We start from the raw sequence: 203,204 nt of genomic DNA, 5'->3' as shown, positions 1-203,204 counted from the left end.
AACCCGCGACCCTCACCTTGGCAAGGTGATGCTCTACCACTGAGCTACATCCGCGAAGCCGGGCATCCTGGGGTTTCCCCCGGTGTTCCGGCGTTCTGAACATTAATCGAACGGAGGGCGAACCGTCCAATCGCACGCGCCGCCCGTACGGTTGTCCCGTGTCACCCCGCCCGGCCCATCCGCCCGCAAACCGCACGATCCCACCGGTTCCGTCCCGCCCCGGCGCCCCAGCGGCCCCCGACGACGTGACGGGCACCACCGGCTGGGCGAGCTTCGCCGGACGCGTCGCCACCGACGCCGTCGAGTGCGTGGACGTGCTCGAACACCCGGAACGGCTCGAGACCGGCACCTGGTTCGTCGTCGCCGACTTCGAGGGCCGGGCGCGCGCATGGCGCTTCGCCCAGGTGCACGACGCCGGGACCGCACCCCGGGGTGCGGCGACCGCGGCCTGGCACGGACCGGCGTCCGACACGTGGACCACCTCGATGGACCAGGCCGCCTACGAGGCCGCCGTCGCCCGGGTGCGCGAGTACGTGCGCGAGGGCGAGGTGTACCAGGCCAACATCTGCCGGGTGCTGTCCGCTCCCCTGCCCGGCGGCGTCGGCGGGAGCACCGCGAGCGCCGAGCCCGACGCGCGGGCGCTCGCCGCCCGCCTCGCCGCGGGCAACCCGGCCCCGCACGCGGCCGCCGTGCACGTGCCCGCCGCGAGCGGGCTGGACCCGGTGTGGGTGGTGAGCGCGTCGCCCGAGCTGTACCTGTCGCTGGCCGACGGGCCGGACGGGCCCGTCGTGGAGTCCGGCCCGATCAAGGGCACTGCCCGCACACCTGACGGCCTGACGGACAAGGACCGCGCCGAGAACGTGATGATCACCGACCTGGTGCGCAACGACCTGCAGACCGTCTGCCGCCCGGGCACGGTCGAGGTCACGTCGCTCCTCGCCGTGGAGGCGCACCCCGGCCTCGTGCACCTGGTCTCGCGGGTGCGCGGCGTCCTGGCCGACGACGTCGTCCGCCCCGGCGAGCTGTGGCGCAGGCTGTTGGCCGGCACCTTCCCGCCCGGCTCGGTGTCGGGCGCCCCGAAGTCCAGCGCGCTGCGGATCATCCGTGAGCTGGAGCCCGCCCCGCGCGGCCCGTACTGCGGGGCCGTGGGCTGGGTCGACGGCGGCCGGGCCTCGCTCGCCGTCGGGATCCGGACCTTCTGGTGGGCCGACGGCGTGCTCCGGTTCGGCACGGGCGCCGGGATCACGTGGGGCTCCGACCCGACGGCGGAGTGGCACGAGACAGAGCTCAAGGCGGAGCGGCTGGTCGCGCTGGCGTCGTCCTGACGGCGCTGTGCCGACCGCGCGGCGGCCCGGCGCCGGCGCCGTCGACCGGCCGGGTGTCGGAGGCCCGGACTACCGTGGAGGCGTGGCGCACGTCCCGGGCTCCGGGGTTCCGGAGGTCCTCGCTCCCTACGTCTCCGCCGTCGTCCCGTACGACCTCGACCTGGGAGCCCCCGGCGTGCACCGGGGCATGCCCGGCACCGGGGTGACGTTCGAGCTGCCGCTCGGCGATCCGCTCGACGTCTCGTGGGCCGGGTCGGACGGCACCCGGCGGCAGGCCTGGTCGTGCGTGTCCGGGCTGCACACCCGGCCCGCCGCCATCCACCACGGCGGCCGGCAGCGCGGTCTCAGCGTGTCCCTCACGCTGCGCGGCGCCCGGGTGCTGCTCGGCGTGCCCCCGGGTGAGCTCGCGGGCGAGCTGACGAGCCTGCCCGAGGTCGCGCCCCACCTCGCGCACCTGCCGGAGCTGCTCGCCGCGGCCTCCGACGGCGGATCCCCGGACGGCGCGACGGTCGTGCGCGCCCTGGTCGAGCACCTCGCGCGGGCCGGCGAGCCGCGTCCGCGGGCCGACGTCGGGCGGGCGCTGGCCGGCATCGCGCGCGGCGGCCAGGTGCGCGAGGTCGCGGCCGAGCAGGGCTGGAGCCGTCGTCGCCTGCAGGACCTCGTCCGCGCCGAGTGCGGGCTCACGCCGCGCGACCTGCGGCGCGTGGCCCGCCTCGCCCGGTCGCGCCGCGCGCTCGTCGTGGCCGCCCGGTCGGGACGTGCGGGCCTGGCCGACGTCGCCGCATGGGCCGGGTACGCCGACCACGCCCACATGACCCGGGAGTGGGTGGCGCTCGGCGGATGCACACCGAGCACCTGGCTGCGCGAGGAGTTCCCGTTCGTTCAAGACGTCGCCGATCCGCCCCGGGCATCGTGGGAGACACCCGAACAAGGAGGATCACGATGAGCACCGGACTGTGGGTGACCCTGTCCTACCGCGACGCCGACGCGGGCCTGGCCTGGCTGAAGGCCGTCGGCTTCACGGAGCGCGCCGTCTATCGCGACGATGCCGACCCCGCCGTCGTCCAGCACGCCGAGCTCGCCTGGCCGGAGGGCGGCGGCGTCATGCTCGGCACGCACCAGCCACGACCGCAGTGGCCCGACCAGGCCGGGACCGGCTCGGCCTACGCGGTGACCGACGACGTCGACGGCACCTACACGGCCGCCCTCGCGGCCGGGGGTTCCAGCCTCCGCGAGCCTGCCGACCAGGACTACGGCGGCCGGTCCTGCGTGGTGCGCGACCCGGAGGGCAACCTGTGGAGCTTCGGGAGCTACCGGGGCGAGGGCTGAGTCCCCTTCCGACGGCGAGGGCCACCGATGAGTTCCGGCGGCCGCCGTCGTCTCACGGGCATGGGAATCGTGAAAGCAGACCTGGCAGTCTCGCTCGACGGCTACTCCGCGGGCCACGACCAGAGCCTGGAGCACCCGTTCGGCCCGCTGGCGGGCGAACGCCTGCACACCTGGATGTTCGAGTACGGCGACGCGCACAAGGCCGAGGTGGACGCCATCGTCGGCGCGGGCGCGTACATCATGGGGCGCAACATGTTCTCGCCCGGCCGCGGCGCGTGGGACCTGGACTGGAAGGGCTGGTGGGGCGACAACCCGCCGTACCACGGGCCCGTCTACGTGCTCACCCACCACCCGCGCGAGTCGGTGGAGATGGAGGGCGGCACCACGTTCCACTTCGTCACCGACGGCCCGGAGAGCGCGCTCGCCCAGGCCCGGGAGGCGGCCGGCGACGGCGACATCTCCATCACCGGCGGGGCCACCACGCTCAACGAGTACCTCGCCGCCGGGCACGTCGACGAGCTGCGCCTGCACGTGGTCCCGTTCACGCTGGGCTCGGGCACGCGCGTGTTCGACGGCGTGCCGCCCATCGAGTTCTCGTCCACGAGCGTGCGGCACACACCGGAGGTGACCCACGTGACCCTGCGCCGGTGACACACTGGGCGGCATGACGGTCATCTGGACACAGGGGCGCATGGTCGCGCCCGGCGAGGCCGCGCTCAGCGCGGTGGACCACGGCATCACGGTCGGCGACGGCGTCTTCGAGACCTGCGCCGTCCTGAACGGGCAGGCGTTCGCGCTGACGCGCCACCTGGCGCGCCTGGAGCGGTCGGCGTCCGGCATGGGCATGGCGCCCCTGGACCTGCGCACGGTGCGCGACGGCGTGGACGCGGTCCTCGCCGCCTCGCCGGACGCCGGCCGACTGCGCATCACGGTGACCGACGGCATCGGGCCGCTCGGCTCCGGCCGCACGGACGGGCCGCAGACGGTGGTCGTGGCGGCGACAGAGGCCGTCGTCGTGCCCACCGGACGGGCCGCCCGCTCCCCCTGGACCCGCAACGAGAACAGCGCCGTCGCGGGTCTGAAGACGACGTCGTACGCCGAGAACGTCGTGGCCCTGGCCGACGCGATCGGCAAGGGCGCCGACGAGTCGGTCTTCGCGAACACCGCAGGCGACCTGTGCGAGGGCACGGGCTCGAACGTGTTCCTGGAGATCGACGGCGAGCTCGTCACTCCCCCGCTCAGCGTGGGCTGCCTGGCCGGCATCACGCGCGAGCTGCTGCTCGAGTGGGGCGCCGAGGCCGGGCTGCCCGTGCGCGAGGCCAAGGAGGGCGAGCTGCCGTTCTCGGTGCTCGACCGCGTGTCCGCCGGCGAGGCCCGGATGCTGCTCACGGGGTCCGTGCGCAACGTCCAGCCGACGGTCTGGCTCGACGGCGTGGACCTGCAGATCGGCGAGCTCTCGGCGGCCGCACGCGACCTGTTCGAGCGGAACATGCGCGAGCGAACCGACCCCTGACCCGGTTCTCGCTCCGCCCGGCGATTCGGATTTCGCATCCGCGCTCGAACCAGGCTAATATCGTCCACGCACGCCCCAACGGGCAGGCAGCACGGGCGATTGGCGCAGGGGTAGCGCGCTTCGTTCACACCGAAGAGGTCACTGGTTCGATCCCAGTATCGCCCACCGTGAGAAAGTCCCCTGACCAGCAGAAACGCTGGTCAGGGGACTTTCGGTTTACCTAGATGTGTCGCCAGGGTCGCCCCCGGGGGACCAACTGAGGGACTAAGCGGTTCCGCGACCTTCCGCCGTGGCGACATCGAACAGCGGAGCCATGTGCCAGTCAGGCCCCACGTCGGCCACGGCGAACACCTGATCCATGACCGTTGCACCGGTCTCGATCACGGGACGCAGCTCGTGGCGGTACACCCTCTCCGTGACGGCGGTTCCCGAGTGCCCGAGCAGCCGAGCAATCTCTTCCACGGGAACTCGCTCCTGCGACATGATCGACGTGAACGAGTGCCGGAGTTCGCGGGGCGCCCACTCCTCCGGGTCGATGCCCGGGACCAGTCGGAGCGCGGGGCGGACAGACCTCCTCACGTTCGCGGCGTCGAGCCCCCAGCCATGCTGACGACGCTATTGGCGTAGCGATCCCGCGCCATCGGCAGGCTCCGGGTCGACTGCAGCGGGAAAGTTGAGAGCGTCAAGAAGCTGGACGAACAGATCCTCCGCGAACGTCTCTTCCGAACGCATGAGCTGCTCGATCTGGTCTTGTGCATCGCATCCGAAGCCTGCTGAACGAGCCCAGGCGATAGCTGCCTCGGCCCTGCTGGGAATGGTCGCCTGGTAGTCGGCGAGCCATCGCTGTGGGTCCACCTCGTCATACTCAGCGGCAATCTCCGCGTTGAGATGGGCCTCCCACCGCCTGCCATCCTGATCAAGCCCGTCCACCATGGCGACGTCACTGTCGTAGATGTAGGCAACGCACGCCGACGCGCCGGACCATTCGACGAGCCGGTCCAAGTGGCGCCACTGCCACAGGCCGTTCGTCAGCTGCAATGTCTGCCAACCTCCGGCGCGTGGCCAGCACTCGTGGATGTCATCGGGCGAGGCCGGCGACCCCCGGTCGAAGACGGGAGCTTCGCGCAGGGGGCGGTCGCTGCGACCGAAGACATAGTGCCCGGTGAAGCCCATGGTTTCTCCCTCGTGAACTTGTCCCGCGCACCCTACCCACCGGCTGGTAAAGCATGGAATCGGCCAGCCCAAGCCATCTTGCTCACCCGGGTTGCTCGCTGGCTTTCGCTGCCCACCCGCCCGGGGGACCAACTGGGGGACTACGGGGTGGGCCTCGGCCGGACTCCGCTGGACTAGCTGGGACGGTTTCTCAACGCTTGACGACCCGCCGTGGCAGCCCAGGATTCCTTCACACCGAAGAGCCACTGGTTCGATCCCAGTATCGCCCACCGTGCAGAAAGGCCATCCGGCCAGCGGAAACGCTGAGCAGGAGGGCTTTTCGCGTTGCCCGCACCCGGCAGTGACGCGCGGCTGCGTGACGGCGTGGGCAGCCGCCGGGATGAGCGCCGTGCTGGCGCTGTCGAAACCTCTGCATCTTTCGTTGAGGACGGGCCCTGACGCCGTTACGTTCGGGTGCACGGAGCACTTCCCCTCCAAGCAAGGGATGACATAGATGCAGATCTCGACCCCAAGTCGGCTCGCTCGAAGAATGACGGCTCTCGCCATGGCGGCGACCCTGACCGCCTCGCTGGGAATCGCCGCAGTGACGACCACGCAACCCGCCAGCGCGGCAGAAAGCGCGGTAGACGAGGTCCCCAGCTACGCGATGGGTATCGTGGGCAGGCCCTGGACGATCCAGAACCCCACTCTGTGCGGTCCGACGATCGGCGACGGCGGCAACCTCGTGGAGAACGGACGCACGTACGAGGGCAGGTGTCAGGGAGCGGGCCAGGAACCCACCATCACGGGAACCGCGGAAGCACCGGCGCTGACGTTCCGCACGGAGCATGACTTCAGGTATCCGGGCGCCATCCTCGACGACCCCGAGGCGAACACCTGGGTGGACGCCAACGGCAACAGGCTCCGGGACCGCACGGAGCTGGCGACGCCGGGGAGAACTCTGCCGTTCCACACCAACGTGTGGGTCGGGTTCGACATCCGCATCCCCGCGGGCGTCGACAGCGTGACCGGCAGCGGGGCGTACGTGATGCAGCTCTGGCAGTGCGCCGCGAACCCGATTGGCGGCATACGCATCCAGTCCGGCGCCGGCAACGGGCACAACCTCCAGTTCACGCGCCGGGGCGACGAGCCCGGCGTGGACTACAACACGGCAATGGCGACCAAGAGCATCGGCACCGACGAGTGGCACTCCTTCGTGATCAAGTACCACGTCGAGCCCTACACCGCCGGCGGCCCCAAGGGGCTGATCGAGGTCTGGCACAGGAAGGTCGGAGCGACCACCGTCGAGACGAAGATCCTCGAGCAGGAGGACTACTTCGGCTACGGCCCGAATTCCGCGTGCGAGAACGACACCTACGACGACATGTTCCGGATCAAGTACGGCATGTACAAGGACTACCAGCCGGGCGCGACGTTCCGGGCCGACTACCGGAACGTGAGGATCGGCGCCAGCAAGGCGGAGGTGCAGCCGTACTACCGCGACTGATCCCCTGATCCGTCTGCGATGACAACGGGGGCCCTCCGGCCGGCGGAAACGCTGAGCCGGGGGGCCTTTCGCGTTGCCTCGTCCACTGCTGACTCACGTTCACCAGGCCAGGAACGACCGTCCCGCACCGGCTTGCGGCCCTCAACGGCCTGCTGAACGTCCATCAGCGAGGGACTTTCACCCCCGGGTTTCCTGGTCACGGTTTCCGTCGGGCCAGGACCATGTGCGGCATGACTGATGCAACCGAGAACGTGCGGAACTCCCCCACCGCGGCCAACAGGTCCGCCGGCCCGATCACCCTGGGGCTGGCCGGGCTGATCATCGGGACGATCCTCCTCACCGTCGGCGTCGGCGCCGTGGGAACCGTGGCCGTGATCATCGGCGTCGCGGCCCTCCTGATCGGCCTCGCCGCACTGCTGGACGGGGTGCACAAGCTCGTCGAGAACCTCGACAACGCCACCCAGGCGATCCTGGACCGGCGCCCGTGACCGCCTCCCGCGGGAGAAAGTTCTGCCCGACTCGTGACATTGGCAGGGTTCCTCACTAATATCCGATTCCCTGACAGTCCAGCAGGTACAACGGCGTGCTACCCGGATACACGAGGAGATCTCCCCATGTCACGAACCCCGTCACGTGCACGAAGGCTCAGACTCCACCCGCTCCGCAGTGTGCTCGCCGCGTTCGGCGCGCTCGCGGTCACGGCGGCCACGCTCGTCGTCGCGCAGCCCACCCCGGCGGCGGCCGTCCCTGCCACCATCCCCCTGACCATCACCAACGACTCCGGACGCGGTGACCAGGTGTTCGTCTACGTCCTGGGCGACCCGGGCACCGGGCGGCTCGGCTGGGCCGACGCCGCGGGCGCGTTCCACGCCTGGCCCACGGTGGGCGGCACCCCCGTGGACGCACCCGACGCCTCGATCGCCGGGCCGGCCGACGGGCAGTCGAAGACCATCCAGCTGCCCAAGATGTCGGGCCGGGTCTACTTCTCGTACGGGAGCAAGCTCAGCTTCAAGGTCGTCAACGACGGGCGCCTCGTCCAGCCCGCGGTGCAGAACCCGAGCGACCCGAACCGCAACAAGCTGTTCAGCTGGACGGAGTTCACGCTCAACGACTCGGGCCTGTGGATCAACAGCACCCAGGTCGACTTCCTCTCCGCCCCGTACCAGACCGGCCTGCGCAAGGCGGACGGCAGCGTGATCAGCACGGGCATGCTCAAGCCCGACGGCTACCAGAACGTCGTCAACGCTCTCGCCGCCACCCCCGGCTGGTCCAACCTGGCCCAGCGCGCCCCGGACGGGTCGCTGCTGCGCATCCTCGCGCCCGGGCACGCGATCGGGACCGGGCAGATCGACGCGAACATCCTGTCGTCCTACGTGGACCAGGTGTGGGCCAAGTACACGAACGAGAACCTCACCGTCGCGCCCTACTCCTACGACCCCGCCGCGGTGTTCACCGGCCGGGTGCAGAACGGCGTCATGCGCTTCACCAACGCCTCGGGCGCGTACGTGACCGAGTTCCGCAAGCCGTCGAGCGACTCGGTGTTCGGCTGCTACAACGACCTGGCCGCGCCCAACAACGACATCGGCGCCATCGCGCGCACCCTGTGCGCGGGCTTCCACCGCTCCACCCTGCTGACCCGCACCACCCAGCCGGGCACCAGCACGTCGGGGTTCTACGAGGCCTCCGTGACCGACTACTACTCCAAGTTCATCCACCAGCAGATGGCCAACGGCAAGGCGTACGGCTTCGCGTTCGACGACGTCCTGGCGCAGGAGTCCCTGGTGCACGACGGCAACCCGTCGGCCGCCTACATCCAGCTCGACCCGTTCCAGGGCGCCGCGACGCCGATCGCCGGGTCGGACGGCGGCGGGGGCGACGGCGGCAGCGGGCCGCTCCCGTCCGGCACGGGCGCGGTGCACGCGTCCAACGGCATGTGCGTGGACGTCCCGTGGGCCGACTCGTTCAACGGCAACCCGCTGCAGATCGTCAACTGCACCGGCAACACCGCCCAGACCTGGACCCGGTCCGGCTCGACCATCGGCGCGCTGGGCCGGTGCATGGACGTGGCGTCCGGGAGCTCGGCGGACGGCGCCGTCGTGCAGCTCTGGGAGTGCAACGGCACCGGCGCGCAGAGCTGGTCCTACCGGTCCGGCGACCAGGCCCTGGTCAACCCGCAGTCGGGCAAGTGCCTGACGGCGGTCGGGGGCACGCCCCTGCACGACGGCCAGCGCCTGGAGATCCGCACCTGCTCCGGCACGGCCGCGCAGCGCTGGACCTTCTGAGCCCGCGCCGTCGGGCACCGCGGTGAACGGCCCCCGGCCGGCGTCATGCCGGCCGGGGGCCGTCCTGTCAGCGGAGGAGGCCGGGGCTCAGAGCCCGTCCGCGAAGTCGGCGACGATCGCCCGCCAGCGGTCCCTGACCTCGTCGTTGCGCTCCGGGGTGGGCGAGCCCAGGTGCTGCACCACCAGGGATGCGGAGCCGTTCTTCTTGGGCTCGCTGATGACCACCACGGACTCGCCGTCGTTCCCCGTGGCCCGCCAGGTGATGCGGTTCTGGGTGCCGCTGACCCGCGGGTCGGCGGCGACGAGAGCCCGCACGGCCTCGTTCGCCGCGGCGTAGCCGGTCCAGGCGCTCATGAGGGGCTCCATGCCGAGCGTCGTCGACCGGCTGACGCTCGTCTGGAAGGTGCCGTCCGGCCGCTGGCCGGGGATGCGCCGTCCGATGTGCTGCTCGTAGGCGACGGTGACCGACTGCGCCCACCAGGCGGGGTTCTCGATCGTGCCGTCCAGATCCAGGAGCACCGCCGTGGCGATCTCGTGATGGGTCAGGTCCGGCGCGCCGACGCGCGTCAGGAGGTCGAGCCAGTCGGCCCAGCTTCTGCCGGTCGCGCGCTCGACGGCCTGGATGCGGGAGCTCGTCGCCACGCCACCCATCCTGGCACGACGCCGCTCAGCGGCGCACCGCGTACCGCAGGTGCAGGGCGCGCTGGCCCTGGACCACCTCCGGGTCCTCCAGAAGCAGGTGCCGGCCCAGGTCGGCGAAGTACGGGATGCCCGCGCCGAGCAGCACCGGCGCGAGGCTGACGCACACGTCGTCCACGAGGCCGAGCGCGAGCGCCTGCTGGGCCACGTTCGCGCTCGCGATCGTGACGTCCTGGTCGCCGGCGATCTCGCGGGCGCGCGCGACGGCCTCGGCGACGTCGCCGACGAACGTGGTCCGTGGCCACCGGTGCGCGTCCTCGGGGACGTGGTGCGTGACCACGACGACGGGGGCGCCCACGGGGTGGTTGTCGCCCCAGCCGTCGGTGATGTCGAACAGGCGCCGGCCGGCCACGAGGGCGCCCGTGCCCTCGAACAGGTCGCGCAGCATCACGGCGCTGGCCTCGTCGACCCGGAGCGAGACGCCCTCGTTGGCGCTCGGCACCTCGACCGGGCCGACGGCGTACCAGTCGAAGATGTCGTCGATGCGGTCGTCCGGGTCGGCGATGAAGCCGTCCAGGGACATCGTCATGTGCGTGATCACCTTGCTCATCGCGAGCTCCTTCCGGTTCCCATCACCGTCCGACTGCGGAAAGCCCCATTACTCATCGGCGGCCGGCTCCCTAGGCTGGAGCGATGGATCACTGGGACATGGCCGACGGCGTCGTGGAGCTGCCCGACAGGCGGCGGGTGCGGGGCACGGGGCTGCGCCGCCCGCGCGGCGAGGTTCCCGTCCCGGACTTCGCGGTCTACCTGCGGGGCCGGGACCCGCAGGTGCCGGACCGGGAGTACCGCTGGGTGCGCTGGCGTGACTTCCGCCTGCCCGACTCGACCGAGGAGGCGCTGGCCGCGCTGCGGGAGGCTCATGCGCGGGCGGAGGCCGAGCGGGTCGAGATCGCCTGCGGCGGCGGGATCGGCAGGACCGGCACGGCCATGGCGGTCCTGGCGATCATGAGCGGTGTGGCCCCCGACGAGGCCGTGGCGTGGGTGCGCGAGCACTACCACCCGCGCGCGGTCGAGACCCGGCGGCAGCGGCGCTGGATCGCGGAGGTCGCCGCGGACGCCCGGGCATGAACGGCCCGCGAAAGCACTGCCGGGCACGACAAAGGCGGCCCCTGCCCGGCGTCTCCGCCGGCCAGGACCGCCTCGGGGTCACCCGGTCGCTGTCGCACGACCGGGGCTGCTCAACCGCTCAGTCGCGTGCGAGCAGCTCCAGCGTGTCGATCACGCGGTTGGAGAAGCCCCACTCGTTGTCGTACCAGGCCACGACCTTGACGTGTTTGCCGTCCACCCGGACCAGCGCGGCGTCGAAGATCGCCGAGGCCGCCTCGCCGGTGATGTCGCTGGAGACCAGCGGCTCGTCGGAGTAGTCGAGGATGCCGTTGAGGGCGCCGTCCGCCGCGGTGCGGTACGCCGCCAGCACCTCCTCGCGGGTGACCTCGCGCGCCACCGTGGTGTTCAGCTCCACGATGGAGCCGACCGGCACCGGCACGCGGATCGAGTCGCCCGACAGCTTGCCGTTCAGGTTGGGCAGCACCAGGCCGATCGCCTTGGCGGCGCCCGTCGTGGTCGGCACGATGTTGACGCCGGCGGCGCGGGCCCGGCGCGGATCGCGGTGCGGCCCGTCCTGCAGGTTCTGTTCCTGGGTGTAGGCATGCACGGTGGTCATGAACCCGTGCTCGATGCCGGCCAGGTCGTCCAGCACGGAGGCCAGCGGGGCCAGCGCGTTCGTGGTGCACGACGCGTTCGAGACGATCACGTGCTCTGCGGGGTCGTACGCGTCGGTGTTCACGCCGTAGGCGAGCGTCACGTCCGCGCCGGCCGAGGGGGCACTGACCAGCACCTTCCGGGCACCGGCATCGAGGTGCGCGCGGGCTGCGTCGGCGGAGGTGAAACGGCCGGTGGACTCCAGCACGAGGTCCACGGCGAGCTCCGCCCACGGCAGCTTGCCGGGCTCGCGCTCGGCGAGCACCTTGATGCGGTGGCCGTCGACGACGAGCTCGTCGCCGTCGACCTCGACCGGACGGCCCAGTCGGCCGAGCGCGCTGTCGAACTTGAGCAGCTGGGCGAGGGCGTCCGGGGCCGTGAGGTCGTTGATCGCGACCACCTCGAGTGTGCTGTCGCGCTCGAGCAGCGCGCGCAGGGTGTTGCGTCCGATCCGGCCGAAGCCGTTGATGGCGATGCGGGTCATCGGTTTCCTTTCGTCAGCGACCATGCTGCGCTCGCGCGGCGCCGGCCGAAAGAGGCTGGAAGGCCACTGCACGCAAGAATCCCGCCAGACACTTCGCCAGCGATCGCAAGGAACTCGCCAGCCCCCTGCGCGGACGCCGGAACGGCCCGGGCTACTCCCCGAGGGCGCCGTCGAAGCCGGGCTCGAGGCCGCTCTCGGCCCCCGCCGAGAACGTGCTGCGGTACTCCGTCGGCGACGTGCCCAGGATGCGGTGGAAGTGCAGGCGCAGGTTCGCCGCGGTGCCGAGCCCGACCCGGTGCGCGACCTGCTCGACGCTCAGGTCGCTGCGTTCCAGCAGCTCGCGCGCCAGGTCCACCCGCGCCCGCAGCACCCACTGCATCGGCGTGTACCCGGTGTCCTGCACGAACCGCCGCGAGAAAGTCCGCGCCGAGACCCGCGCGTTGCGGGCCAGCGCCTCCAGGGTGAGCTGCTCGGCGAGGTGCTCCAGGGCCCACTCGCGCGTGTCGGCGAACAGGTCGCCGAGCGGCTCGGGCACGCTGCGGGGCACGTACTGCGCCTGTCCCCCGCTGCGGTACGGCGCGGCGACCAGGCGCCGGGCCACGTGGTTGGACAGGCCGACGCCATGGTCGCGCCGCACCAGGTGCAGGCACAGGTCGATGCCGGACGCCGCGCCCGCCGAGGTGAGCACGCCGCCCTCGTCCACGAACAGCACGTTCTCGTCCACCCGCACGAGCGGGTACCGCTCGCGCAGCGCCCTCGTGTAGTGCCAGTGCGTCGTGGCGCGCTTGCCGTCGAGCAGTCCGGTCGCCGCCAGGGCGAACGCCCCGGTCGAGATGGCCGCGAGCCGCGTCCCGCGCGCGTGGGCGGCCTTCAGCGCGTCGACGACGACGGCCGGCGGGTCGGCGGCGGCCGGCGTCCGGTACCCGGGGACGAAGACCGTGTCGGCGCGCTCCAGCGCGTCCAGCCCCTCAGCCACGTGGTACGAGAGGCCGTCGCCGCCGGTCACCAGGCCGGGCGCGGCGCCGCACACCCGCACCTCGTACGGCATGCTCGGCCGGTTGGAGAACACCTGCGCCGGGATGCCGACGTCGAGCGGCTTGGCACCCTCCAGCACGAGGACGGCGATCTGGTGGTTCCTGCGGCGCGCGGCACTCACCCCACGGATCCTAGGCGGCGCCCGCACGGAAGTCCCCGTGCCAGCATGGGGCGGTGCCGTCACACCTCGTGATCAGAACCGCGACCCTCGCCGACGCCCCTGCCCTGTCCGCGCTGCGCTGGCGCTGGGCCCAGCCGGGCCGCACGCCGGGCGAGGGCGAGGCCCAGGAGTTCGCTGCCGCGCTGGAGGGGTGGATGCGGGCGCAGGGCGATCGGTCGGTGTGCCAGGTCGCGGACCTGGACGGCGACCTGGTCGGCATGGCGTGGCTGGCGGTGTTCGAGCGCGTGCCCAACCCGGGCGACACCGTCCGCAGGAACGGGGACGTGCAGAGCGTCTTCGTGGTCCCCGAGCACCAGGGGCGCGGCATCGGCCGGCGGCTGGTCGAGTCCCTCTGCGCCGCCGCCGACGACCTGGGCGTCCGCAAGCTCACGCTGGACTCGCGCGAGGCCGTGATGCCCTTCTACGAGCGGCTGGGGTTCTCGACGCGGACCACGCTGATGCAACGTTGACTCACGAGCGATCGGTCACTACGGTGACGGCGGTCGGCGGTCGACGCCGGTCACCCGCTGTCCGAGATCAGAGTCGATCGAAGAGGAGCCCACCATGGTCCTGCGACGTTCGTTCACGGTGCTCGCGCTCGCCGCGCTCACGCTGACCACCGCCGTCGCCCCGGCGACAGCGGTCGGCGCGGGCGGGGCGGAGCCGCCACCGGGCGGGGCGGTGAACGGGACCCGGCTGATGGAGGGCACCTCCCTCTACCCGCGCGCCATCCGGCTGGAGCACTCGGGCCGGGCGAACGGCACGATCGTGGTCAGCACGGTCACGTTCGACGGCGACACGGGTCACGGCGCGATCTTCACCAACACGGACGACGGCCGCAGCTTCGAGCGCGTCGGCACGGTGTCCGACCCGGGAGCGGCGCAGGGGCTGTGCTGCTCCACGCTGTTCGAGCTGCCGCGCAAGGTCGGCGACCTGCCGAAGGGCACCCTGCTGTGGTCGGCATCGGTGGGCCAGCAGCAGGACGAGGCCACGCGCCGGATGACGCTGCCGGTGTGGGCCAGCCGGGACCAGGGCCGCACGTGGGAGCACGTGTCCACGGCGGCCACGGCGTCGGGCGTCAAGGGGCTGTGGGAGCCGGAGTTCGCCGTCTCCCCCGACGGCGAGCTGGTGCTGTACGTCTCCGACGAGAACCAGCAGCCCACGCACAGCCAGACGATCGTGCAGGCCACGTCGCCCGACGGCGTGACGTGGTCGCCCCTGGAGAACGTCATCGCGCTGGCCGACCCCGGCCTGCGCCCGGGGATGCCGGTGGTGCGCCGGCTGCCGGACGGCGCCTACCTCATGAGCTACGAGGTCTGCGGCCCGGTGCAGGACTGCCGCCACTACACCCGCCGCTCGGCCGACGGGATCGCCTGGCAGCCCGTCACCGAGATCGGCAGCCCCGTCGCGACGGCGGACGGCACCCACTTCCGGCACACCCCGAACATCAGCTGGTACGACGACGGCACGCGCGACGGGCGGCTCCTCGGCGTCGGGCAGATGCTCTACGGGGCCGACGGCGGCGTGCTGCCCGGCAGCGGGTCCACGATCATGACCAACGAGGGCGTGCCGGAGGACCCCTGGACCACGGCCGGGGCGCCCGTGAGCATCCTCGACCCGTGGAACAACTACTGCCCCAACTACAGCCCCACGCTGCTGGCCCTGCCGGAGCGGGGCGAACTGCTGGAGCTGTCCACGGGCTACGAGTCGGAGGGCGGGAGCTGCACCACGTACTTCGCGGTCGCCGCCCTGCCGGACTGAGCCTGCCGGACCGATCCGGCCGGACCGATCCGGCGGGACCGGCCGAGGTAGATGCAGGACGATGCCGGCGGGCAGCGGCAGGATCGCGTTCATCACCGCACATCATCACCGCGGCCCCGCCGTCGCACCCGGTGGCGGGGCGACGGCGGGGCCGCGACGGGGCGGGTGTGCGTCAGCGCACCGGCGCCCCCGGGCCGAGCGGGATGCCCAGCGCCCACCAGGCGAAGAACAGCGCGGTCCAGGCGAGCGTCATGCAGACCGCGAGCGGCAGCGTGTACGAGGCCAGCGTGCCGATGCCGGCGTCCTTGCGGTACCGCTGCAGGAACCCGAGCGCCATGATGAAGTACGGGCTCATCGGCGTGATCGCCGTGGACCCCGAGTCGGCGATGCGGAACAGCGCCTGCGTGGTCTCGGCGGGCACGTCCAGCAGCATCAGCATGGGCACGACGACGGGCGCCGCGATGGCCCACATCGCCGAGCCGCTGGTCACCAGCACGTTCACCACGGACAGCAGCGCGAGGATCGCCAGGAACACCACCCAGATCGGCACACCGCTGGTCTCCAGCGCCTCGGCCGAGTTCACCGCGATGACGTCGCCGATGTGCGTCCAGTCGAAGTAGGCCAGGAACTGGGCGATCGCGAAGAACAGCACCAGGACCGGCGCCATCTGGCGCACGCCCTCGGCCATCAGCCGCGGCACGTCCCCCGCCTTCGTGATCGCCCCGGACCGCCACCCGTACACGACGCCGACGAGCGCGAACAGCACCGCGACGATCGCCGCGATCCCGTCCAGGAACGGCGACTCCGTCAGGCTCCCGTCCTCCCCGCGCAACGGGGACGACGACGGCAGCACCACCGCGACGATGACCAGGATCGCGCCCAGGCCCGACAGCAGCGCGGCACGCAGCGCGGACCGGTCCCGCGGCGAGAGCTCCAGGCCCTCGACGTCGTCGATCTCCGCGTCCGGGTCGGCGCCGAGATCCGGCCGCTTGGCCAGGACCAGGTTCGTGACCAGGGTGATCACGATCGCCAGCAGCAGCGACGAGGCGATGTTGAAGAACCAGTTGCTCACCGGCGACACGTACGCGTTCGGGTCGATGATCCGCGCCGCCTCCGTGGTGATGCCGGCGAAGATCGCGTCGTTCGGCGTCGGTACCGGGCTCGCGTCGTACCCCGAGGCGATGGAGGTGTAGGCCACGACGACACCGAGGATCGGCGACTTGCCCACCGCCCGGAACGCGAGCCCGCCCAGCGGCACCAGGATGATGTACGCGGCGGCGCTCGCGACGTGCGAGACGGTGCCCGCGAAGGCCACCGCGAACACGACCCAGGAGACGGGCACCCGCGAGACGGAGACCTTCATCGCCGCCGACAGGAAGCCGGTCCGCTCCGCGATCGCGACGCCCATGATGACCGCCACGATCGTGCCCATCGGGCCGAACGTCGCGAAGTTGTCGACGGCCGTGGAGACGGCCATGGCCAGACCGGCGCCGCTGAGCAGGTTCTGCACCACCACGGTCTCGCCGTCGGCGGGCGACACCACGGACACGCCCGCCGCGGCCAGCCCGGCGCTCGTCACGCCCAGGATCGCCGCGAGGATCCAGAACAGCCAGAACGGGTGCGGCAGGGCGTTGCCCAGGCGCTCGACGACGGCGAGCGCCCGCAGCACGCGGGGCAGGCGGTCCGGCTCGGTCCCGGGAGCGGCCTGCTTCGAGGTCGCGGTCATGACGCCGCTCCCTGCTCCGCGTGGGTGCCGTGCCCCGTGAGGAACCGCACCGGCAGCCGCTCGTCGCGCAGGAACTCCCACATGACCTCGTGGGCCTCGATGCTGTGCGTCGCGTAGCCGCCGCCGGAGTAGCTGTCCTCCCCCGGCCAGGTGTGGCCGCCGCCGAGCACCGCCACGTGCGTCACCTCGGCGCCCCGGTCACAGCCCGTCCACCGGGTGGTGGTCACGTCGAACGCCGTCTGCTCGACGTCCGGCCCCGTGTCGCAGCCGTTGCGCTCCACCCAGCCGCCCACCCAGTCCTGGATCGCGGGGAGGCCGCGGTCGGCGTCGCCCGCGTACGGGATGGTCACGTCGTCCGTGCCGTGGAAGTCGATCACCGGCACCGGCCGCACCGGGTCGCAGTCCGGGTGGCCCGTGCCGTAGAAGGCCGCGGCCACCGGCGCGACCGCCGCGATCCGGTCCGACAGCTCGCACGCGAGGATGCCCGTGAAGCCCGCCCCGTTGGACTTGCCGGTCGCGTACACGCGCCGCGGGTCCACGCACAGGTCCCGCTCCAGGGTGTCCAGCAGGTCGTTCGTGTAGGCCACGTCGTCGACGCCGGGGGCCGCGTAGGGCGCGCCCTCCCAGGCCTGCCGGTCGCCGTCGCCCGTACCGACCACGCCGTTGCCGTACGCGACGATCGCGGGCAGCGCGTCCAGCCCGGAGAACGCCTCCGTGCCCGCCCCCGTGTTGCCGCGGCCGTGGAACACCAGCACCACGGGCCACGCCCGGTCGCTGCGGTAGCCGTCCGGCAGGTGGAGCTGCACGGTGCGCTCGCGGCCGTCGCTGGTCAGGGTGCGCGGCACGCTCGTGCCCGGCGTCTGGCCGGGATCGGTGCCGCAGCCGGCGGACCGGAGCGCGGGCGTGGCGGACGCCGTCGTGGCGCCGACCGGCCCGGCCAGGCCGGCCACAGCGAGCGCCAGGGCGGTCAGGAGCGCCGCGCGCCGGCCGGGCCGCCGTCGGCCCTGCGGTGCGGGGCGGGGTGATGCTGTCGTCGTTGACATGCGAGTCCTTTCTGGGCGCCGGCCCGTGTGCGGGCACGGCGGAGCGGACACCTGGCGGTCCAGGTGCGTACCGAGGGGGTGCTGGGGAGGCGGGCCGGCGCTACGCGGGCGGCCACTCCTCCACGAAGGTCGTGATGCGGGCGACGATCGCCTTGACGATCGCGGCGCCGTCCTCGGCGGTGGCCCGGCGCGGGTCGCCGAGCACGCCGTTGGGACTGAGCCGGTCGTACGGCAGGGTCAGGGCGGGCTGCGCATGGCGGCGCGCCGTGCGGGAGACGTCGTCGAGCTGGTCCGGGGTGGTGGTGCCCGGCTCGAGCCGGTCGGTGTGCACCAGGTGCGGTGCGAGGTGCAGCATCTGCGCGGTCTCGGCCTCGCCGGAGTGGCCGTGCACGGCGCTCGGCTCCATCGCGGCCACCGCGTCGCCCGCGAGCGACGTCAGGGGCGACCAGGCGAGCTGGACCCCCGGGTGGGAGACGAGGAGGTCCTGCGCCACCGTCGTCAGCGTCGCGTTGTTGCCGCCGTGCCCGGTGACCACCAGGAACCGCGTCCAGCCGTGCCGGTGCAGGCTGCCGACGTACTCCCGCACCACGGCGGCGAACGTCGTGGTGGTCAGCGTCACCGTGCCCGCGAACGCCATGTGGTGCGGCGAGACCCCCACCGGGATCGACGGCCCCACCACCACGCGGCCGGCCAGGTTCGCGGCGACCTGCGCCACCACGGCCTCGGCGCGCACCAGGTCGGTCCCGAGCGCCATGCCCGGACCGTGCTGCTCCAGCGCCCCGGCCGGGATCAGCACCACGGTGCCGCGCGCGACGGCGTCCGCCGCCTCCGCCGTCGTCATCTCCGCGAGGCGGAACGGGGCGCTCACGGTGCCGCCTCCCCGAAGTCCGCCGCCTCCAGCGACTCCCGGATCGTGGTCAGGTGCGCCCGGGTCAGCCGCTCGGCGGCCGCCCCGTCACCGTCGCGGACCGCGGCCAGGATCTCCAGGTGCTCCGCGTGGTCCCGCTGCCGGTCGTCGTACCGGAACCGGATCTCCGTCTGCTCCGAGGCCCGCACGTGCAGCAGCGCCTCCACCGTCTCGCGCAGCAGCCCGTTGCCCGACGCCGCCGCCAGCTCCACGTGGAAGTTCAGGGCCGGCCGGAACCCGTGCACCGGCGGCTGCAGCGCCGTCGCCGTCGCGGCCTCCAGCCGCTGCAGGCCGGCGGCGTCCCGGGCGCTCGCGGCGAGCGCCGCGATCCCGGGCTCGATGACGAGGCGGGCCTGGACCAGCTCGATCACCGAGGAGCGCGTGATGTGCGGCCGGTGCGGGTTGGCCAGCACCGACCGCTCGATGCCCGGGCCGATGTACGTGCCGGAGCCGTGCCGCAGCTCGACCACGCCGGTGGCCTCCAGCCGCCGCAGGGCCTCCCGGACGGTCGGGGTGGTGACGGCGAACCGCTTGGCCAGGTCGCGGGAGGACTCCAGCACGTCGCCGGGTCCGAGGCTCTCGGAGCGGATCAGCTCGACGATGTCGTCCGCCAGCTGCTCCGAGAACGAGGCTCTACCTTGAGTCATAAAGTGACTAAATCACTTGACCACCCGTGGGGTCAAGCCCCGTTCCGTGCTGACCGGGGTTCAGCAGGCCATCGGCGACCGCCACGGGCGTGGACGCGGTCGCGGACAGCCTGCTGAACCCTGGTCAGCGACCGACCGTCAGGGCCGCGTAGTCCGGCAGGTCGATCTGGTCGACCGCCTTGTCGATGCCGCCCATCATCATTCCCGCGAGGGGGGTCTTCAGCAGGGCGCCCATCACCGCGGTGCGGGCGCGGATCTCGAACCGTGAGGGCGGCAGGAAGCCGCGTGCGCCGCCCGGGAGCTGCTTCATGTTGACGGCGGCGTAGGGCCGCACCGTCGTCTCGTAGGCGGCGAAGGCCGTCGCGGGGTCGCCTCCGGCCCGCGCGAGCTCGCCCGCCAGCACGTACGCGCCCACGAGCGCCAGCGAGGTGCCCATCCCGACGGACCCGGCGGTGCAGGCGTCGCCCAGGAGGGCGACCCGGCCCCGGTGCCACGTCGGCATCTCGATCCTCACGTGCCGGTCGAAGTAGAAGTCGTCGGCGCGCTCCATCGCCTCCAGGAGGCGCGGCACCTCCCAGCCCTCGCCGGCCAGCACCCCGGCGACCAGCCGCTTCTGCCCGGCGATGTCGCGCCGGTCGTACTCCACGGGGTCCCCGGCGAAGTGGACCATGCCGCGCGCGCCGCCGTGTGCCGGGTACAGCAGCACGTTGCGCCCGCCCACGCCGTTGCCGGCCGGCATCGAGTACAGCAGCTCCCAGCCGTCGAGGCCCCAGGTGTCGGCGCTGCCCGCCGGCTCGGCCGTGAAGACGGCGCGGTGGTAGCCGGAGTCGACGGCGCGCCAGGCGCCGTCGAAGGCCAGGCGCCGCGTGGTGGAGAAGACGCCGTCCGCGCCCACCACGAGGTCGAACCGGCGCGGGGCGGAGCGCTCGAAGGCGACGTCGACGCCGTCGGTGCGCTGGTCGAGCGCCGTGATGCTGTCGTCGAACAGGTACTCGACACCGTCCGCGGCGTCCATGATGATCCGCATGAGGTCGCCGCGCAGGATCTCGATGTCGGCGATGACGCCGCCCGAGTGGCCGAACATCTCGGCCGGCAGCTCCATGGTGCGCCGCCCCGCGGCGTCGAGGTAGGCGATCCCGCGCACGCCCGTGTGGACGGCCCGGACCTGCTCGGTGAGGCCCATCCGGTCCAGCACCGTCCGCGCGGCGCCGCGCACGTCGATGCCCTGACCGCCCGGCCGGGGCCCGGCCGACCGCTCGACCACCGTGACGTCGAAGCCGTACCGGCGGAGCCAGAACGCGAGGGCCGGGCCGGCGACGCTGGCACCGGAGATGAGTACGTGGGTCATGGCTGCTCCCTGGTTCGAAGGTTCCTCGCCGAGGCATCTCGGTGAGGCGCTTCGTACACCGTACGAACCGCCCTATGCTGGGTAAAGGGCGCGGTGGTACACCAGGTAGTGCACCCCACGAACGCCCAGGCCACGGCGCCGCAGCACGGCAGTACGACCCGCGACCGCACTAGTACAGGGAGCCGAGGATGACCACACCCTCCGAGCGCATCGCCGAGGAGATCCGGGCCCGCATCCGGTCGGGCGAGCTCGCCCCCGGCGCGGCGGTCCCGTCCACCCGCCGCATCGTCGCCGAGCACGGCGTGGCCATGGCCACCGCGAGCCGGGTGCTCGACACCCTGCGGCGCGACGGGCTCGTCGAGGTGCGGCGCGGCGTGGGCACGGTGGTGGCGGCCGGCGCCGGCTCGGCCCGCCCCGGTGCGGCGGCGCGAGCCGCGAGCGCCCCCACGGTGGACGACGTCGTGCGCCTCGCCATGGCGACGGCCGACGCCGAGGGGCTGGGCGCGCTGTCCATGCGGCGGATCGCGACCGACCTGGGCATCCCCACGATGTCGCTCTACCGCTACGTCCGGGGCCGCGAGGAGCTGCTGGCCCGGATGCTCGACACCGTGTACGCCACGTCGCCGCTCCCGGACCCGCTGCCGAAGGGCTGGCGGGCCCGCGCCGAGGTGTGCGCCCGCACCATGTGGGCAGCGTTCCAGCGGCACCCGTGGGCCGCGCACGTCATGTCGATGACGCGGCCGCAGGTGCTGCCGCACGGCATCGCCCACACCGAGGCGCTGCTCGGCGCGTTCAGCGAGCTGCCCGGCCGTCGACTCGACCTCGACACGCGGATGCACCTGACGGTGTCGGTCTTCCAGCTCGTGCGCGGGCTGGGGGTGGGCATCGAGCCGGCGGCACAGGCCCGCAAGGACGACGGGCTGACCGACGAGGAGTGGATGGACCGGACCCTGCCCGACCTCCAGGCCGCCGTCGACCCACGCCGCCACCCGCACCTGGTGGAGGCGACGTCGAACGACGTGGACCTCACCCTCGACACCCTCTTCGAGTTCGGCCTGGCCCGCCTCCTGGACGGGTACGCGGCGTTCCTCGGGAACCCGGCCCGGTCGTAGGGTGGGCGCGTGACCCCCGGCCCGGTGGACCTCCAGACGGCGCGGCGCACGATGTCGCCGCGCGAGCAGGACAACCGCCGGCTGCTGCGCGCCCGGGACGCCATCGACCGCGACTACGCCCAGCCGCTCGACGTGCCGACGCTCGCGCGCATCGCGCACGTCTCGCCGTCCCACTTCAGCCGCACGTTCCGGGCCACGTTCGGGGAGACGCCGCACCGGTACCTGCAGCGGCGCCGGATCGAGCGCGCGATGGCGCTGCTGAGCGACACGGCGACGCCGGTGACGGACGTGGCGCTGCTCGTGGGGTTCGCAAGCCTCGGGACGTTCAGCCGCACCTTCCGGGACGTGGTGGGCGACTCCCCGACCGGGTACCGGGCCCGGACCCGGCCGGTCACCGCACCGGTCTGCTTCGTGAAGAGCTGGATGCGGCCGGCGGGCTGAGCAGCCTCTTTGGACGGCCTGCTCGGCCGAGCAGTTTCGGAGAAGCGCGGCGCACCGGTCCGGTCGTAGCGTGACCGGCATGTTCAAGAACATCTCCATCACCGCCGTGACCGTGCTCGACCAGGACGAGGCCCTCGACTTCTACGTCGGCAAGCTCGGGTTCGAGGTCAGCAACGACGTCGACATGGGCTTCATGCGCTGGCTGACCATCTCCCTGCCGGCCGACCCGGACCGCCACCTGCTGCTGGAGGTGCCGGGCCCGCCGTCCCTCAGCGAGGAGGTCGCGGCCCAGGTCCGGGACCTGCTGACCAAGGGTGCGCTCGGGGTCGCGTGCATCCTGACCACCGACGACTGCCGCCGTACCTATGCCGAGCTGAGCGCGAAGGGCGTCGAGTTCACCGAGGAGCCGGTCGAGCAGCCCTACGGGATCGACTGCGCCCTGCGCGACCCGTTCGGCAACCACATCCGCGTCACGCAGCCGGCCACCGGGCCGGTCGAGGTGACCGACGAGGACATCGCGCGCTGGAGCGCGGGCCAGGCGGGCTGAGCGTCCTCAGAGCTGGGGCGGCCCCGCCTCGACCCGGCGCAGCACGGCCGGCAGGGAGTACAGGTCGGGCGACTCGTACAGCCCGCGCTCGTCCCACCACGTCGCCCCGGCGGCGGCCAGCGGGCCCACGACGTCGGCCGCCGCCTCCGGCGTCGTCAGCCCGCCCACGACGACGTCGAACGGACGGGCGACGTCGGCCGGGCCCTCCGCCGTCCGGTGCTCCGCGACGTACGCCGTCACGTCCCGGACCTCGTCGGGCGTGGGCGGCCGGCCGTGCCCGGACGCGAACAGGGGCACGACGCCGTCCCACCGCGCGGCGCGCCGGAACGGTCGGCGCGCGGGCCAGAAGCCGCCGACCCAGATCGGCGGGCGGGGCTGCTGCACCGTGGCCGGGAGGATCTCGACGTCGCGCACCCGGTAGTGCGGCCCGTCGTGGTCGACGCGCTCCCCCGCCCAGTAGCGGGCGAGCAGACCGAGCCCCTCGTCGAGCTTCTGGGCGAGCACCACGGGGTCGGTCTCGTCGCCGAAGCTGCCGAACTCGTCCTCGACGGGCCCGCCCAGGCCGGCGCCGAAGACGACGCGGCCGCCGCTGACGGCGTCCAGCGTCGCGACCTGCCGCGCGAGCTGCTCGGGCCGGCGCCGCGCCACGGGCGTGACGAGGGTGCCGAGCCGGATCGTCGAGGTCGCGAGCGCCGCGGCGGTGAGCAGCATCCACGGGTCGCCGAACGGCTGGCCGCGGCGCATCTCCTTGCGGTGCACCACGTGGTCCCAGACGAACAGGCCGTCCCAGCCGGCCTCCTCCGCGGCGCGGGCCACGGTCGCGACGGCGCGGGCGTCGGCGAAGTCGCCGAAGTTGGGGACGTTCACGGAGCAGCGCATCTCAGGCCTCGTCCTCGGGACCGGTCCCCGCGGCGGGCACGTCGCTCAGGTCGCGCCACATGATCCGCAGGCCCACGTCGCCCCGCTCGGGGTGCCGGAACGCACCGGGCGCGATGCCGAGGGTGACGAAGCCGAGGCTCTCGTACAGGTGGACGGCGGCGGTGTTCGTGTCGACCACCGCGTTGAACTGGATCGCGGCGAACCCCTCGCGGGCCGCCCAGGCGATCATGTCCTCGACGAGGGCCCGGCCCGCGCCGGTGCCGCGCACCGCGCGGTCGACCATGATGCTGCCCGACGCGACGTGGCTGCCCGGCCCCGGCCGGTTGGGGTACATGTTCGCGGTGCCGACCACGACGCCGTCGCGCACGGCGACGACGACGCGCCGCGGGGCCTCCAGCCATCCGGCGCGCGCGTCGGCCTCGCCCATCGTGGGCTCGTAGGCGAACGTGTCGGCCGCGCGGACGACCTCGCGCACGATCGGCCAGATGGCGGGCCAGTCGTCGGCGCCCGCCTCGCGCACGGTGGTCGGGGGCCGGGTGCCGGCGTCGGGCGGCGTCTCGACAGAAAGCTGCATGTGCTCACCCTGCCCCACGACCGACCCGTCCCGCCACGACGATTCTCGTGGTCGAGCACAGCGGGTGCTGCCAGCAAGCCGGGTCCGGTGGCTGCAACTGCTGTGGTCGACGCCGGGCCGTCGTGGCAGGGGGCCGGGCCGTCGTCACGGGCGCGGCCAGTGGCGGCCCGAGCGGTCCTCGATGACGCGGTTGTAGCGGCCCAGCAGCTCGCCGAACCGGGCCCGGTCCTGCTCGGACCAGTCGTGCAGCAGGTCGGCGAGGAGCGCCCTGCTGGCGGTGCGCTCCTCGCCCAGGAGCCGGCTGCCCTCGGCGGAGAGGCGGAGCTTGCGCGCCTGCCCGCCGTCGGGGTCCTCGAAGCGCTCGGCGAGGCCGGAGCGCCGCAGGGCGGCCGTCTGCCGGTTCAGCGTCGAGACGTCCAGGCCGGTGGCTTCCGCGAGCTCGGCGAGGCTGGCGGGGCCGCCGGCGTCGAGCAGGCTGAGCAGGGTGTACGCGCTCTGGTCGAGCTGCCCGCCCTTGCGCCGCGTGCGCCCCGCGGGGAGCGCGGCCAGGTGCCGCCCGAACAGCATGCCCTCGTACTCGATCTCGTCGATCGGGGACGTCATCGTCGTCATACCTCCGGTCTCGCACAGACGGTCGCACAGACGGTCCCGTACGGACGGTCGCGCACGCGGTCTCGCGCACCGGCTCGCGTCTATGCATCATGCACAAGATATGGCATTCTGAGACCGAACCCCAATGTGCATGATGCACAGCAATCTTTCGAGGAGACTCGTGACGACCACCGCGTCCCGCCCCGCGCCGCCGGCTGACGGATCGGCCACCGCACCCGTAGTCCACCCCAACCGCATCGTCGCCATCCTCGCGATCGGCGGCATCGTGGTCGCGATGACCCAGACCCTCGTGGTCCCGATCGTCGCGTCGCTGCCGACCATCTTCGACGCCCCGGCGTCGGACACGTCCTGGATCATCACGGTCACGCTGCTGGTCGGCGCCATCTGCACCCCGGTCTCGGGGCGGCTGGGCGACCTGTACGGCAAGAAGAAGATGATCCTGATCTCGCTGGTGCCGCTGGCCCTCGGGTCCGCGGTCTGCGCCGTGGCCACGACCGTCCCCGTCATGGTCACCGGCCGCGGCCTGCAGGGCCTGGCCACCGGGTTCATCCCGCTCGGCATCAGCATGCTGCACGACCTGCTGCCCAAGGAGCGCACCGCCGGCGCCATCTCCCTGATGAGCTCGTCGCTCGGCATCGGCGGCGCCCTCGGCCTGCCGTTCGCCGCCGCCGTCGCCGAGTTCGCGAGCTGGCGCATCCTGTTCTGGCTCATCGCGGTCTGCGCCGTCGTGGTCGGCGTCGTCGTCTGGCGGGCGATCCCCGCCCCGGCCGCGCCCGCCCGGGTGCGCACGCCGTTCGACTACGTGGGCGTGCTCGGCCTGGCCGCGGGTCTCGTGGCCCTGCTGCTGGCGGTCTCCAAGGGCGCCGAGTGGGGCTGGGCGAGCCCGCTCGTGCTCGGCCTGTTCGGCGGCTCCGTCGTCGTGCTCCTGGCCTGGGGCTGGTGGGAGCTGCGCACGCCCGCCGCGCTGGTCGACCTGCGCACCACCGCGCGCCCCGCCGTGCTGCTCACCAACCTGGCCTCGATCATGATCGGGTTCGCCATGTACGCCCAGTCCCTGATCCTGCCCCAGCTCATGCAGGCGCCGGCCGCGACCGGGTTCGGGCTCGGCCAGTCCATGCTGCAGATGGGCCTGTGGATGGCGCCGTCGGGCATCGCGATGACCCTCATGTCGCCCGTGGGCGCGCAGATCACCCGCGCCCGCGGGCCCAAGACGACGCTCGTCCTGGGCGCCCTGGTCATGGCGCTCGGCTACGGCCTGTCCACGCTGTTCATGGACACGCTCGTGGGCCTGTCGCTCACGGCGTTCGTCGCGGCGGCCGGCGTCGGCTTCGCCTACGGCGCGCTGCCCGCGATCATCCTGGGCTCCGTGCCGGCCTCCGAGAAGGCCGCCGCGAACGGGTTCAACGCGCTCATGCGCTCCATCGGCACCTCGGTGTCGGCCGCCGTCATCGGCGTGGTGCTGGCCCGGATGAGCACCACGTTCGGCGAGCACACCCTGCCCACCGAGGGCGGCTTCCGGGTCGCCCTGCTGCTCGGCTGCGGCATGGCCGTGGTGGCCGCGGCCATCGCGGCGACCGTCCCCGTCAAGGGGCTGCGCGAGGTGGCCGGCGGGCACTGGCCCGCCGGTCAGGCCCCAGCCGTACGCCGGACGGCGCCCTCCCCCGCGGGCGCCGCCCGGCGTACCGTCGGAGCATGTGCCGAAACATCACCACGCTGCGCGGCCTCGAACCGGCCGCGACCGACGAGGAGATCACCGCCGCCGCGCTGCAGTTCGTGCGCAAGGTCACGGGCGTGACGAAGGTGAGCGACGCCACCCGGGACCCGGTGGAGCGGGCCACGGCAGAGATCGCGGACATCGTGACGCGTCTGCTCGACGAGCTGCCCGAACGCCGTCAGCCGCCCAAGACCGTGCCGCCGCTGCGCCGGGCGGAGGTCCAGGCGCGCATCGCGCAGCGCATCAAGGAACGTGAGGAGCATGAGCGGATGCACGAGCTGGGCATCGCGCACTCGCACTGAGCGGCTCGCACCGCTACAGTTGCGGCGTGCTCGCACACCTCTCCTGTTGCTGTCACTGACCACCCACCCCGGTCCGTCAGTCCCCCGCGCGCGCCGTCGCACGCGCAGAACAGGAAGAGAAACAGGTGCAGTACGTCAATTCTGTCGTTGACCTCGTCGGCAACACCCCCCTGGTCCGGCTCAGCCACGTGACCGAGGGCGTCACCAGCGCGACCGTGCTCGTCAAGCTCGAGTACCTCAACCCCGGCGGTTCCTCCAAGGACCGCATCGCGGGCCGGATCATCGACGCTGCCGAGCGCGAGGGCAAGCTGCTGCCGGGCGGCACCATCGTGGAGCCCACGTCGGGCAACACCGGCGTCGGCCTCGCCCTGGTGGCGCAGCAGCGTGGTTACCGCTGCGTCTTCGTGCTGCCCGACAAGGTGGGCGAGGACAAGCGCAACGTCCTGACCGCCTACGGCGCCGAGGTCGTCGTCACGCCGACGGCGGTGGCGCCCGACAGCCCCGAGTCGTACTACTCGGTGAGCGACCGGCTGGTGCGCGAGATCCCGGGTGCCTTCAAGCCCGACCAGTACTCCAACCCGAACGGCCCGCGCTCGCACTACGAGACCACGGGTCCGGAGATCTGGCGGGACACCGACGGCCGCGTGACGCACTTCGTCGCCGGCGTCGGCACGGGCGGCACCATCACCGGGACCGGCCGCTACCTGCGGGAGGTCTCGGGCGACACGGTACGCATCGTCGGCGCCGACCCCGAGGGCTCGGTCTACTCGGGCGGCACCGGCCGCCCCTACCTGGTCGAGGGCGTGGGCGAGGACTTCTGGCCGTCCGCGTACGACCCGAGCGTGCCGCACGAGATCATCGCGGTCAGCGACGCCGAGTCGTTCGCGATGACGCGGAGGCTGGCGCGCGAGGAGGGCATCCTCGTGGGCGGCTCCAGCGGCATGGCCGTGGTCGCGGCCCTGCGGGCCGCCCGCGACCTGAGCGCCGACGACGTCGTGGTGGTCCTGCTGCCCGACGGCGGCCGCGGCTACCTCGGCAAGATCTTCAACGACACCTGGATGCGGTCCTACGGCTTCGCGCCCGCCATCGAGGACCACACCGTCGCGGACGTGCTCGCCGCCAAGGCCGACCGCACCCCGCCCCTGCTCTACGTGCACCAGACCGACACGGTGCGGGAGGCGATCGACCGGATGACCCGGTCCGGCGTCTCCCAGCTGCTCGTGCTCACCGCGGAACCGCCGGTGGTGCTCGGCGAGATCGCCGGCGCCGTGCACGAGGACGAGCTGCTCGACGGGGTGTTCGCCGGCAAGGCGAACCTGTCGGACGAGGTGGGCGGCCTGATCGGCCGGCCCCTGCAGCTCATCGGCGTCAACGAGCCGGTCGGGACGCTGCGCGCGGCCCTGGCCGACGAGACCGCACTGCTCGTGACCGACGGCGGCAAGGCCCTCGGCGTGGTCTCCCGCTCCGACCTGCTCGACTACCTCGCGGTCTGACCCCGCACGCAACCTTCGAAGAGAGACAGCCATGACCGACGCCCGACCGAGCCGTTTCGACACGCTCGCCATCCACGCGGGGCAGCACCCCGACCCGACCACCGGCGACGCGATCCCCGCGATCCACGTCACCTCCACCTACGCCCAGGACGGCATCGGGGGGCTGCGCGGCGGGTACGAGTACTCGCGCGGCGGCAACCCCACCCGCACGGCCCTGGAGGAGCAGCTCGCGGCGATCGAGGGCGGCGCGCACGGCATCTCGTTCGCCTCCGGCCTGGCCGCCGAGGACGCGCTCCTGCGCGCCGTGGTCGCCCCCGGGGACCACGTGCTCGTGCCGAACGACGTCTACGGCGGCACGCACCGCCTGATCCGCACCGTCCACGGCCGCGCCGGCGTGGCGCACACGACCGTGGACACGGCCGACCTCGACGCCGTGCGCGCCGCGATCCGGCCGGAGTCCAAGGTGCTGTGGGTCGAGACGCCGTCGAACCCGCTGATGAAGATCAGCGACATCCCCGCGCTGGCCGAGCTCGCGCACGAGAACGGCCTGCTCCTGGTGGTCGACAACACGTTCGCCTCCCCCGCCCTGCAGCGCCCCCTCGACCTCGGCGCCGACGTCGTGGTGCACTCCACGACCAAGTACCTCGGCGGGCACTCGGACGTCGTCGGCGGCGCCGTCGTCGTGAAGGACGGGGCCGACGAGCTCGCCGAGCAGGTGCACTACGTGCAGTTCGCCGCGGGCGCGGTCTCCAGCCCGTTCGACGCGTTCCTCACCACGCGCGGCATCAAGACGCTGTCGGTGCGCATGCAGCGGCACTCCGAGACGGCCCAGACCCTCGCCGAGCGCCTGGTGCACCACCCCGCCGTCGCGCGCGTGCTGTACCCGGGCCTGCCCGACCACCCCGGCCACAAGATCGCCGCCCACCAGATGACGCGGTTCGGCGGCATGATCTCGCTGGACCTCGCCGGCGGCGAGGCGGCGGCGCGCACGTTCGCCGAGTCGACCAGGGTGTTCCTCCTGGCCGAGTCGCTCGGCGGCGTGGAGTCGCTGGTCAACTACCCGAGCGAGATGACCCACGCGTCGGTGCGGGGCACGGAGGCCGAGGTGCCGCCGTCGATCGTCCGCCTGTCGGTGGGCCTGGAGGACGTGACGGACCTCCTCGACGACGTCCTGCAGGCCCTGGACCGCATCTGACCCCTTCGTCGAGTGCCGGGTATGTGCGGCCCCAAGGCCTTCCGGACCGCACACACCCGGCACTCGACAACGCTCGGGACGGGGGCGCTTAGGGTGGGGGCGTGACCGAACATGCTCCCGTGAGCGCCGTGATGCACCGCGCCAAGGCGGACGCCCGCGCCTCCCACACCACCGTGGGGCAGGTGCGGCACCTGCCGGGCGACCGGGAGGAGATCGACTGCGCCTGCGGCATGACGCTGACCAACGGGCCGCAGTGGTCGCTCGACGAGCACATCCGGCTGCACCGCGCGGAGGCTCGCTACCTGGCGCTGAGCGAGGTGGCGCCCGCGGGGATGCCGCGCCTCATCCCGGTGGACCCGGCGCGGCTGCCCCGCTGACGCGGCACCCCTCAGGGGCGGTCAGAGCTCGTCGGGGTCGTCCCAGGACACGCCGCTCGAGGCGCCCGAGATCGGGTCGAGCTCGCAGCCGGCGAGATTGCGCGGGGCCTTGGAGACGTCACCGCCGCCGAGCAGGCCGCGGCGGGTGGCGACGCGCCGGGCGACCGGCGGCGCGATGTGGGCGTAGGAGGCGTTCGACTCGTCGATGAGATCGGTCGGGACCGAATCGGTCGAGTCACTGGTGGACTGGGGTTCCCCCGTGATCATGGTCCCATTCTCGCAGGAACCAGGGGTTCGGCGCATCCGCTTGGCACAGTATTTCGAATCCCCGCCAAGCCTCCACGACCACGGCACGCCCACCACGAGATCTCCCCCCACGTACCCCTGCGGGGTGTGATGATCGTCCGATGCAGACGTGGCCGGGCCGCCCCTACCCCCTCGGGGCGACGTTCGACGGTACGGGGACGAACTTTGCGCTCTACTCCTCCGTGGCGCGACGGGTGGAGCTGTGCCTGCTGGCCGACGACGACACCGAGACCCGCGTCGAGGTCACCGAGACGGACGCGCACGTGTGGCACGTGTACCTGCCCGGCGTCGGCCCCGGGACGCGGTACGGGTACCGGGTGCACGGACCGTACGACCCGGCGTCGGGCCATCGCTGCAACCCGGCCAAGCTCCTGCTGGACCCGTACGCGAAGGCCGTGGACGGCGACCTCGACGGCGACCCGTCCCTGTTCTCGTACGCGTTCACCGACGTGGAGCAGGCCACCACGGGCACCACGCCGGACGACGCCGACTCCCTGGGCCACACGATGGTCTCCGTGGTGGTCAACCCGTTCTTCGACTGGGGGCACGACCGTCCGCCGGCCACCCCGTACCACGAGACGGTGATCTACGAGGCGCACGTCAAGGGTCTGACGATGCGCCACCCCGACGTCCCCGACGAGCTGCGCGGCACCTACGCCGGGCTGGCCCACCCCGCGGTGATCGAGCACCTGCGCGACCTGGGCGTCACGGCCATCGAGCTCATGCCCGTGCACCAGTTCGTCACCGACCCGTCGCTGGCGGCCAAGGGGCTGACGAACTACTGGGGCTACAACACGATCGGGTTCTTCGCCCCGCACAACGGGTACGCCGGCTACGGCAGCCGCGGCCAGCAGGTCATGGAGTTCAAGGCCATGGTCAAGGCGATGCACGAGGCGGGCATCGAGGTGCTGCTCGACGTCGTCTACAACCACACCGCCGAGGGCAACCACCTGGGCCCCACCCTGGGCTTCCGCGGCATCGACAACGCCGCCTACTACCGCCTGGTCGACGGCGACGACGCGCACTACTTCGACACCACCGGCACCGGCAACTCGCTGCTCATGCGCTCCCCCGCCGTGCTGCAGCTCATCATGGACTCGCTGCGGTACTGGGTGGAGGAGATGCACGTCGACGGGTTCCGCTTCGACCTGGCCGCCACGCTCGCCCGCCAGTTCCACGAGGTCGACCGGCTCAGCGCCTTCTTCGACATCGTGCACCAGGACCCCGTGATCTCCCAGGTCAAGCTGATCGCCGAGCCGTGGGACCTGGGCGACGGCGGCTACCAGGTGGGCGGGTTCCCGCCGCTGTGGACCGAGTGGAACGGTCGCTACCGCGACACGGTGCGCGACTTCTGGCGCGGCGAGCCGGCCACACTGCCGGAGTTCGCCTCCCGGCTGACCGGGTCCAGCGACCTGTACGAGCACAGCGGCCGGCTACCGAGCGCGTCCATCAACTTCGTCACCGCGCACGACGGCTTCACGCTCGCCGACCTGACGGCGTACAACGAGAAGCACAACGAGGCGAACGGCGAGGACAACCAGGACGGCGAGAACCACAACCGGTCCTGGAACTGCGGCGTCGAGGGGCCGACGGACGACCCGGAGATCAAGGAGCTCCGCGCCCGGCAGCGTCGCAACCTGCTCGTGACGCTCATGCTGAGCCAGGGCGTGCCGATGATCGCCCACGGCGACGAGCTGGGCCGCACCCAGCAGGGCAACAACAACGCCTACTGCCAGGACAACGAGCTCACCTGGGTGGACTGGGGCGGCCCCGACGGGCTCGACGCCGAGCACGCCGCGCTCCTCGACTTCGCCCGGCAGGCCGTCCGGCTGCGCCGCGACCACCCGATCCTGCACCGCCGCCGGTTCTTCGACGGGAAGGTGTCGCCGAACGCCGCGGGCGGGCCCGCGGACGTCGAGTGGCTCGACCTGACGGGCGCGCGGATGGACGACACCGACTGGCAGCAGGCCTACGCCCGGACCGTGGCAGTCTTCCTCAACGGCGACGCGATCACGGAGACCGGGCGCCGGGGGGAGGCGGTGGTCGACGACTCCTTCCTGCTGCTGCTCAACGCCCATTTCGAGGCGCTGGACTTCACGCTGCCGCCCGCCGCGTACGGGGAGTCCTGGACCGTGGTCCTGGACACCGACGGCAGCGCCGAGCCCGGGACGGTGCTCGGAGCGGGGACCGGCCTGTCCGTGACGGGTCGAAGCGTGGTCGTACTGACTCGCCCATCCGGAACACCGGGCTAGGCTGTCGGCCGTGACCGGACCGAGGAGTGGAACCGGAGGCAGCACACCACCGCCCCGCCCGGGCCCTGACATGCCCGTTCCCGGGCCCAGACCGGTGGTGTGGGCCCCGCGCGCCCGGATCATCGAGGTGCTCGTGCCGTACGACCCGTACGAGGAGCCGGAGCACATGCCGCTGCGCCTCGTGGGCGCCGGCGAGCCCGGGTACTGGGGCGCCGACAGCGTGCTCGGGCACGGCACCGACTACGGCTACTCCGTGGACGGCGGCCCCCTGCTGCCCGACCCGCGCAGCGTGTGGCTGCCGCAGGGCATCCACGGGCCGACCCGCGTCTTCGACCCGGCCTTCGAGTGGACCGACGGCACGTGGTCCCCGCCGGACCTGTCCACGAGCGTGCTCATGCACGTGGACATCGAGACCTTCACCCCCGCGGGCACCCTGGACGCCGCCGCGGAGCTGCTGCCCACGATCGCCGGCCTCGGGGTCCACGGCGTCGAGCTCGCGCCGGTCGCGGCGTTCGACCCCGCGCTCGGCCCCGCCCGCGGCGTGCGCCTGTACTCCGTGCACGAGCCGTACGGCGGCCCGCGGGCACTCCAGCGCTTCGTCGACGCCGCGCACGCCGCGGGGCTCGCCGTCGTGCTGGACATCCCCTACCGCTGGGCCGTGGCCGACGAGCTCGGCCTGGAGGCCTACGGCCCCTACCTGACGGGCGGCGGCGGCCGCCCGCGCGTGGCGCGGACCGAGGTCGGCGACGCGGGCGAGTACGCGCTGCAGGCCATGCGCCCCCGGACCGGCCAGGTGCCCCTGGACCGGCCGCGGACCGGCCCCATCCAGCTCCGCACCGGCCAGGTCCCCACGATCGGCACGCGCGCCGGCAAGGTGCCGTCCTCGCCGACCGTGCGGACCGACTACGTGGGCGACCGCATCAACCTCGACGGCAGCGGCAGCCGCGGCCCCCGGGACTTCCTCGTGGACGACGCGCGGCACTGGCTGCGCGAGTACCACGTGGACGGCCTGGTGCTCGACGTCGACGCGCTCGTGGACCGCTCCCCCACACCGTTCCTCGGCGAGCTGGCCGACTACGTCGTCGGCCTGGGCGAACAGCTCGAACGCCGGTTCAGCCTGCTGGTGGACGGGCCGGGCCGGAGCGACCGGCTCACCACGATCCTGCTGCGCATCCTGTCCGGGCCGGGCAAGACCGAGGACATCCAGGCGCTGCAGATGCTCGCCGACCTGGTGCACCCGTCGGTGCGCCGCGCCACGCGGCAGAACGGCGGACGGCGCAGCCGGGTCCGGTCCGGCGCCAGCGTGGTGGAGGACATCACCCGGCTGCCCGCCGCGCAGCTCACGGTGCCGTGGGCGGGCGAGGAGAGCCCCGCCACGGCGCTGCTGGGCGTGGACGACGTCGACATCCGGGCCAGCGTGCTCGCCACCGTCATCCTCGCGGGCAACCCGCTGGTGCTCGACACGGTGCACGTGCCCGTGGTGCCGCGCAACGCCAACGAGCAGCGGCTCGCGAGCTGGGCGCACGACCTGATCGCGATCCGCCTCGCCATCACCGACGAGCTGGACCTCCCCCTGGAGATCCGGTCCACCGCCGACCGCTCGGTCATCGCGGTGCTGCGGGGCAGCCTGGCGTTCGTGCTCAACACGGGGCACGGCCTGGCCGCGCTGCGGCTCGGGAGCCTGCTGCGGCCCGCCGAGGGCGCCAGCCGCGCCCCGCTGCCGGGGGCGTTCCGGCTGGCCGCCGCGTGGGAGCCGGGCGCGACCCGGCTGGTGGGCGACACGCTGACGGTGCCGCCCCGGATGACGGCCGTGCTGCGCGCGGAGACCTGACCTGCGAACCTGGGTTCGGGGACCGGCGACGACCGGTCGCGCGAAGGAGGCGTCCGATGGCGAAGAAGCCAGGCAGGTCGACCGGGAAGTCCACGGGAAAGAGCGCGGGGAAGCGCGCCGGCAAGGGCGGCACCGGGAGCGGCGCGAAGAGCGTCGACAAGGGTGGCGCGGGCAAGGCTGACACGGGCAAGGCCGCCGCGGGCAAGGCAGCCGTGCCGAAGGACTCCGGGAAGTCCGCATCTCCGCGGGAGCCGGGTGACCGGTGGGAGACCCCGGCGTCCGACGTGCTGCGGTGGGTGCGCGGCACCGACCTGAGCACCCTGGACCAGGCCGCCACCCCCGGCTGGGCCGGGAGCCGCGCCGACGGCGAGCGGCTCATGGCCGCACGCGGCGAGGAGCTCGCCGACCTGCAGGAGCGCCTCTTCGCGCACGGCCGCACCGGCGGTGACCGGTCCGTGCTGCTCGTGCTGCAGGGCCTGGACACCTCGGGCAAGGGCGGCATCGTGCGGCACGTGGTGGGCATGGTGGACCCGCAGGGCGTGATGCACCGCGGGTTCGGCGTGCCGACCGAGGAGGAGCGCCAGCACGACTACCTGTGGCGCATCCGCAACGCCCTGCCCCGCCCCGGCCACCTCGGGGTGTTCGACCGGTCGCACCACGAGCAGGTCCTGGTGGTCCGGGTGGACCGGCTGGAGCCGGTCCGGGTCTGGCGCAAGCACTTCGCCGAGCTGAACGCGTTCGAGACCGAGGTGGCGGCGTCGGGCACCGCGATCGTGAAGGTGACGCTCGTCGTGTCGCCCGACGAGCAGAAGAAGCGCCTGGCCAAGCGGCTGGACCGGCCCGACAAGCACTGGAAGTACAACCCGAGCGACATCGACGTGCGGCTCAAGCTGCCGCAGTACCTGGCGGCCTACCAGGAGATGCTGGACCGCACCTCCACGCAGGACGCGCCCTGGCACGTGGTGCCGGCGGACCGGAAGTGGTACGCCCGCCTGGCCGTCACCGAGCTGCTGACCGACGCCCTGCGGTCGCTGGACCTGGGCTGGCCGCCCGCCGACTTCGACGTGGCGGCGGAGAAGGCGCGGCTCGCGGAGACGTGAGCCGCACGCGGCTCAGTTCCGGCTCGCCTCGTCCTGTGTGACGAGTCGACGCCCTTCCTCGGCCAGCGCGCCCAGCCGGGACAGCGCCCGGTAGTACTTCTTGCGGTACCCGCCGGCGAGCATCTCGTCGGTGAACAGGCCGCGGGTGTCCCCCGCGCCAGCCAGCAGCACGGGCACGTCGCGGTCGTAGAGCCGGTCCACGAGCACCACGAGGCGCAGCGCGACGGCCTGCGCCGTCACCGGGTGCACGCCGGTCAGGGCGACCACGGAGACGCCGTCGAGCAGCGCGCCGTAGCGGCTGGGGTGCACGGTGGCGAGGTGCTCCAGCAGGTCGTCGAACGCGTCGAGCGTGGCGCCCGGACGGGCGGCGGCCGCCGTGACCTCGTCGACGGTCAGCGGCTCGGGGTCGGTGACGACGTCCCGGTGGCGGTAGTCCTCGCCGTCGACCCGCAGGGTCTCGAAGCGGTCGGACAGGGCCTTGATCTCCCGCTGGAAGTCCTGGGCGGCGAACCGGCCCTCGCCGAGCGCGCCGGGCAGCGTGTTCGACGTCGCGGCGAGCGCGACGCCGCGGTCGGCCAGCTCCCGCATGAGGCGCGACATGAGGGTCGTGTCGCCGGCGTCGTCGAGCTCGAACTCGTCGATGCAGACCAGCTTCTTGGTGGCCAGCGCCTCGACGGTCGGGAGGAACCCGAGGGCCCCGACGAGGTTGGTGTACTCGACGAACGTGCCGTACGCGGCCTTGTCCGGGCCGAGGGCCTCACCGACGGCGTGGGCGAGCGAGGTGAGCAGGTGCGTCTTGCCGACGCCGAAGCCGCCGTCGAGGTACACGGCGGGAGCCGGGCGGCGGCGGGCGAACAGGCCGCGCCGCGGAGCCGTGATCTCCTGCGCGATCTCCGTCAGGCGGGCCAGGGCGCGACCCTGGCTGGGGTGCGCCGGGTTGGCGCGGTAGGTCGCGAACCGCGCGGCGGCGAAGTGCCGGGGCGGTACGAGGTCGGTGACGAGCCGGTCGACGGGGACCTGCGGCCGGACGGCGCTCAGCGCCCGCGTGGTCCGGGCGGTCTGGGTGTCGGTGGTGGCGGGGGCTGTCACGAGGTAGAAGATTACCGGCGGCTCAGGTCACCGGGCGTGCCAGGAGAGCAACGTCACACGTGCACGACGGCGGGTGCGCCGGGCTGGTCGAGGATCTCGCCGAGGGCGTGGACCACCTGGGCCGGGGTTCTCGTCTCGGCCGGGTCCTCGTTGCGGTCGTCGCCCGCGACGGCATGGTCGATGACGAGCTCATGAAAACGGATGGCGCCCGAGCCGGCGTGCGGGGCCTCCAGGCGCAGCACCTGGACCAGCATCGCGAGCCCGGCCCCGGTCACGCTGATCACGCCGGACCCGGCCATGGCCTCGCGGGAGGCGGACCCGTTGAGCACGACGTACGGGTCGCCGGGTCGCAGCAGCGGGACGAGCGCGCGGGCGGCGTCGAGGTGGGCGGTGAGGTGGGAGGCGAGGGTCGCGGCCCACCGGTCCGGGTCGTCGTCCAGCAGGGCGGCGCCCTTGTGCCAGCCGCCGATGGACGCCACGACGGCGCCGGGCAGCGGGGTGCCGGCCAGGTCGCAGGCGGCGCGGACGGCGCCGGGCAGGTCGGCGACGGTGTCGTAGCGGACGGGGAGCACGCCGTCGGCGTCGGGCAGCGGACGGCGGGTCGCGGCGAGCACCGCGCGCCCGTCGGCAGCCAGGCCGCGTGCGACCCGGCTGCCGACGTATCCGCCGGCCCCGACCACGAGGACGGGGCGGGAGCTGGTCATGCGGCCCAGACTAGGTCAGGCCGCGGCCGGCTGCGGCACGCCTCTCGGGTCCGGCCCGAACCGGTTGGACCCGGGCTCGCCCGGCAGGGCGAGCAGCACGACGATGATGATGCCGCCGACGAACGGGACGAGGCACAGCAGGTAGAACCAGCCGGACTTCCCGGTGTCGTGCAGACGGCGGACACCCGCCGCGAGGAGCGGCACGAAGGCCGCGAGCGCGACGATCCCCAGGAGGGCCGAGCCGATCGACCCGAGCACCCCCGGCTCCTGCGTGACCGGGTCCATCGTGACCAGGGCCGGGATGAGAAGCACCGCGAAGATCACGGCGTTCACGATCACGAGCGCGAGGTAGAAGAACCAGTACTCGGAGGCCCGGGCACGGCCGGTGAAGTCGCCGTACCTGCGCAGGCAGGTCTGGACGGCGTCGAGGATCGACACGTGGGTCAGACCGCGGCGGCCTGGTCGACGGCCTTGGGGTCGGGGCCGAACTGGTTCGGGCCCGGGGTGCCGGCGGACGCGCCCCACACGATGATCAGGATGACGTTGACGACCGGGATCAGCAGCAGGAACGCCAGGGCGCCCGACTTGCCGGTGTCGTGCAGGCGGCGGACGATCACCGCGAGCGTCGGCAGGAGCAGCGCGAGCGCGACGAGCGAGACGACGAGGTAGCCGGTCGCCAGGGAGCCGGGCATGGTGGGCACGGCGGCGGACGGGTCGCCGGCCATGGCGTACTCCATGGTGGCCGTCGTGTAGGCCGTGAGGCCCGGCACGATGAGCGCGAAGTAGAGCACGCTCTCGACGATGACCAGGGCCAGGTAGTACCACCAGAACTCGGAGCGCCGGGCACGGCCGCTGAACGTGGCGTACTTCGACAGCACGGTCCGGATGGACTCGATGAACGACATCAGGAAGAAGCCTCTCTCACGATTTATGCCGGAAATCTCCAGCAAGTGCGCACATAGTGTCCCGATCAGTCAATAAGTGCGCAAGGCTTAAATCTGGGCAGAACTACCCATGGGTGAGAAAAGGCCCCCTAACGTGTCAGACGCTCAGGTCACCGGAGTGATCTGAGCGTCTGACACGTCGGGAGGGAGCGCCGGGGTCAGTACCCCGTGGCGGTCGGCTCCGGGTAGTACTGGGCGTACTTGCGCCGGTAGTTCTGCGTGATCGCCTCGACGATGAGCCGGCGCTTGAGGCCGGAGTCGCCGTCGTACTTCAGCGGGTTGACCACGTCGCCGCTCGCCCGCAGGGCCTTGAGCCGGTTCTTCAGCTCCGGGTCCAGCACGTACTTGGACAGCAGGCCGAAGGGCACCACCGTGTACAGCACCTCGCGGACCGCCCGCACGGGGCGGATCGGGCGGTGCAGCACCCAGTCCTCGACCAGCACGCGGGCCACGTTGGCCCCGCCCGCCGTCACGTAGTAGTTGTTCCGACCGATGCGGGGGTTCACCTCGAAGTACACGTGCTTGCCCGTGCGCGGGTCCAGCTTGTAGTCGAAGTTGGCGAAGCCCACGTATCCGGTCAGGTCGAGGAACCTCGTGGCCGCGTCCATGGCGTCGTCGTACGCCTCCACCAGGATCGCGGCCGGGATGCCGAGCGTGCCCGGCGTGTGCTCCTCCAGCAGCACCCGGCCCGTGGCCAGGAGCGTCACCTCGCCGGACGTGTCGCGGTACGCGGTCAGGGACCGCATCTGCGTCTCGTCGCCCGGGATGAACTCCTGCACCAGGAACGTGCCCGGGTAGTTCGCGTCGGCGAGGTGGCCCAGGATCACGTCGAGCTCCTCGCGGGAGTCGATGTGGTGGATCTTCGCCTTGCCGGGGAAGTCCACGTAGTACCACTCGGCGCTGTTGGACGGCTTGCCGACCACGGGGTACTGCAGGTCCACCGCGAGCCCCGGCAGCGCGGCCCGGCCGCCCTCGGCGACCAGCTTGGCCACGTCGACCGGCACCGTGCGCGGCGTCGGGATGCCGAGCTGGTCGCAGACCTGCGCGAAGCCCTCCTTGCTGCTGACCTGCTCCAGGACCGGCAGCGACGGGTACGGCAGCACGTAGCCCGCCGCCTGGAGCCGCTCCCGGTTCAGGATGACGGTACGCACGTGCCAGTCGGCGTTCGTCAGCAGCACGAGCGTCTTGTCGCGGTGCTGCTGGGCGATGCCCTCCAGGGTGGAGAGGAACACGTCGACGTCGTCCAGGCCGGGCACCACCACGTTCTCGGCGATCGCCGAGTCCTGCATCGCGCGCGTGGCCACCTTGGACAGCACGACGGCGTGCGTGCGGTACTGCTCGTGGAACGCGCGCACCAGGGCGTACATCCCGACGTCGCCGCCGATCCCCACCACCAGCATCTCGGGAGCCGTCTGCTCCCCGCCGCCTACCGGTCCCTGCTCAGCGGGGAAACCCCTCACGCCTCGGCCTCCGTGCGGTCGCCGGACCACTCCGTGTGGAAGGTGCCCTCGCGGTCGACCCGCTTGTAGGTGTGGGCGCCGAAGAAGTCGCGCTGCGCCTGCACCAGGGCGGCCGGGAGCCGCTCGGCGCGGACGCCGTCGTAGTACGCGAGCGAGGAGGAGAACGCCGGCGTGGGCACGCCGTTGCTGGCAGCACCGGCCACCACGCGCCGCCAGGCGGGCAGGCCGCTCGCGACGGCGTCGGTGAAGTACGGGTCGGCGAGCAGCAGCGGCAGGTCCGCGTCGCGCTCGTAGGCCTCGGTGATCCGGTTGAGGAACCGGGCGCGGATGATGCAGCCGCCGCGCCAGATCCGGGCCATCGCGCCCCGGTCGATGTCCCAGCCGAACTCGGCCGCGGCGGCGGCGATCTGGTCGAAGCCCTGCGAGTAGGCGACGACCTTCGAGGCGTACAGGGCCTGGCGGACGTCCTCGATGAACGCCTCGCGGTCCTTGACCTCCCACTCCTGCGCGTGCGCCGGCAGGGCCGCGCGGCCCGCCGCGCGCTGCGGCACGGAGCCGGACAGGGCGCGGGCGAACGTGGCCTCGGCGATGCCGGTGATCGGCACGCCCAGGTCCAGGCCGTTCTGCACCGTCCAGCGGCCGGTGCCCTTCTGCTCGGCCTGGTCCAGCACGATGTCGACGAACGCCTTGCCCGTGTCCGCGTCCACGTGCTGCAGCACGTCGGCCGTGATCTCGATGAGGAACGACTCCAGGTCGCCCGTGTTCCACTGCGCGAAGATCTCGCCGATCTCCGCGGCCGAGGCACCCAGCCCCTGGCGCAGCAGGTCGTACGCCTCCGCGATGAGCTGCATGTCGGCGTACTCGATGCCGTTGTGCACCATCTTGACGAAGTGGCCGGCGCCGTCGGAGCCCACGTAGGTGCAGCACGGGGTGCCGTCCACCTTCGCGGAGATGTCCTCCAGGATGGGCCCGAGCGACGCGTACGACTCGGGCGTGCCGCCCGGCATGATGGACGGGCCGTTCAGCGCGCCCTCCTCGCCGCCGGACACGCCGGTGCCGACGAAGTGCAGGCCGTGCTCCTTGAGGGCGGCCTCGCGCCGGATCGTGTCCGGGAAGTGGGCGTTGCCGGCGTCGACCACGATGTCGCCCTCCTCCAGGAGGGGCACCAGCTCGTCGATGACGGCGTCCGTGGGACCGCCGGCCTTGACCATGATGACCACCTTGCGCGGCCGCTCGAGCGACGCGACGAAGTCCGCCATCGACTCGCTGGGGACGAAGTCGCCGTCGTCACCGTGCTCCGCGACCAGCGACTCGGTCTTCGCGTACGAACGGTTGTGGATCGCCACCGTGTACCCGTGACGTGCGAAGTTCCGCGCGAGGTTGCGACCCATCACCGCCAGCCCGGTGACGCCGATCTGTGCTGTGCCTGACACGTTCTTGCTCCTTCTGCAGTGGAAACGGGCCGGCGCCCGCGTACGTGCGCCGCGACCCGTTGCCAGCCTAGTGCCCTGGCTCACTTCGCCACCCGCGCAGGTCACGATCCGGCGTCAGCCGCGCGCCTCCCCGTGGCTGCGCCGCCCCGGACGTACGGTGAAGTGGTGACCAGCGGCCCGCCCACCGGTGTTCCCGTCGACTTCGCAGCAGCCCTCGCTGACCTGCGCGGGGCGGCCCTGCGCGCCGAGGTACGCCTCACCGAGATCCCCGCCCCGCGCCGGGTGGCGCCGTTCAGCGTGGCGCTCTCCGGCGACGTCCTGCCCGGCGCGCCGCCTGCCCGGCGCGAGCCGGACCGGCCCGACGAGCACGACCACGACACCGACCCGCTCGCCACCGGCCGCTTCGTCGTGCTGCACGACCCGGCGGGCCAGGAGGCCTGGCACGGCACGTTCCGCGTGGTGACCCTGGTGCGGGCCACGCTGGAGCCCGAGATGGCCGCCGACCCGATGCTGGCCGACGTCGCCTGGTCCTGGGTGGGCGAGTGCCTCGAGTCCGCGGGCCTGGTGCCCGGCACCGACACGCTGGCCGACGGCGGCACGGTCACCCGGGTGCTGTCACAGAGCTACGGCGCCCTGGACGGCACGCCCGACGCGGTGGACCTGGAGATCCGCGCGTCGTGGACGCCCGTCGACACGCGGCTCGGGACGCACCTGCGCGCCTGGGCGGCCCTGCTCACGACGGCCGCGGGAGTGCCGCCGCTGCCCGAAGGCGTCGCGGCTCTCACCAGGCGTTTTACCGACCGATCCAGGCAACGCCATACGGTAGGCCCATGACCACCACGGAGCGAGGAGTCCCTGCGGAGACATCGACGCCCGTGCAGCCACCCGTCACACCACTGACCGAGCCCGCCGACGGGCTGCCCGATGTCGTGGCGACGCCCGGTGCGTTCGCACGTGTCGTCGAGGCGTTCGCCGCCGGCTCGGGCCCCGTGGCGGCCGACGCCGAGCGCGCCTCCGGGTACCGCTACGGGCAGGCGACCTACCTGGTCCAGGTACGACGCGCCGGGGCGGGCACGGCACTGATCGATCCCGTCGGCGTGCCCGACCTGGGCGCGCTGGGCGAGGCCGTGGGCGATGCCGAGTTCGTGCTGCACGCCGCCTCCCAGGACCTGCCGGGACTCGCCGCGCACGGCCTGCACCCGGCCCGCGTCTTCGACACCGAGCTCGCGGCGCGGCTGCTCGGCATGGAGCGCGTGGGCCTGGCCGCGGTCGTGGCCGAGGTGCTGGGGCTCGGGCTGGCCAAGGAGCACTCCGCCGTCGACTGGTCCACCCGCCCGCTGCCGGAGGACTGGCTGCGGTACGCCGCCCTCGACGTCGAGGTGCTGGTCGAGCTGCGCGACCGGCTCGCCGAGCGCCTGGAGGCGGCCGGCAAGACGCAGTGGGCCGCGCAGGAGTTCGAGGCGGTGCGCACTGCCGCGCCGCCCGCGCCGCGCGTCGACCCGTGGCGCCGCACGTCCGGCATGCACGTGCTGCGCAACCCGCGCCAGGTCGCGGCCGTGCGGGCGATGTGGGTCGCGCGGGACGCCAGCGCCCAGGCGCGCGACATCTCGCCGGGCCGGGTGCTGCCCGACCGCGCGATCGTCGCGGCGGCCAAGGCCATGCCCAGGACCGCCGGCCAGCTCGTGATGCTGCCCGAGTTCGCGGGGAAGGGCACCAAGCGCCGGGCCGCCTACTGGCAGAAGGCGATCGACGACGCGCGCGCCCTGCCCGACGCCGAGCTGCCGACCGTGCGCGGACCGCGCTCCGACGGTCCGCCGCCGCCGCGCACCTGGGGCGACCGTGACGCCGTCGCGGCGCGCCGCCTGACCGCCGCCCGCGAGCTCGTGACCGCGCTGTCCGAGGAGCTGAGCATCCCGGTGGAGAACCTGCTCCAGCCCGACGCGCTGCGCCGGCTGTGCTGGACACCGCCGTCGCCCGCGGACGCCGCCGGGATCGCCGACTTCCTGCGCGGTCGCGGCGCCCGCGAGTGGCAGGTCGGGCTCCTGGCCGAGGGCCTGGAGCGGGCGTTCGCGCAGGCCGCGCAGGACCCGGTGTGAAAGCCCCGCGCCGACCCCAGTAGAGTCGTCCCCATGCCAGCCCTGTCGGAGCCCATCACGCTCGCCGTCGACGTCGTCACCGATCCTTCGACATGGGACCGCGAGGTGCTCGCCCTGGGCGGGCACCCGCTCCAGCTGTGGGGCTGGGGCGAGGTCAAGGCGGCCGGAAGCTGGCGCGCGCACCGGCTGCGGGTCACCGAGGACGGCTCGACCGTCGGCCTCGCGCAGCTCCTCGTGCGGCCGCTGCCGGCCCAGTTCCGGGCGCTGTCCTACGTGCCGCGCGGCCCCGTCGTCGCGCACCACGACGGCGAGACCGCCCAGGCGGTCTTCGGCGTGGGCGACACCGCGACGCGCAACGCCGTGACCAACACGGTGGTGGAGTGGGCGCGCGAGAACGTGGGCGGCGTCGGCATCACCATCGAGCCCGACTGGCCCGCGGGCACCCAGCTCGACCTGGCCGGACGGCGGTACGCGCCGAACCAGATCCTCATCCCGAGCACGCTGATCCTGGACCTGACGCGCCCCGCCGACGAGCTGCTGGCCGACATGCGCAAGTCCACGCGGTACGAGATCCGCAAGGGCTCGCGGGCCGGCCTGGACATCCGCCGGGTCACCGAGGACGCCGAGGTGCTGCGGGTGCTCGACGTCTACAAGGAGACCGCGCAGCGCGCCGGGTTCGCCATCCACGCCGACGAGTACTACCTGGACATCAACCGGCAGCTCGGCGACAAGTCGGTGCTGGTGGCCACCTACATCGACGACGTGCCGGTGTGCTTCGCGTGGTGCGTCAACTCGGCCAGCACCTCGTTCCTGCTGTACGGCGGCGGCAACGACGCCGGCCGCAAGGCCACGGCCACCGCGCCCACCTACTGGCGCACCATCGAGATCGCCCGCGAGCAGGGCCTCGTGCGGTACGACATGAACGGCCTGCTCAACGACGGCATCAGCGACTTCAAGAAGAGCTTCGCGAAGCACACGGACGAGCTCGTGGGCTCGATCGACGTGTCGTTCTCGCGCTGGTACACGACCTGGAACAGCGCGCTGCCGACCGCCAAGAAGGTGGTCCGCAAGCTCCGCGGCAACTGACCCGCACCCACCCGCCGGGGCGCAGGAGCGCACACGGCTCGCCGAGCGACACGAAAGTGCGCTTCTACCCAGTCGTCGGGCCCGGAATCACGCTGATTTCGGGCCCGACGACTGGGTGGAAGCGCACTTCTTGCGTTTCGAGACTGCGTTTCAGGACCGCGCGGGACCCGGTCTCAGATCGTGCGTGCTTTTTACCGGTACTCGCGGTAGCGTGTATCTCGATCCAGCGGCGTCGCTCATGGACGCCGCCGTCCCGAAAACCCCAGGAGTTCTGCTGATGACCGCAGCCCCGGAAACACCGCGTGCCCGCCGTGCCGTACGCGACGTCGTCTTCGTCGACGGCGCCCGGACGCCGTTCGGCAAGGCCAAGCCCGACGGCATGTACGCGCAGACGCGTGCCGACGACCTGATCGTCAAGGTGGTGCGCGAGCTGCTGCGGCGGCACCCCGAGCTCCCCCCGGAGCGCATCGACGAGGTGGCGATCGCCGCCACCACGCAGCAGGGCGACCAGGGGCTCACCCTCGGCCGCACCGTGGGCATGCTGGCCGGTCTCCCCCAGTCCGTGCCGGGCTACGCCATCGACCGCATGTGCGCCGGCGCCATGACGGCCGCCACCACCACGGCCGCGGGCATCGCCATGGGCGCCGCCGACGTCGTGATCGCGGGCGGCGTGGAGCACATGGGCCGCCACCCGATGGGCTTCGACGCCGACGTCAACCCCCGGTTCGTGGCCGAGAAGCTCGTGGACCCGCAGGCCCTGAACATGGGCGTCACCGCGGAGAACCTGCACGACAAGTTCCCGCAGCTCACCAAGGAGCGCGCCGACCGGTTCGCCGTCGAGTCACAGGCCAAGTACGCCAAGGCGCTGGCCAACGGGAACATCGACCCGGACCTGGTCCCCGTCGCCGTCCGCTCCGCGGAGCTGGGCTGGGGCCTGGCCACCGCCGACGAGCTGCCCCGCCCGGAGACCTCCTTCGAGTCCATCCAGGGCCTCAAGACGCCGTTCCGCGCGGGCGGCCGCGTCACCCCCGCGACGTCGTCCCCGCTGACCGACGGCGCCACGGGCGCCATCCTGGCCGCCGGCGACGTCGCCGCCGAGCTGGGCCTGCCCGCGAAGATGCGCCTGGTGTCCTACGGGTACGCCGGCGTGCCGCCGGAGATCATGGGCTACGGCCCGGTGCCCTCCACCGAGAAGGCGCTGAAGGCCGCGGGCCTGACCATCGACGACATCGGCCTGTTCGAGCTGAACGAGGCGTTCGCCGTGCAGGTGCTGTCCTTCCTGGACCACTACGGCATCGCCGACGACGACCCGCGCGTCAACCCCTACGGTGGCGCGATCGCCATGGGCCACCCCCTGGCCAGCTCCGGCGTACGCCTCATGACGCAGCTCGCCCGCCAGTTCGAGCAGCACCCCGAGGTCCGCTACGGGCTGACCGCCATGTGCGTGGGCCTGGGCCAGGGCGGCAGCGCCATCTGGGAGAACCCGCACCACGCCGACTACTCCGGCCACACGGACGAGGAGAACTGACCCGTGCCTGAGACCACCACCCCCAGCGCTCCGGCGGAGCGCGTCACCCACTCGCTCGTCCGCGACGTCACCCTGCCGGGCGGCGCCGGCGTCCTCGCGCTGGTCACGCTCGACAACGGCCTGGACCACACCAAGCCGAACACGCTCGGGCCGGCCGGCATGGCCGAGCTCAAGGCGGCCCTGGAGATCGTCCGCACCCGCGCCGAGGCCGGCGAGCTCGCCGCCGTCGGCGTGACGGGCAAGCCGTACTTCCTCGCCGCCGGCGCCGACCTCAAGGGCGTCACCACCCTGAACGGCCACGACGAGGCCGTCGAGCTGGGCCGCATGGGCCACGCCGCGTACACGATCCTGGGCGACCTGCGCGCTGCCACGGGCGTGCCGACGTTCGCGTTCGTCAACGGCCTCGCGCTCGGCGGCGGCCTCGAGGTCGCCCTGAACTGCGACTACCGCACCGTGGCGTCCGACGCCGCCGCGCTCGGCCTGCCCGAGACCGGCATCGGCCTGGTGCCCGGCTGGGGCGGCGCCTACCTGGTGCCGCGCCTGGTCGGCGTGGAGAAGGCCGTCGAGGTCATCCTCACCCGCCCGGCCGCGAACAAGCCCTTCAAGCCCGCCGAGGCGCTGAAGATCGGCCTGGTGGACGCGCAGTTCGACGCCGCCGACTTCCTGGAGCAGTCCATCATCTGGGCCGCCAAGGTGGTCACCGGCGCGATCGAGGTGCCGCGCCGCGAGCTCGACCCGCAGCCCGTGTGGGACGCCGTCGTCGGCGCCGCGAAGGCGCAGCTCGACGCCGTGGTCGGCACCTCGCGCCCGGCCCCGGGCCGCGCCCTGGAGCTGATCGCCGCCGCCCGCAACGCCACGAAGGCGGACGCGTTCGCCGCCGAGGACCAGGCCCTCGCGGACCTGATCATGTCGGACGAGATGCGCGCCAGCATCTACGCGTTCAACCTGGTGGGCGCCGGCAAGAAGCCCGTGGGCGCGCCGGACCCGCAGCTCGCCCGGCCGATCACCCGGGTCGGCGTCGTGGGCGCGGGCCTGATGGCCGCCCAGATGGCGTTCCTCTTCGCGCAGCGCCTCGGCGTGCCCGTCGTCATGCGCGACCTCGACCAGGAGCGCGTGGACAAGGGTCTGGCCTTCGTGCGCGAGACGGCCGAGAAGCTGGCCGGCCGCGGGCGCCTGACGCCGGAGGCCGCGACCCGCATCGTCTCCTCGGTGTCCGGCACCACGGACATCGGCGAGTTCGCCTCGTGCGACTTCGTCATCGAGGCCGTCACAGAGGTGATGGGACTCAAGAAGAAGGTGTTCGCCGAGCTGGAGGGCGTGATCGCCCCCGAGACCATCCTGGCGACCAACACCTCGGCGCTGTCCGTCACCGAGATGGCGGCCGACCTGGCCCACCCGGAGCGCGTGGTCGGCATCCACTTCTTCAACCCGGTGGCCCAGATGCCGCTGGTCGAGGTGATCAACGCCGACAAGACGTCGCAGGAGGCCCTGGCCACGGCGTTCGCGGTCACCAAGAAGCTCCGCAAGACCGCGGTCCTGGCGGGCGACCGCCCGGGCTTCGTGGTCAACCGGCTGCTGCTGCTCGTCATGGGCAAGGTCATGGACGCCATCGAGAACGGCACGCCGGTCGACGTGGCCGACCGCGCGCTGGCGCCGCTCGGCTTCCCGATGCCGACGTTCGAGCTGCTGGACCTGGTCGGCCCCGCCGTCGGCCTGCACGTGCTCACCTCGCTGCGCGAGGACCTGGGCGACCGGATCCCGGCCTCCCCCGGGCTGCAGAAGCTGGTGGCCGACGGCACCCGCGTGGTGCTCGACGCGCCGGCCAAGGGCCTGCCCAAGCCCGTCGACCCGGCCATCCAGGCCGTGTTCGGCGACGCGCTCACGCCGGGCGAGACCGGCCGCCACGGCGAGGTCGTGCTCGACGGCGACGGCGTGCTCGACGCGGTGCTCACCACCCTGACCACCGAGATCGGCCTCATGCTGGAGGAGGGCGTGGTGCCCGGGCCGCAGCAGATCGACCTGGCCATGATCCTCGGCGCCGGCTGGGGCTTCCACACGGGCGGCATCACGCCGTACCTGGACCGCACGGGCTACAGCGAGAAGGTCCTGGGCAGCCGGTTCCTGCCGGACGGCGTGGCGAACGTCCCCGTCGGCTGAGCCGGAGCCGGCTAGCACCACCCGCGGGACCCTCCGACGCCCGGCGCACACGACGTGCCCCGGTGTCGGAGGGTCCCGCTACGCTCTGCGAACATGACAGCCGCCGGACCGGTCACGCGCGCGCACTACGTCGTCGTCGGCGACGGTCCCCTCGCCTTCCGCCTCACCCGGGCCCTCAGCACCCGCTTCCGGGGCACTGTCGCGGTGCTGGTGCCCGACCGCACGTCGCGGTACGCCCAGGAGATGGCCGTGCTGGACGGCGTGGACGTCCTGGGGGCCGAGCGCGTCGACGAGAGGGCCCTCCTGGCGGCGGGCACGGACCGGGCCGCCGCGGCCGCCCTCGTGGACCAGGACGACGGCGGCAACGTGGCCCTCGCGCTCCTGCTGCGCGAGACCTGGCCCGCGCTGCACGTCGTGGTCCGCATCTTCGACGAGTCGCTGGGCCGGCACCTGGAGCACGACCGCTGCACGGTCCTGTCGTCGTCCGCGTTCGCCGCACCCGAGATCGTCGGCGCGGCGCTGCGGCGCCAGGTGCGGCTGCCGGTGCGGCACCGTCGCCTCGTCACCGTCTCGGACGAGGAGCCGTCGCTACCGACCCGCATGGTCCTGTTCGCGACCGACGGGGCCGACACGGTGGTGGCCCTGCCGAGCGAGCGCGAGCTGGCGGCGCTGACCCCCAAGGTCCTCCTGGCGGACGCCGGCGAGGACGACGTGCTGCCGGAGGTGCGGGCGGAGCTGGAGCCCGACGAGGACGAGGTGGACCCGCACCGGCCCCGCCGGTTCGGCGAGTACCTGCGGACCCTGGCGCTCACGTCCGGGTGGAACCTCCTGCTCGCCGCCGGGGTGCTCCTGGTGGTGGTGCTCGTCGGCGCCGTGACCATCAAGCTGGCCACCGGCGCGTCGTTCCTCGGCGCGCTGTACGAGGCCGTGCTGCCCTCCCTGGCGGGCAGCGATCCCGACCACGACGCGCACCCGGTCGTGAAGGTCACGCAGGTGGCGCTGACGGTCGTCAGCGTCGCCGTCATCCCCTGGGTCACGGGTGTGGTGGTCGACGGCGTGGTGCGCACCCAGCGGCTGCTCGACACCGGCTCCCCGCTGCACGCGATGTCCGACCACGTGGTCGTCGTCGGCATGGGGGACCTCGGCACGCGCATCGTGCGCTCCCTGGACCGCCGCGGCGTGCCGGTGATCGCCGTCGACGTCGACGAGTCCGCCCGCGGCATCGCGGTGGCGCGCGCCCGGGACGTGCCGGTGGTGATCGGCGACGCCCGGCGGGCCACGACCCTGCGCGGCGCGTACGTCGGGGCCGCCCAGGCGATCGTCGTGGTCACGAGCGGCGGCGCCACGACCATCGGGATCAGCTTCGCGGCCCGCTCGATCCCGCGGGCCAAGGACGCCCCGGCGAGCCTGCGCACGGTCCTGCGGGTGTTCGACCGGGACCTGGCCCGCCGCATCCGGCGCGAGATCCCGGACTCCGTGGGGCTCAGCTCGTCGTTCCTGGCCGCGCCGTCCTTCGCGGCGGCGATGATCGGCCAGGAGGTCAAGGCCACCGTCCCCTACCGGGACCGGGTGCTGGTGCTCGCCGAGATCCTGGTCGAGCGCGGCAGCGCGCTCGACGGCGCGCACAGCAGCGACGTCGGCCTCGACGAGGGCGGGGCCGTGGCCCGGGAGCCCGACGGCGACGGGCCGCCCGTGCGCAGCCGCCTGCTGGCGATCGACTCGGTGACCCACTCGAGCGGCGGGGGCGGGCGCATGTTCGAGCCCTCGCAGGGCCGCACGCTGAACCCGGGCGACCGGGTGTTCGTCATCGCGACCACCGCGGGCCTGCTCCACCTGCGCGACCTGGCGAGCGCCCCGGCGGGCCTGACCCGGGCGGCGAGCGGCCTGAACGACTGACCCGGGATCGGACCGTTCGCCGGTCCACCGCACGCCTAGGGTCGGGACCATGAAGAACGGTCTCAGCGTCCCCCAGGGCGCGGCGCTCACCCTCGGCGCCATGCTCGGCACCGGCGTCATCTCGCTCCCGGCCCTCGCCGCCGGCGTGGCCGGTCCGGCTTCGCTCGTGGCGTGGGCGGGTCTCGTGCTCCTGTCGATCCCGCTCGCCACGACGTTCGCCGCGCTCGGCGCCAGGCACCCCGACGGCGGCGGCGTGGCCACCTACGCCCGGCTCGCGTTCGGCGAGCGGGCGTCCACCATGGTCGGCTGGGCGTTCTACGCGACCATCCCGGTGGGCGCACCCGCCGCGGCGGGCTTCGCGGGCGCCTACGTCGCGGACGCGACCGGCGGCGGGGCCGGCACCGCCCTGGCCACGACGGTCGCCATCATCGCGGTCTGCGCCGTCATGAACTGGTTCGACCTGCGCGTCTCCGGCACCGCGCAGCTCGTCATCGCGGGCTCGGTGGCGCTGCTGCTGGCCGTGGCCGTGGTGGTGGCGCTGCCGCACGCACAGCCGGGCAACCTCACGCCGTTCGCCCCGCACGGCTGGGGCGCGGTCGGCTCGGCGGCGGCGCTGCTGGTCTGGGCCTTCGCCGGCTGGGAGATCCTGGGCTCGCTGTCCGCCGAGTACCGCCATCCCTCCCGGGACATCCCGCGGGCCACGGCGATCGCCGTGGCGGCGGTCGGCGTGCTGTACCTCGGCGTCGCGTTCGCCACGGTCGCGGTGCTCGGGCCCACCCCGGGCCCGGCGCCGCTGTCCGACCTGCTGGTGCTCGGGTTCGGCGAGCACGCCCGGCCGGTCACCACGGTGGTGGCCGTGCTGCTGACCGTCGGCGCCATCAACGTCTACTTCGCGGGCGGCAGCCGGATGGGCGCGGCCCTCGCACGGGACGGCGCCCTGCCGGGCTGGCTCGCCGCCGAACCGGGCCGCACGCCGCGCCGCTCCCTGGCCCTCATCACGGTGGTCGCGCTCGGTACGACGGCGGTGCTCGCCGCGACGCACCAGTCCACGGACGCGATCCTGCTCATGGCGACCGCGACGTTCTCCCTGCTCTACGTGGTGGGGACCGCGGCGGCGCTGCGGCTGCTGCCCCGCTGGGGCGCGGCCTGGTGGTGCGCGGCCGTGTCCCTGGTGGCCGCGCTCGGCCTGCTCGTGATGACCGGGGCACATATGACCGGGCCCGTGGTCGCCGCCCTCGGCGGGCTCGCCTGGACGGTCTGGCGCCGTCGCCGGGCGCGGGCCACGGCGGCCGTCGCGGCACCCGTCACGGCTCCAGCAGGCGACCCAGAGCCTGGATGCCTGGCCGGATCGAGCTCGTGACCGCGGCGCCGATGCCGAGCACGAGGCCGTCCCGGTGGGGTCCGGTCGCGAAGGAGGCCAGCGAGTCCAGGCCGATGGACCGCCGTCGGGCACGGGAGACCAGGGCGGTCGAGGTCAGCGGGGCGGCGTCGGAGAGGTAGGCCGCCACGTGCAGGCCCGCCGCCGCCGGGACGGGCTCGACCGGCAGCCCGGCCAGCGCGTCCAGCAGGATCTCGGTCCGCTCGGCGTAGACCGCGGACGCCTTGCGGACGTGCCGGGCGAGCAGGCCGTCGTCGATGAGGCGCGCGAGCGCACCCTGCACGTGCACGGCCCCGTGCCCGTCGGTGAGCTGGCGCGCGGCGAGCAGCGCCTCGCGCAGCGACGGCGGCGCCACCAGGTACCCCACGCGCAGACCCGGCAGCAGCGACTTCGAGAAGGTGCCCACGTAGACCACGCGGCCGTCCCGGTCCAGGGCCTGCAGGGACTCGAGCGGACGGCGCGCGCGGCGGAACTCGCTGTCGTAGTCGTCCTCGATCACCGCCGCGTCGTGCCGCGCCGCGTGCGCCAGGAGGGCGCGCCGTCGCGCGAGCGACAGCGGCATGCCGAGCGGGAACTGGTGCGACGGCGTGGTGTAGACCAGGCGGGCGCGCGCCGGGATCTCGTCCACGACCAGGCCCTCGGCGTCGACCGGCACGGGCACCACCCGCGCCCCGTGGAGCGCGAACAGCTCCCGGGCCTCGGGATACCCCGGGTCCTCGACGGCGACGACGTCCCCCGGTTCGAGCAGCACGCGCGCCACCAGGTCGAGGGCCTGCTGGGCGCCCGTCGTCGCGATGACGTCGTCGGGCCCGGAGCTGACCCCGCGAGCCCCCGACACGTAGCGGGCCACGGCGGCGCGGAACCGGGGCAGGCCCGCCGGGCCGCCGTAGGAGCCCGCCGCGACCCCGCCCGCGCGCGACTCGGCCGCCAGCAGCCGCCGCCAGGTGTCGAACGGGAAGAGGCCCGCGTCCGGGATGCCCACGCGGAAGTCGTGGGCCGGTGGCGGCGCGTCGCCGCTGGCGGGCTGCACCGCCCACCGCCATCCCGCACGCGGCCGCAGCACGCCGGGGCTGCGCCGCCGGGCGGGCACCGCGTCGCGTGCGGCCGCCGTCGCGAACGTCCCGGCGCCGGTCCGCGTCTCCAGGAAGCCCTCCGCGATGAGCCGTTCGTACGCCGTGGCGACGCTGGCGCGCGAGACGCCGAGGTCCCGCGCGAGGTCGCGCGTCGAGGGCAGCCGCTCCCCCGCCGGCACGCGGCCCGTGGTGAGCGCGGCGTGCAGGGCGCGGTAGATCGCGTCGGTACGCCCGGTGCGGTTGCTGAGATCGACGGCGAGGTCCACCTGCCGATCATGGCGCATCGGGCGGGCCGGCTCGTCACAGTTCGGACTCAGCGAACAAATCACCCGGCCAACCAGGCGTTTTCGGGCTTTTCGCCCGGCCGTCGGACCTAGCATCCGGGCGTATGAGCACCGATAGCGCACCGGCGAAGGCCTCGGCCGAGGAACCGTCCGGCGCGACGTCCGAACAGCCCGACACGACCGACGAGACCGTCTCCGAGCTGCTGTCCGAGGCAGCGGCCCGGGCTGCCGTCCCGGGGGCGGCGCCTGCACCTGCCTCGTCCGGCGCAGCGCCCGAGACGTCATCCGCCGCGACGCCTGAAGGGACGCCCGGGGCGGACGAGCCGGGCGGCCCGACCGGAGCGCCCGACGAGCCCGCGCACGCGGGCGACCTGCCGCCGTCGGCCCGCCCGCTGACGGCCGCGCTGCTCAACCTGAGCGGCCTCGGGCTGGGCTACCTGCACCTGCGGGCGTGGATCCGCCTGGCCGTCGCCCTGGCGGCGACCGCGGGCCTCGCCTGGGTCGCGCTGCCGATCGGGCGCGAGCCGATCGCCGCCTGGTGGGCGGTGGGTTACGTGGGCGCGCTCGCGCTGTTCGCCCTGGACGCCGCGCTCCTCGCCCGACGGCGGGCTCGGCGCGCGACCCGGAAGCGGACGGTCTGGACGCCGAGGGCCGCCGGCCGGGTCGCGTGGGCGACGCTCGCCGTCGTGCCGCTGCTGAGCGCCGGGTACGTGGTGACCCAGCACGAGGTGCTGGAGGAGTACCTCGCCTACGACCTCGACCAGGCGGCGCAGAGCCTGGAGTCCGCGGGCCCGGTGTTCGGGCCGTTCCGGGACGAGTACGACGCCGCGTACGCGATGTACGTGCGGACGGCGGACGAGCACCCCGGCACCCGCGCCGCCGACCGGGTCCCCGGGCTCGTCGACGACTTGTACACGCAGGCCAAGGGCAAGGACGCGTGCAACGCGCTGACCGTGGTGCGGCACTTCGCCGAGCCGGGCACCCCCGGGCCGCTGCAAGGTGTCGCCGAGGCCGAGGTGCCCGACGCCCTGCACGACTGCGGGATCCGCTCCGCCGACCTCGGCCAGTTCCCCACCGCGAAGAAGTACCTCACCGAGCTCCTGGTCGACCACCCGGTCAGCGACCCGGCCGCCGCCCTGCCCGGCGACCTCGAGAAGTGGCGGGACGAGCTGCTCAAGGACCTGGCCGGCAAGGACGGCTGCGACGACACGGAGCACGTGACGGGGTCGACGGGTTTTCTCGCGGGGTTCGACTCGGGCAAGGTCAGCGCCCTGGCGGACGAGGCACGCACGAAGGTGCCGGCCGGGCTGCTGAAGTGCGGCGTGCAGCAGCTCGAACGGCGGCAGTACGCGGCGTCGGCCCAGAACATGGCCGGCCTGCTCGAGTCGTACCCGAGGGCCAAGGAGGCCGAGTACGCCGAGCGGGTCCAGATCGCCGCGGGCATCGCCCTGGTGGACCCCAAGGCGGGAGTCAAGGTGCCGGCCCGTGACGAGCCCGAGGGCACGATCACGCTGACCGTCTACAACTACAGCCCCGACGAGTTCGAGATGGTCTACACCGGGCCCGCGACCGGCGTCGTCAAGATCGAGGCGTGCGACGACTGCGAGTACATCGCGGAGGGCGACGACCCCGAGTGCAGCGTCTACTCGCTGACGCACCCGAGCAAGACCGTCACCATCCCGAAGGGCGACTACATCACGGCCACCCGCTACGACGGCATCGTGCAGGGCTGGCTCGGCAACGAGGTCGACAAGGTGAGCTACACCGCCAGCGGCGGGCTCTGCACCTGGACCTACGAACACTGACCACCGACGACCGGGCCAACCGGTCCCGTGCCGCCGAATTGAGTTCCCCCGGCGGCACGGGACCGGTTGAATACGTTCCGACATGACTACGTACTACACGTCCGACCTGCACTTCGGACACCTGAACATCATCCGGTTCTGCGACCGCCCGTTCCCCGGCGTGGGAGCCATGGACGCCCGGCTCGTGCAGCTCTGGAACGAGACCGTCACCGACGACGACACCGTGTGGGTGCTGGGCGACGTCGCCCTCGGCGCCCTCGACGAGTCCCTCACCAACATCGGCAGGCTCGCGGGGCGCAAGATCCTCGTGCCCGGCAACCACGACCGCTGCTGGGAGGGCGACCGCTCCCTGCGCAAGGGCGAGCCCGAGGCCCGCGAGAGGCGTCGGGCGAAGGAACGAGAGCGCTACCTTGCCGCGGGCTTCGCAGAGATCCACGACCGGCCCGAGCCGGTCACGGCCGACGGCCATACCTTCGAGCTGTCCCACTTCCCCTTCGAGGGCGACTCGCACGGCGCGGACCGGTACGTCGAGTACCGGCTCGCGGACCGGGGCGGCTGGGTCGTGCACGGCCACGTGCACGACACCTGGCGGCAGCGCGGGCGGCAGATCAACGTCGGCGTCGACGCGTGGGGCGGGCGACCGGTCGCGGCCGGGACGATCGCGGGCCTGATCGCGGACGGGCCGCGCGACCTGGAGCCACTGGCCTGGGCGTGACGGCCGGCCCGGGGCACGGCCGGTCCGGACATGACAAGAGCGCACGTTCGCAGGTGATGAACGTGCGCTCAGGCGTCAGGTGCGTGGCGTCGCAAGTTCGCGGCACACGCACTGCGTCAGCGGATACGCCAGGGCGTCGTCCGCGACGCGGGGGTCATGCGGATACGAGGGACTCCGCGTCGCGGTGTTCCCGGTCGAACTTGTACGACTCGATCTCCGCGGCGCTGAACATCAGGTCTGCACCGACCATGTGGTAGTCGATCTCACCGGCCTCGAGAAGGTCGATGACGTGCAGCTTCGAGACTCCCAGCAACCGCGCGGCTTCGAGCGTGGTGAGGTCCTCGTGCGGACGGTCGGCTTCGGCTTCCATTGTGATCTCGTTCACACCTCAAGTCTTGCGCGTTCCGGTGCCCCGAGTCCAGTCGAATCGGTGCGAGTTTCGATATTGGACGGTGATTCTTTTCTCCGGCCGAGACAGGGTCCCGATAATTCCTCACGCACGGCGGGAGGAACATGTGAAAGCAAGCGCTCGGAAGTTGTGACACGATAAGCGCCATTCGGCCGGTCCCGACGTGGCACTCGGCGTGTTTCCTGTCAAATGGCGGATCGAAACGATCCATCGCGCGCGAGGGGGATGGATGGCCGCGCCGTCCGCAGTGTCCGCACTGATTCCAGCAGTCAGTAGCAGGCCGCCGGATCTCGAGGCAATTCTTGATATCAACCGCGCCGCATACGATCTGCTCGCCGGAACATACAAGGGCACAACCGACATCCGCCAAGAGAACGCCAAGAAGTGGCTCTCCAAACGAGTACCGGAGATCACCGGACCGGAGCAGCCGACGGCTCTCGACGTGGGCTGTGCGGACGGCACCCACTCCCGGGTCCTGTCCATGCTCGGGTACAGCGTGACGGGGGTGGACTTCTCCGCTCCGATGATCTCCGCCGCGCGTGAGCTCATGTCCGACCCCACCCTGCCGAACAAGCCCTCGCTCCTGCACGGCGAGTTCCTGGCCGGTCGCTACACCGACGAGGGCGGCGCGGCCGCCTCGCTCGAAGGCAGACGCTTCCACCTCGTGCTCGCCACGGCCTTCGTCCACCTCTTCCCACCCGAGGCCGACGACGACGCCGTGCGCAAGGTGCTCGGCCACGTCGCCCCTGGCGGCACCGCCCTGATCTCGACGACGGCCGCCACAGCCAACCGGCAGGGCCTCGAGCTCAAGACCGGGGCGAACGGACAGGTCGCCCCACGCTGGCGGAACCACTACACCCTCGAGCACTTCGTCTGGCTCGTGCGCGAGGCCGCCCGCGACGTGTACGGCGCGAGGGTTCCGGTCCAGCCCTGGGTCGTCGTCGACCCGGACGTCGAAGGCAAGCTCTGGGTCGACGTCGTCGTGAACCGGCCGGCCTGATCGCGCCCCTTCTCAGCCTGTCGGGCCACGCAGCCCGCGATACACAGCCGTCCGCAGCTCGATCGCGTAGGGCCCCAGCTCCGGCATGCCCAGCTTTGCGGCCGCATCGATCTCCGCCTCGATGTCGTAGGGCACGCGAACGAACTGCAGCCCGAAAGCTGCCGGCTCCGGCTCGCCGACCAGCCCCTCGAGAATCGCGTAGCTGGGGATCGGCTCGTCCAGAGGGTTGCCGACGCTCCCGACGTTGAAGAGCGTCCGGCCACGCTCCACCTCGACGAAAGCGTCGTGGATGTCGCCGTAGCCCACCATCGACGGCCGCACCCCGCCGCCCGTCATCGGCGTGTTGACGAACATCCCCTCGAACTCTTCGGTCGTGTGGTGGGCGTGCACGCGTACGTGCGGGCTCGTCGCGGACGCGTGAAACAGCCTGATGTGCCGTCCACTGATCAGCAGATCGTGGCTCAGCGGCAGTGCCCGGAGCCAGTCGCGCTGGTCCTCGCGCAGCTCGTCGCGCCACCAGATCATCTCGGGGGACGACTCGTCGCTCCACACCGGTAGGTGGTCGTCCCAGTTGCCCCGGATGTTGATGTCACACGCCTTGTCGCAGCGGTCGACCACCTCGCTTCCCCGTGGCCCCTTTCCGACGAGGTCGCCAAGGTTGATGATCCGGTCGATCCCACGTGACTCGATGTCGTCGAGCACGGCATCGAGTGCGGTGAGGTTGCCATGGACATCACTGATCAGGGCAATCCGCTCTAAAGGCACGCCCTGGATAGTGCCACATCCCGATCCCCGCGCGCCGACATCACCTCGGCCAACCGTTCACTCCACCGAGCGGGAATGTGCATCTTCACAGAAGATCTGCCAAGATCCGTGTGGCCACATCTGGCCACATTCCCAGTGCCCGCACCATTCCGGCGGACACGCCCCGTTCATGCATCCCCGTGCCCTAGGAGCCGCATGTCGGCCGTGACAACGAGCGCATTCGTCGCGCTCCGGCCAGACCTCGCCTCCGTGCTCGATGCAAACCTCAACGCGTACCAGGCACTTGCCGACCATTACCAGGAGACGTCGGCCCAACGTCTGCGGCACGCAGCGCAATGGTTGCGGGACCCCTGGCGAGGTACGCCCCTGAGACCCGCCGCGGCGGGACATGCCCTCGACATCGGCTGCGCCGACGGCGCCCACGCGTTCTTGCTGGCGAGGCGTGGGTACACCGTGACCGCCGTCGATTTCTCCTCCCGCATGATCGATCTCGCACGCGCAAGGAGCACACCGCGCCCGCGCGGCCCCCGGCCGAGGTTCGTGGAAGGCGAGTTCCTCGGCGGCGAGTTCTTCGATGCCGCCGGTGAAGCAGCGTCACTCGACCGGAAGTTCGAGCTGGTCGTGGCCAATGCCTTCGTCCATCTCTTTCCGAAGCCCGCGGACGAAGACGTCGTGCGTCGAGCACTGGGCCTTGTTGCCACGGGAGGCATGGCCCTCTTCTCGACCACGATCGAGGACATCCGCGATGAGAACTTCTTTGCCAAGACCCGGATGAACGGGACCGCCGTGGAACGATGGCGCGGCCACTATCCGAAGGACGACTTTCTCAGTCTCGTTCGGGATACCGCAGGAGACGCATTCGTGATCACCGACCTGCTCACCGCAGACATGCGGGGCAAGCCCTGGCTCACGGTGTTTGCTCGGCGCCGCCACGTGAACGAACCGGACCGGCCGCGGTGAAGTCGTAGCCGCTCAGATCGGAGATCGAGTCGATGATCTGCGACACGACCGACCGGTCTCGCGCATCATCCTGGTAGTACGCGACGCCGAACCGGATACGCCGTGGCAAGCGGCCGGTGACGTGGAACTCGATCAGACCGTTCACCTCCGGCGTCCCCGGCTCGGCGATCGTCGCGCCGAACGGAGAGATCGCACGATACGTGTGCACCCGCACACGCTCGTCGTCGCACTCGGCATTGACCTCCCGCGCCATGGCGCCGATGTCCCGGTGCGACTTCTCGGCCTGCGCCACTATGTGCGGGTTGTCGTAGTAGCGCTCCAGGACACCTGCCATGCCCCAGCTCCTCCGCAACCACCGCGGGTCGACCATCACGATGTGAATCTCGAGCCCGCCCAGAGCCGCCGTCCGGATCAGGTCCACCTCGCGCGAGACCTGCGTCATCCCCACGCCGTGAATGATCAGCCTCTCGCGAGCTCCGAGCAGGGTTTCCGAGAACTCGGCCCCTCGGACGCGCTCCTTTCCCGCGGACACGACACCGCGCAGCTCTCGCCGCCTGGCTTCCGCCTCCCTCACGGCGCGGGCGGCCGCCGCCTCGGCGTCCGAAGCCTGTCGGAGCCGTTGGACGAGCACGGCAACGGCCACCAGGACAAGAGTCGCCGACGTGCACACGACCACCGCGCTCGCGACCCACGCCGGGACGACGTCAGGCGCAAAGGTCAGCAGCAGATTGGCGGATACGCCGAGGACGACAACCAGCAGCCCGCCACCCGTCCATGTCCGGCCCGTCTCACGCGTCCGCCGGCCGGTGACCGGCCAACGCTCGCTTCCCGCCCTCATCCCCCCGCCTCAACCAGCCGGTATCCGAGCAGGCGATCCGCCTCTCGCAGGATGTGCGACATGTACGGCTGGTCTCCGCCGGCCCCTTCGAACCCCGAGGCGACCAGCCTGAACCAGCTCCGGCGCCGCCGGAACACGTGGAACTCGATGTATCCCTTCGGCTCTTCGGACCAAGGATCCGCGATCGTCGCGCTGTGCTGCACCCACGACCGGTACGTATGCACCCGCACCATCCCCTCGCCGGCGCTGCCGTCGTGATGTTCTGCGAGCCTCACGAGCGATGAGTGCGCCCTCTCGGCGCGAGCGACAAATTCCTCCTCGTCGTAGAAGACATCCATCAGATCCCGAAGCTGGGCTCGTTCACGCAGCCACGCCGGATCGACCATGACGAAGTCGATCTGCACGCCCCTCTCCAACGCAGCCTCGACGCGGTCCCGGTCCGTGGAGATCTCCGTCAGCCCGAACCCGAAGCAGAGCACTCGCTCCTGCGCGGACCCCCACACCTGCCGGGTGTCGACCTCCCGGCTCCGATCGCCACCCACCGCCTCGATGCCCCGCATCCGGCGCCGTTCCTCCTCCAGGCGGCGCGACGACTCGACGACCTCGCGGTACACCCACAGGGGCGCCACGACGACCACCACCGCCGTCATGCAGTAGACGACGACCTGAGCCGCCTGGTCGGGCACGACGTCCGGCACGAACGCCAGGGCCAGGTTCGAGGCCAGCCCGAGCGCGACGACGACCAGGCCGCCCCAGGACCACCCGGCATGCCGCCTCACGACGCGGCCCCGGGCGACACGTCGTCGTCACCGAGGACCAGGTGTTCACCGCCGCGTCCCAGCGCCGGCGGTCTGCGTTCGGCCGGCACCGGATGTCCCACGGCGAGCTCGAGCGAGTGCAGCACGTGCTGCAGGATCGGCGGGTTCAGGTCGTCCTCGCCGTCGTACTGCTTCAGCCCGATGCCGAGGCGTTCGATGGACTTGCGGTACAGGTGGAACTCCACGTAGCCGGACGCCTCGGCCGTGCCGGGGTCCCGGATCGAGCCGCTGTACTGGACGGTGGTCCGGTAGGTGTGAATGTTCAGCTGACCCTGGCCCGCCTCGTTGATCTGCCGGGCGAGCCCCTCCAGCCGGTCGTGCGCCTGGAGCACCTGGCCGATGAACGCCTCGTCCCGGTCGTAGTAGCCGTCGATGGTCGCGGCGATGGCCGGGTGGCCTACGAGCCACTCCGGGTCCACCTTGATGACGTCGACGTCCACGCCACGGTTGACCATCGCCCAGATCAGGTTGGGGTCGCGCGCGACGCTCGTCATGCCGAAGCCGAACACGACGACCTGGCGGCGTGCCGCCCGCCAGATGTCGAGCGACGCGTTCCGGTGCTCGCGGTCCGCGCTGACCCACTCGATGCCGCGGTACTGGCGCAGCTCGGCGACCAGCCTGGCCCGCTCCAGCTCGGCCTCCCGCTGCACGCGCTGGCGTGCGGCGAAGGTCTGCTCGAACAGGTAGACGACCGCGATCACCCCCGTCGCCACGGCCGTGGACCAGACGATCGCGACCGTCACGCGGTGCGGCATCACGTCGGGAATGAACGTGAGAGCGAGGTTCGACATCGCGCCGAGCGCGACGACCAGCAGACTTCCCCGTGCCCAGTTCTGCATGTGGACCACCCCCAGGACTCGCACACAAACGACCTGGTCCCCTTGACACAAGGCTAAAGCCACAGATTGGTCAAGTCTATATATTTACGAAACATCAGTTTCGTATGGTGCAGCCCCGGTACAGCCTTGCCACATCCCTACGCCGCGACCAGCCCCCCGAGCTCCAGCGCCTCCGCCCGCACCCGCCGCGCCTCGTCGAACCGCTGCTGGTCGTGCAGCGCAAGCGCCAGCGTCCGCAGCGCCTCGGCGAGGCGCGGGCGGTACTTCGCGGCGTTCTCTGCCAGGAGCTCACGCAGCAGGGCGACGGCCTCGCGCACGAGCTCGACCGCCTCGTCGCCGAGGCGGAGGACGGCGAGGAGCGCGCCCAGGTTGCTCAGCGACTGGGCCAGCCGGGCGCGGTAGCGGTGTGGGTCGGCGTCGGCCAGGCCGCGCCACGTCCTGGTCGCCTCGTGCTCCGCGTCGAGCGCATCCTGCGACCGGTGCAGCCGGGAGTGGGTGACGCCCAGGGCGGACAGCGCCTCGGCCAGCTCGGGGACGTACCGCCGCGGGTCCTCGGCCGCGAGGCGCCGCAGCACCTCGACGGCCTCCTGCTGGAGCTCGCGCCCCTCCTCCCACCTGCCCGCGTCGGACAGCCGGGTGCCCAGCGCCTGGAGGGAGCGCACGAGGTCCGCCAGGTAGCACCCCGGGTTCTCCTGGGCGGTCCGCCGCCGGATCGCGACGGCGTCCACGAGGTGCTCCAGCACCTCCTCGGTCCGCCCCTGCGCCGTCAGCACGTTCCCCAGCACCTCCAGCGCGTCGCCGAGGCCGGGCAGGTGCTCGTCCGGGTCGGCCGCGGCCAGGCGGCGCCGGAGCCCCAGCGCCTCCTCGGCGGGGGCCAGCGCCTCCGCACCCCGGCCCAGCTCCAGCAGCCGGCGCGCCACGTCCGAGAGGGAGCTGGCCAGGGGCGCGGCGCACCGCTCAGGGCTCCGGCGGGCGACGGCACGCCACAGCGCGACCGCCTCGCGGCTCGGCCCGAGCGCGACCAGCGGCTGCCCCAGCTCGGCGCGGGTCGCCGCCGCGGCCGTCTCCGCCGCGGCCAGGTCGAACGCGACGGCGTCCGGGTGGTCCGCGGCGACCAGGCGGAGCAGGCACCCGGCCTCCTCCAGGCAGGGCAGCGCGTCGGCCGGGCGGCCCTGGGCCGCGCAGGTGGCGCCCAGGTGCGCGAGCACGGCCGCCAGCCGAGGACGGAACCGGTGCGGGTCGGCCTCCGCCGGCCCGCGGAGCAGGCCCACCGCCTCCCGCTCGAAGGGTTCGGCGTCGGCGGCCCGGCCCACGTCGCCGAGCGCGACTCCGGCGTCGGCCAGGGCCTCGGCGCGGCGGGCGACGTCGTCGCGACCGGTGGCGGCGAGCGTGCGCAGCGTGATCTCGGCGCGCAGCTCGCCGAGCGTGAGCGACGGGCGCGGGAGCAGGCCCGTGACGGTGCGGAGCGTGTCGGCGTCCTCGGGGAGCGCCGCGACGGCCGCGCCGAGCAGGTCGAGGGCGGCGTCCAGGTCCCCGGAGCGCCCGTCGAGGCGGTCCACGACCATCGCGGCCGTGCGCAGCGCCGCCCGGCGCACCACGGGGGTGCCGGCTCCGGCCAGGCCCGCACCGAGCAGCGCGGGCACGTCCGTGAGCTCCGCCAGCAGGTGGGGGTCCACCAGGCGGGGCGGCAGCGCCCGGTGCGGGTCCAGGTCGAGCAGCCACCGGCCGACGTCGTGCTCCGCGCCGGGCCGCACGCCCGGCAGGACGGCGGCGACACGACCCACGAGGCGTCCCGCGGCGTCCGCCGTCCGCACGCCGGTGAGGGTGGCCGCGGCGACGAGGCCGTCCACGGCCTCGGGCAGCACGCCCGCCTCGCCCAGCAGCCCGGCCTCCTCGGCGGAGCGGTACCAGGTCCAGCGCTCGTGCTCCAACAGCTCGTCGAGAGCGTCCGAGACGTCCACGGGCAGCGTGTCCCGCGGCCCCCGCGCCTGCGCGCGCAGGACGGCGCACAGCGCGGCCGCCTGCAGGTCGAGCATCCGGGCGCCGCCCGGGACCGAGGCCACCGAGACCTGCGGGGCGGGCAGCCCGAGGGCGTCCGCGTACGGCTCGACGAAGGCCGCCACGACCCGCGCGTCCACCTGCCCGGGCAGCACCGCGGCCGGGAGGTCCTCCCGCGCCCGGCCGGCCTCCAGCAGCTCCCGGACCGCCAGGTCGGTCGCCGCGAGCCGGTCGAACCACGGGCCCGCGTCCCGTGCGACCAGCACGATGCGCAGGGCGCCGTTGCGGCCCCGGGCGGCGTGGGCCAGGAGGGCGGCCAGCGCCGGCCCGCGGGCGTCGGCGTCGTCGACCAGCAGCAGGGCCGGGGCGCCGTCGGGGACGGCGGCCAGGGCGCGTGGCTCGGCGCCGTCGGGCACGTTCAGGCAGGTCCAGCCGGCGCGGGCCATGTGCTGGGCGAGCTCGCGGGCGAGGCGGGTCTTGCCCACGCCACCCGGGCCGGTGACCAGCCGGACCCCCACGGGTTCGGGGCTGGTGCACCACACGACGAGCGAGGCGTGCTCGGCCCGCCGGCCGACGAACGGCACGACGTGTCGTTCCGGCGCGAGCAGCCGTCCGGGCGACATCGTGTGCGCGAGCGCCGTACGGCGACGTGACGACAACGTGGACACAGCGTCAGTGAACCCCAATCCCACCCGAAGCGGTTATCACACCGAAATGGGCGGGCACGGGGCGTCTCATGGTGTGCGGCGCAGCCGCTCCTGCTCCTCGGCGAGGATGGTGCGCGACAGCGTGGCCTCGGACGACGCGGCGTCCGCCGGTGCGGCCACGTCGACGGCGGACGGGGCGGCGTCGGTGATCTCGGACTGCCGGGCGAACTCCTCGAACAGCGCCGACTTGGACCCGAGGATCTCCATCATCCGCTGGTCCACGGACTGCTCGACCAGGAGCCGGTGCACCTGGACGGTGCGGGTCTGGCCCATGCGGTGGGCGCGCGCCACGGCCTGCGCCTCGATGGTGGGCTTGACCTGCGGCTCGCAGAAGATGACGACGCTCGCGGCCTGCACGTTGAGCCCCACTCCCCCGGCGGTGATCTGGCTGACCAGCACCGACGGCCCGCCGGGCTTGGACAGCGCGTCCACCATGGTCTGCCGCTCGGGCACGGGCACCGACCCGGTCAGCGGCCCGACGGCGAGGTCGCCGAGCAGGTCCATGACCTGTTCCAGGACCGACAGGAAGTAGGAGAAGACGATGACGCGGCGGCCGGCCTCGACCGCCTCGGTGACGAGCTCGCGCAGGCGGACCAGCTTGGCCGAGTCGTCGGCCGCGGAGACGGCGAACGCGGCGCGGCGCATCTTCATGAAGTTCCCGGCGAGCACGGCGTCGCGGTAGGCGGCGCCGTCGACCGGACCGAACTGCTCCCACTCCTCGACCTGCACCATCTCGGGCAGCTCGGTGAGCACGTCCTCCTGGTTGCGGCGCAGGTAGGCGGGCGCGACGATCCGGCGGAACGCCTTCGCCCCGGACAGGCCGGCGTTGGGGTCGAGCTGGGCCGCCACCTCCGGCTGCAGGTAGCCCACCATGTTCTTGAACTCGGCGACCTTGTTCTCCATCGGGGTGCCGGACAGGAACAGGACGCGGTCGGAGCGGTCGGCCCACCGGCGCACCTCGCGGCCGCGCAGCGTCTCGGGGTTCTTCACGTAGTGCGCCTCGTCCACGACCATGAGCGCGGGCCGCAGGTCGTAGGGCAGGTCGAGGCGGCCGAGCACCTCGAAGGTCGTGACGCCGACGCCGCCGTCCGTGAGCCAGCCCTCTGCCGCCCGCTCCCGGTCGGAGCCGTGCAGCACCACGGCCCGCAGGTCGGAGTGCTGCTCCACCTCGCGCTTCCAGTTGGTCACCACGCTCGCCGGGCAGACCACCAGCACGTGCGTACCGCCGGTGGCCATCAGGTGCGCGGCCACCGCGATCGACTGCATGGTCTTGCCCAGCCCCATCTCGTCGCCGAGGATCGTGCGCCGCTGCACCAGCGCGTACCTCGCGCCGAACTGCTGGTAGCCGCGCAGGTTGGCCCGCAGCAGGGTCCGGTCCAGGGGCTGCGCCTCGACGCGCCGCACGACGTCGGCGGGCAGGCCGCCCTCCGCGGCCTCGTGGTCGTCGCCCAGGTCCACGACCTGGGACAACAGCCCGTAGTACTCGGCGGACCGCGCCTCGAAGTCGGCCCACACCTCGCCGCCCTCCGGCGGCTGCCCGACGGCGGCGCGCACCGCTCGTGCGTCGTCGGTCAGCCGCGCGGCGTCGACCTGCACCGCGAGCGCCGAGACCGCCGCGAGGGCGGCGGCCTTCCGGTCTGCGGGCGCGACGAGCCGGCGCCAGACGCTGGTGGCGAGCCGCGCGGGTTCCAGGTGCGCGGGCACGACGTCGGCGACACGGCGCGCCTCGTCGAGGTGCCGGTGCCTCGCATCGGTGGCCAGGCCGAACGCGAACAGGGACTGGACGAGCACGGTGGCGTACGGGTCGTCGGGGTCGACGTCGATGCGGAAGCGCAGGTCGGCGTCGACCTCGTCGGCGAGCTCGCGGGCGGCGGACGTGGCGAGCTTCGCGGTGCCGGCGCCGATACCGGCCTCGACGAGCCGGTCGGTCCCCGCGACGAGCACCTGGGTGACGTGCTTGAAGCCGGCCTTCTCCAGGACGGCGACGCGCAGCTTCTTGCGCCGCTCCTCCAGCGCCGTGACGGGCACGGTGCGCAGGTCTGCGTGGACGCGCACCTCACGGGTCGCCGTGTACGCGTCGCGCACCCGCTCGCGCAGGCCGAGATCGGCGGTGGTGAGCAGCCGGGCGTCGTCGAGCAGGGACCCGGCCTGCTCCAGGACGCGGCGGGCGGCGCGCGCCTTCCACGGCCGCGGCGGGCCGGCGGCGAGGGCTGGTGCTGGGCTGGGGAGGGTCGTCTGCTCGGTCATGGCGCTGCGAGCGTACCCGGATGGTCTGACATGCCCCATTTACGACGAGGGCTATGTTGGGGGCATGACCCACGAGCAGAGCAAGTTCGGCGGGACGCCCGTCACGACGGTCGAGGAGCTCCGCGAGATCATCCCGCCGCCGCTGGGCGCCGCGGCGGGCAAGGTCCGCCCGGCCCTGCACGAGCTCGACCGGCAGTGGCTCCAGGCCGCGCCGCTGTGCCTGGTCGCGACGTCGGACGCCGCGGGCAACCTCGACGTCTCCCCCAAGGGCGACCCGGCCGGGTCGCTGGTGCAGGTCCTGGACGACCACACGATCGCGATCCCCGAGCGCCCCGGCAACCGGCGCACCGACGGCTTCCTGAACGTGCTGGCCAACCCGCACGTGGGCCTGATCTTCGTGATCCCCGGCCGCGGGGACACGCTGCGCGTGAACGGCCGGGCCCGCCTCGTGCGCGACGCGCCCTACCTCGCCGGGCTCCAGGTGCGCCGCAACGTGCCGGTGCTCGCGCTGGAGGTGGACATCGACGAGGTGTTCCACCACTGCTCCAAGGCGTTCCTGCGCTCGAGGACCTGGGACCCCGAGACGTGGGGGCAGGAGTCCGTGCCGCGGCGCGCGGTCATCTCGCGGACCCTGGAGCGCAAGGACGCCAGCATCGAGGAGCTCGACGCGTACTACGGCCCGAGCTACGCCGAGACCATCTACGGCTGAGTGCCCGGGCCGGGGTGAACTTCGCGGCTCTGGTTGGCAGCCCCGGGGCACGGAGAGACGATGCGAACATGTCCGCACCTCCTCCGGAACAGCCCGCTCCCGGCCCCACCCCGCAGCAGCACGCGCCAGGCGGGGGCCAGCCGTACCCCCCGCCACGACCGCGGAGGACCGGCCCCAAGGTGCTCACGTTCAGTGCGATCGCCGTCCTGCTGGTGGGCATGATCGTGGCCGTCGTGGGGTTCGCGGGGGCGGCCCGGGGCATCGTCGAGCTGGTGCCCACGGACCTGGTCACCAGCGAGGGTACGGCCGGCAGCGACGCGCTCGCCCTGGGGCCGTCCACCACGCCCCTGCCCTTCGACGTCCAGGAGCGGGGCGCCTACCTGGTCCTCGAGGTCTCACGGGACTCGTCGGCCAGTCTGCCCACCTCGTCGGTGGGCGCCGAGGGACCGAGCGGCCCGGTGCGCATCAGCCGGCCGGACCAGTCCGGCTCCCTGGAGGTCAACGGCTGGACGGTGCACCCCGTCGGGGTGCTGGTCCCCGACGAGGAGGGCACGCACGCCATCGTCGTCGACCCGCAGGTGGCGACCGACGACGTGAGCATCGCCGTGAGCGGCCCGTTCAACGCGGACAGCGTCGCCGGGATCGGTGGCGGCGGACTCGTCCTCCTGATCGGCCTCCTGATCGGCGGGCTGGGCTTCCTGCTGCTGATCGGCGGCATCATCTGGTGGGCGCTCGCCAAGAAGTAGGTCAGCGCCGGCTCGTCCTACCCCTGCTCGTCGATCCCGAGCATCGCGCGGACGGCGGCCACACCCGCGAGCGTGACGTCGGGCCGGTGCAGGTCCGGTCGGGCCGCCCACATCTCGCGGGTCATCCGGTAGCGGTTCTCCGTGGCCGGCGAGCCCTGCCGGTCCACCAGCGCGACGCCGTTCGGCGCGTAGCCGAGCGACCGGGTCACGCCGTTGGACTCCGGGTTGTCGTCGAACGCCTCGGTCGTGGCGACGGCGGCGCCGAACCCCTCGAAGAGCAGATGCAGAGCCATCAGCCGCATGCGCTTGCCGATGCCCTGGCCGTGGTGGGCCAGGCCGAGCCACGAGCCGGTACCGGCGGAGCGGGTCGCGGCGAACGCCCTGGCGCCCACGCCCTGCACGCCGACGGGCTCGCCGTCGCGGAACACCCCGAGCTCGAACCCCCAGGCCTCGGAGGACACCTTGCCGCGCGACGCCCAGTGGAACTGCAGGAAGCCGCGGCGCACCTCGTCCGGCTCGCCGAGGTTCCACGGGACGAGGAACGGGCTCCGCTCCGGCGGATGGACACCCGCCACGGCGACGTCGGCCAGGCGGACGAGCTCGGCGTCGTCGGGCAGGCGCAGCTCGAGGTCGCCGCTGGTGACCCGGAGCCCGAACGGCGGGAAGGCGGTGGCGAGATCCATCGCCCGACCGTTCCAGGTCCCGCCGGGCGCGGGCAACCTGAAATCGGGACACGATCCCGGCCGCGAGGGCACCGACCGCGTACCACTGGGGCCGACGGGGCATCGCGCCCCTCGGCGTGTCGGGGTGAGCAGCGACGACTTGCCGGGCGTCGACGGCGTGTCGTGGGGGCAAGCCGCACCCGGACGAGGGGTGTCGGCTGGGATGAACTTCGGCCGCCGGAGCCCCGAGGAATCCACCTCAGCCGAACTATCCACCTGGGCCGGAATCCTCGGTGCCGAGACGAACGTAGTTCAGCCGGCCCGACACCCCTCACGCGGGTGTGCGTTACCCCTGAGCGCTCTCGCGCGGCCTCCGATTCGGGAGCCCCTGTGGACACGCTCCGGGAGCGACCGCAGCGAGGCAGGCTGGTCGCATGGCACGCACCAACTACGACCCGCTCGACCGCGACCCGCTCTTCGACGGCACCCTCGATCCCGACCTCGACGACGACGTCGACGCCCCCGTCGTCGTCCCGCGACCCGCTCCGACCCTGTACCTCGACGGCCTGGCGCTGGTGTGCGCGGCGGCCGTCCGGTTCGAGGCCGCACGGCGGGGCCTCAGCCAGCGGCAGATCGCCGCCGAGGTCGGGCTGTCGCGAGCCGCCGTCTCCGAGCGGTTCCGGGGCCGGACCGCCTGGACGCTCGACCAGGTCGGCGTGCTGGCACAGCTCTTCGGCTGCGACGTCGCCGTGCTGGTCACCGAGCCGCGCAAGCCGGTGCGGGAGCTGGCCGGGAACTACCGCTGAGCCCCGCTCACCGCAGCGTGGCGTCCGCCGCGTGCAGCGCCACCGCGCCCAGGTCGCCGTCGGCCTGGGCCGCCCAGGCGTGCTGGCGGGACGCGCCGTTGCCCCCGGCCCAGAGCCCGCCGAGCAGCTCGGTCACGGTGTCGAGGTCCCCGAGGTCCGTCAGGGCGTCGCGGACGTGGTCCACGAGCGCGCCCACGACGTCGTGCGCCGGGGCCGGCCGCCAGGTCCGCGGGTCCACGAGGTCGCCGGACAGCCCGGAGCGGCCCGCCCGCCACAGCGCGGTGCGCAGCACCTCGACGGGAGCCTCGGGCGGCGGCGCGTCCGCCGCCCGCGCCGCCGTCTCCACGAGGCCCCGGGCCAGGGCGGCCAGCAGCGTCGCCGTGTCGGCGGAGAGGCACACGTCGGCGACCCGGATCTCGACGGTCGGGTACCGCGCCGACAGGCGGGCGTCGAAGTAGACCATCCCCTCGTCGAGGATCGTGCCCGTCGCGACGAGGCCTGCGACGGCGGCGTGGTACGCCTCCGGCGACCCGAAGATCCGGGTCGGGCCCGCCGTGGGCCAGCGCGACCAGACCTGCGAGCGGAAGCTCGCGTACCCGGAGTCGTCGCCCATCCAGAACGGCGAGTTCGCCGACAGCGCCAGCAGCGGCGCGAGCCACGGGCCGATGCGGTCGAGCACGGCGACGCCCTCGGCGTCGTCGGCCACGGAGACGTGCACGTGACAGCCGCTGGTGAGCTGCTCGCGGGCGGTCAGGCCGAACTCGGCGCGCGCCTGGAGGTAGCGGAGCTTGCCGACCGTGGTCCCGGCGAAGGCCAAGGGCGACGTGCCGAGGGCCGCGATGCGCGCGTCGTGCCGCTCGGCGGCCGCCTGGGCACCGGCACGGCCCTCGCGGATCGCCACGGCGACGTCCTCCAGCGTCGAGCGCGGCGGCGTGGCCGTCTCGATCTGCTCCTCCATGAACTCGTGCTCCAGCGGGCCGTCGTCCGGCTCCGCCGACCCGAGCACGTCCTGGGCGCGCGCGATCGGCGCCCCGTCGTGCCCGACGAGCATGAGCTCTTCCTCGACCCCGACGGTCCGCCTGGTGACCGTCACAGCAGCGCGAGCGCCGCGAGGGCGTCCCGCGTGGCGTCGGCCGCCGTCATGCGCTGCGCCCGGACGATGTGGTCGCGGCTCGCGTGGTCGAGGAACTGGACCGGGAGGCCCATGTGCACCTGCGGTGTGCCGATGCCCTGCTCCCCCGCGCGCTGCGCCAGCATGTCGCCCACGCCGCCGTCGACCACGCCGTCCTCGACCGTGACCACGAGGTCGTGCTCGCCGCAGAGCTTGACCAGGTTCTCCGGGACCGGCAGCACCCACGTCGGGGAGGCCACCGTGGCCTCGACGCCGTGCGCCGCGAGCGCCGCGCCGGTCTCCATGGCGCAGGCCGCCATGGAGCCCACGCCGACCACGAGCACCTTGCGGGTCACCGGGGCCTGCGTGCGGTTCGCGTCCGGGGAGAACCGGCCCACGACGTCCACGCCGTCGAGCTCCTCGACCGCGGGGATGTCCTCGCCGACCGCGCCCTTCGGGTAGCGGACCACGGTGGGCGCGTCGTCGACGTCGACGGCGGCGCGGAGGGCGGCGCGCAGCGTCGTCTCGTCGCGCGGGGCGGCCAGGCGCAGGCCGGGCACGATGCGCAGCATGGCCATGTCCCACATGCCGTTGTGGCTGGCGCCGTCGTCGCCGGTGATGCCGGCGCGGTCCAGGACGAAGGTGACGCCCGCCTTGTGCAGGGCGACGTCCATCAGGACCTGGTCGAACGCGCGGTTCAGGAACGTGGCGTAGACGGCGACGACGGGGTGCAGGCCGGCGAAGGCCATGCCCGCGGCCGACGTCGCGGCGTGCTGCTCGGCGATGCCGACGTCGAAGGTGCGCTCCGGGAACTGCTCCTGGAACGGGGCGAGCCCCACGGGGTGCAGCATGGCGGCGGTGATCGCGACGACGTCGGACCGGCGGCGGCCGATCTTGACGATCTCGTCGGCGAAGACCTTGGTCCAGCCGAACCGGCTGGCGGCGACGGGCAGCCCGGTCTCGGGGTGGATGACGCCGACGGCGTGGAACCGGTCGGCGATGTCGTCCTCGGCGGGCTTGTAGCCGCGGCCCTTCTCGGTGATCGCGTGCACGATCACGGGGCGGCCGTACGCCTTGGCGCGGCCCAGCGCGCGCTCGAGCGCCTCGGTGTCGTGGCCGTCGACGGGCCCGATGTACTTGATGCCCAGGTCCTCGAACAGGCCCTGCGGCGCGACGACGTCCTTGAGGCCCTTCTTCAGGCCGTGCAGCCAGCGCCACGCGAAGCGTCCGGGCGGGCCGGAACGGTGCAGGGCGCGGGTGCCCCAGCTGAGGAAGGCCTCGTACCCGCGCGTGGTGCGCAGCGTGTCGAGGTGGTTGGCGAGCCCGCCGATGGTCGGCGAGTAGGACCGGCCGTTGTCGTTGACGACGACGACGAGCTTGCGGTCCCGGCTCTCGGCGATGTTGTTCAGCGCCTCCCAGGCCATGCCGCCCGTGAGGGCGCCGTCGCCGATGACGGCCACGACGTGGTCGTCCTTGCCGCGCACCTGGTTGGCCTTGGCGATGCCGTCGGCCCAGGACAGGGCGGTGGAGGCGTGGGAGTTCTCCACGACGTCGTGCTCGGACTCCGCGCGGCTCGGGTAGCCGGACATGCCGCCGCGCTTGCGCAGGTCGGAGAAGTCGTGGCGGCCCGTCAGGAGCTTGTGCACGTAGGACTGGTGGCCCGTGTCGAACACGAGGGTGTCGCGCGGCGAGTCGAAGACCCGGTGCAGGGCGATGGTCAGCTCGACGACACCGAGGTTGGGGCCGAGGTGCCCGCCAGTGCGCGAGACGCTGTCCACCAGGAACCGGCGGATCTCCTCGGCCAGCTCCGGCATCTGCCCGGGCGTCATCGCCCGGACGTCCTCAGGCGAACGGATGTCGCTCAGCAAGCCCATGCGCGTCCTTTCGTCGTGCCCGGTGAGGGGCGAATCGGGGCCCTACTCTAAGGGGCGCCGACCACTCCACTGTGCCACGCCGGGGCCGCCTGCCACGCCTGTCTCCGATACCTCCACAACGATGTGTCCCGACTCATAGGCACAGGCAGGCAAACTCTTTACTCTTGGTGAACGTGCGATTCCTCGACGGGCAGACCCCGGCCACCGACCTCACCTATGGCGACGTGTTCCTCGTGCCGTCGCGCTCGGACGTCACGTCGCGGTTCGACGTCGACCTCTCGTCCGACGACGGCACCGGGACCACGATCCCCGTCGTCGTCGCGAACATGACCGCGGTGGCCGGCCGGCGTATGGCCGAGACGGTCGCGCGGCGCGGCGGCATCGCGATCATCCCGCAGGACGTCCCGGCCGACGTCGTGGCCGGTGTGGTCGCGGACGTCAAGGCCAAGGACCCCGTCATCGAGACGCCGGTGGTCGTCGCCCCGCAGGACACCGTGCACAGCGTGCTGACCCTGCTGGGCAAGCGCGCGCACGGCGCCGCCGTCGTGGTGCAGGACGACCGGCCCGTGGGGGTCGTGACGGAGTCGGACTGCGCCGACGTCGACCGGTTCACCCGGGTGTCCGAGGTGATGTCCGCCGAGCCCCTGCTCCTGGAGGCCGCCCTGCTGGACGGCCCGGGCGGGCTGGAGGCCGCGTTCGACGTGCTGCACTCCGCCCGGCTCGACCTCGCCCCCGTGGTCCGCGACGGCCTGCTGGCCGGGGTACTGACCCGCAAGGGCGCGCTGCGCTCCTCGATCTACTCCCCCGCGCTCGACGCGGCCGGCAGCCTGCGGATCGGCGCCGCCGTGGGCATCAACGGCGACGTCGCCGCCAAGGCCAAGGACCTGCTGGCCGCGGGCGTCGACGTGCTCGTGGTCGACACCGCCCACGGCCACCAGACCAAGATGCTCGCCGCGCTGGACGCGGTGCGGTCCGTGGACCCCACGGTGCCCGTCGTGGCCGGCAACGTGGTCACGGCCGACGGCGTGCGCGACCTCGTCGCCGCCGGCGCCGACATCCTCAAGGTCGGCGTGGGCCCCGGCGCCATGTGCACCACCCGCATGCAGACCGGCGTGGGGCGGCCGCAGTTCTCCGCCGTCCTGGAGTGCGCGGCCGCCGCGCGCGAGCTCGGCAAGCACGTCTGGGCCGACGGCGGCGTGCGCCACCCCCGCGACGTCGCCCTCGCGCTGGCCGCCGGCGCGTCGCAGGTCATGGTCGGCTCCTGGTTCGCCGGCACGTACGAGTCGCCGGGCGACCTGAAGGACGACGGCACGGGCCGGCTCTACAAGGACTCGTTCGGCATGGCCTCGGCCCGGGCCGTCGCGGCGCGCACCGCCGGCAACGGCTCGGCCTTCGCCCGGGCCCGCAAGGCGCTGTACGAGGAAGGCATCTCCACCGGCAAGATGTACCTCGACCCGGCCCGCCCCGGCGTCGAGGACCTGCTGGACGAGATCACCTCCGGCCTGCGGTCCTCGTGCACCTACGCCGGGGCCCGGTCGCTCGCCGAGTTCTCCGAGCGCGCCGTGGTCGGCATCCAGTCGGCCGCCGGCTACCAGGAGGGCATGCCGGTCGCGACGAGCTGGTGAGCCGGCCCGTCCGACGCCCTGCCCGACGAGCTAACCGACGACCACGAGCCGCCTCGTCGGGCGCGTCACCGCCACGTAGAGGTCGCGCTCCCCGCCCGGCCGGGCGGCCGTGATCCCGTCCGGGTCGGCGACCACGACGGCGTCGAACTCCAGGCCGCGCACCTGGGAGACGGGCACCACCCGGACCCGCGTGCCGTCCAGCGCCGCGGCGACCTCCGGCGCCCGTGCGTCCGCGGCGACGACGGCCACCAGGTCGTCGGGCGCCGCGGACGCCAGCGCGCCCGCCTCCCGCACGACGGCGGCGACCAGCTCGCCGGGCACCGCTGCGACGCGCCGGGGCACGTCCCCGTGCCGCACCGCGCGGGTGGGCGCCTGGTCCGGCGCGATCCGGGCGAGCAGCGGCGCCGCCACCTCCAGCACCTCGGCGGTGGTGCGGTAGCAGACGGTCAGGGTGCGCACGTCGGCGCGGCGGGCCAGGTCGGCGCCCAGGGCGTCGGCCCACGAGGCCGCCCCGGTCGCCGGCCCGGCCTGCGCCAGGTCGCCGACCACCGTCATCGAGCGGCCCGGGCACCGGCGCAGCACCGAGCGCCACTGCATCGCCGTCAGCTCCTGCGCCTCGTCCACCACCACGTGCCCGTAGATCCGGGCGGGCGGACCGTTGAGCAGGTGCTCGGCCTCGTCCAGCAGGGGCAGGTGGGCCGACGTCCAGGCGGCGGTGTCGCCGTCCGCCGCCGCGTCGTCGAGCGCGAGCCCGGCGTGCGTGAGCTCCGGGTGCGCGTCCAGCAGGTCCAGCACCACGTCCTGGGCCACCAGGTGCGGCCAGGCGGCCTCGACGGCCCGCTCCAGGGCGACGTCGTCGGCGAGCTCCGCCTGCAGCGCGCCCGGGTCCAGCTCGGCCACGGCGGCGGCGTGCCCGAACGCGCCGCCCTCGTCGGGGGCGAAGCCCAGCCGCGCCAGGTCCCCGGCCGCCGCCTTGTCGACGTTCACGCCGCCGGTGAGCACCTCGATGTCCTCGTCCAGCTTGGCGAGGAACACGCGGGCCCGCGCCTGGACCTCGTCGGCCACGAACTCCACGACGAGGTCCTTGAACAGCGCCCGGGCCTGGTTGTGCGGCAGGCCGGTGCCCCCGGCCGTCTCGCGCGCCTCGGCGAGCGCGTGCTCGTCCAGCGTGACCGGGTCGCCGTCGACCAGCACCGTCAGGGTGCCGGACGGCGCCTGGTAGTCCCGCACGATCTCGGCCAGCTCGTCGGCCCGCCGGACGTCGCCGGCGGCCCGGCGCAGCTCGTGGCCCGCGGCCGGGACACCGGTCAGGCCGAGCGCCTCGGCGACCAGGCGGTCGGCGGTGCTCATCGCCACGTCGTTCTCGCCGAGCGACGGCAGCACCTCCGCGATGTAGTCGAGGAACCGCGTGCCCGGGCCGAGCACGAGGACGCCGTCGGTCCGTGCCTCGTCGAAGCCCGCCAGGACGTACGCGGCGCGGTGCAGCGCGACCACGGTCTTGCCCGTGCCGGGGCCGCCCTCCACGACGGTCACGCCGCGGTGCGCGGAGCGGATGATCGCGTCCTGCTCGGCCTGGAGGGTGGCCACGACGTCGCGCATGCGGCCGGTGCGCCGGGCGCTGATGGCCTCCAGGAGCGGCCCGTCCCCGACGACGTCGTGCGGCCCCGGCTGAGTGCCGTCCAGGATCTCGTCGCTCACGCGGGCGACCTTGCGCCCGTCCAGGCCCAGGTGCCGGCGGCGGCGCAGACCCATCGGGTGGGCCGCCGTGGCGGCGTAGAACGGGCGCGCGGCCTCGGCCCGCCAGTCGACGAGGAGCTGGTCGTCGCCGTCGCTCAGCCCGGTGCGTCCGATGTGCAGCGTCCGGCCGTCGGCGCCGTCGATCCGGCCGAAGCAGAGGTGGTGCTCGGCGGCGCCCAGGGTGCGCGCACGCCGGCCCAGCATCGCCACGCGCACCTCGCGCGTGTAGGCCTCGGCCGGGTCGGTCGACGAGGCGCGCACGGCGTCGTCGAGGTCCGCGCGCACACGCTCGGTCTCGCGGTCGAGCCGGGCGTACAGGGCGTCGACGTACTGCTGCTCGGCGGACTGCTCGGTCTGGCGTGGCTGCACCGGGTCTCCTCGTTGTCGGAACCTGGTGTCAACGCGATCGTGCCGCAGAACGTTCCCGGGTCCGCACCGCGTCCGGGCGCGTCGCCGCCCAGGACTCCCGGTTCAGGACTCCCGTTCAGGACTCCCGGGCCCGCTGCCCGAACGTCCCCGAGGTGACCGTCGCCCACGACCTGCGCAGGATGTCCTCCAGCACAGCGAGGTCGACCTGCTCCAGGTCCCTCAGGTACAGGCAGCCGACGCCGGTGGTGTGCGGGCCGAGCCGGGCCAGCCGCGTGACGCGCTCCATGAGGTCGCGCAGCGTGCGCGCGTCGCGGCGGCGGACGGCAGGCGCCACGGCGTCGAGATAGGCGGTGGGGTCGCCGTCGGTCCAGGTGGTCGCCGTCCCGCCGGTATCGCGCTCCGTCCGGCTCGGCGTGCGGTCGGCGGCCGGCACCGCCGGTAGGGTGAACGACCCCGCGCCCTCACGGGCGAACCCGCACCAGCGAAGGAGTCCCCTGTGGTCGCCGCCGACCTCGACGTCACCGTCGGCCTCGCCAGGTCCCTCCTGCGGGAGCAGCATCCCGACCTCGCCGACCGGCCCCTGGACCTGGTCGCGAACGGCTGGGACAACGTGATGCTCCGGCTGGGCGAGGACCTCGCCCTGCGCCTGCCCCGGCGCGAGCTCGGGTCGCAGCTCATGCGCAACGAGCACCGGGTGCTGCCCCTGCTCGCGCCCCGGCTGCCCGTCGCCGTCCCGGACCCGGTCCGCGTCGGCGCGCCCAGCGCGGCGCTCGGCTACCCGTGGCCGTGGGCCGTGGTGCGGTGGGCCGACGGCGTCGCGGCCGCGACCGTCCCCGCGGCGCGGCGCACGCCCTGGGCCGAGCACCTGGCCCGCGTGTTCGTGGCGCTGCACCAGCCGGCGCCGGACGACGCCCCCGACAACCCCTTCCGCGGGGTCCCGGTCGCGACGCGGGACGCGGGCTTCCAGGAGCGCGTCGCGCTCCTGCCGGAGCGGGTCCGGCCCCGGGCGCGCGAGGTGTGGGCCGAGGCCCTGGCGGCGCCCGTGTTCGACGGCGCCCCCGTCTGGCTGCACGGCGACCCGCACCCGGCCAACCTCGTGGCCGACGGCGACCGTCTCTCGGCCGTCATCGACTTCGGGGACGTGACCAGCGGTGACCCGGCCTCGGACCTCGGCACCGTGTGGCTCACCTTCGACGCGGAGGGCCGCGAGCGCTTCCGGGCCGTGGTGGACGCCGAGGCGCGCGGCGGCCACGGCTGGGACGCCGGGACGTGGCGCCGGGCGAAGGGCTGGGCCGCGCTCTACACCGCGATCTGCTTCGCCTACCCCGACACCCACCCGGCCATGGTGGGCGTCGGGGAGCACGCGGTGGAGCAGCTCTTCGGCTGAGTGCTGGGGCTCCTCCCGGGTGTCAGTGGCTGCCGCTAGGTTCCTCGCATGACCTACGACCTCCCCTTCTTCGCCCTGCTCGACGGGACGCCCGAGGGCACCCCGTACCCCCAGCAGGTGCACGACCTCGGCCTGCTCCACGTCCCCTCGGGGCGCATCGAGGCGTCGGACCCGTACGTCACGCTCGGTGAAGGGCTGGTCGTCCGGGTCGAGCCGGGCTCCTACCCCGCGTTCGTGACCGTCGCCGACGTGTCCGAGGAGCGCGACGGCAGCCACCTGCGGGAGGCGTACCTGTCGCTCGTGCTGTCCGACGGCGGACCGGTCGCCGAGGTGCGGGGCGTCACACCGGAGGGCGCCGAGCCCGCGGACGACGGCGAGCACTACGGGGTGGGCGTGGACGCCGGCACGGTCGGGTTCGCGGACGCCGAGGCGATCGTCCGCTGCATGCCGCGGGAGGACGACTCGACCGACTGGTACGACCTGCTGTTCGACTCGGGCGAGCCCACGTCGTGGTTCGAGCTCATGGACAGCCCCGGCCACTACCGGGAGGGCAGCGCGAACATCACGATGCCGCTGGCCACCGCCGGCGAGAACGTGGTGCTCAGCCACTCCGGCTGGGGCGACGGCTTCTACCCCGTGGTCACCACGCACGCGGCCGACGGCACACTGCTCGGCGTGCACATCGACCTGCTGGTCGCCGGCCCCGACGACGAGGAGGCCGACGCCGAGGAGGCCGCCACGGAGCGGGCCACGGCCTGACGGGCGCCGCTCAGAACCGCACGGCCGTGGTGTTCGCCCCGCAGACCAGCACAGCGACCCGCTCGCCCGGCTCGGGCACGTAGACCCCGGACAGCAACGCGGCGAGCGCCGTCGCGCCGCCCGGCTCGGCCACGACGCGGGCCGCCTCCCAGAGGGAGAGCTGGGCCGAGGCGATCGCCTCGTCCGTGACCAGCACGGACTGCGCCACGAACTGCTGGGCCAACGGGAACATGAGCCCGCCCACCTGCTTCGGCGCGAGCGAGTCGGCGGCGATCCCCTCGGTGGGCGCGTCGACCGGCTCGCCCGCCGCGAGCGCCCGGTGCAGGGTGGGCGACCCCTCGGGCTCCACGGCCACGACCTTGACGTCGCCGCGGAACCAGGCGGCGATGCCGCCGATCAGCCCGCCGCCGCCCACGGCGACGAGCAGGGTGTCGAGGTCGGGGAGGTCCTGGGCGATCTCCAGGCCGAGGGTGCCCTGCCCGGTCAGCGTGGCCGGCTGGTCGTAGGCGTGCACGGTCATGGCCCCGGTGCCGGCGACGAACTCCTCGCTCGCGGCCAGCGCGTCGGCGTACCGGTCGCCGCCCACGACGAGCTTGGCGCCGTAGCCGCGGATGCGCTCGGCCTTGGCCGGGGAGGTCACGCTCGGCACGAAGATCGTCGCGGGGATCCCGAGCCGGGCCGCGGCGTAGGCGACGGCGGCGCCGTGGTTGCCGCCCGAGGCGGCGACCACGCCGGCGTCGGGCACGTCCCGGGTGAGCAGGCTGGTGAACGCGCCGCGCGCCTTGAACGAGCCGGAGTGCTGGAGGCACTCGAGCTTGAGCGCCACGGGCTGTGCGGGGCGGCCGAAGTCGGCGAGGTCGACCTCCAGCACGGGCGTGTGCCGCACGTGCGGGCGGATCAGCGTCTCTGCGGCGCGGATGGCGTCGCGGGTCACCTCGGTCATCGGGTCCTCCTCAGGTCTTCGAACACTCCTGCCAGCCGGCCGGCCAGTACGGGGTCGTGCCGTGCGGTCTCGTCACCGAGCGCCCGGACGGCCGCGTCGTGGGCTCTGCGCAGCTCGTCCGGCCGGGCGGCAGCCGCGCGCACCTGGGCGAGCGTCTCCAGCTCCGCGGCGGGCAGGTCGTCGACGCCGCGGCCCTGGTGGGGACTGAGCCCGTGCCGCAGGCAGGCGAGCGAGACGAGCTGTTCGCGCACGCCGTCGAGCATGGACACCGCCTGCCAGTGGCGTCCTCGGGCGATGGCGGACCGGGCGTGCAGCGCGTGCAGCCAGGCCATGCCGATCAGACGCCCGGGAACGGGCGGCGGCAGGTGCGCGGGCGGGTTGGTCTCGCCGAACAGGAGCCGGAATCCCGGTACGGTCTCGCGGAACCGCTCGTACGGCCAGAACGACACGTCCACCTGCAGCGAGCCCCTCAGCAGGAACACGCGGTAGAGCACGCCGTCGGCCACGACGTCGAGGTGGTGCACGGCCCCGTGGGTCGCGTACATCGTCTCGGTCCATCGCGCGGCGACGTCGGCCGGGTCGCCGTCGGCGGCGACGCGCAGCACCAGGTCGATGTCCGACCACTCGTCCTCGCGCCCGGTCGCGCCGCTGCCGACGAGTGCGGCGGCCGCGACGGCGGCGTCGGCTCGTGCGGCGGCCGCCAGCGTCCCGCGCAGGGCCTCGCGGATGTCGGTCGTGAACATCACGAGATGCCCAGCTCTCGGCCTCGGTCCCAGCCCTCGGTCCAGCCGAGCTGGTCGAACATCGCGTCCAGGATCCCTGCGGTGAAGCCCCACACGAGGTGCGTCAGGTCGCCGTCGTGCACGTGGAAGCCGGGGCCGCGCCAGGTCTGGTTGCCGCGGCGCAGCACGGTGGTGAACCGGTTGGCGGGGTCGAGCAGGTCGGCGACGGGGGCGCGGAAGACGTGCGCGGACTCGGCGACGTCGACCACGCGCACGGGCGTGGGGCGCGCCCACCAGCCGAGCACGGGCGTGACCACGTGGTTGCTGACGGGCATGGGCAGCTCGCCGAACGCGCCGAGCACCTCGACGCCGGACGCGTCCAGGCCGGTCTCCTCGACGGCCTCGCGCAGGGCCGCCGCGACGGCGTCCTCGCCGTCGTCGGCGCGGCCGCCCGGGAAGGCGACCTGCCCGGCGTGGCTGCGCAGCGTCGCGGCGCGGGCCAGCAGCAGGACGTCGAGGTCGGCGGGCACCGCCAGGTCGTGGTCGTCGCGGTCGGTGGCGAGGTCGTCGAGCACACCGAACAGCACGAGGACGGACGCCGGGCGCGCGCCACCGGTGAAGTCGCCGCGCGCGTACCGCCACGGACCCTCGAAGCCCTGCTCGGCGAGGGCGACCAGCTGCTTGCGCGCGGATGCGGAGGAGCTCACCGACCGACCTTAACCCCGGCCGCGCACCCTCCCGGACGAGCGGCGGAGGTACGGGTCACCAGAGGAAGGACCGGACCGCCGTCGCCACGGCCGACGGCCGCTCGCGGTGCACCGCGTGCCCGGCGCCGACCACGACGCGCGCCCGCACGCTCGGGTTGCGGATCATCAGCTCGACTCCGGTCCGGGGCTGGAACAGCGCGCCGCGGGCCGGGTCGGCGCCCAGCACGAGCGTCGGGACGGTCAGGCGGGTGACGACGGCGGTGTGCCGCCAGGGCGCGTTGTCGCGCAGGGTGTGCGCCACGGCCGCGGCGTCGGCGGCCTTCGCGGCGGCGGCGACGGCCGCCGCGTCCCGCCGGTCCCAGGCGGCGTGCGCGCCCTGGACCGACCGGGCCGACGGCGGGTTCGTCGCGTCCCGGATCTCCGCCTCGGCGACGGCCTCGAACCGGTCCTCCTCGACGTCGAGCGCGGGGTCGAGCAGCACGAGCCGGCGGGTGAACCGCCGGTCGGCGTCGGCGGCCAGCGCGCCGAGCAGGCCGCCGAGGCTGTGCCCCACCACGAGGTCCCAGCCCGAGCCCAGCGCTCGCACGTCGGCGACGTGGTCGGCGAGCAGGTAGGAGTCGGCGCGCGGGCTGCTCCCGTGCCCGCGCAGGTCCGGGGCCACCACCTCGTAGCCGTCGTCGGCGAGGGTCTCGGCGAGCCGCCACCAGGTGGCCCCGGCGGACACGATGCCGTGCAGGAGCAGCGCCCGCCCCGGGCCGGTGCCCCATCTCGTCGTGACGAGCTCGACGGCCGCGGGTGGTTGGGAGGTGCCGCCGGGAACTTCCTGCCACATCGCCATGAACAGAGGGTAACGACGGTATGTATACGGGTTTGAAACAATTGAACGTTTCTACCGCAATGTGGCGAGATCAGCGCCGCGCGCCACCAGCAGGGCCCGCGCGGCCGCCAGCGCCCGCTCGTAGACGGCGTCGTCGCGGAGCAGCAGGGACCGGTCGTTCGCCGCGTTCAGCAGGGCGTTGATCTCGAAGGCGACCTGGTCGGGGTCGGTGCCCGGGGCGAGCTCGCCCGCGTCGAGCGCCACCTGCGCCTGGTGCACCAGGTACGACTCCCAGGACCGCTGCGCCGCCACGACCGCGTCGTGTACGGCGCCGTCGCGCATGTCGAACTCGATCTCGACGGTGCGGAAGAAGCACCCACCCTGGAACACCCTCGCCCGCGAGTACTCGGTCCACGCCAGCACCAGCGCCCACAGGCGCGCGAGACCACGATCGGCCGTCCGCGCGCGGACGATGACGTGCTCGGTGTAGATCTCGGTCGCCCGCTCCACGGCGGCGAGCTGGAGCCTCTCCTTCGAGCCGAACAGGCCGGCGATCCCGCTCTTGTTCACCGGGACGGCCTCCGCCAGCGCGCCGAAGGACAGCGCGTCCAGCCCGCGGACGGACGCCTCCTGCACCGCGTGGTCCAGCACGGCGCGGCGCGTGCGGTCACCACGAAGGCGGCGCAGATCGGTCGGCTCGTTCACACAAGAGAGTGTACGACCGTTCGCTCATTCGATAGTGTGCGAACGTTCGTACAGATTATTCGCCGCCTCCCGGAGGTCCCCGTGCCCCAGACCCAGCGCGCAGCCCGCGCGATGTTCCGCACCCTCGCCCGCGTCGCGCCGCCGGCGGCCCTGGCGCTCGGTGCGGCCACCTACTGGCGGGTCGGGGCGCCGGCACCGGTCCGGCCCGCCGACCAGGCCGTCCACGACGCGGCACGGCGCACACCGCTCGAGCACCGCCCCACGTTCCGCCGCGGCCGGGACGGCCGTCTCGGCGTCGGCGGAACCATCACGGTGGCCACCTACGCCTGGGGCGACCCCGGTGCACCCGCGGTCCTGCTGGTCCACGGCTGGCGGTCCCGCGCGTCGGCGTTCGGGCGGATCATCGAGGACCTCACCGGAGCCGGGCTCCGGGTCGTCGCCTACGACGCGCCCGGCCACGGCGCCTCCGGCGGGCAGCGACGCACGGGGCTCGACGACCTGACCGTCATCCGCCGGCTGTCCGACGCCGAGAACGCACCGTGGGCCGACGTCGTCGGGCACTCGCTCGGGGTGCTCGCGGCGGGGATCGCGCTGCACGAGGGCGTGGAGACCGAGCGGTTCACGGCCGTCGCCGGCCTCACGTCGTTCCGCGTCGCGACCGACGGCTTCGTCCGCGGGTCCGGGATCCCCTGGGCGCTCCGCGACGGCTTCGCGACGACCGTCCAGCGGTACGGCCTGCCCGACCACCCGGACGTCTACGAGCGCTTCGACCTGCTGGCACATCCCGTCCCGGCCTCCGTACCCACCCTCTGGCTGCACGACGACGGGGACCGCGTGAACCCGCACCACCTGTCGGTCCAGCTCCACGAGGCGCATGCGGACTCGAGCGAGCTGTTCACCACCACCGGGCTGGGCCACAACAAGATCCTCGGCGACCGGGCGGTGAGATCGAGGATCCTCGACCATCTCGCGGCACCGGCGCGGACCGGCAGCGGGACCCACCGGCCACCGGCGCGGTGAACTCCGCGTGAACTCCTGCCGACATCACCAGTCGGATACCGGAAACCTTCCCTGACCTGCGACGACGTCGTACCCTGCTGTCCGGTTTATACCCATTTCAACCGGAGGTAGGACGACGATGGAGCACACGAGCGACGGCGCCCTCGCAGCGACGGTGGTCAGCGTCCTGGCGGCCCTCTGGTTCGCCTGGACCGTCCGGCACTCCGGGCCGTGGTCCCGGCTCATCCCCGTGGTGGGCGTCGTGCTCGCCGTCGCGGTCGCGGCGCTCGGTGTCCTGGCCGCGGTCCGCGCCTGGCCCGACGGCAGCGTGGTGACCGGCCGGGTCGTGAGCATCTACGTGGCGGCGCTCCTCGTGCACGGCGGCCTGACCCGGCTGTGCACCGGCATGATCGCGAGCAGGTACCGCAGGGCGCGGGCCGCCGCGAAGGACGCCGACAAGGCCGGAGTGACGACCGGGAAGTCCCGGCTGCACCTGATCCCGACGGTCGTGGCGGTGTCCACGGCGATCCAGGTGGGGGTCGTCGCGAACACCCTCGCCGTGCCGAACCTGTACCTCGGCGCCGCGGCCGGGCTCGCGGCCGCGGTCCTCGCCTGGCCGCTCGGCTGGATCCTGCGCGCGGTCACCCGGCCGCGCGGCCACCGTCCGACGGCGGCGCTCGCCCACCCGCTGACCGGCCTGCTGACCGGGGCCACCCTGGTCACGACGGCGGCCTGGCTGCTGCTCGCGCTCGACTGACCCCGCCCACCCCCGCCTGACCTCGCGCGACCCACCGGGATCTTTGCTTGGTCGCATAGACGAATCCTGTCACTGTTTGTCCATCTTTTGCTTGACAGTCGGCATAAGTCCTCCTATGTTCGAAAAGTCACCCGGTGGAGTACGTCCTGCCACGGGGGCGTGGCCGTCGTCGCCGACGACCACGTGACGCACCCCTGGAGGGAACGACGATGAGGTCCACCTTCGTGACAACGCTGTCACTCACCGCGTCGACGCGACGAGCTTCGCGCGCCTGAGCCAGTCCCCTCCCGCACTTCTGTCTCGCCGGGACGGCACTCCCGCCTGCCCGACGGTGTCGAACGGAGACCCATGCCCGAGAACAGCCCCGAGAACAGCACTGACGCCCCAACCCAGTCCGGCGGCGTGTCCCGTCGCTCGATCCTGACCGGTACCCTCGCCGGGCTCATGGCGCCGACGGCGGCGCTGGCGCTCGGCTCCGACTCGGCCGCCGCCGTGTCGTCGGCGGTCCTGGGCACGACCCGGCACATCACCGTGTACGCCGAGGCACTACCCGGGGGCCAGTACGGCTACGGGCTGACGCCCGGAAAGGCCACCATCCCCGGCCCCGTGCTGGAGATGTGGGAGGGCGACACCCTCCAGGTCGAGCTCGTGAACAACACCGACAAGCGCCTGTCGATCCACCCGCACGGCGTGGACTACGCGACCGACTCGGACGGCAGCCCCTTCAACGACTCGTTCAACGAGCCCGGCGAGACCCGCACCTACGTCTGGAAGAGCCACAAGCCGAAGCAGCGCGCCGACGGCACCTGGATGGCGGGCTCCGCGGGCTACTGGCACTACCACGACCACGCGATGGGCGGGGAGCACGGCACCCCCGGGCTGCGCGCGGGCCTGTACGGCGCCCTCGTGGTGCGGCGCCAGGGCGACACGTTGCCCGACCGTCAGCACACCGTCGTGTTCAACGACATGACGATCAACAACAAGGTCGCGCCCGACACCCCGATGCTCGAGGCGAACAAGGGCGAGAAGGTCGAGTTCATCGCGATCGGCCACGGGGACCAGCTCCACACGTTCCACGTGCACGCCCACCGCTGGGCGGACAACCGCACCGGCTACCTGACCGGCCCGGACGACCCCACCCGGGTGATCGACACCCGCGACCTCAACCCCGGCTCCTCGTTCGGGTTCCAGGTCGTGGCGGGCGAGGGCGTGGGCGCGGGCGCGTGGATGTACCACTGCCACGTCCAGTTCCACTCGGACGGCGGCATGGCCGGGATCTTCCTGGTGCGCAACGCCGACGGCAGCATGCCCGCCGGTGCCCAGGCGGCGATCGACCGGTTCCACGAGCACGGCGGCCACACGATGAGCGGCACGGCCACCACCGAGACCGACGGCGCGGCGGCCCATGCCGGCCACTGACCGCCCCGACTCCCCGTTCACGCGCAAAGGAGCAGTGATGGAACGAACCCGAAGAGGCATCATCGCCGCGGTGGCCGGCGCCGCCCTCGTCGCCACGATGACGACGACGCCGGCCGCGGCCCAGCGGAGCGCCGCGACCGTCGACACGGCCCCCGTGGCCGCGGCCGTCAAGGACGCGGCGGTGACGGACACGGCGTCCGTCGTGCCCGCCGCCACGGCCGCCGCGGCCGAGCCCACCGTGCTCGTGTTCCACGGCGCGGCGGCCGACCAGGCCGACCCGGTCGCCGTCGCGACCCGGACCATCCGGGAGCTCGGCGCCGAGAACGGCTTCACGGTGCACACGGCCAGCGACCCGAAGGTGTTCACGGCCAAGAACCTCGCGGAGTACCGCGGGGTCGTGTTCCTGTCCGCCGAGGGCGTCGAGCTCAGCACGGCGCAGGAGGACGCGCTCAAGGCCTACGTACAGGGCGGCGGCGGGTTCCTCGGCGTCCGTGACGCGGCGCGGGCCCAGGCCCGCTCGCAGTGGTTCACGGGCCTGATCGGCACGCGGCCCGCCGGCAACCTGCCGGACCCGCTGCCGGTGGCGAGCGCCACCGCGAGCGCCGAGAACCCGCCGAACGAGGTGGCCGCGAACCTGATCGACGGCGACTCCCGGACCAAGTGGCTGGCGTTCGAGCCGACGGCGTGGATCGAGCTCGAGCTGGAGGAGCCGCTCGCGGCCGCCCGGTACGCGCTCACCTCGGCCAACGACTCCGAGGGCCGCGACCCGCAGGACTGGACGCTGCAGGGCTCCACCGACGGTGAGACCTGGACCGACCTGGACACGCGGGAGGGCGAGGACTTCCCGGACCGGTTCGTCACGAACGACTACGACCTCGACAACGACGTGGCCTACCAGCACTACCGGCTGGACATCACGGCGAACGCCGGCGACGACCTCACCCAGCTCGCCGAGATCCAGCTCTTCGACACCTCGGGCGAGGAGGAGCCGGACCCCGAGGTGCCGGTGCAGGAGGCGACGGTGAACGTCGTCGACCGCGCGCACCCCGCCAACGACGGGCTGCCCCTGAACTGGACCCGTGAGGACCGGTGGCTGAACTGGTCGCCGAACCCGATCGGCGAGGTGCACACGGTGGCGCAGGTGCAGGAGTGGGACTACGACCCGGGCGAGGCCGCGAACGGCGCCTTCCACCCGATCTCGTGGTGCCGCGACTACGACGGCGGCCGCTCGTTCTACACCGGCATGGGCGGCACCGCGGAGAGCTACGCGGAGGAGGGCTTCCGTGACCACCTGCTCGGCGGCCTGCTCTGGGCGGCGGGCATGGTGCGCGGCGACTGCCAGGCGACCATCGCGGCGAACTACGAGGCCGAGCGCCTGACCGCGCAGAACACCGCGGGCACGCTCGACCAGATCGGCGAGCCGCACGGGCTCACGGTCGCACCCGACGGCGGCGTCTTCTACGTCGGCAAGGGCGCGTGCCCGTCCGGCCCGATCGTCTCGTGGGACGACCCGAACGTGGGGCTGGGCTGCGGCACGATCCACCGCTGGGACCCCGAGGCGGGCGAGACCAAGCTGCTGACCACCCTCGACGTGATGGGCAACCGCGGCAGCGGCAGCGAGCTGGTCAAGAACGAGGAGGGTCTGCTCGGCATCACGCTGGACCCCGACTTCGAGGACAACCACTGGATCTACGCCTACTGGATGCCGCACGAGTCGATCGACGTCGAGCGGCGCGTGGGCCAGCGCACGGTCTCGCGCTTCACCTATGACGCCGCGGCCGACACGATCGACCAGTCCACCCGCAAGGACCTGCTGCACTGGGAGACGCAGATCCACAGCTGCTGCCACGCGGGCGGCGGCATGGACTTCGACAACGACGGCAACCTGTACATCGGGTCCGGCGACAGCAACTCCTCGGGCGGGTCGAACGGCTACTCCGGCAACAACTGGACGCAGGAGTTCGCGGGCCTCTCGTTCCAGGACGCCCGCCGCACGGCCGGCAACACGAACGACCTGAACGGCAAGATCCTGCGGATCCACCCCGAGGACGACGGCACGTTCACGATCCCCGAGGGCAACCTGTTCCCCGAGGCGGACGACCCGGGTGACAAGACGCGCCCGGAGATCTACGTGATGGGCGTGCGGAACATCTCGCGCCTGGCCTACGACAAGAAGAACGACTGGCTGACGGCGGCGTGGGTGGGACCGGACGCGGGCGCACCGGACCCGGAGCTCGGGCCGGCCAAGTACGAGACCGCGACCATCATCACCTCGGCGGGCAACCAGGGCTGGCCGTACTGCATGGGCAACCGGCAGCCCTACCGCGACCGCAGCAACGAGGACGCGACGGTGCTGGCCGGCTGGTACGACTGCGACAACCCGAAGAACACCTCGCCGCGCAACACCGGCCTGGTGGACCTGCCGCCGGTGCGCGACAACATGATCTGGTACTCGCCGAGCGGCGGCGGCCCGGTCTTCCCGGAGGGTGAGAACGGCATCCCGTCGTACGTCGACGAGGAGGCCACCTACACCCTGCCGTACCTGCGCGGTGGCGGTCAGGCCGTGATGGACGGTCCCACGTACCACCGGTCCGAGGTGGACACCGGCAGCGGCGTCGCCTGGCCCGCGTACTGGGACAACAAGTGGTTCATCGGCGACCAGTCGAACGCGAGCAACCGGATCGCCGTCACGGTGAACCCGGACACGGTGGAGGAGGCCGGTCCCCCGGTCTTCGCCGAGGACCTGCGCAAGATCATCCAGGGCGGCGCGGGCAACGAGCAGGTGCAGAGCTGGATGGACGCCAAGTTCGGTCCGGACGGCGCCCTGTACCTGCTGGACTACGCGGGCGGCTTCTTCTCGCTGCACCCGAACCAGAAGCTCGTCCGGATCAGCTACAAGGGTGGCCCGGCGACGCCGGTGCCGGCCGCGTCCGGCGCGAGCGTGCAGAGCTCCCCGCTGACCGTCGCCTTCACCGGTGACCGCTCGGGCGGCGTCTCGTACGCCTGGAACTTCGGGGACGGGAGCACCTCGACCGAGGCCAACCCGCGGCACACCTACGCCCGCGTGGGCAGCTACGACGCCACGCTGACGGTGACCTACGCCGACGGCGAGACGTCCACGGTCGAGGTCGCGGCCGAGACCACCTGCACCATCCCGGACGACCGGGGCACCGTGTGGTTCGGCGACGACAACACGGGTGTCACCAACGACGACCTGGGCGGCTGCACGATCAACGACATCGTCGAGGACGAGCGGGAGTGGGACACGAACGGCCGGTTCGTCAACCACGTCACGGCCGTGGCGGACCAGCTCCGGGCCGACAAGGTGATCACCGTCACCGAGCGCAAGAAGCTGATCAAGGTGGCGCAGTCGTCCGACATCGGCACCGAGGGCAGCACCGGGTACCGGTGGTGGTTCGACGGCACGGCCCAGACGCTGGCCGACTGGCGGCAGGCACCGGGCGGCGCCTTCGACCTGAAGGAGGACGGGTCCATCCTGGCCACCGGCGGGCTCGGCATGCTCTGGTACCCGAAGGAGGAGCTGGGCGACTTCTCGCTGAAGCTGGAGTTCAAGGACTCCGCCCCGGAGGGACGGTTCGCCAACAGCGGCGTCTTCACGCGGTTCCCCGACCCGCGGGTGGCGCGCGACGACCGGCCCGAGTGCGGGCAGGGCACCGACGCCGAGGCCTGGGTGGCGATCTACTGCGGCCACGAGATCCAGCTCTACGACGGGCCCACGGGCGAGGTCCAGAAGACGGGTTCGGTGTACAACTTCGACCCCAACACCCTGGAGCAGGCCCGGCCCACCCCGAAGGGCGAGTGGAACACCTACGAGATCCAGGTGGTCGGCCAGCAGTACACGATCATCCGCAACGGCGAGGTGATCAACGAGTTCGAGAACTCGCCCGGCAAGGAGTCCTCGCGCGCCGGTGACCCGCCGACCGACCTGCGGCAGTTCCTGAGCGGCTTCATCGGTCTGCAGAACCACAGCGACGCGGACGCCATGGAGTTCCGCAACATCCGGGTGCGTGACCTGTGACCGGGCCCGCGGAGACGAGAGGTACACCCATGCGACACAGACTGTCCCGCCTGCTGGCGGTGGCGGCGGTCGGCGCCCTCGTGGCGCTGCCGCTGGCACCCGCCACCGCCGTCGAGACCACCACCATCAAGCCCGTCGCCGACGTCACGCCCGACCGGGCCGCCACCCAGGCGGCCCAGTCCGACCAGGCAGCCCAGGCCGGCGAGGCCGAGGCCCAGGCCGACCAGGTGCTGACCTTCACCGCGAGCGCGAGCGTCTCGGCGTACGCGTCCGCACCCACGACGGCGGCGGCCGGGCCGACCACCATCGTGTTCGAGAACAGCACGGCGACCGGTAACAACATCGGGATGTCCCACACCCTGACGTTCGACACCGGCACCCCGGGCTACAACCAGGACGTCACCCTGGACATCCTGGCCAACCCCCTGGACGCCAACGGCGGCCGCTACGAGGCCGAGGTCAACCTGACCCCGGGCACGTACCGGTACTTCTGCGCCATCCCGGGGCACGGCACCATGGTGGGCGAGCTCGTGGTCACCGAGGGCGGCGGTGGTGACGACACCACCGCCCCCACGGTGACGGCGGACGTCGCCGGGGACCAGAACGACGAGGGCGCCTACATCGGCTCGGCGAGCGTGAGCCTCGCGGCCGACGACGGCGACGGCTCGGGCGTCGAGTCCGTCGAGTACGACCTGGACGGGGCCGGGTACACCCCGTACACCGCGCCCGTCGTCCTCGACGAGCCCGGCACGTACATGCTGGAGTACCGGGCCACCGACGTGGCGGGCAACGTCTCCGAGCCGGAGATGCTGCACGTCACGGTCGTCGCCCCGGACGGCGAGGACGCGACGCCGCCGGTGGTCACCGCCGAGGTGACCGGCGACCTCGACGCCGACGGCGCCTACGTCGGGTCCGGGACCCTGAACCTCACGGCCAGGGACCCCGGTTCGGGTGTGGCGGGCATCGAGTACGACCTCGACGGCGCCGGCTGGGCGGCGTACACCACGCCCGTCGTCGTCGACACCCCGGGCAAGCACACCGTGGCCTACCGGGCCACGGACCGGGCCGGCAACGTCTCGGAGCCGGGTTCGGCCACGTTCACCGTGGTCGAGGCACCCCCGGTGGACGAGACCGCGCCGACCGTCACGGCCCAGGTCACCGGCGAGCAGGACGAGGACGGCGCCTACGTCGCCTCGGCGACCGTGCAGATCCTGGCCGAGGACGCCGGGTCGGGCGTCGAGACCGTCGAGTACAACCTGGACGGCGACGGCTGGACGGCCTACACGGACCCCGTGATCGTGGACGTCACCGGCGCCCACGAGGTGTCCTACCGGGCCACCGACGCGGCGGGCAACACGTCCGGGCCCGGGAGCGTGGAGCTGGTCGTGGTGGACGGGCAGGACCCGCCGGACACCACGCAGCCGATCGCCTCGGCCCAGGTGGACGGCGACCAGGACGACGAGGGTGCCTACCTCGGGTCCGCCACGGTCACCATCACCGCCCGGGACGACGAGTCGGGGGTGGCGTTCATCGAGTACGCGCTCGACGACACCGCGTTCCGGGAGTACACCGGCGCCGTGGAGGTCACGGAGCCCGGGTCGCACGCGTTCGCGTACCGGGCCACCGACAACGCGGGCAACGTGACCCGGACCGGCACCCTGCGGTTCGACGTCGCCCGCGGTGCGATCGACGCCTGCCCCGTCTCCGACGAACGCCCCACGGTGATCCTCGGGAACAAGGACAGCAAGGTGACCAACTACGACACCGGCAACGGGTGCACGGTCGCCGACCTGCTCGACGCGGACGGCGGGTGGGTCAGCCACAGCGCGTTCGTGAGCCACGTGCAGCAGGTCGCCGACCAGCTCGACGACGCCGACGTGCTCACGGCGCAGGAGGTCACGAAGCTGGTCCGGGCCGCCCGCCAGTCCGACGTCGGGCGGTAGGCACCGGCACGGCCGCACACGCACCACCATGAGACGGAGCGGACCGTCTGCCCCCTGGGCAGGCGGTCCGCTCCGTCGTCGGGGCACACTGGCCGGATGGCGTCCACGGCCGGTTGGGCAGTTGTCGGTGTGCCGTCCAGCGCCGCGGCGCACTCCCGCGGGCTGGAGAAGGCACCGGCAGCCCTGCGCATGGCCGGGCTGCTCGACGCACTACGAGCGGCCGGCGTCGACGTCCGGGACGACGGCGACCTGCCGACCGCGACCTGGCGCGCACACCGCAGTCCGGGCGAGCCCAACGACGTCGGCCGCGTGATCGACGGCCTGCGCGGCGTGCGGCGGAGCGTCGACGCGGTCCTGGCCCGGGGCGAGCGGGCCCTGGTGCTCGGCGGGGAGTGCACGGTCGCCCTCGGGGTGGTCGACGCCGTCGCCGAGCGGCACCCGGACGTGGCCCTCGTGTACGTCGACGGCGGCCAGGACCTCCAGCTCCCGCCGGACCACCCCGACGAGCCGATCCTCGACTCGATGGGCGTCGCCCACCTCCTCGACCTGCCCGGCACCTGGGGGCCGCTCGCCGCGGTCGGCCACCGGCGCCCCCTGCTGACGGCCGACCGGCTCGTCTACCTCGGGTACAGCGACGACGAGGAGGACGTCCACGGGCTCGTCCCCGCGGTGCGGATCCCCGCCGCGCAGGTGCTCGCCGACCCGGAGGACGCCGCACGGCGCGCCCTGGCCGCCGTGGGCGGCACCCCGTTCGTGCTGCACCTCGACGTCGACGTGCTGGACTTCCTGACCCTCCCGGTGGCCGACGTCCCGACGTACGGCCGCGGCCTGGTCCCCGCGACGCTGGACCGCGTGCTGCGCGCGCTCGCCGCCGACCCCGGCCTGCGGGCCATGACCTGCGTGGAGGTCAACCCCGACCACGCGGACGAGGCGGGCCTGCGCGGCGTCGTCCGGCTGCTGGCGGGAGCGCTCGCCGCGGGGTAGACGACGGCGCCCCGCCCCTCCGCGAGGAGGGACGGGGCGCCGTGGTTCGGCTCAGGAGGCTCTGCCTTCTGTCGCCTGAGCCTGCGGTTCCGCTCCGGGCGGGTGCCTCGTTCCTCGGCCCCACCCTGCGCTGCACCTCCGGCTCAGGCTCCGTTCGTCTACCGCCTGAGCCTGCGGTTCCGCTCCGGGCGGGTGCCTCGTTCCTCGGCCCCCACCCTGCGCTGCACCTCCGGCTCAGGCGACGAGCGAGCGGAGCACGTACTGCAGGATGCCGCCGTTGCGGTAGTAGTCCGCCTCACCCGGGGTGTCGATGCGGACCACGGCGTCGAACTCGACCCGCGAGCCGTCGCCCTTGGTCGCGGTGACCTTGACCGTCTCGGGCGTGACGCCCTCGTTCAGCACGGTCACGCCGGTGACGTCGAAGGTCTCCGTGCCGTCCAGGCCCAGCGAGTCGGCGTTCTGGCCGGCCGGGAACTGCAGCGGCAGCACGCCCATGCCGATGAGGTTGGAGCGGTGGATCCGCTCGAAGCTCTCGGTGATGACGGCCTTGACGCCCAGCAGCGCGGTGCCCTTGGCGGCCCAGTCGCGCGACGAGCCGGAGCCGTACTCCTTGCCGCCGAGCACCACGAGCGGGGTGCCGGCCGCGGCGTAGTCCTGCGCGGCGTCGTAGATCGTGTCCTGGGCGTTCTTCACGAAGTTGAAGGTGAAGCCACCCTCGACGTCGTTCAGGAGCTGGTTGCGCAGGCGGATGTTCGCGAACGTGCCGCGGATCATGACCTCGTGGTTACCGCGGCGCGACCCGTAGGAGTTGAAGTCGCGACGGCCCACGCCGTGCTCGGCGAGGTACGTGCCCGCCGGGCTGTCCGGCTTGATCGAGCCGGCCGGGCTGATGTGGTCGGTCGTGACCGAGTCGCCGAGCTTGGCCAGCACGCGGGCGCCGGCGAAGTCGGTGACGGGCTCCGGCGTCATGCCCATGCCCTCGAAGTACGGGGGCTTGCGCACGTAGGTGGACTCGCTGTCCCAGGCGAACGTGTCGCCCTCGGGCGTCTCCAGCGCGGCCCAGCGCTCGTCGCCCTTGAAGACGTCGGCGTAGTCCGACTCGAACATCTTGCGGTCGATCGAGGACGCGATCGTCTTCTCGACCTCGTCCGGCGAGGGCCAGATGTCGCGGAGGAACACGGGGTTGCCGGCCTCGTCGCGGCCCAGCGGGTCGTGCTCGAAGTCGAACTCCATGGTGCCGGCCAGGGCGTACGCGATGACCAGCGGCGGGGACGCCAGGTAGTTCATCTTGACGTCCGGGTTGATGCGGCCCTCGAAGTTACGGTTGCCCGACAGCACCGAGACGACCGACAGGTCGTGCTCGTTGACGGCCTCCGAGACCTTCTCGTCCAGCGGCCCGGAGTTGCCGATGCAGGTGGCGCAGCCGTAGCCGACCAGGTGGAAGCCCAGCTTCTCGAGGTACGGCCAGAGGCCGGCCTTCTCGTAGTAGTTGGTCACGACCTGCGAGCCCGGCGCCATGGAGGTCTTGACCCACGGCTTGGAGACGAGGCCCTTCTCGACGGCGTTCTTGGCGAGCAGGGCCGCCGCGATCATGACCGACGGGTTCGACGTGTTGGTGCACGACGTGATCGAGGCGATCGCGACCGCGCCGTGGAACAGCTCGAACTCCTTGCCGTCGCTGTTCGTGACGTGCACGTGCTTGCGGCCGTTCGCGGCCGGCGCCGGGGAGTCCGACGCGGGGAACGACTCGCGGCCGACCTCGTCGGCGCCCGCACCCACCTCGGGCGCGTAGTTGGGCAGGTCGTGCAGGAACGCCGACTTCGCGTTCGTCAGCTCGATGCGGTCCTGGGGGCGCTTCGGCCCGGCGATCGAGGGCACGACCGTCGACAGGTCGAGCTCCAGGTACTCGGAGAAGACCGGCTCGACCGAGTCGGCGTCGAGCCACAGGCCCTGCTCCTTGGCGTACGCCTCGACCAGGGCGAGCTGCTCCTCGGAGCGGCCCGTCAGGCGCAGGTAGTCGACCGTGACCGAGTCGATCGGGAAGATCGCGGCCGTCGAGCCGAACTCCGGCGACATGTTGCCGATGGTGGCGCGGTTCGCGAGCGGCACCTGGGCCACGCCCTCGCCGTAGAACTCGACGAACTTGCCGACCACACCGTGCTGGCGCAGCATCTGCGTGATCGTGAGCACCACGTCGGTGGCCGTCACGGCCGCCGGGATCGAGCCGCTCAGCTTGAAGCCGACCACGCGCGGGATGAGCATCGAGACGGGCTGGCCGAGCATCGCGGCCTCGGCCTCGATGCCGCCGACGCCCCAGCCCAGCACGCCCAGGCCGTTGACCATGGTGGTGTGCGAGTCGGTGCCGACGCAGGTGTCGGGGTAGGCGCGCAGCGCGCCGCCCACCTCACGCGTCATGACCGTGCGGGCCAGGTACTCGATGTTGACCTGGTGCACGATGCCGGTGCCCGGCGGGACGACCTTGAAGTCGTCGAACGCCGTCTGGCCCCAGCGCAGGAACTGGTAGCGCTCGTGGTTGCGCTGGTACTCGAACTCGACGTTGCGCTGGAACGCGTCGGCGCGGCCGGCGACGTCGATCTGCACCGAGTGGTCGATGACCATCTCGGCGGGGGCCAGCGGGTTGACCTTCGTGGCGTCGCCGCCGAGCGCGGCGACGGCCTCACGCATCGTGGCGAGGTCCACGACGCAGGGCACGCCGGTGAAGTCCTGCATGATCACGCGCGCCGGCGTGAACTGGATCTCGGTGTCGGGCTGCGCGTCCGGGTCCCAGGACGCGAGGGCACGCACGTGGTCGGCGGTGATGTTCGCGCCGTCCTCGGTGCGCAGGAGGTTCTCGGCGAGGATCTTCAGCGAGTACGGGAGGCGCTCCACGCCCTCGACCGCGCTGAGCCGGAAGATCTCGTAGGACTTGCCGGAGACCTCCAGCGTTCCCTTTGATCCGAACGTGTCCACGGTGCTCACTCGGGCTCCTTCTGCGGGGCTGACGGTGCGTCGGCTCTCACAGGCGCGGTCATCGCGCGAAGGAGCCGCCGCATGGGTTCCAGGGGGCTTCACCCAGCCTAGGCCGGGCTGCTGGAGCCAGCATATCGCATTTATCTTGACGTCAAGATATCTGCCGGCCGGGCGCCCGTCTCCTCCTGCTCGGCCGCCGGCGCCTGGAGCGTCCGCACCACCCGACGGGCGATCGCGGCGTTGCCCGCGTCGGTCGTGTGGATCCCGTCCTCGTGCACCAGGCGGCCCTGGACGATGTTGGGGTCCAGCAGCGACACGTACGTGGCCTCCGCGTCGGCCGCCGCGGCCCGCACGGCGCTGTCCAGGGCGCGCGCCTCCAGGCCGACCGCCCACGGGGTGGAGGGCCCGACCGACACCATCTCGGCGTCGGGGAACCGCTGCACGGCCAGGGCGTACGTGTCCGCCACCGCCTCGAAGACCGGCCCGGGCTCGGCCCGCAGGTCCTTGAAGTCGTTCTGCCCGCCGGCGATCACCACGATGTCCACGCTGCCCGGGGGCACCGACCGGAGCTGGGCGGGATAGTTGAGCTTGTTCAGCTCCGCGTTCCCCTTGACGAACCCGGTGCCGCCGTCGGCCACGTTGAGCTCACGCCAGCCCATCTGCTCGGACACGAGCGTGCTCCACCGCAGCTCGGGCGACGTCGCGCCCTGTCCCACCGTGTAGGAGTCGCCGACGAAGAGGGCCACCGGCTCCTTCTCGGCCACCGGGGACGGCGAGGGCGACGGCGACGGGGACTCCGCCCAGACCGACGGCGCACCCCGCGGCGCGGGCACCGAGGCCCCGCCCGTACCGCCGACGGCGATGCCGCCGGCCCCCAGGACCATGCCCACCAGGACGGCGACAGCAAAGGCCGCCACCACCGACACCGCGATCCCGCCGCTCACCAGCCACCGCTTCACGGTGCGCATCCTATGCGCACTGACCTGGGGCTTCGTCCATCGTCCGGTCAGCCCTGCCGGTCCAGCACCGCCACGGCCTCGACATGGTGCGTGTGCGGGAACAGGTCGAACGCGCGCACGCCCGTCAGCGCGTACCCGTGCGCCGCGAGGTAGCCGACGTCGCGCGCGAGCGCCGCCGGGTCGCACGCCACGTAGACGACGCGGCGCGGCTCGCGGGCCGCGATCGCGTCCACCACGGCGCGCCCGGCACCCGAGCGGGGCGGGTCCAGCACCACGACGTCCGCGGCGGGCACGTCGGCCTCGCCCGGCCCGCCCGCGAGCACCCGGTCCACGGAGCCCACGCGCAGGTCCACCTGCTCGTGGGCGTGCGCGTTGCGGCGGGCGTCCTTCACGGCGCGCGCGTCGCCCTCGACGGCGACCACGCGCCCGTCGGGCCCGACGGCGTCCGCCAGCGGCAGCGTGAACAGGCCGGCGCCGGAGTACAGGTCCAGCACGGTCGCCCCGGCCAGCTCCCCCGTGCTCGCGCCGGCGGCGTCCAGCACGGCGCCCGTGAGCACGGCCGGCGCCTCGCGGTGCACCTGCCAGAACCCGTCGGCGGCCACGCGGTAGCGGTGCGTGCCCCACGGGCCGGTCACGACCTCGCTCACGGCGCGACGGGCGTTGGGCCGGGAGTCCGGCCGGCCGCGGCGCCACGGCTCGCCGTCGACCAGGAGTGCCGGGTCGCCCTCGGACGGCGCGACGAGCTCCAGCCGCGCGCCCGGCGTCCAGGCGCGGGTGAACACGTCCTCGGCGACGGCGAACGCCGCCAGCTCGGCGGAGGCCAGCGGCATCTTCTTCAGCGCCACCACGTCGTGCGAGCGGTGCTTGCGCATGCCGGCGTGGCCGTCGGCGTCGGCCACCAGGTCGATCCGGGTGCGGTAGTGCAGGCCGCGGCGCTCGTCGTCGCCGGGCACCGCCTCGACGGTGACGTGCTCGGCGAGCCAGTCGGCGTCGATGCGCGCCAGGCGCTGCAGCTGCTCGGTGAGCACGGCGGTCTTCCAGCGTCGCTGCGCGGGCAGGGCGACGTGCGACAGCTCGCCGCCGCCCACGCCGTCGGCCCCGGCCGCGGGCCACAGGGGCTCGACGCGGTCGGGGGACGCCTCGAGCACCTCGACGGCGTCGGCGCGCCAGAAGCTCGGGCCGCCCTCGGTGACGCGGGCGCGGACCCGCTCCCCCGGCAGGGTGTGGCGCACGAACACGACGCGGCCGTCCAGGCGGGCCACGCAGTGGCCGCCGTGCGCGACCGGGCCGACCTCCAGCTCGAACTCCTGGCCCACCTCCGGCCCCGGGGCGGCGTCGCTCACGCGCCGCGCGCGGCCCGGCCGCGGGGAACGCTGGGGGCGACGGCGCGGGCGGCCGCCCTGCTCGGGGTCTGCGGGCGCGGTGCGACGGTCGGGGTTGCGGGGCATGTGCTCAAGTATCGCCCACGGCCCGCCCGGACCCGGCCCGTCACCGGCCCGGCTGCGTCACATCCTGCGGCCGCGCAGGAAGGTGTCGCCCTCCAGGCCGGTCTGCCCGTGCGTCGAGGCGAGCTGCCACGGCACCGACGCCACGACGACGCCGGGGGTGAACAGCAGGCTGCCCTTGAGCCGCAGCGCCGACTGGTTGTGCAGGAGCTGCTCCCACCAGTGCCCGACCACGTACTCCGGGATGTAGACGATCACCAGGTCGCGCGGCGACTCGCGGTGCACGGACCGCACGTACTTGACCACCGGACGGGTGATCTCGCGGAACGGCGAGTCCAGGATGCGCAGCGGCACGGGCAGGTCGAGGGCCTCCCACTCGGCGGTGAGCCGTTCCACGTCCTCGCGGTCCACGCCCACGCTGACCGCCTCCAGCACGTTGGGGCGCGCGGCCCGCGCGTAGGCCAGGGCCCGCATGGTCGGCTTGTGCACCTTGGAGACCAGCACGACGGCGTGCACGCGGCTCGGCAGCGCCCGCGCGGCGGAGACGTCGTCCAGCGCCAGCTCGTCGCGCACGCGGTCGTAGTGCTTGCGGATGGCCCGCATGAGCACGAACAGCACGCCCATCGCCAGCAGGGTGATCCAGGCGCCGTGCGTGAACTTGGTGAGCAGCACGATGATCAGCACGATGCCGGTCAGCCCGAACCCGACGCCGTTGACCAGGCGCGAGCGCTTCATCCGGCTGCGCGCCGCGGGGTCGGGCTCGGTGCGCAGCCCGCGCGTCCAGTGCCGCAGCATGCCGAGCTGGGACAGCGTGAAGGAGACGAACACGCCCACGATGTAGAGCTGGATCAGGCGGGTGACCTCGGCGTCGAACACGACGATGAGCACGATCGCCGCGACGGCGAGGGTGACGATGCCGTTGGAGAACGCGAGCCGGTCGCCGCGGGTGTGGAGCTGGCGCGGCAGGTAGCCGTCGCGGCCCAGGATCGAGCCGAGCACGGGGAACCCGTTGAACGCCGTGTTCGCGGCGAGCACCAGGATGAGGCCCGTGACGGCGGAGACCGCGTAGAAGGCCGGCGGGAAGCCCGAGAAGACGGCCTCGGCGAGCTGGCCGATGACCGGGATCTGCACGTAGTGGTCGGAGACCGGCTCGCCGTTCAGCGTGAGCTGGCTGTGCGGGTCCTCCGCGAACTGGACGCCGGTGGCCTGGGCCAGCAGGAGGATCGACATGATCATCGTCGCCGAGATCGTGCCGAGCAGCAGCAGCGTGGTCGCGGCGTTGCGCGACTTGGGCTTGCGGAACGCCGGCACGCCGTTGCTGATGGCCTCGACGCCGGTCAGGGCGGCACAGCCGGACGCGAACGCCCGGGCCAGCAGGAACGCGCCCGCGATGCCCACCAGGCCCTGGTCGAACGCGGCCTCGGCGGACAGCTCGAACTCCGCGCTCTGGGCCTTGGGCAGCGTGCCCGAGAAGAACCGGAACGCGCCCGTGACGATGAGGGCCCCGATGATCGCCATGTAGCAGTAGGTCGGGATGGCGAACGCCGTGCCCGACTCCTTGACCCCGCGCAGGTTGACCAGGGTGAGCAGCGCCACCGCGATGACGGCGGCGAGCGCCTCGTGGCCGCGCAGCCCGGGGATGGCCGCGGAGGCGTACTGGGCCGCCGACGAGATCGACACGGCCACGGTGAGCACGTAGTCGACGAGCAGCGCGGAGGCGACGCCGATGCCCGCCGAGGGGCCGAGGTTGGTCGTGGCGACCTCGTAGTCGCCGCCGCCCGACGGGTAGGCGTGCACGTTCTGGCGGTAGGACGCCACCACGATGAGCAGCACCACGACCACCACGAGACCGACCCATGGCGAGAACGCCAGGGCCGCGATGCCCGCCAGTGACAGGGTCAGCAGGATCTCGTCCGGGGCGTACGCCACCGAGGAGAGGGCGTCCGAGGCGAACACCGGCAGTGCGATGCGTTTGGGCAGCAGCGTGTGCCCCAGGCTCTCGCTGCGCATGGGGCGGCCGACCAGGAGTCGCTTGGCCGCATCGACGATGTCCGACACGTTGGAAGACTCTATGCCCGTCGATGGCCTCCAGCGCACCCGGGGCACTCGCGGCGCGGTAGCGTTCCGTCCGTGCACTTCGTCATCATGGGCTGCGGCCGCGTCGGCTCCAGCCTCGCCCAGGAGATCGAGGGCCGCGGACACTCCGTGGCCGTCATCGACCAGAACCCGGACGCGTTCCGGCGTCTGCCTGCGGACTTCTCCGGCAAGAAGGTGACCGGGGTGGGCTTCGACCGCGACACCCTCGTGCAGGCGGGGATCGAGGACACGTACGCGTTCGCCGCGGTGTCCGACGGCGACAACTCCAACATCCTGTCCGCGCGCGTGGTCCGGGAGACGTACGGGGTCGACAACGTCGTGGCCCGGATCTACGACCCGCACCGCGCCGAGATCTACCAGCGGCTCGGCATCCCGACCGTCGCCACCGTGCGCTGGACGGCGGACCAGGTGCTGCGCCGGATGCTGCCGCTCGGCTTCACCGACGAGTACCGCGACCCGTCCGGCACGGTGCGGCTCGCGCAGATCGACTACCACCGGCGGTGGGTCGGCCGGCCCGTGCTCAACGTCGAGGCCGCCACGGGGGCGCGGGTCGCCTTCGTGACCCGCTACTCGTCGGCCATCCTGCCCACCCCCGACATCGTGCTCCAGGAGAACGACGTGCTCCACCTCCTCATGGCGGCCGACCGGTCCGCCGAGATCGAGCGGATCCTCACCGCCGCGCCGACCGCCGAGGAGGACTGATGCGCGTCGTCATCGCCGGGGCCGGCTCCGTGGGCCGCTCGATCGCCCGGGAGCTGCTGAGCCACGAGCACGAGGTCACCCTCATCGACAAGAACCCGGCGGCCATGCGGGTCTCGCAGGTCCCCGAGGCGGAGTGGGTGCTCGCGGACGCGTGCGAGCTGCCCGCGCTGGAGGCGTCCGAACTGGAGCAGGCCGACGTCGTCGTGGGCGCCACCGGCGACGACAAGGTGAACCTGGTCTTCTCCCTGCTGGGCAAGACGGAGTTCGGGGTGCCGCGCACGGTCGCGCGCGTGAACAACCCGAAGAACGAGTGGATGTTCGACCAGTCCTGGGGCGTCGACGTGGCGGTCTCGACGCCGCGCATCATGACGGCGATGGTCGAGGAGGCCGTGGCCGTCGGTGACCTGGTGAAGATCTTCAGCTTCAGCCACTCGCGCGCCGACATCCTGGAGCTGACGCTGCCCGCCGACTCCCGGGTCGCCGGGACGCGCGTGGGCCAGGTGGTGTGGCCGGCGGACGTCACGCTCTCGACGATCGTGCGCGACGGCCGCCCGCTGGTGCCGAGCCCCGACGACACCCTGGAGGCCGGTGACGAGCTGCTGCTGGTCGCCGGCTCGGACGCCGACACGGACGCGCTGCAGAAGCTGCTGGTCCCGAAGGGGTGACCGGGCGGGGCCCGGCCGGCGGCGTCAGGCAGGGCTGACGTCAGGCAGCGGGCCGCGGCTGGGGACGGCGCACGACGTACCAGGTCAGGTACAGCACCAGTGCCCAGAGCGGCACGCCGAGCAGCAGGTGGAACGTGCCCAGCCAGGCGACGTCGCCCGCGAAGTAGAGCGGCGTCTTGACCGCGAGGCGCAGCGCGAACAGCCCCACCCAGAGCCAGGTGGCGATCGCGTACATGCGCATCTTCGCCGGGTCGTCCCGCCACGCGGTCAGCGCGGCGAACGCCGAGGGCTGGTCGTCGGCGCGGTTGGCCTCGGCCTTCACGGCCTCCGGCGTCAGGCCGGCGCGCAGCGCCTCCACCACGTAGCCGACGGCGGGGCGGCGCGCGAGGATCGTGCCGAGCAGCACCACGAGGTAGCCGGCGTTCAGCAGCAGGCCGCCCGCGTAGTAGTCCTCCGCGTCGCCGGACGTCCAGGCCCAGACCACGCCGACGGCGATGCCGAGCAGGCCGCCCAGCGCCTGGGTGACCGGCGTGCGCTGCACGAGGCGCGCCACGACGAGCACCAGGGCGGCCACCACGGACGCGACCAGCGGGACGGTCAGGTCGTTGGTGATCACGAACGCGACCACGAACACCAGGCCGGGCAGCACCGCCTCGACCAGGCCGCGCACCCCGCCCACGGCCTGCGCGGCCGAGAACTCGTCGCCGGTGAGGGCACGCATGCCGCGCGCGGGGGTCTCTGCGGGCTGTGCCGCGGACTGCGCCACGGGCTGCTCCGGGGGCACGTCAGGACGTGCGGGATCGCTCATGGGGGCTATTGTGCCTCGCCCGGCCGGGGCCTCAGCTCGTACCGCGGGTTGAACATGGTGCGCCGCCCGTCGACGTCGCAGACCATGCCCTCGACCCGGATCCGGCGGCCCGGCTCGATGCCCTCGATCGTGCGGCGGCCGAGCCACACGAGGTCGAGGGCGCCGGAGCCGTCGAACAGCTCCGCCTCCAGGGTCGGCACGCCCTCGCGCGGGCGCAGCACGACCGAGCGGAGTACGCCCGCGACCTTGCCGCGGGAGCGGGTGGGCACGGACGTGACCGCCGCACAACCGATGTTCTTGGACGCGTCGGCGCGCTCCGCGGTGTCGCTGACCTCCTCGTTCGAGGCCAGCGTCGCCGCGATGCGCGAGGCGAGTGCCGAACGGAGACTCATCAGTGGTTCACCTCGTCAGCCGATCTGGGTGATCTCAGGGCCGCGGCGCAACGGGTTGAAGTCCGACATCTGCGGTGCGGCGCCCTGCGGACCGGCCGGCTCCTGCGCCGGCTGTGCACCATCCTTGCGCGCCGACTTCGGCAGCGCCAGGGGCAGCAGGTCGCGCGGTGGGCGCGGGCTCTGGTCCCGCACCACGACGATGTTCGCGAACACGGACTCCAGCGGCTTGGCCGCCTCGGCGTCCAGCGCCGCCCGGCCCGCGAGCACGCCGCGGATGAACCAGCGGGGCCCGTCCACGCCCACGAACCGCGCCGGCCGCTGGCCGGACTGCCCGTCGGGGCCCGTCACGGGCATGCGGACCAGCAGCTCGCGGCCGAACACGCCGGGCACGTCGTCCACGATGCCGCCCTGCCCGCTCACGGACTGCGCGATCTCGTGCCGGATCTCGTCCCAGATGCCCTCGGTGCGCGGCGCGGCGAACGCCTGGATCTGGAGGTTGGACCCCTCCAGCGCGGCCGTCACCCCTGTGACCTTCTGCGTCTTCTTGTCGATCTCCATGCGGAGCTCGAGCCCGGGCATCACGGGCAGCCAGATGGCGCCGAGGTCGACCCGCGGGCCCATCTCGTCCACCTGGGACCGGTCGAAGGGTCCGTGGGGCCGCTTCTGCTGCTCGGCCTCCACCGACGCCCACTCGACCGAGGCGGCCTCATTCGCCGTGCCTCGTCGGCTGAACAGACCCACAGCCACACTCCTTCGTCGTTCGTCCGTTGCTCGCCTCACCCGGGCGCGCGCTTTGCTCCGCCGGGCGGCGTTATCCGCTCGTTACTTACAGCCTAGACCTGTCCGGCGCCCGGCTGGACACGCGTTCAGCGCCCGGCGAAACCGCCGCTGGAGCCGAAGCCGCCGTCACCCCGGTGCGAGCCGGGCAGGGTCTGCGCGGGCAGGAACCGCGCGCGCTCGACCTTCTGGATCACGAGCTGCGCCACACGGTCGCCCCGGACCAGCTTCACGGGCTCGGTCGTGTCGGTGTTGAGCAGCGTGACCTTGATCTCGCCGCGGTAGCCCGCGTCCACGGTGCCCGGCGCGTTCACGATGGTCACGCCGTGCTTCGTCGCGAGGCCCGACCGCGGGTGCACGAACGCCGCGTAGCCGTCCGGCAGCGCGATCGAGATGCCGGTGGGCACCAGCACCCGCCCCTGCGGCGGGATCTCGACGTCGACCGTGGTCACCAGGTCGGCGCCGGCGTCGCCAGGATGCGCGTACGAGGGGACGGGAACGTCGTCCAGGAGGCGGATGAGCACGTCGACCGTGCTGCCGTCGTGAGCTGGCTCAGGGGTGGGCACGCCGGAAGAGTACGCCACCTCGGCCCGCGTCGCCGCAAGAGTGCCGAGGCAGTGTCCAGGACTGGGATGATGTGTCCATGACGGCGACCACCCTCACCTTCCACGAGCGTCTCCTGCCCGGGCCCGGTGGCTGGCTCGGCACGGTCGGTCTGGGCGCCATCGCGGCGATCGCGCTGTGGCCCGTGCACGCGGCCACGGCGGTCGCCGTCGGGCTGCTGGTGTGCGTGGGGTCGGCGGTCGCCCTGGCGGTGACGTCGCCCGTCGTCGAGGTGTCCGACGGCGTCCTGCGCGCCGGGAGCGCCCGGATCCCGGTCGCGCTGCTCGGCACGGCGCAGGCCCTGGACGTGGCCGCCATGCGGCACGAGCTGGGCCCCGGCCTCGACGCGCGCGCCTACGTCTGCCTGCGCGCGTGGGCGCGGACCGGGGTGCGGGTCGCGCTCGACGACCCGGCCGACCCCACCCCCTACTGGCTGGTCTCCACGCGCCGCCCGGAGCTGCTGGTGCAGGCCCTGGCTGACTGAGCCCTCCCAGGCCTCTCCCGGGCCCGGACACGACGAAGGCTGCCATGCTCCGCATGACAGCCCGGTCGTGTCGTCAGTGCCGAAGGCCTGGTGGATCAGGCGGCGCACTCCGTGCAGATCATCTGGCCGGCCTTCTCGTAGGCCAGCTGGCTGCGGTGGTGCACCAGGAAGCAGCTCGAACACGTGAACTCGTCCGCCTGACGCGGCAGCACCCGTACGGCGAGCTCCTCGCCCGACAGGTCGGCGCCCGGGAGCTCGAAGCCCTCGGCCGCTTCTGTCTCGTCCTCGTCCACAACGCCCGAGGACTTGTCGGAACGACGTGCCTGCAGCTCCTGGATCGAGTCCTGCTCGACATCCTCGTCGTTCTTACGCGGGGCGTCGTAGTCAGTTGCCATGTGGTGTTCTCCGTCGGTAGGTGGTCGCGCCGGAAGGGTTCGGGACATCCGGGGTTCGACGCCGCCCCGGCCGGGACACCGCAAGCACCGTCGAACAGCGACCGCAAGCGGGTGTACGCGCAGATAATGCACACGGCCCCGGTTTTGTTCCCGAGTCGGCCCACGGATTGTGCACCATTTCTGTCAGGCGCGCTACATCTACCGGTGTAACCCCCGTCACGTACGCTCTGACCTGCAACAACGGCCCGTTTTCGGCCTTTTGGACCTGGTCAGCAGTGACCAGCCTTGCGGGGGTGTGTCATAAAAAAGATCACCCGAGATCTACGCCGCCGGCCCCGTCCGCGTCGGCCTCCTCCAGGATCCCGGCGAGCTGCGCGACGAGCTCCGCCGGCCCCGCGACCGTCATCGCGTTCCCGGCGGGCCGGCCCCGCAGACCGGTCACCACGGCGCCCGCCTCGGTGGCCACGATCACGCCCGCCGCCATGTCCCACGGGTTCAGGCCGCGCTCGTAGTACAGGTCGAGCGAGCCGTCCGCGAGCAGGCACAGGTCGATCGCGGCGGAGCCGAGCCGGCGGATGTCCCGGATCCGCGGCAGCACCTGCGCCAGCACCTGGGCCTGCTCGGCACGGCGCGCGGCGTCGTACCCGAAGCCCGTGCCCACCAGGGACGTGCTCAGGGACGCCGGCGCGCCCGCGTGGACGGGCACGCCGTCGCGCGTGGCGCCCTCGCCCAGCCCGGCCGACCAGGTCCGCCCGTCGGCGATGCTGTGCACGCACCCGGCCAGCACGGTCCACGACGCCGGCTCGGGCGGCCCCGCCACCACCGCCACCGACACGGCCCAGGACGCCACCCCGTACAGGTAGTTCACCGTGCCGTCGATCGGGTCGAGCACCCAGGTCAGCCCGCTGGTGCCGGGCACGTCGTCGCCCTCCTCGCCCAGGATCGCGTCGTCCGGGCGCTCCGCGGCGATCATCTCGCGCAGCAGCTCCTCCGAGGCGCGGTCCATGACCGTGACCGGGTCCACGTCGCTCGACTTGGTCGCGGCCACCTCGACCCGCTCCGGTCTGCCCTCGCGCACGAGGGTCCCGGCCGCCGTCGCGAGGCGGACGGCGAGGTCGCGGAGGGTGGTGACGGTGACGCCGTCGGGCAGCTCGTGCGGTGCGGGTGAGATCACGCGCCCATCCTGCCCCACCCGCCGGCGGGCTACGATCCGGCGGCACACCGACGCGCCTGCGCCGCGCCGCCCCCGCTCGGTGGCAGGCTCGGCACACAGGACTACCCCGGGAGGACTGGCATGGACGAGCTGGAGCTGGTGAGGCTGCACGAGGACGGTGAACGCCTCGTCCTCGCCGCACGCGACGGCACCCAGAGCACCCTGCCGATCACCGACGCCCTGCGCGCCGCCCTCCGGGGTGACCGGCCGCGCCTGGAGTCGATCCGCGCCCAGGAGGAGTCCACCCTGCGTCCGCGCGAGATCCAGGCGCGCCTGCGCGCGGGCGAGACGTGCGAGGACCTCGCCGAGGCCTCGGGCCTGCCCGTGGAGCACGTGCGGCGCTTCGAGTACCCCGTCATCTCCGAGCGCGAGCACGCGATCTCCCGGGTGCGCGCCAAGGCCGTGCTGAACGACGACGACACCACCACCACGCTCGGCGAGGTCGCCGACGAGCGGCTGCGCTCGCGCGGCGTGCGGCCCGACGACGCGCGGTGGACCGCCACCCGGGAGGGCACCCACCCCTGGATCGTCCAGGTCGAGTTCACCGCGGGCGAGCGGGCGCGGGAGGCCCGCTGGTCCCTCGAGCCGCGCGGCGGCTTCGTCACGGCGCTCGACGACGAGGCCCGCTGGCTCGGCCTCCCGGAGGACGACGGTGGCCCGGCGCTCGCCGGCGTCGCCACGCTGCCGCCGCAGCGGCTCGGCCAGCGCGGCTCCCGGCCGGCACCGCCCGAGCCGGACGACACGGACCTGCTCCTGGACAACCTCTCCGAGAGGCGCGGCCAGCGGCCCTCGCGGCGCTCCGCGCCCGACGTCGGGCCGCCCGACCTGCTGGAGCTCGACCACCTGGACGGGGGACCGGCAGGCCCGGGCCCCGGGTCGGCGGCGAGCCCGGACGAGCCCGACGAGTCCACGCCGGAGCCGGCCGCGGCCGTCGTCGACATCGGCGCGCGGCGGGGCGGGTCGCGGCCGAGGATGCCGTCCGTCAAGGTGCCGGACTCCCCCGCCGACCTGGAGTGGGAGGGGCCGAGCCAGTGGGAGATCCCGGGGCCCGTACCGGCCACGCCCCCGCCGTCGGACCAGGAGGCGAAGCCCGAGGCGGAGCCTGCGCCCGCCCCGGTCCCGGAGCCGGCGAACGTGCCGGACAAGGAGCCGGCGGCCGCCAAGCGGCCCGCGCCCAAGCGCGGCCGCAAGTCGCGCGCGCAGGTGCCGAGCTGGGACGAGATCGTGTTCGGCTCGCGCCCGGAGGTCTAGCCCCAGGGTCTCGCTAGCCCCAGAGGGACTCGTCCGCCGACCGGCGGCGCGCGGTGAGCGCGGTCATGCGGCGCATGTGGTGGCGGCGGCACAGCACCTCGTACGCGACCTCGGCGAGGCCGACGTCGCCGATCACCACCTGCTCACCCTCGGTGACCATGATCCCGTCCACGGTGCGCGCGTTGTGCGTGGCGCGCGCACCGCACCAGCACAGCGACTGCACCTGGAGCAGCTCGACACGGTCGGCGAGCTCGATGAGGCGGGCGGAGCCGGGGAAGAGCCGGGTGCGGAAGTCGGTGGTGATGCCGAAGGCGAAGATGTCGATCTCCGTCTCGTCGACCAGCCGGGCGAGCTGCTCCACCTGCGCGGGCGAGTAGAACTGCGCCTCGTCGCACACGAGGTAGTCGACGGCCTCGCCGCCGGCGCGCCGGCCGCTGATCTCGACCCAGAAGTCGGTGTCGTCGGTCACCTCGACGGCCGCGACCTCCAGGCCCAGCCGGCTGGAGACCCGGTCCGCGCCCGCCCGGTCGCCCCGGCTGAAGATGAGCCCCTCGCGCCCGCGGGCGCGGAAGTTGTGGTCGGTCTGCAGGGCGAGCGTGGACTTGCCGGAGTCCATGGTCCCGGAGAAGAAGACGAGCTGGGCCACGAGAGCTTCCTAGGAGAGGGCGGTCAGGAACGGCACGAGCATCTCGTGCGGCGTGAGCGAGCCGTGCACGCCGGGCAGCGCCCGCGCGTTCGCGGAGTGCACCCGGGAGTCGACGACGGTGGCGGCGCCGGTCATCGCCACGACCACGTCCCCGATCGCGGGCAGCACGTGCTCGGCGACCGGCCCGAACCAGCCGTCGGCCACGGCCCGCTCCCGCAGCACGACCAGGGCGTGGTCGCCCAGCCGCTCGGTCCACCGGGCCGCGACGTCGGCCGGGTCGGTGCCCGGCTCGGTGTAGACGTGCAGGGCGCGCGGCTCACCGCCCACCATCGCCACGCCGGGGTGCAGCGCCGGGTCGGTCGCGACGTCCCACTGGGTGGTCAGGTCGGCCGTGATCTGGCCGTGGTCGGCCGTGACCAGCACCAGGGTGCCGCGCGGCACGCTGCGCAGCAGGCGGCGCAGCTCCCGGTCGGTGGCCTCCAGCGCGTCGCCCCACTGCCAGGAGTCCCAGCCGAAGCCGTGGCCGGTCTTGTCGACGTCGCCCTGGTACAGGTACACCAGGCTCTGCCCGGTGCCGGCCGGGCCGGCCGGCCGGCGCAGCGCCGCGACGGTGGCGTCCACGCGCTGCTCGAACGTCTCGGCGGCCACGTGGGCGGGGCCGCGCAGCGCGGCCTGGCTCATGCCGGAACCCGCGAACTTCCGCGGGCCGGGGGCCACCACCCGCGTGCCGGCGGCGGCGAGCGTCTCCAGGACGGTGGGCTCGCGCTGCACGTCGGCGGGGTCGCCGAGGTCGCGCCACTGCACCACCGCGGCCAGCTTCCCGGTCTCCGGGTTGCGCTGCGTGTAGCCGAGCATGCCCGTGAGCCCCGGCGCGGTGCCGGTCCCGAGGATGCTCAGGCCCGCGGCCGTCGTGGACGGGAAGCTGGAGGTGAGCGTGGCGGCGTCCTCGCCCCGCTCGCGCAGGAGGCCGCGCAGGAACGGCGCGTGGCCCCCGCGCTCGGCGAGGTTGCGGATGCCGAGCCCGTCCACCAGCACGACGACCACGCGGTCGGCGTCGGGCAGGCCGAGGGCCGCACGGCAGCCGGCCGCGGTCAGGCCCGTGGCCGTGGTGAGGTCGTGGCCCAGCGCGCCCGCCGCGGCGGGCAGCACCGCGGCGAGGCTCGCGGTGTCGTAGGACGGCGCGACGAACCCCTCGGGGAGGTGCGGAGCGCTCACGCAGACGTGGCCCGGGACAGTGCCCGGGCGAAGTCGACGGCCGCCCGGACGGCGGCGTCGCCCTCGGCCTCGCCGGAGACGCGGACCACCACGTCGTCGGGCGTCACCTGGCCGGTCAGGCCGTGGTCGGCCGTGCAGTTCGGGTCCACGCAGGAGGCCGGCTCCAGGTCGACGCGCGAGACCGCGCCCCAGCCCACGGCGAGCGTGACCTCGCGCGTGGCCCCGCGCTGCGGGTACTGCGCCGGGTCCGCGATCACGTGGGTGAGCGCCACGGAGCGGATCTCGCGCACCGGCACCACCTCGGTGGTGGCGGACGCCGAGCCGGACCGGGCCGGGTCCTCCCCCGAGTGGTCGTCGACGTGCGCGGTGACCAGGCGGGTCGGGGTCAGCACCAGGACCGTGAGGTGGCGGCGCACCTCCGAGTCGAAGGTGGTCTCGGCCTGCACGAGGTGGGCCACCACCTCCTCGCCGGCCAGGGCCACGTCGAGCACGTCCGCGACGAGCTCCGGGTAGTAGCCGGCCCGGTGCAGGTGGGCGGTCAGGTCGTCACGGGCATCGGTAGGGGCATGGGGCACGAGGGGAATCATCCCATGAGAGGGGCTCTCGCCGTTAGCCCGGCAGCGCCCTGCGCAGGGCGTCCGTGCGGCGTTCGGCGGGGCGCAGCCGGATCGTGGCGTGCAGCACGGAGGCGCCCCGCTCCGCGACGGCCACGGGGTACAGCTCCACGGACGCGAGCTCGGGCAGGTCGTCGGCCATGACCGAGACGCGGGCCAGCACGTCCTCCAGCGCCGCGACGTCGGCGGCGGGCGCGCCCTGGTACCCGAACAGGCGGGGCGCGGCGCGCACGCCGCGCACCATCCGGGCCACGTCCACGTCGGTCAGCGGCGGCACGCCGTGGGTCACGTCGTCGAGCAGGTCGACGGCGTCGCCCGCCACGCCGAACGAGACCACGGGCCCGAACAGCTCGTCCTCCACCGACCGCACCACGCACGCCACGCCCGTGGGGGCCATGGCCTGCACCTCCAGCACCGGGTCGGGTGCAGGCAGCAGGGCCGACGCCGCGGCGAGCATGCGCTCGGCGTCCTCGGTCAGGTCCTCGGCGTCGGCGATGTCGAGCCGCACGCCGCCCAGGTCGGCGCGGTGCCGCAGCGCGGGCGAGGCGATCTTGAGCGCCACCGGCCAGCCCAGCTCCTGCGCGGCGGCCACCGCCTCCTGCGGCGTGCGCACGCTCCGGGAGCCCCACAGGGACAGGCCGTAGCAGGCCAGCAGCTCGGTCGCCTCCTCCTGGTCCAGGACCGTCCCGTCGGGGTGCCGGCCGAGCAGCGACTCGACGAGGGTGCGCGCCTGGGTGCGGGCCACGCCGTCGGACACGCCCTCCCGCAGGGCCGGGCGGACCGGGCTGCCGTGGTCCTGGGTGCGCCACCGCGCGTAGCGCACCACCTCCCCGAGGGCCCAGACGGCGTCCTCGGGCGTGGAGAAGGCGGGCAGGCGGACCTCGCGCCCGTCGTGGCTCGCCGCGAGCTCGTCGGGCATGCCGTGCAGGCCCAGCGCGCTGACCACGGTGGTGCGGCCCGTGCGGGCCGCGGCCGCGGCCACGGCGCGGGCCATCGCCTCGGTGCGCGGCAGCACCACGGGCACGGAGACCATGACGACGGCGTCGCACGCGTCCGGCGCGTAGAGGGCGTCGACGGCGGCGGCGATCTCGTCGTCGGGCGCCCCGGCCGACAGCGACTCCGGCGGCCCGACGACGGTCAGGCCCGCCGCCGCGACGGCGTCGGCCACGAGCGCGGCGAGCGACGGCGAGCTGGCAAGGATGCCCACCCGGCCGCCCGCCGGCAGCGGCTGGTGCGCCAGCACCTGTGCGACGTCCATGAGCTGGTGCGTGTTCTCCGCGCGGATCACGCCGGACTGCCGCAGCACCTCGTCGAGCATCCGGCGCGGGGCGCGCGTGGCGCGCACGGTGTGCCCGGGCGGCACCACGCTGCCGTGGCGCCCCGCCACGACCACGACCACGGGCTTGACGAGCGCGAGGCGGCGGGCGATGCGCGAGAACTTGCGCGGGTTGCCGAGCGTCTCCAGGTACAGGCACACGACGTCGGTGTGGGGGTCGTCCTGCCAGTACTGCATGACGTCGTTGCCGGACACGTCCGCCCGGTGCCCCGCCGACACCAGCGTGGACAGGCCCAGGCCGCGCCGTTTGACGGTCTCGGCCGCCGTCACGGCGGTCGGCGCGCTCTGGCTGAACAGGCCCACCCGCCCGGCGCGCGGGGCGGTCAGGGCGAGGCTGGCGCGCAGACGCGCGCCCGGCACGTTGGTGAGCAGGCCGTAGCTCGCCGGGCCCACCACGCGCATCCCCTCGCCGTGCGCGGTGCGCAGCAGCTCCCGGCGGCGGGCCACACCGGCGGGCCCGGCCTCGGCCCAGCCCGCCGACAGCACGACCACGCCGTGCGCGCCCGTGCCGCGCAGGCGGCGGACGGCGTCGATCACCTCGTCGGGCGGGGCGGCGACGACGGCGAGGTCGATGCCGTGGGGGGTGCCGGCGCCGTTGCTGCCGCCGCTGGTGCCGCCGTTGCTGCTCTCCGGGGCGAGGTCCGCCCAGGTCACGTCGTCGCCGAGCACGAGGAGCTCGGTGTCGCCGGGGTCGGCGGCGTGGGCCTCGCGGACGCGGGCGACGAGCAGGTGGTCGATGTCCGGGGCGTCGGCGGTGCCGGCGTCGGCAGGGCCGACCAGGAGCACCCGCCGCGCCGAGAGCAGGCCCTGCATGGAGCGGGCCTCGGTACGGTGCTCGCGGTCGGCCATCACCTCCCGGGACCGGTCGGTCGGGTCGAGGTCGACCGAGACGCTCACCACGCCGTCGTCCAGGTGCTGCTCGACGTCGTAGCCCGCCTCGCGGAACACGCCCAGCATCGCGCGGTTCTGGGGCAGCACCTCGGCGATGAACCGGTGCACGCCCCGCTCGCGCGCCGCCGCGGCGATGTGCTCCAGGAGGACCGAGCCGAGGCCCTGGCCCTGGAGCGCGTCCGCGATGTTGAACGCGACCTCGGCGGTGCGCCGCCCCGGCTGGTCGTCGGTCACGTCGTAGCGCGTGACGCCGACGATGTCCTCGCGGCCGGCGCCGTCGTCGTCCGTACCCGGCCGGACCGCGACGAGCGCCGCGCGGCGTACGTGGTCCACCGTGACGAGCTGGGTGAGCAGCCGCTCCGGGATGCGCTGCAGCGCGGCGAAGAACCTCAGGTAGGTGGAGCGCTCGGACTGGGCCATCTGGAAGCGCTGGAGCGCGTCGGCGTCCTCGGGGCGGATGGGGCGCACGTGCGCGGTCGAGCCGTCGCGCAGCACCACGTCGGCCTCCCACTCGACGGGGTAGCCGGTCGCGTAGGGCGAGCGCACCGTGCCCACCTTCCGGTCGGCCCGTTCTGGCTGGTCCACGGGACAAGGCTAACGACCCCGCGGGAGGTGCCGCCGTACCGGGGCGGCAGCCCGCTGGTCAGCCCTCTGGTCTGCCCTCTGGTCTGCCCGTCGGTCAGCCCACCAGGACCATGCCCACGAGCAGCATCACGGCGAAGCCCACGAGCACGAGGCGCTGGCGCCGGTTGGGGCCCGACGCCGTCAGGATCGCCGCGACGGCGGGACCCGCCCCGAGCAGGAGCCATGCGCCGACGGCCGGCGCCACGTTCACGGCGACGGCGCCGACGGCGACGACCACCAGGCCGTGCACCACGCCGAGCCCGACCCGCATCGCGACCACGATGTGCAGCACCGCGGCGAGGATCGCCAGGCCGGCCCACATGGTGATGCCCTGCTCCAGGCAGCCCCACTCCTGCTCGGCGCACCGCCAGGACTGCATCCACCACGTGACCAGGGCGCCGAGCACCAGGACGGGCACCACGCTGAGCCCGACCACACCGTAGGCGAGGCCGATCCGGGCCAGCCAGCCCGGGACGGTCGTCGACCTGCTGACCAGCGGCAATTCGGGCATACCTGAATACTGCCAGGTGGGACGAGGTCTGTGCACACGGCTCGGCGATGACCTGGTGAGACGTCCGTGAAGAGCCTCCTGTGCGGAGGGCGTGTGCGCGACCTGGAGTGTGGGTGGCGCGAGGTACGGTTTGCCTGTCCCCGTCCAGCCCCAGAGCCCAGGAGCCCCACGAACCATGGCGCGCAAGCCGTCGCAGCCGCTCGACGAGAGCGAGATCCACGAGAAGGTCGTGGACATCGACGTCGCCTCGGAGATGGAGGCCTCGTTCCTCGAGTACGCCTACTCCGTCATCTACTCGCGGGCGCTCCCCGATGCGCGCGACGGCCTCAAGCCGGTGCAGCGACGCATCCTCTACATGATGTCGGACATGGGGCTGCGGCCCGACCGCGCGCACGTGAAGTCGTCGCGCGTGGTGGGCGAGGTCATGGGAAAGCTGCACCCGCACGGTGACGCCCCGATCTACGACGCGCTCGTGCGCCTGGCGCAGGACTTCTCGCTGCGGCTGCCGCTCGTGGACGGGCACGGCAACTTCGGCTCGCTCGACGACGGCCCCGCCGCCCCCCGGTACACCGAGGCGCGGCTCGCGGCGCCGTCGATGGCGATGACCACCGGGCTCGACGAGAACGTCGTGGACTTCGTGCCGAACTACGACAACAAGCTCACCCAGCCCGAGGTGCTGCCCGCCGCGATCCCGAACCTGCTGGTCAACGGCGCGTCCGGCATCGCGGTCGGCATGGCCACGAACATGGCGCCGCACAACCTCGTCGAGGTCGTCTCGGCGGCACAGCACCTGATCAAGAACCCCGAGGCCACGCTGGAGGACCTGCAGCGGTTCGTGCCCGGGCCGGACCTGCCCACGGGCGGCAAGATCGTCGGGCTGGAGGGCGTGCGCGACGGCTACCGCACCGGCCGCGGCAGCTTCCGCACCCGCGCCACCGCACGGATCGAGAACGTGACCCCGCGCCGCAAGGGCATCGTCGTCACCGAGCTGCCGTACCTGGTGGGGCCGGAGAAGGTGATCGAGAAGATCGCCGACGGCGTCAAGGCCAAGCGCATCCAGGGCGTGGCCAACGTCCAGGACCTCACCGACCGCACGCACGGCCTGCGCCTCGTGATCGAGGTCAAGACCGGCTTCGACCCCGACGCCGTGCTGGAGCAGCTCTACCGCGTCACGCCGCTCGAGGACTCGTTCGGCATCAACAACGTGGCCCTTGTCGACGGCCAGCCGCGCACGCTCGGCCTGCTCGAGATGCTGCGGGTCTGGGTGGACCACCGCATCCTGGTGGTCCGCCGCCGCTCGCAGTACCGCCTGGACAAGCGCCTGGAGCGGCTGCACCTGGTGGACGGCCTGCTCATCGCGATCGTCGACATCGACGAGGTCATCCAGGTGATCCGCTCGTCCGACGACGCCGCCATCGCCCGCGACCGGCTGCGCGAGATCTTCGACCTGTCCGAGCCGCAGGCCTCCTACATCCTCGACCTGCAGCTGCGCCGGCTGACCAAGTTCTCCCGCATCGAGCTGGAGAAGGAGGCCGAGGAGCTGCGCCGCGAGATCGCGGAGCTGGAGCAGATCCTCGGCGACGAGAAGCTGCTGCGCCGCCTCGTGAGCACCGAGATGGGCGAGGTGGCCAAGACCTACGGCACGCCGCGCCGCACCGTGCTGCTCGACGCCGCGGGCGGGTCCGTCGGCTCGGTGGCCGTCGCCCCCGCGAACGGGCGCAAGAAGAACGTGGAGCCGATCGACCTGCAGATCAAGGACCAGCCCACCCGCGTGGTGCTGTCCGCCACCGGCCTGCTGGCCCGGCTCCCCGACGACGTCCCGGTGCCGCGCGAGGGCAACCGCGCCGCGCACGACGCCCTGCGGGGCGACGCCGCGGCGTCCACCCGCGGCCACGTGGGCCTCGTGACGTCCGCCGGCCGGATGCTGCGCATCTCCGTGCTCGACCTGCCCTCGCTCCCGCCGACGGACGGCGCGCCCTCGCTGTCCGGCGGCATCCCGGTCAGCGAGCTCGTGGAGCTGGAGCGCGGCGAGAGCGTGCTCGCGGTGACGGGGCTCGGCGCCGACGCGCCGACCGTCGCCGTCGGGACGGCGCAGGGCGTCGTCAAGCGCGTCGCGCCGTCCGACGCCCCGGCCAAGGGCGACGAGTGGCCCGTCATCGCGCTCAAGGACGGCGACACCGTGGTCGGTGCCGCCGTCGTGGCCGACGACGACGAGCTGGTCTTCGTGGCCGACGACACCTCGCTGCTGCACTTCCCGGCGTCGTCCGTGCGCCCGCAGGGCCGCGCGGCCGGCGGCATGGCGGGCATCAAGCTCGCCGAGGGCGGGCGGGCCGTGTTCTTCGGCGCGGTCCCGGCCGGGGTCGACGCGACCGTCGTGACGATCGCCGGCGCCGGTGACGCGCTGCCCGGGATCGAGCCGGGCGCGGGCAAGGTGACGCCGTTCGCGCTGTACCCGGGCAAGGGCCGGGCGACCGGCGGCGTCCGGTCGCAGCGGCTCCTGAAGGGCGAGGACGGCCTGATCCTGGCCTGGGTCGGCGCCACTCCCCCGCGTGCGCTCGGCGCCGGCGGCCAGCCGGTCGACCTGCCCGAGGTGGACCAGCGCCGGGACGGCTCCGGGACGCCGATCGCGGTGCCGGTCGCGGTCATCGGGTGATCTCGGGAGAGTAGTTCTGTGGGAGGTGTCGATTCCGGCGCGGCTCGCCCGTCCAAGGCGTGTCAACATCCCACGAACGAGGAGCTTGTCATGACCGACACCTGGGTCTTCCTGATCCGCGAGAACGACTGGGACTCGGACGCGTACCTCCCCGAGAACATGGGGGGCCGCGACCTGTCCGAGGACGAGGACATGGCCGCGCACCAGCGCTTCGGCGACGCTGTGGCCGCGCTCGGGGCGAAGATCACCGGCAGCAACGCCCTGCAGAACGCCAAGTACGGCGGATGGGTCGCCGCCGGCGCGGGCGGCGGCGAGCCGGTGTACACCGATGCCCCGTTCACGGACACAAACGAGGTGATCACCGGTTACTACGAGATCGAGTGCGACGAGGCCACCGCCCGCAAGATCGCCGGGCTCGTGCCGAGCTCGAACACGGTCGAGTGGCGCAAGGTCGTGCAGTTCGGCTCCTGAGTGCCGATCGATCCCGCGGCGTTCCGCACCGCCTGGCCCCAGGTGGTGCGGTCGCTCGCGGTGACCACCCGCAGCCTGGACCACGGTGAGGAGTACGCCGCCGAGGCCTTCGCGCGCGCCGCCGCCCAGCCTGACGGCACCATCGACGACCTCGTGGGCTGGTGCGTGCAGGTCGGCCGCCGCACCTGGCTCGACGCGCTGCGCCACCAGGGGGTGTTCGACCGGATCCAGCCCCAGCTCGCTCGCCCGGAGGTGGCCGACGTGGACGCGCCGCACGCCCCGGGCGACGAGCTGGACGACCGCCTCGCGCTGCTCTTCGTCGCCTGCGACGACGCCCTCGCGCCCGGCGCACAGCTGGTGCTGGCGATGCGTGTGGTCTGCGGGCTCACGATCCGGCAGATCGCGGAACACCTCGGCATCGCCGAGGCGACCGCAGCCGCCCGGCTCACCCGCGCCAAGTCCGCGCTGGCCCGGGCGCGGGACGAGTTCGCCGTGCCCGACGGGGCCGCGCGGGCAGTGCGGCTGCCCGTGGTGCTCGGGTGTGTGGCCGGACTGTTCACCGTGGGTCAGCGGGAAGAGCTGCAGCCCGAGGACGCGACGCGGGATCCGGCCCGTGACGCGCTGACGCTCGCCGAGGCACTGGTCGCGGAGTACCCGGACGACCCCGAGGTGCTCGGCCTGCGCGCGGTCTGCCGGCTCGGCCTGGCCCGGCGGCCCGGCCGGGTGCGCGACGGCGTGGCGCTCCCCCTCGACGAGGTGGACCGGTCGGCGTGGGACCGGCGGCTGCTGCGCGCCGGGCTCGGCGACGCCACGACCGCGCTCACGTGGTCGACGTCCCCCGGGGCACCCGAGTCGCCCGGCCGCTTCGTGCTGGAAGCCGCGATCTCCGGCGTGCACGCCACGGCACCGGACGCCGCCGGCACGGACTGGCCGCGGCTGGCCCAGCTCTACGACGCGCTGGCGGGCACCTGGCCGTCCCCGGCGACGCGCGTCGCCCGGCTGGTGGTACTCGGCCGGCTGGCGCTGCGCGACGGCGGCGATCTCGTCCCGGTCGAGCGCGAGCTCGAGGCGCTGGTCGCGGACGGCCCGCCGTACGCCGCCCGCGACGCGAGCCTCACGCTCGCCGACCTGGCCCGCCGGACCGGCCGCACCGACGAGGCCGCCGGCCGGTACCGCGAGCTGCTCGACGTGGTGCCCGAGGGCCCGTTGCGCGAGTTCTGTCGCCGGTACGCGGGGTGACGGGGCGGCGACGGGCAGCGTCCGGAACCCGAAATCCCCTCAGCCGATGTCGGTGTCCGGTGGTTGACTCCAGCGCATGACCGACGACCTGACCTACGAGTTCTCCGCCGACCCCGCCCGCATCGACGCCACGCGCGTGCACGAGCTCGTCTCCCTGCACACCTACTGGGCGAAGGACCGCCCGCGCGAGGTGATGGACGCCGCCATCGCGGGCTCCCGGCCCTACGGCGTCTACCGGCGGGACACGGGCGAGCAGGTCGGGTTCGCCCGCGTGGTGACCGACCGCGCGACGTTCGCGTGGCTCGCCGACGTCATCGTCGACCCGGACCTGCGCGGGCAGGGCATCGGAAAGCTGCTGGTCGCAGGCGTCGTCGCCGAGCTCGACCAGCTCAGCGGCCTGCGCCGGACGATCCTCGCGACGGCCGACGCCCACGGGCTGTACGAGCAGTTCGGCTGGACGCCGGTCACCGAGGAGTACACATGGATGGAACGCCCCGGCAGCGCCGCCGGCGCGCCGGCACCTCAACCAGGAGCAGCCACATGAGCCTGTCCGTCGAGATCGGTGACCTCACGCGCGTCGAGGCCGACGCCGTCGTCAACGCCGCCAACGCCCTGCTCCTGGGCGGCGGCGGGGTCGACGGCGCGATCCACGCAGCCGCCGGACCCCGCCTCCTGGAGGCCTGCCGACGGCTCAGGAACACGACGCACCGCGACGGCCTGGCCGTGGGCGACGCCGTCGCCACCCCCGCGTTCGACCTGCCCGCGTCCTGGGTGATCCACACGGTCGGGCCGAACCTCCATCGCGGCCAGGACGACCCGGCCCTGCTCGCGTCGTGCTTCGCGCGGTCGCTCGACGTCGCCGCCGAGCTCGACCTGCGCTCGGTCGCGTTCCCGGCGGTGAGCGCGGGCGCCTACGGCTGGCCGGTGTCCGACGTCGCGCGCATCGCCGTGGTGACCGCCCGGAACTGGCTCGCCGAGCACTCCGAGGCGGACCTGCAGGACGTGCGGTTCGTCGTGATCGACGAGCGCGTCCGGCGGGCGTTCGACGACGTGCTCAGCTCGTGAGCAGCTTGCGCAGCTCCTCCGGCGTCGTCGCGACCGCCGCCGCGCCCGCCGCCTCCAGCTCCCCGGGCGCGGCGTAGCCCCAGGTCACGCCCACGGTCGCGACGCCGTGGTGGGCGGCCGCGTGCACGTCGTGCTCGCGGTCGCCCACCATGACGACCTGCGCGACGTCGGCCCCGAGGGCCACCACGTGCTCCACCGCCCGCTCCACCACGACCTCCTTGCCCTGCACCAGGCCGGCCGCCTCCGCGACGGCGCCGTGCACGCCGTCGAGCCCGCCCTCGAGGTAGCCGTCCAGCCCGAAGTGCTCCACGATCTGCCGCGCGTAGTGCTCGGGCTTGGCCGTCGCGACCAGGAGCGTCAGCCCGGCCTCCCGGAGCCCCGCGAGCGCCTCCGGGATGCCGGGGATCACCGAGTTGTCGAACATGCCGTGCACCTCGAAGTCGCTTCGGTAGGCGGCGATCACGGCGGTGGCGTCGGCGTCGGACAGGCCGATCCGGGTCATGCTCGCCCCCAGGGGCGGGCCCACGAAGGTGCGCAGGACCTCGTCGGAGGGGATGTCGAAGCCGGCGTTCGTGAAGCCGGTGCGCAGCGACGCGATGATGCCGGGCGCCGAGTCGGTGAGGGTGCCGTCGAGGTCGAGCAGGACGTGCGTGGTACGGGCTGGGAGCGAGAGAGTCACCCGGCGAGCGTGCCACAGGTTCAGTGGTGCCCGTGGTGCGCGTCCGCGCCGGGAGGCAGGTCCGGCCCGGTGCCCCCGACGTCGGGCTCCCCGCCGCCCTCGCCGGACCCGTGAGCGCCGTGCCCCGCGTCGCCGTCGTGCTCGGGCACCGTTCCCGGCTCCTGCCCCGGCTCGACGACGACGAACTGCCCCATCATCCCCTCGTCCTCGTGCAGCAGCATGTGGCAGTGGAACATGTAGGGCACGTCCGGGTCGGTGTAGTCCTCGAACCGCATGAGCAGCCGGTAGGTGCGGTTCGGTTCCAGGTAGACGGTGTCCTTGGGCCCGGCGAGCTCGGGGGGCGGCGGGTCGCCGTCGACGGACAGGACGCGGAACTGGACGTCGTGCACGTGGAAGCTGTGCGGCATCGGCACGATGCTGCGCACCTCCCACACCTCGGTGTCGCCGACGGTGACGGCCTCGTCGATCCGTCCCATGTCCATGGTCTGCCCGTTGATGCGCCGGTCGTCGAGCTCGAAGGTGCGCGTCACGGCCACGTCCTCCTCGTGCAGCGCGTCCTGCGCGGCGTGGGCGGACGGCGTCCAGGCGGGCTCGGGCGACGGCGCGAGCCGGTCGGCGGCCCGCAGCTCCAGCACGTCGAACGCGTCGTTGCCGCCCATCGCGAACGGGACGACGACGCCGCCCAGGTCGGCCTCGAACGAGTGCAGGCGCGTGGACTCCCCCGGCGCCATGCGCACGACGACCTCGGCGCGCTCGCCGGGCGCGAGCCGCACCTGCTCCAGCCGGACCGGGGCGTCGAGCAGCCCGCCGTCGGTCGCGACCAGGTCCATCTCCCGGTCCGGGAAGCCGAGCTGGTAGGTGCGCGCCGTCGACCCGTTGAGCAGGCGCAGGCGCACCCGCTCCGTGGTCACCTCGTGGTACGCGCCCACGGTGCCGTTGGCCAGCACGATCCCGCCGAGCGTGCCGGGCTCGCTGCCGCTGTCGTCGAGCTCGAGCTGGCCGTCGTCGTCGAGGGTCTTGTCCTGCACGATGACGGGCACGTCGTCGACGCCGTACTCCTGGGGCAGGTCGGCGCCGCGGGACGCGTCGTCGTCCAGGAGGAACAGGCCTGCCAGGCCGCGGTAGACGTGCTTCTCCGTGGCGCCGTGCGGGTGCGGGTGGTACCAGAGCGTGGCGGCGGGCTGGTCGATCCGCCAGGTCGGGCGCCAGGTGGCGCCCGGCTCGACCTCCTGGTGCGGCCCGCCGTCCATGGCGGCGGGCAGGTGCATGCCGTGCCAGTGCACGCTGGTCGGCTCGGCCAGGTCGTTGGTGACCTCGACGGCGACGCGTTCGCCGCGCTCGGCCCGCAGGGTCGGCCCCAGGTAGGAGCCGTCGAAACCCCAGGTGCGCGTCTCGACGCCGGGCAGGAGCTCGCTGGTGCCCTCCTGTGCCGTCAGGGAGAAGACACGCGTGCCGTCCACGACCCGCGACGGCGCCAGGGGCGGGATCGCGAGCTCGTTCGTGAACTCCACCTCGTCCACCGGGGTGACCGAGCCGGGAACCAGGGCGCAGCCCGCGAGCGCGAGCAGCGGTGCGGCGAGGGCTGCGAGCCCGGCGACGCCGCGCCTCATCGGACACCCCCGCGCAGCCGCTGCACGCCCGCGGCGGCGATGCCCGCGAGCGCGCCCCACATCGTGTCGAAGGCCAGGGCCGGGACGAGGGTCCACGCCGGGCCGCCGCCCGGGCCGCCGAACCCCGAGAGCACCGGGACCAGCGTGCCGATCGCCGTGGCGACCAGCCCGTAGGCCAGACCGGTCAGGGTCAGGGTGAGCACGGGGCGGGGCACGCGGCCCAGCCCGACGACGCCGATCCAGACGGCGGCGGTGATGCCGATGATCGCGAGCGCCCGGGGTCCGCCGCTGCCGAGCGCACCGGTCAGGCCGGTGAGGGGCCAGAGCAGGGCCAGCGCGGACAGGCCGGCGACAAGGGTCCACGAGACGGCGGCGGGTTCGGCGGGTACGGGCCGGCCGGGAAGGTGTGGTGAGGTCATGCCCCGACGGTGCCCGCCGGGCCCACCTCGCCACATCGGCCCGGGATCGTCTCCTGGTGTCGCCCGGAGGCGACACGACCCTGAGACCGTGGTCTGATGCCTCAGGGGCGGGCCGTCCGTAGGGTGTCGGTGTGCCCGAGCAGAGCGAGGTCCCGCGGACCGTCGACCCACGCGTGACCGTCGACCCGCGCGTCACCGACGTCGCCCTGGCGATCGCCATGGCGCTGGTGGTCGCCGTCGTCATCGCCGCGGACCCCGACGCCCCGGCGCACGCCGGGCCGGGGGCGTACCTGTTCGCGGTGGGTTTCGGGGCGCTGGTCCTGCTGCGGCGCCGGATACCGCGCACGATGGTCGTGCTCACGGTGCTGGGCGTCTTCGCCTACTACACGTTCCAGTTCGCGCCCATCGGCATGGCGCTGCCGGCGGTCGCGGCGCTGTACTCGGCCGCGGAGATGCGCCGTACCGGCTGGGCGATCGGCGGGGGCGCCGTGCTGGTCGCCGTCGCGACGTACTACCGGGTGACGGGCACCGCGGAGGAGTACCTGGCGCCGTACGACCTGGTCACGAACCTCGCGCTGGTCGCGGCGGCGATCGCGCTGGGCGTCGCGGTGCGCCTCTCGCGGGAGGCGCGCGTGCACGAGGCGCACGAGGCCGAGCAGCGGCTGCAGGCGGAGCGGCTGCGCATCGCGCGGGACCTGCACGACGTGGTGGGGCACAACCTGTCGGTGATCGCGCTGCACTCGGGTGTCGCCGCGGAGGCGGTGGGGCGGGACGACGACGCGGCCCGGGGCGCGCTCCACCACGTGCGGGAGGCGACGTCGGGCACGCTGCGCGAGCTGCGCTCGACGGTGCGGGTGCTGCGCGCGCCGCTGGACGCCACCGCAGGTCCGGCAGGCCGAGGCCCGGGCGCGCCCGACGCCGGGTCACCCGAGGTGACGCCGACCGGCCTGGCGGGAGTGGAGGCCCTGGCGAGGTCGGCACGGGCCACCGGCCTGTCGGTCGAGGTGACGCTCGACGTGCCGCCCGGCTCCCTCGACGGCTCGATCGACGCCGCCGCCTACCGGATCGTGCAGGAGTCCCTCACCAACGTGCTGCGGCACGCCGACGCCTCACGCGTGACCGTGTCCGCGCGGGTCACCGGCGCGCGCCTCGCGCTGCGCGTGTCCGACGACGGCCGGGGTGCCGGCCCGGACCTCGTCGCCGGCTCCGGGCTCTCCGGGATGCGCGAACGCGTCGCGCTGCTCGGTGGCACCCTGAGCGTGGGCGACGACCCGGACGGCGGGTTCCTCGTCGACGCCGACCTGCCCCTGCGACTGGAAGGTTGAGGCCGGCCCATGATCCGGATCGTGCTGGTGGACGACCAGGAGCTCGTGCGCGCGGGCCTGCGGGCCCTCGCGGAGAGCGACGGCGACATCACGGTGGTCGGCGAGGCCGCCGACGGGCTCGCGGGGGTCTCACGGGTGCGGGAGCTGCGCCCCGACGTCGTGCTGATGGACATCCGGATGCCCCGGCTGGACGGCCTGGCCGCGACCCGTGAGATCGTCGCGGACCCCGCGCTGGCGGGCACCCGCGTGCTGGTCCTGACCACGTTCGACGAGGACGAGCACGTCTTCGAGGCGGTCCGGTCGGGCGCGGCCGGCTACCTGCTCAAGGACGTGGCCCCGGCCGAGCTGCGCCGCGCCGTCCGCGTGGTCGCGGCGGGCGACGCACTGCTCGACCCGGCCGTGACCGCCACGGTGCTGCGGGCCGTCGCCGCCGGCCCGGCGCCCCGCACCGGGGACGACGATCGCCTGGCCGCGCTCACGGAGCGCGAGCGCGAGGTGCTGCAGCAGCTCGGCCGCGGCCTGACGAACGACGAGATCGCCGCCGAGCTCTACCTCAGCCCGGCTACCGCGCGCACGTACGTGAGCCGGCTGCTCGCCAAGCTCGGCGCGCGGGACCGGGCCGCCCTGGTGATCCTCGCCTACGAGACGGGCCTGGTCAGGGCACCCTGACCAGGCCCGTCCGGGCCGACCGGGACCTCAGGGCGCCCGGGCCTCAGAGCGCCCGGAGCCGCGGCAGCACGTCCTCGCCGAACTGCGTGAGGAAGCGCTCCTGGTCGTGGCCGGGGCCGTGCACCACGAGGTGGTTGAGCCCGGCGTCGACGTAGGGCTTGATCATCGCGACGGCCTCGTCGGGGTCGGACGCGACGATCCAGCGCTTGGCGACCTGCTCGATCGGCAGCTCGTCCGCGAGCTGCTCCATCTCGGTGGCCGACGTGACGCTGTGCTTCTGCTCCGGCGTGAGCGACAGCGGCGCCCAGAACCGGGTGTTCTCCAGCGCGGCGGCGGGGTCGCGGTCGTAGGAGATCTTGATCTCGATCATCTTGTCGACCTGCGCGGCGTCGCGCTCCGCCTTGGCCGCGCCCTCGGCGACCGCGGGCAGCAGCTTCTCCGTGTACAGGTCCATGCCCTTGCCGGAGGTGCAGATGAAGCCGTCGCCCGCGCGGCCCGCGTACTTCGCCACGAGCGGCCCGCCGGCCGCGATGTACACGGGCACGGGGTTCTCGGGACGGTCGTAGATGTTGGCGCCGACCAGCTCGTAGTAGTCGCCCTTGAAGTCCACGGACTCCTCGGTCCACAGGGCCCGCATGAGCTGCACGGCCTCGCGCAGGCGCGCGAACCGCTCCTTGAACTCGGGCCACTCCATCCCGGAGACGGCCGTCTCGTTGAGGGCCTCGCCCGTGCCGACGCCGAGGATGACCCGGTTCTCGGTGAGCAGGGCCAGCGTGGCGAACTGCTGCGCGATCACCGCGGGGTTGTACCGGAACGTGGGGGTCAGCACGCTCGTGCCCAGCTGGATGCGGGAGGTGCGCTCCCCCGCGGCGGCGAGCCAGGCGAGGGCTGACGGCGCGTGTCCCCCCTCGTGCCGCCACGGCAGGAAGTGGTCGGAGACCATCGCGCTGTCCAGTCCCACCTCCTCGGCGCGTACTGCGAGCTCAACCAGCTCGCGCGGCCCGAACTGCTCGGCGGACGCCTTGTACCCGATCTTCAGAGTCACGGTTGCGACCCTACGCCGCATCGCCCGCGTGCGAGCCCGGTCGTCGCGCACATCACATCCGTGCTGCTCAGGGCAGAAGAACCCGACGGACCCGACGGCACGGTCACCGCAACGCCCGGTACGTCCGGCTCGTCAGCTCGTGGTCCAGGTGCGGCTCCAGCCACCCGCTGGTCTCCACCACCCGCGGCAGGGACACCCCCGTGGTGATCCCCAGCCCGTCCAGCATCCACAGCAGGTCCTCCGTGGCGAGGTTGCCCGTGGCCGACTCCGCGTACGGGCACCCGCCCAGGCCCCCTGCCGACGTGTCGAACGTCGTCACCCCGTGCCGCAGCGCGGCCGCGACATTGCCCAGCGCCTGCCCGTAGGTGTCGTGGGCGTGCAGGGCCAGCACGTCGTCGGGCAGTCCGGCGGCGTTCAGCGCGTCCAGCAGCGCGACGACGTGCCCCGGCGTCCCGACGCCGATCGTGTCGCCCAGGGAGAGCTGCTCCGCGCCCAGGTCCATCAGGCGCCGGGCCGCGGTGACCACCTGCTCCAGCGGCACGTCGCCCTCCCACGGGTCGCCGAAGCACATCGAGACGTACGCCCGCACCCGCATCCCCGCGGCGCGCGCCCGCGTCATGACCGGCTCGAACATCGCGTACTGCTCGTCCAGGGACCGGTTCAGGTTCCGGCGCGCGAACGAGTCGGTGGCGCTGGCGAAGACCGCGATGTGCCGCAGCCCCAGGTCGTAGGCGCGCTCCAGGCCGCGCTCGTTCGGCACGAGCACCGGCAGGTCGCGGGCGCGGTCGCCGAGCCGGTCCACCAGCGCGCCCAGCACCTCGGCGGCGTCGGCGAGCTGCGGCACCCAGCGCGGGTGCACCAGGCTCGTGGCCTCCACGTACGGCAGGCCGGCGTCGAGCAGCCGCTCGACCAGGTCGATCTTCACCGCGGTGGGGACCACCGCCTTCTCGTTCTGCAGCCCGTCGCGCGGGCCCACCTCGTAGACGGTCACGCGGTCCGGCAGGGCCGGGTCGCGCACCACCTGCGGACGGCGGTACTCCCGGTGCGCCTGGTCAGGCATCGGCCACCTCCATGACGAACAGCACCTGCCGCGCCGCGACCTGCTCCCCGGCAGCGGCGCGGACCCGCACCACACCGTCGGACGGCGCCACGAGCGCCACCTCCATCTTCATCGCCTCCAGCACGCCGAGCGCCTGCCCGGCGGTCACCACCTCGCCGTCGCGCACCTCGACCCGGGCCAGGGCGCCGGGCATCGCGGCCACCACGACGCCGTCGGACAGGTCGGCCTCTGCCGCCCGGGAGCCGCCCGGCCGGGCGAACCGGAAGGTGTGCCCCCGCGTGCTCACCTCCACGGACCGCGGCCGCACGTCCACCACGAACCGGGCGGTCACGCCGTCCAGCTCCAGCAGCGTCGCGCCGTCCCCGGCACCCTCCACGGCACCACCCACGGCCCGGCACGACGTCGGCGGCTCGCCGTCGCGCCGCACCTCGCCCCGGGCGACGCTCACGCGCAGCACCGCGTCGTCGAGCTCGACCCACGTGTCCGCGGGCGGGCCGCCGAGCCGCCAGCCGTCGCCGCCGCCCTGCGCCGCGGCGGAGGCCACCGCCCAGGCGGCCGCCACGAGCGCGGGTCCCGGGTCCGGCGCGGGCAGCGGGTGGGTGTCCAGCCAGGCGGTGTGCACCTCGCCGTCGCGGAACGCGCCGGAGTCCGCGAGCGCCCGCACGAACCCGGTGTTGGTGACCAGGCCGCCGATCGCCGTGTCGTCGAGGGCGTCGACGAGGGCGTGCCGGGCGGCCTCGCGGTCGGGGCCGCGCGCGATGATCTTGCCGACCATGGGGTCGTAGGCGGCGGGGACGACGGTGCCGTCCTCCAGCCCGGCCTCGACGCGTACGGTGGTCGGGCCGGTCGAGACGGGCCAGCGCACGCGGGTGGCGGTGCCGGCCTGCGGCAGGAACCCGCCGAACGCGTCCTCGGCGTAGATCCGGGCCTCGATGGCGTGCCCGGTGACGGTGACGTCGTCCTGCGTGAAGCCGAGCGGTTCGCCGGCGGCGACGCGGAGCTGCTGCTCGACGAGGTCGATCCGTTCGCCGCGGACGCGCACGACCTCCTCGGTGACGGGGTGCTCGACCTGGAGCCGGGTGTTCATCTCGAGGAACCAGGCGCCTTCGATGCCCTGGCGGGTGTCGACCAGGAACTCGGCGGTGCCGGCGCCGGTGTAGCCGACCTCGCGGGCCAGGTTCACGGCCCACAGGTGCAGCGCGTCGCGCACGGCCGGGTCGAGGTCGGGTGCGGGGGCTTCTTCCAGCACCTTCTGGTGGCGGCGCTGGGCGGAGCAGTCGCGTTCGTGCAGGTGGAGCACGTTCCCGTGCTCGTCGGCGAGGATCTGCACCTCGACGTGCCGGCCGTGCTCGACGTACCGCTCCAGCAGCAGCGTGTCGTCGCCGAACGCCGCGGCGGCCTCGCGGCCGGCGGCTGCGATGGCGGCGGCGAGCTCGTCCTCGCCGCGCACGACGCGCATGCCCTTGCCCCCGCCGCCGGCGGCGGCCTTGACCAGGAGCGGGTAGGTGCGGCTCCCCTGCATGGCGAACCATCCGCCGCCGCTGACGTTCCCGAGCGACCCCAGGACCGGCACGCCCGCCTTCCGGGCGATCTCGCGCGCGGTGTCCTTGCGGGCCATGGCGTCCATCGCAGCCGGCGGCGGTCCCACCCAGGTGAGCCCGGCGCCGAGGACGGCGCGGGCGAACTCGGCCTGCTCGGACAGGAACCCGTAGCCGGGGTGGACGGCGTCGGCGCCGGTCTCCTTCGCGGCGGCGAGCAGCGCGGGGATCGACAGGTAGGACTCGGCGGCCGGGGTGGGGCCGATGCGGACGGCGACGTCGGCGGCGCGGGTGTGCGGGGCGCCGGTGTCGGCGTCGGAGTGGACGGCGACGGTGCGCAGCCCGAGCCGGCGGGCGGTGCGGATGATCCGCAGGGCGATCTCGCCGCGGTTGGCGATGAGCAGCGTGTGCATCGTCATCACATCCGGAAGATGCCGTAGGAGGGTTCGGGGATCGGGGCGCCGGCCGTGGCGGCCAGGCCGAGGGCCAGGACGCGGCGGGTGTCGGCGGGGTCGATCACGCCGTCGTCCCACAGGCGCGCCGTGGCGTAGTAGGGGTTGCCCTGGGTCTCGTACTGGGCGCGGATCGGGGCCTTGAACCCCTCGACGTCTTCCGTGGGGGCGTCGGCGAGGTCCTTGCGGACGGTGGCCAGGACGGAGGCCGCCTGCTCGCCGCCCATCACGGAGATGCGGGCGCCGGGCCACATCCACAGGAACCGGGGGTCGTAGGCGCGGCCGCTCATGCCGTAGTTGCCGGCGCCGAACGAGCCGCCGAGCACGACGGTGAACCGGGGCACGGAGGTGCAGGCCACGGCCGTGACGAGCTTGGCGCCGTCCTTGGCGATGCCCCGGTGCTCGTACTCCTTGCCGACCATGAACCCGGCGATGTTCTGCAGGAACACCAGCGGGATGCGCCGCTGGTCGCAGAGCTGCACGAAGTGCGCGCCCTTCAGGGCGGACTCCGAGAACAGGATGCCGTTGTTGGCCACGATCCCGACCTGGTAGCCGTCGATCCGCGCGAACCCGCACACGAGCGTCTCGCCGTAGCGGGCCTTGAACTCGGCGAGCTGGGAGCCGTCGACGATCCGCCGGATCACGTCGCGCACGTCGTACGGGGTGCGCGGGTCGGCGGGCACGTCGTAGAGCCCGTCGGGGTCCAGCTCGGGCTCCTCGGGCGGCACGCGGTCCAGCACCGGGGCGGCGGCCGGGGTGGTGGCGATGATCTCGCGCACGATGCGCAGGGCGTGGGCGTCGTCGTCGGCCAGGTGGTCCGCGACGCCGGAGGTGGTGGTGTGCACCACGCCGCCGCCCAGCTCCTCGGCCGTCACCACCTCGCCCGTGGCGGCCTGCACCAGGGGCGGGCCGCCGAGGAAGATCGTGCCCTGGTCCCGCACGATGACGGCCTCGTCGCTCATCGCGGGCACGTACGCGCCGCCCGCGGTGCAGGACCCCATGACGGCGGCGACCTGCGGGATGCCCCGGGCGGACAGGTTGGCCTGGTTGTAGAAGATGCGCCCGAAGTGCTCCCGGTCGGGGAACACCTCGTCCTGCATGGGCAGGTAGGCGCCGCCGGAGTCCACGAGGTAGACGCACGGCAGGTGGTTCTCGGCCGCGACCTGCTGCGCGCGCAGGTGCTTCTTGACCGTGACCGGGTAGTACGTGCCGCCCTTGACGGTCGCGTCGTTGGCGACGACGACGCACTGCCGCCCCGCGATGCGCCCGATCCCGGTGACGATGCCCGCGCTGGGCACCGCCCACTCGCCCCCGTACATGTCGTAGGCCGCCAGGGCCCCGATCTCCAGGAACGCCGCTCCCGGGTCGAGCAGCCGGTCCACCCGGTCGCGGGCGAGCAGCTTGCCGCGCCCGGTGTGGCGGGCGCGCGCCTCGGGCGAGCCGCCCTGGCGCACGCGCGCCAGCCGCTCGCGCAGCTGCGCGGTCAGGGTGCGCAGATCCGGTCCAACGCCGACGTCGGTGGTCATGTGCCGCAGCATAGCCCGCTGGTTAATGATCGTTAACCCCTCGTTCCGGCAGGTCGCTCCTAGACTGCTCCGGTGACCCCGCGCAGGCAGCAGATCCTGAGCACGGCGGCCGACCTGTTCGCCGCCCGTGGCTTCCACGGCGTCTCCATGGGAGACATCGGCGCGGCCGTCGGTGTGTCCGGCCCCGCCCTCTACAAGCACTTCGCGGGCAAGGAGGACATCCTCGGCCAGTGCCTCCTGCACGCCTCCGACCAGCTCCTGGCAGGGGCGCGGGAGCTGCTGTCCGACGACGGCGTGCCCGCCGCCGGACCGCACGAACCGAGCGAACCCGACGGCGCCCTCGCCGCCCTGATCGCCCGGCACGCCGACTTCGCGCTCGACAACCCCGCCCTCATCGTGATCCAGGAACGGGAGTGGGGCGCGCTGGGCGCCGACGCCCGCGCGCAGGTGCGGGAGCACCAGCTCGCGTACATCGACGTCTGGACCGACGCGCTGCGCCCCCTGCGCCCCGACCTCGGCGGCACCGAGGCCCGGGCCGCCGTGCAGGCCGCCTTCGGCCTGCTCAACTCGACGCCGCACAGCGCGCGCATCGGACGCGCGGCCATGCGGGCCCTCCTGACCCGCATGGCACGCGCCGCCCTGCTCACTCCACCGGCAGGCCCAGCCCTCGCGCGATGAGCATGCGCTGCAGCTCGGACGTCCCCTCGCCGATCTCCAGCACCTTCGCGTCCCGGTAGAAGCGGGCGATCGGCCCGTCCTCCATGACGCCGTAGCCGCCGAAGACCTGCGCCGCGATGCGCGTGGCCGTCACGGCGGACTCCGTGGCGTAGAGCTTGGCGACCGAGGAGGCCCGCCGGAACTCGTCGAGCGGCGCCCCCGAGTCCTTCAGCGCGGCGGCCCGGTAGGTGAGCGCACGGCTCGCCTGGAGCATGACCTCGACGTCGGCGATCTGGAACGCGACGCCCTGCTTGCGGCCGATCGGCCCGCCGAACGTGGGGCGCACGCCGGCGTGCTCGACCGCGAGCTCCAGCATGGCCTGGATGCAGCCGGTCGCGAGCGCCGCGACGGCCACCCGCCCCGTGTTCAGGCAGATCATGAGCTGCTTGAACCCGTTGCCGCGCTCCCCCAGGAGGTTGGCCTCGGGCACGCGCACGTCCTCGAACCGCAGCGCGTGGGTGTCGCAGGAGCGCCAGCTCATCTTGTCGTGCAGGGGTTCGACGACGTACCCCGGGGTGTCGGTGGGAACGATGATGGCGCTGAGCTCCGGGCTGCCGTCCGGCCGGGTGCCGGTGCGCGCCGCGACGGTGCAGACGCTGGTGATGGGCGTGCCGGAGTTGGTGATGAACTGCTTGGCGCCGTTGACGACCCACTGGCCGTCGCGCAGCTCGGCGGTGGTGGTCATGGCGTTGGCGTCGCTGCCCGCGCCGGGTTCGGTCAGGCCGAACGCGCCCAGCCGCCGTCCGGCGACCAGGTCGGGCAGCCAGGTCTTCTTCTGCTCCTCGGTGCCGTAGCCCAGCAGCGTGCCGACGCCGAGGCCGACGCCGGCCCCGAGCGTGATACCGACGGACTGGTCCACGCGGCCGATCTCCTCGACGGCGATGCAGAGCCCGGTGAGCCCGAGCCCGGACCCTCCGTACTCCTCCGGGGCGGTCAGGCCGAACAGGCCCAGCTCTCCCATCTGGTGCACCACCTCGACGGGCAGGCGACTCTCCCTGTCCCATCGGGCGATGTGGGGCGCGATCTCGCGGTCGGCGTAGTCACGTACCGCGTCCCGGAGCTTGGTGAGCTCCGGGTTCTCTGGTGGGGTATGCATGTTGCGCATGTCACAGAGGTTAACCACCATTAACCTCACAGCGCCAGGCCCCACCCGGAGGACTTCTCGATGACCACCCCCAGTCAGGTCGCCTACGACGTCGTAGCGCTCGACCGACCCGACGCGCCGCCCGTCCCGTACGCCCGGATCACGCTCGACGCGCCCCGGCGGCGCAACGCCCTGTCCCTCGCCCTGCTGGACGAGCTGCGGGCCGCCCTGGACCGCGCCGCGCACGACGACGTGCGCGCCGTCGTGCTGGCGGCCAGCGGCAGCGCGTTCTGCTCGGGGGCCGACCTCACCGAGGCCCTGGCCCAGGGCATGACCGTCTCCGCGCGCCGGCTCGCCGACGTGCTGCGCGACCTGCTGGCCCTGCCCAAGCCCGTCGTGGCGCGCGTGCACGGGCCGGTGCGGGCCGGCGGGATCGGGCTGGTCGCCGCGTGCGACGTCGCCGTCAGCGCCGACCAGATCACCTACGCCTTCACCGAGGCCCGCCTCGCGCTCGCGCCCGCCGTCATCTCGCTCGCGGTGCTGCCGCGGATGACGCCGCGCGCGGCGTCGCACGCGTTCCTCACCGGGGCGCCGTTCACCGCGGCCGAGGCCGCGGCCTGGGGCCTGGTGACCAGCACGGTCCCGCTCGCCGACCTCGACACGGAGGTCGACGCCGTGCTGGCCGGCCTCGCGGCGGGCGACCCGCAGGGGCTGGCCGCCACCAAGGAGCTGCTCAACGCGGACACCCTGGCCCGCTTCGACACGCACGTGGACCACGCCGTGGCGCTCTCGGCGGAGCTGTTCGGCTCCGAGCGCGCCCGGGCGGCGATGGAGCGGCTGCTGGCCCGCTGACCGGATGAGGCCTGAGGGGGCGAGGGCTGATTGGATGGGGGCGTGGCCACCCGGATCTCCCAGCGCAACGCACGCTTCCAGCAGCTCCAGACTCTCGTGACGAACCGCAACAAGCGGCACCGCGCCGGCGAGTTCCTGGTGCAGGGCGTGCGGCCCGTCAGCATGGCCGTCGAGCACGGCTGGGAGGTGCGCGCCCTGCTGTACGACGCCGAGCGCCGGCTCTCGCAGTGGGCCCGGGACCTGCTCGCGGCCCACCCGCACACCGAGCACGTCAAGATGGCGCCCGACCTGCTGGCGGAGCTCGCGGAGAAGGAGGACCCCGAGCTGCTCGCCGTGCTGGCGATGCGGCCCGACGACCTCGATCGCATCGAGGCCGGCCCGGACTTCCTCGGGGTCGTGTTCGACCGGCCCACCCAGCCGGGCAACATCGGCGCGATCGTGCGGTCGGCCGACGCGTTCGGCGCTCACGGCGTGATCACCACGGGACACGCCGCCGACGCCTACGACCCCAAGTCCGTGCGGGCGAGCACGGGGTCCTTCTTCGCGACACCGGTCGTGCGGGCCCCCTCCACGGCGGAGGTCATGGACTGGGTCCAGCAGCGCCGCGCGGCCGGCCTGCCCGTGGTCGTGGTGGCCACGGACGAGCACGGCGACGCCGACGTCTCCGCCTACGACCTCACCCAGCCGGTGCTGCTGCTGGTCGGCAACGAGACCACGGGCCTGACCCAGGCGTGGCGCGACGCCGCCGACGTGACGCTGGGCATCCCGATGACGGGCTCGGCGAGCTCGCTCAACGCCGCGAACGCGGCCACGGTCGTGCTGTACGAGGCCCGGCGCCAGCGGCTCGCCGCCCGCTGACGCCGGACCGCGACGCCGTTCGTCAGAGCTCGATCGAGAGCATCCGCGAGCCCGTCGTGCGCACGTAGCCCAGGCTCGCGTACAGGCCGTGGGCCCCGCTCGGGTTGGCCGTGTCGACGTCGAGCACCGCGTACTGCATGCCCTCGGCCGCGAAGGCCCGCATCCCGGCCGCCAGCGCCGCGAGCGCCGCCTTGCGGCCGCGGTAGGCGCGGCGCGCGCCGAGGATGTCGGTGTAGCCGAACGTGTAGCCGCGCACCTCGAAGTCCTCGGTGTACCGGCCCGCGAGCTCGTAGCCCACCACGAGCGGCTCGCCGGCCCGCAGCGCGGCGGCGGTGTCGGGGTCGGTGTCGGGCGAGGCGAGCAGGGCGTCGACGTCGGGGGCGTCGTCGAGCACGAGGAACGACCACTCCGGGGCGAAGCCGGCCCGCTGGGCCCACTGCTCGCGGGTCTGCGGCTGGCTGCCCCAGTGGTCGCGGAACGCGTCGTTGTGCGCCAGGCGGGCGGCCTCGGCCAGGTCCTCGGACCACGGCACCAGGCGCAGCGAGCCGGTCAGCTCGACGTCGGGCACCGGCGGCACGTCGGGGCCGGTCAGGGGCCGCGCCAGGTCGGAGTAGTACCGGCGCGTCTCGAGGCCGGCCCGCTCGTAGAGGCGCACCTTGGTGGCGGGCGAGTTGTCCTCGGCGAACACGGCGACGCGGGCGGGCACGTCCTTGCCCGACGCCGCGAGCTTCTGCCGGGCGCGCCCGGTCTCCCAGGCGAAGAGCTGCCGGCCGATGCCCTCGCCGCGCCGGTCGGGGTGCACGCCGCCCCAGCAGAAGGTGCGCACCTCGGTCACGTCACCGGGCGGGCTGTCCACCAGCGCCCAGGCCACGAGCGCCCCGTCTCCGTCGAACCCGAGCAGGGAGTCGGCGGCCATGTCGCGCCAGGCGCCGTCGAACAGCTCGTCGATCTCCTCGGCGGTCTCGACGTACGGCTCGGCGTCGGCGCGGGCGATGTGGTTGCGCAGGGCGAGCCACACGGGCACGTCATCGCGGGTGGCGGGGCGCCAGGTCAGGCCGCCCGCCGTGGGCAGGGTCAGGGTCGCCGGGGCGGCGGCCCGCTCCGCGATCGGGGCGAGGGCGGCCGGCGCGGGGCCTTCGGTCTCGGTGGTCATGGTGCGTCCTTCAGGTTCGGTGTGGTTCAGAGCTCGATGGCGTACAGGGTCGAGCCGTCGCTCTTGGCGTAGCCCAGCCGGGCGTACAGGGCGGGCGCGCCCGTGGGGTTGTCGGTGTCGACGTCGAGCTCGGCGTGCTGCATGCCGTCGCCCGCGTAGACGCGCATGGCGTGCGTGAGCAGGGCGACGCCGATGCGGCGGCCGCGGTAGGCGCGGCGCACGCCCAGCAGGTCGGTGTAGCCGGCGGTGTAGCCCTGCGTCGCCCAGTCGTGCTCGTGCCGCCCGGCGCGGTGCAGCCCCACGACGTACGGGGTTCCGGGCGCGACCGTCGTGTCCCCCGGCTGCTCGTGCTCGGAGCCCGGGTAGCGCACGGACTCGTCGACCACGAGGAACGACCAGTGCGGCGCGAACGAGCTGCGGTGCGCCCGCCAGGACTCGGGTGTGCGCGGCTGGCTGCCCCAGTGGTCCCGGAACGCGTCGTTGCGGGCCAGCCGGGCGGCGTCCTCCAGGGCGTCGGTCCACGGCACCAGGCGCAGCGGGGGTTCGAGGCCGACGGCCGGCACGGGCGCGCTCAGGTCGCGCAGCAGGTTGGCGTAGTAGCGCACGGGCTCGAATCCGCCCGCGCGCAGCAGGTCGCGCCGCCCGGCCGGGTCGGTGTCCACGAGGTCCACGGCGATCCGCGCGGGCAGCCCGGCCAGCCGCGGGTCGCCGTCGTGGGCCGCGAGCGCCTGCCGCGCGCGGCCCACGGCCCAGGCGAACAGCTCGGTGCCGATGCCCTCGCCGCGGCGGCTCGGGTGCACGCCACCGAGGAGCCAGGCCCGCAGGACGGTGGCGCCCTCGGTGGGGAACTGCTCGGCGTAGGCGTACGCGAGCGGCGTGCCGTCGGCGTCGAGGCCGAGGAGCGTGTCCGCCGGGTCGTACGCGGGGGCGTCGAGGCTCTCGGCGACCTCGTCGGCCGGCGTGAACCAGTCGCGGCCGTCGGCCTCCTGGACGGCGCGCACGAGCTCTGCCAGCGCGGGCACGTCCGCCCGCGTCCAGGGACGCCAGGTGAGGCCGCCCGCGGTCGGGTGCGTCAGGACGGCCGGCGCGGCGGCGCGGTCGGCGATGGTGGCGCGCACGGGTGACATGCCGCCACGCTAGGCGACCCGGGCGCCGTCTTCCACGGGATTTGCGGTCGCCGACGCGGGATGCGCGCTCGCGGACGCGAGGAGGGCCAGCTTGCCGGCGTCGTCGGACCCGCTGTCGGGGTGGTAGACGACGAGCATCAGGTGCTCGGCGCCGCCGATACCGAGCCGTTCCCGGTTCACGGTCAGCTCCCCGACCTGCGGGTGGTCGATCCGCAGCGGGGTGCCGCGCTGCCCGCGCACCTCGTGGCGCGCCCAGAGGTCGCGGAACCTCGCGCTGGCGGAGAGCTGCCCGACGAGCTCGACGAACCGCGGGTCGTCCAAGTCGGTGCCCGCCGACTGCCGCAGGCTGGCCACGAAGCACTCGGTGACGTTCTCCCACTCCGGGTAGAGCGCCTGGGCGGACGGGTCGAGGAACAGGTCGCGGAGCTGGTTGCCGCCCACGTCCAGGCGCGGGTCGACCGCGCGGGCCAGGGCGTTCGAGGCCACGACGTCGAAGTACCGGCCCTCGACGAACGCCGGCTGCACCAGGGAGTCCAGGAGCTTGCGCGCGCCGTCGGGCAGGGTCTCCTCGCCACGCCCGCGCTGCCGGGCACGCTGCCCGGGGGCGTCGGCGACGAGCGTCAGCAGGTGGGCGAAGTGGTCGTCGTCGAGGTGGAGCACGCGGGCGAGGGACTCCAGCACCTGCACCGACGGGTTGCGGTCGCGCCCACGCTCCAGGCGCAGGTAGTAGTCGGCGCTGATGCCCGCGAGCATCGCGACCTCCTCGCGGCGCAGCCCTGGCACGCGCCGGGTGCCCGCCTCCGGGAGGCCCGCCTGCCGGGGCGTGACCAGCTCGCGCCGGGCACGCAGGTACGCGCCCAGCGGGTTGGTCTGCTCGCGGAGAGGGGGTCCTGCCGCACCCCTGTCCCAGGAGGGCTCTGGTTCGCCGGTGTGACCGCTCATAGCGTTCCCAACGGCCCGGTCGGGCCGCATATTTCGGAAGGAACACGGATGACCGTCACGCTGATCACCGGTGCCAACAAGGGCATCGGCTACGAGACCGCCCGGCAGCTCCTGGAGCGGGGCCACGACGTCTGGCTCGGCGCCCGCGACGCCGAGCGGGGTGCGCGGGCCGCCGCGACGCTGGGTGCCAGGTTCGTCCAGCTCGACGTGACCGACGACGCGTCGGTCGCCGCCGCGCTGGCGACGATCGACGCGGCCGAGGGCCGGCTCGACGTCCTGGTGCACAACGCGGGCGTCCTGGACACCACGCTGGACGGCCCCACCGCGCTGCGGTCCTTCGACACCAACGCGGTGGGGATCGTGCGCGTCACCGAGGCGGCGCTCCCCCTGCTGCGCCGGTCCGCGAGCCCGAACGTGGTGACCGTCTCCAGCAGCGCCGGCTCGTTCTGGGCCGTGACCCACCCCGAGCGGCCGGAGCACGGCCTGCCGATCGCCCTGTACGCGGCGTCCAAGGCGGCGGCCACCATGCTGACCGTCCAGTACGCCAAGGCGCATCCCGGCATCCGGTTCAACGCCCTGGAGCCCGGCACCACCGCCACCGACATGACCGCGTCGTTCGGCATCGGCCGGTCGCCCGCCGAGTCCGCCGCCGTCGTCGTGCGACTGGCGACCCTCGGCGCGGACGGGCCGACCGGGACCCTCCAGGACGAGAACGGGCCGCTGCCGTTCTAGACACCCCGGGCGCTCAGGCCAGGTCCGCGAGCTCCTTCTCGAACCGGGTGCGCAGCGCCGCCTTCTCGGCGGGCGGCAGCCACGCGGCCTCGACGCCGGCCAGCGCCATGGTGCGCAGCCGGTCGTCGGGCACCGCGAGGTCGTCGGCCAGGATGCGGTACTCGCCGGCCAGGGTCGTGGGGAACATGCCCGGGTCGTCGGACGCCGGGATCACGTTGAGCCCCGCGTCCAGCATCGCGGCGATGGAGGCCCGCCGCCACGGCCGCCACGAGCGGCGCGACGTCGTGGAGATCACCGTGAACGGCACCTGCTCGTCGCGCACGCGCGCCACGACGTCGTCGTCCTGCAGGACGAAGTAGCCGTGGTCGATGCGGTCGCAGCCGAGCACGTCCAGGCAGGTGATGGTGTTGACCGCGACCGGGGCGTGCTCGGAGGAGTGCGCCGTGCGGCCGAGACCCGCCTCGCCGGCGAGCCGGTAGGCCGCCGCGAACCGCTCCGGCGGGCCCGCCGTCTCCAGGTTGTCCAGGCCGATCCCCGCGACGTACTCGTGCGGGTGGTCGACGACGGTGCGCACGCGCTCCAGCGCGTCCTCGCCGGAGCCGGACCGGTCGATCGCGGCGATCAGCCGGCCCGACATGCCGAAGTCGCGCTCGGCCATCCGGATGCCCTCGGCGTACGCCTCGACCGACCCGAGGTAGCCGAGGGCGGCCAGGTGCTCGGGCACGGCGTCGAACGACACCTCGAGGTGGCGCGTCGCGCTCGTGCGGTGCGCCGCCTCGAAGGCCTCGTAGGTGATCCGGGTCAGGTCGTCGGCGTCGCGCAGCACCTGCGTGACCCAGCGGGAGGCCTGGAACAGCGAGTACGAGACCTCCGGCTCGTCGGCGCCACGGCCCTGCGGCACCGGGATGCGGGTGTCGCGGTACAGGTCGGGGTCCGGCGGCAGGGAGTTGATGTCCGCGTAGACGCGCTCGGGCTCGGCGGGCAGGTCGAGGCCCTCCCGCCGGGCCAGCTCGGCGAACGTGCTGGCCCGGACGGTGCCGATGAGGTGGCAGTGCAGGTCGACCTTGGGCATGCGGTCCAGGGTCGTGTGGTTCGTGTGCGTCATGGTGTCGGGCCCGGTCAGCCGGCCGTCACCTCACGGGCGAACCGGTCCACCCACTCGCCGCGCGTGGGCACGAGCTCCGCCGGGTCGAGCGTCGAGTAGCCGGCCGCGACCGGGTCGGCCGCGATGTCGCCCACGACGGCCGCGATGGAGTCCGGCACGGTCGCGGAGGGGTTGACCGGCAGGTCGCCCACGAGCTCGGCGGACTTCGTCTGCGCCTCGGCCGAGAGCAGGTAGTCGATGAACTGGTGCGCGCCGTCCACGTTCGGGGCGCCGGCCGGGATCATGGCGCGGTTGGTGGCCATGTACCGTCCGGTGGCGGGCGGCGTCCACGCGTAGGGCTCACCCGAGGCGACCAGGTCGGTCGCGAAGCCGCTCAGGGAGTCGGCGGCGACGATCTCGCCCTGTGTCAGCAGGTTCGTCACCTCGGTGGACGACGAGTAGAACTGCAGGATCCCGGGGGCCCAGCCGCCGAGGGTGTCCAGCGCGGTGTCGATGTCGTACGGCCCGTCACCGTAGGTCTCCCCCACGCCCGAGACCATGAGCTGCCCGGCCGTGACCGAGATGTCCGGCAGCGCGAGGCGGCCCGCGAGCTGGTCGTCCCCGTACAGGTCCCACTGCGCGGCCTCCTGCGCCGACAGCGCCTCGGTCGAGTAGATGGTCCCGTTGAGCTGGTAGCTGTAGGCGGGACCGGCATAGCCGTCCTCGAGCGCGAAGTCGGCCACCTCGTCCAGGGACGGCACCTTCGCGGCGTCGACCTCCTGGAACAGGTCGCTCTCCTGGCCGAGCGCGGCGTAGTAGTCCGAGATCAGCATGACGTCGATGCCGGAGTCGTCGCCCGCCACCTGGAGCTGCGAGAGCCGGTCGGCGTTCGAGCCGGTCTCCACCTCGACCTTGATCCCGGTCTCGGCGGTGAACGGGTCGATGACCGCCTCCTGGAACTCCTCCACGCCGAACGGGAACGTGGAGACGACGATCGTGTCCTCGGCCGCGGCGTCGTCCCCGGCGGAGCAGCCGGAGACCAGCAGGGCGGTGGCCGCGAGGCCGGAGGCGAGGGCCGCGGCGCGGCGGGCAGGCACAGCGTGGGTCATGACAGTCCTTCGGTTGCGGGTTCGGCGGTCAGGAGGGCCAGGCGCGCCCGGGGCGCGAGCAGGCGGACGCGGTCGCCGGCCGACGGCGCCGGCCCGGTCGCGGCGTCGGAGTGGTCGGACCGGTGGTCGGCCCTGTGGTCGGCGACGAGGCGCACGGGCGCGCCGGCCGGGTCGGTGGCGTCGAGGGTCACGAGCAGGTCGACGCCGCGATAGGCGACGTCGACCACGACGGCGTCGAGTACGACGCCGCCGTCCGCCGCCCCGTCCAGGGGCGCGTCCGCGGGGACGATCCGCAGGTGCTCGGGGCGGACGGCGGCCTCGCGGCCGTCGGCCAGCGTCAGGAAGTTCTCGTAGCCGAGGAACTCGGCGACGAACCGGTCGGCCGGCGCGGGAAAGACGTCGCGGGGCGCGCCGGTCTGCACGACCTTGCCGGCGCGCATGAGCACCATCTCGTCGGACATCTCCAGGGCCTCGTCCTGGTCGTGCGTCACGAGCACGACGGTCAGCCCGGTCTCCGACTGGATGCGGCGGATCTCGGCGCGCATCTGCACGCGCAGCCGCGCGTCCAGGTTGGACAGCGGCTCGTCGAGCAGCAGCAGGCGCGGGCGGATGGCGATGGCGCGGGCGAGCGCGACACGCTGCTGCTGGCCGCCGGAGAGCTGCTTGGGCCTGCGGTCGCCCAGGTGCCCCAGGCCCACGAGCTCCAGGGCCTCCCCGGCCCGGCGCCGCCGCTCGGGCGCGGGCACCTTGCGCATCGTCAGGCCGTAGGCCACGTTGTCGGCGACCGTCAGGTGCGGGAACAGCGCGTAGGACTGGAAGACCATGCCCAGGTCGCGCTTCTCCGGCGGGGTGCGGGTCGCGTCCTGGCCGTCGATCAGGATGCGGCCCGACGTCGGCGAGGCGTACCCGGCGAGCATGCGCAGCGTCGTCGTCTTGCCGCAGCCGCTGGGGCCCAGCAGCGTGGTCAGGCGGCCGCGCGGGATCCGCAGGTCGATCGAGTCGACGGCGGTGAAGCTGCCGAACCGCTGGGAGACGCCGACGAGCTCGGCGGCGGGGGTGGTCATCGGTTGATTCCTCCGAAGATCTTGGCGAAGCCGACCGTGCGCTCGGCGACGACGGCCACCACGACGGTCGCGGCCAGCACGAGGGTGGACGCGGCGGCGACCATCGGGTCGTAGCTCTGCTGGACGTAGTCGAGCATCGTGACGGGCAGCGTCCGGAAGTCGCGGGTCTGCAGCAGCAGCGACAGCGGCACGTTGTTGAACGAGGTGACGAAGCCGAGCAGGCCCGCCGAGATGAGGCCCGGGCGCAGCATCGGGAGCGTCACGGTGACGAACGCGCGCAACGGCGAGGCGCCCAGGCCGCGCGCCGCCTCCTCCAGGGCCGGATCGGCCAGCGCCAGGGACGCCCCGGTGACGCGCACGGCGTAGGGCAGCAGCAGCGCCGTGTGGCCCAGCAGCAGGGTGGTGAAGTTGTCCAGGTGCAGGCCGATCATGAGCTGCTGGTACAGCGCGAGGCCCACCACCAGCTCCGGCACCACGAGCGGCGACAGGAACAGGCCCTCCAGCAGTCCCTTGCCCGGGATCCGGCCGCGGTGGATCGCGAGCGTGACCGGCACGCCCAGCACCAGGGCCAGCGCGGTGGCGAGCACCGCGAGCTCCAGGCTGGAGACCACGGCCTCCGTGAACGGCGAGTACGCCACCGCCTCGCCGAACCACTTCAGCGAGAGTCCCTCGGGCGGGAAGCGCAGCGTGCTGCCGGCGGTGAACGCCGTGGCCACGACGAACAGGATGGGCACGATCATGATCACGTAGCCCGCCACGGCGAGCGTGCCGGCCACGGGGTGGCGCAGCCGCAGGGAGCGGCCCGCTCCCTGGTTCAGGGTCTGGCCGGTCATGAGGTGGCTCCCTTCCGGCCCACCAGGGCCGAGATCCCGGAGACCAGGAAGACCAGCACCGTCATCACGATCGCCGTGGCCGACGCCGCCGCCCAGTCGACCGTGACGCTCGCGTAGGAGAAGAGCTGGGTCGAGAGCATGCGCTGGCTGGACCCGCCGAGCAGGTACGGCGTGGTGTACGCGGTCACGGAGCCGGCGAACACGAGCGTGGCCGCGACCACGATGCCGGGCAGCGAGAGCGGCACCAGGATGGTCCAGAAGGACCGGGTGCGGCTGGCGCCCAGGCCCCGGGCCGCCTCGTCGAGGCCGGGATCGACCTGCGCGACGGCGGAGTAGCAGGTGATGACGGCCAGCGGCAGGAAGAGCTGGACCAGGCCCAGCACGATCGCCAGCTCGGTGTACAGGAGCTGGGGCGCCTTCTCCACGATGCCCAGGCCCGTCAGGAGCTGGCCGATGACGCCGTTCGAGCCGAGCACCACGAGCCAGCCGAAGGTGCGCACCACGTTGCTCAGCAGCAGCGGGAAGATCGCCAGCGCGAGCAGCACGCCCGCCCACCGGGACTGCGACCGGGCCAGCAGCGAGGCGATCGGGAACCCGAGCACCACGCACAGGGCGGTGACGATCAGGCCGATGCGCACGGTGCGCCAGATGATCCCGAGGTCGTAGGGGTCGGTGAGCATCGCGCCCATGCGCTCGATCACCTGGGCGAACGTCACGCCGGGCGGGGCGAAGAGCATCGCGACCGCCGGCAGCAGGAAGCCGACGAGCAGGAACGCCAGCCCCGGCAGGAGCAGCAGAAGTGTGGAACGTGCTCGCACGAGCCGTCTTTCGTTGATGGAACCGGTTCCATCGGACCCTAAGGCATGTGTGGCCGTGCTCCTGTAATCCCGCGTTAACTTCCTGTTACGCGCACGGGCAGAGTGGGCGGAAACGGTTGCATCGGCCGTCTAGAGTGTGCGCAACGACCAAGGAGGTACGGTGCCTGATCTGTCCGACGTCGCCGCGGTGGCCGGCGTCTCCAAGGCGACCGCGTCGCGCGCGCTGAACGGAAGCGGCCTGGTGGCCCCCGAGACCGCGGTGCGCGTGGTGGCCGCGGCCGCCCGGCTCGGCTACGTGCCCAACCGCGCGGCCCGCGAGCTCGCCCGTGGGCGTACCGGCATCATCGCCATCGTCGTCCCCACCCTGGACAACACCTTCTTCACCCCGATCATCGCCGGCGCCCAGGCGCGCGCCGAGGAGGCGGGCCTCCAGCTCACGGTGGCGGTGCACGCCCTGGACTCCGCGGACGCCGTCGAGCGGCTGTCCCGGCAGGTCGACGGGTTCCTCGTCGTCGCGCCGCGCGGCACCGACACGCTCGTGGCCGGGGTCGGCGCGACCAAGCCCGCCGTCCTGGTGGACCGCGAGATCGACGGGATGACGTCGGTCGTGGCCGACACCGCCACGGCCTTCGGCGCCCTGACCACCCGGCTGGCCGCCGAGGGACATCCGCGCATCGTCTACGTGGGCGGCCCCGAGGGGTCCTGGCAGGACCGGCAGCGCACCGCCGCCGTGCGGGACGCCGCGCAGCGGGCCGGCGCCGAGCTCACCGTGCTCGGCCCGCGCCCGGCCACGTTCGTCGCGGGCGTCGAGGTGACGCCGTCGGTGCTGGAGACCGGCGCCACCGCCGTCGTGCCGTACGCGACGTCCATCGGGCTGGGGCTGCTGCTGGCGCTGGGCACGCGCGGCGTCGAGGTGCCGCGCGACCTGGTGGTGAGCACGGAGCCCACGGTCATCGAGGCGCTCGGCCTGGAGCACACGCCCGCCATCGACGTGGACGGCGAGGAGCTGGGCCGCACCGCGATGGACCTGCTGGCGCGGCAGCTCGACGGACAGGACGAGCCGGGACGGCAGGTGCGGCTCCCGGTGCCCGTGCGGGGCTGACGCCGGGTGCCCGGCGCCCGGTACCCGGGCCCGGGCGCGCGCTCAGCGCAGCACGATCACGAGCTGGGTGAGCAGCGGCGCCACCACGAGGGCCGGCAGCAGGTCGCCGACCGGGATCTGCTTGAGGTGCAGCAGCCGCAGCCCGATACCCACCAGCATGAGACCGCCCGTGGCCGTGAGCGCGGCGATGTGCGCGTCGGGCAGCACGGACCCGAGCAGCACCCCGGCCAGCGTGACGAGACCCTGGACCACACCGACCGACACCGCGGAGAGCAGCACCCCGACGCCGAACGACGACGCGAACGCCAGCGCCGCGAAACCGTCGAGCACCGACTTGAGCAGGAGCTGGTCGATGCCGCGGCCCAGCCCGTCGGACAGCGACCCCAGGATCGCGAGCGGCCCGACGCAGAACAGCAGCGACGCGGTGAGCCAGCCCTCGATGAAGCGCTCGCGCGCCGCGTGGTCCTGGCCGGTCTCGGTCGCGTCGATCAGCACGGGACGGTGCGAGGCGCGCCGGCCGCTCGAGCGCCGGGCGTCGGTGCGCCGGGCCAGCCAGCCCTGGATGGTGCCGGCCAGTCCCTCCAGGCGGTCCTCGATCCGCAGCAGCGAGCCGGCGATGCCGCCGATCAGCAGGGAGCCGAGCACGATCAGCACGGGCGCGCCCGAGCCCGTGGCGGCGACGAACGCGGCGTCGGTGACCGCGACCGCCGACAGCGCGGCGACCAGCAGGGTCACGAGGCCGAGGATGTCGGTCACCACCGCGTGGGTGCGCTGGGGAAGCCGGTGCCCCACCGCCATGCCGAGCAGCGACCCGACGACGATCGTCCCGACGTTGACGAGAGTGCCCAGGCCCGGGAAGTCGACGTTCACCGAGCGAGCCTACTGCGGCGCGCGGCGTCGACGGTCGCCGCGGCAGGCACACCGCCCGGGGAGAGTGCCTTCACGGCGGGGAAGGTAACGAGCACGTAGCAGTGCTACCTCTCCGTTACCCCTCCGACCGAGTAGGCCTTGCCCCCCACCCGCCGCGACGGCACGACCGCGACGCGCGCTCAGTGCACCGAGAAGCCGCCGTCCACGAACAGCGAGTGGCCCGTGACATAGCCCGAGGCCGCGCTGGCGAGGAAGACGGCGGCGCCCGCGAAGTCCTCGGGCACGCCGTTGCGGCCGACGGTGGTGCGGGCGGCGAGGGCCGTGACCTTCTCGGCGTCGTCCTGCAGGTGCTGGTTCAGGGGCGTGAGGACGAACCCGGGCACGAGGGTGTTGGCGGTGACGCCGCGCGCGGACCAGGCCTCGGACTGGGAGCGGGCGAGCGACTCGAGGGCGCCCTTGGAGACGCCGTAGACACCGCTGTCGACGAACGACCGGTGGGCCTGCTGCGAGGAGATGTGGATGAGGCGGCCGAAGCCGCGGGCTGCCATGCCGGGCGCGAACCGCTGCCCGAGCATGAACGGCGCCTCCAGGTTGACCGTCATGGTGACCTCCCAGGTCTCCTGGTCGACCTGGCCGAGGTGGGGGCGCAGGTTGATGCCCGCGCTGTTGACGAGGATGTCGGGCTCCCCGGTGGCCGCGACGATCCCGTCGGCGGCGGCGCGGATGCCGTCGCGGCTGGAGAGGTCGGCGACGACGGTCTCCACGGCGCAGCCCCGTTCGCGCAGGCTGGCGGCGACCTCGTCGAGCCGGTCGGCGCCGCGCGCCAGGAGCACGGTGCGCGCCCCGGCCTGCGCGAGCGCCTCGGCGATGGCCCTTCCGATGCCGGAGCTGCCGCCGGTCACCACGGCGGTGCGGCCCTCCAGGGAGAACAAGGAGTCCAGGTAGTCGTGCGTCGTCATGGCGGGGACGATACTCGCGGCGAGACCGCCTGCCGGGCACGCACGGCGTCGTCGTCCGGCCAAGGCTTACGCTGCCCGGGTGACCGCGCTGCCCGCCGCCCTGCCCACGCTCGCCGAGCGTTCCGCCGCCCTGCTGGAGGCGATGCGCACGCGCGTGGTCGTGGCCGACGGCGCGATGGGCACGATGATCCAGGAGGCGAACCCGACCCTGGACGACTACCAGGGCCTGGAGGGCTGCAACGAGATCCTGACGGTCTCGCGGCCCGACCTCATCGCCGGGGTGCACGACGCGTTCCTCGAGGTGGGCGTCGACGCGATCGAGTCGAACACGTTCGGGGCCAACTGGTCGAACCTGTCGGACTACGGCATCGACGACCGCATCCGCGAGCTGGCCCGCGAGGGCGCCCGGATCGCGCGCGAGCGCGCCGACGCCCACGCGACGCCGGACCGGCCGCGCTGGGTGCTGGGCTCGATGGGCCCCGGCACCAAGCTGCCGTCGCTGGGACACACCACGTACGAGCACCTGCGCGACACCTTCGCGGAGCAGGCGGCGGGCCTGATCGAGGGCGGCGCCGACGCGCTGCTGATCGAGACCAGCCAGGACCTGCTGCAGGCCAAGGCCGCGGTGACGGGCTGCCGGCAGGCGATGGCGGAGACCGGCCGACGGGTGGCGGTCATCGTGTCGGTGACGGTGGAGACCACCGGGACCATGCTGATGGGCTCCGAGATCGGCGCGGCGCTGGTGGCGCTGCAGGCGCTGGACATCGACGCGATCGGCATGAACTGCGCCACGGGCCCGGAGCAGATGAGCGAGCACCTGCGGCACCTGTCGCAGCACGCCCAGATGCCGGTGGCGTGCATGCCGAACGCGGGCCTGCCGGTGCTCGGGCCGCACGGCGCCTCCTACCCGCTGACGCCGCAGGAGCTGGCCGCCGCGCACACGCAGTTCGCGCGCGAGTTCGGCCTGGGCCTGGTGGGCGGCTGCTGCGGCACCACGCCGGAGCACATGCGCCTGGTGGTCGAGGCCGTCGGCGGGCAGCCCGTGGCCGCGCGCGAGCCGGTGCGGGAGAACGCCGTCGCCTCGCTGTACTCGGCCACGGACCTGCGGCAGGAGACGAGCTTCCTGGCGATCGGCGAGCGCACCAACGCCAACGGCTCCAAGGCGTTCCGCGAGGCGATGCTGGAGGCCCGCTGGGACGACGTCGTGGACATCGCCCGCGCCCAGACCCGCGACGGCGCGCACCTGCTGGACGTGTGCGTGGACTACGTGGGGCGCGACGGCATCGCGGACGTGCGGGACGTCGTCTCCCGCCTCGCGTCGGCGAGCACGCTGCCGCTGGTGATCGACTCCACGGAGCCCGCCGTGATCCGCGCGGGCCTGGAGCTGCTGGGCGGCCGCGGCGTGGTCAACTCGGTGAACTTCGAGGACGGCGACGGGCCGACGTCGCGGTTCGGGCGGATCATGCCGGCCGTCGTGGAGCACGGAGCCGCCGTCGTCGCCCTGACGATTGACGAGGAGGGGCAGGCCCGGACCGCCGACGGCAAGGTGGCCATCGCGTCGCGGCTGATCGACACCCTGGTGGGCGACTGGGGCATGCGGGTGGACGACATCATCGTCGACGCCCTGACCTTCCCGATCGCCACGGGCCAGGAGGAGACGCGGCGCGACGCGATCGAGACCATCGAGGCGATCCGGCGCATCACGCGCAAGTACCCCGGCGTGCACACCACGCTCGGCGTCTCGAACGTGTCGTTCGGCCTGAACCCGGCGGCGCGCGCGGTGCTGAACTCGGTGTTCCTGCACGAGGCGACCGAGGCGGGGCTGGACTCGGCGATCGTGCACGCGGCGAAGATCCTGCCGCTGTCCTCCATCCCCGACGAGCAGCGCCGGACGGCGCTCGACCTGGTGTGGGACCGTCGCGAGTGGGACGCCGACGGGAACCTGACCTACGACCCGCTGTCCAAGCTGCTGGACCTGTTCGAGGGCGTGGACGCCGCGGCGATCCGCGACCAGCGCGCCGCGGAGCTGGCGGCGCTGCCGACCGGCGAGCGGCTGGCGCGGCGCATCGTGGACGGCGCCCGCAAGGGCCTGGAGGCGGACCTCGACCTGGCGCTGGGCGAGGGCATGAAGGCCCTGGACATCGTCAACGACCACCTGCTGGAGGGCATGAAGGTGGTCGGCGACCTGTTCGGGCGGGGCGAGATGCAGCTCCCGTTCGTGCTCCAGTCGGCCGAGGTGATGAAGGCCGCCGTCGCACTGCTGGAGCCGCACATGGAGCGCCTGGAGGGCGACTCCGGGTCCAAGGGGACCATCGTGCTGGCCACGGTGCGCGGCGACGTGCACGACATCGGCAAGAACCTCGTGGACATCATCCTGACGAACAACGGCTACACGGTGGTGAACATCGGCATCAAGCAGCCGGTGAGCGCGATGATCGACGCCGCGATCGAGCACGACGCCGACGTGATCGGCATGTCGGGGCTGCTCGTGAAGTCGACGGTGGTGATGAAGGAGAACCTGGAGGAGCTGGCCTCCCGCGGGTTCGAGAAGCGCTGGCCGGTGCTGCTCGGCGGGGCCGCCCTGACCCGCACGTACGTCGAGGACGACCTCGCCGGCGCCTTCCCCGGCACCGTCCGGTACGCGAAGGACGCGTTCGAGGGCCTGCGGCTCATGGAGCCCCTGGTGCGGGTCGCGCGCGGCGCCTCGCCGGACGACGTCGGCCTGCCGGCGCTGCGCAAGCGCCGCCACAACGTGGTGACGGTGACGCAGACGGCGCCCGAGGACCTGCCCGCCCGCTCGGACGTGGCCACCGACAACCCCGTGCCGGAGCCGCCGTTCTGGGGCACGCGGATCGTCAAGGGCGTGCAGCTCTCGGAGTACGCGGCGTTCCTGGACGAGCGCGCGACGTTCATGGGCCAGTGGGGTCTCAAGCCCGGCCGCGCCTCTGCTTCCGGTCCGGCCGGTGCTTCTTACGAGGAGCTGGTCGAGACCGAGGGCCGCCCGCGGCTCGCGGAGTGGATGGATCGCATCCGCACCGACCAGATCATGGACCCGACCGTGGTGTACGGGTACTTCCCGGTGTGGTCCGAGGGGGACGACGTCGTCGTCGCGCACCACGGGGACCTCAACGGGACCGGAGCGCCCGACGGCGGCTCCGGGGGCGAGGTCGGGACCGAGCGGCTGCGGTTCCACTTCCCGCGGCAGCGGCGCGACCGGCACCTGTGCCTGGCGGACTTCGTCCGGCCGCGGTCCTTCGTCGAGGAGACCGGGCGGTTCGACGTGCTGCCGGTGCAGCTCGTGACCGTGGGCGACACGGTGTCCGCGCACACCGCCAAGCTGTTCGAGGCGAACAAGTACCGCGAGTACATGGAGCTCCACGGGCTGTCGGTGCAGCTCACGGAGGCGCTGGCGGAGTTCTGGCACTCCCGGGTGCGCTCGGAGCTGGGCTTCGGGGACGAGGACCCGAAGAGCGTGGAGGGCATGTTCAAGCTGGAGTACCGCGGGGCGCGGATGTCGCTCGGCTATCCGGCGTGCCCCGACATGGAGGACCGGCACAAGGTGGTGGAGCTGCTGCGGCCGGAGCGGGTCGGCGTGACGCTGTCGGACGAGCTGCAGCTGCACCCGGAGCAGTCCACCGATGCCTTCGTGTTCCACCACCCGGAGGCGAAGTACTTCTCCGTGTGACTTCTGGGGTATGGCCGTCCGACCAGGTCAAGCCTGTTCTGGCTGGTCAGAGCCCCGGATGTCACGTTCGGCCGGCAGACCCGGTCAGTCAGGGCGACGGCATCTGTCGTCCCGCGCGGGTGGGAACTCGGCGGTCCAGCGAAGCAGGAGACCAACCATGAACGTGAACAAGCGCGCCCACCGGCGCCGAGCAGGACGCCGCGCCGGCTCAGCCCTGCTACTGGGCCTGATCGTCCTCGCTTCCGCCGTCTCCGCCCCGGCAGCGACGGGTGCCCCGGCCACCCGCCCCGGGCCGCAGCCCACGATCGTGCTGGTGCACGGCGCCTGGGCCGACGCCTCGAGCTGGTCCGGTGTGGTCCGCCAGCTCCAGGCCGATGGTCAGCACGTCATCGCCACCGCCAACCCGCTGCGCTCGCTCGCGGGTGATACCGACTATCTCAAGACGCTGCTCGGCACCATCGACGGCCCCGTGGTTCTCGTCGGCCACTCCTACGGAGCCGCCGTGATCACCAACGCGGCCACCGGCGACCCCGACGTCAAGGCGCTGGTCTTCGTGAACGGCTCGGTTCCCGCGGAAGGGGAGACCGTCGCGGAGCTCGCGGGCCCCGACTCGGCACTCGCGGCCGACCCGACCACGATCTTCGACTTCGCGCCCGCGACGCTGCCGCCCACGCCCGAGACCGACGTCTACCTGAAGTCCTCGACGTTCCTGGAGTCGTTCGCCACGGGACTCAGCCGGGACCGTGCGCTCACCCTGTGGGCGACGCAACGTCCGATCACCTTCGGAGCTCTGAACGAGCCGTCGGGCGAGCCCGCCTGGAAGTCCATCCCGAGCTGGTACCTCATCGGCACCAGGGACCTGGTCATTCCGGCCAGCGCCCAGCAGGGAATGGCTGAGAAGGCCGGTTCGACCGTCATCCGGTTCCGCGCCGGCCACCTCGGCCTTCTGACCGATCCGACGACGGTCGCGCGGACCATCACCACCGCTGTCCGCGCGACGCGCTGACCTGCGGTCCGGCGGGTGAGGACTCACCTGCCGGACCGCAGCGCGGCACCCAGCTGCCTTCTTGAGGAGACACCGGTCTTCGTGAAGACCTTCCTGAGATGCCATTCGACGGTGTGCGGGCTGAGGAACAGCTGCGCGCCGATCTCACGGTTGGTGAGACCGTCGCCGGCGAGGTGAGCGATCCTGCTCTCCTGGGCCGTGAGCCCGCTGTCTGCCGGCGCGGGTCTCCTCGGTGCCTTCTCGCCGGTCGCCTGGAGCTCCCGCCGGGCCCGGTCGGCGAAGGCCTGGGCCCCCCATCCGGGTGAATCTGTCGTATGCGCCCCTGAGCTGGTCCCGGGCCTGGGTGCGGCGGTTCTCGCGGCGCAACCACTCCCCGTAGGTCAGGTGTGCCCGTGCGAGCTGGACGGCCGCCCTGCTCCGGCTCAGGTGCTCGATCGACTTCCGGTAGAGACGATCGGCCTCCCGTCCCTCGCTGAGCAGCGCCTGTGAGCGGGCCAGGACCCCTTGAGCCCAGCCGGTGTCGGACGACCGAGTCCGCTCGTCCAGCTGGCGGAGCGCTGTCTCGGCGTCGCTCCGGGCACCGCACCGGACGGCGGACTCGACGAGCTCGGCCAGCGAGGAGCCGTAGAACCCGAGGTCCTCGTACTCGCACGCCGACCGTGCGGACTCGAGGGCGGCGTCGTAATGGCCGAGACCGTTGTGCAGGACGGCTGCCGCGTATTCCGCAAGTCCCAGTGCACGGCCCTCTCCGCGGGTGGTCGCTTGGTGGACGGCGGAGCTGATCGCCCGTCGAGCGGTCAGCTCGTCGCCCTGATGGGCGAGGAGCAGCAGGGAGGTGTAGAGCGGCGGCGCGGCGGCGGTCGCCGCCGCGATCGATGCCGCTTCGTCGAGAAGTGCCGCCGCGGCAGCGAGCTCGCCGGTGTGCACGCTCACGCCCGCCTGGTATCCCATGGCGAACGGCAGGATCGACAGGGCACCTGCGGTGCGAGCGAGCCGCACGGCGCGGGTCGCGAGGAGGTACCACGCCTCGTCGTCCCACAGATCGGGGGCGATCGGCTCCGGCGCCACGGGACAGGCGAGCCACATCCAGCTCATCTCGGACTCGCCGGCGGCGCCCGACTCGACTCGGAAGGATTCCAGGGCCTCGACGAGCGGCAGCTGGCCGGCCGCGTGGCCCGCTGTGATCCGCGTGGCGACCCCGGTCAGGAGGAGGTCGGTAGGCCGGTGCGGGAGCGGTCCGGGTGGTGCCGCCCGAGCGGCGGCGGCGGCAGCCTGGAGATCGTTCGGGTCGCCGAGCCGGCCGGTGAACATGGCGGCAGCCACTGCTTCGAGATAGGCCTCCCTCGCCGCTGGAGGATCGAGACGCTCCAGCTTCCGCCCGGCGTCCAGGAGGAGCGGCAGCGAAGCGCCGGCACCCTGGCTGACGAACGCGAGGTGCGCGCGCATGCGTGCGATCTGGGCGCGTTGGAGGTCGTCGGGATGTCCCGCCGCCGCCGTCTCGAGGAGCGACCTGGCAGCGTCCGGAGCGCCGGCACGGAGCTTCTCCTGGGCAGCGGCGAGCGCGCGTCGGACACCGCCTCCACCGGGACGTGTCAGCTCGGTCGCCCGTTCGAGGAACGCGGCCGCCGCCGTCACCCCGCCGCGCCCGCGCGCTCTGTGAGCAGCCCGCTCGAGCTCGTCCGCGACGGCGTCGTCGAACCCGTCCGCGGCTTGCGCGAGATGCCATGCCCGGCGGTCGGGATCCGTGTCCTGCGCGGTCGCCGCGCCCAGGGCCTGATGGGTCTCGCGGCGGGCTCGGGCGTCCGCGGCGCGGTAGACGGCGGAGCGCACGAGCGGGTGGCGGAAGCGGACGCTCGCGCCGATCTCGATGAGGCCCGCTGCCTCGGCGGGCGCCGCCGCGTCGAGGCTGACCCCTAGCAGGTCCGCCGCTCGGCCGAGCACCGACGGGTCCCCGACGGGCTCGGCCGCCGCGAGGACCAGGAGTTGCCGGGTCGTGGCGGGCAGCGACCGGATGATCCGCAAGAACCCGTTCTCCAGCTGTCCTGCGAGGGGGCGGGTGTCCGGCCGTTCGAAGCCTCCCGCCAGCTCCGCCGTGGTCAGAGCGCGGGGCAGCTCCAGGAGGGCGAGCGGATTGCCTCCCGTCTCGGCGACGATCCGATCGCGTACCTGGGTGTCGAGCCGGCTGGGGAATGCCGAGTCAAGCAGGGCGCGGGCGTCGGCCTCCGCCAGCCCGTCGACCGTGATCTCCGGGAGGCCGCGCAGTTCGTGCGGGAGATCCGGCTCGCGTACCGCGAAGACCATGGCGACGGGATCGGCACCGAGGCGCCGTGCGACGAACGCGAGCGTCTGCAAGGAGACCTCGTCGAGCCACGGCGCGTCGTCGACGACGCACACCAGCGGCAGGTCCGCGCCGACGTCGGCGAGAAGGCTGAGCGCGGCGAGCGCGACGAGGAACCGATCGGGAGGCGGGCCCGCACTGAGGCCGAACGCCGTGGTCAGCGCGTCGCGCTGCGGGACGGGGAGGTGATCGAGGCGATCCAGGAACGGCAGGCAGAGGTGGTGCAGGCCGGCGAAGGCGAGCTCCATCTCGGACTCCATGCCGGCGACGTCGGTGACTCGGCACCGCGCAGCCCGCCCCACCAGGTGGTCGAGGAGCGCGGTCTTCCCGACGCCCGCCTCGCCTCGCAGCACCAGCACCGCGCCCAGGCCACCCTGGACGGTCGTCAGGACCTCGTCGAGCGCCTCGCAGTGGCGGGTCCGGCCCCGCAGGGCCTCCCTGGCTCCCCTCGCGGACAGTCTCGCCACATCGTGGAGCCTACCCCGTGCGTCACATCTGCCTGGAGTGCCCGGTCGAAGATGCGTCAGAGGTGGTCGAGTCGCAGGTAAGGACGAGTCTCACCGGGTTTCACCGGGGCGGCGTGGGCCGCTATGCCGGAAGCAGAGAGCGACTGGACCCGCTCGTCACCGACCCTCTGACCGCACTGGCCTCTTCCCCCGGCCAGTCGGCGAGGTTCCGGCACGTGCGCAACGCCGTGCCGGAACCTCGCCGGTCCGGAGCCCCGCTGTGTCCTCGGCTGTGTCGTCGGCTGTGTCCGTGGTCCGGTGGCTGGCTACCCCCACGGACACGGCCACGCACCGGACCACGGACTTGCGCGGCGCGACGGGACGTAGCGCGGACGAAAGGTGGATACGCCCGCATGAAGGGCGGCACTCACCAGAGGAGTCCGAGATGTATGCGAAGGATCCAGACCACGCGAGAACGACGGGTAACGCCTATGGGGAAGCAGACCCGGTCGTCGCCAGGGAGCTGCACCGGACGGTCGCCTTCTTCGTCACGCAGCGCCCCGTCCTGTTCCGCATCGCACTTCGCGTCACGGGCGGTGACACCTCGAGCGCCGAGGACGTCGTCCAGGAGGCCTGGATCAGATGGCAGCGCACGAACCGGGGGCAGGTCAGGAACCCCGAGGCGTTCCTGACCACCACGACGACCCGCTTGGCGATCAACGTCGTCCAGTCCGCGTCTCATCGCCATGAGCGACCGAGCGTGTCCCTCGCGCACGGTGTCCACGACGGCCGGCACGACCCCGCCGCCCTGACGGACCGGACAGCAGAGGTCGCCGAGGCGATCGGTCTCCTCCTGGCCAGGCTGAGCGGCAATGAGCGTGCGGCCTACCTGCTGAGGAAGATCTTCGACTACCCGTATGCCGAGATCGCCCGGCTGCTGCGCACGAGCCCCGTCAACACGCGACAGCTGGTCCGCAGGGCGCGTGCCCGTGTCGCGGACGGTGTTGCGCGGTCCGTCGTCGGACCCGAGGTGCACCAGCAGTTCGTATCGGCCTTCTTGGCCGCGGCCCGCGGTGGGGAGCTTCATGCGCTCGAGAGTCTGCTGACGCGGCACGTCCGAACGGCCGGGGCCGAGCCGTCGATCGAGTGTCACCGGTAATCGCTCACCTGACGAGCGATCTGCAGCAATGTTCGCTGGTCGCTCCCTGTGCCGCGATGCGGACCGGCGGACGCACTGGTGCAGGTCAGGGCTGTGGCGGTCGACGGCAGTGAACTGAGGTAGGTCATCAGGTGAGGTGCAGGCCGCCATCGACCGCGAGGACCTGGCCGGTGAGCCAGGTGGTGGCCGGGTCGGCGAGCCGTACTAGTGGGGCCGGGCGCCACCGCGTTGACGCGGACGCCGGCGGAGGCGAGCTCCAGCGCCCAGCTCCGCGTGAGCTGCTCGATGGCGCCCTTGGCAGGTCAGAAGCTGTTTACCCAGAAGCGAAGTACTTCTCCATGTGACTTCTGGGGTAGTGGCCGTCCGACCAGGTGACGAGACGCGCCTGCTCCGTCGCGGCCAGGCCCCGGGGAGCAGGTCACCCGAATCATGTGACTCGACGAGGCGCACCCCGGCCTAGCGTCGCGGACGAACCATCGAACGAGTGCCCGCGGACGGCGGGCCACGCTATCGAGGAGAGACGACATGGCGCTCGACACCCTGGTGGCCTTCGCGGCCAGCTACGGCAGCGAGGACGACGCGGTGACCGACTACGAGGCCGTGAAGGAGTTCTACCAGGCCAGCGGTCTCATCGACACCTACGACGCGGCGGTGGTCTCGCGGCACGCCGACGGCAAGGTCAAGATCGTCAAGAAGCACGAGCAGCCGACCCGGCAGGGCGCCTGGGGCGGCCTGGGCCTCGGCCTGGCCGGGGGCGCGCTGGTGGCCCTCTTCCCGGCGATCGGTCTGGGTGGCGCCCTGCTCGCGGGCGGCGCCGGGGGCAGCGCCATCGGCGCGATCGCCGGGCACGTCGCCGGCGGGATGAGCCGCGGCGACCTGAAGGACCTGGGCGAGCTGCTCGACGAGGGCCAGAGCGGCCTGGTCGTCATCGCCGCGTCGGACGTGGCAGCACACGTGGAGAGCGCGATCGCCCGCGCGGCCAGGCTGGAGAAGAAGGAGCTGAAGGCCGACGAGAAGGCGCTGGAGGCGGCGATCGACGAGGCCACCGCCGGGTGAGTCCGTCGATCACCCCCGCGCCCGGAGGATGAAACCAGGAGGATCTTCGCGGCGCGGAAGGTACGATGCGGACGTTGCGCTCGACTCGGACCAGACGACGTCCCAGCGAGAGGAGGCGGTTGACGTGGCCGCCGTTCATCGCGACTGGGCGTGGGACCGTCCGGGTGACGTCCGTGCACTTCCGGCCGACGTCGACGTCGAGCGCCGCGGAGCCCTCGTCGTGCTGCGCGCAGCCATGCGCGACCTCGCGGACGCCGACCGCACGATCCTGGTCGGCCGCCACGTCCACGGCAGAACCACGACGAGCATCGCCGAGCAGCTCGGCCTCCACCCGCACGCCGTGCCCGGCCGGCTCCGCCGTGCCGAGGAGAACCTTGCCGCCGCGCTGGCCGCCGCGCACGCCCGGCACGTGGCCGAACCCGAGTGCCGCGCCGGCCGCGCGGTCATGCACGACTACCTCGCCGGACACCTCCTGCCCCACAGCCAGCGGCGGCTGGAGGTCCACATGAACGACTGTGCCCGATGCACCCGCGCGTTCGTCGACGTGTGTGACGTCTCCTGGGCGCTCCGCGAAGCCGGGAGCGACGCCGTCGTCGAGGGTGCGCCGGCCGACGTCACCGCCCGCCCTGCGCACATCGGCACCCGGGTGAACCGGAGAGAGACCGCCGTGGCCGCTGCCGCCCTCGTCGCGGTCACCGTCATCGGTGCGTCGACGTATGTCGCTGATCAGACCGGTGAACCCGCGGGCCAGGTGCTGGAGAGCGCCGGCGTCGACGAGGGCGTCCTGGGAGTCGGCGACCCGGGGAACCGGGAAGCCCCGCCGCCGCCTTCGATCCGTCCCGCGAACCGACACCCCCGCCCGTCGACCATGGCGAAGTACGACGCCGCCGCAACCGTGCAGACCGTCGCGGCCGCCCGGACGACCCAGGCGGCCGCGACGGAGGCCGACACCGGGCTCACCGCCGCCGACCAGGGGGCCGACGCATCCTCCCGCTCGGAGTCCGCGGCCGGCACCAGCTCGGGCGCATCCGCGCTGGACCAGGGTGTCGAACATGCCAACGCGGCCGCGACGCAAGGGCTGACCGTCGCGGTTGCGGCGGCAGCCGCTGTGTCGGGCGCCTCCGCCGGCTCCAGCAACGGCGAGAGCCGGCGGGCCACCGCGACCACCGGCACTCCGGCCTCGGCCGACAGCTGACCCGATCTGGGGTCACGTCGTCCCACATCCGACCCGCACCTCCCATACGGTCGGGTCTGCCAGGTCCACGCGAACGGTCGCCTCAGCCGGGCCTCCCACACGGAGGCGATCTGAACGCCGCGCCGCGAGTCGCCGCAGTTCCCGCCCCGTCAGCCCTGCGGCGCGTCCCCGAAGTCGCGGATGTCCAGGCGGACGCCGCCCTTGAGCGCCGACTCGTGCGCGACGATGCCGGGCATCGTGTACCGCGCGGCGACCCAGGCGTTGACCGGCGGGAGGGCGCCGGTCGTGACGGCCGTGACGAAGTCGTCGGCCAGGAAGTGGTGGCTGCCCTCGTGGCCGTTGGACACGTTCGCGAACTCCTTCGGCAGCCGCGAGCGGTCGTGCACCGGCGCGGAGCCCGAGGTGAAGGCGTCCCGCAGCGCGGGCGAGACGTGCTCCAGCGACGGGTCGTCGGGTGACAGCGTCGGCTTGGGAGCCAGGTGCTCCGTGATGTCCACGACCTCCTGCTTGTCCTGCCAGAGGCTGACGTTGACGAGCTGCTCCATGCTGGCCTCGGTGCCGAAGAACCGGAACCGCGACTCGCGGACGTGCGAGGGGAACCCGACCCGGCGGAACTCGTTGATGCGGAACGCGCCGCCCCCGGCGGCCTCGAACAGCGCCGTGGCGTTGGAGAAGTCGTTGGCGAACTGGCTCACGTCCTTGTCGAACACCCCGTCCCCGCGGTCGTCGAGCACGCCGATCGCCGAGACGCTGGTCGCGTACGTCTGCCAGGCGCCGAGAATCCCGCCCAGGGAGTGCGTGGGGTACATCAGGGGCGGGTAGCTCGCGGTGGACTTCCAGTTCTCACCGCCGCTGTACTTGTACGCGTCGTAGAAGCCGAGGTCCATGTCGTGCAGGTAGTCGCCCTCGGCGTAGAACAGCCGGCCGAAGGCGCCCTTCGCGGCCTGGTCACGGGCGTGGACGGTCGCCGGGTTGTAGTAGCTCGTCTCGCCCATCATGTAGGTCAGCCCGGTCTCCCGGACCGCCTCGACGATCGCCTCGATCTCCGGCTCGGAGATCGCCATCGGCACCGAGGAGTAGACGTGCTTGCCGGCGCGAAGCGCCTGGACCACCAGGGGTCCGTGCGTCCAGCGCTGGGTGAAGACGGCGATCGCGTCGACGTCGGAGGCCAGCAGGTCCTCGAAGGACGGGACGGTCCCGGCGAGGTCGTACTCGTCGACGAGCCGCTCGGCGCGCTCGGGCAGCAGGTCGGTGACGTAGATGTCCCCGACGCCGGGGTGCAGGTTCCAGAGCTTGACGAACTGCCCGGCGAACTGCCCGGCTCCGACGATGCCAAGTGTGAACACGGAATCTCCTTGTCTTGGGCCGCGGCGATGCGGCCGGGGGCGACGACGGCCGGCGGCCGCGTTGACGGCCTCGACCCTATGTACCTACGATCAGCGAACTCTTCACGGATCCAAGCCGGTTCTTCCCGGATCATCAGATGCCGGGGGTCCCGAATGACGTCGCAGATCGAGATCGAGCCGCCCGCGCTCGTGAGCTGGTCCGGCCGCCCCACCCTGATGGGCACCGCCCACCAGCACGACGACCTGGAGATCAACCTCGTCACCGAGGGCGGCACGATGCTGTACCTGTTCGGTGGCGCGCCGGTCGAGATCGGCCCCGGGTCGGTGGCCGCGTTCTGGGCGGCGGTGCCCCACCAGCTCATCGCCAGCACGGCGACCCGGGCGCACTGGGTGCACGTGCCGTTCTCGACCTTCCTCGGCTGGGGACTGCCCACCGCCCTGGTCGGCCGCCTGCTGTCCGGCATGCCGCTGGTCTCACCGCCGGAGGTGGCGCTGACGACCGACCCGGCGAACTTCACGCAGTGGGCCGCCGACCTGTCGGGTGACCAGCCCGAGCTGCGTCGCATCGCGATGCTGGAGATCGAGGCCCGGGTGCGCCGGCTCGGGCTGGCCACACCGGGGCAGCCGGTGCGGCAGTTCGCGGCCGGCGACCCGGCGCTGCGCCAGGTGCTGGCGATGGTGCGGCACATCGCCGAGCACTTCCGCGAACCGCTCACCGTCGCCGACGTCGCGCGGACCGTGCGGCTGCACCCCAACTACGCCATGGCCCAGTTCCGCAAGGTCGTGCGCACCACCATGGTCGACTACCTGACCCGGTGCCGGCTGGCCGAGGCGCGGCGGCTGCTGGTGACCACCGACCTGCCGGTCGCCGACGTCGCGGCAGAGTCCGGCTTCAGCTCCGTGAGCCGGTTCTACACCGCGTTCGGCGACGTCTGCGGCATGCCCCCGGCGGCGTACCGGCGCGAGAACCAGCACGACCAGCCGCGCCTCCCGGTCAGTCGAACAGGGCGTTGACCTGCTCGTTGGCCTCGGTCAGCGAGCTGACGTCGGACTTGCCGCCCAGCACCTCGTCCATCGCAGGGGTCATGATCGCGTGCACGTCCGAGGCGTGGTCGGTCACCGGGAACAGGAACGTGGTGCCGTCCTCGACATGGGTGGTGAACGGCGAGACGTCGATGCCCTTCTCGGCGAACGCCTCCGTGGCGATCTCGGCCGAGCTGGTGATCGCCGGGAACACGACGCCGGCGGCGCCCACGAGGTCCTGGCAGTCGGTCGAGCCCAGGAACGCGACCCACTTGGCGGCCCCCTCCGGGTTGTCCGTGCCCGCCCAGACGGAGTCGGCCAGGCCGTTGAACATGCTCGCGCGCTTCCCGTTCGGACCGGTGGGCGTGGGCGCCAGGCCGACGTCGACGCCGTCGTAGCCGAAGTAGGTCGAGAGCATCCAGTCGCCACTGATGTTGATGGCGGACTTGCCCGCGCCGAAGTTGTCGTTCACCGACGCGCCGATCGTGGTCTCCAGCGGCGGGGCGTAGCCCTTCTCGATCAGGGAGTACCACCAGGCGATGGTCTCCTGGAAGCGCGGGTCGTCGTAGTTGTAGTGCGTGCCCCAGGGGTTCTCGTCCGTGTGGGTCCAGCCCGTGGTGGCGGTGTACATGCTCCACTCGGTCTGGCCGTTCTCGTACCCGGCGCCGGGGATGCCCAGGCCGTAGACCGCGACGTTCTCCTTGTCGAAGCCCGGCTCGTCGCCGCGCACGCCGTTCGCGTCGACGGTCAGGCGCGCGATGGCCTCCTCGTAGCTGCCGCCGTCGTCCGGGTTCCAGTCGAGGTCCTGCATGTCCTTCTCGGTCAGCCCGGCGTCGGCAACCATCTGCTGGTTGTAGAAGATCGCGACCGTGTCCCAGTCCTTGGGCAGGCCGTACCGCTTGCCGTCCTGCGCGACCCACAGGTCCGCGAGCCCGGCCGAGTACTGGTCGAGGTCGACGTCGGCGATGTGGTCGTCCAGCGCCAGGAGCTGCCCGTTCGCCACGAACTCGGGGTACTTGGACACGTGGTCGGTGAACACGTCCGGGCCGGTGCCCGACGAGAACGCGGTGGTCAGCGCCGACCAGTAGTCGTCCCACCCGCGCTGCGTGATCTTGACCGTCAGGTCGGGGTTGGCCTCGTGGAAGGCGTCGGCGCACTGCTGGTAGGCGGGCTGCTGGTTCGAGTCCCAGAGCCAGTAGTCGATCTGGCCCTCCGCCTCGGCGCCGGACGACCCGCCCGCGCAGGCGGTCAGGGACAGGGACGCGAGGGCGACGGCGCCCGCGAGCATCTTTCGCTTCATGGTGTTCCTTTCTGGCCCGGCTACTTGATGCCGGAGAAACCGATGGAGTTGATGACCCGGCGGCCGAAGACGGCGTAGAGGATCACGATGGGCAGGGCCGCGACGAGGGACGCGGCCATGAGCCCGGCCCAGTCCGGCGCGCCCTGCGGCGTCTGCGAGCGGAAGACCCCCAGGGCCACGGTGAGCACCTTGGACTCCTCCGTCTGGCCCACCAGGAGCGGCCAGAAGTATTCGTTCCAGGTGTTGATGAACGTGAGGATGCCGAGCGTGGTGACCGGCGCCGCCGAGATCGGCAGGATGATCCGGAAGAAGATGCGCCAGGGCTTGGCGCCGTCGATCATCGCCGCCTCGTCGATCTCCTTCGGGATGCCGAGGAAGAACTGCCGCATGAAGAAGATCGCGAACGGCGTCATGAACAGGCTCGGCAGCATGATCCCGGGCAGCGTGTTGAGCAGGCCGAGCGACTTGATCGTCAGGAAGTTCGGCAGCGAGGTGAAGATCGGCGGCACCAGGAGCGCCCCGAGGAAGACGGCGAACCAGGCGTCCCGCCCCGGCCAGCTGAGCCGGGCGAAGGCGTAGGCCGCCATCGAGGAGAACAGCACCTGGCCCACCGTCACGGCCGTGGCGACCACGAGCGAGTTGCGCAGGTAGAGCCAGAAGCTCAGCGACGCGCCGGAACCGCCCTCCGCGAGCGCCTCCTCGGGAGTGGCCAGGCCGAACACCCGCTTGAACGGGCCGAGCGTGAAGTCGGCGGGCAGCAGCGAGAAGGACTGGGCGGCGAGCGCCTGGTTGTCCGAGAACGCGGTGCGCAGCATCCAGTAGAACGGCAGCACGGTGGCCAGCACGAAGAGCCACAGCACGATCCAGGCGAGCGCCCGGCCCCAGGTGATCCGTGTACGCATGTGCGCTCCCATCAGGAGAGGTCGGACTCGCCGGCGCGCAGCAGTCGCATCTGCGCGAAGGCCGCCCCGGCGAGGATGAGGAACAGGACCACGGACATCGCCGACGCGTAGCCGAAGTGCCCGCGGGCGAACGCCTGCTCGTAGATGTAGAGCTGGAGCACGCGGGAGGCGTTGCCTGGCCCGCCGGCGGTGGTCACGGCCACCGTGTCGAAGACCTGGAAGGCCCCGGTGACGGTGATGACCAGCACGAGCACGAGCACCGGGCGCAACAGCGGCAGGGTGATGCGCCAGAAGGTGCGCCACTCCCCCGCGCCGTCGACGGCGGCGGCCTCGTAGACGCTCGCCGGGATCATCTGCAGGCCTGCGAACACCAGGAGGGCTGTGTAGCCCAGGTGCCGCCAGGTGTTGACGCCCGCGATGGTCGCGACGGTCCATGCCTCGTCGCCGAAGAAGGCGACCTTGGGCAGCCCGACGGCGTCGATCACGGCGTTGACGATGCCGATGTTGTAGTCGAGCATCCAGAACCACAGCAGGGCCACGACGACGTTGGCGATGAGGTAGGGCAGCAGGAGGCTGCCGCGGATCAGCACCGACCTGGTGAGGCGGTGCATGAGCACCGCCAGCCCGACGGCGAGGACGGTCTGGAACCCGATGTTCAGCACCACGTACAGGAACGTCACGCGGACGGCGTTCCAGAAGACGTCGTCCTGGGCCATGTCGACGTAGTTCTGCAGGCCCACGAAGACGGGGCTGCCCAGCACGTTGTACTCGGTGAACGACAGGTAGGCGCCGCGCAGCGTCGGGTAGAGGTAGAAGACCAGGAACCCGAGGGCCGCGGGGGCGATCATGCCGAGGGCGGGCCAGAGCTGGTTGCGGGGGCGCCGGCGGGCCGGACCGGCCGGCACTCCCCCGCCGCCGGTCCGGCCGGCGGGGCGGTCGAGGGCGGTCGTGGTCATGAGCGCCGTCCCTTCGTGATGGCCCAGACCCGCACGTCCTCGCCCGGCACGACGGCGCGCAGCCGGCCCGCGGCGTGGCTCTCCTGGCCGGTCCACAGCTCGGTGACGTCGTACCGGCCGCCGCCCAGTCCCAGGTCGCGCAGCGGCAGGTCGGCGGTGCGCGGCGTCGCGCCGTAGTTGAACGCGGCGACGTAGGTGGTCCCGCCGTCGTGCAGCACGAACGTGTCGGCGGCGGTGAAGGCGTCGGCTCCGGCCCGCACGGGGGCGAAGGACCGGCCGAGCTCGGCGAGGTGGTTGATGCCGGGGTTCTGCAGCAGGTCGCGGGCCCGCTGCTTGATGACCGGGTGGCCGGTGGCGGTGAGGTCCTCGCTGACCTGGTAGATCCCCGTGATGGCGGCGGAGGTGACGCGTGCCCGGTTCTGCCCCTCGGGCCAGATGCTCGGGTAGGGGTCGTCCAGCAGGTAGGCGTTCGCGTTGCCGTCGTACTCGTAGTTGCCGAACTGGACGTGGTCGCCGTCGTTGAAGGCGTAGACCTCGTCGAGCCACCAGCCGTACGTCAGGGAGTTGAGCAGGTACTCGGTGCTCTTCTGGTAGCGGTCGGGCTGCGTGGGGTGCCAGTTGTTCAGGGCGCCGTGCACGTCGCACGAGATGCGCCGGGCGTGGGCGAACTCGGAGGCGAACAGGGGCGAGATGGCGAGGTCGACGAACATGTCGTCGCCGACGACGTCGACCACCTGCGCCATGCCCTGGCGGAACGCCTGCTGGCCGGTGTGCACGTCGGCGTCGTACCAGTCGTCGGCCTCGACGTAGCCGTGGGTCAGGAAGTCGAGCTTGACGTAGCGCACGCCGAGCTCGCGGAACTTGCCCAGGGCGATCCGGGCGCGGTTCTGCACGCCGGGGTTGGTCGGGTCGAGCGCCCAGGCTCCGTCGATGTTCACGGGGATGCCGTTCACCTTGAGCGCCATCTGGCGGTAGGTCTGGTTCTCGCAGGTGTCGCACAGCGCGGTCCCGCCGATGGGCTCGTCCAGGCCCTCGCGCCAGAAGTTGGCGAACGGCTGGAAGTACAGGGCCGGCTCCTGGCCGCGCGCCTTGACGTCGGCGACGTACTGTTCGAGCTCAACCCAGGAGGTGTTCGGGTCCTCGAACGCGTACTCGGGGGCGAGCATCTTGTCCCAGTAGGAGTCGACGCCCACGTAGAGGCCCTTGGCCGAGTCGGCGTTCCGGAACCCGGGGGTCTCCTCGGCCAGGAACTCCGAGACCTCGTCCATGACGGCGGCGTCGCCACCGCGGGCGCCGAGGCCGCCCCAGCTGTTGAACCCGAAGGGCGTGCCCTCGTCCCAGGTGCGGGAGCGCGCGGCCTGCGCGGCCGCGCGGCCGAAGGTCTCCATGCCCTCGCGCCAGTCCGGGAAGAGGCCCACGAACATGCGCGGGGAGCGCACCGTGGCGCCGCTGACCTCGGCGTGCGGCTTGAGCTCGCGGTTGAACTGGTACTTGTTCATGCCGTCGCCGTAGTCGTAGCTCCAGTCCGTCAGGCCGGCCGCGGCCTGCAGCCGGTCCAGGCCGCCGCGCGCGTTGCCGTCGGCCACCACGCCGGACTTCCACGTGTCGCGGTCCAGGGAGCCGACGACGAGGCCGCGGCGCGAGGTGTCGTCGATGAACGCGGTGACCTCGAAGCTGCGCCGGGCCGGCGTCACGTCCTTGATCGCCGGGGTCTCGTAGCGGACCCAGTGGTCGTTGTCGAAGGGCACGAGCACCATGCGGTTGTCGCCGGTGCGCCCGAGGTCGACCGAGCCGCGCCGGTCGGTCATGACCGTCACCATCATCGAGGTGGTGACCGGGCCGTCGGTGCCCGTCACGTCGAGCCGCACCGAGAACGAGTGGTCGCCGTCGAACGCGAAGACCTGCCGGAGCGTGGGCAGCCCGGGCTTGGCGCAGGTGACCGTGGTGCGGGCGGTGAGCCGGCAGCCGCCGTCGTACTGCTTGGTGGTGACGAACTCGTCGCCCAGGCGCACGCCGCTGTAGAAGCCGGTCACGGCCTCGCGGCCGCCCCAGCGGGCGTCTGCGGTGCCGCTGCGGAGCGAGTAGTCGATGACGACGTCACCGCCGCGGAGCACCGTCCGCTTGCCGCCCGGTGTGGCGCGGGTGGGGTCGACGGGCACCGGATCGGCCGCGTCGGGGTCGGTGAGCGTGTAGTCCTTCGCGGTCGCGCCGGCGACGTCGACCCGGTCGAGGTCGGGGCCGAGCGCGCCGGCCGGGGCGCTGAACGTCAGGCTGTTCTCGCCCGCGTGCAGGGGCAGGTCCACCGTGACGGTGCCGACGCGGTCCCAGCCGCCGGTCGAGGCGACCGGCACGGTGGCCATCGAACCGCCGTCGGGCGTGATCGTGAGCGCACGCGAGTCGTCGCCGCTCAGGTAGTGCAGCGTCACCTCGTAGGTGCCGTCCTCGGGCGCGATGACGCCGGGGACCTTCGCCGTGGCGGACGGGTCGATGCTGCCGACCTTGCTCCCGCCCGAGCAGGTGGAACAGCCGCTGCGGCTCGCGCCGTCGAGGACCACCTGGGTGGCCTCGGCCTCGATGGTGGCCCCGCTCGGATCGGCCGCGGTGGCCGCGGGAGCGGGCGCCGCCCCGATGGTGACCACGACGCCGAGCGCCAGGCCGGCGGCGAGCCAGGCACGGTCGGCTCGCCGGACCTGGTCGGATGCGGATGTGACTGACATGAGTGCCCCTCCGGCGTCGTTGCTGGTGCGGACACTCAACCGTCTTTTTTTGTCACTGTCAATTAACTGTTGGTGATCACCGCCCCGTCAGGACGAACTTCGTGATCGCCAGGGATTCCCTGACGTAGTCGACGGGGATCTCGTACCACGGCGTGTCCGCGTGCACGTGAGTGCTGCCGATGCCCGCTTCCTCGGCGATCTCGCCGGCCCGGAACACGTGGTAGTCACTCGTGATGAAGGCCGTGGTGTAGTCCGCATCGAAGTGCGCGTCCAGGAGCCCCTTCGTGAGGACGAAGTTCTCGTAGGTGCTGGTCGACCGGCTCTCCCGGATGATCCGGTCCTCCGAGACCCCGTGCGAGATCAGGTACCGCTCCATCGCGAGCGCCTCGGTGACGGACTCCCCAGGCCCTTGACCTCCGGCGACGACGATGACGGCGTCCGGGTTCGCGACGGAGTACCCGACGGCCGCGTCCAGCCGGGAGCGGAGCGACGGCGTCACCTCCTCGCCCTTCAGCGCGGCCCCGAGGACGATGACGGCGTCCTCCTGGTGCGAGACGGTGTCCGTCCTGCCGAGAGACGCGATGGATGCGAAGAGGACGAGCACCAGGGCAGTGGCGACCGGGACGAAGACCTTGACCCACCGGAACAGGCTTCTCCGTGTTCCCGCCCGGGTCCGGTCCCGGTGGAGACCGTGGAGCAGGTAGAGGACACCGAGCACGAACGTCGCGACGACGCCGGAGCTGAGGCTGCTCGTGAACGACACGATCACGGCATCGAGGATCAGGGCCGCTCCGACGACGATCCAGAGCAGGCTCACGGCGGAACGATAGCGGCGAACCAGCCCGAACGTACGGGCGGGGTACGGAAAGCCGGTTGTCGAGTCGGGTTCCTACCTTCATCGGTGTCAGAGGAACCGCGAGGAACCCACTCGAGAACCGGGACGGAAGAGCCATGCGCAGACTGGTGAGCGGAATCGTGGCCTTCGTGACCGCCTTCTGGTGCCTTGCTGCCGTCGCGCCGGCAGCGCAGGCGGCCGAGGCGGCGCCCTTCTCGGCCCCCGGTCAGGAGATCGTGGTCGGCTGCGGGAACGCCGAGGCGGCGATCCAGGTCACCTGGGGCGCGGACGGCGTGTCGCTCCGGTACCGGTTGCGCGACACCGCCGCCGACGGCCGGAGCCCGGTCCTGAAGATCTCCGCGGTGACCGGGAACGGCGTGACCGCCGACTACGTCTTCGACGACGGCACGGTCACCCACGCCCGCACGGCCGGCGAGGGCTTCAGCTCCTGGTACGGCGAGAACGACTGGAACCCGGGGACCATCGGTACGATCAACCACCTGAACATCGAGGTCTCCAACGGCACGACGGCCGAGGGCACCCTGTGCACGCGGTACGCGAACCTGTACAACTGGTCCGGCCTCGGGCTCCGGAACGCGTTCGAGAAGGAAGGCGCACCGTTCTCCGGGACCGGCGGGGACGGCCCGGCCTACGACTGCTCGGGGCTCGTGTACGCGTCCTACGACGAGGTGGCCGACTTCCCCGGGTGGCCGGTGCGCTCGTCGCAGGCGATGTACGACTGGGCCCGGACGCACACCGGCCAGGACAGGATCTACGCCCAGCAGGTGCCCTACTCCGAGCTCAAGGAGGGTGACCTGATCTTCTACGACGCCGACGGCGAGTACACCGGCAACATCACGCACGTCGCGTTCTACGCCGGCGACGGGACCGTCTTCGACGCCCACCGGACGGGCACTCCGGTCGGCTTCCACGCCGACTGGGTGAACTCTCGCGTGGGCGCGTACCGCATCCTCGGTGCCGTGGGGTGGGCCGCCTGAGCCGTCGCCTATGATCACGGCGTGCCGTCGTCCGATGTCGAGAGGGTCCGGGACTCAGCAGGCGATCTGCTCCGCCGGCATCGAGAGGCCGGCGGGCTGACCCAGCGCGAGCTCGCCGGGGCTTCCGGGGTGAGTCTCGCCTCGGTCCGGGACATCGAGCAGGGGCGCAGCCGCCGTCCCCGACGGGAGTCCGTCGCCGCCCTGATCGCGGCCCTCGGGCTCGCCGGCCCGGAGGCAGACCGGCTGCGCGAGCGGTTCGACGAGGCGCTCGTACGGTCCCGGTCCGGTGGCACGACGGCGGGTCCCGGAACCGTGCACATCGGTGTTCTCGGGCCGTTGCTGCTGCATCGGGGTGAGGCACGGATCCCCCTGCGGTCCCGGATGCAGCAGGTGCTGCTCGCCGAGCTGGCGGTCGCCGCGGGGTCGCCCGTACCCCGCGAGGTGCTCGTGGCAGCACTCTGGCCGGGCGAGACCTCGACCACGACAGCGGCCCTGAACATCCACCTCACCCGCCTGCGTCGCCTGCTGGAGGACTCCGACGACCGGCAGCCCGTCGTGGAGCAGGACCGCGCCGGTATCCGGCTCCTCGTCCCGGCCGACCAGCTCGACCTGCTCACGTTCCGCGAGCTCGCCGGGCATGCGCAACGCTCAGGGGCGACGAGCGGCGCGAAGGAGGCCCTCGCTGCCGCCGTCTCGCTGTGGCGCGGTGGTCCGGACCCGGACCTCGTGACGTCACCGGACCGGATCGCGGCGATCGAGGAGGAGTACGTCGCGGCGCTGCTGTCGTACGCGAGGATCACCCGTGAGCTCGGCGTGCCCGAGGACGCCGTCGTGCCGCTCACGACCATGGCGGACCGCCGCCCGCTCGACGAGGTGGTCCAGTCGTCGCTGATCCAGACGCTCGCCGCGGCGGGACGCCAGGCGGAGGCGTTCGGCCGGTACGAGTCCACGCGGCGCGCACTCTCCACCGAGCTCGGCGTGGACCCCGGGGAGCGGCTGCGCACCGCGCACCTGGACGCGCTGCGGCAGCGCTGGACGGACGAGTCCGCCGCCGCGGCCTCGGTCCCCTGGCAGGTTCCCGCGGCTCCGCCGCGCCTGGTGGGACGCACGGACGAGCGTTCCGGCATCACGGCGGCGCTCGACCGCGGCCCTGAGGGCGGCAACGTGCCCGTCGTGGTCAGCGGCGCCGCAGGCGTCGGGAAGACCGCCCTGTGCCTGTCCGTGGCGCACGAGACGCACGACCGGTATCCCGACGGTCAGCTGTTCGCCGACCTGCAGGACGCCGCGGGTGTTCCCGTCCCGCCCCTGGAGATCCTGCAGCGCTTCCTGCGTGCCACGGGCCCCGGGACGCCGCCCGCGGACCTGCCCGAGGCGGCGTCACTGTTCCGCAGCCGGCTCGCGGACCGGAAGATGCTGATCGTGCTCGACAACGCCCGGGACGCGGCCCAGGTACGCCCGCTCATCCCGGGCCTCGGCGACAGCGACGTGCTCGTGACCAGCAGAAGTCTGCTGCCCGAGCTCGACAGCGCCGTCCTGGTCCGCCTGGACGTGCTCGACCGCACCGACTCGGTCCGTCTGCTGGCGGCCGCGACGACGACGTCGGACGGGGGCGACGCGGCGGTTCTCGACGAGCTGGCGCGCCTGTGCAGCGACCTCCCGCTCGCCCTGCAGATCACGGCCGCGCAGCTGCGGAGCCGGCGGCAGCTCGTGCCGGCGGACCTGGTGCACCGGCTCCAGGACGGGCAGGACCGTCTGGACCACCTCGCCGTGGGGACGTCGAGCCTCTGGAACAGCTTCGAGCTCAGCTACACGGAGCTCTCCCGCACGGCGCAACGCGTGTTCCGGATGTCGTCGCTCCACCCCGGCATCGACTTCGGCACGGAGGCGACGGAGGTGCTGGTGGGCGACGGGACGGCTGCCCGTGCGCTGGACGAGCTGCTCGACGCGAACATGCTGACCGAGCACGCCGCCGACCGGTTCCGCAGCCACGACCTGCTGCGGCTGTTCGCCCGGCGCAAGCTCACCACGGCCGACCGCGTCCCCGACGCCGAGAGCCGCCTCCGGCGCTGGTACCTCGACCGGGCCACCGCGGCCGTCGACTGGATCCACCCGCACCTGCTCCGGCTGACCGGCCACCCGGACCGCACCGCGGTGTTCGGCGACGAGGACGCCGCCATGAGATGGATGGACCTGGAGTACCCGTCGATGCTGGCCCTGGCGACCTCGTCGGCCGACGACCCCGATCGTGGTCCCGACGTCTGGCGGCTCGTCGACCAGCTCCGCGGATACCTCCTGCTCCGCCGGTTCGACAGCTGGGAGCACCTGGCCGAAGCCGGCCTCGGGGCGGCCGTCCGGACCGGCGACGACCAGGCACGTGCGGCGATGTACATCTCCCGCAGCTACGCCCACTGGGCGCACGGACGCATCGACGACTCGCACGCGGACACCGTCCGCGCGACCCGCCTCGCCGAGCTCTGCGGCTGGACCGACGCCGTCGCCTACCTGGCGCACAACGTGGGCTGGGAGCACTACGAGGCCGGCCGGCTCGTCGAGGCCACGGCCTGTTTCGAGCAGACGCTGTCCCAGACCGAGCCCGAGAGCCAGACCCGCGCCCTCGCCCTGAACGGGCTCGGCATGACCTACCTGGAACAGGGCGAGCTCGTCCGTTCCGCCGACTCGTTCCGCGCCGCGCTGCGCATCAGCGAGGGCAACAAGCGCGAGGTGGCCGACCTGACGATCCGCGGCAACCTCGCCAGCGCCCTGCGGCTCCTCGGCGACACCGGGACCGCGGAGGCCCAGCTCAACGACGTCCTCCGCGGATTCCGCCGACGCGGCCACACCCGCGGGGAGCTCTCCACGCTGGACGAGCTCGGCAGGCTCCTCGCCCAGACCGGCCGGCCCACCGAAGCGGTCGAGACCGCCCGCGAGGCACACGCCGCCGCATCCCGGCTGAACGACCCCAGGGCACAGGTCATCACCGGTGACGGCCTGGGCATGAGCCTCCTGGCCAGCGGGCACACCGCCGAGGCAGCAGCCATCCTGACCGACGCCGCAGCGCTGGCGACCGCACACGGCTACCGGTCGTGGGAGGCCCGGGCACGTGCCCACCTGGCGAGCGCGCACCTCCGGCTGGGCAAGACCCAGGAGGCGACGGACGAGGCCGCGCGCGCCGCCGTCCTCGCGGAGGCGTGCGACGCGACGTCCGTCGTCGTCGAGGCACGGCGGGTGCACGTGCTGGCCGTCCGGAAGCACGCCTGATCCTGCGCGGGGCCCTCCCCCGCGTGCCTACGCCGTCGGCGGGTCGCCCCGCAGCCGCACGGCCAGCCCGCTCGCCCGCCGTGCCCGCCGCGTCACCGCCGCCCGCACCGCCTCCGGCGTGCCGACCACCCGAACCCGACGGCGCGCCCGGGTCACCGCGGTGTAGAACAGCTCGCGCGTGAGCAGCGGCGACGTCTCGTCCGGCAGCAGCACCGTCACGGTCTCGGCCTGGCTGCCCTGACTCTTGTGCACCGTCATGGCGTGCAGCGTCTCGACGTCCCCGAGCCGGGAGACGGCGAACGACGCGCCGCCGGCGAGGTGGGCGCGCAGGTTCTCGCCGTCGGCGACCACCACCCCGGTGTCGCCGTTGAACAGGCCCAGGCCGTAGTCGTTCGCGGTGATCAGCACCGGCCGGCCCGCGTACCACTCGGCGCCCACCGCGGCGCCGAGGTAGGCGCCGGAGGCCTCGCCGAGCCGGCGCTCGACCAGCCGGTTCCAGTGCGCCGCGCCCCACGGGCCCTCCCGGTGGGCGCACAGCAGCCGGTGCCGCTCGGCCAGCTCGACCGCCCCGGCGGCGTCCCCGGCCAGCGCCAGGCCCCGCACGTCGAGCGCGTGCCGGGTCAGCTCGTCCTGGACGCCGGCCAGCGCCACCGTGTCGTCGGGGTGCACGAGCTCCACGACGCCGTCGCCCGCCGTCAGCGCCGCGAGCACCGCCTCCGGGTCACCGTCCTGGATCGCGGCGGCCAGTCGCGTGATCGCCGAGCTCTCCGACCGGTGGTCGGTGAGCAGGGCCGTCACGACGCCGTCGTCGTGCTCCCCGAGCCCGGCCACCAGGTCGGCGAGCACGGCACCGGCCTCGACGGACGCGAGCTGGTCGGGGTCGCCCACGAGCACGAGCCGCGCGTCGGGGCGCACGGCCTCCAGCAGCCGAGCCATGAGCGTGAGCGAGACCATGGACGTCTCGTCGACCACCACGACGTCGTGCGGCAGGCGGTTGGCGCGGTCGTGCCGGAACCGGGTGGTCGAGCCGGGCCGCCACCCCAGCAGCCGGTGCAGGGTGCCCGCCTGGAGGCCGTCGAGCCGGCGCCGGTCGCCGGCGGTGAACCCGGGCCGCCCGGCCCCCGCACGCGCACCGGCCTTCGGCGGGGCGCCGAGCGCCTCGGCCACCGCCTCCTGCATCCGTGCGGCCGCCTTGCCGGTCGGGGCGGCGAGCGCGATGCGCGGGCGACGTCCGCCGGCGTGCTCGGCCTGCTCCGCCAGCAGGGCGAGCAGGCCGGCGACCGTCGTCGTCTTGCCGCGGCCCGGGCCGCCGGTGAGCACGGTGGTCAGGCGACGCGCGGTGGACAGCGCCGCGGCGCGCTGCTCGGCGTACGCGTCGCCGGGGAACAGCCGCGCCGCGCTGTCCTCCAGGAGGGCGTCGTCGACGGCGGGCGCGGGCGCCACCAGCCGGGCGGCGAGGTCGTCGCGCACCTGCCGCTCCTCGCGCCAGTAGCGGTCGAGGTAGAGCAGGCCGAGGTCGGCCCGGACCACCGAACGCTCGGCCAGCGGGCTCGCGGCCACCCGGTCGAGCCAGCCGTCGGCCGCGGGCCAGGGCAGCGTCACCTCGTCGGGACCGTCGCCGAACCCGCCCAGGTCCACGCACACCGAGCCCTGCCGTACCGCGCGCACCGCGAGCGCGACGGCGAGCCGCACGGCCTCGTCGTCCTCGCCGACGACGTCGGCCGTGCGGCGCGCGACGTGCACGTCGGCGGCGGTGAGCACACCGGCGTCGTTGAAGGTGCGCAGCAGCCCGGTCGCGCCGAGCGCCCGGCGGGCGTCGTGGGGGTCGTCGCTGGTCCAGCGCTCGATCGCGGGCGTCATGCGGCCTCCGGGCCCGCGACGCCGGCGAGCAGGTCCGACAGCCCGACCAGCAGCGCCGGCGGCGGCTGCCACGAGAACACGCCCGCGGGGCTGCCGACCGCGCCAGGAGCGCCGCCCGCGTCCGGGGTGTCCGGCCCGGCCATGCCGCGCACGAAGAGGTAGAGCACCCCGCCCAGGTGGGTGCCGGGGTCGTAGCCGGGCAGCCGCCAGCGCAGGTAGCGGTGCAGCACCGCGCCGTACAGCAGGGCCTGCAGCGGGTAGTGCGAGTGCAGCATGGCCTCGGCCATGCGGTCCCGCGAGTAGTCGGCGACGGCGGGGCCGAGAAAGTTCGTCTTGTAGTCGACGACGACGAACCGGCCGGTCGGCAGCCGCAGGACGACGTCGATCGAGCCGGTGAGGTAGCCGCGCAGCGTCTGGTCCCCCAGGGCGGGCTGGTCGAGCCGGTCGGCGTAGGCGGCGAGCGGGTCGTGGGCGGGCAGGAGTGCGCGCAGCAGCGGCGCGAGGTCGCCCAGCCTCGGCTCGGCAGGGCCGCCGAGCCCACCACCGACGAGGTCACCCCCGTTCAGCGGCAGCTCGAACGTCAGCTCGCGGAGCCGGTCCGCCCGGCCGATCTCGCCCAGCGTCAGGCCACCGGCCAGCGGGCCGAGCGGCGTGCGGTGCAGCGGCAGGAGCCCGTCGGCGAGCGCCACCGGGTCGGCCTGCACGGGCCACCAGCGCAGCTGTTCGGTGACGTGTTCCAGCAGCTCGGCGCGCAGGTCGGCCGCGAACGGGTCGATGTGCTCCAGCACTGCGTGCACCAGGGACCCGAAGGCGGCGCCCGTGGGCAGGTCGGCCATGGGCGACGCCGCAGCGCCGTCGGGCGCGGCCGGCTCGTCGGCGTCGGTCTCGGGAGCGTCCGGCTCGTCGTCCGTGCCGGCGGCCTCGGGTTCGCTGCCCACCCCCGCGCCGGCACCCGCACCCGCACCCGCACCCGCGACGGCCTCGCCGGCCGCGACGAGCCCGCTGTAGGAGGTGCGCCGCCATCCGGTGTCGACGGTGCGGTCGAAGGCCCGCGCCTCGTAGGGCGCGTGCCGGTCCGCGGGGACGGGGGCGGACGCCGCGGCGGGCACGGCGAGCTCGGCGGCGGGTCCGCCCAGCTCCTGGAGCAGCCCCAGCACCCGCGTGGCGTAGGTGTCGTCCTTGACCGGCTGCGTGGCCGGCACCTGCCGGGTGCCGGGGGTGCGGCCGAACAGGAGGCGGTGCAGCCCGCTGGTCGGGGTGCTCGACGTCGGCGCCCACCACGCCACGACCTGCGACTGCGCGCGGGTCAGGGCCACGTAGAGCTTGCGGAGCTCCTCGCCGTCCTCCTCGGCGCGGTGCGCGGCGCAGTGGGCGTCCCACGGCGCGCCGGAGCCGGAGACGTCGATCGTGCGCGCGCCGCGCTCGTCGTGGTAGAGCGCGATCTCGACCGGGCGCGCGTAGTTGTCGTAGCCGAACGGCAGGTAGACCACCGGGTACTGCAGGCCCTTGCTGCCGTGCACGGTGACGATCTGCACGGCCGCGGCGTCCGAGTCCAGGCGGCGGGGCCGCTCGGCCGTGCCCGTGCGGCGCCGCTCGCCGCGGAACCAGGCCAGCAGGGCGGTCAGGCCGAGCGACTCGGCGGCGCTCACCTCGTGCAGGAGCTGCCCCAGGTGGCGGACGTCGGTCAGCAGCCGTTCGCCCTCGGCCCGGGCCAGCACCCGGCTGCTCAGCCCGCGCTCCTCGGCGGCCTCCAGCAGGGCGGCCACGCCCCGGTGGCGGAGCAGGAGCGCCCAGCCGCGCAGGGTGTCGGCGTCTCGGGCGGTCAGGGCCTCACCACCCGCGTCACCGCCCGCGTCACCGCCCGCGACGAGGTCGGCAGCCGTGCGGCCGAGGAACGGTGTGAGGGCGGCGGCCCGCACCAGGCCCGAGCGGTGCGGGGACTCCAGCGCCTCCAGCAGCGTCAGCCACTCGTCGGCGGCCGGTGTCTCGAACACGTCGCCGCCGGGCATGACCGCCGCCACACCACGCGCGGCGAGCGCGTCCTGCACGAGCCGGCCGTGCGTCCGCGCCGAGACCAGGACGGCGACGTCGCCGGGCACCAGGGGGCGCCCGTCCCATGTCGCGCCCGAGGCGAGCAGGCCGGCGACGTCCGCGGCAAGGTCCGTCGCGACGTGCTCGCGTGCCGGGGCGGCCTTGACGAGCCCCTTGTACTGGGGCAGCCCGTCGCGCAGCACCTGCCGCAGCCGGAACGGCGCCGGGTGCGGCGCACCGGCCAGACGGCTGCCCCCGCCCTCCGCCGTGACCGGGTGCACCACGATCTCGTCGTGGCCGAGCGCCGCGTTGCCCAGCAGCACCCCCAGGGTGTCGACCAGCGGCGCGTCCGAGCGCCAGTTGCTGCCCAGCGTCGCGCGCGTGGTCGCGCCCCGGGCGGCATCGAGGTAGGCGACGACGTCGCCGCCGCGGAAGGCGTAGATGGCCTGCTTGGGATCGCCGACCAGCACCATGGCCTGCGTCCGCGCCGCAGGTGCCGCCGGCTGCGCCCCCGGCTGCCCGGTACCGAACGCCCGCTCCAGCACCTGCCACTGCACGGGGTCGGTGTCCTGGAACTCGTCGACCAGCACCACCTTCCAGCGTTCGCGCATGCGTGCGCCGACGGCGGCGCCGCCGTCGGCCGCTGCCGGGTCCAGGGCGTCCGCGAGCCGGCCGAGCAGGTCGTCGTAGGACAGGATGCCGAGCCGCCGCTTGCGCCGCTCCATCTCCGCGCGCACCGCGCGGGCGAAGGAGACGCGCGCCGAGCCGACGGCGTCGTCGGGGTCCGCGTCGGCGAGCGCGGCGCGCGGGTCCTCGACGGCTGCCGTGGCGACCTTGAGGGCGCAGGCCCGGTCGAACGGTGGTGGCTCGGGGTCGCTGCCGTACCGGCGCAGGTAGAGGTCGTCGACCACCTCGACGGTGAGCTCGGTCAGGGACTCGACCAGCTCGGCGCCGGGCTCGGTGTCCCCGGCGACGCCGAGCGAGCGCAGCACAAGCTGGCAGAACTGGTGGATCGTGGCGATGGTGGCGTGGTCGAACGCGGCCAGGGCGTCGGCCAGCCGCCGGTGCCGGAGGGCCCGCTCGGCGCCGTCGACGTCGAGCAGCGCCGTGAGGACGGCGTCCACCGGGCCGGTGTCGCGGCCCGCCAGGGCGGCGGCGAAGGTGCGCTCGGCGCGCAGCAGGGCGCCGCGCACGCGGTCGCGCAGCTCCTGGGTCGCGGCGCGGCCGAAGGTCACCACGAGCATCTGGTCGAGCGGCACGACGCCCTCGGCGACGTAGCGGGTCACGAGCGCGCCGATCGCGAAGGTCTTGCCGGTGCCCGCGCTGGCCTCCAGCAGCGCCGTGTCCCGCGGCAGCGGCCCGGCCAGGTCGAAGACGCCGTCGAAGCCGTCCATCACTCGCTGAACCTCTCGCTCTCCAGCAGCGGGCTCCAGACGCGCATCGCCAGCGCGCCGAAGCGGGTGGTCTCCCCCGGCTGCTCCTCGCCGGAGCGCGGTTCCTCGTCGGTCCCGGGCAGCGGGGCACCGAGGCCATGGACGCGGACGTGCTCGGGTTCGGCGCCCTCGCCGTCGAGGCGCCCGCCCGGCCCTCGCTGCCCGGTCCAGGTCTGCCCGGCCCGGAACCACGCCTCGGCGGGGTCGGCGCGGCTGCGGCGTGCCTCGGCGTAGAGCGCCGACGCCTTGACCGGCAGGGGCAGCGGCTCGGTGAGCCCGCGGTCGCGCAGCGCGACGAGGTCACGCAGCAGGTCCACGGCCGTATGGTCCAGCGGCCCCAGCCGGGATCCCTGCCACGTCTGGCGCGAGCGCGGGTTGGTCGGCCGGCCGAGCGTGTAGCCGACCCAGGGCCGGTCGTCGTCGGACGCCGCGAGCGCCAGCAGCCGGATCCAGGTCTGCAGGCGCTGCCTACCGCCGAGCCGGGCGTACGACACCGCGACCAGGCGGTCGCCGTGCACACCGGGCACGGAGCCGCGCAGGCTGCGCCCGTCGCGCAGGTCGACGTCGACGTCCACGACGCGTGCGGGGCTCGCCCGCAGCCCCGAGGCGGCGTCGGCGAGCGGGCCCACCTCCTCGGCGACGCGGACCAGGGGGCGCCAACCGAGGCGGCCGGGCGGGAGCTGGCCGCGGCGCCACTCCTTCTGGACGGCGTCCTCCGGCGTCGTGCCGTGCAGCACGTCGCGCAGCACCCGCTCCCCCACGGCCCAGCGGCCCAGGCCGTCGAGCTCGACGGGCAGGCCGTCGTCGAGCGGTTCCTCGTCCCAGGAGCGGCCGACGTCGAGGCGCTGGACGAGGAACCCGCCCGCGGGCGAGCGGTAGTACGCGAGCAGGTCGTCGAGGGCGACGACGCCGTCGCCCGACCCGGTGAGCGCCGCCGGTGCGAGCGGCGCGGCGAGGAACGGCCCGGCCGGGGTGCGCGGACCGGCCGCGGCCCGGGCCCCCGCCAGGGCCGCGCGGTCGAAGGTGAAGGCGGTGCCGGGCACGAGGGCGCCGGGTTCGACGGTGCGCCGGTCGAACGGCTGCAGCGGGTGGCGCACGGTCACGGCTCGGGACACCGGGCGCCCGTCGGGCGTCCGGGCCGTCTCGTCGAGGGCGTCGAGCAGCTCGCCCAGCGGCACCGCGGGCGGCCGTTCCTGCCCCGAGTACTCGTCGGCGCCGCTGTAGGTCACCACGAGGGTCCCGGTCGCGGCGAGGATCGCGTCGAGGAACAGCTGCCGGTCCTCGCTGCGCGGGTCGCGCTCGCCCGTCCTCGGCTCGCGGGCCAGCACGTCGTCGCCGTCGGTGATGCCGACGCGCGGGAACACCCCGTCGTCGAGACCCAGCAGGGCGATGACGCGGTGCGGCACCGACCGCATCGGGACGAGCGTGGCCACGGTGAGCGTGCCGGTGCGGAAGTTGGAGCGGGTCGGGCGGCCGGCCACGCGGTCGGCGAGCAGCGCGCGCACGTCCGGCAGCCGCAGGGGCACCGCCGGGTCGGGTGCGTCGGCGCGCACGCGGGCCAGCTCGCGCCGCACCTGGGCGAGCTGCCACGCGTCGGCGGCCGGCACGGTGGTGAGCGCCGCGACGCCGTCCTCGAGCGTGGTCAGCCAGTGCTCCAGCGGATGCCCGCCCACGAGCGCGTCGGTGACGTCCCGGAGCCGCTCCACGAGCTCGGTCAGGCGGCCGACGAGCTCGACCTGCCCGCTGCCGACGTCGTCCAGCGGCAGGACGCGCTCGAGCCAGGTGCCCGTGTCGTCCGACATCGCTACCCCGGTCAGCAGCCGGTCCAGGCCCTCCTGCCAGGTGCCGGACCCGTAGTCGGCCAGGCCGAGGTCGGCGCGGTGCGCGGCGTCGAACCCCCACCGCACACCGGTCTCGCGCGCCCAGCGGGCGAGCTGTTCCAGGTCGTCGTCGCGGAACCCGAAGCGGCGGCGCACGGGATCGGCGTGGGCCAGGTCCACGACGTCGCCGACGCCCGCCCGGCCGCCGGCGAGGTCCAGGAGACGGACCCCGATCGCGAGCAGCGGGTTGGTCCGGTCCAGCGCCCGGTCGGCGAGCCGTACCCGCAGGCCGTGCGCGGGGTGGCCGTGCGGCCCGACGACGTCGGCCAGGCCGAAGGCGGCGGTGACCAGGGGCGCGTAGGTCTCGATGTCGGGGCACATGACGAGCACGTCGCGCGGCTCGAGCGCCGGGTCGTCGGCCAGCAGGCCGAGCAGCACGTCGCGCAGCACCTCGACCTGCCGGGCCGGGCCGTGGCAGGCGTGCACCTGGACCGACCGGTCGGCGGGGTCCAGGAGCCGTGCGCCGGCGTCGCCCACGGCGTCGGCGCGCAGGTCGTGCTGCAGCATCCGCAGCAGGGTCGACGGCGGTTCCTCGTCGCCGGCGGTGCCGCCGTCGTCGTCCGCCGCGGCGACGGGTTCGTCGCGCAGCTCGATCGCGGACAGCGTGCGCTGCAGCTCGCGCGTGTCGCGGCCGAGCGTGGCCAGGAGCCGATGTCCGGCGCGCTCGTGGGAACGGTCCCGCGCCCGGTCGACGGGGCCGCCGAGGTCCTCGAGCACCGACCAGAGGGGCGCGGAGGGGTGCGGCAGCCACAGGTGCACGTCGCGGTGGGCGCCGAGCGCGCCGACCAGGTCCACCTCGCTCGCGGCCAGGCGGGTGTGGCCGAACAGGGACAGGCGCGGGGGCAGGTCGAAGGCCCCGGGTGCGGCGCGCAGCCGTTCGACGACGGCGGCGTGCCGCGCGTGCGGCGGTTCGGCGTCGACCCGCTCGGCCAGGGCGCGCCACAGCGGCGGCTGCCACGCGAGGTCGGCCGGGACCGCGCGCCCGCACCCGTCGGTGTCGCGGCCCGCGGCCCAGTCCGCGACCAGCGCCGGGCGCTGGGCGGCGTAACCCGCGAGGAGCCGCGCGAGCCGGCGGGCGACGGACAGCCGGCGGCCGCGCCGCAGGTCACCCTCCTCGCCCGGTATCCCGTGCCCGAGGTGCTGGGCGAGCAGCGCGGCCCACGGCTCGTCGAGGCTCGCGTCGATCGCCGCCAGCAGCGGCCAGGTCAGCGCGTCCGGCGCCCACGGGTCGTCGTCGCGCGTGCCCGTGACCTCGGCGAACAGCGAGCCCGGCGACCGCAGGTCCACGCCCGCGCACACACCGTCGTCCTGCCCGCGGGCGGCGCCGAGCCGGTGGCTGAGGCGCTGCGCGAGCCATCGCTCGACGCCGCGGGCGGGCACCACGACGACCTCGGTCGCGAACGGGTCCTCCAGGGGCGTGGCCAGCAGGTCCCCCAGTGCCTCCGCGAGCAGGTCGGTGCGCGGAGCACGATGAAGGACGACCGCCATCACGCCAACGTATCTCTCCCGGTCGGCTTTGGGGCGCATCGAGCGTTGCGGCGGGTCCGCCGGCCCCGCCTGGCGCTAGCGAAGCCCGATGATCCGTTCGACGCGGTCGAAGTTGGCGGTCGACCGGGGGTCGCCGACGTCGCCCGCGGGATTGGTGTCCAGCGGAACGACCTGCCCGTCGCGCCGCAACCCCCAGGCCACCAACGGCGCGCGCATCTCGGTCTTTCCGTCCTTGTACACGGCCACCCATCCGTCGGCGGGGATGAGCTGCACGATCTGCTGGTCAAAGGTGTTCTCGCCCGGCGTCTCCGTCATGGTGGGCACGCTATCGGACCGGCCGGCCGACCCGGCGCCCGGCACGTGGCACGTGGCCTGCGGGCTACCGGCCGTCCAGGCGCTCGACCACCGTGTCGAGGGTCGGCCAGGGAGCACCCTCGCGCAGCACGCGCAGCAGCTCCTCCCCGAACAGCCTCCCCCGCGGGAACTGGTCGTCGACGTCCCACCGCCAGGCGGCGACCATCGCGAGGAGGAGCTGCCGGCACTCGTCCAGCAGCTCCCGGTCGACGCCCGGGTAGTGCTCGCAGACCGCCTCGGGAACGTGGGCGAGGTCGAACTCGACGGGTCCGCGGCAGCACGTCTCGAGATCGACGAACAACGCGCCGCTCGTCGTGCTGAGCACGTTGCCCGGGTGCGGCTCGCCGTGGAGCAGCTGCTCCACGGCGCCGCGCTCCTCGATCGCCCGCCGCAGGTCCGCGAGCCTGCCGCCGAGGAACACGCGGTCCGCGTCGGCGAGCTCCGGCGAGCGGTCCGGGTCGGCGACGATCACCTCCGCCTCCGTGACCCGGTCCGTGAACCGCGGGCTCGGCACGTCGACCGCACGCATGCCGGCATGCAGCTCCTCCAGCGCTTTGGCGACATCGGCCGGTGATGCGCCGGGTGTCACGGGCTCGTAGTAGGTCCACAACGTCACGGCGAAGCCGTCGCGTACGTGCACCCGCGGGTCCACCCGGGGCTCCAACCGGCCCACCGGTGATCCGACCTCGGCGAGCCGCTGAGCGAGGTCGACCTCGAACTGCGCGACCTCCTGCCCCACCGGGGCGACCCGGGCGAACACGTCGCACGGCGTCAGCCGCAGCGCGAGCTTGTTCGAGTCGTGCAGCACGACGGCGTCGTCGGCCGGGAGGTCGAGCGATGCGGCGAGGGAGGTCGCAGCCGCGATCGCACGCGTGACGTCGGTGATCTCCACCGTCGCATCCTGGCACGGGCGGGCAAGGGCAATTCAGACCGCTGGCGGATCACGTCGTACGGGACCGCGCCGAGCCGGCGACGTCGGGCGGCTACCGCTTCTCGTCGTCGCCGGCCGTCTCGTCCTCGGACGCCGTGGTGCCCCGCATCATCGCGAACACCGGGAAGAACGCCACGCCGAGCGCGATGCCGATCGCGAGGTTGTCCAGCGCGATACCGAGCGTCAGCCCGATGCACAGGCCGACGGCGACGCCGGCGCCCCAGTTCCAGCCGGCGGTCGAGGTCGAGCCCGTGTCGTCCCCACCCTGGTCGTCCGGTCCGGTGTGTGCCATGCCCCCAACGTAAGCAGGTACCGGCACGCGAGTCCTCCCCCCGGAGGCTGATCTTGCGCCGGACCAGGGGTGGACGCGGACGGGCGCTCCCCGCCGCTGAGGCATGCTGTACCCATGCCGAAGACCCTGCCCACCGGACCCACCGTGATCACCGACGACAGCGAGGTGCGCTTCGTCGCCGGGGCCGACCAGTTCGCACTCAAGCTCAAGGACGGGCACCTGCACGTGCGCGCGATCGACACCGACGGCGGCGAGGCGCAGGTCGTCGTCATCCCGACGTCGCGCAACACGCTCAACCTGGAGATCAAGCGCTCGGGCGCCCACGGGCCGGTGCCCGTGGAGGGGCCGACGCTGCGCTGAGCGTCCCCACCCGGGCGTCCCCACCCGGCGGGACGAACCGGTCGATGACCGGAACATCCGGCTACATCGAAATCGTTACGACACACGCACGTCACACCAACGGCTCCCAGGCCTGTCAGCGTCTGCAGCGACTGTTCCACCCCTCCGTACCGCTGCGGAACCACTGGGAGATCGTTGTGAGAGCAAGAAGACTGGTCGTCGCGGCCACCGCCGCCGCACTCGTCGTGGGCGCCCTGCCCACGGCGGCAGCCGAAGGCTCCGCGCCGCCGGCCGCGGCCGCCACGCCGGAGGCCCCGCCCTCGGTCCCGGACACCGACGTCGTCCTCGTCACCGGTGACCGGGTCACCACCAGCACCGCCGGTGACGGGACACCGACCGTCGGGTTCGAGGCCGCGCCCCGGCCCGACGGGCGCCCGGTCAGCTACGCCGCCTTCGGCGACGCGGCGGGTCACTACTTCGTCGTCCCGTCGGACGTCGCCGACCTGGTGCCGGCGAGGCTGGACCTCCGACTCTTCGACGTCACCGCCCTCGAGGCGGCGCAGGACGCGGACGCGGGCGAGGACACCGGCCTGCCGGTGATCGTGCAGACCACCACCGCCCGCGCGGCCCGGTCGGCGGAGCCGACCTGGCGGACGCTCGACCTCGACGTCGACCGGACCCTGGAGTCGATCGACGCGGTCGCGGGCGACGTCCCGGCGGACGGCGCCCGCGGGCTCGTGGACGCCGTCGAGGACGGCGGAACCGTGAGCAAGGTGTGGCTGGACGCCCCGCTCGAGGTGTCCGACGCCGACTCCACGCCCCAGATCGGTGCGACCGACACCTGGGACCTCGGCATCGACGGCACCGGCGTGACGGTCGCGGTCCTCGATTCCGGGATCGACACCACCCACCCCGACCTGGACCAGGGCATCGTGGCCCTCGAACGGGACTTCACCGGCTCGGGCAGCACGCACGACGCCCTCGGCCACGGCACGCACGTCGCCTCGATCATCGCGGGCAGCGGCGAGGCGTCCGACGGCGAGAACCGCGGCGTCGCGCCCGGCGCCCGGCTGCTGAACGGCCGTGTCCTGAACGACGCGGGCGAGGGCGACGAGTCCTGGGCCATCGACGCCATGGAGTGGGCGGCCTCGAACGACGCGGACGTCATCAACATGAGCCTGGGCGTGCGGGGCGGGTACACCGACGGCACCGACCCCGCGGCCCTCGCCGTCGACTCGATCTCGGAGCGCTACGACACCCTCGTCACCATCGCGGCGGGCAACGAGGGCAACTGGGGCACCCCGTTCACGGTCACCACGCCCGGCACCGCGGACAGCGCCCTGACGGTCGGCGCGGTGACGGACTCCGACGACATCGCGTACTTCTCCTCGATGGGACCGCGGTCCGGCGACTACGCGATCAAGCCCGACATCGCGGCTCCCGGCGACGGGATCGTCGCCGCCCGCGCCGCCGGGACGACCCCCGACGTGCCGGTCGGCGACCACTACGCCGCCATGTCCGGCACGTCGATGGCCACCCCGCACGTGGCCGGAGCGGCCGCACTCCTCAAGCAGGCACGGCCGGAGCTGGACGGCGAGGCCCTGAAGTCGGTGCTCATGGGCTCGGCCCAGCCCGCGGGGAACTCGGTGTTCGCCGAGGGCGCGGGCCGTGCCTGGGTGCCCGGGGCGATCGGCGAGGCGGTCTACGCGACGCCGGCCTCGCTCTCGTTCGGGCTGTTCGACTCGCCGCGCGCCGACCAGACGCCGCGCACGCAGACCGTCACGTACACGAACGACTCCGACACCGCCGTCGACGTGGACCTCACCCTCTCGGTCAACGCGGGCGACGGCGTGCCCGTCCCCGCGGGCGTGGCGTCCCTGTCCACGGACACCCTGACGATCCCCGCCCACGGCTCCGCGTCCGCGGACGTGACCATCGACCCACGCTCCGACGAGCCCGACATCTTCGCCGGGGTCCTCCGCGCGACCGGGGCCGGGTTCCCCGCCGTGCGGACCGTGCTGGCGTTCCAGATCGACCCGGACATGTACACGCTGCGCATCGAGGCGAGCCGCCTCGGCGGCCGGCCGGCCGACAACCCGGACGCGGGCTGGGTCCACGGCATCGACGACCCCGACGTGAACCAGTGGTTCCAGTTCACCGACGGCGTCGCCGAGGTGAGCCTGCCCGCCGGCCGCTACGCGGTCCAGGGTCAGCTGTTCGACGCGGTGTCGCCGGCGGCGGCCTACTTCGACGGCGTCGTCAACTTCACGCGCGACGTCGACCTGACGGCCGCTGACACCACGCTCACGCTGGACGGCAGCCGGGCCGTGCCGGTACGCATGGAGACGCCGAAGAAGGTGGCACCGCGCGCCCTGGCCTCGGAGCTGGTCCGCGACCTGCCGGGCCGGAGCGGCCCGGTGATCACGAGCACCTCGTTCAGCACCGGCGACTACACCGGCGGCATGGATCTGGCCGCGTACATGCTGCGCGACGGCGGCCCGCTCGTGGGCGAGACCACGGTGACGTCGCGGTACCTGCTGGACCAGCCGTTGCTCGACGTCGCCGCCGTGGGCGGCGGCAGGACGCTCGACGTGTCACGGGAGCTGGGCCACGCGGTCCGGTCCCCGCGGTACGCGGGCCGGATGTCGGCGCGGCTCGTCGACGCCGGGACGGGTACCCCCGAGGAGCTGGCCGCCGTGCCCGCGGACGGCGCCGTCGTGCTGGTCGAGGACACCGGCGACCTCACGCTGAACCCGCAGTCGCAGGCCGCGGCGGACGCGGGCGCCGTGGCGGTGATCGTGTACGGGTCCACCCCGGGCCCGTTCTACCACCAGGTCGACAACCGGACGATCAACACCATGAGCGACCAGGCCGTGCCGACGCTGACGCTGAAGCGCGACCTCGGCCGCAAGCTCGTCGAGGCCGCCCACCGGGGCGCGACGCTGCGGGGCACGGGCCGCGCGACGCCGTCCTACCAGTACGCGCTCGGCTACAGCGAGCAGGGGCGGACGATCCCCCGCTCGCTCACCTACCGGCCCTCGGCCAAGGACCTCGCGGCGGTCGAGACCGAGCTGCGGTCGTTCAAGCCGTTCGCGCCCGGGCTCCGGAACGCCGAGCGGCTCACCCTCACGAGCGGCAGCACGATGAGCGGCTGGCAGCAGTCGTGGACCAGCGGCGCGGTGAGCGGGCGCACGGTGTACTACTCGACCCAGCCCGGCGTACGGTTCCAGCGCGGCTCCACCGCCGCCCAGGGCCTGAACGCCTGGCCGGCGTGGATCGACGGTGCGGCGGTGACCTACGAGCCCGGGCGGCAGCCGAAGGAGACCTACAACGCCCAGGTCCACCACGGCGGGTTCTGGGAGTCCCCGGCCGCCCCGCAGGACGCCGCGGTCTACCGCGACGGCAGCACCCTCGGGATCGACCTGCCCTACCGGGTCGACGGCGAGGGCCACGCCCAGGAGTGGGGCCCGGACGAGGCCTCCACGGGCCGGTTCCGGGTCTGGCAGGGCGACCGCCTGCTGACGGATGACACCAACGGCACGTACGCGACGCAGGACGTCGGCACCGGCAAGGAGCGGTTCCGCCTGCGGCTGGAGACACACCGCGACACGCCCTGGTGGCCGCTGTCGACGGACGTGACGACCGAGTGGGGCTTCGTCTCGGGCAGCAGCAAGGCCCCGGAGGTGCTCCCGCTGCTCCAGCTCGACTACGGCGTGCAGGGCCTGGACGCGTACAACACGACGAGCCGGCGCTCCACGACGCTGGACCTCCAGGTCTCGCACCAGGACGGCGCCGCCGGCGCCGCACCCGTCACGAGCCTGAAGCTGTGGTCCTCCACGGACGGCGGTGCGCACTGGACGCCCGTGCGCGTGACCCGGGCGTCGGGGCACGGCCCCGGGCACGACAGGTCCGGCACGTACTCCGCCACGATCACGGCCCCGCCGGGGTCGACGACGGTCTCGCTGCGCTCCGAGGCGCGGGACGCGGCAGGGGCCACCTTCTCCGAGACGGTGATCGACGCGTTCGCGGTGAACGCCCGCCGCTGAGCGGTCCGGCACCGGCACGGCACGAAGGTCCCCGCCTCGCGGCGGGGGCCTTCGTCGTACCTCCTCCGAAAGACCAACTGGCCCCGCGATATCGGAGGGTGCCGGAGGCACGAGGACATTCCATTCGGCCAGCACCGAATGACACGCTCTACCTTCGGTCGTGACCGAACGTGATGGAAACCATTTCTCCAGGGTGACAACCTCCAGGTGTGCTCGCCGAGCACAACGACAATGGAGGAGTTGACATGAGTAAGTTGCATACGGGGGCCGCCGCATTCACAGCAGCGGCCGCGGTCCTGCTGGGGCTCTTCGTCGCGGGCCCTGCCTCGGCCCAGACGCCTGAGCGCGCGAGCGCGGTGACAGAGCTCTCCGACACGCCTGGTGACGACCGGCTCTACCAGGCTCCGCCCGCTCCGCGCGACGCCGCGGCCGCCAGGACGGGCAGCGGAATCCAGGCGGTCTCGCCGACCATCACGCCGTCGGTGTCGTTCGAGCTCGTGCGGTCGGGCGGAACGTACAGCTGCGGCAACGGCACCCTCTGCACCGCCGTGTGGGACCCGGTGCACAGCGCGTGGAAGATCTTCAAGCTGTACGCGTGCAATGTCTATCAGGTGCACAACTGGCAGCTCGACGGATGGTACGTCGACAAGCAGACCTACGGTCAGACGTCGTATTTCAAGGGCCAGAGCTATTACAACAATCTCTGGTCCCACACGTCGACCTATAACCCGTACACCGGGTCAGGCGCACCGAGTATCACCGCGAACTGGAACCCCGTGTGGATGATTCACAACTGCGGTCCGGGTTGGGACTGACGGGTCCGGCCCAGGTCCGCCGGCCGGACCACCGCCCCGGTCGCCGCCGCCGTCTGGATCGCGCACAGCAGCCGGACGGTCTCCAGCGCGTCGTCGACGCCGACGGGCACCGGTGAGGACGTCTCCAGGGCGTCGACGATCCGGGTCCACTGAGCCAGGTGTCCCGCGTGCCCGATCGCGAGCGGGTCGGCCGCACCGCTCGCGATCGCGCCCGTCCCCGGCTCCGGCACCCCCGGCACGTCCCAGCGCCGCACCTCCCCCTGCCCGAGCTCGACCGAGCCCCGGGAGCCGAACAGGGCGATCGTCGCGGGGAACCCGGGCGGTGTCGCCGTCGTCGTGGTCACCACACCGAGCGCACCCGAGGCGAACCGGAGGGTCGCCACGGTCGTGTCCTCGGCCTCGATCGCGTGCGCGAGCGTGCCGGACTGCGCCGTCACCGACTCGACCGGGCCGCACATCCAGCGCAGCAGGTCGACGTTGTGCACGCCCTGGTTCATCAGGGACCCGCCGCCCTGCGCCGCCGTGGACCGCCAGCCCGCCGCGCGGTAGTAGTCGTCGTCGCGGAACCAGTGCACGTGCGTCATCGCGAGCCGCAGCGCGCCCAGCGCGCCGTCGTCGAGGGCCTGCTTGAGCACGACGTGCTCGGCCTCCAGACGGCGCTGGGAGATCATCGAGACCGTCAGCCCGCGCTCGCGCGCCGCGTCCGCGACCCGCAGCGCGTCGCCCACGTCGAGCGCGAGCGGCTTCTCGACGACGACGTGCCGGCCGGCCTCCAGCGCCGCCAGCGCGAGCGTCGCGTGCGTGCCGCTCGGCGTACAGATCGCGACCACGTCGACGTCGGGACGGGCGATCACGTCGTGCGGTGCGAGCCGCACGGCGCCGCCCACCACATCCGCCGTCGCCCCGCCGCTGAACGCGACCAGGCGCGCCCGATCGCCGAGCTCGGCGAGCGCCAGGGCGTGCATCCGCCCGATGCCGCCCATCCCGACGATCCCCACGCCGAGGGGAACACTCCCCGACGTGTCAGACCCACAGGTCACCACGGTGAACTGTGGGTCTGACACGTCGGGCGGCGGCGCAGCCTCGTCGCCGGTCGGGTCACTCCGTCGCATGGCTCGCGCCGAGCAGCTCCCGCAGGCGCTCGGCCGCCGCGGTGAACCGCGGGTCGGCGAGCGTCGGGCCGTACTCGCGGCGCTCCGGCAGGCCCGGTTCGAGGGTCTCCACGATCCGGCCCGGCCGCGGGCTCATGACGACGATCCTGCTGCCCAGGTACACCGCCTCCGGCACAGAGTGGGTCACCAGCACCACCGTGGTCCCGGTCTCGCGCCAGATCCGGTTCATCTCGATGTTCATCTGCTCGCGCGTGAGCGCGTCGAGCGCGCCGAACGGCTCGTCCATGAGCAGCACCCGGGGCTCGTGCAGCAGGGCGCGGCACAGCGCGACGCGCTGCTGCATGCCACCGGACAGCTCGTGCGGCAGGGCCCTCTCGAACCCGGTCAGGCCGGCGAGCTCGATGAGGTGGTCCGCGCGCTCCTCCGCCCGACGCCGGTCCATGCCACGCATCTCGGCCTGGAGCAGGATGTTCTTGCGCACGCCCCGCCACTCCAGCAGGGCCGAGCGCTGGAAGGCGAAGCCGATCTCGCGCTGCGGCCCGGTCACCGGCCGCCCGTACAAGCGCACGTCGCCGTCCGTGGCGAGCGTCAGCCCCGCGATGATCTTGAGCAGCGTCGACTTGCCGCAGCCCGACGGCCCCGCGATCGTCACGAACTCCCCGGGCCGCACGGCGAGCGACACGTCGTCGAGCGCGACGGTCTCCGACCGCTTGGACGTGAAGCGCCGCGTGAGGTGCGCGACCTCGATGATCGGCTCGGCGTCGGTGCTCCCCGCGGACGTGCTCTGCTCGGTCGTGGGCCCGGTCGTGGCCGTCACAGGTCCTCCCCGAAGGTCGCGTCCCAGTAGGCGTCCGGGGTGGAATCGCCCTCGAACTCGGTGTTCTCCGTCAGGAACGTCAGCGTGTCGGTCCACTGCTCCTCGGTGTTCACGCCGGGAGCGGGGGCGGCCTCCAGGTTGAGCAGGCCGATGGTCGCCTCGAGCTGGGCCGCGAGCACGCTCTCCTCCGGCGCCTGCTCCGCGTCTGCGGCCATCGCGGCGACGGCGGCCTCCGGGTCCTCGGACGCCGCGAGGAACGACTTCGACGTCGCCCGCACCATCGCCTGGACCAGCTCGGGGTCGCTCTCGATCGTCGCCTCGTGCGCCAGGAGGCCGGTGCCGAGCATGTTCATGCCGAACTCCGAGAACGGCAGGGCCGAGACCTCCTTGCCGGTCTGGTTCTCGATGGTCGGCGCCTGGTCGTGGTAGAAGCCCTGGATGGCGTCGACCTTGCCCTCGATCAGCGCGGCGATCTTGCCCGCGGCGTCGACGTTGACCACGGTCACGTCGTCCGGGTCCACGCCGTTGATCTCCAGCCACGCCGGGAAGGTGCCGTACATGGCGTCGCCGGGGGTGCCGCCCACCGTCTTGCCCACGAGGTCGGCGGGCTCGGTGATGCCCTGGTCGTCGAAGAACTCGACCGAGCTCGGGCCGGTCTGCAGGAAGACGCCGACGCTGCGCACCGGCATGCCGGAGCTGATCCCGTTCGCCAGCGGCGGGGTGTCCGCCCACCCGAAGTCGGTGTTGCGCTGCGCGACCTGCTGCACGGTGTTCCCGGACCCGTTGCCCGGCTGGATCGTCAGGTCGATCCCCTCGTCCTCGAAGATCCCCTCCGCCACGCCGTAGTAGAACGGCGCGTGCTCGCCGTACGGCACCCAGTTGAGCGTCACCGTGACCTCGCTCAGGCCCTCGGCGTTCTGCTCGCCCGACCCGCCCCCGGCGGTCTGCCCGCAGGCCGCGACCGTCGCCAGCGCGACGCCGGCCACGGCCAGCGACATCACGGTCCTGCGGCCACGGATCCTGCCGTCATGCTTGTTGCCACCACGCTTGTTGTCAGCACGCACGGGAGAGCCTTTCTGGTCGGGCCGCCACGGTGACGGCGGTAACGCGGGAGAGTGCGCGGGCCGGGGTCAGACCGTCGCGAGCGCGAGGTTGCCGCGCCGCGAGGCGTGCCACGGGATCAGGAGGCGTTCGAGCACCTCGACCAGCACGAAGAGGACCACGCCGATGAGCGACATGAGGATGAGGTCGGCGAAGAGCAGCGGTGCGTCGAGGTTGCCGCTGGCGAGCAGCAGCACGTACCCGAGGCCGCGGTCGGCGCCCACGAACTCGCCGACGACGGCGCCCACGACCGCCAGCGTGACCGCGACCTTCAGGCCGGACATGAGCTGCGGGAGCGCCCCGGGGAACCGGATCTTGCGGAAGGTCTTCCACCGCGACGCGCCCATCGTCGCGGACATCTCCAGCAGCTCCGGGTCGACCGAGCGCAGCCCCGCCACGGCCGAGACCACGACCGGGAAGAAGGCGATGAGGACGGCCAGGACGATCTTCGGCGTCATCCCGAACCCGAACCAGACCACCAGGATGGGCGCGATGGCGATCTTCGGGATCACCTGGGCGAAGAGGATCAGCGGGTACAGGGACTTCTCCGCCGTCCTGGAGTAGACCAGCAGCACGGCCGCCGCCACGCCGATCACGGCCGCGAGCACGAACCCGACGATCGTCTCCAGCGTGGTCACCCACGTGTGCTCCAGCAGCATCGCCCACTCGGCGACCATCGTCTCCGCGACCGCGCCGGGCGAGGGCACCAGGTAGGCGGGGACCAGCTCGCGCCAGGCCACGAACCACCAGAGCGCGAACAGTGCGAGCAGCACCGCCGCCGGCCGCCACGACTCCGCAAGCAGCGTCAGCACCCGGCTCCCGGACGGTGTGCCGCCGACAGGCGGCGCCGTCGGCCGTGACCTGGACGAACTCGTGGGGCGGGCCTCCTGGGTGGTCACCATGGCGTGATCCTCCATAGTTCGCTCTTTCCGTTTCGTCGCACGGGTCGACGTCGACACCGTGGGGCAGCGGGTCAGGGCACGCCGGACGTCGTCGTCCGGGAGGTGCCGGTCGGTAGAGCAGGTCAGCGGCCCCGGCCTGTGGGGCTGCTCGTCACCGGGGACACTATGAGCCGCGCCCGGGCCGGACAACGAGTTGCCACTTGTTGCCCCGCCACCGTGCGCACCCGGCGGCAGGCGGTTGCCATCGCGGCCCGGCCGGCCGTCGGTCAGCCGTCGCGCGGGTCGGTCGGGCCGTCCGTGGCGCCGTCCGTGACGGCCTCCAGGTCGACGGCCACCGACCGGAAGCCCGCGGACCGCACGGCCCGCAGCACCTCACCGCGCAGGGGCTCCGCCGCCAGGCTCGCGAGGTCGGCGTGCGGCGCCTCGAGCCGCGCCAGGTCTCCGTGGTGCCGCACGCGGATCTCCTCGAGGCCGAGGCGCCTGAGCTCGCTCTCCGCGGCCTCGACCTGGACCGCCTCGTCCGCGACGGGGTCGGACGACGCGTCGGACGGCACGTCGGGCAGGTCGGTAGGCAGGGTCATGGCGTCATTCGAGGCGGGCGCGCCAGGGGCGGTCAAGGTGTTGCCACCTCTTGCCGGGCGCGTCAGAACGTGCCACGGCCGGGCCCCAGACGGCAAATGGTTGCCGTCGCCGTCCGCTCGCCGTACGCTCCCCGCGCATGGGCGAAACTGGCGAAACAGGGAGCTCTCGGACCAGACCGACCATCTACGACGTCGCCAGGGCCGCCGGCGTCGCACCCTCGACCGTCTCACGGGCGTTCTCCCGGCCGGGGCGCGTCAACGCGGAGACGGCGGACCGCATCCGCCGCGTCGCGCACGAGCTCGGCTACCGGACCAGCCCCATCGGGCGCGGCCTGCCGGACGGCCGGACCGCGCTGCTCGCGATCGTCGTGGCCGACCTGACCAACCCGTTCTTCTTCGAGATCATCCGTAGCGCCGAGAAGACCGCCATCGACTCCGGGTACACGCTCCTCGTGGTGGACGCGCACGAGTCGAGCGGGGCGGAGCGCCGGGCCCTGGAGCGCACGCTGCCCCTGGTGGAGGGGGTCGTCCTCGCCACGTCGCGGCTGTCGGACGCGGCGATCCGGGCCGTCGCCAAGCAGCGGCCGACCGTGGTGATGAACCGCGTCGTCACGGACGTCCCGAGCGTGGTGACCGACAACGCGCAGGGGATGCGGCGCGCCGTCGAGCACCTGGCAGGCCTCGGCCACGCCCGGCTGACGTACCTGGCCGGCCCCGAGGCCTCCTGGGCCGACGGCATGCGCTGGCGTGCCTTCCGCGAGGCGACCCGGGAGCTCGGCCTGCGGGCGTGGCGCCTCGGCCCGTTCGCGCCGACGCTCGCCGGCGGGCTCTCGGCCGCCCAGGCCCTGACCACCCATTCCGCGACCGCGACCGTCGCCTACAACGACCTCGTCGCGATCGGCACGATGCGCGGGCTGACGCGGCTGGGGGTCGAGATACCGCGCGACCTGAGCGTCGTCGGGTTCGACAACATCTTCGGCTCCGACTTCTGCACCCCGCCGCTGACGACGGTCGCCTCTCCCCTGCGCCACTTCGGGACGTTCGCCGTCCAGCGCCTCCTGAACCAGCTGCGCGCCCCGTCGTCCGGCTCGTCGCCCGGCCTGTCGGCCCCGGCGCTGCTCCCGGCGAAGCTCGTCGAACGCGGCTCGACGGCCCGCCGCGCCTGACGGGACCCGCTGCCCGATCCTTTCTCGCGCGTGCAGTCGGACACTCGTTCACCAGGCGGTCTGCGGCCGTAACCCGGCCCTTCACGGTCTCGGATCGCCTGGTGAACGCCTGTCCACCTCCACATCACGCACCGTCGTCCGGCGAGGTGGTGCGCGCACCTCGGGAGGGGCAACAAGTGGCAACTCGTTGTCCGGGGTTACCGCTCACCGCATAGTGACGTGGCGTAGGCACGGTCCCAGCCAGGCAAGGTCCTCGATGGAGAGGCAGGCCCATGGAACGCAGATCGACCCACCGCACGCTCGCCGCGATGCTCGGCGTGCTCGTGCTGCCGCTCACGGTGCTCCCCGCGCAGGCGGACGTCCCGGCCACCGCGCAGGCCACCGCGCAGGCCGCGACGGACCCCACCCGGCCCCAGGAGCCCGGCGTCACCCTGCGGGTGTTCGACGTCCAGGTCCCGCTGGACGACTACTGCACGCTGAAGCCGGGCCAGACGCCGAACGTCGACAAGCTGATGCCGACGATCGACTGGACCACGGCGGCGGACTTCGGCCTCGCCGACCGGTTCGTCACCGAGGTCACGGGCTACCTGAACGTGCCGGCCGCCGGCACCTACGATTTCCGCGTCACCAGCGACGACGGCGCGCGGCTGCTGCTCGACGAGACGCTGGTGGTGGACCACCCCGGCAAGCACGGTGCCACGCCGAAGGACGGGTCGGCCGCGCTGGAGGCCGGGTACCACGCGCTGCGCGTCGACCACTTCGACGGCGACTTCGGCCAGCAGCTCACGCTGGAGTGGCGCCCGCCGGGCGCGACCGGCTTCGCGCTGGTGCCGAGCTCGGTGCTGAGCACCGACGCCGAGGTCACGCGCGTCACCTCGCCGGGCCGCAAGGTCTGCGAGGGGGTCGACGAGGCCCCGGGCGACGGCCTGCCCCTGACCGAGGTGCACCCCGACTACACGCTGACGAACCTGCGCCCGGACGGCTTCGAGCCGCAGGTCACGGGCATGGACTGGCTGCCGGACGGGCGCATGGCCATCGCCACGTGGGGCGGCGACCGCGAGACGGTGCTCGGCGAGGTGTACCTGGTCGACAACGTGACGGGCGACGGCGGCGCCGACGACGTCACGTACACCAAGATCGCCGAGGAGCTCGAGGAGCCGATGGGCCTCAAGGTGGTCGACGGCCGCATCTACGTCTCCGAGAAGCACGGCCTGACCGAGCTCGTGGACACCGACGGCGACGAGGTCACCGACGAGTACCGCGAGGTCGCGACCTGGCCGTTCGGCGGCAACTACCACGAGTTCGCGTTCGGCCTGCTGTACGAGGACGGCTACTTCTACGTCTCCACGGGCATCGCGATGGTGCCCGGCGGCGCGACGCGCGACCCGCAGCTCGTCGAGAACCGCGGCTCCGTGCTGAAGATCGACGAGGACACCGGCGAGGTCGAGTACCTCGCGGGCGGCCTGCGCACCCCGAACGGCCTCGGTTTCGGGGCCGACGGCGGCATGTACGTCACCGACAACCAGGGCATGCACGTGCCGACGTCGAAGCTGGTGCGCATCGAGGAGGGCGCGTTCTACAACCACTACACGAACCCGGACGGCCCGTACGACGACCAGCCCGTGACCGAGCCCGTGGTGTGGATGCCGCACGGCGAGATCTCCAACTCGCCGAGCAACCCCGTGATCCTCACGGAGGGCGTGTTCGAGGGCCAGATGGCGATCGGCGACGTGACGTACGGCGGCCTGCAGCGCGTCTACCTGGAGGACGTCGCGGGCCAGGAGCAGGGTGCCGTGTTCCGCATGACGCAGGGGCTGGAGTCCGGCGTCAGCAGGACGAGCGTGGGCCCGGACGGCTCGATCTACGTGGGCGGCATCGGCTGGTCGGGCAACTGGGGCCAGGCGGGCAAGCTCGGCTACGGCCTGCAGAAGCTCACCTTCGACGAGAGCCGGGCGTTCGACATGCTCGAGATGCGCGCCGTCGACGGCGGCTTCGAGATCGAGTACACGCAGCCGCTCTCGCAGGAGACCGCCGAGAACCTGGCCGACAAGTACGAGGCGGCGCAGTGGCGCTACGTCTCCACACCGCAGTACGGCGGGCCCAAGGTCGACGAGGAGGACCTGGAGGTCACCTCGGCCACGCTGTCCCCGGACCGCAGGACCGTGACCCTGGCGATCGACGGGCTCAAGCCCGGCCGGGTGGTCAACGTGCACTCCCCGCGGCCGTTCGCGGCCGAGGGCGGCGCGGAGCTGTGGAGCACCGAGGCCTGGTACACCCTGAACCGGCTGCCGGACGGCACCACTCCGCCGCCCGTCTACGAGGCCGAGGCCGCCGACATCTCCGGCGGCGCCGGCTGGAACACCAACCACGCCGGGTACTCCGGCGCCGGGTTCGTGGACCGCAACTGGGAACCCGGCGCGCGCACCACGTTCGCGATCGAGGCCGACGAGGCAGGCCCGCACGACCTGGCGCTGCGCTACGCGAACGGCCAGAACTCCGACCCCAGCCCGGTGCCGCGGTCGATGAGCCTGTACGTCAACGGCGTCAAGCAGCGGCAGGTCTGGCTCGACAGCACCGTGAGCTGGTCCAGCTGGCAGACGCAGACCGAGACCGTCGAGCTCCAGGAGGGCGCGAACACGATCGCCTACGCGTACGACGCCGACGACGTGGGGCACGTGAACCTCGACAGCCTCACCGTCACCCCCACCGAACGCATCCCCCTGTTCGACGGCGGCGACCTCGACGCGTGGGAGAAGGCGAGCGGCGGGCCCGCGACGTGGCCGGTCGCGGACGGCACGATGGAGTCCTTCGGCGGCGACATCCGCACCAAGGAGAAGTTCGGCGACTTCCGGATGCACGCCGAGTGGTACCAGCCCCAGCACGCCGACGACGTCACGGGTCAGGCGCGCGGCAACAGCGGCGTCTACATCCAGGAGCGCTACGAGGTGCAGGTGCTGGAGTCCTTCGGCATCGACCCGCCGGCCACGAACGACGCCGGCTCGATCTACCTGAAGAAGGCCCCGGACGTGAACGCCGCGACCGCGATGGGCACCTGGCAGACGTACGACATCGTGTTCCGCGCCGCGCGGTTCGCCCCGGACGGGACCAAGACCGAGGACGCCCGCCTCTCGCTCTGGTGGAACGGCCAGCTCGTGCACGACGACGTGGCGATCGACGGCAAGACCGGCAACGGCAGGAACGAGGGGCCGACGCCGGGCCACATCAAGCTCCAGGACCACGGGGACGCCGGCCCGAACCCGCGGTTCCGCAACGTCTGGATCGAGCGCCTGGCCGAGCAGGAGAGCACCCGGCAGGGCCTGACGTCGGGGGTCTCGGCGCGGCTCACGCCGTCGAAGGTCCCGGCGGGCAGCGAGGCGCTGTCGGTCGTGCGGGTGCTCGGCGCCAAGGGTCGCCCGGCGCCGACGGGGACCGTCCGGGTCACCGTCGGGGACACGTCGGTCAAGGCCACGCTCGGCCGCGGCCCCGCCCGGCTCCGGCTCCCGACCACGGGTCTGGAGGCGGGGGTGCACCCGGTGACCGTGGCGTACCTCGGCGACACGGTCTACCGGCGGAGCACGACGACGGTCTACCTGACCGTCCGCTGATCTGGTCCCTCGACTCCCTCGACGGAGAGGTTCAACTGATGGAACGTACCGCCCGCAACTCTGCCCGTGCCGCGACGCCGTGGCTCGCCGCGGCCGTGGCCGCCACGCTGTCCCTGCCGGTCCTGGCCGCGCCCGCGGGAGCCGCCGAGACCGGCGCGCCGGCCGGGACCAGCGCGTGCGCCTACGGCTACACCAGCCAGGCCACGGTCTGGTTCGGCGCCGACGCCGACTCCGGCGTGCCCAACCGCGAGACCCGGTCCAGCTGCACCGTGATGGACGAGATCATGGCCGACGCGCCGTTCGCGTCGCACGGCGCGTTCGTCCGGACGGTCGCCTCCGTGACCCGGGGGCTCGTCCGCGAGCGGGTCCTCACCGGCGGCGAGCGCCGGGACGTCGTCCACGCCGCCGCCGTCTCGGAGGTGGGCCGGCCCCATCCGGTCACGGGCGGACGCTCCGTCGACCTGGCTGCGATCGGCCTGGTGGGCTACACGGTCCGCGCGACCATGCCCACCGACGCCGCCGGGACGCTCGCGGCGCTCGCCGCGTGCGGCTTCCGGAACATCGAGCCCTCGGGCAGCGCCGGCAACTTCTACGGCTACTCCGCCGCGGGGCTGGCGCCGCTCACGGAAGCGGCGGGACTGGAGGTGCCGTCGCTCGGCGTCAGCCTGTCGAACCTGCAGAACGACGTCGACCTGGTGGTCGCCGAGGCGCACGCGATCGGGGCGAGGTACGTGCGCGTCTCGGGATCCGGCTCGTGGACCCTCGCGGACTACTCCCGGACCGCCGCGATCCTCAACGAGGCGGGTGAGCGGCTGAGCGCCGAGGGCATCCGGGTCGCCTACCACAACCACGGGTTCGAGTTCGAGACCGCGGAGAACGGGGTCACGGGCTATGACGTGCTGGTCCGGGAGACGAACCCGGCGTTCGTCACGATGGAGCTCGACGTGTACTGGGCGGCCAGCACGGACACCGCCGCCACGGACCTGTTCGCGCGGTACCCGGGCCGGTTCGAGCTGCTGCACCTCAAGGACATCGCCGAGGACGGCTCCTTCGCCGACGTCGGCGCGGGCACCATCGACTTCGCCGAGATCTTCGCCGCGGCGCCGCTCGCCGGGGTCCGGTACGGCTTCACGGAGCACGACCAGCCCTCGCCGGACGGCGTGACCTCCGCGTGCACCAGCCTCGGCTACCTCGCCGGGCTGCGCTACTGACGCACCGCCCTTCCTCCCGGGAGGGCGCCCCCGCACCATCCGACCCAGCACGAGGGAGTGTTGATGTCCGCACCGCACCGCCGGGCACACCGCCGGGCACTGGCCGCGACGACCGGTCTGGTCGTCGCGCTCGGCGCCCTGGTCCCCGCCACGACCGCCGCCACCGCCCACGACCTCCCGCCTGGCTCCGAGCACGCCGGCTCCGACCACGCCGAGGCCACCGCGTTCGACAAGGTCCCCCTGGTCACCGAAGGGCTCGCCGACCCGTTCGAGCTCGACGTGGCCGACGACGGCCGCGTCGTCTACATCCAGCGCACCGGCCAGGTGGTGGTGCTGGACCAGGAGACGCTGCGCCAGACCACGGCCCTTGACCTGGACTACTCGCTCGACCTGCTCACGCAGTCCGACGGCCTCCTGGGCCTGACCCTGGACCCGGACTTCACGGAGAACGGGTGGCTGTACCTGCTCTGGAGCGACCCCGACGTGGCGAAGATGAACCTCTCGCGGTTCACCATGGGGCCGGACGACACGATCGACCCGGCGTCGGAGGAACGCCTGCTCGACTACACCATCTGGCGGGGCGAGGGTCGCGCCAACTCGCACATGGCCGGCTCGCTCGCGATGGGCCCCGACGGCGACCTGTATGTCGCCACCGGTGACAACTCCGACCCGTTCGACCAGCAGGGCTACACCCCGATCGACGAGCGTCCCGGCCGCCGCGGCTGGGACGCGCAGGGCACGTCCGCCAACACGAACGACCTGCGCGGCAAGGTGCTGCGCATCACCCCGGAGGACGACGGCACGTACTCGGTCCCGGACGGCAACCTGTTCGCGCCGGGCACCGAGGGCACTCGTCCGGAGATCTACGGGATGGGCTTCCGCAACCCGTTCCGGATCACCGTGGACCCCGGGACCGGTGCGGTGCTCATCGGGGACTACGGGCCCGACGCCCGCGTGGCCGACCCGCTGCGCGGACCCGACGGCCAGGTCGAGTTCATCCGGATGACCGAGCCGGGCAACCACGGCTGGCCGTACTGCCACGCCGACAACCAGGCGTACATCGACTACGACTTCGCCACCGGGGCCTCGGGCGAGCCGTTCGACTGCGCCAGCCCGGTGAACGACTCCCCCAACAACACGGGCCTGCGCGAGCTCCCGCCGTCGCAGGAGCCGCTCGTCTGGTACGGCTACGGACCGTCCGAGGAGTTCCCCGAGCTCGGCTCCGGCGGAGCGGCCCCCATGGGCGGCCCGGTCTACCGCTACGACCCGGGGCTCGACGTCAAGACGAAGTTCCCCGAGAGCTTCGACGGGCACTGGTTCGTCTCCGAGTACGCCCGCAACTACTACAAGGTGCTCTCGCTGGACGAGGCCACCGGCGAGCTCGCCTCGATCGACCCGTTCCTCGAGGGCGAGACGTTCGTCGCCCCGTTCGAGGCCGAGTTCGGCCCCGACGGCTCGCTCTACATCATCGACTTCGGCCGCGGGTCAGGCGCCGGCCGCGGTAGCAGCAACACCGACGCCGGCATCTACCGCGTCGACTACGCGGCCGACGGCCGGCGACCGATCTCGCGGTTCACCGCCGACGTCGACTCCGGCCACGAACCGCTCACCGTCGCCTTCGACGGCGCCACCAGCGAGAGCCCCGACGGGCTCGACATCACCTACGCGTGGGACTTCGAGAACGACGGCGTCGTCGACTCCACCGAGGCCGACCCGACGCACACCTACACCGACCGCGGCCAGTTCAGCGCGCGCCTGACGGTCACCGACAGCGAGGGGTTCGCCGGTGTCTCCGTGCAGAAGATCACGGTCGGCAACACCCGGCCGGACGTCTCCTTCGGGGCGCCGTTCCACGGCGGCTTCGCCGAGCTCGGCGACACCGTCCCGTACTCCGTCGACGTGGCCGACGCCGAGGACGGCTCCACCGAGGCGGGCACCATCGACTGCGAGCAGGTCACGGTGAACACCCAGCTCGGCCACGACACCCACGCGCACCCCCTGGACAACTACACCGGGTGCTCCGGGTCGGTGTTCCTCGACCCGGCGGACCACGGGGTGGGGCAGAACGTCTACCCCGTGCTCGGGGCGGGCTACGAGGACCTCGGCGCCGACGGCGTCCCGGCGCTGGCCGGCCAGGACACCAACCGTCTGCAGGTGCGCGACAAGGAGGCCGAGTTCTACGCCGACAGCTCCGGCGTCACCGTGTCGGACGGCGCGGACGCCCGCGGCGGCCGGCTGGTGACCGACGTCGACCACGGCGACTGGATCGCGTTCGGCCCGGTCGACCTGCGCGGCATCGACGCGCTGACGGTCGGCGCCGTCCGCGGCGCCGCCGACGCGACCGTCGAGGTGCGGGCCGGCAGCCCGACCGGGCGCAAGCTCGGCCAGGTCACGGTCGCCGCGGCCACCGGCGCCGCGCAGGTGGTCTCGCCCACGATCGACCTCCAGGAGGAGGGCGGCGCGACCACGCTCTACCTCGTCGCGAAGAGCAAGCGCGAGCCGGCCGACGGCGCGAACCTCGGTCTCGACTGGCTCGTCTTCCACGGGCGCGGCGTCGCCGACGCCACCGCCCCGGTCGTGACGGCCGAGGCCGGCCGTACCGGCGGCCGTGCGGGCCTCTCGGTGGACCTGTCCGGGTCCGCCGTGGCGCCCGAGGGGCGTGAGATCGCCGCCTACCAGTGGGACCTGGGCGACGGGACCACCGCGGCCGGGCAGACCGTCACGCACGTCTACGAGGAGCCGGGCCGGTACACGGCGCGGCTGATCGCGACGGACAGCGAGGGCACCCGCGACTGGACCACGGTCGAGCTGACGGTGCGGGGCACCCGGGGCTGAGCCCGCCCGGCACCAGCACGAAGGCCGGCCCGGACCACCGCACGGTGGTCCGGGCCGGCCTCTCCCCGCCGAGGACCTACTCCGCGAGGATCTCCCTGCTCAGCTCGTCCATCTCCGCGAAGACGTCGTCCTCGCGCTGCCCGGTGAAGTAGCCCTCCATCAGCGGGCTGATCGCCGAGCCCATCTTCTGGCCGCCGGCGAACACCGGCGTCTCGAAGAGCGTCCCGTCCACGAACTGCCGGGTGTACGGCGTGACGTCGATCCCCTGGTCGAGCAGGGCGGCCTGCGTCTTCTCCATCGACGAGTCGATCGACGGGAAGAACGTGCCGTCGGCGCCGGCGACGTCCTGGCACTCGGGCGAGTTCATGTAGGCGACCCACTTGAACGCCGCCTCCGGGTGCTTGGTGCCCGCCCAGACGGAGTCCGCGTTCGAGTTGGAGAGCCCGGCGCGCTGCCCGTCCTCGCCCAGCACCGAGGGCGCGATGCCGACGTCGACGCCGTCGAGCGCGAAGAACGTCGTCGCGTACCAGGACCCGCCCGAGACCATGGCGACGCTCCCCGTGCCGAGCTGCTCGGCCGGGCCGAGCGTGAACTGCCCCTCCACCGGGGACAGGCCGCGCTCGCCGAGGCCGCGCAGGTACTTCGCCGTCTTCACGAACCGCTCGTCCTCGTACTGGAAGGTCGTGGGAAAGCTGTCCTTGTCGCCCAGCTCCCAGCCGGTGGTCGACGCGAAGTTGGCCCAGGTGTCCTGGCCGTTGATCCCGTTGGACCCGAGGCTGTTGATCCCGTAGGTCGCCACGTTGTCCTTGTCGAAGCCCGGCTCGTCGCCCCGCACCCCGTTCTCGTCGACCGTGAGGCGGGCGACGACCCTCTCGAAGGTGCCGCCGTCGTCGGGGTTCCAGGTCATGTTCTGCACGTCGTCCTCGGTGAGGCCGGCGTCGGCGAGCTTCGCCTTGTCGTAGAAGAACCCGACCGTGGCCCAGTCCTTCGGCAGGCCGTAGGTGGCCCCGTCGCTGTACGTCCAGGTGTCGACGCCGACGCCGAGCTGCCCGACGTCGTAGCCCGACTCCTCGATCAGGTCGTCGAGCGCGAGCAGCTGCCCCTGGTCCACGAACTCGGGGTAGTTGGAGGTGTGGTCCATGAACGTGTCCGGGGCGTTGCCGGCCACGAAGCCCGCGGTGAGCTTGGTCCAGTAGTCGTCCCAGGCGTACTGCTGCACCTTGACCTCGATACCGGGGTTGGCCTGCTCGAACGGCTCGACGCACTTGCCCCACGACACCGCCTGCTTGTCGTCCCAGGTCCACCACTGGATCGTCCCGGTGGCGGCGTCGCCGTCCCCTGCCCCTCCCGCGCCGCACGCCGAGAGGGCGATCAACGTCGCCGCGCCCCCGAGCGCGAGGAGGGTACGTGCCGGTGTGTTCCTGCGGTGCGGCCGGGGCCTCGCGGTGGCGCTGGTCCGGTGCCGATCGACGGTGATCATGGTCCAGACCGTAGGGGTGGCCGCCGTCCTCCGGAATGGGGAGTTCTGCGGCGGGGCCTGGACGATTCGACGGCCCACCTGTGGACACCACCGCCCCGCCCGGCTAACGTTCCGGCCATGACGTCGCACCTGATCTCCCTCGACTGGTGGCCCGCCGACTAGGCGGGCTCGCGACGCATCCACACACGTCCACGACCGCCTCGCCCGAGGCGGTCGTTTCGTGTTTCCGCGAGACACCCGGTCCCGGGCGGGCACCCCGAACCGAGAGGTCTCGCATGCCCCACACCGCTCGCCCCGCCGCCCAGCACCCCCTCCTCGACCGGGTCCTGGCCTCCGACGGGTCGCTCCCCTTCGCCCTCTTGCGCCGCCACGGCGGCACCGAGGTCGAGGTGCTGACCGGCGACGTCGTCGACGCCGACCTCCTGCACGACATCCCGCTCGACGGCGCGCCCGTGCTCGCCGTCGTCCCCTACCGCCAGGCCCGCGAGCGCGGCTTCACCGTGCAGGACGACGGTGCACCGCTGCGCTGCCTCGTCGTGCGCGAGTCGGAACGCGTCGCCCTGTCCGACGCCGTCGCCGCGCTGCCGCCCGAGCCCGTGGCCGCCGAGCCGCTCGGCTTCGACATCCCCGACGACGAGTACGCGGGCATCGTGCGCCGCGTGATCGACGACGAGATCGGGCAGGGCGCGGGCGCCAACTTCGTGGTGATGCGCAGCTTCGAGGCCCGCACCGACGCCGGCCCCGTGCCCACGCTGGCCTCGTGGTTCCGCGCCCTGCTGACGCACGAGGTCGGCTCGTACTGGACGTTCGCGATCCACGCCCCGGCGCCCGCGGCCGCCGTCGGCCCGGCCGCGGGGGCGGTGTCCCTGGCGGGCGCCACCCCCGAGCGGCACCTGACCCTGCACGACGGCCTGGCCCGGATGAACCCGATCAGCGGCACCTACCGGCATCCGGCGTCGGGCCCGACGCGGGAGGGCGTGCTGGAGTTCCTGAGCGACACCAAGGAGAACGAGGAGCTCTTCATGGTGGTCGACGAGGAGATGAAGATGATGAGCGCGCTGTGCCCGGACGGCGGGCGCATCGTGGGCCCGTACCTCAAGCAGATGGCGCGGCTCAGCCACACCGAGTACCTGCTGGAGGGCCGCACCACCGTGGACCCGCGCGACGCGCTGCGCCTGACGATGTTCGCGCCGACCGTGACCGGGTCGCCCATGGAGAACGCCTGCACGGTCATCGCCCGGCACGAGACGCGCCCGCGCGGCTACTACTCGGGGTTCCTGGCCCTGTTCGAGCCGGAGGCCGCGGCCGAGGTCGAGCTCGAACCCGGGGCCGCGGGCTACTCGCTCGACGCCCCGATCCTCATCCGCACCGCCTACCTGCACCCCGACGGCCGCGTGTCCGTGCCCGCCGGGGCCACCCTCGTGCGGCACTCCGTGCCGGAGCACGAGGTGGCCGAGACCCGCGCCAAGGCGGCGGGTGTGCTCGCCTCGCTCGGCCTGGTGGCGCGGGGGGCGGGGCCCGACGCCGTCGTCGACCTGAACGCGCAGCCCGGCGTCGCCGAGGCGCTGACGGCGCGCAACCACCAGCTCGCCGAGTTCTGGGTCCGGCCGCAGGAAGCCGGAGAGTCGCCGCTGGCCGGCCGGGACGTGCTCGTGGTCGACCACGAGGACCAGTTCACGACGATGCTCGCCCACCAGCTGGGCCACCTGGGCATGAACGCCCGCGTGGTCCGGTGGGACGCGGTGGAGGACGTGCTCGCCGACGACCTGGTCGTGCTCGGCCCGGGCCCGGGCGACCCGCGCGACCAGGAGGACCCCCGCATCGCCGCCCTCACCCGGCGGATCCTGGAGCGCGTCACCGCGGGCCGGCCGCTGCTCGCCGTCTGCCTCAGCCACCAGGTGCTCGCGGGCCTGGCCGGATTCCCGCTGCGCGCCCTGCCCGCACCCCGGCAGGGCGTGCGGCTGGACACCGACGTGTTCGGCACCACGGCCGCCGTCGGCTACTACAACACCTTCGGCGCGCACCTGACGACGGTCTCCGCGGCCGCCGCCGACAACCCGGTGGCGCGGCTCGCGCTGGAGCCGTCCGTCGACACGGACGGCGTGCTGACGGCACTGCGCGGGCCGGGGGTGGCGTCGGTCCAGGGTCACCTGGAGTCGGTGCTGTCGGCCGACGGCATCACCGTGCTCGACACACTCGCGCGCCATGCCCTGGGCGTCCCGGGCCGGGTGGTCTCCGGCGGGCCGGCGCGGTGAGCGCGACGCCGTCCGGGTGACCGGCCGGGTCACGCGGGCGGCGTCGTCCCCAGCCTCGTCAGGGTGGTGACGGCCAGCTCCGCGAGCGCCGCCGCCTGCTCGCCGAGCACGGAGTCGTCGAACCGGACCTTGGCGGAGTGGTTGGACGGCGCGGCGTCGGCGGGGACGTCGTCGGGCCGGGCGCCGAGCTGGATGAAGCAGCCGGGCACGCGCTGCAGCACGTAGGAGAAGTCCTCCGCGCCCATGATCGGCTCGGGCCGCTCGACGACCCGGTCGGGCCCGTAGAGGCCGGTCAGGACGGTGCGGGTGTGGTCCCACATGCCGGCGTCGTTGACCGTCACCGGGTACTCCGGTTCGAGGACGACGTCGGCGGTGCAGCCGTGGGCGGAGGCGATGCCCTGGACCAGCCGCGGGAGCTCGGCCGTGAGCTGGGCCAGCGACGCGTCCGACAGCGTGCGCACGGAGGCCGTGAGCTCGGCCGTGTCGGGGATGACGTTGGAGGCGGTGCCCGCGTGGAGCTGGCCCACGGTGATCACCACGGGGTCGAACACGCTGACGCGGCGGGTCACGTAGGACTGCAGCGCCAGCACGATCTCGGCCGCGACCGGCACGGGGTCCACGGACATCCAGGGCGACGAGCCGTGGCCGCCCCTGCCGTGCACGGTGATGTCCAGGATGTTGACGCCGGCCCAGGCGGGGCCCGGCCGGGAGACGAACAGGCCCTTGTCGTACAGGCCGGTGACGTGGATCCCGAAGGCGGCGTCCACGGGCGTGCCGGCCGCGTCCAGGACGCCCTCGGTGATCATCGGCAGCGCCCCGCCGGGGCCCTCCTCACCGGGCTGGAACATGAACACGACGTTGCCCGCGAGCTCGTGCTTCCTGGCACTGAGCAGGCGGGCCGCGCCGACCAGGCCGGCCACGTGCAGGTCGTGCCCGCACGCGTGCATCGCCCCGGTGGTGGAGGCGAACGGCTCGCCCGAGTCCTCGACGACCGGCAGGGCGTCCATGTCGCCGCGCAGCAGCACCGTGGGCCCCTGCCCCGCGGGCTGGAGGTCCCCGCGCAGGACGGCGACCACGGAGCTGAGCCCCGTGCCGGTGGTGATCTCCAGCGGCAGCCCGTCCAGGGCTTCGAGCACGGCCGCCTGCGTTCCCGGCAGGTGGAGGCCGATCTCGGGGTGCTGATGGATGCGCCGTCGCAGGGCGACCAGGTCGGGTTGGATCAGTGCCGCGTCGTCGAGTAGGGCCACGGTGCCAGAGCCTACGCGGCGTGGTCGAGGGGTGAATTCCGCTCCGTGCCGCACCGCCGTGTGGCGCCCGCGCTCCGTGCGCAGTAGGCCTGATAGTGCCGACCATGGCACATGGAGGTAGTCATGCAGGAGAAGAAGCACCAGACGCGGCTCAGGCACTGGCTTGCAGCCCTTGCCGGCGCGTTCTCACTCGTCGGTGCGTCCGTGACCGCCGCGCCCGCGAGCGCCGCGGCGTGGGAGGACGACCTCGTCGTCACCGACACCTACTACATACCGGCGCAGGACCGCTACGTGCAGGCACGCTGCCGCGTGGATGTCCGTCCCATCGGGGCCAAGAACCTGCCGGGCTACGTGACCGTGAAGGGCAAGGTGCGGTGCAACCACAAGCTGCTGGCGGGCGGTGACGTCGGGTTCAGTCTGGGAAGCCACGACGGGACGGCGGGTTCCTTCCACGCCGACCTGCGACGCATCCGCAAGGGCAGCAAGCCGGACAGGAACGCCACGTTCTCCGAGCGTGTCTACATCTTCCCGTCCGACTACTCCCGCGCAGGAGGACCAGGGACCTGGGCCGTCCGTGCCCTGGGGCTCGACGCCGACATCCGGACGGTCGACCGCGGACGGTGGTGGCTGTCGGGCAACGCGTCGAGGACCGTCGAGACCTTCCGGGCCTACTGAGGCCGGGAAGCACCACCCGTGCCGCACGGACGGCTCTCGCGGGTCGACGTTCTGCACGTCCTTCAGCTCGGACATGCTGGCAGTTCGGCACGGTCAGCAGCACCGTCGCGCGAGTGTGAGCGTGTCCGGGAGGAACCCGGTGCACCTGAGGGAGGGACCCCGTCACAAGGCCTTCAGGCCGATCCAGCCCGATAGCGTCGCGCGGGACATGGACCGTCCAGCGAAGGGGATCCGATGAAGGCCGACCACTACGACGAGTTCGCCGCCAGCTACGACGCCGAGAACGCCGGGAGCCTCCTCAACGCCTGGTACGAACGACCGGCCATGGTCCGCCTCGCCGGCGACGTGCGCGGTCGCAAGATCCTCGACGCGGGCTGCGGCTCCGGACCGCTGTCCGGGGAGCTGCGTGACCGAGGTGCCGACATGACCGGGTTCGACGGCAGCCCCGCGATGATCGAGCTCGCCCGCCGCAGGCTCGGTGACGACGTCCCGCTGACCGTCGCAGACCTCGGGGAGCCGCTGCCCTACGCGGATCACACCTTCGACGACGTCGTCTCCTCCCTCGTGCTGCACTACCTCGAGGACTGGGACTCACCGCTCACCGAGCTGCGCCGGGTCCTGAAGCCCGGCGGCCGCCTCATCCTCTCCGTCAACCACCCGCTCGTGCGCCCCTTCTTGTTCCCGGAGGAGAACTACTTCGCCGTCCGCCAGTTCTCGGAGGAGTACGAGTTCGCGGGCCAACCGGGGACGCTGACCTTCTGGCACCGCCCCCTGCACGCGATGACCGACGCCTTCGCCGCCGCCGGGTTCAGCATCGCGTCCATGGCCGAACCCGCGCCGTCGCCGGACACGCCGCCCGAGCTCCTCCCGCCACGCATCGCGAGCGGTGAGCGGACCGCGTTCGTGTCCTTTCTCTTCTTCGTCCTCGAGGCCCGCTAGACCCCACGCGTCCTGACCGGCCGGGGCAGCTCTCGGCAACGGCCAGACCGGCCGCGAGCCGGCCGCCGGTGGTCCCGCAGTCGACGTACCGACCGCGCACGGGTGTCGTGGTCCTTCGCGTACTCGCCGATGGCATCCGTGGCCTGGTACTCGCCTCGCCGGCCGCAGGCAGAAGAAGGAGGGACCGGCTGAAATTGGCGTACGCCTCAGGGGCTCTGCCCCCAGCCGCCCTCATCTCGGGGTCATGGCTGCAGTAGTGACGGACCTGACGGCCGGCCTCGCCTGGAGCGACCACGAACGTGTTGATGGGCTTCGCGAGGTGGTTCTCGTCGCGTGTCGTCAGTGGTCGTCAGGTGGGGTGGGTCCAGGAGAGGTCGGGGTGCCGGGACCGGGTGCGGGCTCGACCAGGTGACCGGCTGGGTCGATTCGCCGGGCGTGGGTGGCCGGGTGGTGGGCTGGGTCGGTAGGCGATCGCGCCGTGGGTGGCGGTGGTGTGGCAGCCGATCTGGTAGCGGCTGCGTGGGGTGTGG

At 73.2% G+C, this 203,204-nt stretch carries 172 protein-coding genes, 1 tRNA gene and 1 pseudogene; 80 read left to right on the top strand and 94 right to left on the bottom strand.

Annotation, left to right across the window (positions count from 1 at the left end; all coding sequences use genetic code 11):
- Positions 1–245 precede the first annotated feature (245 nt).
- The 6 genes from QRN56_RS12740 (at position 246) to QRN56_RS12715 (ending at position 4,332) form a co-directional block, all read left to right on the top strand.
- Complete coding sequence (locus tag QRN56_RS12740) at positions 246–1,325, top strand: chorismate-binding protein (protein WP_285103735.1); 1,080 nt, start codon at positions 246–248, stop codon at positions 1,323–1,325.
- 82 nt (positions 1,326–1,407) lie between these two features.
- Complete coding sequence (locus tag QRN56_RS12735) at positions 1,408–2,271, top strand: helix-turn-helix domain-containing protein (RefSeq protein ID WP_285103732.1); 864 nt, start codon at positions 1,408–1,410, stop codon at positions 2,269–2,271.
- A complete protein-coding gene (locus QRN56_RS12730) occupies positions 2,268–2,654 on the top strand; it encodes a VOC family protein (RefSeq protein WP_285103731.1) in 387 nt (128 codons plus the stop codon). Before QRN56_RS12735 ends, QRN56_RS12730 begins: the two co-directional genes overlap by 4 nt.
- Positions 2,655–2,714: 60 nt before the next feature.
- Positions 2,715–3,305, top strand: a complete 591-nt coding sequence (locus QRN56_RS12725; RefSeq protein ID WP_285103729.1) for a dihydrofolate reductase family protein — start codon at positions 2,715–2,717, stop codon at positions 3,303–3,305.
- Positions 3,306–3,318: 13 nt separating this feature from the next.
- Positions 3,319–4,167, top strand: coding sequence for an aminotransferase class IV (locus QRN56_RS12720; protein ID WP_285103727.1), 849 nt, complete (start codon positions 3,319–3,321; stop codon positions 4,165–4,167).
- Positions 4,168–4,260: 93 nt separating this feature from the next.
- Positions 4,261–4,332 (top strand) — tRNA-Val (locus QRN56_RS12715).
- A 240-nt stretch (positions 4,333–4,572) separates the two neighbouring features.
- On the opposite strand, the pseudogene QRN56_RS27630 reads toward QRN56_RS12715, so the two are convergent.
- Positions 4,573–4,746: pseudogene (locus QRN56_RS27630) on the bottom strand (tyrosine-type recombinase/integrase); the annotation flags it as partial.
- Between the two features lie 36 nt (positions 4,747–4,782).
- On the bottom strand, positions 4,783–5,340 hold the full coding sequence (locus QRN56_RS12710; RefSeq protein WP_285103725.1) for a hypothetical protein: 558 nt from the start codon (positions 5,338–5,340) through the stop codon (positions 4,783–4,785).
- 529 nt (positions 5,341–5,869) lie between these two features.
- Between QRN56_RS12710 and QRN56_RS12705 the strand changes: the two genes are divergently transcribed.
- From QRN56_RS12705 to QRN56_RS12695, 3 genes are all read left to right on the top strand, one after another.
- A complete protein-coding gene (locus QRN56_RS12705) occupies positions 5,870–6,826 on the top strand; it encodes a polysaccharide lyase family protein (protein WP_285103723.1) in 957 nt (318 codons plus the stop codon).
- A gap of 230 nt (positions 6,827–7,056) precedes the next feature.
- Complete coding sequence (locus QRN56_RS12700; RefSeq protein ID WP_285103722.1) at positions 7,057–7,314, top strand: hypothetical protein; 258 nt, start codon at positions 7,057–7,059, stop codon at positions 7,312–7,314.
- Positions 7,315–7,494: 180 nt separating this feature from the next.
- Complete coding sequence (locus QRN56_RS12695; protein ID WP_285103720.1) at positions 7,495–9,108, top strand: beta-1,3-glucanase family protein; 1,614 nt, start codon at positions 7,495–7,497, stop codon at positions 9,106–9,108.
- 87 nt (positions 9,109–9,195) lie between these two features.
- Here the strand turns inward: QRN56_RS12695 and QRN56_RS12690 are convergent, their stop codons facing one another.
- Together QRN56_RS12690 and QRN56_RS12685 are read right to left on the bottom strand one after the other, a co-directional pair.
- Complete coding sequence (locus QRN56_RS12690; protein WP_285103718.1) at positions 9,196–9,750, bottom strand: hypothetical protein; 555 nt, start codon at positions 9,748–9,750, stop codon at positions 9,196–9,198.
- Between the two features lie 25 nt (positions 9,751–9,775).
- A complete protein-coding gene (locus QRN56_RS12685; protein WP_285103716.1) occupies positions 9,776–10,357 on the bottom strand; it encodes a dihydrofolate reductase family protein in 582 nt (193 codons plus the stop codon).
- Positions 10,358–10,440: 83 nt separating this feature from the next.
- Here QRN56_RS12685 and QRN56_RS12680 point away from each other — a divergent pair, with 83 nt between their 5' ends.
- Complete coding sequence (locus tag QRN56_RS12680; protein WP_285103714.1) at positions 10,441–10,878, top strand: protein-tyrosine phosphatase family protein; 438 nt, start codon at positions 10,441–10,443, stop codon at positions 10,876–10,878.
- Positions 10,879–10,996: 118 nt separating this feature from the next.
- Here the strand turns inward: QRN56_RS12680 and gap are convergent, their stop codons facing one another.
- Positions 10,997–11,995, bottom strand: a complete 999-nt coding sequence (gap, locus tag QRN56_RS12675; RefSeq protein WP_285103712.1) for a type I glyceraldehyde-3-phosphate dehydrogenase — start codon at positions 11,993–11,995, stop codon at positions 10,997–10,999.
- A 151-nt stretch (positions 11,996–12,146) separates the two neighbouring features.
- A complete protein-coding gene (locus tag QRN56_RS12670) occupies positions 12,147–13,151 on the bottom strand; it encodes a GlxA family transcriptional regulator (protein WP_285103710.1) in 1,005 nt (334 codons plus the stop codon).
- 53 nt (positions 13,152–13,204) lie between these two features.
- Between QRN56_RS12670 and QRN56_RS12665 the strand changes: the two genes are divergently transcribed.
- Both QRN56_RS12665 and QRN56_RS12660 read left to right on the top strand, forming a co-directional pair.
- Positions 13,205–13,660 carry a GNAT family N-acetyltransferase gene (locus QRN56_RS12665; protein WP_285103708.1) on the top strand — a complete coding sequence of 152 codons (456 nt, stop codon included), beginning with the start codon at positions 13,205–13,207 and terminating at the stop codon, positions 13,658–13,660.
- 94 nt (positions 13,661–13,754) lie between these two features.
- Positions 13,755–14,951, top strand: coding sequence for a sialidase family protein (locus QRN56_RS12660; protein WP_285103706.1), 1,197 nt, complete (start codon positions 13,755–13,757; stop codon positions 14,949–14,951).
- A gap of 172 nt (positions 14,952–15,123) precedes the next feature.
- Here QRN56_RS12660 and QRN56_RS12655 read toward each other — a convergent pair whose 3' ends face one another.
- The 5 genes from QRN56_RS12655 to QRN56_RS12635 all read right to left on the bottom strand — a co-directional run bounded on the left by QRN56_RS12655 (position 15,124) and on the right by QRN56_RS12635 (position 20,622).
- Positions 15,124–16,677 carry an AbgT family transporter gene (locus QRN56_RS12655; RefSeq protein WP_285103705.1) on the bottom strand — a complete coding sequence of 518 codons (1,554 nt, stop codon included), beginning with the start codon at positions 16,675–16,677 and terminating at the stop codon, positions 15,124–15,126.
- A complete protein-coding gene (locus QRN56_RS12650; protein ID WP_285103703.1) occupies positions 16,674–17,720 on the bottom strand; it encodes a CE1 family esterase in 1,047 nt (348 codons plus the stop codon). Before QRN56_RS12650 ends, QRN56_RS12655 begins: the two co-directional genes overlap by 4 nt.
- Before the next feature lie 100 nt (positions 17,721–17,820).
- On the bottom strand, positions 17,821–18,588 hold the full coding sequence (locus tag QRN56_RS12645) for a creatininase family protein (protein WP_285103701.1): 768 nt from the start codon (positions 18,586–18,588) through the stop codon (positions 17,821–17,823).
- Positions 18,585–19,274: a FadR/GntR family transcriptional regulator gene (locus QRN56_RS12640; protein ID WP_285103699.1), complete on the bottom strand. Its 690-nt coding sequence runs from the start codon at positions 19,272–19,274 to the stop codon at positions 18,585–18,587. The genes QRN56_RS12645 and QRN56_RS12640 overlap by 4 nt, the downstream gene beginning before the upstream one ends.
- Before the next feature lie 124 nt (positions 19,275–19,398).
- Entirely contained in the window at positions 19,399–20,622 is a 1,224-nt protein-coding gene (locus tag QRN56_RS12635) for an FAD-dependent monooxygenase (RefSeq protein WP_285103697.1), read from the bottom strand.
- Positions 20,623–20,810: 188 nt separating this feature from the next.
- On the opposite strand from QRN56_RS12635, the gene QRN56_RS12630 reads away from it, so the two are divergent.
- The 3 genes from QRN56_RS12630 (at position 20,811) to QRN56_RS12620 (ending at position 22,722) form a co-directional block, all read left to right on the top strand.
- Entirely contained in the window at positions 20,811–21,734 is a 924-nt protein-coding gene (locus tag QRN56_RS12630) for a GntR family transcriptional regulator (RefSeq protein WP_285103695.1), read from the top strand.
- A 51-nt stretch (positions 21,735–21,785) separates the two neighbouring features.
- Complete coding sequence (locus QRN56_RS12625; RefSeq protein ID WP_502928794.1) at positions 21,786–22,175, top strand: helix-turn-helix domain-containing protein; 390 nt, start codon at positions 21,786–21,788, stop codon at positions 22,173–22,175.
- 79 nt (positions 22,176–22,254) lie between these two features.
- Positions 22,255–22,722, top strand: a complete 468-nt coding sequence (locus QRN56_RS12620; protein WP_285103691.1) for a VOC family protein — start codon at positions 22,255–22,257, stop codon at positions 22,720–22,722.
- Between the two features lie 6 nt (positions 22,723–22,728).
- Here the strand turns inward: QRN56_RS12620 and QRN56_RS12615 are convergent, their stop codons facing one another.
- From QRN56_RS12615 to QRN56_RS12605, 3 genes are all read right to left on the bottom strand, one after another.
- Entirely contained in the window at positions 22,729–23,589 is an 861-nt protein-coding gene (locus QRN56_RS12615) for an LLM class flavin-dependent oxidoreductase (protein WP_285103689.1), read from the bottom strand.
- Positions 23,590–23,602: 13 nt separating this feature from the next.
- The gene (locus tag QRN56_RS12610) at positions 23,603–24,175 is read right to left on the bottom strand and encodes a GNAT family N-acetyltransferase (RefSeq protein ID WP_285103687.1); all 573 of its coding nucleotides are present in this window, start codon (positions 24,173–24,175) and stop codon (positions 23,603–23,605) included.
- A 144-nt stretch (positions 24,176–24,319) separates the two neighbouring features.
- Positions 24,320–24,778 carry a MarR family winged helix-turn-helix transcriptional regulator gene (locus QRN56_RS12605; protein WP_285103685.1) on the bottom strand — a complete coding sequence of 153 codons (459 nt, stop codon included), beginning with the start codon at positions 24,776–24,778 and terminating at the stop codon, positions 24,320–24,322.
- Positions 24,779–24,947: 169 nt separating this feature from the next.
- On the opposite strand from QRN56_RS12605, the gene QRN56_RS12600 reads away from it, so the two are divergent.
- The 5 genes from QRN56_RS12600 to QRN56_RS12580 all read left to right on the top strand — a co-directional run bounded on the left by QRN56_RS12600 (position 24,948) and on the right by QRN56_RS12580 (position 29,868).
- Positions 24,948–26,582, top strand: a complete 1,635-nt coding sequence (locus tag QRN56_RS12600) for an MFS transporter (RefSeq protein WP_285103683.1) — start codon at positions 24,948–24,950, stop codon at positions 26,580–26,582.
- On the top strand, positions 26,480–26,803 hold the full coding sequence (locus QRN56_RS12595) for a DUF2277 domain-containing protein (RefSeq protein ID WP_182617119.1): 324 nt from the start codon (positions 26,480–26,482) through the stop codon (positions 26,801–26,803). The genes QRN56_RS12600 and QRN56_RS12595 overlap by 103 nt, the downstream gene beginning before the upstream one ends.
- 125 nt (positions 26,804–26,928) lie before the next feature.
- On the top strand, positions 26,929–28,296 hold the full coding sequence (locus tag QRN56_RS12590) for a cystathionine beta-synthase (RefSeq protein WP_285103681.1): 1,368 nt from the start codon (positions 26,929–26,931) through the stop codon (positions 28,294–28,296).
- A gap of 31 nt (positions 28,297–28,327) precedes the next feature.
- Complete coding sequence (locus tag QRN56_RS12585) at positions 28,328–29,491, top strand: cystathionine gamma-synthase (RefSeq protein ID WP_285103679.1); 1,164 nt, start codon at positions 28,328–28,330, stop codon at positions 29,489–29,491.
- A gap of 119 nt (positions 29,492–29,610) precedes the next feature.
- On the top strand, positions 29,611–29,868 hold the full coding sequence (locus QRN56_RS12580) for a hypothetical protein (protein ID WP_285103749.1): 258 nt from the start codon (positions 29,611–29,613) through the stop codon (positions 29,866–29,868).
- 21 nt (positions 29,869–29,889) lie between these two features.
- Here QRN56_RS12580 and QRN56_RS12575 read toward each other — a convergent pair whose 3' ends face one another.
- Positions 29,890–30,135, bottom strand: coding sequence for a hypothetical protein (locus QRN56_RS12575; protein WP_285103677.1), 246 nt, complete (start codon positions 30,133–30,135; stop codon positions 29,890–29,892).
- A gap of 140 nt (positions 30,136–30,275) precedes the next feature.
- On the opposite strand from QRN56_RS12575, the gene glgX reads away from it, so the two are divergent.
- The 3 genes from glgX to QRN56_RS12560 all read left to right on the top strand — a co-directional run bounded on the left by glgX (position 30,276) and on the right by QRN56_RS12560 (position 35,357).
- Complete coding sequence (gene glgX / locus QRN56_RS12570; RefSeq protein WP_285103675.1) at positions 30,276–32,426, top strand: glycogen debranching protein GlgX; 2,151 nt, start codon at positions 30,276–30,278, stop codon at positions 32,424–32,426.
- 70 nt (positions 32,427–32,496) lie between these two features.
- The gene (locus QRN56_RS12565; RefSeq protein WP_285103674.1) at positions 32,497–34,257 is read left to right on the top strand and encodes an alpha-amylase family protein; all 1,761 of its coding nucleotides are present in this window, start codon (positions 32,497–32,499) and stop codon (positions 34,255–34,257) included.
- A gap of 56 nt (positions 34,258–34,313) precedes the next feature.
- A complete protein-coding gene (locus QRN56_RS12560) occupies positions 34,314–35,357 on the top strand; it encodes a PPK2 family polyphosphate kinase (RefSeq protein ID WP_285103673.1) in 1,044 nt (347 codons plus the stop codon).
- Positions 35,358–35,369: 12 nt separating this feature from the next.
- Here the strand turns inward: QRN56_RS12560 and zapE are convergent, their stop codons facing one another.
- From zapE to gnd, 6 genes are all read right to left on the bottom strand, one after another.
- On the bottom strand, positions 35,370–36,446 hold the full coding sequence (gene zapE / locus QRN56_RS12555) for a cell division protein ZapE (protein WP_285103671.1): 1,077 nt from the start codon (positions 36,444–36,446) through the stop codon (positions 35,370–35,372).
- Between the two features lie 53 nt (positions 36,447–36,499).
- Positions 36,500–37,150: an SDR family oxidoreductase gene (locus QRN56_RS12550; protein WP_285103669.1), complete on the bottom strand. Its 651-nt coding sequence runs from the start codon at positions 37,148–37,150 to the stop codon at positions 36,500–36,502.
- Positions 37,151–37,165: 15 nt separating this feature from the next.
- Positions 37,166–37,588 (bottom strand): DUF805 domain-containing protein, encoded by a 423-nt coding sequence (locus QRN56_RS12545; protein WP_285103668.1) that lies wholly within the window; start codon positions 37,586–37,588, stop codon positions 37,166–37,168.
- 5 nt (positions 37,589–37,593) lie between these two features.
- Positions 37,594–38,055 carry a DUF805 domain-containing protein gene (locus QRN56_RS12540; RefSeq protein ID WP_285103666.1) on the bottom strand — a complete coding sequence of 154 codons (462 nt, stop codon included), beginning with the start codon at positions 38,053–38,055 and terminating at the stop codon, positions 37,594–37,596.
- 197 nt (positions 38,056–38,252) lie between these two features.
- On the bottom strand, positions 38,253–39,554 hold the full coding sequence (locus QRN56_RS12535; RefSeq protein ID WP_285103664.1) for a carboxylate--amine ligase: 1,302 nt from the start codon (positions 39,552–39,554) through the stop codon (positions 38,253–38,255).
- Entirely contained in the window at positions 39,551–40,987 is a 1,437-nt protein-coding gene (gene gnd, locus QRN56_RS12530; RefSeq protein ID WP_285103662.1) for an NADP-dependent phosphogluconate dehydrogenase, read from the bottom strand. The genes QRN56_RS12535 and gnd overlap by 4 nt, the downstream gene beginning before the upstream one ends.
- Before the next feature lie 165 nt (positions 40,988–41,152).
- Between gnd and QRN56_RS12525 the strand changes: the two genes are divergently transcribed.
- The 7 genes from QRN56_RS12525 (at position 41,153) to QRN56_RS12495 (ending at position 51,110) form a co-directional block, all read left to right on the top strand.
- Positions 41,153–41,821: a DUF3000 domain-containing protein gene (locus QRN56_RS12525; RefSeq protein ID WP_285103660.1), complete on the top strand. Its 669-nt coding sequence runs from the start codon at positions 41,153–41,155 to the stop codon at positions 41,819–41,821.
- The gene (locus QRN56_RS12520) at positions 41,818–43,083 is read left to right on the top strand and encodes an HRDC domain-containing protein (protein WP_285103658.1); all 1,266 of its coding nucleotides are present in this window, start codon (positions 41,818–41,820) and stop codon (positions 43,081–43,083) included. The genes QRN56_RS12525 and QRN56_RS12520 overlap by 4 nt, the downstream gene beginning before the upstream one ends.
- 33 nt (positions 43,084–43,116) lie before the next feature.
- Positions 43,117–44,169: a lipid II:glycine glycyltransferase FemX gene (locus QRN56_RS12515; RefSeq protein WP_285103657.1), complete on the top strand. Its 1,053-nt coding sequence runs from the start codon at positions 43,117–43,119 to the stop codon at positions 44,167–44,169.
- A 277-nt stretch (positions 44,170–44,446) separates the two neighbouring features.
- On the top strand, positions 44,447–45,697 hold the full coding sequence (locus QRN56_RS12510; RefSeq protein WP_285103656.1) for a thiolase family protein: 1,251 nt from the start codon (positions 44,447–44,449) through the stop codon (positions 45,695–45,697).
- Positions 45,698–45,700: 3 nt separating this feature from the next.
- Positions 45,701–47,854, top strand: a complete 2,154-nt coding sequence (locus QRN56_RS12505) for a 3-hydroxyacyl-CoA dehydrogenase NAD-binding domain-containing protein (RefSeq protein WP_285103654.1) — start codon at positions 45,701–45,703, stop codon at positions 47,852–47,854.
- A 93-nt stretch (positions 47,855–47,947) separates the two neighbouring features.
- A complete protein-coding gene (locus QRN56_RS12500) occupies positions 47,948–49,750 on the top strand; it encodes a potassium channel family protein (protein WP_285103652.1) in 1,803 nt (600 codons plus the stop codon).
- A gap of 49 nt (positions 49,751–49,799) precedes the next feature.
- Complete coding sequence (locus tag QRN56_RS12495; protein ID WP_285103650.1) at positions 49,800–51,110, top strand: APC family permease; 1,311 nt, start codon at positions 49,800–49,802, stop codon at positions 51,108–51,110.
- On the opposite strand, the gene pdxR is transcribed toward QRN56_RS12495, so the two are convergent.
- The gene (pdxR, locus tag QRN56_RS12490) at positions 51,055–52,467 is read right to left on the bottom strand and encodes a MocR-like pyridoxine biosynthesis transcription factor PdxR (RefSeq protein ID WP_285103648.1); all 1,413 of its coding nucleotides are present in this window, start codon (positions 52,465–52,467) and stop codon (positions 51,055–51,057) included. The genes QRN56_RS12495 and pdxR overlap by 56 nt on opposite strands.
- Positions 52,468–52,589: 122 nt before the next feature.
- Here pdxR and QRN56_RS12485 point away from each other — a divergent pair, with 122 nt between their 5' ends.
- Both QRN56_RS12485 and QRN56_RS12480 read left to right on the top strand, forming a co-directional pair.
- Entirely contained in the window at positions 52,590–54,290 is a 1,701-nt protein-coding gene (locus QRN56_RS12485; RefSeq protein ID WP_285103646.1) for a hypothetical protein, read from the top strand.
- An 82-nt stretch (positions 54,291–54,372) separates the two neighbouring features.
- On the top strand, positions 54,373–55,005 hold the full coding sequence (locus QRN56_RS12480) for a metallophosphoesterase (protein ID WP_285103644.1): 633 nt from the start codon (positions 54,373–54,375) through the stop codon (positions 55,003–55,005).
- Positions 55,006–55,159: 154 nt separating this feature from the next.
- Here QRN56_RS12480 and QRN56_RS12475 read toward each other — a convergent pair whose 3' ends face one another.
- Complete coding sequence (locus tag QRN56_RS12475) at positions 55,160–55,390, bottom strand: helix-turn-helix domain-containing protein (RefSeq protein ID WP_285103643.1); 231 nt, start codon at positions 55,388–55,390, stop codon at positions 55,160–55,162.
- A 253-nt stretch (positions 55,391–55,643) separates the two neighbouring features.
- Here QRN56_RS12475 and QRN56_RS12470 point away from each other — a divergent pair, with 253 nt between their 5' ends.
- Positions 55,644–56,414 (top strand): class I SAM-dependent methyltransferase, encoded by a 771-nt coding sequence (locus tag QRN56_RS12470; RefSeq protein WP_285103641.1) that lies wholly within the window; start codon positions 55,644–55,646, stop codon positions 56,412–56,414.
- 12 nt (positions 56,415–56,426) lie between these two features.
- Here the strand turns inward: QRN56_RS12470 and QRN56_RS12465 are convergent, their stop codons facing one another.
- Entirely contained in the window at positions 56,427–57,179 is a 753-nt protein-coding gene (locus QRN56_RS12465) for a metallophosphoesterase family protein (protein WP_285103639.1), read from the bottom strand.
- Positions 57,180–57,374: 195 nt separating this feature from the next.
- Between QRN56_RS12465 and QRN56_RS12460 the strand changes: the two genes are divergently transcribed.
- Positions 57,375–58,139, top strand: coding sequence for a class I SAM-dependent methyltransferase (locus QRN56_RS12460; RefSeq protein ID WP_285103638.1), 765 nt, complete (start codon positions 57,375–57,377; stop codon positions 58,137–58,139).
- Here the strand turns inward: QRN56_RS12460 and QRN56_RS12455 are convergent.
- The 5 genes from QRN56_RS12455 to QRN56_RS12435 form a co-directional block, all read right to left on the bottom strand.
- Entirely contained in the window at positions 58,087–58,977 is an 891-nt protein-coding gene (locus tag QRN56_RS12455) for a hypothetical protein (RefSeq protein WP_285103636.1), read from the bottom strand. The genes QRN56_RS12460 and QRN56_RS12455 overlap by 53 nt on opposite strands.
- Positions 58,974–59,675, bottom strand: coding sequence for a phospholipase D-like domain-containing protein (locus QRN56_RS12450; protein ID WP_285103634.1), 702 nt, complete (start codon positions 59,673–59,675; stop codon positions 58,974–58,976). Before QRN56_RS12450 ends, QRN56_RS12455 begins: the two co-directional genes overlap by 4 nt.
- 77 nt (positions 59,676–59,752) lie before the next feature.
- A complete protein-coding gene (locus tag QRN56_RS12445) occupies positions 59,753–60,634 on the bottom strand; it encodes a hypothetical protein (RefSeq protein WP_285103633.1) in 882 nt (293 codons plus the stop codon).
- Positions 60,635–60,771: 137 nt separating this feature from the next.
- Positions 60,772–63,300 (bottom strand): tetratricopeptide repeat protein, encoded by a 2,529-nt coding sequence (locus tag QRN56_RS12440; protein ID WP_285103632.1) that lies wholly within the window; start codon positions 63,298–63,300, stop codon positions 60,772–60,774.
- 66 nt (positions 63,301–63,366) lie between these two features.
- On the bottom strand, positions 63,367–65,586 hold the full coding sequence (locus QRN56_RS12435; RefSeq protein ID WP_285103630.1) for a DEAD/DEAH box helicase: 2,220 nt from the start codon (positions 65,584–65,586) through the stop codon (positions 63,367–63,369).
- A gap of 64 nt (positions 65,587–65,650) precedes the next feature.
- Between QRN56_RS12435 and QRN56_RS12430 the strand changes: the two genes are divergently transcribed.
- Both QRN56_RS12430 and QRN56_RS12425 read left to right on the top strand, forming a co-directional pair.
- Positions 65,651–66,295, top strand: a complete 645-nt coding sequence (locus QRN56_RS12430; protein WP_285103628.1) for an MSMEG_1061 family FMN-dependent PPOX-type flavoprotein — start codon at positions 65,651–65,653, stop codon at positions 66,293–66,295.
- 179 nt (positions 66,296–66,474) lie between these two features.
- Positions 66,475–67,041 carry a hypothetical protein gene (locus QRN56_RS12425; protein WP_285103627.1) on the top strand — a complete coding sequence of 189 codons (567 nt, stop codon included), beginning with the start codon at positions 66,475–66,477 and terminating at the stop codon, positions 67,039–67,041.
- Positions 67,042–67,058: 17 nt separating this feature from the next.
- Here the strand turns inward: QRN56_RS12425 and QRN56_RS12420 are convergent, their stop codons facing one another.
- Positions 67,059–67,724 (bottom strand): GNAT family N-acetyltransferase, encoded by a 666-nt coding sequence (locus QRN56_RS12420; RefSeq protein ID WP_285103626.1) that lies wholly within the window; start codon positions 67,722–67,724, stop codon positions 67,059–67,061.
- 413 nt (positions 67,725–68,137) lie between these two features.
- On the opposite strand from QRN56_RS12420, the gene QRN56_RS12415 reads away from it, so the two are divergent.
- Positions 68,138–68,509: a helix-turn-helix domain-containing protein gene (locus QRN56_RS12415; RefSeq protein WP_285103625.1), complete on the top strand. Its 372-nt coding sequence runs from the start codon at positions 68,138–68,140 to the stop codon at positions 68,507–68,509.
- Between the two features lie 7 nt (positions 68,510–68,516).
- Here the strand turns inward: QRN56_RS12415 and QRN56_RS12410 are convergent, their stop codons facing one another.
- Together QRN56_RS12410 and dxs are read right to left on the bottom strand one after the other, a co-directional pair.
- On the bottom strand, positions 68,517–69,602 hold the full coding sequence (locus QRN56_RS12410) for a carboxylate-amine ligase (RefSeq protein ID WP_285103624.1): 1,086 nt from the start codon (positions 69,600–69,602) through the stop codon (positions 68,517–68,519).
- Positions 69,599–71,494: a 1-deoxy-D-xylulose-5-phosphate synthase gene (gene dxs / locus QRN56_RS12405; RefSeq protein WP_285103623.1), complete on the bottom strand. Its 1,896-nt coding sequence runs from the start codon at positions 71,492–71,494 to the stop codon at positions 69,599–69,601. The genes QRN56_RS12410 and dxs overlap by 4 nt, the downstream gene beginning before the upstream one ends.
- Before the next feature lie 173 nt (positions 71,495–71,667).
- Here dxs and QRN56_RS12400 point away from each other — a divergent pair, with 173 nt between their 5' ends.
- Positions 71,668–73,119, top strand: coding sequence for a GuaB1 family IMP dehydrogenase-related protein (locus tag QRN56_RS12400; RefSeq protein ID WP_285103622.1), 1,452 nt, complete (start codon positions 71,668–71,670; stop codon positions 73,117–73,119).
- A 30-nt stretch (positions 73,120–73,149) separates the two neighbouring features.
- Here QRN56_RS12400 and QRN56_RS12395 read toward each other — a convergent pair whose 3' ends face one another.
- Entirely contained in the window at positions 73,150–75,225 is a 2,076-nt protein-coding gene (locus tag QRN56_RS12395; protein ID WP_285103621.1) for a HelD family protein, read from the bottom strand.
- Positions 75,226–75,340: 115 nt separating this feature from the next.
- The gene (locus QRN56_RS12390) at positions 75,341–75,658 is read right to left on the bottom strand and encodes a hypothetical protein (protein WP_502928791.1); all 318 of its coding nucleotides are present in this window, start codon (positions 75,656–75,658) and stop codon (positions 75,341–75,343) included.
- 63 nt (positions 75,659–75,721) lie between these two features.
- Between QRN56_RS12390 and QRN56_RS12385 the strand changes: the two genes are divergently transcribed.
- Together QRN56_RS12385 and QRN56_RS12380 are read left to right on the top strand one after the other, a co-directional pair.
- The gene (locus tag QRN56_RS12385) at positions 75,722–76,612 is read left to right on the top strand and encodes an aminoglycoside phosphotransferase family protein (protein ID WP_285103620.1); all 891 of its coding nucleotides are present in this window, start codon (positions 75,722–75,724) and stop codon (positions 76,610–76,612) included.
- A gap of 48 nt (positions 76,613–76,660) precedes the next feature.
- The gene (locus QRN56_RS12380) at positions 76,661–77,371 is read left to right on the top strand and encodes a DUF4241 domain-containing protein (protein ID WP_285103618.1); all 711 of its coding nucleotides are present in this window, start codon (positions 76,661–76,663) and stop codon (positions 77,369–77,371) included.
- A gap of 10 nt (positions 77,372–77,381) precedes the next feature.
- Here the strand turns inward: QRN56_RS12380 and QRN56_RS12375 are convergent, their stop codons facing one another.
- From QRN56_RS12375 to QRN56_RS12355, 5 genes are read right to left on the bottom strand one after another with little or no spacing between them, the layout of a single operon-like run.
- Positions 77,382–78,314 carry a threonine/serine dehydratase gene (locus tag QRN56_RS12375; protein WP_285103616.1) on the bottom strand — a complete coding sequence of 311 codons (933 nt, stop codon included), beginning with the start codon at positions 78,312–78,314 and terminating at the stop codon, positions 77,382–77,384.
- Entirely contained in the window at positions 78,311–79,057 is a 747-nt protein-coding gene (locus QRN56_RS12370) for a nucleotidyltransferase domain-containing protein (protein WP_285103615.1), read from the bottom strand. Before QRN56_RS12370 ends, QRN56_RS12375 begins: the two co-directional genes overlap by 4 nt.
- Positions 79,057–79,743 carry an NUDIX hydrolase gene (locus QRN56_RS12365; protein WP_285103613.1) on the bottom strand — a complete coding sequence of 229 codons (687 nt, stop codon included), beginning with the start codon at positions 79,741–79,743 and terminating at the stop codon, positions 79,057–79,059. The genes QRN56_RS12370 and QRN56_RS12365 overlap by 1 nt, the downstream gene beginning before the upstream one ends.
- A gap of 55 nt (positions 79,744–79,798) precedes the next feature.
- Complete coding sequence (locus QRN56_RS12360) at positions 79,799–80,581, bottom strand: alpha/beta fold hydrolase (RefSeq protein WP_285103611.1); 783 nt, start codon at positions 80,579–80,581, stop codon at positions 79,799–79,801.
- Between the two features lie 51 nt (positions 80,582–80,632).
- The gene (locus tag QRN56_RS12355) at positions 80,633–81,265 is read right to left on the bottom strand and encodes a TetR/AcrR family transcriptional regulator (RefSeq protein WP_285103609.1); all 633 of its coding nucleotides are present in this window, start codon (positions 81,263–81,265) and stop codon (positions 80,633–80,635) included.
- A gap of 81 nt (positions 81,266–81,346) precedes the next feature.
- Between QRN56_RS12355 and QRN56_RS12350 the strand changes: the two genes are divergently transcribed.
- From QRN56_RS12350 to QRN56_RS12325, 6 genes are all read left to right on the top strand, one after another.
- Positions 81,347–82,285 (top strand): alpha/beta hydrolase, encoded by a 939-nt coding sequence (locus QRN56_RS12350; RefSeq protein ID WP_285103607.1) that lies wholly within the window; start codon positions 81,347–81,349, stop codon positions 82,283–82,285.
- A gap of 118 nt (positions 82,286–82,403) precedes the next feature.
- A complete protein-coding gene (locus tag QRN56_RS12345; protein ID WP_285103605.1) occupies positions 82,404–83,021 on the top strand; it encodes a hypothetical protein in 618 nt (205 codons plus the stop codon).
- Between the two features lie 348 nt (positions 83,022–83,369).
- A complete protein-coding gene (locus QRN56_RS12340; protein ID WP_285103603.1) occupies positions 83,370–84,440 on the top strand; it encodes a multicopper oxidase domain-containing protein in 1,071 nt (356 codons plus the stop codon).
- A gap of 37 nt (positions 84,441–84,477) precedes the next feature.
- A complete protein-coding gene (locus QRN56_RS12335) occupies positions 84,478–88,479 on the top strand; it encodes a ThuA domain-containing protein (protein ID WP_285103601.1) in 4,002 nt (1,333 codons plus the stop codon).
- A gap of 29 nt (positions 88,480–88,508) precedes the next feature.
- The gene (locus QRN56_RS12330) at positions 88,509–90,422 is read left to right on the top strand and encodes a cupredoxin domain-containing protein (protein ID WP_285103600.1); all 1,914 of its coding nucleotides are present in this window, start codon (positions 88,509–88,511) and stop codon (positions 90,420–90,422) included.
- Between the two features lie 96 nt (positions 90,423–90,518).
- Positions 90,519–91,406: an arginase family protein gene (locus QRN56_RS12325; RefSeq protein WP_285103598.1), complete on the top strand. Its 888-nt coding sequence runs from the start codon at positions 90,519–90,521 to the stop codon at positions 91,404–91,406.
- A 234-nt stretch (positions 91,407–91,640) separates the two neighbouring features.
- On the opposite strand, the gene acnA is transcribed toward QRN56_RS12325, so the two are convergent.
- The 4 genes from acnA to QRN56_RS12305 form a co-directional block, all read right to left on the bottom strand.
- Positions 91,641–94,385 (bottom strand): aconitate hydratase AcnA, encoded by a 2,745-nt coding sequence (acnA, locus tag QRN56_RS12320; RefSeq protein ID WP_285103596.1) that lies wholly within the window; start codon positions 94,383–94,385, stop codon positions 91,641–91,643.
- A gap of 131 nt (positions 94,386–94,516) precedes the next feature.
- Positions 94,517–95,335, bottom strand: coding sequence for an SGNH/GDSL hydrolase family protein (locus QRN56_RS12315; RefSeq protein ID WP_285103594.1), 819 nt, complete (start codon positions 95,333–95,335; stop codon positions 94,517–94,519).
- 47 nt (positions 95,336–95,382) lie between these two features.
- Positions 95,383–96,783, bottom strand: coding sequence for a class I SAM-dependent RNA methyltransferase (locus QRN56_RS12310; RefSeq protein WP_285103592.1), 1,401 nt, complete (start codon positions 96,781–96,783; stop codon positions 95,383–95,385).
- Between the two features lie 57 nt (positions 96,784–96,840).
- Positions 96,841–98,838, bottom strand: coding sequence for an APC family permease (locus tag QRN56_RS12305; protein ID WP_285103590.1), 1,998 nt, complete (start codon positions 98,836–98,838; stop codon positions 96,841–96,843).
- A gap of 87 nt (positions 98,839–98,925) precedes the next feature.
- On the opposite strand from QRN56_RS12305, the gene QRN56_RS12300 reads away from it, so the two are divergent.
- Both QRN56_RS12300 and QRN56_RS12295 read left to right on the top strand, forming a co-directional pair.
- Complete coding sequence (locus QRN56_RS12300) at positions 98,926–99,579, top strand: potassium channel family protein (RefSeq protein ID WP_285103745.1); 654 nt, start codon at positions 98,926–98,928, stop codon at positions 99,577–99,579.
- A complete protein-coding gene (locus QRN56_RS12295; RefSeq protein ID WP_285103589.1) occupies positions 99,579–100,244 on the top strand; it encodes a potassium channel family protein in 666 nt (221 codons plus the stop codon). Before QRN56_RS12300 ends, QRN56_RS12295 begins: the two co-directional genes overlap by 1 nt.
- Positions 100,245–100,284: 40 nt before the next feature.
- On the opposite strand, the gene QRN56_RS12290 is transcribed toward QRN56_RS12295, so the two are convergent.
- The 4 genes from QRN56_RS12290 to dut all read right to left on the bottom strand — a co-directional run bounded on the left by QRN56_RS12290 (position 100,285) and on the right by dut (position 102,787).
- Positions 100,285–100,965: a DUF3159 domain-containing protein gene (locus QRN56_RS12290; protein WP_502928793.1), complete on the bottom strand. Its 681-nt coding sequence runs from the start codon at positions 100,963–100,965 to the stop codon at positions 100,285–100,287.
- A gap of 92 nt (positions 100,966–101,057) precedes the next feature.
- The gene (locus tag QRN56_RS12285; RefSeq protein WP_285103587.1) at positions 101,058–101,444 is read right to left on the bottom strand and encodes an OB-fold nucleic acid binding domain-containing protein; all 387 of its coding nucleotides are present in this window, start codon (positions 101,442–101,444) and stop codon (positions 101,058–101,060) included.
- Between the two features lie 15 nt (positions 101,445–101,459).
- A complete protein-coding gene (locus QRN56_RS12280; RefSeq protein WP_285103586.1) occupies positions 101,460–102,185 on the bottom strand; it encodes a DUF3710 domain-containing protein in 726 nt (241 codons plus the stop codon).
- 125 nt (positions 102,186–102,310) lie between these two features.
- Positions 102,311–102,787, bottom strand: a complete 477-nt coding sequence (gene dut / locus QRN56_RS12275) for a dUTP diphosphatase (RefSeq protein ID WP_285103584.1) — start codon at positions 102,785–102,787, stop codon at positions 102,311–102,313.
- Between the two features lie 77 nt (positions 102,788–102,864).
- Here dut and QRN56_RS12270 point away from each other — a divergent pair, with 77 nt between their 5' ends.
- The gene (locus QRN56_RS12270; protein ID WP_285103582.1) at positions 102,865–103,308 is read left to right on the top strand and encodes a DUF3093 domain-containing protein; all 444 of its coding nucleotides are present in this window, start codon (positions 102,865–102,867) and stop codon (positions 103,306–103,308) included.
- A gap of 95 nt (positions 103,309–103,403) precedes the next feature.
- Here QRN56_RS12270 and QRN56_RS12265 read toward each other — a convergent pair whose 3' ends face one another.
- Both QRN56_RS12265 and QRN56_RS12260 read right to left on the bottom strand, forming a co-directional pair.
- Entirely contained in the window at positions 103,404–103,703 is a 300-nt protein-coding gene (locus tag QRN56_RS12265; RefSeq protein ID WP_020014531.1) for a DUF4193 domain-containing protein, read from the bottom strand.
- 310 nt (positions 103,704–104,013) lie between these two features.
- The gene (locus tag QRN56_RS12260; protein ID WP_285103580.1) at positions 104,014–104,877 is read right to left on the bottom strand and encodes an inositol monophosphatase family protein; all 864 of its coding nucleotides are present in this window, start codon (positions 104,875–104,877) and stop codon (positions 104,014–104,016) included.
- Between the two features lie 120 nt (positions 104,878–104,997).
- Between QRN56_RS12260 and sepH the strand changes: the two genes are divergently transcribed.
- Complete coding sequence (gene sepH / locus QRN56_RS12255; protein WP_285103578.1) at positions 104,998–106,167, top strand: septation protein SepH; 1,170 nt, start codon at positions 104,998–105,000, stop codon at positions 106,165–106,167.
- A 13-nt stretch (positions 106,168–106,180) separates the two neighbouring features.
- Here the strand turns inward: sepH and QRN56_RS12250 are convergent, their stop codons facing one another.
- The 5 genes from QRN56_RS12250 to QRN56_RS12230 form a co-directional block, all read right to left on the bottom strand.
- Positions 106,181–106,813, bottom strand: coding sequence for a thymidine kinase (locus tag QRN56_RS12250; protein ID WP_285103576.1), 633 nt, complete (start codon positions 106,811–106,813; stop codon positions 106,181–106,183).
- Between the two features lie 9 nt (positions 106,814–106,822).
- On the bottom strand, positions 106,823–108,028 hold the full coding sequence (locus tag QRN56_RS12245; RefSeq protein WP_285103575.1) for an alkaline phosphatase family protein: 1,206 nt from the start codon (positions 108,026–108,028) through the stop codon (positions 106,823–106,825).
- Positions 108,025–108,603 (bottom strand): DUF5998 family protein, encoded by a 579-nt coding sequence (locus tag QRN56_RS12240; RefSeq protein WP_285103573.1) that lies wholly within the window; start codon positions 108,601–108,603, stop codon positions 108,025–108,027. The genes QRN56_RS12245 and QRN56_RS12240 overlap by 4 nt, the downstream gene beginning before the upstream one ends.
- 34 nt (positions 108,604–108,637) lie before the next feature.
- Entirely contained in the window at positions 108,638–111,454 is a 2,817-nt protein-coding gene (locus QRN56_RS12235; RefSeq protein WP_285103571.1) for a GNAT family N-acetyltransferase, read from the bottom strand.
- A 94-nt stretch (positions 111,455–111,548) separates the two neighbouring features.
- The gene (locus tag QRN56_RS12230; RefSeq protein WP_285103569.1) at positions 111,549–112,004 is read right to left on the bottom strand and encodes a hypothetical protein; all 456 of its coding nucleotides are present in this window, start codon (positions 112,002–112,004) and stop codon (positions 111,549–111,551) included.
- Positions 112,005–112,179: 175 nt separating this feature from the next.
- Between QRN56_RS12230 and QRN56_RS12225 the strand changes: the two genes are divergently transcribed.
- The 5 genes from QRN56_RS12225 (at position 112,180) to QRN56_RS12205 (ending at position 117,432) form a co-directional block, all read left to right on the top strand.
- A complete protein-coding gene (locus QRN56_RS12225) occupies positions 112,180–114,657 on the top strand; it encodes a DNA gyrase/topoisomerase IV subunit A (protein WP_285103567.1) in 2,478 nt (825 codons plus the stop codon).
- Between the two features lie 90 nt (positions 114,658–114,747).
- On the top strand, positions 114,748–115,128 hold the full coding sequence (locus QRN56_RS12220) for a YciI family protein (protein WP_285103565.1): 381 nt from the start codon (positions 114,748–114,750) through the stop codon (positions 115,126–115,128).
- Positions 115,129–116,367 (top strand): DUF6596 domain-containing protein, encoded by a 1,239-nt coding sequence (locus QRN56_RS12215; RefSeq protein ID WP_285103563.1) that lies wholly within the window; start codon positions 115,129–115,131, stop codon positions 116,365–116,367.
- A 76-nt stretch (positions 116,368–116,443) separates the two neighbouring features.
- Positions 116,444–116,911, top strand: a complete 468-nt coding sequence (locus tag QRN56_RS12210; RefSeq protein ID WP_285103561.1) for a GNAT family N-acetyltransferase — start codon at positions 116,444–116,446, stop codon at positions 116,909–116,911.
- Positions 116,908–117,432: an O-acetyl-ADP-ribose deacetylase gene (locus QRN56_RS12205; protein WP_285103559.1), complete on the top strand. Its 525-nt coding sequence runs from the start codon at positions 116,908–116,910 to the stop codon at positions 117,430–117,432. The genes QRN56_RS12210 and QRN56_RS12205 overlap by 4 nt, the downstream gene beginning before the upstream one ends.
- On the opposite strand, the gene QRN56_RS12200 is transcribed toward QRN56_RS12205, so the two are convergent.
- The 3 genes from QRN56_RS12200 to QRN56_RS12190 are packed head-to-tail and all read right to left on the bottom strand — an operon-like array spanning position 117,422 to position 120,140.
- Positions 117,422–118,111, bottom strand: coding sequence for an HAD hydrolase-like protein (locus QRN56_RS12200; RefSeq protein ID WP_285103557.1), 690 nt, complete (start codon positions 118,109–118,111; stop codon positions 117,422–117,424). The genes QRN56_RS12205 and QRN56_RS12200 overlap by 11 nt on opposite strands.
- 20 nt (positions 118,112–118,131) lie before the next feature.
- Positions 118,132–119,721: a multicopper oxidase family protein gene (locus tag QRN56_RS12195; protein ID WP_285103555.1), complete on the bottom strand. Its 1,590-nt coding sequence runs from the start codon at positions 119,719–119,721 to the stop codon at positions 118,132–118,134.
- Positions 119,718–120,140, bottom strand: a complete 423-nt coding sequence (locus tag QRN56_RS12190; RefSeq protein ID WP_285103553.1) for a hypothetical protein — start codon at positions 120,138–120,140, stop codon at positions 119,718–119,720. Before QRN56_RS12190 ends, QRN56_RS12195 begins: the two co-directional genes overlap by 4 nt.
- Before the next feature lie 131 nt (positions 120,141–120,271).
- On the opposite strand from QRN56_RS12190, the gene QRN56_RS12185 reads away from it, so the two are divergent.
- The gene (locus tag QRN56_RS12185; RefSeq protein ID WP_285103552.1) at positions 120,272–121,465 is read left to right on the top strand and encodes a sensor histidine kinase; all 1,194 of its coding nucleotides are present in this window, start codon (positions 120,272–120,274) and stop codon (positions 121,463–121,465) included.
- A gap of 9 nt (positions 121,466–121,474) precedes the next feature.
- The gene (locus tag QRN56_RS12180) at positions 121,475–122,134 is read left to right on the top strand and encodes a response regulator transcription factor (RefSeq protein WP_285103550.1); all 660 of its coding nucleotides are present in this window, start codon (positions 121,475–121,477) and stop codon (positions 122,132–122,134) included.
- Positions 122,135–122,177: 43 nt separating this feature from the next.
- Here the strand turns inward: QRN56_RS12180 and fgd are convergent, their stop codons facing one another.
- The 4 genes from fgd to QRN56_RS12160 all read right to left on the bottom strand — a co-directional run bounded on the left by fgd (position 122,178) and on the right by QRN56_RS12160 (position 127,755).
- Positions 122,178–123,179, bottom strand: a complete 1,002-nt coding sequence (fgd, locus tag QRN56_RS12175) for a glucose-6-phosphate dehydrogenase (coenzyme-F420) (protein ID WP_285103548.1) — start codon at positions 123,177–123,179, stop codon at positions 122,178–122,180.
- A gap of 103 nt (positions 123,180–123,282) precedes the next feature.
- The gene (locus QRN56_RS12170) at positions 123,283–124,239 is read right to left on the bottom strand and encodes a hydroxymethylglutaryl-CoA lyase (RefSeq protein WP_285103546.1); all 957 of its coding nucleotides are present in this window, start codon (positions 124,237–124,239) and stop codon (positions 123,283–123,285) included.
- Positions 124,232–126,196, bottom strand: a complete 1,965-nt coding sequence (locus tag QRN56_RS12165; RefSeq protein WP_285103544.1) for an ATP-binding protein — start codon at positions 126,194–126,196, stop codon at positions 124,232–124,234. Before QRN56_RS12165 ends, QRN56_RS12170 begins: the two co-directional genes overlap by 8 nt.
- Complete coding sequence (locus QRN56_RS12160; protein WP_285103543.1) at positions 126,196–127,755, bottom strand: carboxyl transferase domain-containing protein; 1,560 nt, start codon at positions 127,753–127,755, stop codon at positions 126,196–126,198. The genes QRN56_RS12165 and QRN56_RS12160 overlap by 1 nt, the downstream gene beginning before the upstream one ends.
- A gap of 72 nt (positions 127,756–127,827) precedes the next feature.
- Between QRN56_RS12160 and QRN56_RS12155 the strand changes: the two genes are divergently transcribed.
- Positions 127,828–128,433 (top strand): TetR/AcrR family transcriptional regulator, encoded by a 606-nt coding sequence (locus QRN56_RS12155; protein ID WP_285103541.1) that lies wholly within the window; start codon positions 127,828–127,830, stop codon positions 128,431–128,433.
- Here the strand turns inward: QRN56_RS12155 and QRN56_RS12150 are convergent.
- A complete protein-coding gene (locus QRN56_RS12150; protein WP_285103539.1) occupies positions 128,399–129,577 on the bottom strand; it encodes an acyl-CoA dehydrogenase family protein in 1,179 nt (392 codons plus the stop codon). The two genes, QRN56_RS12155 and QRN56_RS12150, sit on opposite strands and share 35 nt — an antisense overlap.
- A gap of 60 nt (positions 129,578–129,637) precedes the next feature.
- On the opposite strand from QRN56_RS12150, the gene QRN56_RS12145 reads away from it, so the two are divergent.
- Both QRN56_RS12145 and QRN56_RS12140 read left to right on the top strand, forming a co-directional pair.
- Positions 129,638–130,408: an enoyl-CoA hydratase-related protein gene (locus tag QRN56_RS12145; protein WP_285103537.1), complete on the top strand. Its 771-nt coding sequence runs from the start codon at positions 129,638–129,640 to the stop codon at positions 130,406–130,408.
- A gap of 42 nt (positions 130,409–130,450) precedes the next feature.
- Positions 130,451–131,266, top strand: coding sequence for a TrmH family RNA methyltransferase (locus QRN56_RS12140; protein ID WP_285103535.1), 816 nt, complete (start codon positions 130,451–130,453; stop codon positions 131,264–131,266).
- A 22-nt stretch (positions 131,267–131,288) separates the two neighbouring features.
- Here QRN56_RS12140 and QRN56_RS12135 read toward each other — a convergent pair whose 3' ends face one another.
- Genes QRN56_RS12135 through QRN56_RS12125 form a run of 3 tightly spaced genes read right to left on the bottom strand, consistent with a single transcriptional unit; the run spans position 131,289 to position 134,488 of the window.
- Positions 131,289–132,419: a GNAT family N-acetyltransferase gene (locus tag QRN56_RS12135; protein WP_285103533.1), complete on the bottom strand. Its 1,131-nt coding sequence runs from the start codon at positions 132,417–132,419 to the stop codon at positions 131,289–131,291.
- 26 nt (positions 132,420–132,445) lie between these two features.
- A complete protein-coding gene (locus QRN56_RS12130) occupies positions 132,446–133,546 on the bottom strand; it encodes a GNAT family N-acetyltransferase (RefSeq protein ID WP_285103531.1) in 1,101 nt (366 codons plus the stop codon).
- Positions 133,547–133,555: 9 nt separating this feature from the next.
- Entirely contained in the window at positions 133,556–134,488 is a 933-nt protein-coding gene (locus tag QRN56_RS12125; RefSeq protein WP_285103529.1) for a helix-turn-helix domain-containing protein, read from the bottom strand.
- Between the two features lie 48 nt (positions 134,489–134,536).
- Between QRN56_RS12125 and QRN56_RS12120 the strand changes: the two genes are divergently transcribed.
- Positions 134,537–135,220 (top strand): SDR family NAD(P)-dependent oxidoreductase, encoded by a 684-nt coding sequence (locus QRN56_RS12120; RefSeq protein ID WP_285103528.1) that lies wholly within the window; start codon positions 134,537–134,539, stop codon positions 135,218–135,220.
- A gap of 13 nt (positions 135,221–135,233) precedes the next feature.
- On the opposite strand, the gene QRN56_RS12115 is transcribed toward QRN56_RS12120, so the two are convergent.
- Genes QRN56_RS12115 through QRN56_RS12095 form a run of 5 tightly spaced genes read right to left on the bottom strand, consistent with a single transcriptional unit; the run spans position 135,234 to position 140,128 of the window.
- The gene (locus QRN56_RS12115) at positions 135,234–136,292 is read right to left on the bottom strand and encodes an adenosine deaminase family protein (RefSeq protein WP_285103527.1); all 1,059 of its coding nucleotides are present in this window, start codon (positions 136,290–136,292) and stop codon (positions 135,234–135,236) included.
- A 47-nt stretch (positions 136,293–136,339) separates the two neighbouring features.
- Entirely contained in the window at positions 136,340–137,413 is a 1,074-nt protein-coding gene (locus QRN56_RS12110) for an extracellular solute-binding protein (protein ID WP_285103525.1), read from the bottom strand.
- Entirely contained in the window at positions 137,410–138,477 is a 1,068-nt protein-coding gene (locus tag QRN56_RS12105; protein WP_285103524.1) for an ABC transporter ATP-binding protein, read from the bottom strand. The genes QRN56_RS12110 and QRN56_RS12105 overlap by 4 nt, the downstream gene beginning before the upstream one ends.
- Positions 138,474–139,310, bottom strand: a complete 837-nt coding sequence (locus tag QRN56_RS12100; RefSeq protein ID WP_285103523.1) for an ABC transporter permease — start codon at positions 139,308–139,310, stop codon at positions 138,474–138,476. The genes QRN56_RS12105 and QRN56_RS12100 overlap by 4 nt, the downstream gene beginning before the upstream one ends.
- Positions 139,307–140,128 (bottom strand): ABC transporter permease, encoded by an 822-nt coding sequence (locus QRN56_RS12095; protein WP_020014489.1) that lies wholly within the window; start codon positions 140,126–140,128, stop codon positions 139,307–139,309. Before QRN56_RS12095 ends, QRN56_RS12100 begins: the two co-directional genes overlap by 4 nt.
- A gap of 160 nt (positions 140,129–140,288) precedes the next feature.
- Here QRN56_RS12095 and QRN56_RS12090 point away from each other — a divergent pair, with 160 nt between their 5' ends.
- Positions 140,289–141,230: a LacI family DNA-binding transcriptional regulator gene (locus QRN56_RS12090; protein ID WP_285103521.1), complete on the top strand. Its 942-nt coding sequence runs from the start codon at positions 140,289–140,291 to the stop codon at positions 141,228–141,230.
- 42 nt (positions 141,231–141,272) lie between these two features.
- Here QRN56_RS12090 and QRN56_RS12085 read toward each other — a convergent pair whose 3' ends face one another.
- Complete coding sequence (locus QRN56_RS12085) at positions 141,273–142,100, bottom strand: DUF554 domain-containing protein (RefSeq protein WP_285103519.1); 828 nt, start codon at positions 142,098–142,100, stop codon at positions 141,273–141,275.
- Positions 142,101–142,279: 179 nt separating this feature from the next.
- On the bottom strand, positions 142,280–143,059 hold the full coding sequence (locus QRN56_RS12080) for an SDR family NAD(P)-dependent oxidoreductase (RefSeq protein ID WP_285103517.1): 780 nt from the start codon (positions 143,057–143,059) through the stop codon (positions 142,280–142,282).
- Between the two features lie 142 nt (positions 143,060–143,201).
- Between QRN56_RS12080 and metH the strand changes: the two genes are divergently transcribed.
- Both metH and QRN56_RS12070 read left to right on the top strand, forming a co-directional pair.
- A complete protein-coding gene (gene metH / locus QRN56_RS12075) occupies positions 143,202–146,744 on the top strand; it encodes a methionine synthase (protein ID WP_285103743.1) in 3,543 nt (1,180 codons plus the stop codon).
- 157 nt (positions 146,745–146,901) lie between these two features.
- Complete coding sequence (locus QRN56_RS12070; protein WP_285103515.1) at positions 146,902–147,750, top strand: alpha/beta fold hydrolase; 849 nt, start codon at positions 146,902–146,904, stop codon at positions 147,748–147,750.
- 23 nt (positions 147,751–147,773) lie between these two features.
- Here the strand turns inward: QRN56_RS12070 and QRN56_RS12065 are convergent, their stop codons facing one another.
- Together QRN56_RS12065 and QRN56_RS12060 are read right to left on the bottom strand one after the other, a co-directional pair.
- Positions 147,774–147,932, bottom strand: a complete 159-nt coding sequence (locus tag QRN56_RS12065) for a helix-turn-helix domain-containing protein (protein WP_502928792.1) — start codon at positions 147,930–147,932, stop codon at positions 147,774–147,776.
- Positions 147,895–150,555, bottom strand: a complete 2,661-nt coding sequence (locus tag QRN56_RS12060) for an ATP-binding protein (protein ID WP_285103513.1) — start codon at positions 150,553–150,555, stop codon at positions 147,895–147,897. The genes QRN56_RS12065 and QRN56_RS12060 overlap by 38 nt, the downstream gene beginning before the upstream one ends.
- Before the next feature lie 424 nt (positions 150,556–150,979).
- On the opposite strand from QRN56_RS12060, the gene QRN56_RS12055 reads away from it, so the two are divergent.
- Complete coding sequence (locus QRN56_RS12055) at positions 150,980–151,693, top strand: sigma factor-like helix-turn-helix DNA-binding protein (protein WP_285103510.1); 714 nt, start codon at positions 150,980–150,982, stop codon at positions 151,691–151,693.
- Here the strand turns inward: QRN56_RS12055 and QRN56_RS12050 are convergent.
- On the bottom strand, positions 151,684–151,953 hold the full coding sequence (locus QRN56_RS12050) for a hypothetical protein (protein ID WP_285103739.1): 270 nt from the start codon (positions 151,951–151,953) through the stop codon (positions 151,684–151,686). The two genes, QRN56_RS12055 and QRN56_RS12050, sit on opposite strands and share 10 nt — an antisense overlap.
- Positions 151,954–152,218: 265 nt before the next feature.
- Here QRN56_RS12050 and QRN56_RS12045 point away from each other — a divergent pair, with 265 nt between their 5' ends.
- Entirely contained in the window at positions 152,219–152,749 is a 531-nt protein-coding gene (locus QRN56_RS12045) for a DUF1269 domain-containing protein (protein WP_285103508.1), read from the top strand.
- A gap of 124 nt (positions 152,750–152,873) precedes the next feature.
- Positions 152,874–153,944 (top strand): sigma-70 RNA polymerase sigma factor region 4 domain-containing protein, encoded by a 1,071-nt coding sequence (locus tag QRN56_RS12040; RefSeq protein ID WP_285103506.1) that lies wholly within the window; start codon positions 152,874–152,876, stop codon positions 153,942–153,944.
- 149 nt (positions 153,945–154,093) lie between these two features.
- Here QRN56_RS12040 and QRN56_RS12035 read toward each other — a convergent pair whose 3' ends face one another.
- Complete coding sequence (locus QRN56_RS12035) at positions 154,094–155,290, bottom strand: Gfo/Idh/MocA family protein (RefSeq protein WP_285103505.1); 1,197 nt, start codon at positions 155,288–155,290, stop codon at positions 154,094–154,096.
- Between the two features lie 153 nt (positions 155,291–155,443).
- On the opposite strand from QRN56_RS12035, the gene QRN56_RS12030 reads away from it, so the two are divergent.
- Positions 155,444–156,304: a helix-turn-helix domain-containing protein gene (locus QRN56_RS12030; protein WP_285103504.1), complete on the top strand. Its 861-nt coding sequence runs from the start codon at positions 155,444–155,446 to the stop codon at positions 156,302–156,304.
- On the opposite strand, the gene QRN56_RS12025 is transcribed toward QRN56_RS12030, so the two are convergent.
- From QRN56_RS12025 to QRN56_RS12005, 5 genes are all read right to left on the bottom strand, one after another.
- Complete coding sequence (locus QRN56_RS12025) at positions 156,285–157,613, bottom strand: ABC transporter substrate-binding protein (protein ID WP_285103503.1); 1,329 nt, start codon at positions 157,611–157,613, stop codon at positions 156,285–156,287. The two genes, QRN56_RS12030 and QRN56_RS12025, sit on opposite strands and share 20 nt — an antisense overlap.
- A gap of 20 nt (positions 157,614–157,633) precedes the next feature.
- Complete coding sequence (locus QRN56_RS12020) at positions 157,634–158,515, bottom strand: carbohydrate ABC transporter permease (RefSeq protein ID WP_285103501.1); 882 nt, start codon at positions 158,513–158,515, stop codon at positions 157,634–157,636.
- 11 nt (positions 158,516–158,526) lie between these two features.
- Positions 158,527–159,471, bottom strand: coding sequence for a carbohydrate ABC transporter permease (locus QRN56_RS12015; RefSeq protein WP_502928790.1), 945 nt, complete (start codon positions 159,469–159,471; stop codon positions 158,527–158,529).
- On the bottom strand, positions 159,468–162,188 hold the full coding sequence (locus tag QRN56_RS12010) for a carbohydrate-binding protein (protein ID WP_285103500.1): 2,721 nt from the start codon (positions 162,186–162,188) through the stop codon (positions 159,468–159,470). The genes QRN56_RS12015 and QRN56_RS12010 overlap by 4 nt, the downstream gene beginning before the upstream one ends.
- Before the next feature lie 76 nt (positions 162,189–162,264).
- Positions 162,265–163,005, bottom strand: a complete 741-nt coding sequence (locus QRN56_RS12005; RefSeq protein ID WP_285103499.1) for a YdcF family protein — start codon at positions 163,003–163,005, stop codon at positions 162,265–162,267.
- Between the two features lie 134 nt (positions 163,006–163,139).
- Between QRN56_RS12005 and QRN56_RS12000 the strand changes: the two genes are divergently transcribed.
- Positions 163,140–164,021 carry a C40 family peptidase gene (locus tag QRN56_RS12000; RefSeq protein ID WP_285103497.1) on the top strand — a complete coding sequence of 294 codons (882 nt, stop codon included), beginning with the start codon at positions 163,140–163,142 and terminating at the stop codon, positions 164,019–164,021.
- A gap of 21 nt (positions 164,022–164,042) precedes the next feature.
- Positions 164,043–167,279: a BTAD domain-containing putative transcriptional regulator gene (locus tag QRN56_RS11995; RefSeq protein ID WP_285103495.1), complete on the top strand. Its 3,237-nt coding sequence runs from the start codon at positions 164,043–164,045 to the stop codon at positions 167,277–167,279.
- A gap of 27 nt (positions 167,280–167,306) precedes the next feature.
- Here the strand turns inward: QRN56_RS11995 and recD are convergent, their stop codons facing one another.
- From recD to QRN56_RS11965, 6 genes are all read right to left on the bottom strand, one after another.
- Complete coding sequence (gene recD / locus QRN56_RS11990; protein WP_285103493.1) at positions 167,307–169,139, bottom strand: exodeoxyribonuclease V subunit alpha; 1,833 nt, start codon at positions 169,137–169,139, stop codon at positions 167,307–167,309.
- A complete protein-coding gene (locus QRN56_RS11985; protein WP_285103491.1) occupies positions 169,136–172,564 on the bottom strand; it encodes a UvrD-helicase domain-containing protein in 3,429 nt (1,142 codons plus the stop codon). The genes recD and QRN56_RS11985 overlap by 4 nt, the downstream gene beginning before the upstream one ends.
- Positions 172,564–175,971, bottom strand: a complete 3,408-nt coding sequence (gene recC / locus QRN56_RS11980) for an exodeoxyribonuclease V subunit gamma (RefSeq protein ID WP_285103489.1) — start codon at positions 175,969–175,971, stop codon at positions 172,564–172,566. Before recC ends, QRN56_RS11985 begins: the two co-directional genes overlap by 1 nt.
- Before the next feature lie 75 nt (positions 175,972–176,046).
- The gene (locus tag QRN56_RS11975) at positions 176,047–176,286 is read right to left on the bottom strand and encodes a hypothetical protein (protein WP_285103487.1); all 240 of its coding nucleotides are present in this window, start codon (positions 176,284–176,286) and stop codon (positions 176,047–176,049) included.
- Between the two features lie 64 nt (positions 176,287–176,350).
- Entirely contained in the window at positions 176,351–177,217 is an 867-nt protein-coding gene (locus QRN56_RS11970) for a phosphotransferase (protein WP_285103485.1), read from the bottom strand.
- Between the two features lie 91 nt (positions 177,218–177,308).
- Positions 177,309–177,548: a glycine zipper domain-containing protein gene (locus tag QRN56_RS11965; protein ID WP_285103483.1), complete on the bottom strand. Its 240-nt coding sequence runs from the start codon at positions 177,546–177,548 to the stop codon at positions 177,309–177,311.
- A gap of 114 nt (positions 177,549–177,662) precedes the next feature.
- Between QRN56_RS11965 and QRN56_RS11960 the strand changes: the two genes are divergently transcribed.
- The 3 genes from QRN56_RS11960 (at position 177,663) to QRN56_RS11950 (ending at position 182,748) form a co-directional block, all read left to right on the top strand.
- Complete coding sequence (locus tag QRN56_RS11960) at positions 177,663–177,908, top strand: hypothetical protein (RefSeq protein ID WP_182617375.1); 246 nt, start codon at positions 177,663–177,665, stop codon at positions 177,906–177,908.
- Positions 177,909–178,084: 176 nt separating this feature from the next.
- Positions 178,085–181,933: a S8 family peptidase gene (locus tag QRN56_RS11955; RefSeq protein WP_285103482.1), complete on the top strand. Its 3,849-nt coding sequence runs from the start codon at positions 178,085–178,087 to the stop codon at positions 181,931–181,933.
- Between the two features lie 209 nt (positions 181,934–182,142).
- Complete coding sequence (locus QRN56_RS11950) at positions 182,143–182,748, top strand: hypothetical protein (RefSeq protein ID WP_285103480.1); 606 nt, start codon at positions 182,143–182,145, stop codon at positions 182,746–182,748.
- Here QRN56_RS11950 and QRN56_RS11945 read toward each other — a convergent pair.
- The 5 genes from QRN56_RS11945 to QRN56_RS11925 all read right to left on the bottom strand — a co-directional run bounded on the left by QRN56_RS11945 (position 182,721) and on the right by QRN56_RS11925 (position 187,261).
- Positions 182,721–183,746 (bottom strand): Gfo/Idh/MocA family protein, encoded by a 1,026-nt coding sequence (locus QRN56_RS11945; RefSeq protein WP_285103479.1) that lies wholly within the window; start codon positions 183,744–183,746, stop codon positions 182,721–182,723. The genes QRN56_RS11950 and QRN56_RS11945 overlap by 28 nt on opposite strands.
- A 100-nt stretch (positions 183,747–183,846) precedes the next feature.
- Positions 183,847–184,677 carry an ABC transporter ATP-binding protein gene (locus tag QRN56_RS11940; protein WP_285103477.1) on the bottom strand — a complete coding sequence of 277 codons (831 nt, stop codon included), beginning with the start codon at positions 184,675–184,677 and terminating at the stop codon, positions 183,847–183,849.
- On the bottom strand, positions 184,674–185,741 hold the full coding sequence (locus QRN56_RS11935) for an ABC transporter substrate-binding protein (RefSeq protein ID WP_285103475.1): 1,068 nt from the start codon (positions 185,739–185,741) through the stop codon (positions 184,674–184,676). The genes QRN56_RS11940 and QRN56_RS11935 overlap by 4 nt, the downstream gene beginning before the upstream one ends.
- 66 nt (positions 185,742–185,807) lie before the next feature.
- The gene (locus tag QRN56_RS11930; RefSeq protein ID WP_285103473.1) at positions 185,808–186,680 is read right to left on the bottom strand and encodes an ABC transporter permease; all 873 of its coding nucleotides are present in this window, start codon (positions 186,678–186,680) and stop codon (positions 185,808–185,810) included.
- A gap of 266 nt (positions 186,681–186,946) precedes the next feature.
- Positions 186,947–187,261: an adenine nucleotide alpha-hydrolase family protein gene (locus QRN56_RS11925; protein WP_285103471.1), complete on the bottom strand. Its 315-nt coding sequence runs from the start codon at positions 187,259–187,261 to the stop codon at positions 186,947–186,949.
- A gap of 137 nt (positions 187,262–187,398) precedes the next feature.
- On the opposite strand from QRN56_RS11925, the gene QRN56_RS11920 reads away from it, so the two are divergent.
- The 4 genes from QRN56_RS11920 to QRN56_RS11905 all read left to right on the top strand — a co-directional run bounded on the left by QRN56_RS11920 (position 187,399) and on the right by QRN56_RS11905 (position 196,078).
- Positions 187,399–188,427 carry a LacI family DNA-binding transcriptional regulator gene (locus tag QRN56_RS11920; protein ID WP_285103469.1) on the top strand — a complete coding sequence of 343 codons (1,029 nt, stop codon included), beginning with the start codon at positions 187,399–187,401 and terminating at the stop codon, positions 188,425–188,427.
- A gap of 272 nt (positions 188,428–188,699) precedes the next feature.
- Entirely contained in the window at positions 188,700–192,032 is a 3,333-nt protein-coding gene (locus tag QRN56_RS11915; RefSeq protein WP_285103467.1) for a 3-keto-alpha-glucoside-1,2-lyase-like domain-containing protein, read from the top strand.
- 38 nt (positions 192,033–192,070) lie between these two features.
- Positions 192,071–193,243 (top strand): sugar phosphate isomerase/epimerase family protein, encoded by a 1,173-nt coding sequence (locus tag QRN56_RS11910; RefSeq protein ID WP_285103466.1) that lies wholly within the window; start codon positions 192,071–192,073, stop codon positions 193,241–193,243.
- 63 nt (positions 193,244–193,306) lie between these two features.
- On the top strand, positions 193,307–196,078 hold the full coding sequence (locus QRN56_RS11905; protein WP_285103464.1) for a PKD domain-containing protein: 2,772 nt from the start codon (positions 193,307–193,309) through the stop codon (positions 196,076–196,078).
- 76 nt (positions 196,079–196,154) lie between these two features.
- Here the strand turns inward: QRN56_RS11905 and QRN56_RS11900 are convergent, their stop codons facing one another.
- Complete coding sequence (locus tag QRN56_RS11900; RefSeq protein ID WP_285103462.1) at positions 196,155–197,558, bottom strand: ABC transporter substrate-binding protein; 1,404 nt, start codon at positions 197,556–197,558, stop codon at positions 196,155–196,157.
- A gap of 275 nt (positions 197,559–197,833) precedes the next feature.
- Between QRN56_RS11900 and QRN56_RS11895 the strand changes: the two genes are divergently transcribed.
- Positions 197,834–199,813: a chorismate-binding protein gene (locus tag QRN56_RS11895; RefSeq protein WP_285103460.1), complete on the top strand. Its 1,980-nt coding sequence runs from the start codon at positions 197,834–197,836 to the stop codon at positions 199,811–199,813.
- 29 nt (positions 199,814–199,842) lie between these two features.
- On the opposite strand, the gene QRN56_RS11890 is transcribed toward QRN56_RS11895, so the two are convergent.
- On the bottom strand, positions 199,843–201,060 hold the full coding sequence (locus QRN56_RS11890) for a M20 metallopeptidase family protein (protein WP_285103458.1): 1,218 nt from the start codon (positions 201,058–201,060) through the stop codon (positions 199,843–199,845).
- A 123-nt stretch (positions 201,061–201,183) separates the two neighbouring features.
- Here QRN56_RS11890 and QRN56_RS11885 point away from each other — a divergent pair, with 123 nt between their 5' ends.
- Complete coding sequence (locus tag QRN56_RS11885) at positions 201,184–201,735, top strand: hypothetical protein (protein WP_285103456.1); 552 nt, start codon at positions 201,184–201,186, stop codon at positions 201,733–201,735.
- 234 nt (positions 201,736–201,969) lie between these two features.
- A complete protein-coding gene (locus QRN56_RS11880; protein ID WP_285103455.1) occupies positions 201,970–202,674 on the top strand; it encodes a class I SAM-dependent DNA methyltransferase in 705 nt (234 codons plus the stop codon).
- The last annotated feature ends 530 nt before the right edge of the window (positions 202,675–203,204 follow it).

Source organism: Promicromonospora sp. MEB111, assembly GCF_030209445.1.
In the GTDB taxonomy this organism is placed as follows: Bacteria; Actinomycetota; Actinomycetes; order Actinomycetales; family Cellulomonadaceae; genus Promicromonospora.
The sequence above is the reverse complement of the archived record's forward strand: the minus strand, read 5'-3'. Positions and strand labels throughout refer to the sequence as shown.

Coding starts and splice junctions, on each gene's coding strand:
- QRN56_RS12220 (WP_285103565.1), top strand. CDS start 114,748: ATGACCGACACCTGGGTCTTCCTGATCCGCGAGAACGACTGGGACTCG.
- QRN56_RS12510 (WP_285103656.1), top strand. CDS start 44,447: ATGACCGCAGCCCCGGAAACACCGCGTGCCCGCCGTGCCGTACGCGAC.
- QRN56_RS11900 (WP_285103462.1), bottom strand. CDS start 197,558: ATGATCACCGTCGATCGGCACCGGACCAGCGCCACCGCGAGGCCCCGG.
- QRN56_RS12610 (WP_285103687.1), bottom strand. CDS start 24,175: ATGCAGCTTTCTGTCGAGACGCCGCCCGACGCCGGCACCCGGCCCCCG.
- QRN56_RS12000 (WP_285103497.1), top strand. CDS start 163,140: ATGCGCAGACTGGTGAGCGGAATCGTGGCCTTCGTGACCGCCTTCTGG.
- QRN56_RS12540 (WP_285103666.1), bottom strand. CDS start 38,055: ATGTCGTTCATCGAGTCCATCCGGACCGTGCTGTCGAAGTACGCCACG.
- QRN56_RS12725 (WP_285103729.1), top strand. CDS start 2,715: ATGGGAATCGTGAAAGCAGACCTGGCAGTCTCGCTCGACGGCTACTCC.
- QRN56_RS12550 (WP_285103669.1), bottom strand. CDS start 37,150: ATGACCAGCTCCCGCCCCGTCCTCGTGGTCGGGGCCGGCGGATACGTC.
- QRN56_RS12115 (WP_285103527.1), bottom strand. CDS start 136,292: ATGCCCAAGGTCGACCTGCACTGCCACCTCATCGGCACCGTCCGGGCC.
- QRN56_RS12585 (WP_285103679.1), top strand. CDS start 28,328: ATGACCGACGCCCGACCGAGCCGTTTCGACACGCTCGCCATCCACGCG.
- QRN56_RS12720 (WP_285103727.1), top strand. CDS start 3,319: ATGACGGTCATCTGGACACAGGGGCGCATGGTCGCGCCCGGCGAGGCC.
- QRN56_RS12225 (WP_285103567.1), top strand. CDS start 112,180: ATGGCGCGCAAGCCGTCGCAGCCGCTCGACGAGAGCGAGATCCACGAG.
- QRN56_RS12265 (WP_020014531.1), bottom strand. CDS start 103,703: ATGGCAACTGACTACGACGCCCCGCGTAAGAACGACGAGGATGTCGAG.
- QRN56_RS11920 (WP_285103469.1), top strand. CDS start 187,399: ATGGGCGAAACTGGCGAAACAGGGAGCTCTCGGACCAGACCGACCATC.
- QRN56_RS12435 (WP_285103630.1), bottom strand. CDS start 65,586: ATGACCGAGCAGACGACCCTCCCCAGCCCAGCACCAGCCCTCGCCGCC.
- QRN56_RS12470 (WP_285103641.1), top strand. CDS start 55,644: ATGGCCGCGCCGTCCGCAGTGTCCGCACTGATTCCAGCAGTCAGTAGC.
- QRN56_RS12150 (WP_285103539.1), bottom strand. CDS start 129,577: ATGCGCAACATGCATACCCCACCAGAGAACCCGGAGCTCACCAAGCTC.
- metH (WP_285103743.1), top strand. CDS start 143,202: ATGCGCACGCGCGTGGTCGTGGCCGACGGCGCGATGGGCACGATGATC.
- QRN56_RS12285 (WP_285103587.1), bottom strand. CDS start 101,444: ATGAGTCTCCGTTCGGCACTCGCCTCGCGCATCGCGGCGACGCTGGCC.
- QRN56_RS12685 (WP_285103716.1), bottom strand. CDS start 10,357: ATGAGCAAGGTGATCACGCACATGACGATGTCCCTGGACGGCTTCATC.
- QRN56_RS12055 (WP_285103510.1), top strand. CDS start 150,980: ATGTATGCGAAGGATCCAGACCACGCGAGAACGACGGGTAACGCCTAT.
- QRN56_RS12205 (WP_285103559.1), top strand. CDS start 116,908: ATGAGCCTGTCCGTCGAGATCGGTGACCTCACGCGCGTCGAGGCCGAC.
- dxs (WP_285103623.1), bottom strand. CDS start 71,494: ATGGGCTTGCTGAGCGACATCCGTTCGCCTGAGGACGTCCGGGCGATG.
- QRN56_RS12125 (WP_285103529.1), bottom strand. CDS start 134,488: ATGAGCGGTCACACCGGCGAACCAGAGCCCTCCTGGGACAGGGGTGCG.
- QRN56_RS11880 (WP_285103455.1), top strand. CDS start 201,970: ATGAAGGCCGACCACTACGACGAGTTCGCCGCCAGCTACGACGCCGAG.
- QRN56_RS12120 (WP_285103528.1), top strand. CDS start 134,537: ATGACCGTCACGCTGATCACCGGTGCCAACAAGGGCATCGGCTACGAG.
- QRN56_RS12370 (WP_285103615.1), bottom strand. CDS start 79,057: ATGTTCACGACCGACATCCGCGAGGCCCTGCGCGGGACGCTGGCGGCC.
- QRN56_RS12375 (WP_285103616.1), bottom strand. CDS start 78,314: ATGACCGAGGTGACCCGCGACGCCATCCGCGCCGCAGAGACGCTGATC.
- QRN56_RS12660 (WP_285103706.1), top strand. CDS start 13,755: ATGGTCCTGCGACGTTCGTTCACGGTGCTCGCGCTCGCCGCGCTCACG.
- QRN56_RS12705 (WP_285103723.1), top strand. CDS start 5,870: ATGACGGCTCTCGCCATGGCGGCGACCCTGACCGCCTCGCTGGGAATC.
- QRN56_RS12195 (WP_285103555.1), bottom strand. CDS start 119,721: ATGAGGCGCGGCGTCGCCGGGCTCGCAGCCCTCGCCGCACCGCTGCTC.
- recD (WP_285103493.1), bottom strand. CDS start 169,139: ATGACGCCCGCGATCGAGCGCTGGACCAGCGACGACCCCCACGACGCC.
- QRN56_RS12080 (WP_285103517.1), bottom strand. CDS start 143,059: ATGACGACGCACGACTACCTGGACTCCTTGTTCTCCCTGGAGGGCCGC.
- QRN56_RS12020 (WP_285103501.1), bottom strand. CDS start 158,515: ATGCGTACACGGATCACCTGGGGCCGGGCGCTCGCCTGGATCGTGCTG.
- QRN56_RS12650 (WP_285103703.1), bottom strand. CDS start 17,720: ATGTCAACGACGACAGCATCACCCCGCCCCGCACCGCAGGGCCGACGG.
- QRN56_RS12345 (WP_285103605.1), top strand. CDS start 82,404: ATGGAGCACACGAGCGACGGCGCCCTCGCAGCGACGGTGGTCAGCGTC.
- QRN56_RS12025 (WP_285103503.1), bottom strand. CDS start 157,613: ATGAAGCGAAAGATGCTCGCGGGCGCCGTCGCCCTCGCGTCCCTGTCC.
- QRN56_RS11965 (WP_285103483.1), bottom strand. CDS start 177,548: ATGGCACACACCGGACCGGACGACCAGGGTGGGGACGACACGGGCTCG.
- QRN56_RS11915 (WP_285103467.1), top strand. CDS start 188,700: ATGGAACGCAGATCGACCCACCGCACGCTCGCCGCGATGCTCGGCGTG.
- QRN56_RS12630 (WP_285103695.1), top strand. CDS start 20,811: ATGACCACACCCTCCGAGCGCATCGCCGAGGAGATCCGGGCCCGCATC.
- QRN56_RS12160 (WP_285103543.1), bottom strand. CDS start 127,755: ATGACCACCGACGTCGGCGTTGGACCGGATCTGCGCACCCTGACCGCG.
- QRN56_RS12420 (WP_285103626.1), bottom strand. CDS start 67,724: ATGGATCTCGCCACCGCCTTCCCGCCGTTCGGGCTCCGGGTCACCAGC.
- QRN56_RS12310 (WP_285103592.1), bottom strand. CDS start 96,783: ATGCCCCGCAACCCCGACCGTCGCACCGCGCCCGCAGACCCCGAGCAG.
- QRN56_RS12325 (WP_285103598.1), top strand. CDS start 90,519: ATGGCGTCCACGGCCGGTTGGGCAGTTGTCGGTGTGCCGTCCAGCGCC.
- QRN56_RS12625 (WP_502928794.1), top strand. CDS start 21,786: ATGTCGCCGCGCGAGCAGGACAACCGCCGGCTGCTGCGCGCCCGGGAC.
- QRN56_RS12380 (WP_285103618.1), top strand. CDS start 76,661: ATGACCTACGACCTCCCCTTCTTCGCCCTGCTCGACGGGACGCCCGAG.
- QRN56_RS12730 (WP_285103731.1), top strand. CDS start 2,268: ATGAGCACCGGACTGTGGGTGACCCTGTCCTACCGCGACGCCGACGCG.
- QRN56_RS12635 (WP_285103697.1), bottom strand. CDS start 20,622: ATGACCCACGTACTCATCTCCGGTGCCAGCGTCGCCGGCCCGGCCCTC.
- QRN56_RS11905 (WP_285103464.1), top strand. CDS start 193,307: ATGTCCGCACCGCACCGCCGGGCACACCGCCGGGCACTGGCCGCGACG.
- QRN56_RS12595 (WP_182617119.1), top strand. CDS start 26,480: ATGTGCCGAAACATCACCACGCTGCGCGGCCTCGAACCGGCCGCGACC.
- QRN56_RS12070 (WP_285103515.1), top strand. CDS start 146,902: ATGAACGTGAACAAGCGCGCCCACCGGCGCCGAGCAGGACGCCGCGCC.
- QRN56_RS12300 (WP_285103745.1), top strand. CDS start 98,926: ATGGGCTGCGGCCGCGTCGGCTCCAGCCTCGCCCAGGAGATCGAGGGC.
- QRN56_RS12655 (WP_285103705.1), bottom strand. CDS start 16,677: ATGACCGCGACCTCGAAGCAGGCCGCTCCCGGGACCGAGCCGGACCGC.
- QRN56_RS12290 (WP_502928793.1), bottom strand. CDS start 100,965: ATGCGTGCCCTCACCGGCGACGAGTTCTCGGCCGCGCAGGCCGTGGGC.
- QRN56_RS12190 (WP_285103553.1), bottom strand. CDS start 120,140: ATGACCTCACCACACCTTCCCGGCCGGCCCGTACCCGCCGAACCCGCC.
- QRN56_RS12330 (WP_285103600.1), top strand. CDS start 88,509: ATGCGACACAGACTGTCCCGCCTGCTGGCGGTGGCGGCGGTCGGCGCC.
- QRN56_RS12165 (WP_285103544.1), bottom strand. CDS start 126,196: ATGACGATGCACACGCTGCTCATCGCCAACCGCGGCGAGATCGCCCTG.
- QRN56_RS12445 (WP_285103633.1), bottom strand. CDS start 60,634: ATGCAGAACTGGGCACGGGGAAGTCTGCTGGTCGTCGCGCTCGGCGCG.
- QRN56_RS12700 (WP_285103722.1), top strand. CDS start 7,057: ATGACTGATGCAACCGAGAACGTGCGGAACTCCCCCACCGCGGCCAAC.
- QRN56_RS12100 (WP_285103523.1), bottom strand. CDS start 139,310: ATGACCGGCCAGACCCTGAACCAGGGAGCGGGCCGCTCCCTGCGGCTG.
- QRN56_RS12430 (WP_285103628.1), top strand. CDS start 65,651: ATGACCCACGAGCAGAGCAAGTTCGGCGGGACGCCCGTCACGACGGTC.
- QRN56_RS12710 (WP_285103725.1), bottom strand. CDS start 5,340: ATGGGCTTCACCGGGCACTATGTCTTCGGTCGCAGCGACCGCCCCCTG.
- QRN56_RS11960 (WP_182617375.1), top strand. CDS start 177,663: ATGCCGAAGACCCTGCCCACCGGACCCACCGTGATCACCGACGACAGC.
- QRN56_RS11975 (WP_285103487.1), bottom strand. CDS start 176,286: ATGACGGAGACGCCGGGCGAGAACACCTTTGACCAGCAGATCGTGCAG.
- QRN56_RS12015 (WP_502928790.1), bottom strand. CDS start 159,471: ATGACCACGACCGCCCTCGACCGCCCCGCCGGCCGGACCGGCGGCGGG.
- QRN56_RS12605 (WP_285103685.1), bottom strand. CDS start 24,778: ATGACGTCCCCGATCGACGAGATCGAGTACGAGGGCATGCTGTTCGGG.
- QRN56_RS11895 (WP_285103460.1), top strand. CDS start 197,834: ATGCCCCACACCGCTCGCCCCGCCGCCCAGCACCCCCTCCTCGACCGG.
- QRN56_RS12460 (WP_285103638.1), top strand. CDS start 57,375: ATGTCGGCCGTGACAACGAGCGCATTCGTCGCGCTCCGGCCAGACCTC.
- QRN56_RS12480 (WP_285103644.1), top strand. CDS start 54,373: ATGACTACGTACTACACGTCCGACCTGCACTTCGGACACCTGAACATC.
- QRN56_RS12360 (WP_285103611.1), bottom strand. CDS start 80,581: ATGGCGATGTGGCAGGAAGTTCCCGGCGGCACCTCCCAACCACCCGCG.
- QRN56_RS12180 (WP_285103550.1), top strand. CDS start 121,475: ATGATCCGGATCGTGCTGGTGGACGACCAGGAGCTCGTGCGCGCGGGC.
- QRN56_RS12500 (WP_285103652.1), top strand. CDS start 47,948: ATGACAGCCGCCGGACCGGTCACGCGCGCGCACTACGTCGTCGTCGGC.
- QRN56_RS12680 (WP_285103714.1), top strand. CDS start 10,441: ATGGATCACTGGGACATGGCCGACGGCGTCGTGGAGCTGCCCGACAGG.
- QRN56_RS12520 (WP_285103658.1), top strand. CDS start 41,818: ATGACCACCACGGAGCGAGGAGTCCCTGCGGAGACATCGACGCCCGTG.
- QRN56_RS12230 (WP_285103569.1), bottom strand. CDS start 112,004: ATGCCCGAATTGCCGCTGGTCAGCAGGTCGACGACCGTCCCGGGCTGG.
- QRN56_RS12045 (WP_285103508.1), top strand. CDS start 152,219: ATGGCGCTCGACACCCTGGTGGCCTTCGCGGCCAGCTACGGCAGCGAG.
- QRN56_RS12575 (WP_285103677.1), bottom strand. CDS start 30,135: ATGATCACGGGGGAACCCCAGTCCACCAGTGACTCGACCGATTCGGTC.
- QRN56_RS12495 (WP_285103650.1), top strand. CDS start 49,800: ATGAAGAACGGTCTCAGCGTCCCCCAGGGCGCGGCGCTCACCCTCGGC.
- QRN56_RS12340 (WP_285103603.1), top strand. CDS start 83,370: ATGCCCGAGAACAGCCCCGAGAACAGCACTGACGCCCCAACCCAGTCC.
- QRN56_RS12515 (WP_285103657.1), top strand. CDS start 43,117: ATGCCAGCCCTGTCGGAGCCCATCACGCTCGCCGTCGACGTCGTCACC.
- sepH (WP_285103578.1), top strand. CDS start 104,998: ATGGACGAGCTGGAGCTGGTGAGGCTGCACGAGGACGGTGAACGCCTC.
- QRN56_RS12270 (WP_285103582.1), top strand. CDS start 102,865: ATGACGGCGACCACCCTCACCTTCCACGAGCGTCTCCTGCCCGGGCCC.
- QRN56_RS12030 (WP_285103504.1), top strand. CDS start 155,444: ATGACGTCGCAGATCGAGATCGAGCCGCCCGCGCTCGTGAGCTGGTCC.
- QRN56_RS11910 (WP_285103466.1), top strand. CDS start 192,071: ATGGAACGTACCGCCCGCAACTCTGCCCGTGCCGCGACGCCGTGGCTC.
- QRN56_RS12130 (WP_285103531.1), bottom strand. CDS start 133,546: ATGTCACCCGTGCGCGCCACCATCGCCGACCGCGCCGCCGCGCCGGCC.
- QRN56_RS12110 (WP_285103525.1), bottom strand. CDS start 137,413: ATGACCCACGCTGTGCCTGCCCGCCGCGCCGCGGCCCTCGCCTCCGGC.
- QRN56_RS12210 (WP_285103561.1), top strand. CDS start 116,444: ATGACCGACGACCTGACCTACGAGTTCTCCGCCGACCCCGCCCGCATC.
- gap (WP_285103712.1), bottom strand. CDS start 11,995: ATGACCCGCATCGCCATCAACGGCTTCGGCCGGATCGGACGCAACACC.
- recC (WP_285103489.1), bottom strand. CDS start 175,971: ATGGCGGTCGTCCTTCATCGTGCTCCGCGCACCGACCTGCTCGCGGAG.
- QRN56_RS12135 (WP_285103533.1), bottom strand. CDS start 132,419: ATGACCACCGAGACCGAAGGCCCCGCGCCGGCCGCCCTCGCCCCGATC.
- QRN56_RS11885 (WP_285103456.1), top strand. CDS start 201,184: ATGCAGGAGAAGAAGCACCAGACGCGGCTCAGGCACTGGCTTGCAGCC.
- QRN56_RS11930 (WP_285103473.1), bottom strand. CDS start 186,680: ATGGTGACCACCCAGGAGGCCCGCCCCACGAGTTCGTCCAGGTCACGG.
- glgX (WP_285103675.1), top strand. CDS start 30,276: ATGCAGACGTGGCCGGGCCGCCCCTACCCCCTCGGGGCGACGTTCGAC.
- QRN56_RS11925 (WP_285103471.1), bottom strand. CDS start 187,261: ATGACCCTGCCTACCGACCTGCCCGACGTGCCGTCCGACGCGTCGTCC.
- QRN56_RS12145 (WP_285103537.1), top strand. CDS start 129,638: ATGACCACCCCCAGTCAGGTCGCCTACGACGTCGTAGCGCTCGACCGA.
- QRN56_RS12295 (WP_285103589.1), top strand. CDS start 99,579: ATGCGCGTCGTCATCGCCGGGGCCGGCTCCGTGGGCCGCTCGATCGCC.
- QRN56_RS11985 (WP_285103491.1), bottom strand. CDS start 172,564: ATGGACGGCTTCGACGGCGTCTTCGACCTGGCCGGGCCGCTGCCGCGG.
- QRN56_RS12010 (WP_285103500.1), bottom strand. CDS start 162,188: ATGTCAGTCACATCCGCATCCGACCAGGTCCGGCGAGCCGACCGTGCC.
- QRN56_RS12640 (WP_285103699.1), bottom strand. CDS start 19,274: ATGACTCAAGGTAGAGCCTCGTTCTCGGAGCAGCTGGCGGACGACATC.
- QRN56_RS12105 (WP_285103524.1), bottom strand. CDS start 138,477: ATGACCACCCCCGCCGCCGAGCTCGTCGGCGTCTCCCAGCGGTTCGGC.
- QRN56_RS12415 (WP_285103625.1), top strand. CDS start 68,138: ATGGCACGCACCAACTACGACCCGCTCGACCGCGACCCGCTCTTCGAC.
- QRN56_RS12485 (WP_285103646.1), top strand. CDS start 52,590: ATGAGCACCGATAGCGCACCGGCGAAGGCCTCGGCCGAGGAACCGTCC.
- QRN56_RS12170 (WP_285103546.1), bottom strand. CDS start 124,239: ATGCCTGACCAGGCGCACCGGGAGTACCGCCGTCCGCAGGTGGTGCGC.
- QRN56_RS12455 (WP_285103636.1), bottom strand. CDS start 58,977: ATGAGGGCGGGAAGCGAGCGTTGGCCGGTCACCGGCCGGCGGACGCGT.
- QRN56_RS12620 (WP_285103691.1), top strand. CDS start 22,255: ATGTTCAAGAACATCTCCATCACCGCCGTGACCGTGCTCGACCAGGAC.
- QRN56_RS12335 (WP_285103601.1), top strand. CDS start 84,478: ATGGAACGAACCCGAAGAGGCATCATCGCCGCGGTGGCCGGCGCCGCC.
- QRN56_RS12565 (WP_285103674.1), top strand. CDS start 32,497: ATGCCCGTTCCCGGGCCCAGACCGGTGGTGTGGGCCCCGCGCGCCCGG.
- QRN56_RS12560 (WP_285103673.1), top strand. CDS start 34,314: ATGGCGAAGAAGCCAGGCAGGTCGACCGGGAAGTCCACGGGAAAGAGC.